The following is a 178,316-nucleotide window of genomic DNA, read 5'->3' as shown; positions in this document are numbered from 1 at the left end:
TTACCAGTTTGGCGCATTGACGCCGTTTTGGGGAGCGTCCATCTCATCACCCAATCTAAATCTTGTAATGCTTTAAAAACGCTTAGGGTTAATTAAAGGAGATCATTTTTTAATTGAATTTGGCTGTTGGAGTTATTTTACAGTCTCGTTAGTTGCCAAGGATAATAATGAGAACATTTCAGCTTTTAGGTTTTATACTTGCGATTGCCGGGTTTATTTTAGGCTATGTGATGCTAGCCCCAATTGATGGTGAAGCATCCGACGCTTCAGCAGGAGGTGCAGGTATAGGCATTATGTTTATGGTGTTACCTATGCTTGGTTGGTCTGCGTTAATATTAGTGCCCTCTTCAGTAGCATTGTTCAACCATGAAGTAAGAGAACGCACTTATTTCAGAGGCAATTTTTGGCTAAACCTTTGGAAAGTAAACCTAATTATTTCTTTTGGATATATTGCCGTTGTCTTATATTTTGCTTACATATGGTTTAAGGGCAGCATTGGCAATTAATAAGACTTTAAATGCGTAATACCTTTAATTCATTCTTACCTACTAACACCTAACCCAAACTAAGTACTAATAACCATCAGGTTTAACACCATTAGCATTAAACCTGACAGCCCGAACTCAACCAATCAACGTTAATTAGTCGGCATTAAATAAATCTCGCGTACGCTGTTGCGCTGGTTTGCTTCAATAGCAAACAATACCGCGTCGGCTACATCTTGCGGGTCGAGTTTGTCGGGTTTAGCTTCATCAAAAAACGGGGTGTTTACCATCCCTGGTGCTATGGTTGTGCAGCGGCCGTTCCACTCGCTCATTTCTTGTGCTAAGTTTTGTCCAAAGCCATAAGCAAACCATTTAGTTGCACCGTAAATAGAGCCACCAATTGGCTTACGGCCAGCGGCAGAGCTGGTTAATATAAAGTGACCTTTGTTTTGGCGTAAATGCGGCAGGGTTAATTTTGCAGTCCACAGTAGGGCTTTAATGTTTATATCGATCATGGTTGACCATTCATCTGGGTCACCTTTTTCGGTGCCTGCGGTTGAAACACCCATACCCGCGTTAGCAAAGGCTACATCTAATCGGCCAAACTTTTCAATGCCTTTGGTAACTACGTTTTCAAGCGCGGTAAAGTCGGTTGCATCTTCGGCTACGCTCAGTGCGTTATCTGATCCTAGCTCGGCAACAAGTTGGTTAAGTTGCTCTTCTCTACGGGCGGTTAATATAACTTTATGACCGTTGTTTACTAAGGTTTTTGCCGTTGCTTCACCAATGCCACTAGAAGCGCCGGTTATGAGTACTATTTTCTCTTTTGCCATGGTTTTTTCCTTATTAACAAATGAATAAAGGCGCAGCTCAATGCGCGCCATGCAGTTATTGCGCTATGTCAAAATTGACTGATAAATCGTCAGCTTGCGTTAGGCTAATTTGTTTTAGTTGATAAATATTAAAATCAGCATCTATTTGCTCTGCATCGTCTATGTGTGCGCTACATGTATAAGCAAGTTGATAGTTGCCTGGTGTTATGAATGCGAGTTCAAATTCGTATTCATTATCGTCTGCATCAAATACAACATTGGCAGTAGCTAACGGAGCGTTATCAGGCGTTTGGTCATCTATTTCATGAATATCTGTTGGGGTTTGTGCTTGCGCAGAGTAAAGGTAAACAGCATGGCCAAATGATGAATCATCAGCAGCAAGATCAATGTTATCAGTCTCGCAATTGTTTATAAGTGTTTGGCTTACAGTGCCTTCAATATCTTGTGATTCAGAGAGGTTTTGTAAACGCACACCGCGAGGTTTTAAAAATACTTCGTTATTATTTTGTGGATCAACCAATGATTTTTTTAAATCAAACTCTAATACAAACTCGTTGTCGGTTTGATTGAGTGTAAAGCCATCTAGCTGAATTTCGCCCACGCCATCATTACCTTTTCTTTTTACGATAAGCGGTGCAATGCTGCCGTCTTCATAAACTACGTGAGATGTTAAGCTAAGGTTGTTTGTGTCGCCGTTTATTACTTGCGCGCGGATCCACGAATAATCACCTGCAGGTACTTCTTGATCGTCAAGTAATTGAAAAATATCGTCGCCCGTATAGTCTAGTAAATTGACCATTTGCGCTAAGGTGGAATCGTTTTTAGAGCGAGTTTCAAAGCTAACTTCTTCACCTTCTTGGGCTTTAATTGTTATTGAATCAAATACAACGTTAACTTGTTTTAAACCAGTGACTGGAGCGTCGGAAATACCTAAACTAAAAGTTGCTTTATCACTTGTTTGTGGGGTTGTTTCAGCATCGTCATTTGATGAGCCGCAGCCTGCTAAGGCAAAAATAATAGCGCTACTTAATATAGTTGATTTAAAGTTCATGGTTGTTTCCTCTTATTCGATTTGTTAAGTGTATGTATTTAACCCTTAACCTAAATTGAATTAAAAATATGAGAAGTTATAACTTTTAACATGCTGTTTTAAAACGTTTTTAATTTCATCGATTTAATCGTTTTTTACTATATACTCGCGCCACTTCTTTTGAAGTCGGTTTTATTAGATTTAACCATTATTTTGCTGAGTTTCAGCCACATTTATCGGAACAAACATGAAAGATAAACTTTTAGCGTTTTGGCAAAGCCATTCAGAAACAATCATCACTTTAGGGTACAAAGTGGTTTTAGCGTTGGTGATTTTAGTTGCGAGTGCCTTAATTGCACGATCGGTTAAAAAAGCGATTAAAAACTCTAAATCGCCATTAAAAAGAGTGGATAGTACGCTGCTTCCTCTTTTATCGAGTATTGCTGGTTATTTAGTTTATATAATTGGTGGGCTATTTATTTTAGATATTTTTGGCGTTAATACGGCCAGTTTAATTGCGCTAATGGGTGCTGCTGGTTTAGCGATTGGTTTAGCCCTTAAAAATACGCTGAGCAATATTGCTGCGGGTATTATGCTGCTAATACTCAGACCTTTTAAAATAGGCGACTTTGTTGATGCCAGTGGCACGCTTGGTACTGTGAGTGAAATAAACTTGTTTACCACTATTTTTAAAACCACCGACGGTCTTTATATCGCATCGCCTAACGGCAAAGTGTGGGGTGGCAATATTAAAAACTTTACCCGTAATGGCAAAAGACGAATGGACATAGTGGTGGGGATTTCGTATGCCGACTCTATTGACGTTGGCTTAAATGTACTTAAAGAATTAGCTGCATCAGAGAGCCGATTACTCGCAGAGCCTGCACCTAAAGTAATGGTGACATCAATAGGCGAAAGCGCAGTGAACATTCAATTACGTGCGTGGGCTGTTAATGGTGATTATTGGCAAACTGTGTGGGATTTAAATAAACGTGTTAAAGAAGCTATTGAAGGCGCAGGGCTGAGTATTCCGTTTCCGCAGCGTACGCTGCATATATCTGAGTCTATGGCGTCGGCAATAACTGTTAACAAAGATGCTTAAATATGTATTAACATAAACATAAACATAAACACAAATAAAAATAGCGAGCCTTGGCTCGCTATTTTTGTATTAGCCTTTGTGTAGGCTGAGGTATTAACCTTCTAATTGAAAGTCGTACACTGAGCCTAAATTAAGTAGCTGCGTTAGCTCATCAAGTGCTTGGTAGCTCTCAGTCAATAGGGCTGAGTCTGCAAAGTCACTTGCGCCTAATTTGTCGCGGTAGTTACGTTTTGCCCAGTCACACAGTTGTGTGTATTTAGTATCAGTTAAAATAACCTCTGGGTTTACTGCAGCAAGTTCTTGCTCGTTAAGGGCTACACGTAAACGCAAGCAAGCAGGGCCGCCGCCATTTTGCATACTTTGGCGTAAATCAAAAAACTGCACTTGGTTTACTGGGTTATCAGCCATGATCATTTCTTCAATGTAGGCGTTAACCGCGCTGTTGCGTTTACATTCTTGTGGTGCCACTAACAGCATTGAACCATCTTCAAGGCTCACTAACTGGCTATTAAATAAGTAACTACTTACAGCGTCGGTAATGCTTACTTTATCGGTAGGTACTTCAATAATGTAAAATTCTTTATTGCCCACATACGCTTCGCGAATATCTTGCAGTGCCAAAGCTTGGTTTAAAAATGCTTGCTGGTGGCACAGTAATACATTGGCGTTACCTACTGCAATTACATCGTTATGAAACACGCCTTGGTCTATTACGTCTGGATTTTGCTGTAGTAAAATTTGGCTTGAATCTTTTAAGTTATGTAAGCGACAAATTGCTTCTGAGGCTTCGAGTGTTTGCCTTGCAGGAAACTTAGCTGGTTTTGGTAATTGGCTGTTAAACGCGCTGGCACCAAATACAAACATTTCAAGGCCTTGCTCGCCGTGGCTGTCACAAAAACGAGTATGGTTTGCTGCACCTTCGTCGCCAAAAAAGCCTTGGTCAGGCAAATGGGTATGATGCGCAAAGTATTTGTCGTTATTAAACATAGCCTTTAATAAGCGTGTAGTGGTTGCAGGCTCTAATGAACGATGAAACTTATTATTTAAATTAGCTGAAGTAAAATGTACTTTGCCGTCGGTTGTATCTGGAGATGGCGATACCGTAGCGGCATTGGCTGTCCACATTGCAGACGCTGAATAACACGCGCGTAATAAAATTGGGTCAGCTTTAAATGCTTTATGAATTACTTGTGCATCATTACCGGTAAAGCCTAAGCGGCGCAGTACGTTTAAGTCGGGGCGCGCATGAGGGGCAAATACACCTTGAGTTAGGCCTTTGTCGTGCATAGCTTTCATTTTTTCAAGGCCTTGAAGCACAGCCTCTTGAGGATTTGAAAAGCTTGCTGCGTTATTTAACGAGGCAACATTACCATACGATAAACCAGCGTAGTTGTGAGTAGGGCCAACTAAGCCATCAAAATTAACTTCCAAAGCGTGCATACACGTTCCAACTAAAAATTATCAATAGGGTGCAACAATACAACGCAATAGGGTTGCTTGCAAAGTTATAAACGCAGTGTTTTTACTAATTTTTTTGATGTTTTTAAATGTGGAGTTTATTACAAGGGGGTTGTTTTTATATTGAATGATTAATTTGAAGTTTAATTAAAATGTACACATAAATTTCATAGTGTGCAAAAGCTTAGCCTAAAGTAGGTTTATACATTTAAGCTTTATGCCAAGCCTTTACACAATACGATGCTACTTAACATAGGCGCGTTCTTTATCAGCGGTAGTGCGGGTATTTGTAGGGTCATTAACTTGCCAAACGCTAATGTCTAAACGCCATAAAAGGTAAAGGGTATGGTATAAATTGAACATGGTTTTTCCTTGGTATTTTCACTGAACACATCAGTTTATAGGAAGAAGTATGCCAACATTAACTTGAATATTTTATGAATAGAAATCAGGTGTTTAGTATTTAAGTGTAAATACATACTTAAGGATTAGCACCAAAGAGGTGAAGTATTACTAAAAGATGCACCAACGTGGTGTGTTTTTAACAAAAAGCCCTGCAACTATTAGGTCACTTAAATGTGCAAGGCTTTTTTAAAAATGTAGTCACTTAAAAAGTAAATTAGCGGCCTACTTTTCCTTTTACTAAAGGCTCGAACGACATTACTTTAAACTTACCGTGGCTTTGATTTTTGCCATTATTAAGTACAGGCGAATTATGTAAGTCGTCAACGGTAAAGTATATTTTATGATCGGCTCCGTAGCTAAAACCATCAGGCCAGCTTAAGCGTTCGTCTTTAAATAATACTTCGTAGTCGCCAGTGGGTTTAACTACGCCAATTGCGCCATTGGTTATGTCGGTTACATATACGTTACCGCCGCCATCAACAATAATACCATCTGAAATTGGCTTAGTGCCGTAACGCGTAACTTTGTCTTCAAGCGCTTTAGCCGAAAGGCTCTTGTTATTTATATCGCTGGTGGCAATGCGGTAAACCGACGTGCCCGACATAGAGCCAAAGTAAAGCCAGTCTTCGTTAGGGTCAAGCGTAATTGGGTTAACACCTAAGCGGGCAGGTTGTCCGCCAAGGCTCATTGTGCGCCCATCAATAACCATATCGATATTTTCGGCAGTGGTGTAATGGCTATTTTGTAACACTCTGCGTGCGACACCTGTTTTAAGGTTAACCGTAATAATAGCGGCTTGGCTGCCTTGGGCTGTGTCAGCAATGTATACAACGCCATGCTTATTATCGATGACTAAATCGTTTAAAAACGAGGTGTCGGTAATGGTCGGTTTAGCCAGATAAATAATTTTATGCAGTTGCTCTTTGTTTGTATCCCAACCTACTAAGCGCCCAGCGTGATCGGGCCCTGAAGTGTCAAGCATCCATAAAACGCCATCGCTTGATACGTTTATACCAAGTACATCGTAAAAACCTTTACCGTTATTGTACGCGTATGCCCATTCTTCATTAGGGTAGGGCTTAGTTGTTCCATCGCTTAAAAGCTCCATAATTTTTTGCTTTTGGCCAAAAAAGCCATGCACAGATAAAAACTTTCTGCCGGATGGGGTAATAGCAATGTTGCCCGGTGGGTGCTGCGCATCAAAAGTGGCTACTGTTTTTAAATCAGCATTTTGGTTAGCAGTATTAGCAGATACGGCGTTGCTACCTAAAAGTGCCGTGCTACACGCCGCAGCTAATAGTAATTTTTTAATATGAGTCATTTTTAAAACCTTTTAAAACACGTTTATTGTTTAAAAATTAAGAGCCTAATCGGCTAAGTCGTTTACTACTAAATCGAGCAGCTGCATCAATTGCTTCGCTTGTGTTGCATTTACACTATCAAATTTACATAAAATATTTTTAGGAATATCGGCTGCTTTTAACTTAAGCGATTGGCCATGCTGAGTTAGCTGCACTAGGCGTTTGCGTTTGTCGTGCTCATCTTTAATAACAGCCAGTAATGATTTGTCGCTCATTTTTTTGAGTATTTGGGTCATTGCACCGCCATCTATCGCGGTTTTATCTATTAGCCCTGCAATTGTTATTTCGTCTTGCTCCCACAGGGCCATCATTACTACGTATTGCGGGTAAGTTAAATTTAGCGCGTTTAAAGGCTCGCGATACGCACGCGCAATGCTGTTAGATGCCATGTATAACCGATGACATAACTGATTTTTTAACTTTAATTGCTCAAACGCCATAACGTTATCCTTTATTTCGATACATGTTATTTTAATTTGCATGCAAAGTATTTGCAATCTCTAATTACTTGTTCTATTATTTTGCACACAAACTAAATTGATTGATGTTTTTAAACTTTGGAGTTCATTATGAATGTATTACAAAACGTAGCTTACACTGCAAAAGCAACTGCAACTGGCGGCCGTGAAGGCGTAGCTAAATCTGATGATGGTCGTTTAGATGTAAATTTATCGACACCTAAAGGTTTAGGCGGAGACGACGGACAAGGCACTAACCCAGAGCAATTATTTGCCGCAGGTTATGCAGCATGTTTTATTGGCGCACTTAAATTTGTAGCAGGTAGCGAAAAAATAGATTTACCAAGCGACACACATATTAATTCACAAGTGTCTATTGGTGCTATTGAAGGCGGTTTTGGTATTGCGGTAAAACTAGCTGTATCACTAGGTGATATGGATAAAGCTGCAGCGCAAACGCTTGTAGATAAAGCACACCAAGTATGCCCATATTCAAACGCAACACGTGGCAATATTGAAGTAGAGCTTTCAGTTATTTAATAACTAAATAAAGAAAAGTTATAAAAGCACACAACGACAATTAGTCGTTGTGTGCTTTTTTGCGTTTAAGGCATAAAAATTAAATATACGATAAAACGTATATTCACTATTCCATATGTTGTTGTTTTGTTTTATTGTGTATGCATAAGCACAGTGAGGACAGTATGGAACAATTCAACCCACTTCAATTTTATAAATGCCTAGCAGACGATACACGTTTAAAAGCAATGCTGCTAATTAGCCATCAAGAAGAGCTGTGTGTATGCGAGCTTGTTGTTGCACTTAAATTAAGCCAACCTAAGGTATCTCGCCATTTAGCGCAGTTAAGACAATGCGGATTATTAAGCGACCGTAAACAAAATCAATGGGTGTACTACAGTATTAACAAAGCACTGCCAGAGTGGGCTAAAAATGTATTAACGCAAACGCTAACTGCTAACTCTTCATTTTATCAAAACGATTTAACGCGCTTAAACGCTATGGGTAATCGCCCTGAGCGTGCAGCTAGCTGTTGTAACTAACTAATAAATTAACTTATTAAAGGTATTTAATTATGACCATTAAAGTAGGTATTAACGGTTTTGGCCGTATGGGACGTTTAACACTGCGTGCAGCAGTTGATTGGTCAGAAATAGAGTTTATTAAAGTAAATGATGTAGCGGGCGATGCTAAAACCCATGCACATTTAATTGAATTTGACTCAGTACACGGACGCTTAGCGCAGCAGGTTACTAGTGATGATAATAGCTTTAGTGTGGGTAAACACACGATTGCAGTTACCAACAACAAAACCATAAATGAAACTGATTGGTCAGATTGCGATGTAGTAATAGAGGCCAGCGGTAAAATGAAAACCACTGAGCTGTTAAACCAATATTTAGCGCAAGGTGTTAAGCGTGTTGTGGTAACAGCACCAGTAAAAGAAGACGGTATTTTAAATGTAGTAATGGGTGTAAACGATGACCTATATAACCCAAGTGAGCATAAAATTGTTACAGCTGCTTCTTGCACAACTAACTGTTTAGCGCCAATAGTAAAAGTACTCCAAGAAAAAGTGGGTATTAAGCACGGCTCAATGACTACTATTCACGACATTACTAATACCCAAACGATTATTGATGCCCCTCATAAAGATTTACGCCGTGCGCGTTCGTGCGGTACTAGTTTAATTCCTACTACAACCGGTAGTGCAACGGCTATTACGCATATTTTCCCTGAGCTTAAGGGGAAATTAAACGGCCATGCTGTGCGTGTACCTCTTACTAACGCGTCAATTACCGATTGTGTTTTTGAGCTGGAGCGAGGTGTTACACAAGATGAAGTAAACACTTGGTTTAAAAACGCTGCAAATAACGAGCTAAAAGACATTTTAGGCTACGAAGAAAGACCGCTTGTATCTATAGATTACAAAACAGATCCGCGCAGCTGCACCATAGATGCCCTTTCTACTATGGTAATTAACAACACCCAACTTAAATTATACGCTTGGTATGATAACGAGTGGGGTTATGCAAACCGTACTGCTGAGCTAATGCTTAAAGTTGCAAAAAGTGATTTAGTTTAATCTCATTTAAAAGGTTTAACGCTATGTTTGCGCAGTTGGCTAACTTACCGAGTTCTATAAAGCAATATTTAATAATTACTGGTAACTATTGGGCATTTACTTTAACCGACGGTGCACTACGCATGTTGGTGGTGCTGTATTTTCATCAGTTAGGTTATGGTGCATTTGCAATAGCCATGTTGTTTTTGTTTTATGAAATTTTTGGTGTGATCACTAATTTAGTAGGTGGTTGGCTTGGCGCGCATTTAGGGTTAAATAAAACCATGAATGTAGGGCTTGGGCTGCAGCTTGTAGCTTTGGCCATGCTTTGCGTGCCAGGGGATTGGTTAACCGTTGCCTATGTTATGGCAGCGCAAGCGCTTAGCGGTATAGCTAAAGATTTAAATAAAATGAGTGCCAAAAGCGCCATTAAGTATTTAGTACCGCAAAGCGATGAGGGGCAAAGCCAGTTATATAAATGGATTGCCATACTTACAGGCTCTAAAAATGCGTTAAAAGGGGTGGGCTTTTTTTTAGGCGGCTTATTACTTACTGTATTTGGTTTTGTGGGGGCATTAATAAGCCTAATTGCATTACTTAGTGTTGCGTGGGTTATTAGTTTAATTTTTTTGAAAGGCGATATTGGCAAAGCTAAAAACAAACCTAAGTTTAAAGAGTTATTTTCTAAATCCCGTGCAATCAACTTACTTAGTGCTGCGCGTTTATGTTTGTTTGCAGCGCGTGATGTGTGGTTTGTCGTTGCATTACCGGTTTACTTAGCCGCTCAGTTCAACTGGGATCACTGGTGGGTAAGCGGCTTTATGGCTTTGTGGGTTATTGCTTATGGGCTGGTGCAATCGCAAGCACCGCGTATAACAGGGCAAAGTGATTCAAATTCACACTCAGTCAAAAAAGCGTATTGGTGGGTTGCTTTATTAAGTGGCGTAACCTGTATTTTAGCGTTGTTGATGCAATTTGATATCGCGGTACATTTTACGCTTGTAATTGGCTTACTTATTTTTGGTGGTGTATTTGCCGTAAATTCATCACTGCACAGTTACTTAATAGTAAGTTTTGCTAAAAATGATGGGGTGTCGCTCGACGTTGGCTTTTACTATATGGCTAATGCAATAGGGCGCTTGCTTGGTACGGTGCTCTCTGGCTGGGTTTTTCAAGTGTATGGGCTTAGTGCATGTTTATGGGTGAGTGTGTGTTTATTAATTGCAGCCTCAATCACAACGGCACGCTTAGCTAAACTTTAAAAAACTCAACATATTGTATTAAATTCAATTTGTTTAACGATATTCATAGCTTCGTTGGTTAGATCTACTAAACTATATCAGTAGTTTTAATTTAAGGGTGAGATGAATGCGGGAAATATCGCTAGCAAAAAAATTACTTTGGCTTACTGTCGGAAGTATATTTATCACTGTATTAGTGCTTTCGAGCATTTTGTGGTGGCAGTTATCTGCAAGTAATACCGAACTAGCAAGCAAGTCAGAAGATTATATTGTTGCTGAAGTGGAAGAAAAGTTAAATGCGAATGCAGCAATATATGGTGAAAAAATAGCGGGCTTTATTAACGAAGCTTACCGAGTGCCATACTCTTTAGCTGCGTTATTAGGTGATGCTGCTAAAAGCGAAAGCCTTAGTCGCGATACAGTAGTGAGTATTAATCGCTCTATTTTAGAACAAAATACATTACTCTCATCTATTTACTCTCAGTTTGAACCAAATGCGTTTGATGGACAAGATTCAAGCTTCACAACCGGCTATAAGCACTCGGTTAATGGCGATGGTACGCTAGAAGTTTATATAACACGCGATCAGAATAACGTGATTGAGCAGCAAAAAGTAGCTAATGCCGCAGATAAATATATTACCTCACTTAATGAGTTCGGCATTCGTGAAGCACATTGGTACTTGTGTGCAAAAGACACACTCAAGCCTTGTATTATGGAACCGTATTTATACGAAATCCCATCTGGCGATTCAGTAATGCTTACCTCATTAACAGTGCCTATTTTAAAATCGGGTCAGTTTATTGGTTTAGCGGGTGTTGATTTAACACTGCCGACCTTTCAGGCCATGACTGAGGAACTTTCTAAACAGCTTTATAATGGCCAAGCTAAAGTAACCGTGCTTAGCGATATTGGGTTAGTTGTAGGGAGCAGCCATTATAAATCTAAATTAGGGCGCCCATTCAAAGAAGCTGTTAGTTCTAACTTGTTTAAAGAGCTTGAAAAATTTAAGGGCCAAAAAGGCATATTTAAAACATCATCTGAGTATTTAGTTAATTACCCTATAAATATAAAACTAGCCAACACCGACTGGTCCTTAATTATTGAAGTACCTAGTAACTTAGCTTTAGCGGGCCCTGATGCACTGTCACAAGATATGGCCGATACTGCAAACGATTTAGGCGCGATGATTTTAATTACAGGTGCTGTTATTGGCGTTATTGCATTTTTAATAATGAAATTTGTTATTGGTAGTGTGGTTGCGCCTCTTCAGCAAATTCAACAACGTGTAGATAACTTAGCAAGTTCTGAAGGCGATTTAACGCATACACTTCATGTTGAAACTCATGCAGAGCTAATTGCTTTAGCTGGTGGCTTTAATGCCTTTTTATCTAAGTTACGTATTTTAATTACAGAACTTAAAGATGTGTCTGATCAAACCAAGCAACAAGGTGAAATAGCGCAGCATATAGCTATTGATACTAAGCATAATGTTCAATCTCAATTTCAAGAAATTGAAAGTGTGGTAACGGCTATGAACGAAATGAGCGCAACAGCACTCGAAGTAGCCAGAGCATCAGAGCAATCAGCCCAACAAGCCGATGAAATAAATAGCTTGGTAGTAAGCAGTGAGTCGAGCTTATCGTCAGCGATGACACAAGTTAAAACGATGTCTGAAGAAATTAAAGAAGCTAACCAAGCAGTTGAAAAAGTCGCTTCGCGTAGTAAAGACATTACGCAAATATTAGATGTAATTCGTACTATTTCAGAACAAACAAACTTACTTGCACTTAACGCAGCCATTGAAGCTGCGCGCGCTGGTGAGCATGGGCGAGGCTTTGCCGTTGTTGCTGATGAAGTACGTGCACTTGCTTCTAAAACGCGTTCATCAACAGATGACATAAGCCAGTTAATTGATAGTTTATTATCTGAAGTGGGTAACGCATCTACCGTTATTGAAAAAGGCGTAGTACGTGCACAAAATGCCGTTGATGAAACATCTGTAGCTTTTGATGCTCTGCACAGTGTTGTCGTTAAAGTTGATGAAATAACCAATCAAATTACACATATTGCCACCGCTGCTGAAGAACAAAGCTTAGTGACTGAAGAAATAAACCGTAATTTAACGCTTATATCTGATGCCGCATCGCAACTTGCTGACTTATCTACACAAGCAGGGGATAGCAGCGAAGCGCTTAATGCACTTGTTGCCCAGCAAGATAATGAGCTAAATAAGCTTAAAACGTAACTTATAAATTAAGTTTTAAGCACAAAAAAATGGCCAGTTAATACTGGCCATTTTTATTTAGTAAAATAAGTATAACTTGTTGAGAATGCGCGATAACTGCTATTTATAACTTTTTAATCAACATAAACATTTGGTTGATCATTGGCTCAGCAAATTGCTCTACATTAGGACGATTAAAATAACCGCGTAAACCTGTAAATTGCACCTGAAAAAAGCGCGCATATTCAACAGCGGTCAACGTATTACTTAACTCACCTTTGTTTATTGCTTGTGTAAACAACTGCGTTAAATAAGCTTCAAATTGAGCTGTTAAATCTAAGCTTAACTCGTATAGGTTTGAGTCTTTTTCTGCAAACTCGCTGTTTGCTTTAACCAGCATACAAATAGCACTTGGGCTGCAATCTTTTGTTTTAATTACCACGTTTTCAACAAATGCACGTAACCCACCAAGTACTGTATCTGCACTTGATAGAAACCCCTCTATTTGGGTTTTCATTTGTACTGTGTAATCTTTCAGCGATTCGCAGTATAGCCCTTCTTTAGAGCCAAACGCAGAGTAAATACTACCCGGGCGCATATTAACGGCTTCTTGCAAGTCACGCGTTGAGGTTGCATGAAAACCTTTTTGCCAAAATAGCTGGCTTGCAACGCGAACTACATTATCGCGTTCAAATTTAACCTTATTAGCCATATCATTCTCAATCAATTTGAACATTTGCTCAATTTTAACTTGAACAGTCGCTCAAAATCAAATACTATGTGTCTCGAAGTTACTTAAAACTATTAATTATTAGGAGCTAACCATGGCCGAATTTACTTTATACACTCAAGAAAACGCACCAGAAGAAGCAAAACCGTTACTAGCTGATTCAGTAGCAGCATTTGGTATGCTTCCTAACTTACATGCAGTAATGGCTGAAGCACCAACATTACTTAAAGGTTACCAAGTACTGCATGAGCTGTTTCAAAAAACATCATTCAATGCAGAAGAGCTAACAGTAGTATGGCAATCAATTAACGTTGAGCACGCATGTCATTACTGTGTTCCTGCTCACAGTGGTATTGCAGCGGCAATGAAAGTTGATCAAGGTATTGTTGACGCACTTGTAAACAAAACACCACTTGAAAACCCTAAGCTAGAAACTCTTCGTGAAACTACACTCGCAATGACACGTGAACGTGGCGTGATCAGCGATGAGCAAATCGAAAAATTCTTTGCAGCAGGTTACGGTAAGCAACAACTACTTGAAATTATTGTAGGCTTGTCTCAAAAAGTAATGAGCAACTACACTAATCACCTTGCTGATACACCAGTAGACGCTGCATTTAAAAAATACGTAAAATAAATACGATTTTATAAATGACAAAAGGCAGCCTAGGCTGCCTTTTTTGTGTTTATAAATCGCGGCTATTTAAATTTAACCGTTTTTGTACTGCGTGTATAACTTCTGCTTTCGGGCTTAGTCCATTCACCCTTTTTAAGATAAGAGGTCGATACAATAAATTTATCGTCTTTTAAATCACTAGTAGATTTAACCTTAGTCACTCCCTCTTTACTGCCTGTTACTTCCTCATAGGCTACAAACTGAGTAGGGCTTAATACCGTTATTGTGCCTTTAGTGTAAAATCCTGCCGTAGTGAAATAATAAAATACGAGTGACTTCCTTTTGCTATCATAAAAAATCATCGACTCACCGCCATACTCACCCTCGTTAATCGAGTGCATGGTACGAATAGCTTTACCGTTTAAAGCGCGTTCCCAACGGCCAACATCTTGTATTTTTTTAGCGCCTTCTGGTACTTTAAAGTCTGCTTGCCACGTTCCTAAGTAAGGTTTAAACACTTCTAGCTCTTTATCAAGGTTACTGGCAGTTTCATTAGCAAAGCTACTAAATGTGCATAAACATAATGCTAAGAATAGCGATTTAAAATATGTCATAATTTGGCTCTCGTTGTTAGGCTCTTATAAGCCCAGTATAGGTGATAATTAATTGATAAAGAAAATATTAATCACATTCTCATTGCTTTATTTAGCTGCCATTTGGTTAGCTTACCCGCTGCAATACTTACCTGTTTATATACCAATATATGTACCTGGTTATATAAGTGTATTAAGTGCTATAACTTTTTTAATGTACGCGTGGGATAAGCGACAAGCTAAGCGTTCTTCACATACAAAAGTAAACCGCACGCCAGAGCGTACACTGCAGCTACTTGCATTATTTGGAGGATGGCCGGGGGCATTACTTGCTCAACAATTACTTCGTCATAAATCGCAAAAGCGACGTTTTATTATTGTGTTGTGGTTATGTATTTTAGTGAATGTTGGTAGTTATTTCGCAGTAGGATATTTGTGGCTTTATGAAGGATTTAATATGCCTTAGGCCAGTTATTAAATTAACCAGGCTAAGGCATATAAACTAAAACGTACTGAGAAGCTTACTGAGCCGATTGGCTTGCTTCCATTGTATCGAGTTCAACAGTTAGTATTGTTTTTTTATCAACTGAAACCCATTTTCTGTAAGTAAGGTATCCTGCTTTGCTTACTTCAATATCGTATTTACCTTCTTTAAGCTCAATACCAGCTTTGTAAACAGGGTTGATATTCATAATACGAACGCGAGCATCAGCAGGGTTAGTAATAACTGTTAATGAAATTGGTGGAGCTACTTCGTTAATCTCTGCAATAGGTTCTAAAACTACTTGCTCAGTTTCTTGGGCTGGAGGAGGTGTAGAACAACCGCTTAATAACAGTAAACCCAAAAGTGCGCTTAATTTTTTCATAGGTACTCCGTAAAATTATTTTAAATAATAAATAATAAATGTTAAATGTCACGAAATATCATGGAGGAGTATTAATAAGTTGGGGTACCTAACTCGTCTTCCTTGACTTTCGTTTGTTTAAAAAACAAATTGGCGTACAGTTTAATATGTATCCAGCTCAGGTTCAATTATTGTTATTAATTTATAAAGTTTTAAATAAATTTAACGCTATGCTTATGCTGCTCATTTAAAGTAATAAAGTGGCTTCATCGCTATTATCGCGCTCAAAGTTTAAATTAAACTGACCTTGACGAGTGATAGTAAAAATAGCGCGCTGCCAATCTTCAACTTCGTTTTTTATAGCGTGGTCAAATAACGTTTTAAACAACGCTGTTATATTTTCAGATACAGCAATTGCATGCTGTGTTTCGTCATCTGCTTTAATAAAGTGAGCTTTGCACTCAATCACATTATTATTATCGCAATCTAAAATAAGCTGTGCTTCAAGCCACGGAGCATCAATTTTTTGATAAAGATACTGACCTAGGTGCTGCGGGATGTTTTTAATGTCGGGTTGCATGTGCTGTCCTTAGCGTTTTATTTATGACAAATCATCAAGCGATTCGCCTGGCTTTAAATAATTCAGCAGCTCGTTTTTATCCATAGGCCCTGTAATTTCTTCATCAAGAATTTCATCATTATCCCAATAACCTGAAATGGTATAATCGATATTCGAGCCTATTTTTTTCGTTTTCATATATGTTGAATAAAAAGTATCCCAGTATTTATTATCTATTTCATGCCACCACTCACCAAAACCACCTATGTTATCAACATCGCGTGATAAGCCTCTTAAATTACCAGCAGAGCTTGCAATTCCTGTAAGGTGGCCTTTTTTAGCTTTTTCAAAGTGTTCAAGCGCATTCTGAGCGCCGCGTTTTATATTGGGAGCGCCTCGGAGTTGCCATGACTTAAAGTTGTCCATGTTTAAAGTCGGATTTTTTTGCAACTGGAGTTCAAACTCATTCATTCCGGCTTCAAGCGTTTCAACAATTTCCTGATAACTATCCACGTAAAGTTTGATGTAGTCTATTGAAGTAAACTTCCTCTCGATGAGTGTTTTTTTTGCATTTTCATTCATTATATTGCATCCGGCCAATTTGTTAGTTTGGTTGTATTTTGTCACCAGTGATTAAACCAGGCTTGATAAATATCTGTGTTCCCGCCCCATTAAGCGCAGCGTCTTCTAACATCATTATGAATAATTTTTAAAAAAATCGTTTGCACAAAGAGAAAAGAATGAGAAGTAAATGAGGGGCCCAATTTGAAATACAGCCAAAAGCTAAGGTACTAATTTTAAAAGGCTGTAGCACCAGCCAGCATCCGTGTTGTTAAAGAGCGGGTTAAATTAATACTTAATGTGTTTGAACAGCGGTTATTACTTCTTCTTCATCGTTATTATCGCGCTCAAAGTTTAAGTTAAATTGGCCTTTACGCGTAATTGTAAAAATAGCGCGCTGCCAATCTTCCACTTCATTTTTAATTGCGTGGTCAAATAACATTTTAAACAACGCAGTGATATTTTTGGATACTGCAATTTTATGCTGTGTTTCGTCATCTGCTTTAATAAAGTGAGCTTTGCATTCAAGTATATTGTTGTTTTCGCAATCTAAAATAAGGTGTGCTTCATGCCATGGCTCATCTATTTGCTGGTAAAGGTACTGACCTAGGTGTTGTGGGATGTTTTTAATGTCTGGTTGCATGTGCTGTCCTTAGCGTTACTTTTGAGAGAGAAACTGTTTTAGCTATAGAGTATAAATCCAACTTTCAAATTCTTCAGCCTCCTCTATGCTGTTAAGTTCTGAGATCCAACGTACTTCTTCTTTTATATCCTCATTTCCAATTACAGAAAAAACTATTATTGGGTTTTGTGCAAATGAATTAAAAAATCCAGATTGATGAACATTGATTAGTGCCTCAACAATACAGTTAAAGATAATGTTTCTATGTTTTGATTTTTCGGAACTGCTATTGGCTTTACTACTTAGAAAAAATAGTTCCTTAGATATTTCATTAAAATGTTTTGCTCCTACACCTTCAAACTGCCATTCTCCTGGGCTCCACTTATAATAAGTTGCATCACTTGGATCATCACTTATTAATTCATTTAGATAATCTTTAGTATTTGCAGAAGGGGCTACAGATGCTGCTTCAGAGTCACTATATAATGCGAAACTATAAAAATTGGACTGCCCATGATTTGCTTTTAGTTCTAAGCAACAATCTTTAATAGCCGATTCAATTTTTTTTCTAAGTAAAGGCATATCCATGAATTTCTCTCTTTAATAAAGTGTATGTATAGTATCGTTTGCAAAATGCTTTTTGATTTCTTGTAAGGCTTTAATTATTGACTCTTTTGATGGGCTGTTTTGCTCAACTTTAACTAAGTAATCTCTGACAGCTTTTGCTGCTTTTGTACTATGGTTTTTGTTCGGCGCCCATCCTAAGTTTTCAGGCCCTTTGTACCAGTCTATATCATACCTTTCTACAATATCTTTACTTTCGTCAAGATATTCAATCATTTTTTTACCCCGCCCTTTTTTAAATATAGAATGATGGGCATGCGGGTTCTGCATACTTTCAGGTGGTTCTCCTGCGCCATATTTTCTTAGTAGTTTACCCCAGCCTGGTTCTGTTTCACCTTCCACAGGACCAAATTTTCTATTTTTCACTGCGGCCCCTTTTAAATCATTTCCTTTAGGCGCATCTAATTCATTCGCAACGCTCTTTTTAGGTTTGCCCACAATACCAGTGCTTTTCGGCGGTTCGAATTCATCGAGGGCTTTGTTTACGCGATTACCAATCTCACTGGCTGCGCCTTTAACACCTTGGTCTATTTTGGGCGCTATTTCATCAAGCTGTTTAATCGTGGCTTGCATGCCGTCTATGGCAAGCTGTGGCAGCAGCAAATCATACTGCCAACTTGTTGATATTTCGTGAAGTGTATCGCGCAGGCCTTTTATAAAGGCTTTTACTTCGCTGGCTGCTTGTTTACCTAAATCTTGCCAGTTTATTTTACGTAAATACTGAACGGGGTCGCCTTTGCCCAGCTTGCGAAGGACTGCAATTGCGGCTTCTATTGTGTCGCCGCTGTTTTTAATCACCACTTTACCGACGCCTTTTACCGCGGAGCTGAGCACAGGCACTAAACCTATCGCGGTGAGCGTAAAGGCAATCCAGCCATCATTGTCGTTGGCTTTATCGTCATCAGTCAGCAGCATTACATTGGCTAAAATATCCCGCACGTCCATGACTTGGTCAATAATTGGTATCATTGAAATAATACTGCCTACCACAATCCGCGCAGTTGTAGGGTCTTTATTAAAGTCGCCTTGCAGTGCTCCCCATAACCAATCACCCGCTTGGCTGGCTATGTTGCTTGCTTCATCAAGTGTTGCTGTTTGCCCAGCTCTGCTCATTTGTATGGCAGAGGCGGGGGTTATTCTTTTATAAAGAGGGTTTGGTGTCGTGTTATCTTGAGGTTCATACTCGCGTGTATCTTCCCCATATTGAACAGTAAATTGCCCATTTGGTACATCAGTTAATTGCGCTATACCGTCTTCACCTAGCTGGCCTGTGCTTTGTGTTCCATCATCAAATTTAATTGTATAAGGTGCGTTTTTTACAGGGCTGCCATCTTGATAAACATAAAGTAAATCCACTACGCTTGACGTTGTTGCAGCAATACCTGCGTCATTAATGGTTATATCACTAATGCGGCTAATATTGGCAGGGTTTGTGGTGCTTGGTGCCCGCGCTGTTTGTGGGCTAGTTATGTCGTAATCAACTGGGCCATCAAAGGTTATAAATGTGCCATCAAGTGTGAGTACGTTAGTGGCGGTAATATCAACATTGCCTTGGCTGTCGAGTTTTATCTCGCCGCCCGCGTTGTGAATAATTCACTTAAAATATTGTTTGCAAAAAGAGAAAAGAATGAGCAGTAAATGAGGGCGTTAACCGTAAAAAGCAGCCATTATGTGAAAGGTTAGGGCGCTCATTTTTAGCGCCTAACCTCACAACATCCATATTGTTAAAGAGCGGGTAACTATTTATACGTTCGTTTATTCTGGTTTTGGTGGGTTCACATTAATTAACCAATCAGGAATATACTCATTTTCAATAGTGATTTGATAGCCTTTCACTTCTTTAGCGATAACGGCCATTGCGATAAGAGAAATTGCTAAACCTCCACTTCGGCTGCCTAAGCGCTCTTCATCACTGTAATATTCTTGGTGCAGTAATAAAGCCTTTTCGATGGCGCTATTGTAGGCTTGCTCGCCGTCTTCTGTGAAGATGGCTTCGATAATAGACACTAATGGCCACTTGAGACGGCTGGCATATAAATACGCTTCATCAATAGGGTAATCATCTGGATTTGAGGTTACATACGCTTGCTCAAGCAGGTGCGCCAAATCGGCGTCTGGATTGAATAGCCCTTTGAGTAAATCAGCTAAGGCGTAATCGAACGGTTTGAGTTGATTGCCGTAATTAGAGTTTACAAACACCTCATTATCTATGGTGGTCAAAAAATCAATGACCTCTTGGTTGCGTACGATAATCGCGGCATATAAAGCAAGTAGCCAAACAGGATGCTCTGCGTTTTCAGGATTTTTCTTGCCAATGACTTCTAGGTATTCGTCATCATAAAAAAATGCAAAGGCTTGACCATCATTGGCGTTACTTTGAAAAATACCATGCCCTAATTGTGAGGCGCGTAGTAGGTAAAGCCAAGCATGGTAGCTATTGGGGTTTTCAATGGCTTCCATGGGGAATGATTCAATTAAATTTCGTTTAAATTGAGTTTGTAACCCTAAACTTGGGTTTTTTTGGATACGAGGGATGTTTTTTTCTTCGTGTTTTTTGTATCGCTCACACATGTGTTCATAACTTACTTTTGCAAAGCTGTAATGGCTTTTAATCATCTTAAAAAATCTCCTTAAAATCCAATATCAAAAATAGACACATCAATGACATCAATTAAGCCATTATCGTTGGCTTTTTGTTGTATGTCTTAAAGGTGATAAAGTATTTATCATGTACTATTTAACAAGCTTGGGGGTTTACTTCACCAACACTGTCTTTTTCTATTTCGGCAATATATTAATTAAAAACAAAGTGAAGGTTGATTTTTATTGTTTAATGTTCCAATAAAACCAAACTATTAAGAAGTTACTTAATAGTTTGGTTTTGAATATTGTAAGCTGTTAAAGAGAATTTAGGATTCTTAAGAAGAATAAATTTTATCTAGGAATTCCTTAAAACTATCGGCTACCGGAAATATTGCTTCGTCCCCTTTAAGCTCATGAGAGAAAAAAATAACCTTTGGTTCAATATTTTCTATTCTAAAGTCAAAGCAGAAGTAATCATCCCCAGGGGAATCAGCGAATGGAATAACTCCATATGGTATATTATCTTCCATGGTAGAGGTGGTCGTTTCTACATTGTAAACGTTTTCGTAATCATCATCGGCAAAATGGAGTAAGCAACTAATAGCAGTTTCAATATTATTATTTATTAATATTGATGCAGGATTAGGTGTCTTCCCTTGATGCAAGTTCATAATCTCTAAATATTTCTCAGGATAAGTTATACCCATTCTTTTCTCAAACGAAGAGACGACTTGTTTGTTTAAAGGCTTATCTTTTTCCCACAAATACAATTCCCATTCGTTTATCATTTATATCCCCCTCCCCAAATTGACATACCTCCAGTATGAGGTAAAAAGTTTTATGTTCTATTGAACTAATTAACTGCATTTTTCCTAAATCTTGATGATGATGCCATGTTAATCCCGGTGGCTTACTTTGAACTGATGGGCTCTTCATAAAAAACTTATGCTGCATTGGTGTTAATTTCATTTTTTTAGCTAAAGATGGATCATCTATTAATGCTTTTTGTATTGATTCATTGGCCGCCTGAAAGTGTTTGCCATGCTTTTGCGTTCCTAAATGTGAGGCATCAAGAGTAACATCGAATTTACTATTGAAAATAGGAAAACCATCTTTATCATATGTTATGGTTTTGCCATTTTTTGTAAAGCTTTTTCCTTTCTCGGCACCTTTAGGCATTTGGATTGAAATTGCATCGGCTTCGGTTTTACCGTAAGGAATAACCATGCCATCTTTTGTAAGCATAGGTTTTTGAGTTTTTATAGACACCTGCGTTGTTACGCCTCGGTTGGTACCTGGTTGTAATGTTGCATCGGGTTTGTCAATGCGCTCAATTAATTTAGGTTGCTCAGGCGATACTGTGTGCGATATTGTTTTATCTAGCTGTTTGCGCTTAAGTATATCGGCCATATTAACCAGTGCGCGATTGGCGCTGGCAAGGTGTTTTGATTTACTTGCTGCAGAAGCGGCAACACCCACCCCGCCTGTTAATATCGCTAATAATATCTCAAAGGCCATTACACCGGTTATACGTTGTTTATCAACGTACGAGTGGGCTTCAATATAGTCATACGGGAAGCGCGCGAGTGTATTGCGGGTGTCTTCATCGTCCATTAAGGCAAGCAATAATTCAAAGGCATCTGATAATGTACTGGTTGTTTTTTGGCTAATGGCTAAAATTGTTTCAAGTTCGTGCTTAACCGCGTGTTTATCACCACTTGCAACGGCATCAATCATCCTAAAACAGGCAGAATACACACTGATATCTATACCCAATACGATTAAATCAGCGATACCCGTTACAAGGGACTTTGCGCCTTGATACAGGCCCGTTGCGCGTGCACCGGTTTCAATCATCCATTGGGTAAAAAAGTCCTCTTGCTCAAAAATAGCATCGCCAATAGCTGCTTGTTTGCGTATTTCATTAAGCATGGAGGTGAGATGTTGTTTAAAGTCGTTACGCAGTTGGATGAGTTGTTGCTCATCAGCTTGAGTGGTTGCGCGCAGCAAAACATCACTTTTACCTTGCGGTAAATTAGCCAAGGTGGCTACACCGTTTGCCAGTGAGCCGGTATGTTCAACGCCCTCATTATCTATAACGATATAGTCAATACCATCAACGGGTGAGCCATCATCATAAAGGTATTCAAGTTCAAGCTGAGCGAGTGTACTTGCGGATAACGTATTGTCACTCAAATCAAGCGCAGTCACTTGGCTAATATTGACAGGGCTTGCATTGCTCGGTGCCCGCGCTGTTTGTGGGCTGGTTATGTCATAATCAACCGGCCCATCAAAGGTTATAAATGTGCCATCGAGTGTGAGTACGTTAGTGGCGGTAATATCAACATTACCTTGGCTGTCGAGTTTTATCTCGCCGCCCGCGTTGTGAATAATCAAATCGCCATTACCTGAGCTCATTATACTTATATTTTTGTTTGTAAAAACGCAGGGCCATTAGTTCGGAATTTTTCAACTTAGTTGCCACATTAAGCTTTTACTCTTTAAGCGCAGCGCCTCTAGCCCTCTTTGTGAATAATTTACTCAAAAAACATGTTGCACAAAGAGAAAAGAATGAGAAGTAAATGAGGGCGCTAACCATAAAAGTAGCCATTACTTGAAAGGTTAGGGCGCTAATCCTTTAAGGCTGCAGCGCCTAGCCTTACAACATCCATGTTGTTAAAGAGCGGGTTAAATTAATACTTAACGTGTTGGAACAGCGGCGGTTACTTCTTCATCGTTATTATCACGCTCAAAGTTTAAGTTGAACTGACCTTGTCGAGTCATTGTAAAAATAGCGCGTTGCCAATTTTCCACTTCGTTTTTAATAGCGTGGTCAAATAACGTTTTAAACAACGCTGTTATATTTTCAGATACAGCAATTGCATGCTGTGTTTCGTTATCTGCTTTAATAAAGTGAGATTTGCACTCAATCACATTATTATTATCGCAATCTAAAATAAGCTGAGCCTCCAGCCAAGGTTCTTTTATTTGTTGATAAAGGTACTGACCGAGGTGTTGCGGGGTGTTTTTAATATCGGGTTGCATGTGCTGTCCTTAGCGTTACTTTACATTATTAATCATTGTTCAATGAGTACGACGATTGATTTACCTTGCTCAGTCGCATCTCTAAAGGTTACAAAGTACTTGTCTCGAACTAGCTCATACGCTTCAGGGTTTACTTCGTCGATACCATCTTGCTCAATTTCAGCAATAATTTGCTGACCTTCCAAATTGCTAATATCGAAGTCGTATTTTTCTTCCATTATGGTATATAAATCTTTGACCATATCAGCAGGGAAAAAACCGAAAGTACCGCTAATATCAGCGTCAGGTGGTAGCAGCTTATGAGGAAAAAAGTTAAAACTTGCAATGAGTAACAGGCGGCTATTGCCTGCTATAGCGTCCCACAATTGCAGTGCTGGCTCAAAGCCGCGCAGGTTTATTTCGATTGACTGCCAATGAATGGCTTCTCCTTCAGTAATTTCAAGTAACTGTTGGTATTTGCTTTCATCATCACCGTTAAGCGTAGTAGGGTAACTGTTCTCATCAATAAGTGATAAGTGAATTAAACTGCTCATAGTTTATGTGCTCTTGTTGCGGAGTTATTTGAAATTAATCAATTAAAAATAAAGGTAGATAAAGTGAATTGGTTTGGCATTGCCAGCCGTACATGTCTTTGCCTAATTTAGCCATAGTAAGCGCATTTAAACAGATAAAGCCTTCTTCCATATCTTTGTAATCACCAAATTTGCACTCATCTTTATGCCAAGCCACAGCCTTGTCAATTGATGACTGCCATAGTGTCTTATCGCCTGAAGCAAGCGCACTAATTGCATCAATTAAAGGGGCAAAAAATTGTAATACATCTTTATTTTTGGCTTTTTTAGCATCTTGTTGTGCGGTGTTAATATCCTGCTGTGTAGGAGTACTGCCTGTGGCTATTTTCATTAATAAGTGGTCGTATTGGTAAATAGCAGGGTGCACAATATCATCTTCGGGTAGTGACCAATCAAGCGCTTTTATTTGTTCTAGTAATTCCGGCTCACCAAACAACAAACAGATGTTTAACTCTTTTTGAATGGAGTAATCGCTTTTATGGGTATGTAACTCAGGGTCGAAGCCGCATAAAAACGCATAGGGTGCGGCTTTTTTTAAATTGGGTTTTACTTGGTCAAAGTTTTCTAACCAATAATTTAAATAAGCTAGCTCAATATACTTACCTGCAACTACAAAGGTTGCCTGCTGTCTATCATACGAACTCAAATTTAAGTCGTGTATTTGTGGCTCCCGTTTTGCCAATACTTTTGGGGCGCGATTAAAAACACGCTCATAATCTTCTTCAAACTTATTTAACTTTAACATTCTTAATTCTCTAAGGTAAAGGTTGTAATATTGCGCCAACTACAGTGCCACTTTCTTCAACAGCTTCAAGCACCAATTTTTTAATACCAGGTTCTTGATCTTCAATAGCATCCAATAAATCTTGCCCAAGTTGGCTTTTGTCATAATCCTTTGATTTTTTCATGCGATTAAGGTTCATTTTAATCCAGTCATCATCCATTTGCGTGAACCCCTTACTTGTTTTGCCAAGCTTAGCCCCAGGCCCCTTAGCTTCAACAATAAAATATTCGAGTACATTGTCGTCTTTATCACGCTTTGCCCATATTTGATCAACACCAGGGCCTGGTCCAAAACCAAGCTCCATTTTCGCAGGTGGTGGTGGCTTAGAGAAGTGTTTTGCCATATAGGTACTAGCTGCCCGCTCACCTTTAACTTCAGTGAGCTTAGCTTTAAAGGCTCCGATGCGGCGGTTAGAGTCGCCATTTTCTATTGCTTTGGCTAGTTTTTTCTTATATGCCGCTTCATAGTCCGCTAGGTTTTTGTAGTGAGCATCAAGAGCTGGGTTTCTTACCAGCTTAAGTGCTGCAGCCCCTTTTAAATCATTTCCTTTCGGCGCATCTAATTCATTCGCAACGGTCTTTTTAGGTTTGCCCACAATACCGGTGCTTTTCGGCGGCTCGAATTCATCGAGGGCTTTGTTTACGCGATTGCCAATCTCACTGGCTGCGCCTTTAACGCCTTGGTCTATTTTGGGCGCTATTTCATCAAGCTGTTTAATCGTGGCTTGCATGCCGTCTATGGCTAGTTGTGGCAGCAGTAGGTCGTATTGCCAACTTGTTGATATTTCGTGAAGTGTATCGCGCAGGCCTTTTATAAAGGCTTTTACTTCGCTGGCTGCTTGTTTGCCTAGGTCTTGCCAGTTTATTTTACGTAAATACTGAACGGGGTCGCCTTTGCCCAACTTGCGTAACACTGCAATTGCGGCTTCTATTGTGTCGCCGCTGTTTTTAATCACCACTTTACCGACGCCTTTTACCGCGGAGCCGAGCACAGGCACTAAACCTATCGCGGTGAGCGTAAAGGCTATCCAGCCATCACTGTCGTTGGCTTTATCGTCATCAGTCAGCAGCATTACATTGGCTAAAATATCCCGCACGTCCATGACTTGGTCAATAACCGGTATCATTGAAATAATACTGCCCACTACAATCTGTGCAGTGGTGGGGTCTTTATTAAAGTCGCCTTGCAGTGCCCCCCATAACCAATCACCTGCTTGGCTGGCTATGTTGCTTGCTTCATCAAGTGTTGCTGCTTGCCCAGCTCTGCTCATTTGTATGGCAGAGGCGGGGGTTATTCTTTTATAAAGTGGGTTTGGCGTTGCGTTATCTTGAGGCTCATATTCGCGCGTATCTTCCCCATACTGAATAGTAAACTGACCATTTGGTACATCGGTTAATTGCGCTATACCGTCTTCATCTAGCTGGCCTGTGCTTTGTGTTCCATCATCAAATTTAATTGTATAAGGTGCGTTTTTTACAGGGCTGCCATCTTGATAAACATAAAGCAAATCCACTACGCTTGACGTTGTTGCAGCAATACCGGAGTCATTAATGGTTATATCACTAATGCGGCTAATATTGGCAGGGCTTGCATTGCTTGGTGCCAGCGCTGTTTGTGGGCTAGTTATGTCGTAATCAACCGGGCCATCAAAGGTTATAAATGTGCCATCGAGTGTGAGTACGTTAGTGGCGGTAATATCAACATTACCTTGGCTGTCGAGTTTTATCTCGCCGCCTGCGTTGTGAATAATTAAATCGCCATTACCTGAGCCCGTAATGCTTATATTATTGTTTGTTTGTAAAAACGTAGAGCCATTAGGCACATTAAGCTTTAAGTCGCTGTTATTAGTTTTAAGGAGTATGTCGCTTTGTGCGTGCACTTTTACTGCACGTCCGGTGAGGAGTGATATTTCATTCTCGCTCGTAAGGGCCGCATTTTTACCACTGAAGGCTTGGCTGCCACCACTTTGATAATTTACATGGTTGTTATTTGTGGTTTGCGACACGGTATTTTTAACATCGATAAATTGATTGTTTTTAATAACAAACTGAACATTGTTTTGTTCGGTTTCAAGGCATAGGTCGCGCCCTGCGTGTAAATTTATAGTACCGAGTTGGCTTATCCATTGAATAAATTGGCGGCCTGATTTTATAGCATTTAATTCAATATAGTGCTCACTGGCGAGTGTTTGTAAGATGACTTTGGGTACATCTTTATCGTCATCGAACATGAGTTCATTTTGCGCTGCGCTTAATAAGCGATTATGTGTTGGGTTAGCGGCTGTAACTACGCTTGGCTGGTCGGCGTTTAGTGCAAAACCCATTATAAATGTATTATTTGGGTCGTTATTAATACACCCAATAAGTACCTCAGAGCCACCAACGAGTGGGAAGTGCCAGCCAGTGGCTTGAGGTTGATTTTCACAAGCATATAGCGCTAGTTTTTTTAGTGCAGGGCTTGATTGAATTACTGGGCGAGCTGTTTTATCAAACTCGGTACGAATACGGTATTGGCCATGTTCATCTACAAATGCATTACTTGTGAGAGATTCTACGGTTGCGGGGAATACCATGGGCTTAGGCGTGTGGGGCTCAGGCATTGCTTTGTAAGGTGTACCGCGCTCTATAAATTGCGCTACGCAGTGATAGTGCGTTTCACCTTCATGGCTGCTTTCGTCATTTGCTTGATTAAGGGTGTGCTCTATTGCAATGCATAGCAAATCACCACTGGCAAACCCCATATTATCGTCAAGCGAAATTGAGCAGCCTGCAAATACATCAGATACATTACCCGTAAGCGTAACCAGTTTATTGTGTGTGGCTAATGCATTACTAAAGCTTTGTGTTTGTGCTGATGCTTCGGCGTCTGAGTTTGCAGCAGGCTCGAAAAAAGATTGACTGTTACTGGCTACTTTTTGGAATTGTCCATGGGCATTACTTTGCGCTGCATTATTATATAAGGTTTGTGTTACTTCACTGTGCATAAAGCCGACAAAGTTACCCCAGTACTGGGCGTTCATCCCCGCGTTTGCTTTAACTTCTAATACACCCGTACTTAAATAGGGGCTGTTGAGGTTGCTGTCACTTATAACAAGTGTTTCGGTGTTTGATTCACTTTCAATCCAGTAAAAAAGACCATGCTGAGACATCAAGCGATTAAAAAAGGCCCAGTCACTTTCCATTGCTTGCACACATTGCTTTAAATGCGGTAAGGCGGAGCTTGTCCTAAAAACGATTTGTCCTGATGAATAACCTGCTTTTTGTGCTAAGTAATTTAATACATCTTGTACGTTTACGGTAATAAAGACTTTACTGTTTGAGGTGTCTTTTAAGGTGGATAATCGATCTTGAATGTTTATTTTAAAGCGATGTAGATTGTTGAATACACCCATATTGGTTACAGATGTAATCAGGCCGCATTGTTCTCTATATCTTTTATTTTTATTAACAAAAATCACACTGGCATTAGCAAGTAGTATATCTGTATTAATTTTTACTGAAGATTCAACGGTGAGTGAATAACTAAAGCCTTTATTAATTTTTTCGTAGCCATGTAGGTAAGTAACATTAAAGTCTTTGTCATTAACCTTCAAAAAAAAATTAGATTTAGTCAAAACGTTGCAATCCCTGCTCGGTAAAATTAGTGGCGTAAACATACCTTTTTGTGTGTTAATGATCAACTGGATAATTGTAACTCTAAAAATAAATTGAATTATCTTTTTGATTGTTTCATAAATAGGGATTGTTTTGTTTTATTGCGTATTATTCATTTATAACTGTTTTTTAGAGTGTTTATTCTAATTCGTAAATCGCATTAATATTCTAATATTTTAAACCTTATATAGGTTGACAATAGAGGTTAGGTGTTTGTATTATGCGCCAAATAAATGGATTTATTACTAGCCTTAGACTAAGAGTTTTTTAGTTTAACTGATGACAAGGAGCATGTTGTGAATAAAAAAGAGTTTATAAATCAAATAAATAGCTTGTACTCCTTAGCTTGGTCACTTACTGCCAGCGTTTCTTCGCTACTAGACCAGGTAGGTATTCCTGCCCATCGCGTTTTTTCTGAAAATTCTATAGAACACTTTTTCTTTTTTTTAAATAATCCCCCTAAAAGCAATGGAAAAGTTACTTTAATTAACGGTGATGTATCTGTTTATATAAAAGAGCTTTCATTAATAAATACTAAGTTAATTACGTCTATAGATGATGTTGTTACGCAGTCTTTGTTAGTTGATTCTCAAGAGAAAAGCAGGACTAAGACTCTTTTAGGCTTTTTTAAAACTAATAAATGGTCTGATTGTGCGAATGTAAGATTCAATAAAGTTATTTGCCCAGTTTATGAAGCTACTCTTTGCAAAACTAATTTTAATTTTAAATAAAAATATTTATTGAGGTAAAAAATGCGCTTTATTTTAAATGCAATTATAGGTTTATCACTTTCTATAATATTAACTGGTTGTATGAGTACTAACGTAAGTTTAGATGTTAAGGCAACAGATAATTTAAATTTAAACCAATTTGATGAAGCGTTACCAGTGGTTTTAAAGGTATATCAACTGTCTGATATACAAACATTTAAAACAGCCACATTTGAAGAGTTATGGAAGTCAGATAAGTCAGTTTTAGCTAATAGTTTAATTACATTAGAAGAGCGAACAATTCACCCTTCTGAACAATCTAAAATTAAGTTTGAACAAGCTGAAAATGCAAAGTTTGTAGCTATTGTTGCTTTATTTAGAGATCGCAGTGGCGATAACTGGAAAGCGTATTATCCGCTTGCAGATGGCCCTGTTAAGTTGTCTACATCATTAGATGTTTTGGTTACCAATAATGAAGTTCAATTACCTGGCGTGGATAAGGCTGAGTAATGAATTTAAAAGCTCCCGCAAAGCCCGTTTGGGCTGAAGGTGTTTTGCTTGCCCAGCAACACTTTCAACTATTTGACGATTATCACGATCAAAATCAGATTGTACGTCAAGCGCTAATATCGCCATTGGCGTTCGGTTTACAGCATTTTGCTATTGATGAATCAGCACTTGCTCGCGGTATATTAAAAGTGACCAGTTTTAAATTACTTTTAGAAAATGGTCGCTTGCTTGATTTTGATCGACAGCATCAAGATGATTTAAAGCTTGAGCTCGATACTAACCATCAAGAGAGTGTTATTTATATTGCTATTGCTGCTAATAAAACAGTTAGCAATATTGAAGGTTATGCGGCCAGCGGGCAATTAAGTGCATATGAAGCGGATTATATTGATTTAGAAGATAATCATGATGCGTCGCGTAGTCGTGAGGTATTAGTTGCAAAGCCTAAATTTATATTACTGTCTGACTCAGATGTAAAAACTTATTTTGACACCATTGCATGTTTAAAAATAAGTCGCTCGGAAGATGGATCATTTGTTTTAAATAAACAGTTTGTGCCTCCTTTATTAAATATAAGTGCATCTGCTTATTTAACTGAGCTGTTAAATAGAACGGCTAATTTAGTTAATGCAAAAGTTAATGTGCTGCTTAGCAGACGTAAAAATTATGGCTCAGTTACTGACTTTGGGCCGAATGAAATGAATACATTTTTGTTACTTAATGCAATGGCTCCATCCGCCAAGCGTTTAGATCATCTTAAAAACTTGTCATTGGTCCATCCTGAACGTTTGTATTGTGAGCTTGTTGATTTAATTAGTTCAGTTTCAATGTTTGAGCACAGTGACTTAGTTAACCAAGTACCACCATACCAGCATAAAAATTTAAGCAATGTATTTGGTCAGCTTGATGGCCTATTAACTCGTTTACTTGAAGGGGTTGTACCTAAGAAAATGGTGGGCTTAAAACTTGAAAAAACCTCTAACGCTATTTATCAAGTTGCCACTATTGATTCTGCAACGTTTACTAACAACGACTTTTATTTAGCTGTGTATTTTGAATCTGAAGACACCAAATGGATTGAAACATTTAGTGATCAAGTAAAAGTTGGAGCAAGCGAAAAGCTCGATATCATGATTTCATCTGCTTTAGCGGGTGTGCAACTAACACATTGTCAGCGACCTCCAAATAAGCTGGCCATAAAAAGTGGTTATGAATACTTCAGGCTTGAGTCGCATGGTTTCATTTGGCAGCAAATTATTGAAGAGCAATCATTAAGCCTATTTGTACCATTTGGATTGCAAAGTGCACAAATTGAAATTGTTACCGTAGCACGTAATTAACGTTGAGTTGAAATTATGCAAGAAGCACAAAAAGAACAAGATTTAGTCGCGTGTATTTCGCCTGTAATTAATGCGCTAACACCATTAAAACTAAAGCAATCTACTAACTTAGAGCTTGAAGAGTTTAGAGAAAATTTACTTACTAGTTTTGATGACTATGAGCGTAATTGTTACTCGCAACAGGTAACAACAAGTTTAATGCAAGAAGTTAAGTTTGCTCTTACGGCTATGTGTGATGAATTTGTTATGAGTTCAGGTGCTCATTTTAGAATGGATTGGATGTCTCGACCGCTACAGCTTGAATTTTTTGGTAACAACCGAGCTGGTGAAGAATTTTTTGAACGTTTAGGTAAGTTGCGTACCGGCGGAGAGCAAAAGCTAGCTGCATTAGAGGTTTATTATATTTGTCTGCAGCTTGGCTTTGAAGGCATTTACAAAGTTAAAGGCATTGAGCAATTAAAAGCGTTAATTGTTGATGTTAGAGCTCAAATTGAAGATATAAAAGGAACACCGAGTTCTCAATTATCTGATAACGGTATACCTGCAGAAGGGTTTGCGATGAAGGTGGGGCGTAATATTCCTTACTGGGTGATTTTGGCTATTTGCTTGGGTTCTATTGCCTCATTATTTGCTGGATTTCATTATGTAATTAATAAGCAAGCAACGCAGAGTACTCAGGTAATAGACAACCAAATTGAAGTGCTGACTCAGCTCAATAAAACCAACGAAACACGATAGGTAACACAATGCAGGGAAGAGTTAATAAAAGCGGTTTAGTTCATTTTTTATTGGGCTTGGTATCATCGCGTGCAACGGGTCAACTTATTGGCTTTATAGCCGTTTTGAGTATTGTGTGGTTTGCCGGTCGCATGGTGGGTTTAGATACTACCGATAAAAAATTAATTGCGATGGGTGCTGTAACCGCTGTTTTTGTTTTATTTATTTTTATTCGTTGGTTATGGACTAAGCGCTCAGGCGATAAGTTAGCTTCTGAATTAGCAAGTCATAATGCCGGTTCGAGTGCTGAATTAAGCGAAATTAAAGAAAAGATGCAAGAAGCATTGGGATCTTTAAAAGCATCTCATTTAGGTGCGGGTTATCGTGGTAATACCGCTTTATACGCTTTGCCTTGGTATATGATTATTGGCCCTTCGGCTACAGGGAAAAGTACTTTATTTGCAAATTCGGGCTTACATTTTCCTTACTCTAATTCGAGTGAATTGCATATCCAAGGTTTTGGTGGAACGCGCAATTGTGACTGGTGGTTCTCAGATCAAGCTATTTTAATTGACACCGCTGGGCGTTACACAACTGAGCAGTCAGAAAATAAAGAGTGGTTGTCATTTTTAGCGCTCCTTAAAAAATATAGACCAAAACTGCCTATAAATGGCGTAATGGTGGCCATTAGTGTTGCAGATGTTTTAACTTCCGACAGTGAAGAAATTCGACAACATGTAAAATTAGTGCGTGAGCGTATAGAAGAGCTAATTACCCAGCTTGGCGTTATTTTTCCTGTATATATCACTTTTACCAAAACTGACTTAATCAGTGGTTTTGAACCTTTTTTTAGTGACTTATCTGAAAAAGAGCGTGAGCAAGTATTTGGTGCGTACTTACTCGATATTAGTGAAGATCAAAAAAATGATCCTGCAGAAATGTTTGAAGTTCGTATGCAGGAGCTATATGAGCGACTATGCGAGCAACGTTTGAGCAAAGTTGCACGAGAGCGCAACGAGCATCGTAAACAGCTAATACTTGATTTTCCTAATCAATTTCAATCAGCTTCAACTAAGTTAACTGAGTTTGTTAACTTACTGTTTAAGTCTAATCCATATCAAGAAGTTCCTTGGTTTGCTGGTGTTTATTTTACATCGGGCACGCAAGAAGGCACGCCTATTGAGCGTATTACTAATGGTGTACGAGATCAATTTGGTGCGGTTGTTGTTGACCAAAAACAAGAAAGCATTACTCAAAGTTATTTTATCAACCGCGTATTTAATGATGTTATTTTTAAACTACAGGATTTAACGCGAGGAAATAGAAAAAAACGGTTAGTAGGACGCTGGTTAAAAGGTTTAACAGTCACTTCAGGTTTGGCATCTATTGCAGCAATCACAGCACTCCTTATTACGTCGTACACAAGTAATCAATTATTACTTAATCAAGGTGAGTCACGTGTAAAAGCAGTTGTTGAAGCTAACGTAAGTAAGGCAAAAGATGAGCAGAAGCTTGCTGCTACGCTAGCGCTGTTTGAGCACTATGGTCAGCTTAAAACTTACGAAGATTCATTACCGTGGTACTTTATATTTGGTATTTATGAAGGTGATGAAACCTTAAGTAGTGTTGCAAATGTGCTATTTAATCAGATGAATCAGCTTATTACTTACCCAGGTGAAGAGCATTTACTTGCGCAAATAAAACAGTACGAAACACAATGGTTTGACAATGAAGGTGAAGCGAAAGCAACGATTCGTCAGCAGTATTACGATGCACTAAAAATGCATTTAATGATGAGTACGAACCCTGAGCATATTTCAACGGAGTTTGCTAAAGAGCAATTACTTAATTTTATAGCTGAGCATTTTCATATAGACATAAATGCACAAGAGCAAGCACCCATTTATACACAACTAAGTAGCTTAGTTAATATGTACCTACAAAATATGGGTAACGATATAGAGCAGCCAGGTAAAATTGCATTTTGGCAGGCTAACGAAACATCGATAGCGCTAGCGAGAGACAATTTAAATACCCAGCCAGAGGCTTTCCCGTTATATCAACAAGTAATTACAAGCTTTGCTGAACGTAAAAAGCCATTGTTATTAAACGATTTTATGATTTCTAAAAATCGTGATGTATTTAAAAGTAAGTATAAAATCCCGTATGTTTATACAAACTTAGGTTGGCAGGAATATGTATTCCCAGAGATTAAACGTATTTCACGTTTGGTGTTCTCAGGTGACTGGGTTATGGGTTCTAGTGATGAAAATGGTCAAAATGTTGTTGACGAAGCACAAGCTGAAACTTTGGCAAAGGCTATGCGAGCATATTACTTTAAAGACTACGGCAATACTTGGTTTGCTTTTATAGATAGCATAAAAGTGCCTGCATTTAGAGATCTAAACGATGCAAGTATTGATTTTGCACGCCTTTCATCGATGGATGGCCCCTTTAACGATTTAATGAAACTAATTAACGACAATATTACGCTCGCTGACGCGCCTTTGAAAAGCCAAGCTTCAATAGGTAAGACCGCTGCTGATGTTGCAAATAAATTAGCTTTAAACACGCCAACAATTACTCAAATGAGTACGGTTAGAGCGCCAGAGCTTGAAAGTCGGTTTGCTGATTTAAGACGCTTTGCACAGCCTAATGAAGATAAGAATTCTTCTGATTACTTAAGACAATACATCAGTTCATTAAGTAGCATCCATTCAGACATTAAAGCAATGGCAGCGAGTAATGAAGATGATGCTCAAGCAATGATATTTGCGCAGGACTTACTTTCAGGTAATAGCCAAAGTAATGCATTACAGTCTTCGTGGATTATTATTGAGAGCCAAACTCGAGCACTAGACCCTCAAACCAAAGAAACGCTAGATAAGCTATTTAAGGCCCCGCTTCATGGTGGTATAGCGACTATCATGGCAAAAGCACGTACTCAGCTTAACCAAGAATGGGAAAACCAGGTTTATACTATGTATAACAGCAGTTTAGCTGGTAAATATCCATTTAACTTAACTGGCCCTGATGCTGCGATAGCTGATGTTTCTGAATTTTTAAATTCTGAATCAGGAATTTTATGGAGCTTTATTAACACCCAGCTCAAACCATTTATGAAAGTACGCCGCGGTGTGTGGGAAGAAAAACAATGGAATGGTGTAGGTATTGGTTTTAGCGCGCAATTACTTGATGGTTTAACTAAAGCAAATAAAGTAACTCGTTCGTTGTTTTCTAGTGGTGCCGACAGTGCTGGTTTTACTTTTCAGATGATGCCTGTTCCACACCGAGGTATTCGTGAAACATACTTAGGCTTTAGTGAGCAAGGTTATCGCTATCGCAATGAGCCTGAAGAATGGCGTAATTTTTCGTGGCCTGGTCGAGGGGCTGCAGAGAAAGCGGTTCTGTATGGTTTAGATAATAAAGGGCGTCGTATTTCTATCGAGCAAGACGGACCTTGGGCACTACTAAAAGTGCTTAACTCAGCCAGTGTTAAGTGGATTAAAGGCACAGAATTTTTAGCAACATGGGAATTAAAAGATAAATCTGATGAGGTGTTAACAGTCCAGTTTTCTCTTAAATCAGGACGCAACAGCGGTATATTTTCAAAATACATGCTTACATCGTTTGCATTGCCAAGTTCTTTGTTTTCACAAAGCCCTAGCTTGGCTCAATCGCAGTCGCGAACAATGCAATAGGCCGCTAGCAATGTTTAATTTATTTACTAAAAAGAAAACACCGACACTGGTTAAGCAACACAGCTTTGGTTTTATGGGTAAAACACCGATAAGACCAGACTTTGTAAAGCTTAATATTTCATCTAGAGAATCGGTTGGATTTGATCATTGGTTGCAAGAGGGCTTTGCACATTTAAACCGTGGTAGAAAAACAACGGATACAAGCCACCTGAATGGAACTAAGTCGTTGTTCTTTATATCTGGCAATGCGGATGATGGTGGTTTACTTGGCGTTTTGCAGCCAAGTAAAGATAGCAGTGGTCGTTTTTACCCATTTAGCTCTTTTGTACATAGTGGGCTTGATACATATAAGCGACATCCTGCTTTTCTATTTTTATTTGCAAGCCAAGTAATAGAGCACCTTTTAGGTGTAAATGAAAATATTAAACAAGCTGCCAGTATTAATGAAATGGAGCAAAAAGCACAAGATTATAACCGTGTAGCTGATGCACTTAAACAGCAACCAAATTTAACTCTAGAGCTTGATAAACTTAGAACTATTCCGATGAGCGTTTTTTGGCAGCATTTAGGCTTGAACGATATTGCTAAAAGAGCAATTTTAATTGAAGAGCTATCGGCTGTGCTTAAATCTATCGCTAATAGAGGGTGTTTAAGAAGTCAGTTTGGTATTCGCCTACCAATGCCTAGTTTTAGTCATGAAAGTGCCTTAGTTGCCGGGTTTTGGTTGCACTTAGTTGCATCTATGGTGGCAGATCATAATTGGCAGCCTTGGTTTTTTTATCAGTTAGGTGATGAGAATCAAGCGCCTAGTTTAACTATTTTTTGTAGGCCTATTCCAGCGTCATACTTTAATAGTGTGTGGGAATACGATAAAAAAACAAACGATATTGTTGATCTATGTAATTTAAAAGTAGAAAAACAGCCGTCTTCACAAACACTTAATTTTGCTGATATGGATAACGTGAGTGTTTACGATGCACTTCGTCGTTGGTGTAAATCATGAGTAATAAAGCGCCGCATACACATACCACCTGGATTGAATGGCTTGAAGCATTAAGTGCTCCTTTGCCGGGGAACAAGTGTGGAGAAGATTTAAAATATGAAGAAACATTTAAAGCATTAAAAGCATCTTCATCAGGAGTGGGGGAAGTTGACTTTAAAGTGATGTTTATACAAGCATCAGATTTACTCAACACTCAAAGTAAAGATTTACGCATAGTAAGTTATTTAGCACTAGCTGCAACAAGTGAGTTTGGGGTTACAGGTTTAACGCATACATTATTGTTATTTAATCGTTTGTTGACTACTTATACGGATAAGGTACACCCACTAAAAGCCAGAATGCGCGCTGCAGTTAATACATGGTTTTTACAACAGCAAGAACGTTTAAAGGGTGTAGCCCAAGGGCATAATACAAACGCTGAACAATGGCCTGAACTTATAGCTGCCTTGACTCAATACAACGAGCAGTGTGTTGCGTTATTAGACAACGAATCTGGCCCTCTATCGACTTTGAATGAGTGGGCTAAAGAACAAGAAAAACGAAACCCAGTGCCTGTAGCTGAACCAGAGCAAGAAGAAAAAGCGATTAGCACAGAGCAAAAATTAGCTGAGAATTCAGCTGTGACGGCTCCAAAATCAGAAACTAATAATTCGGCACCAGCCGCAGTTGCTAGCCAGGTTAGTATTGGTAATGCTGATATTGCCTCAGATACAGCGTATTTAAGTGCGGTTAGGCAGCTACTTAACTTTGATAAAGAACAAAATAACATTGAACGAGTAATAAAGTTATCGCGAGCTGCACGTTGGACAAGATTGGCATTACCGGCTAACGAAAATGGAAAAACGCGTTTACCCGCTCCTAGAGCTGCAGCATTTGCTCCAATTGAAAATGCATTGGCAAGTGAGCAACCTGAACAAGCTTTAAATTTAGCCGAAGGGTTGTTTATGGAAGGGGCTATGCAATTTAATTTAAATCTCCAAGTGCTTAGTTTAAATGCATTAAAAAAATTAAATAAATTGCCGCTTGTTCATTGGCTTGAGCAACAATTAGTTAATTTAAATGAGCAGTTTCCTGCTTTAGTTTCCCTACAGTATGACGATGGAAGTCCGTTGTGTTCATCTGTAAATAAAGAGTTTTTAAAAGAGTTATCACATTCTGCAAAAACAGAATCTGTTAGCTCTCAAAGTAGTGCGTTTGATGAGCAGTATAGCGAGTTAATACAAGACGTCGAAAAAGGGCAGTTATCGACGGCATTAATTAAAGTCGATCAAATAAATATTTTAAACGATTTTGATAAAGCTCAAGCGCAATTATTAAAGGCAAAATTATTAATAAAAGCTGAGCATTACGAACATGCTTTAGCATTATTAAACGTGTTACTAAAACAAATAAAAGCGCATGACTTAGCGCAATGGCAACAATGTTTTTGCATGGAAGTATGGCGATTTTCCAAGCAGTGTTATGCAAGTTTGTCACAAACGCCAGAAGATGAAATGAGTTTAGCTGCTAAACATATTAGTCAGCAAATGATGGTAACTAACCCTGCACAAGCATTAGCGTGGGTTTAGTTACAAGGGCTTGACTAATATGTCGAGGTTTAATTGGAATTGAGTCGGTAGATAACCAAACTGCAAAGGAAAAAACATGAGTGATACATTTCAAAAAGAGATCCCCAGAGCTCGGATCAATATTTCGTTAGAGCTTGATACAGATGGCGCTTCACAAAAAAGTGAATTGCCATTAAAGATGCTAGTAATTGGTGACTACTCAAATGGTCAAAATAGCCAAGAACTATCTGAGCGTGAGCGCGTAACAATTAATAAAAATAATATTGAGCAAGTGCTTAAAGATATGGCGCCTAAAGCGAACTTTCAGGTAGCGAACAAAATTAAAGGTGACGGCGAAATTAACGTAAACCTTGAGTTTGATTCTTTTAAATCGTTTGACCCAGAATCAGTTGCTTCTCAAGTGCCAGAGCTTAATAAAATGATGGCTATGCGTAATTTACTTCGCGACCTTAAATCTAATTTATTAGATAACTCATCACTTCGTAAAGAATTAGAGCGTGTTTTACAAAATCAGCCAGAGCTAGATGAGTTAAAAGCTAAACTGGATGAAATTGCGCCGCTAGCGTCTGAAGATGAAAAACAACCAATAACTGAATAAGGAGATTACCATGTCAATGCAAGAACAATTAAATGTTGCCGCGCATACCACGGAGCAAGCTCCTTTATCCACTTATGAAAATATATGTGGAATGGTTGATATTTCTCCAGTTGCAGATGAAATCAAACTTGATTCATTTAGAGATGCAAGCAACCTAGCTGAAACTCGTGCAAATGAGCGCTTAACAGCAGCTATAAATGTATTTTTAGATATGGCTAGCAGTAGTGGCCAAGAAGTAACGCGAATTGATAAATTACTTTTAGATGATTACATCGCAAAAGTAGACATTATTATTTCTCAGCAGTTAGACCAAATTTTACATCACCCAAATTTCCAAAAAATGGAATCAGCATGGCGCTCGTTACGTTACCTAATTAACCGTACGCCTAACAACGCTAATATTAAAATTGAAATGCTTGATGTAGATAAAGAAACTCTAAGAGACGATTTTGAAGAGGCGCCAGATACAACTCAATCTGCATTATACAAACATGTATATACCTCTGATTACGATACGCCAGGTGGTGAGCCAGTATCAACAATGGTTTCGAACTTTGAATTTGATTGTTCTGCACCCGATGTATCGTTACTGCAAGAGATATCACGTGTATCTGCGGCTGCGCATTGTCCGTTTATGGGCAGTGTTGGTCCTAAGTTTTTTCTTAAAGATTCATTGGAAGAAGTATCTAAAATCCAAGATTTGGGCTCTTACATGGAGCGCGCTGAGTTTCTTCGTTGGAAAAATTTCCGTGAATCAGAAGACTCTCGCTACATTGGTTTAGCATTCCCGCGCTTTTTACTACGTCTGCCTTATGGTGAGACAAATCCTCTTCGTAACTTTAATTACCAAGAAGATGTAAGTGCGCAGCATCATGAACGTTATTTGTGGGGTAATGCAACATTTGCATTTGCTGCAAATATCATCCGTAGTTTCCATGATAATGGTTGGGCAGTAAATATTCGTGGGCCGCAATCAGGTGGTAAAGTTGAAAATCTTCCGCTGCATTCATTTGAAGCTGGTAAAGGATCAGAAACTAAAATTCCAACTGAAGTACTTATTTCTGAAACTAAAGAACTTGAGTTTGCTAACCAAGGGTTTATTCCACTTAGTTACTATAAAAATTCAGATTTTGCATGTTTCTTCTCTGCTAATAGTGCGCAGAAGCCACAGGTATTAGAAACAAATGAAGCAACAGCTAATGCAAGAATTAACTCACGCTTACCATATATTTTCTTAGTATCGCGTATTGCGCATTACTTAAAAGTTTTACAGCGTGAAAATATTGGTTCAAGTAAACCTCGCCATGAATTAGAGCAGCAGCTTAATGATTGGCTTGGCGCATTAGTAACTAAAATGAACAACCCTGATGAATCTCTTATTGCTACGCATCCACTAAAAGATGCAAAAGTGACTGTAGCAGAAATTCCAGGTAACCCTGGTTACTACAGAGTAAGTACGTACATTGTTCCTCATTTCCAAGTTGAAGGGATTGATGTTCGTTTAGCGCTAGTAGGGCAAATGCCTGGCGAAAAATGAACTGCTACGCCGCCAATGAAACGGATTTAAGTACTATCAAATGCGTCAATTTGGTGAGTAGTTGGCAGGTGTACATAAAGGATTAAGACTTATAGTCTAAAAAATTGCCCCAAGTTGGTTGCATCCAACTTGGGACATATTCCCCAGTGGCATGAAGCAGAGGGCTTTTTGGGGGGCATAAATATTACTGTTTATGCCAATGCCAACTAACAGGAAACACTTCATTCTAAAAGGAGAATAATGAAATGGCAATTCCAGCGTACATGTGGTTAAAGGATGACCAAGGTAATGACATCAAAGGTTCTGTAACTGTTGCAGAGCGTGAAGGTTCAATTGAGATCCTACACTTTGATCATGAACTTCGTATTCCTACGGATAACGATACAGGTGAACTTACAGGTACTCGTAAGCATGAACCTTTTGTAATTACAAAAGCTGTTGATGCGGCTACGCCGTACTTGTACAAAGCGTGTTCAAACGGTCAAACACTTAAGCAATTAGAGCTTAAATGGTACCGTATTGATGACACAGGGACTGAGCGTGAATATTTCTGCCACAAGTTGGAAGATGTAAAGATCACTTCGATCTCACCAACAATGCATAACGTTAAAGACTTAGACAAGGAGCGTTACCCGCACCTTGAAACAGTTTGTCTACGTTACAAACGCATTACTTGGACTTACTTAGATGGCAACATCGAGTTCTCTGACTCTTGGACTGAAGGTCGTTAATTAGTCAGTAATTTTGAAGGATATGCGCAAGCATATCCTTTTATTGAGATCTAAATATGGCGTTATTCGATTTTTTAACTCAACCAGTTACACGCAATGGTCATCATGGTTTTCAAACTGATGAGCAAGTCAGTGTGTGCAAGCATTTAAATGAGCTTTTAAATGCAAGAAGAGGAGTGCTGAAGCACTTGTCTGACTATGGTTTGCCCGATGTAGAAGATATTTACGAGGGGTTACCATACTCACAACACACGTTAGCGTTTGAGGTTAAAAAATTGATAGAAAAGTACGAACCACGCGTACGATATGCAAATGTAACACCTGTTGAAATTAAAGAAGATAATTGTGTAATAAGGCTAGATATTCAAGCTTTTTTAACGAGCGGGCAAAGTATCAAGTTAAATACCCGTTTTGAATCTGGCGGTAAAGCAGACGTTATACAACATGCAAAAAACACTAACTAATGTTATTTAAAGGATTGATGAATGCAGCAATATTTTGATGCACAAATGCGCTTGTTAACCCAAGCTGGTAAGCAGTTTGCTCAGTTTTATCCTGAGCATGCAGGAATGCTTAACATTGATGCATTAAAAGATAGAGACCCTCATATTGAGCGCTTATTAGAAGGCGTAGCGTATTTAACTGCCCATACTCAAAAGCGTTTAGATGAGTCAGTACCTGAAGTTTCAGAGCAAGTGCTGCGTCAACTGTGTCCAATACTCCTAAGTTATTATCCTTCTAGTACTGTGGTGCAATTTAAGCCTAAATTGGCTATGCAAAAAACACATTCCATTTCAAAAGGTTTACAGCTTAATCCGCCTAAAGCAAAGGCCGATAATAAAAAAATAATTTTTAGCACAACTCACGGTTTAGACGTTGTCCCATTAGATGTTGAGCATGTTCGATATCAAGAGTCGCACTTAGGTGCAGAGCTACGAATAGGGCTTAAGTTTGTATGCCAAGGTGAACGCAGTAATTTTGATTTATCTAAACTAAACTTTTATTTACGTGGCGATACACCATTATGCAGTGCTTTATTTCAATTATTAAAAACACCTAATAAACAAGCAGAACTTGATTTTGGTGCTAACCATTTTGAGTTCAACAAAAAGTTAAAAGCAAAAGGTTGCAGCGCTACTTATTTAGATATAGATGGCGCTTTACTCCCTAGTGCAGCTAAAAGCCATCCTGGATATGCACTATTACTTGATTATTTTAATGCAAAAGATAGGTTTTATTTTTTAACATTTGATGGTTTAAAAGACGAAGAGTTTCCTGAACATATTGACCGTTTTGAAATCGTATTTAGGGGTGATAATAAATTACCGCCGGGTCATCAGTTAAGTAAAGAGAACATTTTAATCAATTGCGTGCCAGCAGTTAATTTATTTAGCCAAGCTGCAGAGCCAATTAAAATAGAGCCAAACAGAACTGATTATATGATAAGTGCAGATCAGGCACGTTTTGACCACGTTTTTAGTTATACGGTAGATGCAGTTGCAGGTCGAAACTCTATAACCGGGCAATCGTATGATTACACTCCTCGTTATCAAAGCGTATTTGAAGACGAAAAAAAGCTATTTACTGTGCTCACAAAAGACGTAGGTGCAGCAGCCCCGACTCATTATTTACAGCTTCCTTTTAATTTAGAAGATGAAAAAGAAACTCTATCAGTTGATTTAACCTCTTTTAATGCCGGTTGGCCTCGTCAGCTTTTGCAAGAGGGAGACTTGAACGAAGGCGGAAAAGACATGCCGAGCATCGTTGAGGTTAAAAATGTTATACGGCCAACTAATTATTTAGCATGTCCAAGTCAGCCAAAACACTGGCAGCTTATTAGCTTATTAAATGTAAAGTTTTCACAAATTACGCAAGTTACAGAACTAAAAAGATTACTAGTGTTATTTGATTGGTCTAATAAAGCTGAGAATCGATTACGAATTGAAAGCATTTTAAAAATAACAGCAACGCCGATCAGCCAAATTAAACGCGGAATATTTATCAAAGGTGTTGATGTACTTATTGATATTGATGAAAGTAAATTTGTTGGTGATGCTGATTTATATCATTTTTGTAATGTATTACATGAATTCTTTTTAATGTATGCCCCTATAAATGAAAGCGTACAAACGCGTGTTAATGCAATTCCTAGTTATAAATCGTGGAGTTGGGATATTGAACCGGGTAAGAGTTATCAGCTATGAGTTACGCTGATAAAAATCATGCGCACCCAGTTTGGTCTAAGTTACCCGCGCCAATAGAACTACTTATTGAGCAGCCTTGGCGGTTTAACTTATTTAAAGCGATGAGCTTAATAGAAAAACATTGGGCCGCACCTCAAGAGCTAGAGCAAGGGATTAGTAACAGAGTTGTTTTTAAACCTTTTAAAGAGCTTGGTTTTCCGGCTACTGATGTACGCGAATGTGTATTAGAGAATGATGGCAGAGGAAGATTAAGCTTATCGACCTCTTTTTTAGGTTTGTATGGTGTGGATGCACCCATGCCACACTATGTATTAGAGCAAGCAGCAAGTGATGAGCAAAGCGGTGACCGCGTTCGTCAGTTTTTAGATATATTTAATCATGTACTTTATTGCCAACTTTTTCAGGCCTGGAAAAAGTCGCAAATTAATATAGCAGGCAGAGGCGCGAGCCAATTTGATGGGTTAGTTGAATCTATTTTACTGGGAAAAACTGATCAAAAAATTCAGTGTGGTATTGCAAGTTTAAAGCAAACTAGCGCTGCTGGCTTAGCGCAGCTTCTTAAACATAGTTTAAATATAGACACGCTAAAAGTTGACGACACACGAGCAAATTGGCAAAAAATAGATACACCAAGTTCAATCGGCGAAGAAAACCAAATGGTTTTAGGCAGCTCTGCAGTACTTGGAACGAAGGTATTAGTTAGCGGAAGTATTTTAACAATAGATATAGGTCCAGTTAATAGTGATACAGCCATGAGTTTAACGCCAAGAAGCGAAGAAGGTATAAAAATGGCTGCACTTCTGACTGCGCATTTACCAAGTAATGTAGAGTGGGTTTGCCAAATAAAAGTAGCTAATGAGGCTGTTGCCGAACAAGCTTTAGGTCAGCAACCGCTAGTACTTGGACATAATTCATATTTAGGGGCCGCAGCTGCAAATACAACAACACATAGCTACAGCCATCAACAGTATAAACACTAAGGAATTAAGGATAAAAAAATGGATGCTAAAGGCATAAAACAACTCATAGATAAATTAAATGGCCACACCGCAACAGCACTTGAATCAGCAGCTGGATTTGCGAGTAGTCGTAGTCATTTTGAAGTGCTTCCTGAGCATTTACTTATTAAGTTAATGGAAGAAGGAAGTAATGGTGACCTTGAGCACATTTTTCATTTCTTTAATATTAATCAAGACAAAGTATGGCATGAGCTATTAGACTTTTTAAATAGACAGCCTGCCGGTAATCAAAGTAAGCCTACATTTTCTCGTCGTTTATACGAATGGCTAGAGCGTGCATGGTTAAGTGCTAATGTTCAGCATAAAAGTGATTTTATAACAGGTGCTGCGCTTATTGATTCATTAACAGAGTTATTACCTTACAGCCCTGTACTTCAACTACCTGCTTTACTGGATAAAATAGATTCACGCTTTTTAGCTGAAAATTTAGATAAAATTTGTCAGCAATCTTCAGAGCGTTTAAACCCAGTAGCTAAATCAAAGTCTGCAAATCAAACAGATTCATCGCACGGTACAGCTGCGCTTGATGAGTACTGTGAAGATTTAACTGAAAAAGCAAAACAGGGTAAAATTGACCCGGTTCTCGGTCGTAATGACGAAATTCGTATGATGGTCGATGTGCTATGCCGTCGAAGAAAAAATAACCCTATTTTAGTGGGTGACCCAGGTGTAGGTAAAACAGCAGTCGTTGAAGGTTTTGCCCAGCGTATAATTGATGGCCAAGTACCAAGTGACCTGCAAGGCGTACGCTTATTGGTGCTTGATATGGGGTTATTGCAAGCAGGTGCCGGCGTTAAAGGTGAGTTTGAGCGCCGCTTAAAAACAGTAATAGATGAAGTTAAAAATTCAACAACGCCAATAATTATGTTTATCGATGAAGCGCACACTTTAATTGGTGCCGGTGGCGATGCGGGCATGAGTGATGCGGCAAATTTATTAAAGCCAGCATTAGCACGCGGAGAATTAAGAACCGTTGCGGCAACAACATGGAGCGAGTATAAAAAGTATTTTGAACGTGATGCCGCTCTAGAGCGCCGTTTTCAGCTTATTAAAGTGGATGAGCCAACAGAGCAAGCGGCTCAATTAATGCTTGCAGGCTTAAAAGATAAATATCAAGAGCATCATAATATTCAAATTACGGATGACGCTATAGAAGCTGCTGTCGTTTTATCGTCGCGCTATATAACAGGCCGCCAATTACCAGACAAAGCTATTGATGTATTAGACACCGCAGCGGCAAGAGTACGTATGTCGTTTGCTACAGACCCCGCTGCCATTGAGTCTGAGCGTGAGCACATTAATTACTTAGAAACCAGAATCAATAGTCTCAATGTAGAGCTAGGGCAAGGTTTAGTTGTTGATAAAGATAAGCTTACCCATTTAGTTGAAGAGCTGGTTATTGCACAAAATAAATTGGCACAACTTACTCACTCGCGTGAATCTCAAATTTCGACTTTGAGTCAAATTAACGAGATAAAGCAGGCAACTGATCAAGAGCTTGATAGCGAATCATTGCTGACACTTCGCCAATCACTAAAAGAGCAAAATACACAAGACAACGGCTTATTTAGTGAAGTAGACGCCGATGCTGTTGCGCAAATTATTTCACAGTGGACCGGTGTGCCTGTAGGGGCCATGGTAAAAGATCAGATTAGTAATTTAATTAATCTTGAAACCACAATTAGCCAAGAAGTTATAGGGCAGCAGGCTGGACTCGCTAAAATAGCGCAAACACTAAGAGTGAGTAAAGCCGGCGTAAGCAACGATGAAGGCCCGCTAGGCGTATTTTTACTAGCTGGTCCATCGGGCGTGGGTAAAACAGAAACGGCGCGTTGTTTAGCAAAACAGTTATTTGGTGGCGATAAGTTCTTAACTACAATTAACATGAGCGAATATCAAGAGTCGCACACCGTATCGCAACTTAAAGGTTCACCACCAGGGTACGTTGGCTATGGTGAAGGTGGTGTGTTAACCGAAGCGGTAAGACAGCGTCCATATTCAGTAATTTTACTTGATGAAGTTGAAAAAGCGCACAAAGATGTAATGAACATGTTTTACCAAGTGTTTGAGCGCGGCACCATGCGTGACGGTGAAGGACGTGAAATAGACTTTAAAAATACTGTAATTATCATGACATCTAATTTAGGATCGGCAGAGTTAATCGATGCATGTACACCGCCTACAGTTATAGACCTAAGTCCTCAAGATGACGAGGAAGAACAGGTACAGCAAAGCGATCAAGAAGCAGCTATTAACGAAGCGCTAAATCCAACGCAAGCACCTATTAATGAAGACGGAACGCCTTGGAAAGTACCATCAATCGGTGCACTTACTGATTTAATTAAGCCGCAGTTACTTGCTTTTTTTGCGCCTGCTTTACTTGCCCGTATGCAAGTTATACCTTACTTAGCGCTTGATTCTGAAGCTCTACAGTCTATCGTCAGCTTGAAACTTGAAGCCATTGCCACACGTTTGCACGAAAACCACAAAATGCAGCTACGAGTAGATGCTAGTGTTTTAGAAAAACTGACTACTCAATGTACGCTTTCAGATAGTGGTGCACGTATGGTGAACGCGGTTATAGAGCAGCAAATACTTCCTGGTATCGCTAAATCAATTTTAGAGTTTATGGCAGAAGAAGACATGCCTGATATTTTAACGCTGGCCGTTGACGAACAAGACGAAATTACGGCGACATTTGCAGATAACGCTTAAATAAAAGGATGTAAAAATGGGATTCATGGACATATTTAACGAGCTCAAGGCCAATAAGAGTCACTTTAGTGTTGCTATACAGGGCATGCCTGACGGGATGGTCTATGTAACTGACTTTGAGTCTAGGGACGATCGTTTATGTGAAGACTATGAATTTAAAATCCAAGTATTGAGCCCTGAACATTTAACATCTGAAATGCTAATAGGCAAAGATGTTTCGTTATCACTAGTGTGGTCAATGTTAGATCGTACTATTTCAGGGTTAATTAGTGGTTTTATAGCGCATGGTCAGAGTCATCAGGGGTATCACTATACTTTGATCATGAGTTCTCATTTAACATTACTTAAGCATCAGCATTCTAACCGTGTATTTACTGCTATGGATGCAGGTAAAATTATTTCGAGTGTGTTTGAAAAAGCAGGTTTCCCTGCGCAAAAGTTAAATGTACAAGCAAGCTCAACCATGCTCGATATGACCGTGCAATACAACGAAACTGATTACGAATTTGTAACACGCTTAATGCGTAAGCACGGTTTTGTGTACAGCTTTGTAGAGCAAACTAGTGGTGAATGTACATTGTATATTTGCAATGATTCTAATGGTATAGCGCAAGAGTTTGATGAAATAAACCTAAGCTATGTACCGCCATCTGGGCAAGTAAGAACGAGTGAGTCAATTTTTGCTATAAGCAGGCAGGCCCAATTATTTCCGCAAAGTACACACTTAGATGATTACAACTACCAAGCTCCGGGTAATTTGCAAGTTTCAAAAAATAACAGTGCGTCAGTTATTGGTTTTGGTGAAGATAGTCATTACGGTGATAATTACGGGCAATCAAACGAAGGGCAAGACTTAGCAACTATCAGACAGCAAGCGTTTGATTGCCAACGTGAGCAAATAATAATAGACACAGACTGCAGGGCGCTTCGCCCTGGTATGCGTTTAAATATTTATGACCACCCAGAGCATGATGGTCAGTATTTAGTGACGCGTGTAGAGCACAAAGGTAGCCAAAGTGCTTCGGTTGAATACGGCTCTAATGTAAAGGGCTTAACGTATAAAAACCAAGCTTATTTAATTAGTGTTAACCAGCCTTATAAAGCTCCATTACGCCCAGCGAGACGTGTGTTTGCAACGTTTAATGCATTAATTGAGCAAGAAATTGATGACAAAGGTAACTACGTAGTAAAACTACCGTTTAATCAAGATGGAGAAGGCCAAGAAAGCCGTCCTACACGTTTAATGCAACCTTACGGTGGCAGCGGGCACGGTATGCATTTTCCACTAACTCAAGGTACAGAAGTGCTCGTTTGTGGTGAAAATGGTGATTTAGATAGGCCTATAATTTTAGGCGCGCTTTATAATGAAAATGCACCAAATCCTGTTACAAGCGAAAACCCAACTGAAAACAAATTAGTAACTAAAGCTGGGCACAGCTTTGTAATGGATGACAAAAAAGGCGAAGAGAAGATAAGCCTTGCCAATAAAAACAATAAAAACCAATTAATACTCGATGCAACAAATGGTGCGCACCAGGCAATGTTAAAGTCTGTTGATGGTGATGTTAAAATTTCAGCGAAAGAAAACCTACAGTTTGTTGCCGAGAACGACGCAAATTTTACAGTCGCTAATAATTTTACAACCCGAGTAGAAAACAATCTGCAAATTCAAACCCGCGAGGGCGATATTACAGTTACCTCGGCTGCGGATTTAACTCTAAACTCAGCCTCAAATAGTCGTATGCAAGCGACTGACGGTAACTTAGAGCTCACAGCAACTGATGAGCTTAAAATGCAAGCACGACAAGATATTAGCGTTTACTCGGTTGATGGCAACCTTGAGCTACAAGCACCTCAAGGTGATTTAGAATTAAACAGTGGTAAAAATATTACTATAAAAGCAAATGGACAGGGGTCAATTCAGTTAAGTCAAGGTGGCGCAAGTATAGAAATTGATGCTGCGGGTAACCTTACAATTGACGCCACTAATATAACGTTAAGTGCCACTAATATAGCAATTAAAGGCAGTGCAATTAGTAATAACTAAGTTAAAGGAGTAATTTAATGAACGCTAAAGTTAAAAGTATATTTAATCACGATCAGCAACTTGCACCTGTAAGTAAAGTCGATGAATTTGGCCGAGTTAAAGGTGTTACAGTAAATAACGACGAACAGAGTGTTGTAGCACAAGCGGCGCATATAACACCATGCCAAGTGGGCGACACAGTACTACTTACCCACACTGCACAAGGCTTTATAGTAACAGGGCTACTTGCAAATGAAGATCAAGCGCCCGCTGCACTCATTAAAAATAGCCAAGGCCATATTGTTATTGAAGCTCAGCAAAGTATTAGCCTCCAAACCGCTAAAGGGACGATAGAAGTATTTGCTGATGGCACCATAGTGCTCGAAGGGCGAGATATAACAGCCAATAGCGAGCAAGATCTTACCTTGGCTGGCTGGCCAATTAGGCTTAATTAATACTATGTTTGCTCAAGTCGCTAAGGTTAAGCAGCATCAGCAGCGCTTAACTACTTTATTAAAACACAAACAAAAGCTGCAAGCGCAAGGTGTTTACCCGCTTGCTCGACTAAATGTAATTGAAAGCCAATTACTAAATCATTTATACACACTCAGCGATTTAAAAAGTGATGCACCCACAGATTACTTTGCAGGTAAAAATTTAACACAAGTAAGCCATTTAGCGCTTGATGAATTTATTACCCTTGCGTTAGAAAGCCCAGAGCACCAAAGTATCTACACGCTATTGCTACAAAGTCTTAATTTAAAAAGTGAACTTAACAGCGGCGAAACTTTTTTAGCTTTAAAGTCGAACAAACATTTAAGTTATTACAGTGTATTACAGCACTTACTTGATTATTGGCAGTTAGATGATAATAAAGCACTGCGCAATAGTGTACTCAACGAAAAAGAAGAGCTTGGTAGTACCGCGATTACTTTACTTTTTTCACAGCAATTGAGTGAAACAGAGCTAAATAGTGCCATGCTACATGCTAACTTTGATATTGCTTATGCAGCACTCGTGAATGCCTATTGTAATAAAACAAGTAACTTATCAGACATACTATTTAAAGTATTTGCCAAAACAAATGATGACGACAAAAAAGCAAAATTACTTGCCCTAGCAGGGCTTACTAACGATCCGCGCTGGGATGAACCTTGCCTACTTTTTTGTAAAGCTAACCCCGGGCTTTGCCAACATGTACTAAGCCACTTTGTATATAAGCGTGCATTGCCTTTATTTATTAATTTAATGGCGCATGGGGTAACTCAAAAACCAGCTTACGCAGCATGGCTAATTATTACTAACAGAGCGCTTGCCCAAGCAAACAAAGTAACTGTAGTAGAATCAAATAACGAAAAAAACGTACACAGCGGCATAAACCTTGACGATGCAGAGCATGCAAGGCAAGCGTTTGCACTTGTCCCTGGGGATCAATTATTAAACGGCGTTAGCTTTGTGTGCAGTAATGCAAAACAAAAATTAAAAATGTTTGCAGGTGAAGTTGTGCAACGCGTTGTAGCACCACATTATTCATTGCAAAAGGCCTGTGGTTTGTACCATGTATTAGCGAGCGCCAAACAATGGCAAAGTGTTATAGCGGAGAGCCCAAGTGCTGAATAATTTTTCTCCTTGGCAGGCTAGCTTTTTTGATGGTTGGTTGAGTGACCGTACGTTGGCTAAAGTTGTCCTTGTAAAACAAAACTTTGAATTTGACGAAAAAGGCAATGTAACACCAAATGAGCCCGGCCCCGATATTGTTGTAGCTGATGACTACGATGGCGACCCCGCATATACACCACTTAGAGAAGTAAACGAACAAGTCGCCTTTAAACACGGATTTGAAGTGTATGGCGACTTTACAGCTTACCCACCTAAAGCCAAACAAGCGCGAGTGATTGAAGTAGAGCTTGGCCTTCATGATAAAGCGCAGCCACTATTTAAAAAACGTTTACGTGTAACTGGCGCACGCTTTTGGAAGCGCTCTTTACTTGGGCCTGTTGCAACTGATCCGAATATTATTGAGCCTACACCCATTAATTACAGCAATGCTTTTGGTGGAAAAGATCTTAACGATGAGTCTAATTATCTGCTTGAAAATCCGATAGGGAGAGGATTTAAGCTTAAAAACAAACAAGCAAAAGGGCAGCAATTACCTTGCATTGAATACGCAAATCAACTACTTCGTAAACCGAGTCATACTACCTCAGTTGCAAGTTTTTCAGCTATACCATCACATTGGTCACCGCGTATCGAACTTATGCCCGACATTGATAAAAAAGCACTTATGGCAGGCAATTATCCTTTTAAAACAGTGCTTGATGAACATTTTAACAATATGGCACCTTTAGATCAGCGAGTAAAAAAAGAGTTTACACAAGGGTGGGCGTTTTCACTTTCAGGGTTATACCCGTTACAAGAATATGGGCAGCACCAACGAGTTGAACTTCCATTTGAAGAGCCTATTGTTCAGCTAGTTAACACATTAAACAGACATACAATTAACTTGCGCTGCGATACGTTGGTTATTGATTCTGACGCGCAAAGTTTTTCTTTGTTATGGCGCGGTTATATTGACGCAATACACGTAGGCGCAAATAGCCAGTTAGTCGTGGCAAAAAGGGAAGCTAACTGATGAAGTTTGATGTACTTTGCCATATAAATGCTACAGGGTGTACACCAAGCAGCCTATATACAGCTGTTGCAAACCAAATGTTGTTTTCTAAACCGAGTAAAGCATTAATACGGTGTGATATAAGCTTAGATGCCCCCTACATAATGGTAGAAATAGAAGAGCTTGCTCAGCTTGATAGGCAAACCAAGTGCTTATTGTTATTAAGCCAGCTGCTCGAAAATATTGATATTACAACCCTTAGAAAAACATCCCGTATAAGTCAAATAGTGTTTGTATTACCACAGGATGAGTTAAACAACCCGGTAATAAGTGACGATACCCTCAGTGAGCTTTTAGCTGAGGTGATTTCGCAGCAAGTCCCTGATTTTGAACAAACTACAACGCTTGATTTAAAAAGCATAGCGCCCGATACACTTATAATTGCACTCGACTCTTGCGTTAGCTACCAATACGTAAGCCATCAAGCAAAAAATAACGTGGTGCAAGTGTTAAACGGCCCGCCAGGCATTATTAATGGTGAAGGTGGATGTGTATTACTTACCCATTTACAAGGCACCCTTAGTGCACACCTTTATAATGGTGAATTAAACGAACAGCTCAACCAAGCTGAGGCTTGTGTTAATGATACTTACCTATTTGCAGGAAAGGAGTCGTTAGCATGGCAAAAAAAATGGTTTGCTAATACACAAGCATTGTATAGCCCAGAAGACGAATTAATAGAGCTCGCCAACTTAAATAATACTATTGGCCATCAAGGCGTTGCAAACGATCCAGCGGGGTTTGTGCTTGCAAATAGCTATTTAAATAACCCACTAAATGAAGGGTTACAGCATGTATTTTTATTATTTAATTCACCTAACGAGCAATTAATAAAAATTTCAAGGAGTGAAAATTCATGACATACATTAATGCAGCCGCAGGTAAACAAACAGGCAGTGTTCAGTACGACATCGACGCGCTAACCGCCGATGTGCGCTCAGGTGGAACGTTAACATGGCGATACAACAACCCAACACTATTAGGGCTTAATAATAGTGCCCGAAGTAACGGCGCATTAGGTAAAGCCAGCAATGTCGCTATTTTTGAAGACCGAGCCAGTGGAGATGCGGCATTTTTAGCTGAAATAGCACGCCCTAAATACCGCGATAAAACACTTGGCGAAATGGTTAATGTATTTATTCCAGACTATATAATTCCACCACCACAATGGGATGATGAAAAAAACGAACCTATTTTGCCGTGGAACGAGCCACAAACGAGTATGGATGTTAATAAACCTATTACTAATGCCCAAGCATTTTTAGACTTAGTGTCGAGTCATTTAGGGTGGCAAGCCGGCAATCAAGAACAGTTAACTAAAGATGCGCAATCGCAAGCAGCGCAAGTAGCCACAGTATCAGGGCAAAATGTATTGATTAATGGCCGCACTGCAGTGCACCAAAGTAGCGGCGGCAAGCTAAGCACTATTGATATATGTTTAACGACGGTAGGCCCAAGTGTCATCCCAATCCCTTATCCAAATATGGCCGCAGCAAGTGATGTAGCCAGTGTGGCGGGGTCAGTCAAAATAAACGGTAACGGTGCTGCCAACATAAAAAGTAACTTTTCAAAAAGTAAAGGCGATAAACCCGGAGATAAAAGAGGCCTAATGAGTGGCACTAACGATGGTAAAGCTGAATTTATAATAGGCTCATTTAATGTACTCATTGAAGGGAAACCCGCTGTTCGCCAAGGTGACTTAATGATTTCAAACTCAAAAAACACCCCGCCTATGCCGCTAGCGCAATCAGGTGGCGCATCACCAAGGGGGTTGAGTGTAGAAATGAGGGATAGTTTGGCTGACCAGCAAGTCGGTAAAAAAATAGTCATAAAAATATCAGGATCAGAAAAGTTAGATGAAGATGGAGTGTCAATTGTATGAGTGATCTAAATGTAGCAGATAAAATTGATGAAAAAAATGCGCATAGAGAGCTTGTTTTTGAACGCCAATCAGATGGTGTAAAAAATGTATCATTAATGGTTAGAGATGAATCTGTAAATAGAAGCAGTAAAGGCTACTATAAAATCCCGTTATATCAGGTAGATGCTAAAGAGGAGAGTGATAATACAGCTGATATTGAGCTAGTTCATATATTTCCAATTAGATATGCCCACCCTGCAGATGAAATTGACGATCATAAAACGAACTTAAGAGATGGCTTTTTATACATTTTTGTTGACGGTCATTTATGGCGTGAGCTTAAGGTAACGACTAATAAGGATGTTACAAGATTTAATGATATTAACCTTGCTTGGCAAAAAGGCGCTCTTACTTGGAAAACAAATAAAGGTTTTCGCGAGGCAACTGGCGAAGCACTCAAAACAGTCATCGTACCATATAAGCTAAATGGACAAATTTGTGAGGTACAAATTGCTCATTCTGAAATTCAATGGCCCTGGGAGCAGATACAACTTTTTGGTGGCCTTAAACCAGAAGATCCAAGGTTAAACTATGGAGAGCCGGTTAAGCCAGGAGAGAATAATGCTGATGCAATAGAGCTACGAAACAATAGGTTGTTTACGTTAGATAAGCTTGGGGATTTTGAGCAAGGCTATAATAGCGCGCAGCTGCCGAAGCATGTTGTATTAGATGTAACAAATAAAGCTGGGGTTTATCAGCCAATTATTCCAGATGTGCTTGGTAAGGCCCGCCAAGCCTGTGCAGATATAACTCTGGCTCGTTCAATCATCAATACATTACTCTTAGATAAAGCAGCTAAAGGTAAATCCGTTTTAAGTGTCGATGAACTTACTAAAGAGCAGCGAGGAGAGCTTGAATTAGCCTCATTTATTCAACAAACCTTTTTTGCTTTTCCCCAGTCTGTGTCTGACAAATTAGCAACATATGGTGAAGAGAGTGTCTCTGAGCAAGAACAAAAGATTGCTTCAGATTATAAAAAGTGGGTAGAAAATAAATTTGATAAAACAGCATTCAGAAAGTTTTTAGATACAGAGCAAGTGCATGTGCTTGGTCAGTATATCAATGAGTTAAGAGCCAATGTAAAAGACCTTATAGAGGATGAAGAGACTGCTTCTTGCTTTTATCAATGTGCAAGAGATTATGCATATCACACAGGCAACCGACGACTCGACATATATCAACTTATGTGTGATGTATTAGCCCCTCTAAAAGATTTAACGGCAGACATACTTCGCTCAAGTGTAGTGTATGACCAAGACGCGAAAAAGCTTGAGCAAATCGACAGCAATGACTTAGGGCAACATATAATCTTAAAAGTGTTAGGTACACACCCAGAGGATACCAGTGACCGTTCAAATTTATTAAAACTACATAAGTTACTATTCCCTGATGAAACCAGTAGTAAGCCCAATTTAACTGAATATAAGTGTTTTCGAGATAAAAAAGATCCTAAAAATGTTGATTTTTCTATTGATGAGTTTAAGGCTTTGGAGAAGCAAGATGATCAACTTGATGGTTATATAGAAGGCGATTTAACGCAAGTATTTAGGCGTAGTAGCCAAGCTGTATGGGGTTTTTTTAATATTATAATGGAAGTACCTTCAGCCACTTATTCTATGTCTCAAGGTGGCGGAACAATTAAAGATGTGTTTACTGCCCGCATGCAAAAACAATCTAGCTTACAGCGAGAAAGTAATAAACTTGAGCGACAAACAAAGAATTTAGAAATACAGATACAAAATAAGCAACGCGAAATTGAAAGCTCTGAAAAGACACGCAATGATCTCATTCAGGAAGCGCGTAACCAAGGTATAGGTGGTGATGACATCACCGAGCAATTAAACAGGCAGCTTAAACAAAGAAACAAAGAACTAGAGCATTATAAAACACTGCTCAAACAAGCAAAAACAAAAGGTAGTGTAACACGTGCGCATTTATCAACACTAAAAAGTGTGGGTTTAGACATGCTCAATAGTGAGGCACGTATTAAGTCAGTTGCGATGTCGTATAACCCCTATCAAAAAATAATGCATCTCGCGCACATGGTTTCTGATGGTTTACTCGTTGAGATTGATATTGATATTAACGACTATTATGAAGGGAACTTACCTGATTCAGTCGTCCCGCTTAATTTTGACAGCCGTTCTAAGCGTGCCGAACAACGAATTTTAGAATTTAATAAAATAACCGAAGGTATTGATGAAGCACTGAGCCAGGGTAGTTACCCAGGCAATGGCGGAACGCGGCCCATTGTTAAACTTAAAGTTAACGATAAAGTAACCATACCCGCTCGTTTAGACCTTATTACAAGCTTAGATGGCTCTTTAAATGAATTAGAGGCCATGGTCACTAAGCAATACTACCAAGCAGACAGCGCTAAGAAAAAAGTGATGCAAAAAATGGTAGTGCTAGATAAGGATAAATTGACAGCACTAGAAGAGAGCTTTGATGAACTTAGTGATGATTTAAGAGAAGATGAAGCTAAGTTAGAAAAAACAAACTGGGATTTAACTGGGTATAAAGATCATAATAAATCCCTCAAAAAATACGCGAAAACAGCATTGGGTAAGCAGCAAACGGGCAAAGTTGGCTCAGCCAGTATTGGTGTTTTACCGTTTGTCACTGGGCTAGAAGTCATTAATTTTTATACAGTTATAACTGGAGATGGCGTTAGTTTAATGGATAAAACGTCAGCGTATGCTGATTTGTTAGATGTTATGGTGAATATTGGTAAGGATCTTGTTGAGCGTCGTTATGGTATGCCAAGCTCTGAACAGTTGAAACTTTTCTCTAAAAACAAAGTGCCTGCTAGTGAGTTTACTAAAAAAATACTAAGAGGAAGGCTCAGTGTTATCTCTGCGAAGGTAGCCTTATCTTATGCCGCCAATGCAGCGACGTTCCTTGCTGGCGCAATAAGTACATATGTGGCCGTGAGGGATGCGGTTAATGAATATAACAAAGGTAATATAGGCCTTGCGACAGCAAATTCTATTATGGCTTTAGGCTTTTTAAGCATGACAGCCGCATCAGGTATTGCAATCATTACCAAAGGGGCGTCAGCATTAATTGCCGTATTTGGCATTGCCGGCTTAGTAATAGTTCTAATTGCGGCAGGGCTTATTTATTACTTTAGCGAATCAGAGGTTGAAGCCTGGCTACATGCATGCCCATGGGGTAAGGCTGCATTTATTAATGATGGCTCAACGAGTGTACGAGCCGAACAATGGAGAAATCGCCCTGATTTAGCACTACTCGATATATATAACGCGCTTTATAAGCCTTATGCAAAAGTAATCGCGAATGAACACTCCAAAACAGTCTCAATGGGGCTAACAGCTCCCGTAGCTGCAGTGAAAGAAGGTGTCGATACAAAAATTAGCTGGCGAATGCTTCCACCTGATAAGGGAATGCTAAATTATTATGCGGCATCATTATTAACAGATTATGACTCTAGGCTAGCAAAATACAGTAAGCATAAGCACTTCAGTCAAATCCCTTTAGACTCGGTTATTTTTCGCAAAAGTATATGGACTTTGCAGCCAGCTCGAACAGGTTGGCAAGCTGAAATAAATAACCACGTTTTATTGGCCGCGCTCGGGTTAGAATCAGGCGACCAAATAGAGCTTAAATTAGAGGCAACAGTATATCCTAATGGTAAAGTTCAACCGACTATTCAAGGGTTCAATAGTACCTATGGCTTACCAATCGAGTATTACAAAGCGGGTGAAAAACCTGGATCATTATCTTGGGGTGATGACCGTAAGTACAGTCACCGTATTGGTCAAGTTATAAGCCAAGCAGTAATTAATTTATAAGAAGTAGATCGCGTAAAGGAGTAACTATGAACATAGATGATAAAAACGCAGAGGACGAAAGAATACTTGATAAGCTAGTTGAGCGCTATATTGCTGAAGAGGAAGATGGTTTAACTCACGAAGAACGAGAAAAAATAAAAAGAGAAAACCGTATTAACGCAATTAAACAGTGGTGCGTTGAAAACCCAAATCGGGACCCTACAAGAGCGAAAGATAAAACCATAAAGCAACTGGCGTTAGATGAAGAAGCTGTAGTGCGCAGAGAAGAGTTTAGAAAAAATAACCCAGAGAAAGTGGCTGAAATACGAAAGCGAACTAGAAAGGAAAGAAGATACCGTGATGATAGAGCAACCTACGAAGAGCAACTGCCAAGAGACTACTTACATAAAGACAGCTATGAAACGCGATTAAAAAAAGCCGAAGCACTCAATGGTTGCAGGTTCAAAGCTCGTACGTTTAAAAGTAAGCGTTTTACTGATGAATATGCAGCAGAGCTCAAGTCGCCTAATCGTGGCTCAACGCTTGAGGGACATTGGGTAGAGAGCGATGGTAAGCAGTTGGCTATTTCATGGTTTGGAGGGTGGTCAAATTTATTTACTGCTCTAAGCTTCTTGTTAATGGTCGCTGCAGTTCTGTTTTTTTTCGTTGATTTGGGTGTTATTGGTTTTGTGTGGGAGGATTATCGGTGGGTGCCATTTGCTATATATGCACCTATGTTTATTGTTGGTTTTTATATGCTGAAACACCGGGCCATATTAGCGCACCGAGATAATTTTTATTTTAATCGTCATACCGGGCTTGTAAAAACTCCGTATACATTATTCAGAAAACCGTTTTATTTACCTTACGAAGACATTGTTTGCTATGGCGCCAATGAGCGTAATGTAGGCTCAGCCCGTGGTGGTTCACGCGTGTTTGTATCTCTTATGGTGCCGTTAAAATACCCTAAACATTATCGCTTTACCAAGCCTACTTTTTATGTGGGTGGTTCAAATCGTGAATGGGATTCACTGGCATACGCCACAGCCATGACCTTTATGGATACATCAATCCCACTTGGCACGCACTTATACCAATCGATAGAGCATTACTTCAAAATCGATAAAGATATAACAGAAAAACACGCTTTTCCTGAGGAGCTAAAACCTTATTTAGACCCTGATGACTGCCAAGTAAACAGGCGTGAAGTTTGGTGATGTAAAAAACAGCGCTGAGCATAAATAGTAGTTTTACTTTATTAAAACCAACCTTAAACAATAGCGCTTTTATTGTTTAAGGTACTTTAAAAGGATTTTTATGAATCGCTTTGCATTTAAAAATTTATCACTCGCAATGCTTATGAGTTTTTTTGTCGAGTTTTTATTGAGTTATAATTCATTAAACTCAAGACCCGTTTTAAGTTTTAATAGTACTACATACGATAATAATATATGCAGCACAGTAGCTGGAGCATGTTCGAGTTTAGTACCTTGGGATTCGTTTTTTTTATTACCACTGGTAATGTCTATAGTGTTTTTTTTAGTATTAAAAACGGCTGATAAATTTAACCTCTGTGTCTATTTTGTTTTGTCTAATTTTTTTATAGTTATCAATGGTGATTACCCTTATGTTTTTTATTACTTGATTGAGGGTGGAGTGATTTTGTCATTGTTACATTTTTTTAATTTAAAACAGACAAAAGATAAAAAAGAAAAGAACCAAAGTGAACGTTTTTTTAATTTTCGAAATTATTTAAAAACATTAGATAAAACAGGCTTGTTTACTGGGGTGGCTGCTGAAAAAGAACTCTTATCATTCTTTTTGGTCAGTTTTTTAATCTTATTTTCTTTAATTATTATGATTTTATTTCCTTTCTTAAGTCTTTATATTAAAGGTGAAATAGATTTTAATACACTGAGTTTCATATCAGCTTCTTTTATTAAAAGCGCTTTTTTAAATTCAAATATAACGTGGTTTATTTTAATTACATTACTTTCCCTATTGTCGTTGCTATATCGTAAAGTATATGGAATTAATTTAGTTAAAACTAACAATGAGATCTAATTTAGAGGCAAAAACTAAAAAACCGTCTTAATTTTTTATAATAATTAAGTAAATAACAAGAATAGGGATAAGCTAAAAAGGGAATTCATGGACTATACATTTTATACTTCATTTGCCGAAAAAATCTCGCCCAGATTGTATCAAAACCGCATTTTACCTTATTTTAAATCAGAGCAGTTTGATAGGGATAAAAGTTTCTGGTTTGATTGTTTTGGTATAAATGTAGTTAGACGATACTTTGTTAATGAAAGGGCTAGAGCTGAAAGCTTTGAAAAATCAAGCCTAGCAGATAAATCTAAATATCTAGTTGTTGGACGGCGTTTGAATGCGAGGAAAAGGCTAGATATATTTTTTTATACTCTCCCGTTTATTATTTCTTTTTTAATGTTATTTATAGTTGTATTTGGCAGTGATGAGTTTTTTGGAATGCCGACTTGGCTAGGCTTAATAATATTTATGTTTTGGAATGCTATCGTATGCAACTTTAGTTCATTTTATTATTATAGACTTAGTTCAAAAAATGAGGATTTGGTTTATTTAGATAGGTTGAATAATACAATCAACTTTACAGAACAGACAAACAATGAGCCTCCTTTTAAAGATGAGTTTGCTAATGCTGCATTCCCCGTAGGTGAATTTTCACTCAACGTACGTTTTTTAACAAAAACTCAAGGAGTCGGTAAAATAGCAAGCCTAGTACTTATTCATGAAAATATTGCTCAATACAATGACGTCCCTTGGGTACATATTCACGCGTTAAGTGAATATCATGGCACCGTTGATGATGTAATTAAGCAATGGGCAAGGTATCAGCGTTATTTAGATTTAACTTTACCATTACCCGACTCGCCAGATTTGGAACTCTATAGAAAAAACGATCAATCTACTAAAGAGTTTGATATAAAAAACAAACGACCAGAGCGGTTTTGGTGTGACTTTTCATACGAACAACAAAGAGATATTGAAAGAGAGCTGATTAATAATCCGTTTTATGATGATCAGTATGAATTATCAAAAAAAATGCTTGATATATACGATCTAGTTTGTCCTTGGCTTCAATTTAGCGCTAAACAGCGTAATAAAAAAATGAATGTACTTGCTTCAATAGGGGATATATTGGTTTCAATACGGCAGTTATTAATAGGGATATAGCTATGTGGATATTAATTTTAACTATTTTTCTGTTTGTTATTATTATTTTAGTAAATATTGGAAATGAAAATACTTTTAGAGAAAATTTAAAAAAACCATGCTTAATTAAAGTAAATAACACAGAGTTTGATATCTGTATTAATCAAAATCTTGTTAGAGAAGGGTTGAATTTTTTAATTATTAATTTAATGGATATCACTGAAGATAAAGAAGTTAGCTTTATTCTTACAAAAAATGAGTCGTTGCGACATGGTGATTCATATAGAGTTTGCAAATATGTGAATATTGAACCAATTGCTGAACTTGAGTCTGAGGTTACCCATATATCAGTCCTTAAAATACCAATAGGTGATCTGTTACCATCTCAAGGTGGAACAAGAAAAATGAACTTTAACATCAACTTTTATCGAGGCTACCCTGGCGAAAGTAAATCGCTATTTCTAACCGATATTAATTCAAGTTATATATATAACCATCACCTTGAATATAACTTTCAACGGCCGGGTTATGCCGATACTGATCCGGAGTTATTGAAGAGTATTAATGAAGAAGTAGCAGAGTATTTAGTTCTCTGCAGAAAAAAAACACACCCATTTTAGTTTTGCATTTACCAGATCAAATGAAAGTAGCGCATTCGTAAAACATAAATTATCAGTCTTAAATGCAAATTTAGTAACACAGTTTTCTTGTTTAGTAAGAGGACCTAGGTTTATTGTTAATTCGGAAACTCTTTCAAAGTGGTGCGCGGATTAAATGTCAGATAAGGCATAGATAATAAAGGAAATAGAATATGCTGACACAGCTTACAGAGGTAAGAAAAACCCAAAATTCAGGAATGAAATAGCGACTGATGAGCGGGACTCTATGTATTGCTGTTATCAAAGTAAGCAAGCGTTATTCCCTAGAGGTAATGTGTTTGGGCACTGTTTTGATAACTCTCAAAGATTAGAATATAAATTGAATATAAGTGGTGCAGCAAACCAGCATCGAAGTATTCTTAGTCAAAATGAGAGCCGACTGGAATTACCTTTGGCTTCTAACCCTGTAAGTTTCATAGACACTTTAACTTTCGCTTGGGGGATATTCCACATATCAATACTGTTTCTTTTGCTAGCTTTTCCTATTACTAGTTTTTTCTTGGAGATATTGCAGAGGCATTTGATAGTTACACTGTGTTGTTATCTGTTTGGTGTTTTTCAAAAATTTCAAACTGGGTAATATGGCCATATTTTAGATCTAATTTTAAATTAGCAGTTATTTTCGATCGTAAAACAGGTGTAGTTAAAATACCTAAAAGCGGTGCAAAGAGCTTTGTTTATTTAAGCTTTGAAGAATTTAATGCTTATTATAAAGCTACACATAATCCCAAAAGTGGCTTTCCACATAGGGGCTTACGCTTCTAAATTATAAAGAAGATCAGCGTTATGATGTTGCTTACAACAATGAGATAGCTTGCAGCTTTCAACATTGGAAATTATTACAAAACTTTATGGATGTTACCCAGCCTTTAGCAGATATCCCGCAATTTGAATATTACCGTGAGTTTGATAAAACAACCGCTGAATTTGATAAAACCGATGGTCGACCTAAGTACTTTTGGTATCGAGTTGATAAGCATTTTTAAAAAAAATATCTAAAGCAGATGATGAGCTTAGAAAAGAATTTAATGATGAAGAACAGCTCGATAACATATTGATGGGAAAACCTATTAAAAAGCTAACACCGCCAGATATTTTTAAATTTCCATGGAAATACGCAGATAACATCAAGCCTGAGAGTGAAGTTAAGTTTGGGAAAACGTTGTGGCAAAAATTCACTTCATTTTTGATGATAGATTTGTAAGCTGTTGAAAAAATTAGATACAGCTTTCTATTTTTCATGAAGAACCAGGGTTTTAAATCGGTTAACTAACCGTAGTTCTTTAACAATCATAAAAGGAAGTTAAACCTAGGCAGCATTAGTGCTGCTTAGATTATTTAGTGAAAATAGTATGAATATATTTAAGTACTTAGGTGGCCCGCTGGCTAAAAAACAATTTTTAATGCTAAAACAAGCAAAAGTCTTACAAAGCAATTTGGTGGATTATGTATTCTTTATGATTGGCTATATATCGATAAGTTAGGCCTAAAGGCACAACCCCAGCGCTTTCAAGTCCATTCATGCGGTAATGACCCCATGAGAGCACTTATATTTGGTCCCATGTTTTTGGGGTTTTGTGGTAGCTTAGTCGTTGCACTTTTTTATTAGTAGCTCCTTTTTCAGACGAGCCCTTCTCATGATGGTTTCTGTATTTAGTACTCGGCTTTAACCTTACATTTTTAAACCTTCAACCACTTTGGGATCGTATGGCACCTCCTAAGTTAGCATATTTTGATCGTCAAACAGGTAAAGTCGGTTACACCTTTAATATTCCTGGTTGTGACGAGCGCGATGAATTTGGTAATTGCTGTTTTGATTGGCGAGATATGAAATGTGTATTGGTAAACGAAAGCACCTCGCAGTCGGGCTCGCGGGCATTTTTTCCAAGACTCTCCCATAAAGATATAGATAAATACCCGCAAACAAAAATGACGATTGTAGTGACAGAGTTAGCACAAAACCCAATTTATTGTTTACTGCTTTGGGAGCGTTTAGTTCGCTTTATGGATAACACAAAGCCATTACCTAATATACCTGAATATGAGGGTTACAGCCACCTAGATTCAATTACCGCTGAGTTTGATAAGCACAACAATCGCCCTGAGGTTTACTGGCGTGACATGAGTTTTGCACAACAAACAGAAATTTATGCTGAGGCATACAAAATAGATTGGTATAACGACGAGCCACAACCCGAAATCACCAAACCATGGTTACGGTGGACGCCTGAGCCCGAGCGAAAACAAACACTTAATTGGAAATACAAAGCGAAACGTTTATTTATGCAATTAACGTGTGGGATCCCTTGAGTGCCTTTTATGGCGCAGTTTAGTTTATATAATTAGAGTTGCTGTCTAGTTTAATTAAGCTAACACCAAATAGTATAACTTTAGAATTAAGTATATAAAGACCTGGCTCTGTAAAGGTCGCTTCCTACTCATAAATTTAATTTTTACTATTATTTTTTTAAATTATGAATAGGGTTTATATGTTCTTTTATTTTATTTATTGCCTTTTTTTCAACAATTGAATTAGTCTTAGATTGTTATTTTAATGTTGTTTTTTTTGAAATAATTTGTATAATTCTGCGCGGGAATAACAATAAACATTAAAAAGGATGGAAATGAATACATTTTTAAAAAAAGTATTAACTACGGTTACACTTACAAGTACATTAATTTTGACTGGTTGTATGTCAACTGAATTAAAAGTTAATGATAAATATGAACAACCAATCAACCTATCTACTAACAATCCTGCTTTAATCTTTCCGGTTTCATTGCATGGCGTGCCTGGTAACAGCAGTGAAGTTGGCTTAGCTATAACAGCTGGTGTTGCCGGTCAATATGGTACTTCAGTTATTTCAGCTCAGCAGTTATATAGTGTGGTGGGCAATCTTTCTTGGACTTTAGGTGAAAGCATTCGCCGCGGTGCAAGCAAAGGTGATTATAAAATAAATCACTATGGAGAAAAAATTGCTACTGACTTACAGTATTCAATGGAAAAATTAACTAAAGCACTTAAGAGTTCAGGTGTTATTAATGATAAAAACTTTTCTTTTGAAAATGTGATTGTTTTACACGTAGATAGTACTGGTGGGATTCCAGTTCCAGGCGTTAGACGCGTTACAGCTTTTGGTGGCGTAATTAATGTTAAAGATTTAGAAGTTGTATCTTATATTGAAAAAGATTTAGTTTTAGCGAATGACAATGATTCAATACTGGCGCAAATGCCACTAGAAATGAATGCGATTGTTAAAGAACTAATTGGTAAAAAATAATTGCTTTAGCCTTTTAGTATTTTTTCTAAAAGGCTTTATTTTTTGTAGCTATTTAATGTCATTAATACAATAATTAAGAGTTTTTATTTTTATAATTTAAAATATATACCTAATTTTTAGTTATTTTCAACGTTTTATTACATTCTAGTTAATATTAATTCGTTTATTTAATAATATGCCTCCATTTTTCTCATCCCCAAAATGTTTGTCTTTATATAAAGGTGACAGCTTCTAAGTGATAAACAGCCACAGTATAAAAAAGCTATCAACGGGATCGCTCCGCCGCTACATGTGTATTTTAACTTCGTTTAGTGTAATCCCTATAGCTTGAGCGGCTTTTATTACAGATATTCGGCGTAGTGAATCGGGTTTATAACTGTGTTGATTAACGCTATTTATTCAACTATGTATAAGTCCTTTTGTTTCATAAAAGTGTAATGTAAAGGCAATAAGTTAGACCCCACCTTAATCTGCATACTTTAAGAGCAGCTTATCTCGCTTATAGCAATGTATAAATATTTAGACTTTATTATTGTAGTTATTTTTAATATCGCCAGTAAATCAGCTAAATCTATATAGGCATAATCCTAAGAATAGCGATTTAAAATATGTCACAAGTTCGCTTTTGTTGTTAGGCTAAAAATACAAATACAAATACAAATACAAATACAAATACAAGAGGGATTTTTATGATCAAGACAAGAACAGCAGGCGTGACGTTAACACTTATTCTATTTTTATTAATACCAATGCAAGGATATGCAGATATGTTTGGCTTTTTTAACAAGCAAGACGTTACGTTGTCGTTGTCTATTAAAGGCAGATTATTAAGCAATGGTGAGCCTCAACAAGGCGTTACAGTGACAAGAGAGCTAATTTATGGCGATACTTATGTTGATGAAGCTATAAGTGACAGCAATGGTTACTTCTATTTTAATAATAAAAAAATACGCAGTTCAAAGCCTTCAAACATGTTTTTTAATAGCTCTTTAATGCAAAGTATTCATATAAAAAATAAAAATACTGATGATTCAGTTTTATGGGTTCTAAATACTCTTTTTACAGAGCATCAAGGCTTATTTGCTGATAACTTAAGTAATTTAGAGTGCGAGCTTACTGAAGAGCCAATAACATACGATATACCGATTAAAAACACAGGACATTTTTTTACCGTATATACTCGCTGTAAGTTATAAGTTTATGTAGTGAGATTTAATAAAGTCACCAATTTATTATTGATGACTTTATTAAATTAATTAACGTTTAAGTTGCGCTTCTTTTTGATTTAGCAGACGAATAATAGGGTTTTGCTCTAATATTTTACTTTTTAAAATATAACCAATAATTAATCCAGCTATGAAGCCACCAATATGCGCGCCATAATCAATGCCATCGGGGCCTGTTACTGCACCAAAAATGTTAAATCCTAACCAAATAGCGAAGAACCATACCGCAGAAAGTTTCTTCTGATAAATTATAAACATAAAAGTAAGGCTTGCGTGTCTGAACCACATTAAATACATGCCAAATAAACCGGCTATAGCGCCACTTGCACCCACGCCTGGAATTGTAGACATTGGGCTTACAATGTAGCTTGCAAACGATGCGAGTAGTCCACAGGCTAAATACCATAACAAAAAGCGTTTATGGCCTAACACGTCTTCTAAGTTATCGCCAACGATGTATAAAAAGTACATATTGCCAACTAAATGCATTATTGAACCATGTAAAAATACGCAAGTTAATACAGTCCATAGCTCATTACCTTTGCTTAAATCTGCAGGTGTCATGGCAAAGTTATCAATGACATAGCTGAATGAGCTCGGGTTTAAAAAATAAAGTGCAAAAATCAATGTATTTAAAACAATAAGACCGCGAGTTACCCAAGGAGTCTTTTGTGGCTTAATATTATATTCAACAGGCATTTGCGTTAAAAATTGAAACAAGTAGGTTTTCCAACTCACTTTTTGATTTAGCTCGCCTAAACTCATCTTTATTTCAGGGCTTTTTTCAACACTTTCAAGTTCGTCTTTATCAATCCAGGTGCCATCGCAGTGTCTACAAACATCAATTTCGGTATGAAAAGCTTCCAGTAAGTGAAAACGTTCTAAACTTTTTTTACAATCAGGGCAGTCAAGCTCAGAAACGCCTAATGGCTCACCAAAGTGAGTTTCAAATTTATCACCTTCTGGGCCGTCATTTATCTCGGAAATCATGCGATTTACTTCATTTTTTTCGAACCATAAGCCACCACATTCACGGCAAATATCTATTTCTTCACCCTGATAATTGGTTACTTCTAGTGGATGATCTTTACAATGTGGACAGCTTTTAGTTGGCATTTGTAAGTTCCTTTAACGAACCAACAGAAATATCATTCTGCTGTAATTCCATTTTTAATTGTTTAGCGCTATTTTTTAATGCAGGGAGTGTTTGAGTTTTAATTAAATTAGTAATCTCTTTTAATTCTTCAGCTGCTTGTCTAGCGGAAATCCTTTTATTAGCTACAGCGTCTATTAAAAATTTAGCTCTTGAGTAAAATCGACGTATTTGCGTTAATAATTCACTTGGGGTTTCGAGTGTAGTTGGAGAGTACTGCATCGTTTGCCAAATGTACTTTTCGAGTGTTGGTTCAAAATACTCAATTTCTTTTATTGATGGGCTTTTTGCAAGTAAATTAGCATACTCTTCCATACTGTTTGCATTATCAGCAACTTCGTCAAATAAGGAGGTGCGCAAATAGTAGTTATCTTCCATTTTACTAAATGAGTCAAATTTAAGCGCTTGTTCTAAGCCGCTTTGAGCAGCTAAATACACGCCGAATATAGTAGAAATAACCATAAAAAATTGATTTAGCCAAAAACCAGTACTTTTTAGTTCTTTGTGATCGACCGTTTTAAGGGCTTGCGAAAATTTTTGAGTAACTACAGGTGGTTTTGTATTGTTTTCAGGGGTGTGATTAGTTGGTTCCAACAGTTTGTTCCTTGAATATTTACTTCCTTTTTAGGCGCACAAGAATACTTAAAAATTAACCAGTTAGCAATGCTCCTACCCACATTGAATATACTTTTTACATATATTAAAGAAACCATTCGAGTATAGCCCTTCCCCTAAATTTTAAATGGTTTTTTAAATCATCTAGCGATCCAACTAAACAAGAAACTTCATGACTCTATATTAATGAATAGAGAGTTTTTGTAGTACCTGAGGCTATTTTGTTAGCAAAGTAACGTATTACCAATAAACGGACTAAAAAAACCTTCTTTAATAACTCAATAATGAGGCGTAGTTAGCCTTTATATTTAAGGCGTTGTTGACCCAACGCCTAAGAGGGGTATTTATTTTGTTATACAAAAGTGGAGAACTTTTTATACAGGCAAAGACTATGTATTTAAAAGCACAGCGCCGCTTTTATTTTCGCCTAAATGATCATCTTTATTGTAAATTGGGCAACTTTTAAGTGATAAGCAACCACATCCTATACAACCGTCTACTTTGTCGCGCAGGCGTTGCATATGCGCAATTCGATCATCAAGTTGCGCTTGCCAATGTTTTGAAAGTGCTGACCAGTCTTGTTTTGTTGGTGTGCGGTTGTCGGGTAGGGTCGCTAAGGTGTTTTTAATCTCATCGAGCGTAATTCCCATCGCTTGAGCTGCTTTTATTACAGCTACACGGCGTAATACATCAGGTTTATAACGTCGCTGATTACCATTATTTCGCCAGCTCTTAATTAAAAACTTAGTTTCGTAAAAGTGAAGAGTAGATACTTTTACACCACTTCTTTTTGCTACATAGCCAACGGTTAGGTTAGCTTCGGTTAATTTTTTTTGTCCTAGTGGCATAATTTTAATCCTTCAGTTGACCTCAATATAACTTGAGGTTTTAAGCTTCTACCACATTAAAAAAGGAGCTAACTAAATGCAACAAAAACTTGAGCGTAATACTGTTATTATTTATTCAAGCGCACGAAAAAACGGCAATACCACAGCCCATGTTAATAGCTTTGCCGAGCAAAATGATGTGCGCGTAATTTGTCTGGATGATTATAAAATTGCGCCGTATTGTTATGACAAAAACTATAAAAATGATGACTTTTACGCGCTATTTGAAGTGCTTTTAAAGTACGACCATTGGGTGTTCGCGTCTCCTGTTTATTGGTATAACACTACGGTACAAATGAAGTCTTTTATAGATAGGATCACAGATTACATGGATGACGAAACCTTGAAGCCGAAGTTACGGGCTTTACGTAATAAAGATTTTTCGTTGTTATCAAACGCATCATCGCTTGAAGCGCCTGATATTTTTGTAGAAATGTTTAAACGAACATTTAGCTATTTAGGTATGCAGTTTATTAACCACCATCATAAAAACACTCAATCGGCAGCATGATAAGCTGCCCTTTTTTCTTTGCTTCTGTTAGTTTTATAAATAGGTTAACTTATTTAAAACACAGGATTGTTTATGAAATACCTATTATTGCTTTTACTTATAAGCCCATTTTCGCAAGCGGGTGAAAACCTTATTAAAGACTTTGGTTACTTTTATAGTGTCCCGGAGCATGTTCAGATAAATGACTCTACGGTATTCAAAATAGCCTTTGATGTTGGTGATGGCGCTAAAAAAGGTGAGCAGAACAATTCAATGAACTCACTTGCACGTTTTATTAATATGCATGTAGCACACGGTGTAAAGCCAGATAACATTAAATTAGCGTTAGTGGTACATGGTAGTGCTAGCATTGATGTATTGGCTAATAGTGAATATAAAGAACGTTTTAAAGCGGATAACAAAAATCAAAGTTTAATAAAACAATTGTTGGCCAATAACACCGTGGTTTATGTGTGTGGGCAATCGGCTACGCATTATAAAGTAGCACCAGAACAACTAATTGAAGGTGTGCAAATGTCACTTTCGGCGATGACAGCACATGCCCAGCTGCAACAGCAGGGTTATACACTCAATCCATTTTAATAATTAACATGACAAAAAATATTCTCTGCTTTGGTGATTCTAATACGTGGGGTTTAAACCCTGTAACGGGAAAACGCTTTGATGAAAATACCCGTTGGACATCGTTATTAAATAAAAACTTAGGGTGTGGCTTTAACGTAATAGAGGCAGGGCAGCCTAACCGCACGTTAGTGCATAATCCACCGTTTGATGGCATGCTTAATGGTGTTAGTTATCTAAAGCCTTATTTGGATAAGCATGAGCTCGACTTTATTATTATTGCCCTTGGTACAAACGATCTTAAAAAACGTTTTAATTTAACACCTAGTTTAATAGCAGGTGGCTTAAATGATTTAATTAACTCAATACATATTTATTATCAGCAAGGTAGTACTTTAAAATCTCCTAAAATTATTATTGCTAGCCCACCTAAAATAAGAATCACCGAGCAGTATTCGCGTATTTACGAAGGTGCAGATACAAAAGCAACAAAGCTCTCTAGTGCATTTAAAAGCGTTGCGGCTAATAATAAATGTACTTTTATTGATTTTAATACATTTATTAATGTAACAGCCGGTGATGGGATTCACTTTGAAAGTAATCAGCATTTAACGGTAAGCGCTAAAATCACTCAGTTTATTCAAAATTCGTTCAATAATTTTTGAATCGATCTGTTTGAATTTAATGCGACTTATGCAATCATCTAATAAAGTAGTGATATAAATTAACAACTTCGAGATGCTATGAAAAAGTACCAACAAAAATCTATTATAGCCATTTTAACCGGAGGGTTAGTTTTTGTAATTGGCTGTTTTATTTTGCTCAATTTTGCAGCGCAGCAGTTAACAGCACAAACAAAGTCAGACGCTGAGTATATTCTCACTCATGTAGAAGGTGCAATTGCAGAGAGGCGTCGAATTCTTACCCCATTAAATAAGCTTGCGTTTAAGCAGTGTGACAACACAACCCTTCTTGAGATGCGCCGCGCTTTATTTGATGCAAAATATGTAATTGATATAGGCTTTTTTAAAGGTAACCAGCTAGTTTGCACTACTGGTGCAGGCTTATTAAGTAAACCAATTAACGACAAACAGCCTGACTTTATTCGAGATGGTGAGAAGGTCAGGGTTCGTTTTGAGCCAGAGCTTTATCTATTATTATTTAGTGAGCGCCCTATGGAGGTAATTATAGTCAGACAAGGGGACTATAATTTAATTATGCAGAGCACGCCCTTTACCAACATCGGAATTACTGCGCCAGATTGGGAAGTTATTTATAAAACACCAAATGCTTTGCATCATTTAGCAGGTAAAGAGGGGTTGTACCAGCAGGTAAAAAACAGCGTTTTCTTTCCTTACGAAACTAACTCAGTTTGCAGTTCTACAAGTAGTCAATATTGTGTAGTAGTGCACTTGCCTTGGAGTCTGTTTTTTTCTAATAATCACTTATTATTAATAATTTCGTTAATTTTAACCTGTTTAGCGGGCATATCGAGTGCGTTAATAGTTGATGCGAGGATTGCTGCACGCCGCTCTACCAATCAACGTATTCGTAAAGGGCTTAAAAAGGGATCATTTTATTGGACTTACCAGCCCATTATTTGTTTGCAAAGTGGCAAGCTGATTGGTTGCGAGGTACTTGCACGTTTTGAAGATAAGTACGGTGCTTTATTTCCAGATGAGTTTATTCCGGTTATTAGAAAAAATAATTTAACTTGGACTTTTACTGAGGCAATGATTGCTACCACAATAAAAGAGTTAACCTCTATAGAGTTATTGCCAGAAGGCTTTAAAGTGTCGCTTAATATATTTCCGTGTGATGTAGAGCTGGGTAATGTGTCGTTACTGCCGCAAATTACAGAGCTTACCAACTCACGCTTTATTATTTGTTTAGAGATAACTGAAGACGAGTACCTTGATACAAGCATTGCGCATGCTCATTTTAGAACCTTAGTTGAATCGGGATTTAACTTATCATTAGATGACTTTGGTACGGGTTATTCGAATTTAAGAAACTTACAAAATTTGAGCTTTCATCAACTTAAAATTGATCGTACGTTTGTTCAAGATATAGCAACTGAGGGCTTAAAAGCCTCTATGATCCCAAATATTATGGAACTTGTGCATAAGTTTAATTATACCTGTGTGGCAGAAGGGATTGAAACCACTGAGCAAGAAGCTATTTTAAAAATGGCGGGTGTGCATTATGGACAGGGTTGGAAGTATGGTAAGCCCATGACGGCGTCTAAATTTAAAAATTATATAACTAATCAGCATTTTTAGATCTCAGCTGCCATACTAAACGTATCATTATGAAATTTATAAATATTAGGTTTATTATGATCAAATTAACATTAAGTGCTTTTGCATTTTTACTACTTAGTGCATGTACAACACAGTATCCAAACCAGCAATTAACAGGTAAACAGTTCCCAAGCATTAGCGGCGAAAGTTTAGAGCAAAGCATGGTGGCTATACCCAGCGATTTTAAAGCAGATAAAACACTGCTGCTCATTGGGTACAAGCAAGATAGTCAGTTTGATATAGACCGTTGGTTAATTGGTTTAGATATGGCGGGTGTAACGCTCCCTACATACGAACTACCAACCATTGCCGGCATGGCACCACGCATGTTTAGTACATTTATAGACAGCGGTATGCGCAAAGGCATCCCTAAAGAATTATGGGGTGGGGTAATCACTATTTATAAAGATGGTGAAGCGGTACAAAAGTTTACAGGTAATCAAAGCCCAAATAACTCACGTGTGGTACTTATAAATAACAGCGGCGAAATTTTATATTTTTATGATCGAGGTTTTTCGGTTGATGCGCTAAATAAACTAAAAGCGAGTATAGAATAATTGATCCTAAAAGTTAGTTTAGGCTAATGCATATTTAAGGCTTTATAAGTTATTAAGCCACTAATCCGATCTGTTATTTATCTTATAAAAGCAATTTTAAAAATAAAATTGATGAAGGTTTTACATTGATTTAATTGATTTTTATCTATTTTAGGATGAGAAAGAATAACAGTACTTTAATATCAAAATCCCATTGTAAGTTGTATTTGATTTAGGTAATGTAGTGTAAATGTTTCAAGGACGAAATTTATGCCCCATAAAAACTCGGTATTTGTAAAAACAACGTTTCAATCATCTTTTCATTCACACAACTACACCGCTATTTTAAGAACACTACAAGCTTTGTTTGGTGATATTAAAATGGACGAGGTTATTCCTAAAGCTGAGCAGCGCACAAATTATGATTTGTTTTTAATAGATGGTGCTAAAAGCAAATGGCAAGACCTTATTCCGACTGACCTTATTTGTTTAGCTAAACACTATAGCGTTGTCATCTTTAATGTTGATAAAGAAGATGTGTGCGAGCAAAACTTATTGCTTAACCATTTTAATGGTGTTTTTTATAAATCTGATCCACCAGAAGATATTTTTAAAGGGTTACTTCGTGTTAATACTGGCGAGCTTTGGTTTACGCGTAAAGTGATTTCAAAAGCTTTTAACGATATTTTAGCCGTGGCATCGTCGTTTAATAGCTTACACGACGACATTGAATTAAAGCAGGACGATTACGATCATTTAACAAAACGAGAAAAGTCTGTTATTCATTTAATTGCACAGGGGGCGAGTAACAATACAATCGCTGATAAACTTAACATTAGCGACCACACTGTAAAAACACATTTATACAGTGCGTTTAAAAAAACTAACTCACGCAACAGGGTGGAGCTTGCTAATTGGGCGCAGCGCTATATATCTGTTTTGCTGCCAATGGCTAAATAAGAGTAGAGCCATTAAGACGTTATTTAAGTAAAAAATTTATCCTTTAGATTTTTATAAGGGTTGGGTTAGCGAAGTACTTTCAAATCACTAACCACACAACTTATAAAGGCTACAATATGTAGCCTTTAGTTAATTTAGGAAGTCAGTTTATGCTGATTTTTTAGCCCATAAGCCTTTATCAATACCTTTTGTTATGAGATCTGTGAGTGCTTTTTCTATTGCTTGGGTAACACAAATGCTCATAGGTTCGTTGTCACTAAAGCCTGCTTCTGCTTCTGCTAGTCGTTTGTAGCTTACGTATCTAAAAAAGCCTGCACGCATTTCTTGGCTAAGTACTTTTTTGCTGGTGGCTACACTTAGTAGTACTTGTCCTGTACGAACATCAACAGCGCGTAAGTATATTGAAATAGCATCTTCACGGTAAAGCTCTGATGCGCCTATACCAAAGTATTCCATACCCAAACCACCTGTTTTTACATTAGTGTCGTAGCTTATGATACCGCCCTCTAAAATGATTTTAGCGGTTGTTAGCGGAGGTAAATCAGCTTGATTAGGATTATCGGCTTGGCCTGCACGAATAATTTTTCGCTCAGTTAAAATGTTTTGTAAACCTTCACGCTCTACCGGCGTAAACCAATCAGATTCATGTAATGCTTGTATGAGTATTGAGTTAGCACCTTGAGTAACGGCAGTCGAAAATGAGCTAACGTTAGTTTGTGGCTTATATTGACCTGTTTGATCTCTAAATGAGTAAACAGATACCGGAATACTGCCAACAGGTTTAGGTAAGTTTTTCAGATCTGCGAATAATTCGGTTGGCTCTAAACTAACTGCTTTTTGTTGCGATGGTGGGATTAAGTTCCCTAGGCTCGCACAACCGCTCAATCCTATTAATATTATTGTTATTAGTAGTTTATACATTATCCAAACCTCGGTACTTCAATGATCACCACGGTGTCATCAATTATATTTGTTATTCTTACTGTAATAGAATCAGTTGTGCTGGTTATAACTTCAATTTGATAATCGCCACTCATAAATATGGAGTCTTGATTGAAAAGGCTATCTTCTATGTCCTCACCAAATGCCATATCGGTAATTTCTCTTACCATACGATTTAAATAGGTGCGCTCTAGAGTTTCTTGAAATTGTTCAGCGTAACCTTTTTCTACTACCGGTGCTTTATGCTTGTTTTGAGCTTGGGCTTTACTCAACAGCATATTTGCATTGAGTGGGTTACCACCAAAGCTTGGGTTAATTGGGGTGTAAATTATTTCAGTTGCTGCTGCTGAAAAGCTTAATGTTGTTATTATTATAAGGGCTATATTTTTCATTTTACCATCCATCTTTAGCCATATCGGGTGTTGACACTGCCATGTTTTCGCGAGCCATTGCATCTATCACTGTATAAACAGCCTGCTCCACACGCTCATTTAAAGGCTCTAGTCGTCTACCTAAATAAGTTGCGTAAACAAGTTGGTTATTCATTATTAACGACAGCTTTGTGCCTGCTTTTGGAATGACCGTTTCTTTAATTTCAATGTTAAAACCTGCAGTTGAAGGGAGATCTCGCCAGTAATTAGAAAACTCAAAATAGAACTGATGACCAAAGCGGCTAATACTCCTATCAAGTAGTAGGCCGTCAATCTCCAACTCTTCAGCGGCATAAGATGCGGGCATTAAAAACAGAGAAAGCGTAAGTAATAATACTTGGTAATGGTTTTTATTATTATGCATAACTAAATGGGGAGAGTTGCTCTCCCCAACCTCAATAATTACATTTGAGTAATAGAAGTCACGTTACCGTCACCAATTTGGGTCACTGAAACAGTGCTGTTGAAACCAATTACGGCGCCTTCAACAATGTTATCGTTACCCATTTGAGTTACGCTAAACGAAACGTTTTCGCCACCTACTAAAAATGCAGGTTGCTCCATTCCTACTACCCAGTTACCTTCGCCAGTTTGTGAAATATCAATGCTGTGGCCATTACCTTCAACCATCATATCAACTACGTTCATTTCACCTGTTTGAGCTAGGTCAACTTGGTTCATGTTGCTATCTAAAATACCTGCAAGTGTAACCATGGCTTCGTTTTGAGAACCATTTTGCATAATATCGATATCGTTGTCGTTTGATGTTAGAGATATATCAGGATATGAAGACTCAACAACAGCAGTGTTTTCTTGGCCAGACTGAATAACGTTAACGTCATTTTCAGACCCATTAAAGTTAACAACGTGTGCTGAATTTGATTCACCTACTTGGTTAATCATAAATTCGTTATCGGTACCTAAAACGCCCATGTAAGCATCATTTAATAAGCCAACTTGTGTAGCCGTTAATTCATTATCGTCACCAATAATATCAACGGTTGTTGAGTTGCTTAAATCAACCTGAGTTACTGTAACTTCGTTGTTTTGACCTTCGAATAAGTTTGATTCGATAGTATTTAAAGAACCTTCTTGGTCTAAATCAATTTCGTTTTCATCGCCTAATACAGCTACAAATGTTACTGCGTTAGTATTGCCTTCTTGTTCAATTGAAAGCTCATTTGCATCGCCTAAAATATCAGTGAAGGTAACAGTATTACGATCGCCGTCTTGTTCAATATCAAGCTCGTTATCATTGCCTTGTAAAGAACTCACTTTGAAGGTATTCCAGTAACCGTTTTGCTCAAGACTCAGACTATTCTGATCGCCCATTACAGAGGTTAATTCAGCTTCATGCCACTCACCTGTTTGTAATGAACTGATTTCGTTGCCATTACCTTTCATATCTAAGTTGTAAAACCAATGACCACCAGTGCCTTGCTCTACATCAACGATATTGTCGTCACCAACAATCATGTTGACAGCTTCGTTGTTTACAAAAAAGCCTTGGCCACTTTGCAAAACATTTAGGTAATTATTATTACCAGTAACTTCGGTAATTACACCGTTGGCAACGCCATCTTGGGCATATACTTGCTCGTTGTTGTTACCAATTGTTGTTACGCCAACATAATTACCTGATTGTAATTGAGTAACTTCTGTTGTGTTCTCGTTTCCAGTAGTCGAAACCTCAATAGTATTACTATCTCCCTCTTGCATTAAAATCGCGGTGTTATTATTTTGCGATTGTGCCAATGTCATTGAATTAGCGGTGCTAAGTATAGATATTTTTGTACTAAGTTCTGAGTTTGATGCTGATTTGTTGTCGGTATCTGCATATGAGGCAAAGCTGGTACCCATTGCTATTGCAACAGCACAACTTAAAAGTGATTTATTCAACTTCATTATTTTCTCCTTGAAATATTAAAATCAAATACCCTAAATGTTATAGGTTTTAATAAGGTATTTGTTGTCTCAGCATGCCGTGCCGATATATTTTTTGTGATCCGCTTGCGTAACTTTAGAAGTAGGTGAAGCGTAATATGTGACTATAAATAATTAAGTTTTAATTTGTCATAAATATTGAACTAACAAAGTTTAAGCTCAAATTCATAATCACCCATTAACTGTATTCCCCTATTTCATTTTCTTAAATCATCATTTTTTACCAAATAATTAACCTTTTATTATCATCGGTTTATGTGTGTAACTGGTGGGTTTTAATGTAATAGTAAGCAAAAGCAGTAAAAAAGTTTGACCCTATAATGGGTAAGGTTGTAATGGGGCAGTTCATTAAAATGACTGTGTTTAGTGTTTTTTTTATAGCCAAACTGGTCAAAATTTATGATTTTTAATTCTTTTTAACTTTTTAACTTGTCAAATATCGTATTTACTAGTTTGCTTATAACTTGCCACGTGATCCCTTGTACTTGAAATAGTGAACAAACCCGCTTAGTGCTTCTAAGCTAACCCAACTATGGATAGAACAATGAAAACAAAATTATCTATTATTACGCTTGCTTTACTACCTTGTTTGGCTTCGGCTAAATTACCTGATGCAGGAGCTCTTCCACAAGCAGCTGCAAGCAGTGACTCTGTTATTGTTAAATATAAAAAAAATGCAACACCTCAAATGCGTAAACAAGCACGAAGCTTGGTTAAAGCAAAAATTACAGATTTAAATAATGATGAAGTTGATGATAACTTCACATCATTATTCTCAGGTCGCCTTGCTAAATTTAAAGTATCTGGCATGAGTACTAAAGAAGCTATTGAGCGTTTAAAGTCTCATCAAGCAATTGAATATGTTGAGCCAGATTACCGCGTTAGTATTGCTGCCAATACACCTAACGATCCACGTTTTGATGAACTTTGGGGCCTAAATAATGAAGGGCAAACAGGCGGCATTGCCGATGCAGATATTGATGCGCCAGAAGCATGGGAAATCTCAATTGGTAGTCGCGATGTTGTAGTTGGTGTTATTGATACTGGTGTTGACTACAGTCACCCTGATTTAGCTGACAATGCGTGGGTTAACACTGGCGAAATTGCAGGCGATGGTATTGATAATGACGGCAATGGTTACATAGACGACATTCACGGTATTAATGCAATTACGGATGCTGGCGACCCAATGGATGACCAAGGTCACGGTACCCACGTATCAGGCACTATTGGTGCAAGCGGTAATAATTCTACAGGTGTTGTGGGTGTAAACCATGAAGTTTCTATTGTTGGTTGTAAGTTTTTAGATGCCGCTGGTAATGGTTCAACATCAGATGCAATAAAATGTATCGACTATATGGTTAATCTTAAAAACTCAGGTGTAAACTTACGTGTTTTAAACAATAGCTGGGGCGGTGGCGGTTATAGCCAAGCGTTAGCGGATGCTATGACTGTTAGTGAGCAAGCTGACATATTATTTGTTGCTGCTGCTGGTAATGACGAAGTTGATAATGATGCAAACCCTCACTATCCATCAAGTTATGAACACGAGAGTGTATTAGCAATTGCCAGTACTGATAGCAATGATAACTTATCAGACTTTTCACAATGGGGCGCGACAAGTGTTGACATGGGAGCACCAGGCTCTGGTATTTTGTCAACAGTTCCGGGTAATGGCTATGCAAATTACTCAGGTACTTCAATGGCAACACCTCATGTTGCCGGTGTTGCTGCTCTTGTGTTGTCAGTAAACCCTGATTTAACAACATCAGAGCTTAAAGCGTTACTAATGAGTAGCGGTGACGCTAATGCTGCACTTCAAGGTAAAACGCTTGCGGGCACGCGCCTAAACGCAAATCAGGCGTTATTAGATGCCGATCCAACGCCAAGCTTTAAAATGTCTGTGACGCCAGCGTCACAACAAATAACAGTTGGTGAGTCTGCAACTTATACGTTTGAAATTGGTTCTATTGCTCAGTGGGATGGTGAAGTAACGCTTGAACTAGAATCTAGCCTTACTGGTGCATATTTATCAGAGCTAACTGCAAGCCCTGGCGAAACAGTACAGCTTAGTGTTGAGACCAATGGAAATACGCCATGGGGTAATTATGAGTTTACTGTTACAGCAACATCAGATGATATTGTTAAAGAAAAAACAGTAAGCTTAATGCTTCAACCTGCTGGTTTAAATGACTACACCTATACTAGCGAAGAAAATGTGGCGATTCCTGATAATGATCCACAAGGTGCTAATTCGGTAATTACAATTTCAGATGATTTAACTGTTTTTGGTACTTCTGTTGATGTAAATATTACGCATACTTGGTCTGGCGATATAGTCCTTACGCTAATTTCACCACAAGGCTCTGAGGTAACTTTACAGAGTAATGAAGGTGGCAGCGAAGATGATATTGTTAAAACATTTACATCAAGCGTATTTAACAGTGAAGTAGCAACAGGCGACTGGACGTTAAATGCTGTGGATACAGCGGGTGCAGACACAGGTAATATTAATGGCTGGTCACTTACGCTTAGCGCTATAGGCGAAGTAAGTGCACAACCGCCACGTGCAGGCTTTACTGTTGATACGCAAGGTTTAACAGCCTCGTTTGTAGATACAAGCAATGATGCCAATAACGACATTACACAGTGGAGCTGGAGCTTTGGCGATGGCGCTACATCAACAGATTCAAGCCCTGTGCATGCATATGCGCAATCGGGTAGTTACGATGTAGAACTAACTGTTACTGACAGTGAAGGTAATACAGATACATTTACCCAAGCCGTTGTTGTAAGTGACGTGACCCTTGAACTGAACTTAAAACGCGCTAATAAAACACGCCTAGGTACGATGCGTGTAGAACTTAGCTGGGAAGAAGTGGGTGCAGAGTCATTAAGCGTTTACCGTAATGGTGAGCTAGTTGATACCACTGCAGATAATGGTCGCTACCGTGATTACGTGCGTGGAGCTACATTACCATCGTACGATTACCAATTATGTATAACAGAAAATGTGTGTTCGAATATCATCACCGTTTCTTTTGAATAAATTTCACTACTCCTAAAGTAATTTAAGCCCAGCTTTGCTGGGCTTTTTTATGTTTTAAAAAATATAAACTATGCTTTTTTATACGGGTGGGTTTTAAGCCAGTGCTCGGCTATTTGTTCACGCGTGGCAAACCAAACCTGCTCATGCGATCGGGCATATTCTAAAAACCGTGCTAATGCTTTTATTCTTCCTGGTCTGCCAATTAAGCGGCAATGCAAACCTATCGACATCATTTTTGGGGTGTTTTCACCTTCTGGGTCACCTTCTTCATAAAGCGTATCAAAGGCATCTTTTAAATAATTATAAAACTGATCCCCTGCATTAAAACCCTGTACGGCAGCAAAGCGCATGTCGTTTACATCGAGCGTGTAGGGCACAATGAGTTGTGGCTTACCTTCTTTAATACTGTAAAAGGGTAGGTCGTCGCTGTAATCGTCGGCGTCATATAAAAATGTGCCATTCTCAACTACAAGGGCTGCGGTATTTGGGCTAGTTCGGCCGGTATACCAGCCTTTGGGCTTTTTACCTGTAAGCTTTTTAATGACGTCAATGGCTTGTTGCATATGTTCGCGCTCGGTTTGTTTATCTATATTTTGATAATTAATCCAGCGCAGGCCATGGCTTGCAATCTCGTGGCCTGCTTCAACAAAGGCTTTAGCTACATCGGGGTGGCGCTCAAGGGCCATCGCCACTGCAAAAATGGTGACCGGTATATCGTATTTTTTAAATAAACGCAGTAACCTCCACACGCCCGCGCGCGAGCCATATTCGTAAATAGACTCCATGCTGATATGGCGGTCTTCTACATGGGGAGCACTGACTATTTCTGATAAAAACGTTTCAGCGGCTGCATCACCATGTAATACACAGTTTTCGCCGCCTTCTTCGTAATTTAATACCACTTGCACGGCAATACGTGCTTTATTGGGCCAATTTGCATGAGGCGCATGTGGGCCATAACCAATTAAGTCTCGTGGGTAGTTTTTAAATTGCTCGCTCATTTTATTGCTCCTTTTTAAGTGCCGTGAGCCAAAACTCGAGCGTTTCGCGCTCTGTGTTAGTCATTTGGGTCATATTAGCCAGTGGCATGTCTTTGGTTATAACCGCGCGGGTATGAATAAGCGTGCTGGATTTTTTTACATCACTAATAGAGTCGAGCTTAAAGCCTAGCGGCGCTGTTTGAAAAAGCTCAGAGGTAGGTGTTTCACTATGGCACTGCGTGCAGTGTTTGCTGATTATATCCCACGCTTGTGCGTCGGTAATACTTGCTTGTAAAGGCGCGTTTTCGTCTGCATTTGTTGTACTGCTGGGCCAAGGTGCTATTGCCAACATAAGGGCAAAAAATGCTGCAATACCACTTATAAGTACTGAAGGTTTATTAACGCCTTGATGTTTTAAGTTAAAATAATGGCGTATCCACATACCAATACCAAACAGCGCAATTAAAATAAGCCAGCCAAAGTTGTGGCTATACGTGTAAGGAAAGTGATTGCTAAGCATAATAAATACCACAGGTAACGTGGCGTAGTTATTATGAATAGAACACAGCTTTGCCTTTAAACCTGGGAGCGATTCGGGTATACGGCCGGCTTCTACTTCACTCACCATGTAGCGTTGCCCTGGCATAATAATGTGATACACATTGCCAACCATACACGTGCCAATGAGTGCGCCTACATGAATATACACAGCGCGGTCGCTAAATAATTGATCAACCCCAAAAGTCCACAGAGCTAATAAACCAATAACTACAGCAATAAACACTTTGCCGTTTTCAACCAGCGGGGTTTTACACAATAAACGATAAATACCATAACCTAAGCCAATAAAACCAAGGGATGCGCCAATAGCTGCAAATTTACTTAGCTCACTTTTACTGTTATCAATTAAGTACACATCGGCGCCAACATAATAAAGTAAGCTAAATAGTAATATACCGGTGATCCAGGTTGTGTACGCTTCCCACTTAAACCAATGCAGGGTATGAGGCATTTGTTCAGGGCCATTTTGATACTTAGCCACTTCATAAAAGCCACCGCCATGCACGGCCCATAAATCGCCTTTTATGCCTTTATCTATTTTCCATTGCGGTGGTGTTTGTAGGTTGTTATCAAGCCATGCAAAATAAAATGAAGCGCCAATCCAGGCTATACCAGCAATAACATGAAAGTAACGCAGTACTAAATGAGCAAGCTCAAATAAATAGTTTTCCATAACGGTTAAGCCTCTTCTAATACCGGTGAGCGGGTGTCTGAAAATTGATTGTTATCATCGCGCTTATACACACTTTTACCCATAATGTAGGTTTGCTCAACGCAGCGGTCGTCGCCTAACATCATCATTGCAAATAGTTTTTCATGTAGGGTTTTGGCATGTTGTATTCTAAATTTTAAAAACGAAGTTGCCGAACAATCCATTACAATAAAATCGGCTTCACAGCCGGCTTCAAAATTACCAATTGTCCCTTCTAAATCGAGCGCTCTAGCACCGCCGAGTGTTGCTAAATACAGCCCTTTAAATGCTGAAAACTTTTGACCTTGTAACTGTTGGATTTTGTAAGCTTCGTTACCTGTTTGTAGCATAGAAAAGCTTGTTCCTGCGCCTACATCGGTACCCATGCCTACGTTTATGCCGTGCTCTTCACAGGCTTTTAAATTTAAAAGTCCTGAGCCTAAAAACAGGTTTGAGGTAGGGCAGTGCGATATTGCCGCATTGTTATCTGCAAGGCAGCATAGCTCGCGCTCAGATAAATGAATACTATGGGCAAATACCGAGCGTTTACGTACCATTTTAGCTTGCTCGTAAACGCCAAGGTAATCTTCAGCTTCTGGAAATAGCCCTTTTACCCATTCGCACTCATCTTTGTTTTCTGATAGATGAGTGTGCAGGTAGGTGTCTGGGTATTCTTCAAGTAACTGAGTGCATTTTTGTAATTGTTCTGGGGTTGATGTGGGGGCAAAACGCGGCGTAACTGCGTAGCTTAGCCTGTCAACATTGTGCCATTTTTTTATTAGGGCTTTAGATTCGTCATAGCTTGTTTGCGCGCAATCAGATAAGTCGTCAGGGCAGTTACGATCCATCATTACTTTACCGGCAATCATACGTAAATTGCGTTTTTGTGATTCTTTAAAAAACGCATCAACCGATTGCGGGTGCACAGTGCCAAATACAAGGGCTGTGGTTGTGCCATTACGCAGCAGCTCGTCTAAAAAGCGATTAGAGATCTCTTTTGAATAATGCTTACACGTAAATTTTTTCTCTGTCGGAAACGCGTATTCGGTTAACCAACTTAGCAGTTGCTCGCCGTACGCACCCACCATTTCGGTTTGTGGTAAGTGTATGTGGGTGTCAATCATACCAGGCATAACGAGCTTACCATCGTGGCGGATAACACGCGCTGATTTATCAATTGTTGGCAGTATGTCGTGCTCGTAACCAAGTTTAACTACTTTGCCGTGCTTGATAACTAATGCGCCTTTTTCAAAAAAACGATGGGCGCTTTCGCCAGCAATGGCAGGGTCGTCAACAAAGTCGAGTATATCGGCACAAATTACTGTTAAGTTATTATTGTTTTGTGTGCTCATAGTTAGCTACCTCTGTATGTAGAGTAGCCAAACGGGCTAAGCAACAATGGGATATGGTGATGTTTAGTATCTTGTAATCTAAACGTTATTTGCGCCTCTGGGTAAAACGCAGGGGTAGGTTGATTTTGGTAGTAGCTATCTAAATCAAATACTAGCTTATAGGTTGCAAATTCTACTTCTGTATTTAGCCAGTCGGTAATTCGCCCATCGGTATCGGTTGTGCCTTGGGTTAGTTGTACCCATTCGTTATTTGTAAGTTTAAATAGCTTAACAGCAACGTTTGCCGCAGGTTTTCCGGTGCTGGTATCAAGTATATGGGTGGTAATAGGGCTTTTGTTCATACTTTTATTCATAGCAATGACTCCAATCTTATTTTTGTTATTTTGGCTTGTTCGCCCGCGGCTATAGCAAGCTCTGTGCTGCGGGTGTTGTGTATGCGCTGCTCTATGAGTTCAAGCATTTGTTCGGCAGTTTTACCGGTGGCGCACACAATAAAAATAAAGCCAAACTTGTTCAGGTACTCTTTATTAAGGGTAATCATTTTGGTAAGTACGGCTTCGTTTGCTTTGCTCATACCCGATTGCTCATGGCCCGCTTTTTGTGCGGTAGCAGCGTATTTTTTGCTAAGGGTTGATAAGTCACCTATTTGCGGGTGGCCTTCAAAGGCAGCTAAATAGTCGCTCTCGCTAAGGCTATCCCATATGCTTTTTGCGCATTCAAACAGCTGCTGAGCACTTTTAAATGGCATTGCTTTTATCATGCCCGCTACCCAGTTAGGGGCCGCGCAGCAATGCTCAAGTGCTTGTTTTGCTTGTGCATCATTTAGCGTATTTATTTGTAAGCTACTCATGCGCCTACTTCCTCCTGCGTGGTGCTAATTAAGGCATTTTTTAGTGTGCGCCACTGCAAGCCTTGGCGTTTTGGCGCTTGGGTTTGCATAGCCTGATAAAGGGCAATTAGCTGTCCACTAATCGAAATAGCCACTTCCATTGGTAATTTGCCCGTAATATTTTTAAGCCCAACAGGGCAGGTCATTTGTTGTATTTGAGCGGCTGTAAAATCGCGATGTGCTAGGCGTTGTTTAAAACGTTTTGCTTTAGTGTCAGAGCCAATAACGCCCAGCCAATTGGCATCAGCGCGTTTAATAATGGCTTGGGTGAGTGCAAAGTCGAGCTGGTGGTTATGGGTAAGTATTAAGTAGTTATTAGCTTTAGGCGCACGTTTTACTTGTTCTATTGGCTCTTCATCAACCACTTTTACTACGTTATTTGGAATAGCCTGTGGGAATACATCTGCGCGGCTATCTATCCAGCGTATGCGCATAGGCAGCTGTGCCAATATACCAATAAGCGCTTGTGCTACATGGCCTGCGCCATAAATGTCGAGGGTAAAGCGCTCGCATTGCATGCATTCAAGCATAACGGTGGCAGCTCCGCCGCAGCACTGGCCTAAATTTGCACCTAGGTTAAATTGCTCAATTACTTGGGCGGCTTCGCCTTTGGCAAGTAGTTCGCGGGCTTTTTCTATTACTACGTATTCAAGGTGGCCACCGCCAAGAGTGTCGTAAATATGCTCGCCGCTTATTACCATTTTAGAGCCTGTGCCGCGAGGGGTTGAGCCATTTGTGCCAAGTACCGTGGCAATTACATAATTAGTGCCGCTTTGTTCGTGCTCGTTTATAGCCTGCGCCCAGTTTTGAGTATGAAAACCCTGAAACGACTCATTTAAATTAGTCATGTTGATGCTCCTTAAACCAACTAGCGGTTTGCTCAATTGCACTCAATACTCGCTCTGGGGTTGCGGGTGTATCCAATGGGGCGGTGTATTTGTAATCAGCCACACTACTTATGGCATTACGAATAGCGCTCCATACACTAAAGGCCAGCATAAATGGCGGCTCGCCTACGGCTTTTGATCTAAACACGGTGGTTTCTGGATTTGCTGAGTTATAAAGATTGACGTTAAATTCGGCAGGGGTATCGCCAATGGCTGGTATTTTGTAGTTGGCTGGGCCAAAGCTTGCAAGCTGGCCTTTATCATTCCATTGTAAGTCTTCGGTGGTAAGCCAGCCCATACCTTGTACAAAGGCGCCTTCAATTTGGCCTATATCAAGTGCTGGGTTAATTGAGCTGCCTACATCGTGCAGTATGTCAACGCGGGTTACCGTGTTTTCGCCAGTTAGCGTATCTACTTCTACTTCGCTGAGTGCTACGCCGTGAGCGTAGTAAAAAAATGGGCGGCCTTCACCTTTGGCTCTGTCGTAATGAATTTTTGGTGTGGCGTAATAACCGGTAGATGAAAGCGATATACGATTCATGTAAGCAAGATTTGCAAGTTCGCTAAAGCTAATTTCCCCTTTACTAAAAGTAATGAGGTTATCTTTAAATGTAATACTTTGGCTGTCTACTTCAAAGTGCTCGGTAATAAAGTTTATTAAGCGCTCTTTTATTGTGTTTACTGCATTTAGCGCCGCCATGCCGTTTAAGTCGGTACCGCTTGAGGCCGCTGTTGGTGAAGTGTTTGGTACTTTGTCGGTACGCGTAGCACTAATACTTACCGCGTTAAAATCGACCCCAAAGCCATGGGCCACAATTTGCGCAATTTTGGTGTTCAGCCCTTGGCCCATTTCGGTGCCGCCGTGGTTTAAATGTATAGAGCCATCGCTATATACATGCACTAATGCACCGGCTTGGTTTAAGTGTTGTACAGTAAACGATATACCGTATTTAACCGGCGTCATTGCAAGGCCTTTTTTTATAATGGGTGACGATACGTTAAATGCTTTAATAGCCTCTTTACGTGCCCAGTAGTCACCCGACTCCTCAAGCTGGTTTATCATATCTTTTAAAATATGTTGCTCTACGGTTTGATGATACGGCGTGGTGTCGCGGCCTTTTTTATATAAATTGAGTTTTCTAATTTCAAGCGGATCTTTACCTAATTTAGCTGCTATATCGTCCATTATTAGCTCGCCCATAATCATTCCTTGCGGGCCACCAAATCCTCTAAATGCGGTATGGCTTACGGTATTCACTTTACAGCGATTACCCTTAATTGTGGCGGCTGGGTAGTAGTAGGCGTTATCGGCATGAAACATGGCACGGTCTACAATTGCATCAGATAAATCAGGGGAGTAGCCACAAAACCCGTTTACGGTAATGTCGGCACCTTCTATTAAACCATTTTCGTCAAAACCGACATGATAGTGATTATAAAAAGGGTGGCGCTTACCGGTTAATTTAAAATCGTCGCTACGGGCTAGGCGCATTTTTACTGCGCAGCCAAGGTGGTAAACCGCAAGGGCGGCAAGGCATGCCCATGGAGCGCCTTGGGTTTCTTTGCCGCCAAAAGCACCGCCCATACGGCGGGTTTCTACGTTTACAAAGCTAAATGGCTTTTTTAAAATTTTAGCAACTAAGTGTTGAACCTCAGTAGGGTGTTGCGTAGAACACTGAACATGAATGCCCCCGTCGTTATCAGGTTGCGCCAGCGCTATTTGGCCTTCTAAATAAAAGTGTTCTTGTCCGCCTATGTTTATTTCGCCTTTAAGCTGGTGGGCTGCGTTATTAATGGCGTTTTCGCTGTTACCACGGTTAAGTGAATGAGGCGGCCTTACCCAATGCTCTTTGCTAATGGCTTCTTTAATATCAAGTATTGGTGTGGTTTGCTCGCACTCTATAACCACTAAACGTGCCGCGCGGCGCGCTATTTCATAGGTGTCGGCAACAACAATTAATACAGGTTGCCCGTGGTATTGAATTTCATGGCTGGTCAGCAGTACATCACCTGGAAATACTGGGCCAATATCTAATTTACCCGGTACATCTTCGGCCGATAAAATACGTTTAACGCCTTCAACTACCAGTGCGTGACTTGTATCTATTGATTTAATAAAGCCGCTTGTAACAGGGGCGAGCACTGGGTAAGCATGCAGGCAACCGTATGGCTCAGGGTTATCGTCGGCAAAATTTGCACTGCCACAAACTTGTTTAATAGCGCTTTCGTGATATTTAGACTGTCCAACGCTACCACCTTGCGCTTTTAGTTTATCCATTTCAAAGTGACGCATGTGAGATCCTCGTAATGGCAATGTTGTTATTGTTGCGTGCTTGCGACTCACAAAACTCAATACCAATGCGTTGTAATAAGTTTTTGCTTACCGTAGTGCGATAATGCGCACTGCTTCTTACATCGCTCATAGGTGTAAAGTCATCGTTAATAGCCGTTGCTGCGTCTATAAAGCTACTTACTTGTAACGATTGAGATATCAGCTTTTGCTCAATATGCTGCGCGCGCTTAGGAATAGCTGCCATACCGCCCATAGCGCAGCGGGCTTGAGTAATCATGTTTTGTGAATGCTCTATAGCAAGTACCAAACACACGGTAGATATATCGTCTTCAAAGCGTTTTGATATTTTATGACATGCCAGTTTTAGCGACTCTGGGCGCTTTGGGATGGTGAACTTGCTGATTACTTCATCGCTTTTAAGAACTGTTTTTTTGTAATCAGTAAAGTAGTCGGCAACTTTAATAGTGCGCGTACCAGCGCTGCTTAATAAATCCATTGATGCATTAAGAGCGATTAAGAGGGGAGCGGGATCGCCAATAGGAGAGGCATTCCCTATGCTGCCACCTAGTGTGCCGCTGTTACGTACTTGGCTTGATCCTAAGCGTTCAAATAGCTCTTTTGACTCTGGGTAATGGTTATAAAATGCCTCAACAAATTGGCTATAAGGTAGCGCTGCACCTATGTGTAACTCACCGTTATTATCTGCCAAGGTGCAAAGATCCTTTACTTGGCTAAGGGAGATAATTACATCCGGTAAGAGCATGTTTTGGCTAAGCTCAATGGCAAAGTCGGTGCCACCAGCAACTAAATGTGCATAAAGATAAAGCGTCTTTAGCTCAACAAGTTGTTGGGCCGTTTGTGGTAAATAGAATTTGCGAGGGCCATTTTTTAAAAATGGAATATCGTCATCATATTGCGTATTAAGTGATGCTTTAAATTGAGCGGCCATTGCTGAGTACGGTTCAGCTTTACGCTCATAGCTATAGGCTTTTTCGGCTGCAAGTAATATTGGGCTATAACCTGTACAACGGCATAAGTTACCGGCAAGTGCATGAATAACCGCTTTTTTACCAGGGTACGTTGGTTCATTAATATAAAGAGCCAACAAACTCATTATTATACCGGGCGTGCAAAAACCACATTGCGAACCATGGCACTCAACGAGTGCACGTTGTACGGGGTGTAAATCGGTTAAGTTTGGGTATAAACCAGTAGTCACAGCCTCTACCGTTACTATATGTTTTGCATGCGCATTACCTAATAACAATAAACAGCTGTTCATTGTTTTGTATTGCCAACTAGCTTGCCCGTTTGCATTTATACGCTCTTCACCCACTAAAATTGTGCACGCGCCACAGTCGCCAGTTGCACAGCCTTCTTTGGTGCCCACTTTCCCTTTTTTGGTGCGAAGCCAGTCCAAAATGGTGAGACTTGGCGAGCATTCTTGTACTTCAATTGGCGTGTTATTTAATAAAAATTGAATCACACAGACCCCCTTAATTTTTATAAAGCCCTGATACATAAAGGCTTGGCGTATGTTTTTTCTTGTTGTTTGCGCACGGGTAACAAAAATACTTTTTAATCTTTAATTAGCTTATTGCAGTTACTATGCCATTGTTGACCGCTTGGTCAGTTAAGGGCGGTTGGGTTAAATTGTCGAGGTATAGGTAATAACGGAGTAGCCTTAAAAATAAGGCACGGTGAAGCGAATGCTTTTACTATTTAAATCTAAAGGGGAAAATAGGGCTGGTAAAAGCACATTAATGAAAATGCTTTATGATGTGGTTAAACCTGACCAAGGGGACATGTTTTTTAATGGCCGTATAATACCAATCAGCAATAGTACTTGATCAATTTAAGGGCTTGAATCTGACGCTAATTGTGTTAAAAATTTCTGATATAGAACAACTAAATAGCGAAATTTTTGCCTTGTTATCGACACGATTTTCTTATCTCAAAATAGCTCACTTAATTAAGCTGATAGGTATAATGAATATAAAAGAGCCTGCTGATGCGCTAGATTTAGCAGGACATACCAGCACGCTTGCAGGTCAAATTGTAAAAACGCCAACACGTTATGGTATGTTATTAAAAACACATAAATAATTGAATAACATAAATTAATTATGTTAAATTACGATAAAAAGAAGATACGGACTTAGCTTTTATGGACTCTAAAATTGATTTTTCTACCTACACTTTAGATGAGCTTTACTCATCAGCGAGAGCTATAGATCGCGAAGCCTACCCAGATCGAGCAAAAGAAATAGACGACTTAATTGAAACGCGAGAAGCACAGAGCCCATCTGAAAATATTGTATCAAAAGTAGCAGGAGAAAAAGCAACGCGCTCAGATAGGTTAGTAGCTGCTATTGTTGATGGCGTTTTAGGTGTTGCTTGTTTTATACCTGTATTCATGCTTGTAGGGTTTGATAATTTAAGCCAACCAACACTTACTTTATCTGCAGGTTTGCTAGGTTATGGCATATTAAGCACGTTAGTGCTTCATGGTTACCTTATGTACCAACGCGGACAAACAATTGGTAAATCTTTAATGTCTATCCGTATTGAAAATTTAGATGGTACACAAGCAAGCTTTACTACAATTTACTTTAAACGCATGCTTTCTATGCAACTATTATCACTTGTCCCTTCGGTAGGTCAGTTTATAGCTGGTTTTGTTAATCCATTATTTATATTTGGAAAAGATAAACGATGTTTACATGATCATTTAGCGGGAACAAAAGTGAGTTATGTAGATTAATCAGGATATTAATTATGGCAGCTTTGCCTAGGCAAAAAAATTACCCGGATTTAAGTTTGATTAGCAAAAGTTACAAAATGGCGTATTTCACTAAATTGTTAATATAATTAAAAAAACCTTACCGATTTTTTTTGACTAGTAACCAAGGATGATTATGAAAAACAACACACAGCTAATTTTAGCACTAGCGGCTTCTTTAATTTGTTACCCAACATATATATTATTCATTGGTTTTCTTACCGCAGCGAAAATCAATGAGGTGATACATGAGAATGTTTATAAAAACAAACGAGTTTGATAAACTGGCAAGGCGTTACGCATGTATTAAATGTGGTACTTGGGTGAGCATAAAAGCCCAAAGCTTTAAGCAGTGCCAGCATAGTTTTACTAACAATGATAAAAGCTCAATGCAAACACTCTATAATCAAAATAAAGAGCAAAACTGGCAACATACAATATTGCCTATTATTTTTGTGATATTGGTAATAGCTTTATTGCTCATTTAATTTTTGCTTAAGATTTAAAAGTGCTCGACTGCAACTCTGTAACAAAACCTCTCTGTACTTTAACGTGTAAAAACTACCCATAATTAAAATAATTACTCTTGTTAAGCCTTCTCTAAATATCACATAGCTAATGTTTTTTAATACATATAATAAGTTTATAAATTTCAATTGCTTAAATTATAAATTTATTTGTATTCACTCGTTTTTTTGGCACGTAAGTTGAAACAACTCCTTATAAATTTAAAAAAGGAATTACCATGACTGCTGAATACTTTATGGTACTAGGGTTACTCGGTGTCGCATTTTTTGCTGTTGCAGGGGCATTGCTTGGGTATGAAAAAAACATTAGTGGCTTTGGCGTAGTAGTGGTGGCAACCGTTACAGCATTAGGGGGCGGTACCCTCAGAGATATACTTTTAAACAAACCGGTATTTTGGATTGCTACCCCGGAGTATTTATATTCAACCTATGGGGCCGTTATAGCAACAATTGCATTTATTCGATACTTACCGCGCGTTAATAATTACTACTTTTTGTTGGTAGACGCTGTTGGTATGGCGTTATTTAATATTATGGGGATAGAAAAAGCACTCATTAATGGCTCTGGTATGGTGGTCGCAATTACCATGGGCATTACTACAGGTATATTTGGTGGTTTAATACGCGACGTAATTTGCCGTGAGGTGCCAACTGTTATGCGCAGCGAACCTTACGCCTCTGCGTGTTTAGCGGGTGGTGCAGTTTATGCCGCTTTATTTAGTCTTAATGTAGATTACATTTGGTGTATTTTAGGGTCATTTTTCACGACTATTTTTTTAAGATTAGGCTCTTTGCATTGGGGTTGGCATTTAACTATTTTCAGAAAAAAAGACTTCAGAGATCAAAGCGACTAATTTTAGCTACGAGTAGCCCGCGTTTGCATGTAGTACTCGTAATTATTCTCATCAGTTATAGTAAAACCCAGCCGCTTATAAAGTCCTAATGCTGGGTTGTTTTTAAGCACAGTGAGTTTAATCGGTTTTGATTGCGCACTTGTAATAACTTGTTCAATAACAGCTCTCCCATACCCTTTATTTTGATGCAATGGATGTATTTGTAATTGCATTATTTCAACGTATTGAGCGTGCGTTTGGTATTTTAAAGTACCAATTGGTACCTCATTTATAACTATAAGATCGGAGCAGTCATATTGGTCATCAAGCCTTAAAACATGCTGTTGCTTAGTTAAAAATAACCCGGCATTTTCTAAGTGTTCAACCATAGTCAGTTTTCTGAGGCTTAATAAGTAGTCTCGGTCTGAATATGCTGCCTTTATGAATTTAAAAACCATAATGCTCCCTTCTAACAGCCCTAATGTTTATATTTTTAGGGCTGAAGCACTTGAACTTGTTCTAAACTCAAGTGCGCAGTATTAAATGTGCAAGCCAAACTAACAAAGGCAATACTACCAATACCCAAGTGCTTTCCACCAAAGCCCGCCAATAATTCCCCATACACTTAAATTAATAACGCTCATTATAAGGCCCATTACCCACCAGTCTTTTAAAGATACATAGCCTGAGCCAAACACTATGGGAGATGTGCCTGTTGCGTAATGCGTTAACGACATCATGAGTGATGAAGCGCCAGCTAACAGTAAACCTAAAAATAAAGGCGGAGCGCCAAGCGCTAAACCAGCGGCGTAAAATGCGGCAAACATAGCAGTGATATGTGCTGTAGTACTCGCAAAAAAGTAATGAGCATAAAAATACACAGCTACCAATATAATAGCCGATACAATCCAGTCAAAGCCCAGTTGTGCAATGTTGCTCTCAACAAGTGTTGAAAACCACGTTACCAAACCTAATTTATTTAAAAAAGTGGCCATCATTACTAATGCTGAAAACCAAACAACGGTATCCCACGCAGACTTTTCTTTAAGTACATCGTCCCAGCTTAATACACCAGTCACTAATAAAACCGACAAACCTAAAAAAGCCACTGCGGTTGTGTTAACTGCGTAGTCAGCCCCTAAAATCATTGCGGGTACGCCGGCCCATAAAATAAGCAGCATAGCAAAAACACCCACCATTATTTTTTCGCCATAACTCATTGGGCCCATTTCAGTTAATTTAGATTCTGCATATTTTTTAGCGTCGGGCGTACTTTTAACTTCAGGTGGGTAAATGGCATAAACAACCAAAGGCACAAGGGCAATACATAGCAAACCAGGAACAAGCGCTGCCAGCGCCCACGTACCCCAAGTAATACTAATATTTGCACCGGTAGCATCAGCAATAAGCTTTACAATTAGAGGGTTTGGCGCAGTCGCCGTAATAAACATAGCTGATGTAATAGGGTTTATATGGTAGCTCACTAAAGCAAGGTAGTGCCCAATTTTACGAGATGTGCCTTCCTCAGGAGATGAGCCAAAACTTGTTGCTATCGACTTCATTATTGGGTGAATAATAGCGCCGCCTCGCGCGGTATTACTTGGCGTTACAGGCGCTATAACAAGTTCAGAAAGTGCGAGTGCATAGCCAATACCAATTGTTTTTTTACCAAAAAGAGAAATGAAATTATAGCCAATGCGATTTCCCAAACCGGTTTTAGCTAACCCCCGAGATATGATAATAGCAATACCAATCAACCAAATTAATGAATTAGAAAAGCCACTTAATGCATCTTTAATAGCGCCAGATGGGCTGTCATTAGTTACGCCGGTTAACGCAACAGAAGTAATAGCTAAAATAGCAATGGCACCGATAGGCATTGCTTTACCAATAATGGCAACTACAGTACCAATAAATAAAGCGAGCAAATGCCATGCGTTTTCGGTAACACCTTGCGGAGGCGGTACAGCAAACCAAAGTAGTAAAACAATGGCTATAGAAATCAGTCCAGAGGTAACTCGAATATCAGTACCCTTCATTAAAAATGTCCCTAAGTTTTAGAAATACATGCATTCTGTTTATTGAAAAGGCGACGTTATTCTACTTCATTTAATAATAAAAAAGATGACGCACATCATATGAATATTAGACTTATTTGATTTTATTAATAAAGAGGTAATAAATCATAAACTAAAGTGATTGATTACATTACCCTATGAGAGCTTACGTTGTGCTTAATCAACTCTTATATTTTTAAGAGTTAGCTTGAATTGTTTTATCGACTAGCAAGGTCTTTGTAAGTCTTAACGAATACCTGGAAATACAATGAACTTAAAATTAACCAACAACGTGATTACTTTTTTATTAGCGAGTAGCTTTTTGTTACTTGGCTTATCGTTTGCGTTAGGAGCAAACCCTAATACGTTAACGGCTACGTTTAGTTTTTATGGCGTTGATTCGCTAATGTCTGTATCTGCATTAGGTTTGATTAGTGGCTCATTTATGGTTGCTTTAGCGTTTGCCACCGTGCTCGCTCGCCTTAAATTAATGAAACCTACACCAGCACTTTTACTTGCAGCAATTATAAGTTTAGTAGCATTACTTACCTTGTTTGCCAGTAACCGTTGGATGGCTCAACTTGGCGGCTTTCCAATCATTGGTAGTGGGCAGGGCATAATTAAATACTTTGCTGTAGTGCCTTTGTATTTGTTTTTATTTTATAAAGACAAACTTACCGACAAACAACACGTACTTTTAAACTTTATACCGGTTGCCATGGTTTTATTGTGGATTGGCGGCATGAAGTTTTATGAGTTTGAAGCAAAAGGCATTGTAAGTTTAGTAGAAACCTCACCGTTTATGTCGTGGTTATACACGGTATTTAGCGTACAAGGCGCGTCTAACGTGATTGGCGGGTTTGATGTGTTATTTGCTGTGTTATTGGGCTTAGGGCTATTTTTAAATAATAAAAAGCTAATTATTGTAAGTGGCTTAGCGTGTTTAAGCGTATTTATGATGACCCAAACATTCTTAATTACTGCAACCGGTGCATTTAGCTCTTCCACTTTACTGGAACGCTTAGGGCAGTTTGTAATTAAAGATCTTTGGTATATAGCCAACCTTGTTGTTATTGCTTTTTTAATGATTTTTAAACCGGCTAAATAACATATAAAGAGGACATTATGATCAGTTGCAACCAATACGACTATATCGAAATTGCCTGTATGCACCGTTTAAGTATTGAGCTTATATTAAAAAATGGCGATGGTGTATGTGGCGTAGCAACTGACACAAAACGCAATGCTAATAGAGACGAATGCATAGTTGTTAGCGTAAATAGCGAGTTGCAACTCATTGTGCTCACTACAATCAGCGTACTTAAAGCGCGTGAGAAAAATCCATACTTTGACCACGTGAACTTTGATGTAAAGTAAGCACCTCACTCATTCGTTTTATTACAAACACCCCAGCGAGCCTGTATCATTAATATGTTAAGGCTCGCTTATCTCACCAATGCTTTAGCTAATTACGCGCTAAATACATAAAGCCAAAATTTTCCTATTACTTTTTCCTCTGTTTTATAATCGAGTTTTTCCACCAGATAAGGCTAAACGCCAACTATTAAAGCGTATAACAATGCTAAACCAGTATAAGTAAGCCTCAATAAGCCTTAACTAGCGCTTAGTATCCGTACGTTTGTTAATTATGGTCGTAAAAGGTAGCTACATAAATAAAGCTAACTTACAGAGCCAGCTGTTTAAATAAACAGCTGTTTTAATTTTGTCCGATAACATCATTAAAAATCGTTTTGGTGAAAAATAACAAAGACCTTTTTATAACATGCCTAATCACTTGTTTACATTAAAGTTATTTAGTGGAATTATTAAACAATGTAATATACGCCATTTTGGGGTGTTATAACCCCCAAATGTTGTCAATAAGCTGTTAGCGGTACTCAGAGGTTTTGGTGAAATCTAAAGTTATAGAGTTTGATAATTCAACAAACACGATTGAGGTGATAAACCTCAATTTTGATGTTGAACTTCTAGAGATCACAATATCTATCGATGGTGATAAAATCGATATTATTTTTGAAGATCCAGCAGGTTTTCGGGTTTTAGATGAAGGTGACTTGCTAGAGTTTTGGCCTGATTGTTCTTTACAAGCAGGTTGGCTTCATGAAATAAATTCTGATGGTTGGTTCGACTTAGAAAAGAATAGAAATGGTTTTCTATTAGCAGATAATGCAAAGGTAACTGAGTATTTGGTGGTTGGCGTAAATTACTGTGTAAGCATTCTTGCATGGGAAAAACCGAAAGTTCAGCAAAGTACGCGCTAACAAGTTAATAAAAAAGGATAAAATACGGCTGTCTATCTTGCTCCGCTCGTATTTTAGCTAACCAAATTTTGCCTGTCATTGAGGCGTTAGTGTTCATCTGAGATCGAGAATCGAATGGAATACATAATTGGATTAATATCATTTCTACTTGGAATAGCTTCAGGATATTTTATTGCCTATGGTAAAGAGAAAGGCAAGAATCGAGCGTTAAAAGAAGATATTGAAAGCTTAGAAGACCAGAAGCAGCAAGTTCAGATTAAATATACTAGAGAGCTCGAGGATCTTAAAAAGGATAACGCCCTTAATATTGAGTTAAGAAAACACAAGTACGAAGAAAAGAAGATTCAATTTGCTAAATTCTTTACTCTTCTCGATAAATTCCATGCCAAAAGCAATGAGATTTTCATGGAGCGTTTTGGCCCAATCTACTCAAAGTTTATGGAAAATTATTTAATTAATGATGAGTCAACCCAAAATGAAGGCATCGCTGAGTTTAACCAGAGCATGATGGGTTTATTTGGTGAGCTAAACCAAGAGCACTTAAAACTCACCACAGAAACTAATAGCATACGTCTAATTTCTTCAGAAGTTTTAGATGATCATCTGGATCAACTCACAGCTAAAGTAGGCGAAGCTACTAATACCGCGCAAGAAATGTTGGAAATGATGGCAAGCCCTGAGTTTTGGGCAAATCAGACCATTTTGTATCCGCTTCAGATAAAAGCTGAAGAACAAGGTCGAGAGATTATCTTCGTACGCGACAACATTCGTAAGCAAATGAAAGACGAGTTAGATCAAATATAAAACACTAACAAACTGCGCAAAACAACCAACTCCGTTTCGGCGGCTTAGCCGGGCGTTAGGTTTATTATCAAAGTGTGTACATTAAAAAGGATGAATGGATATGGGCGAATGGTCTGATTATTTCGAAGATCTCCCTGAAGAAGCACTTCAACCACCGATCGCAGCAGAAAGAGCAAAAGAAAAATTTGACTCTGATATCAAAGATATGAATGCAGATGCATTTGCTTTAATAGCGAAAACAAGGAAAAAGGCTATTGATGCGCTTCAAATGCAAAAGAAACAATTTTTTGAGTCGGTTGATTACTGCCCTCAATGTGGTGAAAAAGAGTTAAATGTCTATAAATTAGAGAACAAAACTTATCTATGTGAGTGCCAAAATTGTGGTATCTGTGGTTCAGGAGATAATTTTCCGCAGCATTGCATAAAACAGCGTCAGCAATCGGGGATAATATCGATTGGAGAGTCGGTTCATTATTTTCAATCAGCACAAAATAAAACTAACAACACGCCCTGAGGTGGACAGCAAGCGCTAAAGCTCACTTTCCACCGCAAATTTTAACAGCGGTGATCCCTTACTTTTTAATGCAGTTAAGTAAGTTGATTCATCGTAGGGCTATGTGCTTTCCAGCACCTAAATAGTATTCGTATCCGCTTAAATGCCAATGATCTGATGATGGTATTATAGGGCTTTCCTTTGGCTCCTTGCTGCCAACTATCTTGGTCAATTAACGGTGCTTTAGCCCAAAATAAATAACGCACAGATAATCCTGCTCATTCTAGAAAGAGTAAAAAGGTACCCACACTAAATTTTTCAGTAATACCTTCCAAAACGCCAATTAAAACAACACCAAACACTTCATTATATGCTGCGTAAAAGCACAGTAATCGATTGAACCAAAATAGGAACTCAGCTATGGTTTGTTTATCAAAAAAATAAAAAACGAGTTAATCTACAGGCTCGTTAAGATTAAAGAAACTAATTAATTGAATCTGGCTGTTAGAGCTATTCTACAGCCTCGTTGTATTGCTAAAGGATTATCGTGAAATACTCTAGGATTGTACTCTTTTCAGTAGGCTTGTATTTATTGCTAGTTGCTTTATCAACAATAGCAACAAAGATTGTTGGCTTTGATGAAATGACTCAAAGTACCTCATTAACTTTTACTTATTACGTCCTCGGATTTGTAACCTCTTTAATCGTTTATTGTTACCTAGGCTATAAGCAAACAGTGAGCCCCTATAAACAAGCCTTTTTAGTTGCGGCGGTTTATTGGTTTATTGATCTAAGTGTCGGTGCCTTACTATACATTTTATTAGAAATATCAATGGATCCTCTGATATATTTAATTCCAGCTTTTCTGCATGTTATTGCTGTTTTATTAGGGACATTACTTGGTATTCAATTACGTCGTAAAAGAGTTGAGGGTAAATAAATCGTAAAGCAGAACAAAAAAAGCTGGTTTTTGCTCTTTCATCCTAACCTTAGATAACAACCTTACGGCCTATTTATTCGGCATAAGTAAAAAAGGAATTTAAATTTGCTATTCGATTGGTTTAGCTCTGAAAAGCCAAATGTTTATTTGGGATCGTTAGCTGTAGCTAATAACAGCCATTTTTCTAAGGTAGAGTCGTTTTTTTATATAACGGGCGATTCACTACAAGATCATATGCACAAGAAGCTTGAAGATATTTTTTGTCTTCACAGTATTTCGTCTATTAAAGAGCCTAAAAAGTCAGATATTGGTTTAGATGTTGTTATAGTTACTTTGCATGGTGGTGATGCATTCACTATAGATTTTGATACAGCTATTATTCCGCTATTTTGGCGACCAAAAGTTAAGTTAGTATCGCGCTTGTATAACATTAAACACAACAAAACGATTAAAACGTTCAGCGTTTCTAAATCTGTTACGTGGCGCGAATTCATAGCTAAAAAATTTAGCTTAAGAGGCTTTTTTCGTTGGGGTCCTTTGTATCATAACGAAGACATGGAAATACTGTTGTATAAAGCATGCTACGAGTTATTAAATAAAATGCGAAAGGCTATTTAACCAGTAGCCAATAAGAATAATTAAAATAAGATAAAAATACATTTTGCTCTTGGTGAACATTATTACAAACAAAATAGGAACTCAGCTATGGTTTGTTTATCAATAAAAACAAATAAAAAACGAGTTAATCTAAAGGCTCGTTATGTTTTCAGGGAGTCCGTAGTTGAATTCAAGTAACTGGGATAATGCTGTAATAAAAAGTATTGGCTATGTTGGTATAGGAATCCCTGTATGGTTTTTATTCAATGGGCTGGCACCTTCATCACTTGGTGATATTTCTGGACTTGCCGTTACTTTTTTACTTTATATTGGCGTTTACCTACTAATTTCTATCGTTGGTTGGTTAGTGGTTGGCTTTCCTGTTCACTGGTTTTCAAAAAAGTACACTAACGGCTCTTATGCTTTTTATATCGCAATACCACTAATAGTTGTGGTTGATGGCTTGTTTAATAACACCCCTCAAATATTAGGTTTGGCGGCATTATTCCAAGCCTTTTTGTTTAGGTATTATCTGTACAAAAAAACATAACAAAATAATTTGACATCATCCATCCTAAATTTTGCTACGCACTAAGAAGAGTAAGCCCTTTCAACCTAAATTAAAGCTGTTCAACCACCCGTAATACCTTACAAGATGCCAATTAAAACAACATCAAACCCTTTTATATTCTGCGTAAAAATACAGTAATCGATTGAACCAAAATAGGAACTCAGCTATGGTTTATTTATCAATAAAAACAAATAAAAAACGAGTTAATCTACAGGCTCGTTATGTAACAACGTGAGGAGAGATGATGAACAAGGAAACTATAGGGAAATACGTCGCAGTTTTGGGATTATTGCTTTTCTGGGCACCTCTTTGGGGAATTGTTGATTCGTATTTAATTATGTCCTCTTCATTTCAAGAGATAACGCTGTTTGGAAGTAATGAACCTAAAATATCACAAGAAGAAATGTCATCAACAGCTTTGTCTACAGTAACAGGGTTCATCTTATTTTTAGTTGCACTTTGCTTTTTAACATTTTCCGTTGTGGGCTTAAACTATCGAACTAAGTGGCTTTTTTGGGCACTAATAATATATTCAACATTGTTACTCTTCATGTTCCCTGTTGGTACAGTGTTAGGAGTAACTGTGCTGGCAGCGCTAGTTTTAAACAAGAAAAAATTTGGACTTGACGCTGACGCTATATAACAAAACCATTAACCGGATTAGTACAAGAGCGCCACAAATCGGTTATGGCAGGCGTTAGCTTTCTAAGAGGGTTTCGAGTTGAGAACAATATTTAGCTTTATTTTAGCCTCTTTAGTTGTTGCATTTTTAGCGCCAATGGCAATTGAAATGAAATTTACTATTATTCCTTTTGGTATATTTATTTGGACGTTAATAGTTGTTCTAATTTTAGTTCCAGTAACAGCATTTCCAATTTATAAATTTATCACTAAAAGTTGTGATTATTCGCTAAATACAGTGCTCAAATCTTCAGTTATATCTACTTGCTTAGTTTCTTTCTTTTTTGTTTTCCCTTCAGGTTTAGATAGCTCAATTATTAATGGTAAGGTATTGGTCGAAAATGGTTCAATTACGTTAATAGGTTATGGATATAGCTTTTTACAATTGTTTTTATTTTCTATAGTAGGCCTTGTTGCTGGTATTGTATTTTACGTTTCAAAAATAGAGTTAAACAAAAGCTAAAGAATTAGGATGAAATTCATTCTAACTTTTACATAAATAATAAATTAAAGCAGCGGGTTAAGTGAGTTTTATAAAAATGAATCACGCAAAAAGCTGAGCTACAATGAAAGAAAGAGTAAAAAGCCAACCACACTAAACTTTCCCGTAATACCTTCCAAAACACCAATTAAAACAACAGCTAACAATTTTTTATATTCCACGTGAAATACAGTAAAAGATTGAACCAAAATAGGAACTCAGCTATGGTTTGTTTATCAATAAAAACAAATAAAAAAACGAGTTAATCTACAGGCTCGTTATAAGCCAATGGAGGCTCTGCAAAATCATATGGAAATTCGCAATATTTCCTGGGAGCAAACAATCCCGCTTCGACAAAGTGTTCTTTGGCCAAACAAGCCTCCGGAATATTGCCATGTTGATGGCGATCATGACGCAATGCATTTTGGTGCCTTTGTTAATGACGAGCTTGTTTGTGTTGCCTCCGTATACATAAAATCAGATAAAGCTCGCCTACGTAAGTTTGCTACTAAAACTGATTATCAAGGGCAAGGCATTGGCTCTCAAATGCTAAAGTTTATTCTTCACTCTCTTAATAATACGGTTGTAATTTTTTTTTGGTGTGATGCTAGAGAATCAGCTTTAAGTTTCTATCAGCGCTTCGGTATGCAGCCATACGGGGAACGTTTTTATAAGGCTGATGTTTCTTACTTTAAAATGGAAGTTGCTTTATAGTAAGTTTAAAGCGGCATATAACAACACGCGCTGAGGTGGGCAGCAAGCGCTAAAAGTTAGGATGACACCCATTCTGACTTTTACGTCAATTATCAATGATAGCAGTGAGTTAGGTTACATCCATGAAAGTGCATCACGCAAAAGTCTGAGCTGTATTGACAAGATGAAAGTAGTAATTGGTAGCCCGATAGACGACAACAATTTTTATTAAAAAATGGTAAATAACTCGGCTTCATTGAGCCTAACTTCCTTTAAAATAAAAGTGGAATATTACCAACGTTATGATGATCCTCAACTGCTAGGTTTTTTCTGCTGCATCACTTATTTTAACAAATATATTTTGCCCATCAGAGTAAAAAAACACCCACACCAAATTTTCCAGTAATTCCTTCCAAAACGTCAATTAAAACAACACCAAACTCTTTTTATATTCCACGTAAAATACAGTAAAAGATTGAACCAAAATAGGAACTCAGCTATGGTTTGTTTATCAATAAAAACAAATAAAAAACGAGCCAATCTATAGGCCCGTTATAAACCATAAGGAAGTGTCATGAAAAAAATATTTGTCGGAGCAATAATTCTGGTTAGTTCTAGTGTATTCGCTAACCCATATAAAAGTGGGTTCGTTGATGTTTCAATTCAAACACAAGAAGGTAAAGAAACTTTTAAACTAGTTTGTCAGCCTAAAATCACTGTGGGGAAATTACCAAAAAACTGGGTTAGTTCTTGTAACGATATCGGCAAGAAACTTCTGGAGTTAGCTGTCGAAAACGGAGTGAAAGTCGATCCAGTTGACAAAGTATTTGGTATGGCTGGTGACTTTGCTCAAAAGGCTTCTAGTGATCTACCAGAAGATATTGTCCCCGCAGCAATTGTTAGCCGAGAATTTGGTAGTTAATGGTTTATAACAAGTAATAAACTAGGACAAATAACATTTTTCTGCGTCTCTATTTTAACTTACTATTATTTGGCTGTTAGAGCTATTCTACAGCCTCGTTATACGCTTCTAAAGCTCGGTGTAAATAAAATGTTTGATGATGCAATTAGACTTGCTACCAAATTACTTGAAAGCGATGATGATTACTTAAATATAGTTATGAATCTTTGTCAAATTGGAAATAAAAAGTATGGTCAATGCTGGAATACTGAGTTTCATGTATTTGGTGTAATTTCATCTGATACAGATCATTTACCTTTAATTCATGTTAGAGAAAGATGTTCCGCTGAGTTCTTAGTTAAATCAGATAAAGAGTTAGCTGAAATTGTAGAGTATTACCGATCTGATGTGGTGATAGCTTGTAATCTAATAGTGAGTAGTAAAAACGTATAACAAGTCGTAAAGCAGAACAAAAAAATCTGGTTTTTACTGCTATGTCGCTTACTTTAGCAAATATATTTTGCCTATTTAAGGCAGTACTAGATATAAAAATACAAGGATGCATAATTGAATTATTTAAATTGGTTACAAAAAACATACCCAGAGCTAAATGAGATATCAAATGAAACTATTAACTCTCATATCGACAAAGCAAAGTCTGATACAGAGCTTTTTAGGGAATTCATTAAAGTACTAGGTAGCTTATTTTTTATTATCCCGTTCAACTTATACCTTTATATTTCGGGTATTCAGGAATCTAACAGCTCTTTATATTGGTTGTTGGTTGTGGCTTCAATTGCTGTTGGTGGTTTTATCGGGCTTTATTGCGAGCAAAAGGTCATTAAAAAACGTCTTAAAAAAATAATACAGTTAAAGGCGTTTTGAATGACTAATGATGAAGGGCAGTTAGGGTGACCTTATTCTAACCGTTACGGAAATTATCAATTATAGAATGGTAAACAACTTGGCTTTATTAAGCCTGATTCTCTTTAAAATAAAAAGCGGAATATTACGGTCAATAAATGCATGGGTAAATTGATTTTAAGTTGATAGGAACTCAGTTATGGTTTGTTTATCAATAAAAAATAAAAAACGAGTTAATCTACAGGCTAATTATACGTATCTCAGATTATGGAGAATCTTTTGAATCTTAAAATTAAAACATCTAAAGCCGACTATGACGCTTTTTACGCTCACACAGCATCTAAGGTGTTGAAATCCTATACATGGATACCCATGCTTAAAAATGTGTGTCTTTGGTTGGTGCTAACTTTTAGTTTTATGTCTTTCTTTCAGTTTCAGTCTGGCGGAATAGAAAATAAGTTGTTCTTTTCTGTTTTCACATTATCCATTTTATTTTTTATTTACGTCGCTCTCAGTAAATTTATGGAAGTGAAAATTGCACAATGTTTTACACCAAATGAAAATGGAATAATGATTGGTCCTAAAGAGTTTGAAATAAGCGCTGATGGTATAAAAGAAATCCACCAATATGGTTATAACTTTTATGACTGGGATGTTGTAGAGCATATCGAAGAAGTTAATGGTTCAATCTATGTATATGTTGATAAAGTACTTGCCATAATTTTCAACCCTGAGTCGTTGAAACCTGATAAATGTAAAGAAGATCTTTTAGCTACGATGAACAAACACGTAACAACACGCCCTGAGGTGGACGACTAGTCAAATTTAGCTATTAATTGCAAATTTTAAAAGTGGTGAGCCTCTTTGTTTTTCAACACTTAAATGTAATCCTTATCAATTTAAATACCACAGTTCTATATAGGCTTACCCTTCACTTTTTACTGCTTATAATACGCTTTAGCCCAAATCAACTATGTAACTACAACGAATAGAAAAACCAGCCACTCTACAAGTATTTGCCTTGGAATAGTGGGCAACTAAAATCTAAATATATCCATACCTCTTGACGGCTTCGTCCAATAAACTGCGCTATTTCCGTTTATTTTCACTTCAGCGATATCATTAAACGCGCGCAATCGCCCTTAAAATTAATTCCCGTAAAAACAAATTAATTATGGGAGGTCCTGTAGTCAAATAACAATACTTTAGTAAACGCTAGTTCATATTACGTCACGTAATATCCATACAGAACTTTAAGTTAAACATACGTTCGTGCAGCGTTCCCATTTTTATTTGACTCAATTTATTGGACATTCTTTTTATGAAATTAAAGTTATTTATCGCAATTATTTTTAGCACTTCGATGTCGTCTTACGCGACAGAAGCAGTAGATAAAACGCAGTTTTCATTCGAAGACTTAAAAGCGCTGGCAAAAGCCTCAGCCGAAAAGCCCTATACGCCAACTAAGGTGCCAGCGCCGGAGTTAATCGATAAAATTACCTATGACGAACACTGGAAAATACGCTTTAAAGAAGATGAAACCTTATATCCAAGTGGAAAAAAGGCGCCCGTACAATTATTTTACCCTGGCCGATATTTTCCAGAGCCAGTAAGTATTTACATCAGAGACGATAAAAATCAGGTTCAAAATGTACCTTTTAGTAATGACGTTTTTAATATGCCCGATAATAGCCCAGCTCACGATCTCCCAGAAGGGTTTGGATTTGCAGGCTTTAGAATAATGCGCCCAGATATGAAACCAGATTGGATATCTTTTTTAGGTGCGTCTTATTTTCGTACCGACGGGCCAGAGGGGCAATATGGACTGTCAGCCCGAGGTATTGCAATTAATACGGGTATGAATCAGCCAGAAGAATTCCCGCGCTTTTCTGCATTTTGGATTGGCCCCGCAGAGAAAAAAGGTGAAAGTGTGTCTGTTTGGGCATTGCTTGAAGGGCCTTCTATCACTGGTGCTTATCGATTTGGTTTAAGCAAAGATAACAAAGAAGCTAAAGGCCATATTACCTCTGTAACGGCAAATTTGTATATGCGCGCCGATGTTGAACGCTTAGGTGTAGCACCGCTAACTAGTATGTATTGGTACTCACAAAAAGATAAAACAGAAGCTAAAGACTGGCGCCCTGAAATTCACGATAGCGATGGCTTAGCTATTCACACAGGATCGGGTCAATACGTTTGGCGCCCATTAAATAATCCTCAGTCGGTGTCGACCAATAGCTTTATTGATGAGAACCCAAAAGGGTTTGGTTTAATCCAAAGAGATCGTGACTTTAATAACTACCAAGACGACGGCGTATTTTACAATAAGCGTTCATCAGCGTGGATTAAACCTACTGACGATTGGGGCAAAGGCGCAGTACAGTTAATCGAAATTCCTACAAAAGATGAAACGTTTGACAACATTGTGGCCTATTGGGTGCCCGAAAAAGAGGCGCGCAAAGGTGATGAGTTTACCTTTTCTTATGATATTGAGTGGCGTCCACTCGATCCAAAATCAAAAAACCTTGCAAGCGTTGTAAATACTCGCCAAGGCTTAGGCGGAATTCCCGGCCAGCCAATTCCTGAAGGCGTTAACAAAATGGTGATTGATTTTGAAGGTCCAGTATTTAAAGGCTTAGATAACAAAAGTGGTATAAAGCCGATAGTTGAAGCCAGCAACGGTGAAATACTAGAACCTATTGGAGTTTATCCGGTAGTTGGTACAAACCAATGGCGATTAGCGTTTGACTACAAACAAGCTAACAACAATCCGGTGAACATACGCGCGTATTTAGTTGATAAAAATGATGAAGCTATAACTGAAACATGGGTAAGTGATGCAAAGGTAACGATTAAATAAGCATTAAAGTAAAACGGGTGGCTATATTTTGATTTGCTAGGTAATTATAGCCACCATAATGTCTTTTAAAACGCCAATCAAAACACCATTAAAACTCTCTTTTATATCCCACGTAAAATACAATAATCGATTGAATCAAAATATGAACTCGGCTATGGTTTGTTTATCAATAAAAATAAAAAACGAGTTAACCTGCAGCTTGTTAGCTGTTTCGAGGGATTGTATGTTTTTTTTGAGTAAATTATTTTGTTGGGAGCGAGGCCGACAAAAATCAGGCTACGATAAAATGTTGATTTGTGGTGCTACGTGGCCAATTAAATTTGATACATATTTGCTTAAATTCCCACAAGGAAGTGAAATAGCACCACACACAGACAAAGTTGAATCTGGTAAACACTATCGATTGAATATAGTGCTTAAAAAAGCAGATTTGGGTGGTGAGTTTATTTGCAGTGATCCGATATTTGAAACAAAGCGGGTTAAGCTATTCCGCCCTGATGTAAGTGAGCATCAGGTATCAAAAGTTATAAAAGGTAATAGATATTTACTCAGCATTGGGTGGATAAAAGGGAGCTCTAAATGCTAGATTTAAGACCTAATTGTGAATGTTGTGATAAGAATCTACCTGCACAGTCCACAGAGGCTTTTATTTGTTCATTTGAATGCACATTTTGTTCTGGCTGTGCCCAAACGCTGTTAAATAACGTGTGCCCAAACTGCTCAGGTAATTTGGTTCAGCGGCCAATTCGCCCTTTGGCTGCACTAAAAAATTACCCAGCATCGACTAAGCGGGTATTAAACGAAAGTGTTTGTGCGCCAAACACATAAGAACACAAAGTATAATAATTACATTTTCTGAATATGGAGATCTGATGAGAAAATCCTTTGAATTTACTATTAAGTCAATCAAAGTTAAAATAATTAACAATTGGTTTAGTGGTGCTAAATTATATGTGAATGGTGACTTACGAGATACTGACAAAACTTTGTTAGCTATTAGGAATAATACTTTACTATCTGCAAATTTAGGTGAGTTGGGTGTTCTAGAAATCAAGCCATTATCGGGTTTAATTACCGTTGAAATGGATGCATATTTGGTTAATGGTACAAACATTCAACATGTATATAGCTCACATAAACGCCTTAGCCTAAAAGAGCAAAGGGCAGTCCGATAAAGCTACTTTAAATAACGAATATTCCTGCATTTAGTAACAACCTCCAAATGACTTTGAGGAGGTTTAAGCCCCTAAGCATACCAAGTTAATATACTTGGTTTACTCGATTACCTTAAAATCACTCACACTCTTTCACATAAAGTAAAAGCGCGCTGTACATTACACTGAGTGCCTTTGTTACATCGCTGTCGATAACTGCTTCTGCAGGGTGGTGGCTTATACCGCCAGGGCTGCGTATAAATAACATGCCAATGGGGCAAATAGGCGCGATTGCCATTGCATCATGCCCAGCGCCTGAAGCAAGTGAAGGCGATGCTTGGTTATTGAGTTTACATGCGCTTGAAAACAAATGCTGAATTTGAGTATCACACGCAACGGCATCGGCGGCATGAGTCCATTGCCAATCAAGCGTTAAATTGCGTTTGCTTGCTATAGATTGAGCGCTGCTTTGTATGGCGCTTAGTAAGTTAGCGAGATCGGTGTCGCTTTGTGCGCGTGCATCTAGGCTTATGGTTGTTTTGCCTGCAATCACGTTTGTAGCGCCGGGGCGCGACTGTATTTGCCCTACGGTGGCAACTTCGCCATTTTTAGCATTGTTTGCTAGTTTTTCGATTTCGGTTACTAATTCAGCGCAACCAGCTAGGGAATCCTGACGTAAATTCATAGGGGTTGTACCCGCATGACCACTTTGACCTGTTAGGGTAAGCATGGCGCGTTTTGCCCCTGCAATAGCCGTTACAACGCCTAACGCCTGATTAACCGATTCGAGTACTGGCCCTTGTTCAATATGAGTTTCCCAGTAACCTAGTAATTCGTTTTTGTTTAGTGCGGCCTTTGCATAGTCGTTAGGGTTTAAGCCAAAGTCGAGCATGGCTTGGCGCATAGTTATACCGCTTGTATCTTGTATATTTAGCCACTGTGGGTCAAACTCGTTAGCGAGTGCTTTTGAGCCAATTAAAGTTGTGGCAAAGCGAGTGCCTTCTTCATCGCAAAAGCCCACTACATCTAAATGAAAGGGCAGGTCGAGCTTTAGCTTATTTGCAAGCGCTGCAATCTCTATCCCCAGTAGTACACCTAAAATACCATCAAATGCACCTGCGTTTGGTACTGTGTCGAGGTGCGATCCTATAATTAAACGTTTAGCATGTGGGTTTGATGATTTAAGCCGCCCCCAAAGGTTGCCCACTTCGTCTTGCCACGATTGCATGCCTGCCTCAACCATCCACGATGCAGTAACGTCGTTACACTCTTTGTGCTCTTTTGATAAGTACACTCGGTGAATGCCGCCTTGCATTTGCGATAGTGCGCTGAGGGTTTTACAGCGAGATAAAGCGCGTGCTGCGTGGGTATTGGCACGTTCTTTACCTAATAAAGGGCTGTGTTGTGGGCTTACAATCGTCATGCTAAATCCTTTTTTTATTTATAGTGAGCAAGGGCTGCAATGGCGGCCTCGCCTTTAGGGCCTTTGTAACCGTTGGCATGTAGGCAAGCGTCTAAACTTGCCAATGTTTGTAGTACGGTGTCTTTTCGGGCGTTGTAGCCCATAGTGCCAATACGCCAAATTTTGCCATGAAGTGGTCCAAACGAGGTGCCAATTTCTATTCCAAAATCGGTTAGCATTTGTCCGCGTACGTGATCGGCATTAATGCCCTCGGGTATATACACTCCCAGTACGTTGTTCATTTTATGTGTTAAATCGCCAAATACATTTAAGCCGAGTGCTTGAATGCCCGTTAGCATGGCATCGCCATGTAATTTGTGGCGCGCTACGCAGTTATCCACGCCTTCTTCAATGACTATGCGGGCGCATTCTGAGGCGCAATACAGCATGCTAGTGGCTTCGGTATGATGATTTAGGCGCTCCTCTCCCCAGTAATTCATGATCATACCTAAATCAAAATAGTTAGAGCGCACAAAGGGTTCTGTGCCATCGGTATGGTCGGCCGTGCGAATGCCTGCTTCTACCTTTTTGCGTTTTTGGATCCAATCGGCGCATTTATCGCTTAGTGTTAATGGCGCTGACCCAGAAGGACCGCCTAAACATTTTTGTAGGCCAACCGAAAGTGCATCGAGTTTCCATTCATCGACAGGAAGTTCGTTACCCACAATAGATGCGGTAGCATCGCAATAAAATAGTACATCGTGCTTTTGGCAAATATCGCCAATATACTCAAGAGGTTGGTTCATGGTGGTGGATGTATCGCCTTGTACCATAGCAAGTACATGGGGTTTTACATCAACAATGGCTTCTTCGATTTGCTCTGGCGTAAACACTTCGCCCCACGGTACTTCTATTGTGTGCACCTTTGCGCCAACGCGTTCTGCTATTTCAGCAAGTAGGTGGCCAAAGCGCCCCATAATTGGCACTAGTACTTTATCGCCTGGGCGTAAAATTGAGCATAATACGGCTTCAATCCCTGCGCGCGATGTGCCATCTATTAGCATGGTCCATTCGTTTTTAGTTTTAAAAATTTCGCGGTAACGCGCCATGGTTTCGTTCATAAAACCGGTCATTACTGGGTCGTATTGACCTATAAGTTGCGCCGACATAGCACGTAAAACACGAGGATCTGCATTAATTGGGCCTGGTCCCATTAATAAACGCTGTGGTGGGTTTAAGGTTTGAACTTGCGTGTTATTAAACATATTTTAGGCTCCCAGAGTCTGAATGAGCATGCGAATGCCGGTTATCATTAAGACAACGGCAAAAGCGCGTTTTAGTTGTTTTTGATCCAGCTTGCTACCAATTTTTACGCCAATAGGTGCAAATAAAATAGTCAGCGGAATAATAAGAAAAAAGGCAGGGAGGTTAACTAACCCCCACGTACCTAGGGGAGCATCGGTTGGCGTTGTGCCAATACTTAATAAGGTAATAACACCTGGTAGCGCAATCAATAAACCAAAAACGGCCGCAGTACCTACTGCAACATGGGCGCGTACATTAAATGCGTTTAGCATAGGTACGCCAATAGTACCGCCGCCTATGCCAATCATTACTGACAAACCACCTACAATACTTGCCATAACGCCTTGACCAAATTTACCTGGCAGTTGTTTTACAAGCGCGGGTGCGCCGGCTCTAAATAACATGTTTAAACTGACTAAAATAGCAATGCAGGCAAACATGAGCACTAATGCGTTACCGCGAACGGTATGAGCAATAATACTACCGACTACCGCCATAACTAATATAAACGGTGCCCAGTATTTTATTAGCGCAAGGTCAATATTCCCTTTGCTATGATGCGAGCGAATAGATGAAAGCGAAGTAGGTACTATGGTTGCAAGTGATGTGGCGGTGGCTATCATCATTGCCGACTCTGGGCTTACGCCAAAACCTTGCAGTAAAAAATACAGCACAGGTACGATAACAATACCGCCGCCTACACCAAAAAGTCCTGCTAAAATTCCGGCAAAAATACCGGTTGCTATTAAGGCCGCTACTATTGGCCATTGGTTTATTATTTCTGACATTGTGTTCCTGCTGTAGTTACTGTTGCACGTCCATCTGAACGAGGATCTGTTGCAGCTTCAAGGCGTGTAGGTGTATCTAAAATAGCCCCAGCGTGCCCCATCATTTCGTTATTATTATCAACGCTTACCCAATCGTGGTCACGTTGATTTAATTCATGTTCTATATGAAAAACTAACCCTTTTTCAATTTTTAAATTTGTACTTGTATCGCCCCATGTGCGTCCAAGTAACCAACGAGGGTCGCTGATTGCTTGTTTTATTGATTTATTTCGCCATGCGTAGCCTGCAAAAACAGCGGCTTGGGTTTGTGGTTGTCCTTCACCGCCCATTGTTCCGTAAGCAAGTCGGCGACCATCGCTAAACTTTGCCATTGCTGGATTAAGTGTATGTGCAGGCTTTTTATTTGAGGCAAGGTTATTGGTATCTTTATTGTTTAAACTAAAACTTAAACCTCGGTTATTCCACACAAAGCCGCCTTCGCTCATTAGTATTCCGCTGCCAAATTCCCAGTAAATACTTTGAATAAAGCTTACTAATTGCCCGTTTTTATCTCTTGCAGCCATCCACACTGTATCGCCAGGCTCTGCGTTAAATGGCCATTTTTTGGCTTTGGCCATATCAATATTGTTAGCAAGTTGGCTTAAGCGATCATCGGTTAGTGCGTTTTTATAATCGTCCCCTAATACTTCAGGATCAGCCCAAAGGGTAGGGCGATGGGTAAAGCTTTGCTTGGTTGCCTCTACAATTAAGTGTGTCCAGTCGGCATCGGTTTTAGCTAAATGCTTTAACTTATTTACGGCACCAATTATTTGCAGCGAATGCACGCCCTGTGTTGGCGCGGGTAAGTTGTAGCAGTCAATACCACTTAGGTTTGCATTTAGCGGGGTAACTACTTCGGCTTGGGTACTTGCAATATCATCTGTGGTAATCGAGCTGCCTGCTTTGGCTAAATCAGCGGCAAATGAGTTGGCAAGTGCACCTTCATAAAATGCGTTTAAACCCTGTTTTGCTAAGTGCTCAAATGTTGCTGCAAGTTTAGGGTTTTTAAAATGCTGACCTGCTTGCAAGGGTTTGCCATTGGGTATGTAGAGGTTTTTAAACGCGTCATTGGTATTGTTAGCAGCGGCTAGTTTTTCGCAGCCTGCCTGCAAGCTTTTTGTAACGGTAAAGCCCTCGCGAGCAAGTTTTATTGCGGGCGCTAAAATTTTTGAAAGTGGCAGTGCTGCGTGTTCATCAAGCTCAAGCGCTTTTTGCCAACCGCGTATTGTACCCGCTTGAGTCAGTGCGCTTAATCCGCCGCGCTCTGGTATTTGCGTGTGCGAGTTATAGGGTGTTGTATTAGTTGCTGCGCGGCCGCAGGCGTCAATAGCGGTGGGTGTTTTTTGATTGGGATTATCGATAAGCCAAAAGCTGTCGCCACCAATTGAGTTCATATGTGGATATACAACGCTAATAGCAGCTGCTGCGGCTACCATAGCCTCGGTAGCTGTACCGCCTTGTTTTAGTATATTTATACCCGCCTCAGTGGCCGAAAAGTGAGACGCGGTAAATGCAATGTTGTGTGTGGTCATGCCGGTGTGTCCTGTTTAAAGTGTGCAGCTAATTGTTGTACGCAAGCAAGTAGGCTTTTATCGTTACCGTGGCTCATCATTAGTGAAAAACCATAAGGATGATCATTTGCTAAATCAGCCAGCGGTAAATGCACTTGCGCTGAGCCACTAAGGCCCGCAATTGCCGAAAGCGTAATAATTTGCATGCGTAAGGCGCTTGTGTCGGCGCCTAATTTAGGTGCGGTTGTGGGTGTGGTGGGTAAAAATAAGCAGCTGTGTTTGTTTAGGTTTTTAGCGACTATTGTTTGCCACTCGTGCTGTATTTTTAACGCCTCTTGTTCTTCTTGCTCGGTTAAAGCCAGTGCCATTTTAAAACGAGCCGCAATTGCTGGCGCAAAATGAGAAAGCTGATCTGGGAGTTCAAGCCAGTCTCGGTGCGTTTTAGCAATCGCACGACCTTGTAATATTCTAAAGGTATCGGCAAGCTCACTTAGTAAACCAACGTTGGGGAGCTTAAAATCGATATGATGATTAAAATAAGGTTTGGTTTTTTCTAAAAGGTTACCCAGTGGTGCTTGTAAAGAGGAGTCAACAAGTTCAAAGAGTGCTTCGCAAATAACCAGCGTATTTACTTTATTAATAGGTTGTTGTGGTAATAATACATCGCCAACGCTGCTTAATAGCTCGGCGCTTTGGGTAAGCCAACCTATAGTATCAAAAGGCGGTGCCAACGGTATTAGGCCGTCTTTTTCAATCACGTTATGGCTTGGCCTTATACCAAATAAACCACAATAGCTGGCGGGTATTCTAATTGAGCCGCCAGTGTCGGTGCCTAAGCCAATATCGGCTAAGTTAGCAGCAACGGATGCAGCAGACCCCATACTCGAACCACCGCAAGTATGCCCTTTTAATTTAGGGTTTTGTGCTGCACCATAATGAATGTTATTTCCCTCTAAGCTGTAAGCAAGCTCATCGGTATGGGTAAAGCCTGTAAAGCTACAACCCTCGTCCATTAACATATTTACGGCACTTGCTGTTTGCTGGGCCGGTTTTGCTGCTTTAAACCAGTGTGGGTTACCTGCGCTGTTGCGCTCACCTTTAACAGCAAATACATCTTTTATTGCAAGACGCTTATTAATAAGCGTGCCTTGGTAATGTGTTTGCCATGCCTTAGGACCATGGTCACAAAAAATACCGGTCGTATTATTATTTTTGCTACTCATATCACCACTCGTTATAAAAAATCTGACCAAGCAGTTCAGATTTAGAGTGATTAAAAAGACGGATTAATTTTTATTATTTTTCAGCTCACTGCGTAACATCTTGTTTTTATTTTACAGAGCCTAATCCGCTTTTTAATCGGTTAGCTTATTATATTGTTTAAAACCTAAGCAAGAGGAATGCCACAAATTAAAATCCTGTCCAATTGGTCAGGATTTGGCGAGTTGTATGAGGTTAGTAAATATGGGCTGTAAAAATAGTGGTATTAAAATGAGCTAAAACAAACCAATTTGGTGCGCAGGTGCACCAAATTGGTCTTTATTTATATGGTTGTGAGCGCTAAATAAGGGACGTTTTACTGATGATTAAACCGTTAATATCGGCGTAAACCCAATCGTTAGGTTCCATGGTGGTGCTAAGCATGGTAACAGCTTGGTTTTTATCACCAAAGCCGCGCTTTAAGGTACTACGCGGTGTTGAGCCTAGCGCCATTACAGGTAAGTTCATCGTGGCGAGTATTTCTATATCTCGGCAACAGCCATTTATTATTACGCCTTCCCAACCATTATTTAGGGCACGCTCAGCCATAATATCGCCAATAAACGCAAAGCGTTTGCTCGCAAACCCGTTTATAACTAATACTTTACCTTCACCATTTTCATGCAATATATCGGCAGCAAAAGAGTTGTCTTCTGGACAGGTAACTGTAACTACTTTGCCATAAAACGTGGTTTTTTTACCAAAGTGATAAAGGCCACTGTCGGCTACTTGCACGTTATCGCGATGATCGTCAAATAAATCGGGTGTAGTAAAGGATGTCATGGGTTAAGTCTCACTTTGCTCAGGTATTTTAAGACCAATACCTTTTAAAATTATGTGGGCAATTGATTGCGTAATTTGTGCCACATCGGTTTTGTCGTACTCTAATTTGTTCATTACGAGTAAAACCTCAGCCTGAAAGTCGGCGTAATACTGCGTGGTAGACCAAATAGTAAAGAGCAAATGGTAGGGGTCAACCTTATCCATTTTATCTGCGTCCATCCACGCTTGAAGTACATCAACTTTTTGCTTAACCCAAGGGCGGGTATTGGTTCTAAAGTAGTTTTGTAAATAAGGGGCACCGCGCAGTATTTCACTGGCAAATAAGCGAGATTGCATTGGCTGATTTACGGCGAGTATTACTTTACTTTTAATATAGTTATAAAGCACGGTAGCTGGATCGTCGTTAATTGTGACGTTATCGAGCCCTAAGTTCCAATTAGCTATTATGCGGTCGATCACAGACTCGTACAGACCATCTTTACTTTTAAAGTAATACAAAATATTAGCTTTTGGCACCTGCGCTTCTTTAGCAACCATGCTCATACTTGCTCCGTCGTAACCTAATTGCGAAAACAATTGCTCGGCGGCATCTAAAATTAGTTTTTGGTTTTTTTCGCGTGTTACTTCTTTTTTATTTGGTTTTATTTGTGTGGTCATTGTTGAGTTTGCGTGTTTAACGTATTGATTGATTGTAGCTTTACTGACCAAAAGGTCAATTACTAAAAAGTGTGAATGTAAAAAACAGGGGAAGAGGTTTAAGCTATAAACTTTAGGGTCTGTTGATCTTTGCGGATTAAAATTTGTTCAAACTAGGGGCTATTTAATCGCGGCGCGAGATTTGTAACCTAGTGGGCTAAGTAAAAACCGAGCAACAAAAAGTAAGTAGTCCCTAGGAAGAACCCTTTGGGCAGCGCCTGTTTGGCATTAATGCTACGTTATCGCCCATTTATGGGGAATAACCACACTATATAGGCTCTGCCTTGCCTAAATACCAAACAGACTGCTGCAAATTTAACCTTGAAAGATCAACAGACCCTAATTGTTTAATTAAATAATTACTGTTAGTTTAGTTTCAAATTTACGAGTAGTACTTTTGGATTGGCAAATGGAGTTTTTAAGCAAAAATAAATACACGCTTTATGGAGTTGCTGCAATATTACTGTGGAGTTGCTTAGTTGCATTACTACGGGATATTTCTGAGTTGTTTAGCCCCATCGGTGGTGCTGCGGCTATGTACTCTGTCAGTGCGATATTTTTAATTTTGGTTATGGGAGTGCCTAAGTTTAGTGGGTTTTCAAGACGCTACTTGGTAGTAGGTACTTTATTATTTGTATCGTACGAAATTTGCTTGGCGCTTTCTATTGGTATGGCAAATAGCCGTCATCAGGCAATGGAAATGGCGGTTATTAATTATTTATGGCCCACGCTGACTATATTGCTCTCTATTATCATTGGTCGCAAAAAAGTAAGTTATTGGGTGTACCCAAGCATGATTATTGCTTTTTTAGGCGTTGCTTGGTGTATTACGGGCGATCAAGAAATGTCACTCGATACGCTTGTAGCTAACTTTGCTGATAATCCTGTTACTTATTTAATGGCATTAACTGCAGCGTTTATATGGGCTATTTATTGCGTGGTTACGCAAAAGCTGAGTAATGGCAAAAATGCCATTACGTTATTCTTTACTGTTACGGCAATGAGTTTATGGGCGCAATATGGTTTTAGTAATGAAGCGCCATTAACGTTTTCACTCAGCTCAAGCATAACATTGCTATTAGCAGGGGTAGTGGTAGGGAGCGGGTATGCACTGTGGAACCAAGCTATTATTGGCGGTAACTTAATGCTGCTTGGCACACTTTCGTACTTTACACCGGTGTTTTCTACTATTATTTCAGCGCTGTATTTATCTATTACGCTGAGTGCTTCGTTTTGGCAAGGTGTTGTGCTGGTAACGGTTGGCTCGCTAATTTGCTACTTTGTAACGCGAGAAAAGCCGCAAAGGTTAAGTGCTAAATTTTAGGTCCGGTGTTAGGGAAAAGCTTAAAGTTATGTTTTAGATAAACATAAAATAAGATCTCAGGTTAAATAATGTCGCGCACTTGTTGTTTAAATGACTTGCCAATTTTAACTGACACGCCTGATGCTAGTTGAACGCTTTCATTACTTAACGCAACAACTTTATTTTTGTTAATCACGTAAGATTTGTGGACTTGAATAAATGAAGTATCAAGTTCCTGCAATATGTATTTGAGAGTACTGCTTGCAAGTAATGATTTTTCACCTTGCCATACTCTTACGTAATTACCATACGCTTCAAACATGTCTATATCGCTTAATTGAATTTTATGTTTTTCACGATCGATTTTAAGCGTAATAGTCAGAGGTGCCTTGGGATTTAGCGTTATGTGTTTTCTTTTTTTCCGTACTTTATTGAGTGCTTGTTCAAGGCGCTGCGCAGAGACTGGTTTTAGTAGGTAGTCAGTTACGTCAAGTTCAAAACCGGCTAAAGCATATTCTTGATACGCACTAATAATAATCACTTGTGGTCGATTCGCGAGCACTTTTAGTAATGCAATCCCTGATAGTTCGGGCATGTTTATGTCTAAAAATAACAAATCAATAGATGATGTGGCTAAAGCACATAATGCATCTTTAGCGTTAAGGTATTGTCCGCTTATATTAATATCTTTATGGGCACTTAAATGATGCAGTATAACGTCATGCGCGAGCGGCTCGTCATCAACAATTATTGTGTTTAGCATGCAGCCAGCTCCAATTTAAGTGTGGTTTGCCAAAGGTTTTTATTTTCATTAATAATTAATGTGTGCTTATTTGGATATAAAAGAGTTAGCCTACGGCGTAAATTGTTAAGTCCCATCCCATGCTCTGAATTGTTATTAGGTAGAATAGGGTTAGAGGAAAATAGCGTTAGTATGTTATCGGCCATGGTGATTTTAAACACAACCGTTACTTTTTGTGACGTGGGCTCTACACCATGCTTTATCGCGTTTTCTAAAATCATTATTAACAGTAGCGGCGAAATTAAATAGTGTTGTTGATGTTCAGGCCATTGCACATCAAAGTTGCAGCGCTCAGCGCTTCGCAAACGCTGTAATGCAATAAAACCTTTTAAGTAATTGATTTCTTTTTCTAAACTCACCTGTGCTTTTTGGCCTTCATAAACACTGTAACGCAGTAAATTAGCTAATTGCATAACAAGATCTGGTGCATTATCTGCTTTTTTTAATGTCAGCGCGTAAAGGTTGTTTAATGTATTAAATAAAAAATGAGGGTTAATTTGCTGCTGAAGTAGCATTAGCTCTGTTTTTGTTTGTTGCTGGGCAATGTTGCTAATTTGAACGTGTTGTTGCTGTCGTTCAAACGCTAAAATAATCGGTGTGCTTATAGCTAAAAACAAAAATACGAACTGATAATTTTCAGGGCTGAAAATATTATCATTACCGCCTGGTGTTAAGTTAGCAATGCCTGAGGGTAAATCGTTAATAGGTAACAGTAGCAAGCACGATGTTAATATAGGTGTAAGTACAACGAGGCTTATTAAACTTGCAAACAAAAATATTAATACGCCATGATAGGTTAATACGTAGCGTATTAATAAATATCTATTTAATAAATACACTCCATATACTAATCCGGCACAAACAGTAATTTGCCAAAGGTAACCCAAAAAAGTATCAAACTGTGTGAATACTTTATAAACATCAATAACAGGCTCAATAGGCTGGTTTAACATAGGATCAGTGTGCGTATTGAGTATGCTTGATGTAACTATTGCCCAACCTAAAAGTACTATAAACACGACTGTATCAAGTGAAAACAAGGATTTAAGCCATTTATTACTCAACACATTGTTATTTTTATTAGTGCGTTTAGTAATAAGCCATATACCACTTGCAGATGCGCACAGTGTCCAACATTGTGCATCAAGATATTGCCATTGCGAAAAGTTAAGAAGTTGGTTATTAAATACTAGCAAGAGAGATGGATAGGCTAAAAAGCCTAACAGCCAAACTATGATTGCGGGTGTAAGTAATAAACGATATGCAAACGCATGGGCAATAAAAAAGGGAATACACTGTAAAAAAAGTTGAATATTAATAGTCAGATATTGGCTAGTTGAATCCATATGTGATGACAAAAAGCGTATATGAGAGTCGAGCATAATAGCGGCTATTAGCGGTAAAAAAATTATTAGCTGGGTAATGCTAAAGCGTTGCCATATTGGTGTATTGGCTTGCTGCATATGTGACTCCGTTTTTATTATAGTTTCTGAGCGGGTACGCTTAGATAAAATTGTCTTTTTATTTTAAACATTACCTTTGCACAATTCACTACGCTGAGCGCGCTAGTTTATCCATAAAACTGTTTAAATCATAATTTATTTTTAAAATAATTATTTAATTTCATAGGGTTAATAACCGTTTTAAGCATACTAGGCCGTTTATTTAAATGATGAAAGGTCATATTTAAATGACCAACGTTACTTTTTTATGTTCATCATTTATTTCAATACGTTAACCATTATTTTCTCGCTTGTATTGACTTGCTTTCTTAAGCTGGTGCTATACCAATTAAGGATGAAACTAATGCTTACACTGAAAAATATCAACAAAAAATACGCAGATGGTACGCAGGCTTTGAATGATGTGACGATCACTCTACCCGCCGGTATGGTCGGTCTACTTGGCCCTAATGGAGCGGGTAAATCAACACTTATGCGCACACTCGCGTGTTTACAAAATGCCGACTCCGGACATATTAATTTTAATGGCCTTGATGTGATTAGCCAACCAGATGCGCTTAGATCGCAGCTAGGCTATTTACCACAATATTTTGGCGTGTACCCCAACATGAGTTGTCGGGCGTTACTTGAGCATATTGCCGTATTAAAAGGCATAGATGGTAATGCACGCAAAAACCAAATTAATAGTTTACTTGAGCTAACCAATTTGACTCAGTTTGCTAATAAAAAGGTCGTTAATTTTTCGGGAGGAATGAAGCAGCGTTTTGGTGTGGCTCAGGCTTTGTTAGGTAACCCAAAGCTAATTATTATGGATGAACCCACTGCTGGGCTCGATCCTGTGGAACGAGAAAGTTTAAATAATTTACTCGTTAGTATTAGTCAAAATAGGTTGGTATTGTTATCGACCCATATTGTTGAAGATGTAGAAAATTTATGTCACTACGTGGCCATTATAGATCAAGGAGCACTCATACAAAGCGGTGACGTAAAAGAGTTACTAGTTCCTTTAGAAGGTAAGATTTGGCAGCTCGAAAGTTTACCTACGGGCATACCAAATCAGCATGTATTAAGTAAGAGCCATCGCTATGGTAGAGCGTCATTTCGTGTCTATGCAGATACAGCGCCTGCACAAAATGCAATAAACTCGCCCGCTACGCTTCAAGACAAGTACTTTTTTGCACTCAATGAAGGAAGTCAAACATGTTAATTTTTAATGAGTGGCGATATGCAGTGCGCCAACCACTTGTTTGGTTGTGCATTATTGTTCCTTTAATATTTTCGGTTATGTTGTCCTCTGGGCTTGCAACAGTTGAAGTTGATTCGTTAAAACAATTTAAGTTAAATATTACAATGCTACAAATGATGCAGTTACCTGTGCTTGTAGGAGTATTGGCGCCCGTTATATTTTTACGAGATCAGCACGCGTCAATGCAGGAGCTTATTTATGCTACGCAAACTAGTTTATTTAAGCGCAGTTTAGCAAGAGTATGCTTACTGATTTGCTTGGTTTTTATTATCAGCTTAATTAGCGATTTAGTAATGATATACATGCATGTAAGGCAATTGGGCTATATACCAAATATGGTTTATTTTACTGTATATAATAGTTTTTTAGTATTGTTACCAAATAGCTGCTTTTTAGTTGTTATTGCCTTTTTTGTTTGCCATAAATCAGCTAATTCATTGCCCAATTATGTTGTTTTTACGGTGTTGTGGATAGGCTACATAATGCTTGCAAGTATTACCGGAAATCCAATGCTTGCTGGAAGTAGTATCATAAGCAATCGCTTTTATACATTATTTGTTTGGCTTGACCCTTTTGCATACACCGCCGTAATAAACAGTTTAACCAATTCATTAGGAGCTTCATTTGCTATTAATCGCGTTGTTGTGAGTATGCTTGCTGTTGGTATTTTTTATATTACTTTTAGTAAAAATAAAAAAAACACATTATTAAAGAGTCAAAAAGGTAAAAATAATAACGAATGCGTTCGTTACAACACGTTAGAACCCGCTGAATATAAAACAGCGAAAGTCACAAAAAAACCATTTTTGATGATGGCCAGTTTATACAAAATTACGCTGGTTAATTTGGTTTCACACCCTGTTACTTTACTGATTATTTTTGTTTGGCCGGTGATAGTTTTTAATAGTGTTGCCTCGTCGTCTGGTTATGTTGAACCAATGAGTGTTATGAGCACCACAAGCCTTGATGCGATCAGTTATTATGCATTTGATATGCAATTGTTGTTTGGCACTTTATTAATGGCTTTGTGGAGCTGGCAAGTAAGCTGTTTCGCTAAATACTATAATATAGCTGAGCTGATCGCTGCCACACCGCTCAAAACATATTACTTTTTAAACAGTCAGTTATTGGCCCTAGGTACTATGATATTGTTTTTTTTAACAATGAGCTTATTAGGGGCAAGTGCAGCTCAGTGGTTTTTACACAGTGCATATCAATTTGAAGTACATTTAACCATTTTATTTTTGATGGCAATTGTGCTTGCCATTATTGCGTGTGTATTTTTGTGTGTATTTAATTTGTGTCGTTCGCAGCTTATTGCGGGTTTGCTAATTGCTGTTATTTTACTGATTAAATTTACACCGATAATGACTTATCTTGGTCTTACGCATACATTGTGGAGTGTTGGTTGGACACCTTTGCAGGCACCTGATAACTTTTGGGATTATCGTGCAAGTATAAGTAGTTATTGGCCTTATATATCAGTTTGGTTAGTGGCGTGTATTAGTTTAGTTATAATTACGGGGATTTTTAATCACCGAGGTGCCGGGTTGAGCCAAAGAGTAATGGGGGTTAAACATTTTTGGTTACTTATTCCTTTACTTATCACTGTGGCACTATTTACTCAATTACATTTAAGACTGGTTGAGGAGAAGCCTTTAACCAACTCGCATAAACGCGAGGCATTTAAAGCACAATACGAAAAAGCATTCTCACAATGGCGCAATGTATCACAGCCAAGCATTATGCACATTGATGCTAATGTAGACTTTTATCCGCATCAGCAGCAAGCTCATTTTTCCTTAATATATACCTTAAAAAACACCCATCAAGCCCCTATTAAAGAGATATTGGTTGGGCGCTCTGGTTTTTATAAATGGGCCGATATTGAAATCGATGGCGCGCAAAGGGCTAAAAGCTTTCCCTTGCTTAATCAAGCTGTGTTTAAGTTTGAGAATGAAATGCAGCCAGGAGAAATACGTAAACTAGTTACACGGTTTGATGTTCATCAAGCTAAGCTTTGGCCAGTAAGAGGCCATCAGATAATAACCCCTGAATTTAGCTATATACGATCAGTGCCTTTATTACCGACTGTTGGCTATCAAGATAATTATGAATTAACCGATCCTATACTTCGTCAGCAACACGCACTTAAAGTGAAGTCGGTGATTAGACCCACGAAGCTATTTGCTAAAACGGCGAAAGCAAGTACTCATTACCAGTGGCTTACTATGTCGAGTAAAGTGAGTACAACAAGGGGTTATCAGGTTATAACCCAAGGAGAGGAAATATCACGTACCAGCAAAGATGACCGCGAAATATTTCATTTTGAGACTCGTACACCCATAAATGCAATCCCAGCTTGGGTGACGGTGCCTTATTCCCCTGTTACCAAACAGCAAAATGGCGTGATATTAAACGTGTTTGCTAAAGATAAAAACGAGCCAGCACGAGCGGAGTCTATAGCTGTAAACCTTAGCGCAATGGGCGATACAATAAAATGGCTTAATAATATAAGCCCTTATAGAGCAAAACAATTGAGTTTAATAGGCTCGCCTAGTGTTGGTGCTACAGGTTATGCATTGCCGCAACTTATACTTATTGAAGACAGTGTTGGTTTTAGATCAAAGCCAAGCGCTAATGCAGGCTTTGATCAACGCTATCGCCGTGCAGTTCATGAAACCGCGCATCAATGGTTTGGCCATGATATTGGTAATGGGGTATGTTCAGATAGCGCTTTTTTAGTGGAGTCTATGGCAAAGTATATTGAGCTTGTTGTTATAGAGCAGCGTTATGGGAAAGCGACAATGCAAGCGCTGGTTGAGTATGAAACAACACGCTATGAGCAAAGTATGCTGATGAACATAAAGGAGCGAACAGCCTTAGTTGATGCTACACAAAGCTTTGACCAATATTCGCGAGCAACCATTGTCTTTGCTAAGCTACGCGCTGCTATTGGGGATGAACCCATTATTAATGCGCTCAAGTTGGTTTGGAAAAATCATGGTTATCCAAACAGTCCCGCCAATTCTATGGATTTTATACGAGCATTAAAACATGAAGCTGGAAAAGAACAAGAAAGCTTAATAAACACACTGTTTTTAGAGTAAGTACGTTTAATTTGAACATATATTTAGTAAATCAAAAGCCCTATTATTTTAGGGCTTTTTGTTGCGTGCAGATTATTTTGCATTATTTACCTGCGCTAGTAACTCTATAACTTTTTGTTGACCAAATGTTTGTGCAAATTGCTCGGCTGTTTGACCGGCTTTGTTTTGATGCGCGTTGTCGCAATCAAGTGATACGAGTGTTTTAGCTATACTAAATTCACCTCTAAAAATAGCGGCCATTAGCGCTGTGTTGCCACGGTTATCTTCTAGACAGGCATTAGCGCCTAAGTGTAAAAGTGTGTTAACCGTGTTTTTATTACCATGGTAAGTAGCAATCATTAACGCGGTGTAGCCTTTATTGTTGTAGCTGTCGATAGGAATACCAGCATCTACAAATTGCTCTATTACAGCGGTGTCGTTTGTACGTGCTGCGGCAAAGTAATAAGCAAATAAGCTATCGTATTGAGTTTTTGCAGAATGTTGGCTTTCAACTTGCGAACTGGGTGTTTGTGTATCTGATGTATTTTGAGCGTAAACGCTACTGGTAAAGCTCAGAAATAGAGCGACTATAATTAATAAATTACGCATAACAATTGTCTCTTATAAAAGAGGAAGGGGTTTATTCCTTCCTCATGGTTGTGGTTTAAATAGCTATTTAGTTGGGACTAATTGCTTTTAACTAGTTGCTTATAAGTTAGCGGCTAGTTGTTTAACCATTTTAAGGTCGCCGTTTACAGCTTTAGTTAAGCGTGTACCGTACTCGCTATCAGCTTTGTAAAAGTGACTAAGCATTTTGTGTTTAACACTGCTGTTTTGCACTTTGCCTAAATCACCTGCTAGGTTATTAATTAGGTTTGTACGTTCTTGCTTGCTAAAACCACGGTATATAACACCTGCTTGCGCGAAGTTTTGCTGCTTTTTAATCGCGGCTTGTTGTACAAAGCCTTTAAGCTCTGTGTTACTTCTACGTGCAATTGGGTTTTCAGCTACGTTTTCTTGGCTTGGCTGGTAGTTCACATTGCTTGTCGTGTTACCAATATTCATTGCGCCGTCTTGGTTGTAGTTAACCACTTCAACTTTTGCACGGTTAATTGGCAATTGCTGGTGGTTAGCACCTAGGCGGTACATTTGTGTATCAGCGTAAGAAAACATACGACCTTGTAATAAACGGTCTTCTGAAGGCTCAATACCTGGAATAATGTTTGCCGGTGCCATTGCTACTTGTTCCGTAGATTGGAAGAAGTTAGTTGGCATACGGTTTAAGGTCATTGTTCCTACTTTAGTTTCTTTAATGTCTAACCACATTTTTGTTGCATCTAACGGGTTGTAATCAAAGTCATCAAGTTGCGATGGATCAAGCGTTTTAATGTACAGATCCCATTTAGGGAAATTGCCTCTGTTTATTTCAGTGTATAAATCTTGTGTTAAATGCTGAAAGTTTTGACTTTGTACTTTTGCCACTTCTTTTGCGTCAAGGTTATCAATACCTTGCTGGCTTACCCAATGAAACTTAACGTATTTAACATCACCCGATTTATTAATCATTTTGTATGCATGTACACCCCAACCGTCCATTTTACGAAGACTTGCTGGTGTACCGTAGTCGCTGTAAACCCACGTTAGCATTTGTGTAGAACCTGGTTCGTGTGAGAAAAAGTCAAATACGCGGTTAGGATCTTGAATGTTATCAACCGGAGATGGCTTTAAAGAGTGAACCATGTCTGGAAATTTAATCGCATCACGAATAAAGAACACAGGTAAGTTATTACCGACTAAATCCCAGTTACCTTGGTCTGTGTAAAACTTAGTTGCAAAGCCACGTGGGTCACGCAGTGTTTCTGGGCTACCTTTAGAGTGGATTACAGATGAAAAGCGAACAAATACGTCTGTTTCTTTACCTGCTTGTGCAAACGGTGCTGCAATTGTTAAATCGTCTAGCTCTTTTGATGCTACAAACACACCGTGTGCGCCAGTACCACGAGCATGCACAACACGCTCAGGAATACGCTCACGTGCAAAGCGTTGTAGCTTTTGAATTAGTTGCACGTCTTCTAGTAATACACTGCCACGTTCGCCCGCAGTAATTGAATTTTGGTTGTCGCCAACAGCTGCGCCGTTATCTTTAGTAAGTGTTGTCGCTGCGCTTGCCGGTAATGCCATTGCAAGTGCTAGTGCAGTTAGTGTTAATTTTGTTTTGTTTATTTGAGTATTCATTGTCGACCTCATCTATTTAAAAGTGCCGGCAGTGGTGCAGGCTGTTAATCTGTTAACGATAGTATTGATTTTATTAACTTCGGTAAAACTGATTAATTAGATTGATGTGATTTGTAAAACAGATGAAATAAATTAACAGGAGCACTTTTTACGTTAACGGAATTTTTTTACTACGACCTTGGTCGCAATATGCTTTTATAAAGTTGATTAAATACAAAGGTTTTTAGTTTTATCTGAGTGTATTTTCACCAAGCTGGTGCGTTTTATACTTACAGTGTGTTGACATATTCGTGCAATAAAGGGAATATGCTCAATCGGTGGGCTTATGCTCATTATTGAGTTGCACTAAAAAGCTGCACAATATTAATCGCGCTTAACTCGTTATACTTAAATTAGCTAAACCAAACAGTTTTAATAAGGTGACAAGATGAATACTAACATTGAGCTAGTGATATTTGATTGTGATGGCGTTGTTATTGATAGCGAAATTTTAAGCGCACAAGTACTCATTAATATGCTTGTTGAAAAAGGCGTTGGTATTGACCGTGCTTATGTACAGCAACACTTTTTAGGCTGCAACTTTAAAACAGTAAGCCAAAAAATAGCGGATGCATTTAATGTCACTCTTCCTGAAAGCTTTGAAGGTGACTACCGCGAGGCACTGTTAAACGAATTTGAAACAGGACTAACCACGACTGACGGTATAAAAGACGTACTTAACAATTTAGCTGTGCCTATTTGTATAGCTACTAGCAGCAGCCCAGCACGCACCGCAAAAGCGTTGAGCGTAGTGAGTTTAAGTAAGTACTTTAGCGATACGGTTTTTACCAGCAGCGAAGTTAAGCGTGGCAAACCAGCACCCGATTTATTTTTATATGCAGCTAAACAAATGGGTGTAAAGCCAGAGCATTGTTTAGTGATTGAAGACAGTAAAGCCGGCGTAAATGCAGGAATTGACGCTAACATGCAAGTACTGCATTACAGCGGTGGGCAACATATGCAAGGCTCTGTTAATCATGTACACAGTGCTTACCCAAATGTTGATCATTTAACGCATTGGCAAGATTTTTTTAGTGCATACCCTGCACTTAAAAAGCAGTAAACACGCAGCTTTTTAAATAAACAAAGTTTTAAACGCGATTTGCTCGCCTTACACACTGACAGGCAAGCAAACGAAAAATATAAATGTAGATGGTTTTGCTTTACTAAAAATAAAACAAAACATGGCAAAACATCATGCGTTTATAAGCCAAATTATAAAAGGCGAAGTATTTAGGTATTAAGTACTTTGCTGTTAACAATAGGAAATACCATGGCAACGAGTCCACACACACAAACATTTAAAGATGTAAACGAAGAGCAACTTCCTGTTGCTAATAATAAGCTTCATGGCTGGAAACATTTTGCAGGGCTATATGCTGGCGAACATGTTGCGGCTACTGAATTTGTTATTGGTGCAACGTTTGTTGCATTAGGCGCTTCAACCATCGACATTCTACTGGGTTTATTAATAGGTAACCTGCTAGCAATGTGTTCTTGGTGGCTGATTACTGCACCCATTGCAGTAGAAACCCGCTTAAGTTTATATAACTACTTAAACAAAATTGCTGGTAACTCAATGACCAAGCTCTATAACTGGGCTAACGTGGTTATTTTTAGTGTTATATCGGCCGCGATGATCACGGTATCCTCCACCGCCGTGCGGTTTTTGTTTGATATACCTGCGCAACTTGATTGGTATCCAAATAGCTTTTGGTTTGTAGCCATTGTTTTAGCTGTTGGCTCTATTGTTGTGTTTGTTGCGATGTATGGCTTTTCTACGGTTGCTGACTTTTCGAAACTGTGCGCGCCGTGGCTATTTGTTATATTTATTGCAGGTTCGTTCGCGTTATTCCCTGAGCTTTCAAATCACGTATTAGGTTCTACCTCTTTAACTAGCTTTAGCGACTTTATGACCATAGGCGACTCCTCCATATGGACGGGCACCAATGCCGATGGTGAAAAAGGCATTGGCCTATTAGAAGTGATTGGCTTTGCATGGGCTGCTAACTCAATTACTCATTTTGGTTTAATCGACATGGCTATTTTTAGATTTGCTAAACGCAAAAGCTATGGCTTGTTTTCTGGCGTGGGCATGTTTTTTGGTCATTACTTAGCGTGGATCTCTGCCGGTATTATGGGCGCAGGTGTTGCGGTATTACTTAAAACAACTATTTCATCACTTGATCCGGGCGATGTTGCATACCATGCATTAGGTTGGACTGGCTTTGTTATTGTAATTATTGCCGGTTGGACTACAGCTAACGCAAACCTTTACCGTGCAGGTCTTGCAGCACAATCTATATTTGTTAATCAATCACGTGAACGCACAACTGCTATTGTAGGTGTTGTAACCGTGATTATTGCGTGTTTCCCGTTTGTATTTTCACAAATGCTTCCGCTACTTACCTACGCAGGCTTATTAGTTGTGCCAGTAGGCGGCATTGTGTTTGCTGAACATGTGTTATTTCCTAAAATTGGCCTAACACGTTACTGGGCTAAATATAAAAACATTACCCGCAGCGTACCGGCTATAGCATCTTGGGCGTTAGCGCTTGTGTTTGGCTTTGGTTTAAATGCTATTGATGTAATGTCGTTTTACTACTTGTTTATTCCTACGTGGATTTTCACAATCGTTATTTATACGCTTTTAGCTAAAAAATACGGCGCCGGTGAAGATTACACACAAGAGATTGAAGCAGAAGAGCAAGAGCAACGTGATATTAAAGAATATCAAGCTGCTGAAGCTAAAGACATTCCAAAGCCAGTAATTGACAGCTCTGTATTTACCAAAGTACTTAATGCGGTTTCTACGGTTTCACTGGTTATTATTTTTATATTTGCCAGCCAAGTAATGTTTTTCAGTGAAACTATGAGTATGTACAGCGCTAATAAATCGCAGTTCGAAATAGCCTGTTTTATTTGTACTGTTATTTATTTTGTTACTGCGTACTGGTCGTTAAAACGCCATAAAGTACTCAATACAGCATCGTAATTACTTATCGTAATACAGTATCGTAATTTATATTTTATTTTTGTTTAGTAAGGTCGCACCATGACGCAACATCAACACACTGACGCTCTAGTTACAGGGCTAAACCAACAAAGCTTGGCTCAATTACCAAGCCATGTTGATACACCAACCTACGACCGTAGCGCAGTTAAAGCCGGTATTGTTCATATTGGCGTGGGCGGTTTTCATCGTGCTCATCAAGCGGTATATGTTAACGAGCTTTTAAAAACTCCAGGCTCTGAGCAATGGGGCATATGTGGTGTTGGCCTTTTAGAGGGTAACCGTGGTCTGCGTGATATTTTAAAGCAGCAAGATTACCTTTATACGCTTACTGTTAGACACCCAGACGGTAAAATAGATAACAAAGTAATTGGCTCAATGATCGACTTTTTGTTTGCTCCAGAGGACAAACAAGCGGTAATTAATAAGTTAGCGCACAGCGATACTAAAATTGTGTCGCTTACTATTACCGAAGGCGGCTACAACTTTAACCCTGCAACGGGCGAGTTTGATTACAGTAATCCAGATATTATTAACGACATTAATAACCCGAACGACCCAATTACAGCGTTTGGTTACATTACTGCTGCGTTAAAACTGCGTAAAGAGCAAGGCTTAGGCGCATTTACAGTGCAGTCGTGCGATAACATTCAGCACAACGGTAACGTAACACGCAAAATGCTTTTAGCCTTTGCTACAGAGCAAGACAAAGACCTAAGTGAGTGGATTGAGCAAAACGTATCGTTTCCAAATGCGATGGTTGACCGTATTACACCGGTATCTAAAAAGAGTGATATTGATTACGTGGTTGATGCATATGGTGTTAGCGACGAGTGGCCAATTACCTGTGAGTCGTTTACACAATGGGTAATAGAGGACACATTTAGTGACTCTCGCCCAAATTGGGACGTTGTTGGTGCACAGTTTGTTACTGATGTAACGCCTTATGAAACCATGAAAATACGCTTACTTAATGCAGGGCATTCTGTGCTTGGTTTATTAGGTTCAATCCATGGCTATGGCACTATTGATGAAACGGTATCGGATGAATTATTTGCCACATACCTGCGTGCTTTTATGGATAAAGAAGTAACGCCAAATCTTGAACCACTTGAAGGCATTGACCTTGAAAGCTACAAAGATACGTTAATAGAGCGTTTTGCTAATCCTAATATTAAAGACAGCCTAGCGCGTATCTGTAGTGAAAGCTCAGCTAAACTGCCTAAGTTTTTAATTGCCACAATTAACGAAAACCTAGTACAAGGTCGAGATGTATCACTGGCAACGCTTGTTATTGCAACTTGGTGTTTATACAGCGATAAGGGTTTAAGTGAAAACGGCGAAAAGCTTGAAATTCAAGATGCGATGCACAAAGAGCTTAATTCTTACGCGCAAGAGACTCAAACTAGCCCGTCTGCATTTTTAAAGTTAACGAGCTTGTTTGGTAAGCTTGAGCATAACGAAGCATTTACTGCTGAATATAAAAAGTCGATTGCTGCGTTGTATGCACCTAATAGTAAAATTAAAGCCATTATGCAGGCTGTACTTGATCAAAAGAGTAACTAATTATGAGCATTTTAATTAATCATAAATCAAGTGAAACCGTAAGTGTTAGCTGTTTTGGCGAAGTGCTGTGGGATTGTTTTGATTCAGGTAAACGCTTAGGTGGCGCGCCACTTAATATGTGTGTGCGTATCAACTCACTAGGCATTAAAGCCGATATGATCAGCGCTGTTGGCAACGACGAGTTAGGCGCTGAGCTACTAGGCGAAATTACTAGCAAAGGCGTAAGCTGCGAATACATTGCTATTAATAGTGACAAAAAAACCAGCACGGTTGAGGTAACACTCGACAGTGGCGGCTCAGCAAGTTATGAAATAGTGGCAGACACTGCGTGGGATAATATAGCGCTTACTGATGAGTTACTTAGTAAAGTTAAAAGTAGCGATGTATTTGTATTTGGCAGCCTAATTGGGCGAAGCGAAGCGTCACTGGCAACATTAAATCAACTAGTTGATGTAGCAAACTTTAAAGTATTTGACGTAAACCTACGTGCACCGCATTACAAGCTAGAAACACTTGTAGATTTAATGAATAAAGCAGACTTTATTAAATTAAACGATGAAGAGCTATACGAAATAGCAAAAGCGATGGGTTGTAAGTTTCATTCGCTTGAACAAAATTTAGCGTTTATAGCACAGCAAACAAATACCGATTACTTATGTGTAACCAAAGGTAGCCACGGTGCTTTATTAACAATCAAAGGCGAGAATTTTTATAATTCAGGTTATTTAATTAGCGTAATTGACACTGTTGGCGCAGGGGATTCGTTTTTAGGTTCGTTAATTTATCAGCTTTGTAGCAACGACGACGCGCAATATGCCGTTGACTTTGCATGTGCCGTTGGAGCAATGGTCGCCGAAAGTTCTGGCGCAACACCTACTTTAACGCATCAACAAATTAGTGAGTTTATGAACCCACTTTAAAAAACATTGTGTGTGAAAGCGGTTATAACGTAAAAGTTTAACCGCTTTTTTTGTGCCCAAAATAAGACGTGTGTAATAAATATTCAATGTGGAGCGTTAAGTGTGCAGGTTGCGTAAATAGTGGCTTATATCGATTATTGTATTAGCTAAACGTCTTATTGTTTGAGGGTTGAAGCTTTGTTATTGTTCGTCGATTATTCACGGATTGAAAAGGCGGGGCGACACACAATGCGCTCTATAACTAAAATACAAAAAGAGAAACGTGCTTTATGATCATCTTTTTTATCTGCCTCACTATTTTAATACTGGGCTATAAGTTTTACAGCCCATTTGTTGAAAAACAAGCCGGTTTGGATTCAACTGCTGACACACCACAAAAACGCTTTAGCGAAGGTGTTGATTACGTAGCTATTCACCCTGTACGAGCATTTTTAATTCAGTTTTTAAACATTGCTGGCGTAGGTCCAATATTTGGCCCAATTTTAGGTGCTTTATACGGACCAGTTGCACTAGTATGGATAGTACTTGGTAATGTTTTAGGTGGCGCTGTACACGACTTCTTCTCAGGTGTAATGAGTATAAAAGAAGACGGTAAAAGCCTACCAGAAATCGCAGGCCATTATTACAACGTCGTATTTAAAGGCTTTATGCTTGTATTTACTGCCATGCTACTGTTTTTTGTAGGTGTAGTATTTATTATGAGCCCTGCAGGTTTGCTAAGTAACCTTGATTTCTTTGAAGGTACAATACTGGCAAATAATACCTTTTGGGTACTCGCTATTTTAGCGTATTACTTTTTAGCTACCTTGCTACCAATTGATAAAATTATCACGAAGTTTTATCCAATTTTTGGTGCGCTAATGATTGTAATGACAGTGGCAATTGCTATTTCATTACTAATTAATGCGCCGCACTTACCGGTACCAAGTGACTTTTTAGCTTACTTTGAAGCTGACCACGCACATGACTTTTTAGAGCCAAATCCAGATGGATTACCAACATGGCCATTGTTATTTATAACAATTACCTGTGGTGCTATTAGTGGTTTTCACTCTACTCAAGCGCCAATTATTGCGCGCTGTTTAACTAACGAAAAATACGTACGTCCAGTTTACTACGGCGCTATGATGTGTGAAGGTATTGTAGGTTGTGTATGGGCACTTGCTGGTATTGCAGCGTTCCCAGATGGTTACGCGGGCTTAAAAGCATTGCTTGATCAAGGTGGTCCAGGTTTAGTTGTTAACCATGTAGCTAACAGTTACTTAGGTGTATTTGGCGGTATAATGGCAATTATTGCAGTAGCCGTTTTCCCAATTACTTCTGGTGATACAGCATTCCGCTCATTACGTTTAACAGTTGTTGATGCGTTTAATATTCCGCAAAGCTTACGTAACCGCTTATTGGTAGCGGTACCTATACTTGCTATTGCATACTTTATGACGAAACTCGATTTTTCATTAATTTGGCGCTACTTTGCATTTTCAAACATGCTGCTTTCTACAAGCGTATTATGGCTTGCCACTAAGTACTTGTTTGACCGTGGAGCATTCCACTGGATTGCGAGTGTTCCTGCTGTTATAGCAACAGCGGTAACGGTTTCTTATATTGGCACTGCAGCAATTGGTCTTAACTTATCAAGCGATTTAGGTAAACCTATTGGCGCTGTAGTGACAGTGATTGGCTTAATTGTTTTAGCAATTGTGCACTCTAAGCATAAAGTTAAACCAACAGCGGTTTAATAATAATCACATAAGTTATTTCAAGCATTAAAAAAGCGAGCTATTCATAATCAATAGCTCGCTTTTTTTTGTGTACTAAATTTAGGTATTACTGAGTTGCAAGTTCAAAGTAACTGTTATCGTCGAGCGTTTTGCTTATCATCATAGCACCCTCAAGCAAGCTCACTGTTTGAATAGCCGCTTTAGTAGGGTTAAGCTCACCATTAGCTAGGTGCGCAGCGCTAAGCCATGTTAGGTTTTGATTAAAAAAGCGTTTTACTTCAAGGCGTACTTTATCTGGAAGGCTATCGCTTTCGGCTCCTAGTAACCCACATAAACACATTTTTCGGTCGGTAACTAATGCACTTCTAAAAAGCTGAGTGTACACATCAATAGGATTTTTACCGCTGGCTTTAAGCTTGCTTGGCTCGCCTAACGCAGCTAAAAAAGAATTTGTATATTGATGAGCAAGCTCTGCACCTAAATCGGCCTTAGTCGGAAAGTGATAGTGCACACTGGCGCTTTTAATTCCAACTTCGCTGGCAAGCTCTCTAAAGCTAAAATTGCTGTACCCGCCAAGGCGTACCTTGTTTTCAGCTGCTTTTAATAAAGCTTCTTTTTTACTCATTTTTAATATTTTCCTATCTGCAGTAATACCAATTTTATTAAAACATGATCATTGTATCGCATTAAATAACTCACTAACTGCGTTAAAAATTACTCATATAGAACAACTATATGTCATAATTTTCGCCTTGTTATTGCGCTATTTTCTTAGCGTAATAATAGGTCACCTATTTAATGCAATTGGTATAGTAAAATTATCGACCAGTAGGTAGTTATTTACAAGCGATTTTATTTTTAAGCAACCCCCTAATTTTACAATGAATTAAGTTAAATCCTATACATCAGAAAAATTTAAACGTTGACTTAAATTTAGTTTAATATTATAAATTACCTATCGGTAGGTAGGTTTCTGCCACTAATTCACTTTTAAACAATAAAGATAGAGATTGCTATGAAAATTTATGATGTAGAAAACTTTCCAAATCCACTTCGTGTTCGTATCGCTTTAGCTGAAAAAAATGCCACTTCAAATGTTGAGTTTGTACCTGTTGATTTATTAAATGGTGAGCACAGAACAGAAGCCTTCTTAGCTAAGAATCCACTAGCAGGTGTGCCCGTATTAGAGCTAGATGACGGCACGTTTATATCAGAAAGTACCGCTATTACTGAGTATATTGATACCGCATTTGAAGGCCCGTCATTAATGGGTGAAACCGCAAAAGAGCGAGCAGTAATTAACATGATGCAAAAGCGTGCAGAGTCTATGGTGCTTGACGCTGTGGCAACTTACTTTCATCATGCAACTGATGGCTTAGGTCCAGAGCTTGAAACGTATCAAAATGTGGCTTGGGGTGAAAAACAAGGTGAAAAAGCACGCCAAGGGTTTAGCTATTTTAATGATGTACTAGCGCAGTCGGCGTTTGTTGCTGGTGAGCAGTTTAGTATTGCTGATATTACATTGTATGCTGGGCTGGTATTTGCTGGATTTGCACAAATAGCAATCCCGAATGAGTTAACTCATTTATTAGCATGGCAAGAAAAAGTAGCAAAACGCCCAAGTGTTGCGGCGTAATTAGTTTAAAGTTTAAGTGGAGTTACGGTTAGGAGCCAAATATGAAAATTGCTGCCGATTTTAGTAAACGAGTTGTTGTACACAGCGAAACGCTCCCGTGGGTTGCATCGCCAATGGCGGGCGTTGATAGACGAGCACTGGACCGTGTGGGCGACGAAGTTGCTCGCGCCACGACCATTGTTCGTTATGCACCAGGCAGTGAATTTTCGCCGCATGTACACACCGGCGGTGAGGAGTTTGTTGTACTTGAAGGGGTATTTCAAGATGAGCATGGTGACTTTGTGGCAGGTTCTTATATCCGTAACCCACCGCAATCAAAGCACAAACCGGGGTCTGAAAATGGCTGCGTTATATTTGTAAAGTTATGGCAGTTTCAGCCTGATGATAGAACCCACGTGCGTTTACAAACGGACTTGATGCAAAGTACGGCGCACCCTAGTTTTAAAAATGTAGCTGTAACTCCTTTGTACAAAGACGACTTTGAAGAGGTAAGCTTGCTGCACTTTAAGCCCAACGCCAGCATGGTTATAAACGCAAAAGGTGGAGCAGAACTGCTAGTACTTGAAGGTTCATTTGATGAGCAAGCCGATACCTTTGTAAAAAACAGTTGGTTAAGAGTGCCTATTAATAGCTCCATTAACGTTAAGGCGGGAAGTAATGGCGCAAAAGTATGGCTTAAAACGGGCCATTTAACTGATGTAGAAAACCAGATATCTCGCGTACAAAATGCGTAAATCAGTCGTTTATTTGAGATTATTTATTGATTTAGTTCAGGACTAATTAATTTTAGAAGGTGTACTTTTACCGCTCAGCCTATTTAAGGAGAGCAGTAATGGTACACACAACACATGGTTTATCGATTGGTCTTGAACGTGCAGGAAGAGAGTTTTTTTTAAAACTTAAAGCCGTTGGTACGCTTACTCACGACGACTACAAAATAATTACCCCAATGATAAATTCAGCTCTTGGCGAAGTTAAGCATCCAGTCGTGAACGCCTTAATAGATGGTAGCGAACTTGAAGGTTGGGAAGTACGCGCAGCGTGGGATGACTTAAAGTTAGGTGTTAAGCACTCTAAAGAATTTAAAAAAGTAGCTATTTACGGTAATAAAGAGTGGCAAGCTCGAATGGCAAAAATAGGTAACTGGTTTATATCGGGTGAGGTTCAATACTTTGAAAATGCTACCGCAGCCATAGATTGGCTAGACGAATAGCCTGGTTTAAAAACTTAAATTAAAGCACTCTTATAGAGTGCTTTTTTGCTCTATGGGTAACGTTATTAAGTAGTTACATTCGCTTTATTTCAATTGTTAATACTGCTCTATTAAAATACACTCATTATTATTGAGCAAATTACATATTATAAAAACAATGAAACAAGTACTTACCTTTATTACATTCCTGATATTTTCTACATCAATACATGCAAAAGATAACAACATATTCACGCCGGTGAGCGATCTTTTTTTGGCTGTTTCTAACGTTGACCACACGCAAATGCGTGCAGCCGTTGATGATTCATTTTTACTTTTAGAGCACGGTGAAGTGTGGACTATTAATGACTTTATAAATGTAGTTAAGCCTTCTGACTTTATAAGAACTAATTATTTTAGTGTTATAAATTCGCGTGTAGTGGGTGATGTTGCATTTATTAATTACTGGAATAAAGCCAATATTAAAAACACTCAAAGAAGTATTGATATTTATTGGTTAGAAAGCGTTGTTGTATCAAAAGTGGGCGATAAATGGTTGTTATCGCAAATGCACTCTACTCGGTTACCCCAAAATGAAATACCTAAAGGTGTCACCTTTATAAAGCAATAGATCTAACTCTAATTTAAAGCCCTGTAATATGGGGCTTTAATCATTTAAATTACATCAGCCAGTACAGGTAACGCCCCTTTAGGGCTAATGTCGGCACTCTTTAGGCGCAATGCCAAAGGTTTGTTTAAATAGGCGACTAAAGTGGCTCGCGCTATTAAATCCAACATCAAAGCAAACTTTGCTAATTGCATGGCCTTGTAGTAACTGAGTACGTGCTTTTTTAAGTCTTAATTGTTGCTGCCAAAGGGCTGGGCTAGTGCCAAATGCGAGTTTAAATTGCTGATAAAACTTACTTCGGCTCATACATGCTATTTTGCATAAGGTATTTATGTCGAGCGTTTCACTTAAGTGTTCTTCAATATAAAGCAGGGCATCGCTGACTTTTGTTTTAAGGCGTGGCTTATCGCAGCTAGCTAGCAATAGCTCGCGGCTTTGTTGTTGTAATAAACGGGTGATCAATTCGTTCAACGACAAATCAATCAAGTAATGTCGCTGTGCGCCTTGCTCACTAAATAAATGCACCATGCGCTCTAATAATTGCTGCGTTTGAATATTATGTTGGGTATGTACTAACTGAGGTACATATTCAAATAAGCCATCGTGTGCAAAGTTTTGCTGCATGTTAAGTGCATTCGCCACGCTCGTTATTTTATCTGTGCTAATTTCAATGGCTAAACAGGTGGTTGGGGCGTGCATTGATGCTTGTGGAAAATCAATTAAAACACCTTGCTCTGGCGCTAATACAAACGACTCGTGTGGTAAAAATGCTTTATGGTATTGGCTGCTTTCTACGTGCATTACCTTTTTGCCGCTAAGCATGGCACAAAACAGCAGCTCGTTTGAGTGCAGTGCTACCTTTTGCGCGCTTTGATACGTGTCGTAAATACTCAACTCACTGCTATCTGCAGCGAATGTGACTTTATTTTCTATTAATACATCAAGTTGTTGGCGTTTTTTGTTTAACTGAGATGTGTGCATATCAATCCTTTAGGTTTTTATTAGTTTGGACTCACAGACAACTTTTGTGGACAGCTAATCAAGTTTTTAGGTACTTGTTAGTTTAATGTCAATCAACATTGATTAGGGCGTGTTGGCCTTTCAGGATTGAAATTTGTTCAATCTAGGGGCGATTTAATTGCGGCGCGAGATTTGTAGCCTAGTGGGCTAAGTAAAAATCGAGCAACAAAGAGTTAATCGCCCCTAGGAGGAACCTGAAGGCAGCGCGTGTTTGGTATTTATGCTTCGTTATCGCCTATTTATGGGGAACAACCACATTACATAGGCTCTGTCTTGCCTGAAAACCAAACACACTGCTGCAAATTCAACCTCGAAAGATAAACACGGCCTAAATATAAAGCATTTTGTTTTATATAAATGTTCGACCTTTAGCTAACAACAATAAAGAGAGCACACACATGATATATGCAAATCCAGGTAGCGATGGCGCACTCGTAAACTTTAAACAACAATACGGGAACTACATTGGCGGAGAGTGGGTGAAGCCAGTAAATGGCCAATACTTTGATAATATAAGCCCAGTAAACGGTAAGGTATTTTGCCAAATACCGCGTTCAGACAAAGACGACATAGAGCTGGCTCTCGATAAAGCGCATGCAGTGCGAGAGCAATGGGGCACAACGTCGGTGACCGACCGAAGTAACATACTGCTAAAAATAGCCGACCGAATTGAGCAAAACCTAGAGTTACTAGCTGTTGCCGAAACATGGGATAACGGTAAAGCAATTCGTGAAACACTCGCTGCTGATATTCCGCTAGCGGCAGATCACTTTCGCTACTTTGCAGGGTGCCTACGATCGCAAGACGGCACTATAGGTGAAATAGACGCAACCACCGTTGCGTATCATTTTCACGAGCCACTAGGTGTGGTTGGGCAAATTATTCCGTGGAATTTCCCTATTTTAATGGCCGCCTGGAAACTAGCGCCAGCACTTGCTGCAGGTAACTGTGTAATTTTAAAACCGGCTGAGCAAACACCAGCTTCTATTTTAGTTTTAATGGAGATAATTGGCGATTTACTCCCTGCAGGCGTATTAAATATAGTAAACGGCTTTGGTAAAGAAGCGGGTGAAGCACTGGCAACAAGCAAGCGTATCGCTAAAATTGCATTTACGGGTTCAACGCCTGTGGGCTCACATATTTTGAAATGCGCTGCTGAAAATATTATTCCTTCAACGGTCGAGCTCGGTGGTAAATCACCTAATATATTTTTTAATGATGTAATGGAAAAAGACGATGCGTTTTTATCCAAAGCTATTGAAGGCGCCGTGCTTGCTTACTTCAACCAAGGCGAGGTGTGTACGTGCCCATCAAGGTTGTTTATTCAAGAAGACATTTACGAGCAGTTTATTGAGCGAATACTCGAACGTACCTTAAAAATTAAACGCGGAAACCCGCTAGACAGCGAAACTATGGTTGGCGCACAAGCTTCAAAAGCGCAATTTGATAAAATACTGAGCTACATTGAAATAGGCAAAAAAGAAGGCGCTGAAGTACTCACTGGCGGTAATGTAGAGCAGCTAAGTGATGACTTAAACGGTGGTTACTACATACAACCTACGTTATTAAAGGGCACAAACGATATGCGTGTGTTTCAAGAAGAAATTTTTGGCCCTGTTATTTCAATGTCGACCTTTAAAGATGAAGCCGAAGCCCTCGAGCTTGCCAACGGCTCTGAGTTTGGTTTAGGTGCAGGTGTGTGGAGCAGAAACATGAATCGTGCTTATCTTATGGGTCGCAAAATAGAAGCAGGGCGAGTGTGGACTAACTGTTATCACATGTACCCAGCACACGCTGCGTTTGGTGGTTATAAAAAATCAGGAATAGGGCGCGAAACGCACAAACTCGCACTGGAGCACTACCAACAAACTAAAAACCTATTAGTGAGCTACAGCGAAGATCCGCTCGGCTTCTTTTAAATAAAGAGCCTAAGCTTTAAATAAACAACCATTAAGTAATAATGCCAGCGCTACCTATTTGTAGCGCTTTTTTTATAGGCAATCAACCGTTGATAATGGCCATGTAGTCCAACATTTTAGCGTTGCAGAAAATAACATTATAATGACGGTGTTTACGAGTCCTACTTAAAAAACGCTAATTTAGCGAGTATAGAGTGGTGTAAATATAAGGAGCCTTTAAATAATATTTTTATCCTTCCTCAGTTAAGTAAATTTCTATTTGTAGATCATTGCCAAAACAAAGTGTCTCAATGCATCTAATCCACTAAATATGAACTTTTCCAAGCTTATTCATTATCAAAACAATTAGATTAGCTTTTCTAATGTTTGTATTAACTGCTTAGTCCACTATATTTACTTCTTGTTTACAGTTGTTTTTCATTGTAAGCAAATAATCTGAAAGTTTTTATAACAACGATAGGTCTATTAAATTGATAAAACGGCGATATTGCTTATCTCCATTGTGCTTGTTTATCAAAATATGAGTGTTTTTATACCAATTCGCTTAATTAAGTGATTTATTTTGAGGATGGAAAAACGTGTTGATAGCTAGGCAAAAAATTCGCTATTTACTTGTTCTAAATGAGAATTTTTTAACGCAGGTAGCGACACGTTTAGCCCCGCAAAATGATTAAGTATTATTGCGGATTGGTATTATTAACAATCATTGATAAAACAAGAAAAAATATTTTAATCCGGAGCATAAAAATGAAAAAAGTAAATTTAACTAAGGCTTTATTAATCGGCGCATCAGCAGCAGTTTTAAGCGCGGGTGCTGTGGCAGGTCCAAACAGTCAATTAACCGTTGCAGAAGGTGCTTCAGCAAAAGTACAAGAGCAATTTAAAGGCTGGGTAGCTGGTGATAAAGTTCGCGGTCGTAAAGATAAATGTTTTGGTATTGCTTTAGCGGGTGAAAATGATTGTAAAGCAGGTGCAGGAACGAGTTGTGAAGGCACTTCAACTACAGACTTCCAAGCTAACGCATGGACATATGCACCTAAAGGTGTATGTGAATCAGTTGTAACTCCTAATGGTAAAGGTTCGCTTGAAGGTTAATAAAGCAGGTTTTCCCCAGTGCATTGTTGCTGGGGAGCAATTAGGTGCAGGTCTTAGTTTAAAACCAGAACATCTTGACGACATTTTAGCTTTACAGGTAGAGCTGCCATCTACAAATAATAATCTTTGGTTTGAAGTGCATACAGAAAATTATTTTGTGGCAGGTGGTCCTCGATTAAATTATCTCAGAGCTGTACGTGAAAACTTTGATATTAGTTTTCATGGTGTTGGTGGCTCTTTAGGCTCTGATCATAAAGCTATGCTTGCTCATACTAAACGGGTAAAAGCGCTAATTGATGAATTTCAGCCAGTGCTGGTATCTGAACACGCTGTATGGTCTAAGTCGAATGGCAAATATTTTGCAGACTTAATGCCGTTACCTCGCACCCAAGATGCACTTGCGTCTTTAATTAATGGTATTGACTGTTACCAGGCGGGCATAGGTCGGTCAATATTAGTTGAAAATCCAAGTAACTATTTAGATTTTATAAGTGATATGGATGAACCTCAGTTTTTAGTTGAGGCAGCGAAGCGTACTGGATGCGGCTTACTTATCGATATTAATAACTTATATATCAGTAGTAAAAACACGGGTATTGATGCGCTTGATTATTTAAAGCAGATCCCTGCTGAGCTTGTTGGAGAAATTCATATTGCAGGGCACGATCCTGATCCAGCTCTTGGTCAGTCATTACTGATAGACAGCCATGCAGCACCGGTAGCGACTCCTGTATGGGATTTGCTAGAACAAGCAATTGAGATATTTGGTCAGCGACCAGTACTTGTTGAGCGAGATGCGAATATTCCATCGTTTGAAGAGCTTATGATCGAGCGGGAAACTGCGCAAAGCTATTTGAATCAAAGTGAGCTACAAAGTCGCTTAAATATATCTCATAAAGAAGTGGTTCGCTGATGAGTACCAACCAATATATTGATGCTTTTACTCGCTATTTGCGAACGGGCGATCCAAGTGAAATGGAGCATTTTTGCGAAAATCCATCGCATATTAAAAGGTTAGCTGTGTATCGTAACGGGTTTTATAAAGGCTGTGTTGATGCATTAATAGCTAACTTTCCTATGTGTGAAAAAAAAGTAGGTAGTGAGAACTTTCGTAAAATGGCACGACTTTATGTTGACCGTTTTCCGCCAGAGCAGGGCACTTTGGTGGGATACGGACTAAGCTTTCCTGGCTTTGTAGCCGATTTGATTAAAGATGGTGAGCTTGAAAATAAACATATTTTAGAAGTTACTGAAAATCAGCAAAGCACATCAAATCTATACATGAACTTAGTTGATATTGCGCATTTAGATTACACGTGGCTAATGAGTTTGATGAGCGCTGATTCAAGTGAAGCGCTAACTATAGAGCATATTACTCAACTAATGAAACAAGGTATTGAGCTTACCGAGCTTAATGTAAAGCTTAGCCCCAGCGTACTATTACTTAGTGTGAATGGTTCTGCTTTTTTTGAATGGATTTCGCTAAAAACAAATAATAATGATGTCGTTGTAACTAAATCCTCTGCTGAGGATTTTATTATGTTATGGCGTTTGCAAGGTGCGGTGCAAGCCCGCTCTCTTTCTATCGCAGAAGTTGCACTTATGCAGGCCCTACAAGGTACAAGTAGGTCTTTAGGTGAAGCTTTTGATGCAGCAATAACAGTAGATGAAAACTTTGAAGTGAGCGAAGCTTTTACAGCATGCTTACAAAATGAATTATTAGAAATCCAAATCAATTAGTACATTACAAGAGTAGGAACAAATATGGGCATGATAAAAAAAATACAACAACTGTACGTGCAGATGGGAGAGCAGTTATCGCGGTTCTTAGAGCCCATAGCGCTGTTTTTTCTTCGTTTTATGGTGGCTAAAGTATTCCTCGACTCTGGTTTGAGCAAATGGGATGGCTTTTTACAATTTAATGTTGATAAATACGACCTATTTAAATACGAATTTTTCTGTCCAGATCCTGTTAGAGAAGGTGCCTTGCAGCTTTGTGATCCAAAAACATTAGATTATGTTGATGGCTCATTTCTTGTAAAAGTAATTGAAACGCTTGCTGTGGTTGCTGGTGTTGTTGAGGTACTGCTTCCAATATTACTGATTATCGGTTTGTTTTCTCGCTTTGCAGCACTGGGCCTTATTGGTATGACATTGTTTATTCAGCTTGCAGTTTTTCCTACACTGGATCATTGGATTAATCCGGCATCGTGGTGGGCTGTTTCATTATTAGTGATTTTTGCTCGTGGGCCTGGCTTTTTGTCTATTGATAAGTTACTTGGTTTAGACGCAAAACGTGCAGCAGCTAAATAAGCTTTTGCATATTAAAAGTTAAAAGTAACCGGCAGGCTAATATCATTTAGGTGCCGGTTATTATTTAGACTAGAGTTAAAAATAAGCTTATACAAATTAATTCAATAAATTGTGCTGATTTAATATAACTAACCTCAACCCTGATATTTTCTAATAAAAATACCAAGCCATGCCTAATAGGATTTCCCAATGGAAATAGGATTACTCATTCTTCTGTTCTCAGTTAGTGCTTACTCTATGCTAGCTAAAAAGCTGTCCACAACCATTATTACCGCACCAATGGTATTTTTGGGTATTGGTTTTGCCGTATCACAGGCTGGACTTATTAATATAGGCGATGCACATGAAACCGTGTATTTAATAGCAGAAATATCGCTAGTTGTATTATTATTTTTAGATGCTTCACAAATAAACCTACGAAGATTAAAAAGGCAAAATACATGGCCTTTAAGAATGCTATTGATAGGTTTGCCGTTGAGTATTTTGATTGGTACAGGCTTTGCTTATTTATTCTTCCCACAGTGGCCTTGGGCAATGCTAGCCCTAGTTGCGGCAATTTTAGCACCGACTGATGCAGCTTTAGGTCAAGCGGTTGTTAGTAATGAGAGTGTACCTTTAAACGAGCGACAAAGTTTATCAGTTGAGAGCGGTTTAAATGATGGACTAGCATTACCTGTTATTTTATTTTTTGCCAGTATAGTTGCTATGGAAACCGGCTCTCAAGAAAATGAAATGTCATGGTTAGTGTTTGGATTTAGCCAAATATTTATAGGTATTTTGGTTGGCGCATTAATGGGGTACTTGAGCGGACGTTTATTTTTATACTCTGAGTCAAAAAAAATATCATCGACTATATATGAAGGCATTGGTGTTTTAGCACTTACCGGCACATCATACCTAATGGCAAGTTTACTGGGAGGAAATGGATTTATATCAGCGTTTGTTGCAGGTTTAGCCTTTGGTAATATTGTAAAAGGCCATTGTCGGTTTATATACCAATTTACTGAGAGTGAAGGGCAAATATTAATATGGACTTCGTTTGTTATTATTGGACTTGGCTTACTTCCTTCAGCTGTTGAGAATTTAACTCTCCCTGTTGTTGGTTATATTTTAGTGAGTATATTTATTGTACGGCCTCTTGCTATTTACCTATCGTTAATTGGCACTAAAGCTAAAGTATTAACAAAAGTGTTCATGGGGTTCTTTGGACCTCGAGGTCTTGCCACAGCGCTTTTTGCACTTATTATTTCTAAAGATATTTTAGGCCAGTACGGTCACTCAGTTTTAATTGTTGCGATTAACGCTGTATGGATGAGTACTTTAATACACGGTATTGCAGCAGCACCTATGGCTAATTGGTACGGCGCTAAAATTAAAGTGCTAAAGATTAAATCAAGAGAGCTCGCAAAACTAAAAAAACAAAAGTAGCAATTGAACCAAAATAGGAACTCAGCTATGGTTTGTGTATTAATAAACATAGATTATAAACGAGTTGCTTTAAATACTCGTTATGCGCTTACAAGGATAGAAGTATGTTTAGTCAATTCACTAGAAATATAAAACCATATGTAAATGCCGAATTAGATTTAGCTCATTTAGCTAATAAAAATGGCAAGTTTATAGAGGCATTTGAGCATTTAGAAAATGCTCATGTACTCGGTCAAGAATCTACTTATTTTCATGTTAAAGTGCATATATTGATGTTTTGCTGGGCGTTTAAGCATAACGATTTACGTGAGCTTTTAGGACAGACATTTCGTATTGCTGGAGCAGCTACCAAAACTGCGTTTGGATTAATTCCCAGCGGTAACACCGGCGGGGCAAACGTCAGCCCCTTCAAAGTCATGCCTATTTCTGCTGAGTATTCAGATTATATTGCACGCGCTAAATCAGATGTACAATAAAGCATTATTGATTAGTACTTCATTTTTGGCGAAAAATAGCTTCCCCGACTAATTTTTAAAAATGCTTCAGTTAGCTAACTAGCTCTTAATTATAAATAAAAGTAAACTTTGCATTATTGTCAGCTTATATTTAACTTAGCATGTTTAAAAAGCTAATAATTAAATGGATTTTTATGACTATAAAAACAAAAATAATCAACTATGTATTACTCCCAACTTTACTACTATCACCACTTGTAAATGCTGGACATGAGCAAGCTGTACCCACAACGCCAGAGCAGTGGCGCAGTGTTACAAATAGTGATATAGAAGCTGCTTACAGTATATCTGCACAAAATCACCCTGGTATGTTTGATGTTAATAACCCAACTTTCCCTGATTTATTAAAACAAGCAAAAGCAGAGGCGCTTACATTGTCGGCTCAAGCGAGCGGACCGCAAGTTCATGTTGCGGCAATTGCACGCCTTAGCACTGTGTTGCAAGATGGTCATGCTGGTGCGTTTTCAAGCGTAGATAGACCCGCGCGCCGCTGGCCAGGCTTTAGTGCTGTTTGGCGAGGTGATGCGCTAAAAGTGTATTACAGCGAAGCCAGCAATATTAGCAAAGGCGAGGTTGTAAGCCAATGTGATGGGCAAAGCACTGATACCTTAATGCGTGAGAGAATATTTAAGTTTCATAGTGAAGTGGCACAACCTGGGCACTGGTGGCAGCAAGGTTGGCGGTTACTAATTGACGAGGGCAATCCATTTTTAACTCCCCTAAAAGCATGCGAATTTGTTAAAGCCAATGGCGATACCTATACACACGTATTAAATTGGTCTGTGAGGCCTAAGTCAGCAAGCAAGCATTTAGAAAATGCTTATAACGGTGATGAACTCCCCATTGATTTAACCTGGCCTGAAAAAAACATTGCTTGGATTGCTATGCCTAGCTTTTCATCAACCGAAAAACAAACTGCTGCCTACAATAAAGTATTTGAAAAAATACAACAGCAGCGTAGCAAGCTACTTACTGCAAAAGCCGTGGTATTAGATTTGCGCCATAACCAAGGTGGCTCATCTTATTGGAGCTCACAAATAGCAAAAGGATTATGGGGCCAAAAAGTAGTAGAGCAAAAAGCAAATAATACTTCTCAAAACACGCAAGTATGGTGGAGAGCATCAAAAGATAATACTGACTATGTAGAGTCTTTATTTAGCGTTGTAAAAGATCAACCCGAAGTACTGAAAACTCTTAAAACCGTCGCTGCTGGCATGGCTCTATCACTTGAAAATGATGCCCCGTTTTATGTAGAACAAGAAACTAATACGCTAAATAACATACCACATACACCTTTAGTGAGTGACTTTAAAACCAAGGTGTTTGTTATTGTTCCGCCGCAATGTGCTAGTGCTTGTTTAGATGCACTTGATAAGTTTAAGCTTTTTGAAAATACAACGTTATTTGGTGCACCAAGTAGTGCTGATTCTATGTATATGGAGGTACGTTTAGCTGATTTACCTTCAGGCTTAGGCAAAGTGATTGTACCTAACAAAGTATACGTAAACAGAGCGCGAGGGGCAGGGGCTTACTACAAACCCGATGTGGCGTATAACGGCCTTGATTGGACAACCAATGTGTTGCTTGAGCAAATAAAAACGCTATAAAAAAAGCCGCTTGTTGTAACAAGCGGCTTAACCTTCTAACTAGGAAATAGTTTAGAACGTGTAACGTGCACCAATTGAGTAACGCGGACCGTATTGATTAGCAAATAAGAACTGCTCTTCGTAACGTCCGTAACCTTCTTCGGTTGCATTGTTTAAGTTTATGCCATCAAAAAATACCGTTACGTTTTCGTTTACATCGTAGTTAACGCTCATATCCCATTGGCCGTAGGCTTTAGCATATTGCGGCGGTGCATCAGCTGAGCCTTGTGCTTGGCCTACACCAATTAGGTATGAGTCGCGCCATGCGTAAGTGATTTTAACCGATAGGCCGTCTTTTTCGTAAAAGCCTTGGAAGTTAGCTGAGTCACTTAAGCCTGTAAGCGGTGCTTGTTGATCTAGGCTTTCGCTATCAAATTCAACGTCGCCATCTACAAATGTTGCGTTAACACCAATACCAAAACCGGTTTCACCAATTAAGTGCTGAACTGCAACTTCAAAACCATCTACCGATTTACTGTCGGTGTTTTGTGGCTGGCTAATATTCCATGTAATTAGCGGATCGTCGCTGTTTGGCTCAATAACGCCATTTGCATTGCCGTAACCGCTGGCAATCATTTGTGCAAAAATAGCGTCGGTTGTTGCTTGCTCGCCACGTGATTCAATATCGCTTACGGCTTGTAAGTAACGAGGGCCGTTTAAAATATCGTGCAAGCCATCAATAGTGGTTTGCGTAATGGTGGTTTGAATAAAGTTATCAACATCTTTTTTAAAGTAACCAACAGATGCGTAGCTGCCTTCTGCGTAGTAATACTCAAGTGATAAATCAAGGTTTGTTGATTCAAACGGTAATAAGTTTGTATTACCTTGGCCACCTGTACGAGAACCTGGTTTTGGGCTGCCTGTTAAACTACGACCACCGGCTAGATTACCTAGTGGTGCACGCGACATTGTTTTACCCCAAGATACGCGGGCTACTACGTCTTCAGTTAAATCAACACTTACGTCGATTGAAGGCAGTAAAACATCGTAATCACCTTGTTGCTCTAAGAAGTTATCATCGCCGCCAGCAGCGTATTGCATGATCCACTCTGAAGCGCTGATCCAGTTAACTTGATCTTCAACGCGTTGACGTACAGTACTGGTTACGTCTGTTTGCTCATAGCGTAGGCCTGCATTTACTTTTACGTAGTAGTTACTTACGTCAAACTCCCAGCTTGATTGAACATAAAAGCTATTAGTGATTTCTTCTACGTAGCTCTCGCTATCTATTCCGTCTGCGTATGCATTAGCGGCATATGCATCGCCACCTGTAACATCTGCCGTTAAGTAAGCAATTTGGCGTGCAACAGCTTCGTCAAAGTCATAGGTATAGTAGTAACCAGGTTGTAAGTCACTGCCGCCGCCATCAAACTGATCTAAAAGGCCTGATGTATCATTACGGGTAAACATGCCGTCTGGGAATATTTCTGTATATGATGGGTTAAAACCTGGGCCACCTACTAAACCACTCCACGCGGTGTAACCACCTGTGTTTTGTTCTGTACGTGATGCGCCAAATTTAACTTTAACTAAACCAATGTCATAGCTTTCGTTATACCATGTTGTGTGCAGCTGTAATTGTTCAATGTTTGATTCACCCGGCGAGTGAGTAAACTGACTAAAGTTTGAATCAATTTCGCCAGGCGTTAATTCACTTGTGCCATTTAACCAATTAACTTGTGCACTAGGTACTTCGCCCGTGCGGTAATCATAAATTTTATTAGCTAGCTGATCAGACCCTAAAATTACTTGGCCTGCACTTCCCAGCCCGTTGTCGGCGCCGTTATCGGTTTCGTTTTTAGAGTCGTGGTAATCAAGCTCTACGTGCCACGTGTCGTTAATTTCCCAATCTAGGTTTAAACCAAGAGAGCGGGCTTTTACTTCTGTAGTGCCTTTATTAGCTGTGAATGACGCGTCATTACCGCTAATGTCTGCATATACTGCAGTGCCATTTTCATCTAGTTCGTAGCCATTTATATTGCTACCAAAGTCGTTCCAAATACCCCAACCAATGCTTTGAGAGCCAGTTACAGCTTTACTTGCTGTGTAATCAAGTGTTGCTACAAAGCCATCGACCGGTGCGTATTGAAAAGTAACTTGCCCATTTGTACGTTCACGCTCTACATCTTCAATAGAGTAGTTCATGTCTTTAGGGAAGTAGTAGTTACCTGCAGAATCTGTGCGGTTATCAACTACGTTGCTGCTATCTAATTCAGGTAAGTCTACGTTTGCCTGCCAGCCTTGAATATTGGCACTTTGTTTTTGAAAGTCACGCTCTTGGTGCGAAAATGAAAAACCGAAACCAAAAGTGTCATCTACAAAGGTATTGCTGTAAACAGTAGAAAACTCTGGTGTTACGTCATCGCCAGCTTCGTTCGACGAGTCGTGGTTTGCTTTAACGGTTGCCGAAAAATTTTGACCTGGCTTTTGAAAAGGTCGCGCAGTAGAAATATTAACCGTTGCACCTAAGCCACCGCTTGGCACGTCTGCACGAGCTGTTTTAAACACTTCAAGCGCACTTACGCCTTCAGAGGCAACGTTTTCAAGGTTATACGAGCGTGTATAACCTGTGCCCGGCATTTGGCGGCCATTTAAGGTAATCAAGTTAAACTCTGGACCAAAACCACGTACTGTAATTTGGCTACCTTCACCGTTAGCGCGGCTTACCGATACACCGGTAATACGCTGTAATGATTCTGCTAAGTTTGTATCTGGGAATTTACCCATTTCTTCAGACGAGATAGCATCTACAATACCCGAAGAGTCGCGTTTCATATCCATAGAACGAATAAGTGAACCACGAATACCTTTTACTTCAATAATTTCTACATCAGGCTTTGCTGATATGTCTGCTTCTGCAGCGATAGCTGTGTTTAATGTGCTCGCAGCAATGATGAGAGACACAGAAGCCGCAAGTTGGCTCTTTTTAAAATTGAATGTGTTCATAATAGCTCTGCTTTATAAAATGTTGTTGTGTAGCAATAGGCGCTAAGCGCCCATTGGTGTGTGTTTTATGGATTTGCAATAATCACGTTATCTATACGGTAAAGCGCGCCATCGCCCATGTCCCAGCTAGGAAAAACCATAATTACGTTTAATGCGCTAATGTCTAAGCCTGCATCAAACAATTGCTGAAGAGGGAAGGTGTATGTTTGCCATTCGCCCGTTACAGGTGCTTGGCCTTCAACACTGCTTGATAAAGCAAGCTCTACTGCGCTTGATGTACCAATTGATTCAATTTTAAATAGCCACTGAGCATCAATATTTGAAGGCGCAGAGACTAGTTTCATATCAAATTGAACTACACCATTTTCAAGTATTGCAGAGGCATCAAACGATACGTCTTCATCAGCTATAAAGCCCATTACTGTAGCAGTAGAACCAATGCTAAATTGCGCTACTGCGCCATGCGCGTCATCATCGGTTTCTGTTGTTGGTGTAGAGCCACCACAACAATCCCAAATACTCCATTGCTCGGCCGCTGCATCTTTAAATACAGTAAGCTCACCCGTTGCAGCTGGCGCTGCATTTGGATTATAAATTTTAACGTTATCTACACGGTAAACAGAGCCTTCACCTGCACCCCATGCTGGGAAAATCATTAATACATCTATAGTACTTACATCTAAGCCAGCAGCTGCAAGATCAGAGAGTTTAAATGTATATGTTTGCCACTCGCCAGTAACTGGTGCTTCGCCTTCAACACTTGCCGTTAATTCAAGCTCTACTGCAGAGTCACCTTCATTTGACTCAACTTTAAACAACCACGGTGTAGCTGGATCGCTAGGCGCTGAGGTTACTTTTAAATCAAATTGAATAACACCTTCATCTAAAATGCTACTAGCATCAAACGATTCGCCTGCGCCACCTGACGATGTGCGGCTATTAAAGCCCATTACAGTAGGCTCTGCACCAATGCTAAATTCTGCGGTTAGACCATGTTCTTCATCATCCATGGCTTCAACTGGGGTTGAGCCACCACAACAATCCCACATTGGCCATGCTAGATTTTGCTCATTTTCAAAAATAGTAAGCTCAGGTGATACGCCTAAGTTATCTTGAGTAATCTCAACATCGTCAATTAAATAAACAGCGCCTTCACCTGCGCCCCATGCTGGAAACACCATGATCACATCAATTGCGCTAATATCTAAATCTGCAGCATCTAAATCTTTTAGTAAAAATGTATAAGTTTGCCATTGGCCAACAACAGGGCTTACGCCTTCAAGACTATCTGTAATTGGCATTTCTACTGCGCTAGAACCTTCATTACTTTCAAGTTTTACAAGCCAAGCTGCATCAGCTGTGCCTGGTGCACTTGTTACTTTCATTTTAAAGCGAACGTAACCTTCATCCAGCATTGGAGATGCATCAAATGGGCTAGCTTTTCCTGCTTCGTCAGTAATAAAAATTTCACGGCTAATAAAGCCCATTACTGTGGGTTCTGCACCTACTACAAATTCAACTACATCACCTTGGGTTTCATCTGCAACAATAGCGGGAGTAGAACCACCACAACAATCCCATGCAGGCCAGTTTGGATTAAATGACTCACCAAAGATAGTTAATGGTGTTGCAATGCCTGTCGAAGGTGGGCTAGGAATTGGTGCATCGCCTTCAAGCAAAGCATCATCTAGGCTATTGTAACCAGGGCGAATAGTTTCACAGCCTTTACCTGTTTCAGGGTTTGATGCACATTGATAAACACGTACGTAATCAATAGCAAAGGTTTGGCCATTTTCAAATGCGCTAGCATCTACACCTAAATCATTTACGTTTTCAGGCCAGTCACCACCTACTGCTAGGTTTAGCAATAAGTGAAAGTCTTTATCAAATGGTGCGCTATCCCAGTGAGTTTCAAGCTCGCCAGAACCTTGTTCAAAATATTCTGCAAACCAGCCACGATGTTTTAGACCTACAGCCTCGCCACTTGCATTAGTACGAACTTCAGATTGACGCTGAGTTGCATAAAGGTAACCGTCTACGTACCAGCGAATTTCACCTTCTTGCCATTCAACAGCATACGTGTGGAAGTCATCAGCAGGATTAGTATCTTCAGGGAATTTAAATTCTTGCCCTGTATAGCTGTTATCTGGCCACGCGCGTCCGTAATGAAGGGTGCCGTGGATACTAGACTCTATACCGCCGTCTTCATCCGGTGTTTTAAGGTTTACTGATTCTAAAACATCTATTTCGCCAGAACGAGGCCAAGTGCCGTAAACCTCATCAGTAGGTAGCATCCAAAATGCTGGCCAGCTACCTTGTCCTGATGGAAGTTTGGCGCGCACTTCAAAACGGCCATACGTAAAGTCGGCGTTATAACGCGTATTTAAGCGTGCTGAAGTGTAAGGTTTTTCTGCACCTTCCTCAGCGGGTAGGGCAACAATGTTTAACACACCGTCTGCAATAAATGCATTTTGCTCGCTGTCGGTGTAACACTGTTTCTCGTTGTTACCACCGCCATTGCAGTTTAATTCATAGTTCCATTTGTTTGTATCAATGGCTGAGCCTTCAAACTCGTCGCTCCAAACCATTTGCCAATCTGATACTGGTTCAGAGGCATCTACATTTTCAAAATTTGATTTAGTGGCAGAGTCGCCACCACAGCCAGCTAACGTAGCTAAAGAGATAGCGGCAAGTAAACGTGTAATGTGCGTTGTTTCAATGTTCATAACTGAACCCCGGTTTCAACAGATTATTGTCAGATTAATTGTTTTACGATCTATGTATTTTTGTGTTGTAAGCGCTTACATTTGTAAATGTGTTTTGTAAGCGCTTACAAATGATATTGTGGAGTACGCAAATGGTCAACATATTTGTTTATTTTATTTACAATTAGTTTACGGTAAGACCAGTTGCAGGACTGAAAAATACATAAATACGAGGAGCGTAAGCAGTTTACTTATTTACATATGTATTGCTGAACAGCTTATAGTAAAGCATTTTTATTATTTTATATTTGAAAAACACACAACCTATATTTAAAAACGATAATTAAAAGGTATATTGATAAATATCACCTTGAATAGTTTTTAGGCGTACCCAGAATATATGTTTCTGATCAGGCGCCATTGTATACTGGTGAACAAAACCATCAGGTTTTGGCATGATCAAATTCTCTTTTTGAGTATTGATATTAAAAGTCCAAATTCCCGTTGCTTCTCGGTAAAAGTATAATTGGTGATCAATAAGTTGCCAGTTGAGCCAGTTGATTCGATTGAAGTTTTTAATAACAAGTTCTTCACTTGTTGCTGTTAAATTTTTACGCCATAAACCATCTACATTAAATTTAGAGTAATAGAGGTATTGATCTACGATTCTGCCGCTATAACCCCCATTTAAAGTTAATTGACTGTGTGCATCGGTACTTCGTTGATACAACCACAGTTGCCATTGTCCAGAAGCGTTTGTGCTATAAATAATGTTATTTTGTGCGTCGTAATTAGCAACATAACTATTGTGATTTTTAGTAAACACTTTTTGATAGGTATTTTTATTTAAATTTAGTTCAAAAACATCGCCGTGCTTAGTAAATAAAATACGGCTGCCATCATCAGATAGTTCGTAGCGGACAAACTGTAGATCAAAGGGTAAATCGATATCAATTAATTGGGCCTCGTCATTTTCAACTCTCCAAAAGTGATGGCTTTTGTAACGCGTAGACAAAAAAGTTTGAGTGTTTGCATGCATACGAGGAAGCAGCTCTGTGCGCGCACTTTGCTGCCACACATGTTGACTATTGTTAATAGTGTTATATTTTACAATTTCGCTTACGACATTGAGGCTACTTACTAATAGCGAGGCATTCAATTTAGCTGGGATAATAGCTAAAGAGTTAATTGTAAAATCTAATTTTTTTATCGAATAATATTCACCACTCGCGGCTTCTAAAGAGAAAATAGTGTTGTTGTTTGCGATAACCAAAGTATTGTTTTTAGAATGCCATACAAGGCTTTTTACACGCAGATTAACTACGTATTCGTTTAATTTTTCTTCTTCATTTTTAATAATTATTTTTGAGTCGTCTTCGCTCATATAACGAACAATAGCAAGTTGATTACTATGGTGATTGTAGGAGAAATCAAAATCGCCCTTGGTATTGTTTTTACTACTTGGATTTGTAATTTGTCTTAATCTACTCGTGTTTATATTATAGCTATATACTTGATATGGATGAGATTTACTAAAACGTTTATTGAAGTAAAATGTATTGTTTTTCCCCCAAGCTAGTGAGGTGGGAAACTCATCACATGAAAATAAAAACTGCTTTTTCTTTGTGTGTACATGATAAGTCGAAATTAAACATTGTTCATCAATGTGTGTTGCATAAACGATGTATTCTCCATCAGCACTTATCGTCGCCAACGAATTTGTTAGTACACTGTTTTGAGTATGTGTTTTTGTATCATATAAATAAACCGATTGACGGTCATCCTCATCAAGGTGATGGAACAAAATGAGTCCCCCAGTTTGGGTGGCCGAGAGCTTATATTCTCTACCTTGCAAACCAATCAATGGCGCACTAACAAGTGATAATTTATTTGGCGTGATTAAGCTCTCAACTCTGAAGAGTGTGCTAAAAAGGATAATTAATAGCAGAGCTACAATAATTGCAATAATTGTAGCTTTTTTGATATTGCGCACAGGTTTTTTGAATAATGGGCTTTTAAAAGCAACTTTTTGCTCAACAGGCATTTCATCGTGCGAAATATCTGTGTTCGTTACAGTAGCAACTAACCGATACCCTTGAGTTGGGACAGTTTCAATAATATTTTCATTAGTTAACGCTGAAAAATGGTTTCTCAATAAAGACACAGTTCGATTGATCGCCCCCTCACCTACAACCCGATTATTCCAGACTTCAACGATGAGCTGGTCTCGAGTGACAATTTTCCCATTAGCTGCTAGTAAAGTAATTAATAAACTGAATACTTTTGGTTCAAGTTTTCTAGTTTGACTGTCATTTTTTAATGTTCGCTGCTCTTCGTCAAAAATAACACCAGAAATATGGACAGCCATAGGGTTCTCTATCATATTGAAATTACATTGCTTTTTAAAACATAACATAAATATAACAAAAACATAAGCGTCAACTATGGCAACAACAAATAAGTATATGATTTGCTACCAACTCATATTTAATGAGAGTAGAGAAGATGCGTACTTATTTATATTTATTATTGAAAATAATGACTGTCACATTATTAATGGCCGGTTGTAATGGTACTAATAAGGATTCGAGTTTAACAAGTACCCAGCCCAAGGATTTAACTAAAGTTAAATTAAAAAATCGAAGTTATTATGTTGCAACACCACGTAATAACTTTGATACAAAAAAATCTTATAAGCTTTTATTAGCTTTTCATGGTTCTGGGCAGAGCGCTAAAAATATGCAGAGTATGGCTGCGTTTGAATCCGCATCAGAAAATTATATAGTTGTTTACCCACAATCAAAAGTTGAAGAGTGGAATGAAGGATGTGATTGCAATAAACCTCATCGATTAGGCATTAATGATTTAGTGTTTGTCGAAAATGTTGTTGATGACGTTAAAGCTAAATACAACATTATTGATGGAGAGCTTTTTGCGGTCGGGTTTTCTCAAGGAGGTTTATTTACACAAAATTTAATGTGTAATAGTAGTTTAAAGTTTGCGGCCATAGCATCAGTTGCCTCACCTATGTCAGAGCAGTTGTCTCAACGATGCGAGATAGTAAATCACACCAACTACATGATGGTACATGGCACAAATGATCAGACTTTACCCTTTGAAGGTAAAACTCATTCAAATTTTGGATTAATCCCAAGTAGGCTTGCTATTGAACTAATAGCCAAAGAAAACAGTATTGATTCGGGTGTACAATTAGAAAAAAGTCAGGCAATCGCTAAATATACATTTAAAAATGATAGCTATATCAACCAATTGGTAGCAATTGAAGGCGGTGGGCATAGTTGGGCATTTAGTAGTTTTAACACCACGGATGAATTAATAAGCTTTTTTGATACAGTAAGTAAAACTAAACTCGATACCTACTCAAAATTATATCGCGTTGATCAACAACAAAAAAACGATGTACATGTACGTAGCATGGGCCTTGAACATTCGGGGCCCGCGATTATTCTTTTATCGGGCTTTAATAAAAACTTTCATAGTGACAGTGCTTGGTTTGCTTTACTGCAGCCATTGATAGCAAAAACTCATCGTGTACACGTCATAGAACGCTTTGGAAGCGGTTTTAGTAGCCCTGCTGAGCAACCATCGTATGCTTCTTTTGTGCCTGCATTAGATAAAACGTTAGGACTGCTTAATGAAAAGGAGCTAATTATTGTTAGCTTTGCCAGTGCAAATATTTTGGCTCACTTATGGCAAAATTCACCTGATTCACAATTTGTAACTAGCCTTAACGGTATGGTGTGGATTGACCCCGATGTTTTGCTGCCACACTCTATTAGCTTGTATCAAGATTGGCCCGTATATTGGTATAGAGACGCGGGTGATACCTTAATCACACATATAGAAGAAGGTAATTGGACACAAAGGACTCGAGATAAATTAATTGATGAACGTACAACGACCGAAACACTCATCCCTTCACAGTATAAAGCAGAAATGAATTGGCCGTACTTTGATTTAATAAGCCAAAGCCGTACTCAAATTGATAAACAAGTAACACGAGCAAGAGAGATTATGAATTATCATGATGATTTAAATCGTGTTATTAGTGCCGATATAGCCACATCCACTCCAATCTCCGTTATAGATACTGATTTTGAATCGTATGATATTAAAAATGCAGAACCTGACTTCGTCGATAATTTAGTATTATGGCAACAAGAGGGCTCTTTATGGAGCCAGCAAATTAGTGAGCAATCGGGTGGGCAATATATACCTCTAAGTAATAGCGATCATATGGCAGTTTTTCAGCGCCCAGACGACATTTTAAAAGCAATAAAAAATATAAAAAGTAAATAACCTGATGTAATATATTAACTAAGTGAGCTTATGCTCACTTATTTTTAAAAGGCATGATCAATAAGCCCCACAATGAGGCATTTTGCTTTTTGCTTGGGTATTCTTTTAAGCCAATATTTATATCTGCGTCGGTTTTTTTAGCTTTATCTTTGTAGCTACCAAATAATTTATCCCACCAAATTACACTAAAACCATAGTTTGAGTTAGTTTCACTAACCACTTGGCTATGGTGAATTCGATGCAATATTTGCGTCATTAATATTAAACGCAGTGGTTTTTCAATGGCATTAGGTAAGCGTATATTTGCATGATTAAATAATGCTAAACCATTAAGTGCTATTTCAAATATAAGTACTGCAATAGCAGGTACGCCAAGAGCAGTTACTGCAATGAGTTTTATAAGTATGCTCAGTACAATTTCGATAGGGTGAAAGCGCAAGCCCGTACTTGTATCAACATGTGCATCGGCATGATGTACACGGTGCAAGCGCCATAAAATAGGTACTTGATGAAATAATCTATGCTGCCAATAAATTATTATATCGAGTAAAAGTATGCTCAATATAATAATTATACTGCTTGGTAGGACTATTTGATTAAATAAGCCAATGCCGTGCTCTTGATTGTAAAGTGCCACGGCGGTTAACCCAATAGGGACGACTAAGCGCGCAATAACTGATGAAGCAAACACTAACCCAAAATTAGCAAACCAGCGTGTACTGCTTTTAATAGGTGCTTGGCGAGCAGGCTTTTGCCATTCAAGCAGCATCATTATAATTAAAATACTAAAAAAGCAGCCCAGTCGCCACCATACTTCATTAGTCATTGATTACCTCTGAATTTGCACTGCTAGGCATGTTTTCAGCTGCTTTGTTAGCATCGGCTTCTTGTTGCTTAAGCGTGTGATAACCGCCATGTATACGGGTAAAAATAGTTATGCCACACGCAATAGCAAAAATGCTCGCCATAACCGCAAAGTGCTGCGGCCAAATACAAAATGCAATAAATAGCGCTATTGTTTCAGTGCCTTCGGTTAAGCCGTTTAAGTAGTAAAAGCTTTTATATTTAAATTGCGGTTTTTCGAGTTTAAATTTTTCGGCGGCAATCGCAAAAGCTAAAAAGCTTGAGCCCGTACCAATAAAAGTGGCAAGTAATAACGATCCCGCTATCGCGTTTTGCTCAGGGTTTGCCAAAATAAAGCCAAGCGGAATAGCCGCGTAAAATAAAAAGTCGAGTGTGATATCTAAAAAGCCACCCGCGCTTGAACTTTGGTTTGCGTAGCGTGCTAATGCGCCATCAAGTCCATCTAAAATTCGATTTAAAGCAATGGCAACTAATGCCCCGTACCACATTTCAAATGCCAGTAATGGCACGGCTAATAAGCCAACTAAAAAGCCAACCACAGTGAGCTGATCGGCAGTTATGCCGCGTTTATGCATAAGCATAACCACAGGTGTTAAAAGTGGCTTAATTATAGGGGTGATAAATTTGTCTAGCATGTTTTTTGCCTTATGCGTTTAAAGCTATGTATTTAAAATGCGCTACTTAAAGTAATTAGTTTGCCACTTGCAGCGTCGGCGTCGCTATGGTCGTGAGTTACCATAATTGCAGGTAGCTTATGATCGCGTATTTGGCTAAACACGAGTTCGCGTGTATCAACACGCAGTTGGGTGTCGAGTTTGCTAAAGGGTTCGTCGAGTAAAATAGCTTTAGGTTCGCTCAGTAGCATACGTAATAATGCAACACGGGCTTGCTGCCCACCCGATAAGTTATCGGGGTGGCGATTGCCCATATCTTTAAGACCTACTTGCTCAAGTGCGTATTCTATTTTTTCAAGGCGTTGTTTTTTATTACCTTTGGGCATTGCAAAGGCAATGTTACCAGCAACAGTTAAATGCGAAAACAATAAAGCGTCTTGATAAAGCACTCCAATATGGCGCAAGTGTGGTGGGGTGTTATCGATATTTTGACCATTAAGCCACACCTCACCATTGGCCTTAAAGCTACTAGGTAAAGTACCCGTAAGCCAATTTAATAAGCTTGATTTACCACTGCCTGATGGGCCCATAATAGTCAGAATTTCACCGCCATTAACTTGCTCGTTTAAGCTAAGTAACAGCTCATTTTGGCGATAAAGCTGACAATTTTTAATCTGTAACGATGACTGCATTAAAAAACCTTAACCCTGATAGTGTTAAACATGGGTGCTTTACATATGTGCACGTTTAAACACGTGCACTTTTGAAAAAATATTTAGGTAAACCCCATGCCAGTATAAATCCAATAAGCGGTAACACCATTTGCATAATAGCGTACACGGCACTGGTGCGTCTGCTTGCGCCATTGGCAAGCGTAACGGCTTCGGTTGTTATTGTGGCTATACGCCCGCCGCCAGCTAAAAGCGTGGGGAGGTATTGTCCAAAACTAATAGCTAAGCCCAGTGCGGCTGCAATTAAAATAGGGGCAAACAACTGAGGTAGTTTTACTTTAAAAAACACCTTACATGGCGCTGCGCCTAAGCTTGCTGCAACATGAGCAAAACGAGGGTCTAAACGTCTATAGCTGCTCGCAAGTGACAAAAACACATAAGGCAGCACAAATAATAAATGCGTAAGTACTACATTAAAAAATGCGGCTTGGTTATTTACCAATTGTTGTATCCATACTAGCCCAAATAAAAAGGCAATACTGGGCACTAATAACGGTAAGTAAATAATTAAACTGGTAAAACGAGAAATAGGTTTGTCACTCAACTGCTCTGATTCTAAACACAATAAAGTAAGAATAATGGCAAATAGCGTGGTTACTAAACCGATTGCTAGCGTATTAAAAAGCGGGCTGCCCATTTGCATTAACGCACTTTTAAAATGCAGTAGTGTAAATTGTTCAGGCATTGCATCTGGAAAGCGCCAAAAACCTGCAACCGACCACATAACTAAACCAATAAGCGACAATAGTATAAAGCTAATTACTAATGCGGTGAGTACGACCGTTATTTTTTGCCAATAAAATCCGCCGTATTCACGCACTCCATTAGTGAGAGAGTCGCTAAATAGCACTTTTACGGCCTTTTCCCCGCCAAGCCAAAGGGCTAACAAACCGCCTGTAACAGCCAGTTGTAATAAAGCGCCCGCTGAGGCTTTAATACGCAGGTTTAAATCAACATCGTTAAACCAATGCATTATTGCAACGGCCAACGTGGGTGGTGTATTTGGGCCTAAAATGAGTGGCATTTCTACACTGGCACTTGCATAGGCAAGCACGGCTAAAAGGGGTAAACGCAGCAGCGGATAAAGACTTGGCAGTATTACTTTAAAAAAGGCCGTCATTGGGCAATAACCCAAGTTAAGCGCAACCTTATGTTGTTGGCGTAATTTTTTGCCAAGCTCAGGTTGAGCAAGTACGCCCAGTGCCATTAATAATAAAAAGGGAAGCTCTTTGAGTGTTAAGCCTAAAATAATACTAATACCGAATGAATCATGCGGAAACATGCCGTTTGGCGCAAGTTCCCAGCCGCTTAACCAAGGCGACGCTAAGCGTGAAATCATACCTGAAGGGGCAATTAAAAACCCCACCGCAATAGCGGCGGCGGCATGAGGTATAACTAATATAGGGCTCAATAAACGCTGAATTCGGTTAAGCCACGGGCTGTTAAAAAACGCAGCTAAAATCATTAAGGTAATGATAAATGCAAGCAAAGTACTTATTAAGCCTGTTGCAACGCTTAAGGTAACCATTTGGGTAAGGCCAGGTGTTTGCCAAAGGGCATTAAAACCTTGCAAGCTAAACGTTGTTTGCTCAAGTACGGGCGCATAACCAAAGGCAGGCAGCAATACGCTAATTAAGCCACCAAGTACGGGTAATATAAGTAAAGCGAGTAAAAATCGCGGGCTAAATTTTACAATGCGCGTAAACATATCGGTGCTGCACTGCGTTGTTGCTTTTGTATTTACTGGTACACTTTTTGAAATAACGCTCATTGGCTTACTCCATAACGGGTTTGCCAACCTTGCATAATGGCGTTTACCCAGCTTGGATGAGGTTCGCTCAATGTGCGTTTAATACTGTTTAAAGGCAATGCACTTGGATGCGGTTTAGCTGTTTTAAATAAGGCTTGCTGTTCAGGCGTTAACGTTGATTGAATAAGTACGCTTTTATCGCCCCATATATGCGCTTTTTGTTTTTCAGCTTGCGCCTCAGGGCTGAGTAAAAAATTAGCCACTAATTGCGCACTTTGCTGGTGGCTTGCATTGTAAGGGATTGCCACAAAATGGGTATTACTTAAACTGCCATCACTCATTGCGTAACTGCGAATGCTGTTTGGTAAATCATAGCGTTTTACAGCTGCCGGTACTTCTGGTGCTGAAAAAGTAAAGGCTAAACTCAACTCTGTATCGTCTACTAAGCGGCGCATTTGAGCACCACTTTGCATAAAATGAGTGCCACCACGCCAAAGAGTTGGGTGTAATTTATCTAAAAAGTCCCACAGTGGGTTTAACACTTGCGCTGTATTTTTAGTTGTAGCAGATTGGTTTAGCTGCGCTTTAATATTTTCGCTGCTTTGCTGATGCAGTACAACTAAGGCGTATTTTAAAAAGCTCATACCTAAAAAGTCAGGCGGCTTTGGGTAACTAAAGCGACCAGGGTTTTGCGCGCTCCAGTTTAATAATTCGTTTAATGTCGTCGGCAATTTATTGTTTGCCTTTCCATTTATTGCAATGCTGTCGTAATAAAATGTAAGTGACGCTTGCCCCCATGGAGCCTCCATACCATTGGTAGGTAAACCAAAGTCAAAGGTTACAGCAGGGTTGTTAGCCGGATCGGTTAATGCAAAGTAGGGGAGTTTATTAGCCCATTCTTTTAAAAGCAGAGAGTGCTCACTCATGGTGGCAAAGTTAGCCCCGTTGATCCACATTAAATCTACGCTGCCTTGGTTGTTATTGTTTGCTGATTTTTCGGCAAGTACACGGCTTACTGCTTCGCTGGTATCGCTTAATTTTACATGCACTAGGTTAATGTTGTACTTAGTTTTAACTTGCTGAGCTGCCCATTGAATATAGGCATTTATTTGCGCGTCGCCGCCCCATGCATAAAAGTATACATCTTGATTGCGACCAAGTGTTTGAACTTGTTGCCAGCGAGATCCCTGTTGTGTGTTAATTACTAAATTACTTTTACTATTTGAGTTAATAGCGGGATTAGCAAACGCAGTGCTCGAAAAAACAGCTAAATTTACGATTGCACAAACGCAAAACGCGACACAGCAAAAGCTGTATCGCGTCAGTGTTTGCCAAAACTTAATGGCGAACATTTAAATCCCAGTTGTAGTCTAAAAATTTAACTTTCATGTCATCATTCTTAAGTGCTTTTTGCTGAGCGGGTATCAGTTTAAGGGCATCAGGATACTGCAAGAAAAACTGCTGTAGCGTGTTTGCACCTCTAAAGCCTTTTTCAAAGTCATCGCCGTACCACTTAAATATTGAAGACACGCTTAGCGTATTTTCTTGAGCCATATTACGTGTCATATCAGATAAAAAGCGCACCGTTTGCTCTTGCAATTGGCTTTCTAAATCAGTGGCTGTATACGCTTCTTCTCGAAGCGCTGGACAACCAATACTCGCGCAATTTACCGCAAAGTGAATGCGTGGGTCGTTGTATTTACCGCTACCACGTATTAAACCATGCTCAATATCATCAAGGCTGCGAGTTTTGCCAAGTAATGGCACAAACTCTTTACTCCATGGTGAGCTAAAAAAGCTCCCTAAGTCTTTAATTGATTTAAGATCTGGGTACTTTGTCAATATAAGTTCAACAGTCCACGCATTATAAGCATTGATTAAAAAAGCGAGTTGCTTAGGCTTTTCCCATGCGTCAAATTCGCTTTGCGTTACCGCCGTTAACGAATCTAAATACGTTTTTAGCTGTGCATGCTCACGTTTTATGGCAGCGTAATCAACCTCAGTACTGTGATTATGGTTAATAGCGACAACATGCTTATTTAACAATGCATTCCAGCTATCGTGCATGTTTTGGGCTTGGGCCGAAAATGACGTTGTAAACGATGTTACAACTAAAGCCGAACCAAGTAGTAATGCTTTTAGAGGTGTTTTAAACATAATTAACCTCGACGCCAAGTATGGTATTTTTCGAGCAAGTTAAGCACTTTTTCAGGTGCATGAGCGCGTTTCCACTCGCCTGCTGCGTACTTATTACCTTCAGCCCAAGTAGGATAGCTGTGTATAGTACCGAGTATTTTATTAAGGCCTAAGCCGTGTTTCATTGCCAGTACAAACTCAGCAATCAAATCGCCAGCGTGTTCAGATACCACGGTAACACCGAGTATTTTGTCTTTGCCTTTGGGTGTAATCACTTTAATAAAGCCTTTTGTAGCGCTGTCGGTAATTGCACGGTCTAGCTCTTCAAATTCAAAGCGAGTAATTTCGTAATCTATGCCTTTATCTTTTGCGTCTTGCTCGTTTAAGCCAACACGTGCAACTTCTGGGTCAATAAACGTAGTCCACGGAATAACACGGTAATCTACTTTAAACTTTTTAAGGTGACCAAATAAGCCATTTACCGCTGCGTACCAACCCTGGTGGGCTGCCACATGTGTAAACTGGTATGGACCTACAATATCGCCTGCTGCAAAAATATTTGGGTATAGCGTTTCCAAGTATTCGTTAGTTACAACAGTACGGTTTGTTTCTATGCCTAGCTCTTCAAGGCCATAACCTTTAAGGCGCGCACTTCTACCAACGGCACATAATAGCTCGTCATATTCAATATCTATTTCTTTGTCGTCATGCTTAACAACAATATATTTTTTACCATCGCGCGTTTCACAGCGAAGTGCTTGGTGCGATGTTAAAATATTAACGCCACTTTCGGTTAACGCTTCATGAGCAAAAGTAGACACTTCAAGGTCTTCTTTGATCATGATGCGTTCGCTCATTTCAATTTGCGTAACACTTGAACCTAAGCGTGCAAAGCTTTGTGCTAATTCGCTACCAATTGGACCACCACCTAGTACTACAAGTTTTTTAGGTGCCTCATCCAGCTCTGCAAATTTATTCCACAATGTATCGCTTGTTACATAGCCTGTTTCTTCAATGCCAGGTAGTGGCGGTACAAATGGGCGTGCGCCAGTTGCAATCACAATAGTACGAGCGGTGAGTGTTTGCGTGCCACCGTCGTTAAGTTTAATTTCTACAGTCCACGGGTCGATTAATTTACCGTAACCTTTTACAACATCTACGCCTAAGTCGGTGTAGCGCTCAACACTGTCGTGTGGTGCTACATCTGCAATTACTTTGTGTACACGTGCCATTACTTTTTTGAACGAAAACTGCGGTGTTGCGTTTTCTAGGCCGTAGTTTTCACCGTGGCGAATTTGCTCTGCAATTTTAGCGCTTTTAATAACTGCTTTACTTGGAACACAACCGTAGTTTAAACAGTCACCGCCCATTTCGCCCGCTTCAATAAGGGTTACTTTTGCTTTAACAGCAGCAGCAATATAACTTGTTACCAAACCACCTGCGCCTGCACCAATAACAATCATGTTACGGTCGAATTTTTTAGGCTTAGTGTAGTTTTTGTATACGCGACGTTTTTTAAACACGTTTAAGATTCCTTTAGCAATGAATGGGAAAATGCCCAATAAAGCGAATGATAAGATTAAGTTGAATGATAAAATTCCAGATAAGCTCTCTATTTGCGCCAGTTGCGTACCTGCGTTAACAAATACAAATGTACCGGCGAGCATACCTGCTTGGCTTACCCAGTAATAAGTCCATGACTTTATTGAAGTAACACCCATTAATAGGTTTATTAAAAAGAACGGAAACACCGGCACTAAACGAAGAGTAAATAAGTAAAATCCACCTTCTTTTTCAACGCCTGCATCAATTGCAGCTAAGCGCTCAGGAAAGCGTTGTTTAATAGTGTCGCGTAGTAAGTAACGCGATACTAAAAAGGCAAGTGTTGCGCCAATAGTTGATGCAAAAGATGCAACCAATAAGCCTTCAACTAAACCAAACAATGCACCTGCTGCAAGTGTTAAAATAGCTGCGCCCGGTAACGAGAGAGCTGTTACAACTACATACAATAAAAAGAATCCACCAATAACTAATAGCGGTGACTGCTCTTTGTATTGGTTAAACTGATCCATCGACCCTTTTAAGCCATCAAGCGTAAGTAGTTGGTGTAAGTCAAAATGAAAGAACAGGCCGACGGCGGCCGCTGCAATCAATAATAAAAATATTTTTTTAATCATGTTCTCTCTCAAACCGCTCTTAAAAATTATGGGTTAGTGTTAATTTTGCGTTTATTGGCAATTCAGGAAATGCCAATGTTGCGCCAAAGTAACCGCCTTCAAATACTGGGCGCCAGTTTTTTTGATTCGTTACGTTGTTCACATCTAATCGTAACTTGGTACTAGGCGTAAAAGCATAGCTAGTATTTACGTTTAGTGTGTACTGATCACGAATTTTTACCGTCGCCAAAAAGTCTAATGGGTAACTCTTTGTATATAGACCTGAAAAACCCGTTTGCCATTTCGAATTAATTGAATAATTTCCGTTAAAGCTGAAAGATTGCTCAGGGATGCCCTGCACACGGGTGTTTGAAGGTGCAAAAGCGGTAAAACTAGGCGCACCTACGCTGGTGCCTTCAATAATGTCTGGGCGTGAGTTGTCAAATGCATCAGCGACTTGAGCCGAATCTTGACTACTTGCAGAATTATCGTAGCGAGCGTCAATATAGCTGTAGCCAGCACTTAGCCAATAAGGGTAGGCGTCATAAAATACTTGGCTTTCAAAGCCGGTAGTACGAATGCCAGTATTACTACCATCACGATTACGTAAACTACGACGTTGGCTAAATACGGCTCCATCGGCGTACCAGTCGCTTTCAGTTGGTGCGTATTTTAAACCAAATTCAACTAAGGTATTTTCGGTTGAAAAGTTTTGTGCGCTAATTGTGTTGTCGCCACCAAGAGACGTGCCGCCAGCCATGCTATTTGATGTGGCTTCGTTGTAACTTGCTGCACCATAAGTGGTGTAATCACCGTTCAATCGGTAGTTAAAGCTTATTTGCCCCGAATGTAGCTTATCATTAATGCTATCACGAGCTGCAATTTCACCCTCTGGCGCAATTGGGTCGTGCGCGTCCACGTCATAAAAATCAATACGGTAGCCAACACTTGTATGAAACTTATCTGTCCAATCTGAATCTTGCTGAATAGCAAAGCCTGTTTGCCATGAGCGCGAATCGGTAGTGTCTGATAAGTTAAAGTCGCCACTGCCGTCATTATTAATATCATATTGACCACCAGGGGATACAAATACACCTGGGCTAATTTCAATTAAACGCGCTTGTTGTACATCAGTTAGAGGAATGCGACGATTTGAAAGTGGGCCAGTTAAATCAATAGGCAAGTCTGCTTCTGTTGTAAATTGGCTGTAGCCTAATACGCGGTTATAACGTACATCAAATGCAAAAATGGTTTGCTGATCGCTATTCCAAAGGTAGGTAAGCTCGGTACGGTTTTGCGCGGTATCAGCACCATCTATAATTTCAACAAAGCTATTCTGTGCAATTTCTTCGCGTTGTAAGTGCTGAAAATACGTAATGTTTTTTATTGATGCATTGCTAGAAAGTTCACGCTTATAAATACTGTGTAGTAAATAGGTAGTAGCTTCGTTTTGATTATCAGGGTCGGTAAGTACTGTACTGCGATCAATTTTAACTTGTCCAGTAGGCGAAATAATTGAACCTGCTGCTGGTACGGTACTACCGTTTGCTTGCACGCCTTGACCGGTAATATAAAGGCCGTTATCTATTAGCGCTTGAGTAGGGCGGTTAATACCGGCGTTATCGGTAAATTCAACTTGGTATAATTCAAAGTTAATATCCCAGCTGCTTTTGTCATCGGGTAATACACGTAATGATGCAAATAAGCTGTCACTTTTAGTTCCCGAAAAATCGTAGTAACTGCCGTTATCAATATGTTCAGCGCTTACTCTAAAACCTACTTTATCTTTTACAATGGGTGCACTGTAATCAACTAAAACACTGTATTGATCCCATCGACCTGCAGATACAGTTGCTTTGCCTTTGCTTTCATCCGTAGATGCTTTTTTAGAATGTAAGTTTACAAAACCACCATTGCGTTGGCTTGAGCCAAATAATACCGGTGGCGCGCCTTTTACCACATCTATTTGTTCTATAGAGTTGAACGATAATGGCACACCAAAGCCATTATTACCTGCTTGACGACGTGTACCATCTTGAAAAAGCTCACCCAGCTGCCCGCGAATAGTAGGTAAACTTGGTGCGCCAAAACCACTGGCTGAATAGGTATTAGGGCTTACTGCGAGTACGTCTTGTAGGCTCGTAATATTAAGTTGTTCTATTAATTCGCTTGAAATAGGCGTTACAGAGCGGGCTATATCTTGTAGTGCTAAATTATCACCAAAAGGCCCATCAACTGTTGCATCCTTAACCGAAAGCCCTTGAGATTTAATAACTTGGCCTGCCACTTCAATACGCTCTATTGTGCCACCTTTTGTTATTTTTGATTCTTCGGCTGCAAAAGCATTAAGTGGTGTATTTAATATTGTGGCTAGGGAAAGTGCTAAATATGCGTGTTTCAAACGTTTTCTCTCTACGGTTAAAATGTTGTTGGCGATAAAGACCGAAGGCTATAAAAATAACTTTCAGTTAAATTGTGTTTCTTTTTGTTTTTTAGAACATAAGCCTAAGCAAGTATTTTAAAGTAGTACTTAAGTGCTTTAATTTAATGGTTTATGTAAATAACTGCTTTTTAACATATTTTTAAGCATAGTACACTTTTATAAAGCGTGTGCGGCACTGTTTAAGTTTTATCAAAAAAACTTAAAATAGGTCATCAACAAAAATAATTACTATTTTTTGAAATAAAAAATAATTTATACGGTCTAGGTTACTTCAACGTTTATTAATATTTATTAAGGAAATTTTATGACAGGTTCAATGAGTTCTGATGTGCAAAACCGTTTGCAATGGTCACTTTTATCTTTGCGTTTAGGCGTGTTTATTGTAATGGTTATGTGGACGTTCGATAAATTCGTAAATCCTGGTCATAGCGCACGTATTTTCGAACATTTTTACGGTATTAGTGGCTCATCTGACATAGTTGCTTATGTAATTGGTGCTCTTCAACTTGTATTAGTATTAGCATTTTTAGCGGGTATTAAAAAGCGCATCACTTACGGTATCATTTTTGTAATGCATGGCTTATCAACGCTTTCTTCTTACAACCAGTATATAGATGGCTTTAACAACTTATTATTCTTTACTGCATGGCCAATGTGGGCTGCGTGTTTTGCACTTTACTTATTACGCGACCAAGACGTAAAATTTACTGTAAAGTAATAAAACAATAGTTATACCCTTAAGGTTGTAGCTAAAAATACATTGGGCTGAGTTGCTTACTATTTCAGCCTAATGTATAGCCTTTGAACACTTCTTCTAACAATCCAACCTCTTTGTCATCTTCTAAAAATAATCCTTTTTATATTATTTCATCCTAAATATTGCGCTAGATCAAAGTTAATATATTTGTAAGAACAATATCGACAGCTTTAGTTTATGTTAGCTATACGGTTAGTAGGTTTTAATTACCTCAAGTTATTCAACTCAATGTTGTATAGAAGGCTCGTATGGAAAAGGTTAAAATTTTGTCGGCGCATCAGTCATCAAATCGTTCAGAGAACAAGTCTTCACACAATCAAAATTGCGATGAATGGAGCAAGCTTGATTTAGTACAATTACAAGCAAAGCTAAAAACATCATCCGACGGGTTAAGCCAAACTGATGCCACACAAAGATTGTCAGAATATGGACCAAACGAATTAGTAGAAGAAAAACCAAATTTATTACTCAAGTTTTTATCTTACTTTTGGGGACCAATACCGTGGATGATCGAGGCCGCTATTATTTTATCGGCGCTTGCTAAGCACTGGGCTGATTTTTTTATTATCCTTGTATTATTGTTGTCTAATGTATTGGTTGGGTTTTGGGAAGAACACCAAGCGGGTAATGCAATTGCTGCATTAAAAGCAAAATTAGCCAATAAAGCACGGGTACGCCGCGATACTCAATGGCAAAATTTAAATGCTAGCGAACTTGTGCCAGGCGATGTTATTAGAATGCGGATGGGCGATATAGTGCCTGCAGATGCGCGTTTGCTTGATGGCGATACAGTAGAAGTCGATCAATCATCACTTACGGGTGAATCGTTACCAGTGGTTAAATCATCGGGTGAAACCGTATATTCAGGCTCTATTATTCGCCAAGGTGAAATAGAAGCAATAGTATACGCAACCGGCGCTAATACCTTTTTTGGTAAAACAGCACAGTTAGTACAAGGGGAACGCACCGCAAGTCATTTTCAGCGAGCAGTGCTTAAAATTGGTAATTATTTAATAATGCTTGCTGCGGCTTTAGTGCTGCTTATAGTTATTGTTGCTTTGTTTCGCGATGATCCAATGATTACCACACTGCAGTTTGCACTCGTATTAACTGTTGCAGCCATACCCGTAGCAATGCCAACGGTATTGTCAGTTACTATGGCTGTAGGAGCTCGGTTGTTAGCGAAAAAACAGGTGGTTGTAACGCGTTTAGCTGCAATTGAAGAATTAGCAGGTGTTGATATATTGTGCTCTGATAAAACAGGGACACTCACACAAAATTTATTAACGTTAGGCGACCCATTTTGTGTTGATAACGCACTTAATGAAATAACCCGCGATGACGTTATATTGAACGCCGCATTAGCATCTCGCTCAGAAAATAACGATCCGATTGACTTAGCAGTATTACAAAGTGTAAAAGCTGAGCAGCATCTAGATTCTTATCACATAGAGCATTTTCAGCCATTTGATCCTGTGAGCAAACGTACTGAAGCAATCGTTAAAAATGATGATGGCAAAACATTTAAAGTGACCAAAGGTGCACCGCAGGTTATTTTAGCTTTGTCGGCTAATATTGAGGCAGTTAAAACTCAAGTTGAGGCATCAATAGATGAATTTGCAGCACGTGGGTTTCGCTCTTTAGCGGTTGCTAAAACAGACGAGCAAGGTAAATGGCAATTTATAGGTGTATTGCCGCTTTTTGATCCACCGCGTGAAGAAGCAATACAAACCATTGCCGATGCAAAAGAAATGGGTATGAGCGTTAAAATGGTCACGGGCGACCAAGTGGCCATTGCGCGCGAAACTGCAAGTAAACTGGGTTTAGGGACAAACATTCTTGATGCTAGTGGATTTGGTGCAACTGAGCATCATCAAGCCACACAGTTAGATGACTCAATCGAGAGTGCTGACGGATTCGCACAAGTATTCCCTGAGCATAAATACCATATTATTGATGTGCTTCAGCATAGAGGGCACATTGTTGGTATGACAGGAGATGGCGTAAATGATGCGCCAGCACTTAAAAAAGCTGACTGTGGCATTGCTGTATCGGGCGCTACAGATGCAGCGCGTTCAGCAGCATCAATTGTGTTAATGACCGATGGCTTGTCGGTTATTATTGATGCAGTTAAAGAAAGCCGAAAAATATTTCAACGCATGAACAGTTACGCTATTTACAGGGTTGCTGAAACACTGCGCGTATTACTTTTTATGACAATGGCGATATTAATTTTTAACTTTTATCCGTTAACAGCAGTCATGATTGTGATGCTTGCTTTACTTAACGATGCCGCCATTTTGTCTATTGCATACGACAATGTGCATTATCAAAATAAGCCCGAAACATGGAATATGCGGCTCGTTTTAGGTATTGCATCTGTGCTGGGAATTGTAGGGCCAATTGCAGCCTTTGGTTTATTTTACTTGGGCGATAAAGTATTTGAACTCGACCGTCCTCATCTTCAAACATTAATGTACTTATTACTTTCTGTAGCAGGGCATCTGACTATATTTTTAGCGCGTACCCGAGGTCCATTTTGGTCTATTAAACCGTCTGCTATATTAATGGTCGCTGTATTTGGCACGCAAGTTATAGCAACACTTATTGCTGTTTATGGTGTGTTTATGACCCCACTAGGATGGGGATGGGCACTTGCTGTGTGGGCATATGCTTTGGTGTGGTTTTTTATTAACGATGGTTTAAAGCTAGTGGCGTATCGAATTTTTGATCCGACAGAAGCACCCTTACTAGAGAAGAGTTAGCATATAGGCTTAAAAAATGGTTATAAGCCAAGTGGCTTATAACCAATAGTACACAAGGGAGTGTATATAAGGTGGTTCAATTATTTGTGAGTAAAGTTACTCACAAATAAAAAGTATTAGTGCATTGCATCATTATACTGCTTTGCCAAGCTTTGTTTTTGCCCTTCGGTTAGTGCTTTACCCGCTAATTGAAATACTTCGTGTTCTTCTTCGCTTAAATGATGATGTACTAAATGATGCAGTTTTTTAGCTGCAACTAACCATGCAGACGAGCTCATTTCGGTATCTTCAAGTTGTTCAATTAATTCATCAATTTCGTGATGTTCAGCTACGCTGTGGCGCGCTTTTTCATGAGTTAAGTCATCAAACATAAGTGGGTTGTAAAAGTAACGTTCTTCAAATTTTGCGTGTTGTTCTAGTTCTGTTTTTAGCTCGTCCATTAGCGTGTGGCGCTGCTCTGTGTCGCCGTGCGTTTGAATGAGCGCATCTACTAATTCTCGTTGTTTGTCATGATCGTGACGTAGTGCTTCAAAAATATTCATAACTAGTCCTTTTACAATTTATTTGCTTATATCATTAACTAGCAAACTAAATGCCAAATATTAAGTTATTGTATTTTATTGCTTTTATTTTGATTTTTTATTTTTGGGCTGCTATCACTGTAAATTTTACAGTGAGATGAATGCAATAATTTCAGGATTTTACGTAGTTCAATTATAAAAGGAGTATAAATTCCTACAGAACCTTACAAATATTTACTGGTTGTTTATTTTATTGCAGTGATAAAGTAGCAACATTATTTAGGTACAATCTATATGTATTACTCCCACATATAATACCAATCGGTATAAATGCAGGTAGCACGTTAACTTAATAGGATAGTTTAAGGATGAACATAAAAAGCCCCATCGCCGCATTATTGCTGTGCGCTTTACTGAGTGCATGTAGTACTGCCCCACGTTCTGACCCTAACTTATGCATTGAAGAGGCTGAAACGGTTGATCGAAATGGCGCTCAAACAAGCTCAGAAGTTTATAATCAATGCATTAGCGCACAAATTAAAAAGGATGAAAAAAATGACACTTTTTTTGATGCTATCGGTACGTTCTTTTTTGAATTTTTTGTAATGGTGGTAGAAAAGTAAATAGGCTAACTTGCAGCTGTAATTTAAAGTAAATAAGTTGCGTAAAAATAGGATTAGTTATGAAGCAATTATTGATAGTAATTCCACTTTTTTTATTACTAAGCGCTTGTGCGGCACAGCCTTACGCAGGTTCGGCAAAATGTATGGAACAAGCAGATATTGCATACGAAACCGATACACGTAAAAATGAAACATTAGATAATGAATGCAAAGCTGCAAAAGTAAATACGCCTAATAAAGAGCTTGAGAATCATGGCTTGGTTGATAGAAGCCTTTTGCAGCTAATCGTTAGCTTTTTAAATGGTGTATTTCAATAGTACATATACAGTAAAAATATAACTAAATAAGGTATGTATGAGGGAAGAACTAAGAGCAAAAATAATTACCGTATGCGATAAAAAAATAGCAGTTAAAGGAGAAAATGTAGGGCTTTCTTTTTATGCATTTTTTGCTAATAAAAACGACGACCCAGAGCTACTTATGGAAGCTGCTACTTGGTGGATACACACCCATAAATTAGATCATTTTGTAAAAGCACATAAAATTAAACAAATGGTTTTAGACGGACTTTAGTCAAGTAAATGAGCCAATACTTTTAGCTGTGCTTATTTAATCAACAACGACTTGGTTTCTTCCGTTTTCTTTTGCTTGATAAAGTAATTTATCTGCATGCTTAATAAGAACATCTAGTGTGCTTTTTAAAGAGCCACTTACAGAGGCCCCTGCACTAAAGGTGATTTTTGTATCACTAGGAAAGTCTTCTATATTACTGCAATGCTTGGCGAAGCTAATGGCGAGTCGGTTAAATATATCGCGAATTATTCGTTCATCAACCGTATTTAGTGCAAATAACCATTCTTCGCCGCCGTAACGACCAAACTGATGATCATTACATAGTGTTTCTTTTGCAGCTTTTGCAAAGGCAATAAGAACTAAATCTCCAACATCGTGACCAAAATGGTCGTTAACTTTTTTAAAGTAGTCTAAGTCAACAATTGCTATCGTCATTTTACCTTCACCAAGCTTTGCTTCTGCTGCGCGCATTATTCCTCTGCGATTAGGGCAATTTGTTAGATAATCTGTTAATGAAATATCGTGATATTTTTGACGTTGTCGAGCTTGCCGATAAAATAAAAATAATGAAGCAATCACTAAAATAAATGCAATAGCAGCGCTGAGTCGCCAAATTATTTTTTGTTGATATTCTTCTTTAGCTTGTAGCTCACTAATGTCTTTTGCGTACTCTAGTTGCTGTATTTTGTCTTCTTTTTCTTTTACTTCAAACTGTATCTGTAGTGTTTTTATATTATTTTCACTGGTTGCTTCGTAGTGCTTTTTTGTATAAAGGAGCTTTTTTTCAATTGCTTCAAAAGCCTCGTCAGTGTGGTTAAGGCGTCGTTTTAGCTCATAGCGTTTACTTAAAAAATCGGCTTTATAAATACTGCGGCTGAATTTATCTAATTTTAAAAACACCTCATCGTTTGCTTCATTTGCTTGATCAAGTAAATCTAGTTTTATATATATGTCAGCTAACAAAATGAGCGATGCGAGTTGCATGTCGTAAACACCTGCAGAACGAGCAAGCTCAATGTTTTCTTTAGTTAAAGTTAAAGCTTTATCGTAGTTTGCTTGTAAGTACTCAATATTTGCAATTGAGTACTGAGCAAAGGTTAAGCCTTTTTGCATATTAACTTTTTTAAAATAGAGCAATGCTTTATCTAGGTATATTAAGGCATCTTTAGGTTTTTCTACTTCAAGCAATACATTGCCTAAGCTCCAATATGCTTTTGCAGTAAAAAGCCCATCTTGTGTTTGCTCATATGCCGCAACCGCTTTTTTTGCATAATATACGGCTTTGTCTTTTTCGTTTAGATAATTATATGCATCGGCTATTTTTCTAAAAAAGTATCCTTGAGATGCTGAATCGTCATCTTTTAATGCTAATTCTAGCCCCTCTAGTGCAACATTTAGGGTCTTTTTCAATGAATCTGTATCGGTGTAATAGTAAGCAAGTGCTCGCAAAATAATGATTTTTTCTTTAGTTGAATGCTGTTGCAAGCTTTCTTCTAATTTTGTGGCTAGCGTTTGTGCTGGAGCTGGGTTTGGCTCCCTCGCTAGAGACTTGAGTTGTGATTCGAGAAATAATAAATATACACTTTTTTGATTTGGTAACTCTTTGTTCTTTAAGTAATAGGATAAGTGTGTGTTTAACGCTTCGTATTTTTCTTGTCTAAAAAGTAACTCCGCATACAAAGCGGCCGCTTCTAGATGAAGGTTTTCCCAATTTTGCTCTTTGCTTATTTTAAACGCTTGAGTGAGTTTGTCTTCATTTTGAAGATAGTCTAATTCATTCAGTTTTATGTTGTTGATCAGGACTTGAGTCGTGTCAAAGTCTAGCGCATGTAAAGTTGCACTTAATGAGTCGCCGTTAGCTGAGGCAAGCTTACTTAAAAGTAAAAATAAAAGGAGAACAATATACTTTGCCCATAAAGTATTACCTAAAACCTTTATTTGTGTATTGTTAGTCATGTTAATCCTTTGCTGACTTATTTTTATTAGGAAATACTTTTCTACATTGCTTAATAAACTTGGGATTGAACAGTTTTTTATACTCATTATTGAAAAAATAAGACCATAAACGATATCAATTTAATTAATAAAAACCAACACATTGTATAATATAGTCGTTGTAGCTATGTGTTTTTATTAAAAATCTGCGGCTACTTCAAACTCTAATCGCTTAAGCGTAATTGGGTGAGTAAATGCTAAGTATTCTGCATGTAAATGTAATCTATCGGCTTTTTGCCCGTAATGTGTGTCGCCTATAATTGGCATGTTTAAACCTAAACTGTGCGCACAATGGACTCTTAATTGATGAGTTCGCCCTGTTTTAGGGTATAACTGTAATCGGGTAATATTGTTGTTACGCTCTAAAACCTGCCAGGTAGTAAGTGATGGCTTACCATGTTTGTAACACACCATTTGGCGCGGTTTATCATCAAAGTCGAGCACTAAGGGTAAATCAATTACTCCGCTATCCTTAGCTACGTTACCATTAACTAATGCGACATAACGTTTATCTATGGTGCGTTCAATAAACTGCTTTTGCAGTGCTTTGTGCACGCGTTTATTAAGCGCAATCATCAATAACCCAGAAGTCGACATATCTAATCTGTGTACAATTAGCGGGCCTGATGCCTCTGGAAACTGCGTTTTGATTCGCATATAAACTGAGTCATCAATATTAACGCCAGGCACAGATAAAAACTCAGCGGGCTTATTTACCACAAGTAAGTCGTCATCTTTATAAACAATATTTAAATCTTTACCCTGAGCTGGGTTGATAAGTAGCGGGTTATCTTCAACATCTAAACCCTTTAGCATGTGCCCAAGTATTGGTTGGCATTTACTGTAACAAGAAGGGTAGTAGTTTTTATGCTGCCTGATTGCTGATTTAGGTGCTGCTCCCCACCAAAACTCAGCCATAGCAAGTGGTTTTAAGCCATGCTTATAGGCGTATTGTAATAATTTAGGCGCTGCACAATCGCCAGCACCCGAAGGAGGAGTGTGTTCAGGTAATGCTGCAAATATGGCATTTAAGTCTGTAGTTTCTCCATTTGCATTTAAAAATTGGTACTGCGCAAATAATTTTTTTTGTAAGTTTTTAGAAAGTGTTTTACGGCGCTTTTTTAAATGAGCAATTTCATCAGAAATATTGATGTGTGTTTGCTGCAGTGACTCGATTATATTTTGCCAATAGGATTTAAGTGCCAGCAGTTGCTTTTTTTCTACGATGCTTTGCCCTGCAAGCTTGTTTTTTAACTGCTCAAAATCACTTTCGCTAAGCTCTAATTCGCCTTCGGTACGTTGTATTTTTCGTTGCTGACGACCGGCTTGCATCACTGCCTGTTGGGCTAATAGTGCTTGCTGGTAGCTTTGTGTTGCATCATCAAGTTTGCTATTAACTTCATGCAGTTGTTCGCTATTTTCTAATTGCTCAATTTGAGCATTAATATCGTTAATTATTTTACTTTGAGTCAAATAGCTATCGTCTTGCAGCTGCATGCTAGAAACAGGCGGCACAAAGCTAATATTGGCTTTATCACCTTCAATTTGCCCCGAATAAGCACTTAAAAAGCCTAATTGTTGCTTAGCATTTTGCACCACTAAAACCCCAAACATTTTACCTGCATTTTCTGCATTTTCTGCTTTTAAATGCGTTAACGTTTCAAGTTGTTGCTGTAATTGTTTTGTGGCTGCTACAGCTAAAGGTTGCGGCTCGTAATAAAAAGGGAAAGTAAACTTTTCAGGAAGCGCGAGAGAATCAATATTTTGAGAAAATAATGTAAAGCACGAAGCAGAATTTGACATAGAAGTAAGAGAAAAGCATTCAGTAAAATAATTGAGCGCATAATAACATATTCATAGTTAAGCCACTAAAAATCTCGCACTCGCATATTCATAAACACTTTAAAGCGGACATTCATGTTTTATGTATCAGAATGGGGGCGCAGCAAACCTAGGAGTATCGTTTGTTAGTAAAGTCTCAGTAGCAATATATCTATCATTATCAAAATATTTAAGCTAATCGATTCTCAATAATTGAGCGCATTTCGAAACGATGACTTACTTGATAGATCAGAGGCGAAAAATCAATTTACAGAATAACTGAATATTTAGGAGTTCTATATTATGAGTCAAAATATCGCAAGTTTTATTACTAAAACCCTTGAACAAGCTGGCGTAAAACGTATTTGGGGAGTAACTGGCGATTCACTTAACGGCATTAGTGAAAGTCTGCGAAAAATGGGAACAATTGAATGGCTAGGTACGCGACATGAAGAAGTTGCCGCATTTGCAGCCGGTGGCGAAGCGCATTTATCAGGCGAGCTTGCAGTGTGCGCGGGTTCTTGCGGCCCAGGTAATCTTCATTTAATTAACGGCTTATTTGATTGTCAGCGCAATAATGTACCGGTATTAGCTATTGCCGCACACATTCCTTCATCTGAAATTGGCAGTAGTTATTTTCAAGAAACCCATCCGCAAGAATTATTTAAAGAATGCAGTGTATATTGTGAAATGGTTTCGAGCCCTGAGCAAATGCCGTACCTGTTAGAAACCGCAATGCGACAAGCAATATTAAATAAAGGCGTGAGTGTACTTGTGCTACCTGGCGACATTGCATTAAAAGATATGCCTAAAGCTATCAAACCAAAATGGAACGTGCCAAAGCCAGCAACGTATACCCCCGCTTTATCTGATATTGAAGCAATGGCGACTCATCTTAATAAAAGTAAAAAAGTAACCTTATTGTGTGGTGCTGGTTGTAAGGATGCCCACGACGAAATTGTTGCGCTAGCCGAAAAATTACAAGCACCGATAGTGCATGCCATGCGCGGTAAAGAATTTATTGAGTACGATAACCCTTACGATGTTGGTATGACTGGGTTTATTGGCTTTGCGTCGGGCTATCATGCAATGCAAGAAGCCGATACGTTATTAATGATTGGGACTAGTTTTCCTTATCGTGCTTTTTACCCTGAAAATACCACCATATTGCAAATTGATAATCAGGCTGCGTCACTCGGGCGACACGTGCAAATTGATTGTGGCGTGTTAGGGGACACAAAAAATTCAGTGACCACACTGCTTGATTATATTAAAGGTGAACGGAGCAGTTCGCACTTAGAAAAAAGTGTTAAAAACTACAAAGAGTCTCGACAAGATCTCGATGAACTAGCCAGTGGAAAAACCTCGCAAAATTTAATTCACCCGCAATACCTAACGCGTTTACTCAACGAGCAAGCGGCTGACGATGCTGTTTTTACTTGTGATGTAGGTACGCCAACAGTGTGGGCTGCACGTTATTTGTCAATGAATGGAAAGCGCCGCTTAATTGGATCGTTTAATCATGGTTCTATGGCAAATGCCATGTCGCAGGCAATGGGGGTTCAATCTGTAGATAGAGACCGCCAAGTCATTGCAATGTGTGGTGATGGTGGCTTTTCGATGTTAATGGGCGATTTAATCTCACTTAAGCAGCTTAATTTACCAATAAAGATTGTTGTTTATAATAATCGCTCACTTAGTTTTGTGGCTATGGAAATGAAAGCCAGTGGGTTTTTATCAAGCGATACTGATTTAGAAAACCCAAGTTTTGCTAAAATTGCAGAGGCTTGTGGATTAAAAGGGATTCATGTGGACGACCCTGAAAAATTACCATCGGCAATGAACGAAATGATGAACCACTCAGGACCTGTTGTTTTAGAAGTCGACACTGCAAAACAAGAGCTTTCAATGCCGCCGCAAATCAAATTAGAGCAAGCAAAAGGCTTTAGTGTTTACATGATGAAGGCGTTAATTAACGGCAAAGGTAACGAGATTGTAGAGCTTGCCAAAACTAACTGGTCACGCTAGTTAAGTTACTTCCCTATTGAGTGTTTTGGCTCAATAGGGAAGTGTAAATTAGAAGTAGGATATGATTAAAATGGAAGGTTTTTTAGTATAGTGTTGGAATCACTACGATGCTTTTGAGCTCACTAAAGTGCGATGTAAAGAGCTAAAACACTTAGCATTGGCAGTAATTGCTACTTGGTAGTTGATTGAGCTTAATGTTTCACTCGCTTTACTCAATCAAAGTAAAGCGAGCGCTTAGTATCACTTACAAACTCTTTTTAGGCGGTAGGGCGACGTTTGCAAATATTAGTCCTGCAACAAGCGACATAAATATTAAAAACGTTTGTTGGCCTATGTGTTCTGCGTATATAAAGTCTTGGCCTTCAATTAGTGAGTTTAAGCCAATATAGGTTTTGCTACCTGGTACTAATACAATTAAGCCTTGCATGGCCACAATAGAGGCTGGCGCATTAGCAACGCGGTTAAACAAGTTACTAAATATACCCACCGATAAAGCACCTACAAACGTACCTAACGTGTAATCAAGGTACATAGCCGAGCCAATACTGGTGCCGTACGCTATAAAGCCTGATGCAATAGACCAAACCGCATGCTTAAGTTTGGTTCTAAAAATCACGATTAGGCTGCTACAAAGTAAAAATATAGCCAGCCATGCGGTCCATTTTGGTAATGGTTCAGGTTGTACAAAGTCGGCTTGTCCAAAGAGTGCAAAGCCAATACCTATGCCAATAAAACCGCCAAAATACAGTTTAAACAACAGCATAAACGAGTCCATTACCCTTGCTGTGCCCGACACTAAATGCCGCGCTGCAAGCTCTGCTAAACCAAGCGCAAGTGCTAAACCGGGTATAAATACAATAATGGCCGAAAGTACTACCAAGCGTATATTTATTTCAGGCGTTATATACACGCTTACTGCACATGCAAGTACTGCTGATATTATGGCAACTAATGGCTCAAGCATGTGAGCTACGCGTTTTGAGCGACCAGACCAAAGCACAAACACATAAACGACTAAAGTAAGCAGCGATGACCAAATAACATCAGTCCAGCTAGTACCCATTAACATAGCAAACGCACCACCAGAAGTTGCAAAGGCAACGCCCGTTGTTAATTTATTATATGGGTTTGGCATCACAAAAATTGCGTCTAGCTGCGCATCAACTTCTTGTAAACTTAGCTTGTCGTCAAGCATTTGGTTTACAAGGTCGTCGGTGTCGGCAAGTGAGCCTAAATCGTGATCGCCAGGGTCTACACGTGCAACGTGGGTGTACTCATCTTCGTGGCCATCGGTCCAAATAACAAACGTTACAGAGGTTGGCGACATAACAAAT

At 38.9% G+C, this 178,316-nt stretch carries 159 protein-coding genes (1 of these 159 only partly in view); 94 read left to right on the top strand and 65 right to left on the bottom strand.

The annotated features are described in order from the left end of the window. The first annotated feature begins 167 nt into the window (after nucleotides 1–167). Entirely contained in the window at nucleotides 168–506 is a 339-nt protein-coding gene (locus tag GQR38_RS10335; RefSeq protein ID WP_165723039.1) for a carbon starvation protein CstA, read from the top strand. A 131-nt stretch (nucleotides 507–637) separates the two neighbouring features. On the opposite strand, the gene GQR38_RS10330 is transcribed toward GQR38_RS10335, so the two are convergent. Both GQR38_RS10330 and GQR38_RS10325 read right to left on the bottom strand, forming a co-directional pair. Continuing rightward, entirely contained in the window at nucleotides 638–1,318 is a 681-nt protein-coding gene (locus tag GQR38_RS10330; RefSeq protein ID WP_165723040.1) for an SDR family oxidoreductase, read from the bottom strand. Between the two features lie 55 nt (nucleotides 1,319–1,373). Beyond that, the gene (locus tag GQR38_RS10325) at nucleotides 1,374–2,369 is read right to left on the bottom strand and encodes a DUF4382 domain-containing protein (protein WP_165723041.1); all 996 of its coding nucleotides are present in this window, start codon (nucleotides 2,367–2,369) and stop codon (nucleotides 1,374–1,376) included. Nucleotides 2,370–2,595: 226 nt separating this feature from the next. Between GQR38_RS10325 and GQR38_RS10320 the strand changes: the two genes are divergently transcribed. After that, nucleotides 2,596–3,450, top strand: coding sequence for a mechanosensitive ion channel domain-containing protein (locus GQR38_RS10320; protein ID WP_004334482.1), 855 nt, complete (start codon nucleotides 2,596–2,598; stop codon nucleotides 3,448–3,450). 93 nt (nucleotides 3,451–3,543) lie between these two features. Here GQR38_RS10320 and astB read toward each other — a convergent pair whose 3' ends face one another. The 3 genes from astB to GQR38_RS10305 form a co-directional block, all read right to left on the bottom strand. Beyond that, nucleotides 3,544–4,890 carry an N-succinylarginine dihydrolase gene (astB, locus tag GQR38_RS10315; protein WP_004334492.1) on the bottom strand — a complete coding sequence of 449 codons (1,347 nt, stop codon included), beginning with the start codon at nucleotides 4,888–4,890 and terminating at the stop codon, nucleotides 3,544–3,546. Nucleotides 4,891–5,527: 637 nt separating this feature from the next. Then, nucleotides 5,528–6,634, bottom strand: a complete 1,107-nt coding sequence (locus GQR38_RS10310; RefSeq protein ID WP_039486557.1) for an L-dopachrome tautomerase-related protein — start codon at nucleotides 6,632–6,634, stop codon at nucleotides 5,528–5,530. A gap of 45 nt (nucleotides 6,635–6,679) precedes the next feature. Further along, complete coding sequence (locus GQR38_RS10305) at nucleotides 6,680–7,114, bottom strand: MarR family transcriptional regulator (RefSeq protein WP_165723042.1); 435 nt, start codon at nucleotides 7,112–7,114, stop codon at nucleotides 6,680–6,682. A 129-nt stretch (nucleotides 7,115–7,243) separates the two neighbouring features. Here GQR38_RS10305 and GQR38_RS10300 point away from each other — a divergent pair, with 129 nt between their 5' ends. The 5 genes from GQR38_RS10300 (at nucleotide 7,244) to GQR38_RS10280 (ending at nucleotide 12,704) form a co-directional block, all read left to right on the top strand. Continuing rightward, entirely contained in the window at nucleotides 7,244–7,672 is a 429-nt protein-coding gene (locus tag GQR38_RS10300) for an organic hydroperoxide resistance protein (protein ID WP_024594483.1), read from the top strand. A 164-nt stretch (nucleotides 7,673–7,836) separates the two neighbouring features. Continuing rightward, complete coding sequence (locus GQR38_RS10295) at nucleotides 7,837–8,193, top strand: metalloregulator ArsR/SmtB family transcription factor (protein ID WP_165723043.1); 357 nt, start codon at nucleotides 7,837–7,839, stop codon at nucleotides 8,191–8,193. 32 nt (nucleotides 8,194–8,225) lie between these two features. Then, complete coding sequence (locus tag GQR38_RS10290; RefSeq protein WP_165723044.1) at nucleotides 8,226–9,236, top strand: ArsJ-associated glyceraldehyde-3-phosphate dehydrogenase; 1,011 nt, start codon at nucleotides 8,226–8,228, stop codon at nucleotides 9,234–9,236. A 23-nt stretch (nucleotides 9,237–9,259) separates the two neighbouring features. Next, nucleotides 9,260–10,477, top strand: a complete 1,218-nt coding sequence (gene arsJ, locus GQR38_RS10285) for an organoarsenical effux MFS transporter ArsJ (protein ID WP_165723045.1) — start codon at nucleotides 9,260–9,262, stop codon at nucleotides 10,475–10,477. A 106-nt stretch (nucleotides 10,478–10,583) separates the two neighbouring features. Further along, on the top strand, nucleotides 10,584–12,704 hold the full coding sequence (locus tag GQR38_RS10280) for a methyl-accepting chemotaxis protein (protein ID WP_165723046.1): 2,121 nt from the start codon (nucleotides 10,584–10,586) through the stop codon (nucleotides 12,702–12,704). Between the two features lie 103 nt (nucleotides 12,705–12,807). Here the strand turns inward: GQR38_RS10280 and GQR38_RS10275 are convergent, their stop codons facing one another. Continuing rightward, nucleotides 12,808–13,395 (bottom strand): TetR/AcrR family transcriptional regulator, encoded by a 588-nt coding sequence (locus GQR38_RS10275; protein ID WP_010553549.1) that lies wholly within the window; start codon nucleotides 13,393–13,395, stop codon nucleotides 12,808–12,810. A gap of 112 nt (nucleotides 13,396–13,507) precedes the next feature. Between GQR38_RS10275 and GQR38_RS10270 the strand changes: the two genes are divergently transcribed. Continuing rightward, on the top strand, nucleotides 13,508–14,050 hold the full coding sequence (locus GQR38_RS10270) for a carboxymuconolactone decarboxylase family protein (RefSeq protein WP_165723047.1): 543 nt from the start codon (nucleotides 13,508–13,510) through the stop codon (nucleotides 14,048–14,050). A 62-nt stretch (nucleotides 14,051–14,112) separates the two neighbouring features. Here the strand turns inward: GQR38_RS10270 and GQR38_RS10265 are convergent, their stop codons facing one another. Next, nucleotides 14,113–14,643 carry a hypothetical protein gene (locus GQR38_RS10265; RefSeq protein ID WP_165723048.1) on the bottom strand — a complete coding sequence of 177 codons (531 nt, stop codon included), beginning with the start codon at nucleotides 14,641–14,643 and terminating at the stop codon, nucleotides 14,113–14,115. Nucleotides 14,644–14,695: 52 nt separating this feature from the next. Between GQR38_RS10265 and GQR38_RS10260 the strand changes: the two genes are divergently transcribed. After that, nucleotides 14,696–15,088, top strand: coding sequence for a DUF1294 domain-containing protein (locus GQR38_RS10260; protein WP_165723049.1), 393 nt, complete (start codon nucleotides 14,696–14,698; stop codon nucleotides 15,086–15,088). Nucleotides 15,089–15,143: 55 nt separating this feature from the next. Here GQR38_RS10260 and GQR38_RS10255 read toward each other — a convergent pair whose 3' ends face one another. From GQR38_RS10255 to GQR38_RS10190, 13 genes are all read right to left on the bottom strand, one after another. Continuing rightward, the gene (locus GQR38_RS10255; protein WP_165723050.1) at nucleotides 15,144–15,488 is read right to left on the bottom strand and encodes a PEGA domain-containing protein; all 345 of its coding nucleotides are present in this window, start codon (nucleotides 15,486–15,488) and stop codon (nucleotides 15,144–15,146) included. A 226-nt stretch (nucleotides 15,489–15,714) separates the two neighbouring features. After that, a complete protein-coding gene (locus GQR38_RS10250) occupies nucleotides 15,715–16,047 on the bottom strand; it encodes a DUF600 domain-containing protein (protein WP_165723051.1) in 333 nt (110 codons plus the stop codon). A 21-nt stretch (nucleotides 16,048–16,068) separates the two neighbouring features. Next, nucleotides 16,069–16,608, bottom strand: coding sequence for a hypothetical protein (locus GQR38_RS10245; protein WP_155945834.1), 540 nt, complete (start codon nucleotides 16,606–16,608; stop codon nucleotides 16,069–16,071). A gap of 274 nt (nucleotides 16,609–16,882) precedes the next feature. Beyond that, nucleotides 16,883–17,230 carry an immunity protein YezG family protein gene (locus tag GQR38_RS10240; protein ID WP_165723052.1) on the bottom strand — a complete coding sequence of 116 codons (348 nt, stop codon included), beginning with the start codon at nucleotides 17,228–17,230 and terminating at the stop codon, nucleotides 16,883–16,885. A 42-nt stretch (nucleotides 17,231–17,272) separates the two neighbouring features. Continuing rightward, on the bottom strand, nucleotides 17,273–17,797 hold the full coding sequence (locus GQR38_RS10235) for a DUF4303 domain-containing protein (RefSeq protein WP_165723053.1): 525 nt from the start codon (nucleotides 17,795–17,797) through the stop codon (nucleotides 17,273–17,275). A 12-nt stretch (nucleotides 17,798–17,809) separates the two neighbouring features. Beyond that, on the bottom strand, nucleotides 17,810–19,189 hold the full coding sequence (locus tag GQR38_RS20695; protein ID WP_206006140.1) for an AHH domain-containing protein: 1,380 nt from the start codon (nucleotides 19,187–19,189) through the stop codon (nucleotides 17,810–17,812). Between the two features lie 399 nt (nucleotides 19,190–19,588). Next, the gene (locus GQR38_RS10220; protein WP_165723081.1) at nucleotides 19,589–20,449 is read right to left on the bottom strand and encodes an immunity 49 family protein; all 861 of its coding nucleotides are present in this window, start codon (nucleotides 20,447–20,449) and stop codon (nucleotides 19,589–19,591) included. Between the two features lie 302 nt (nucleotides 20,450–20,751). Beyond that, nucleotides 20,752–21,204: an SMI1/KNR4 family protein gene (locus GQR38_RS10215; protein WP_165723082.1), complete on the bottom strand. Its 453-nt coding sequence runs from the start codon at nucleotides 21,202–21,204 to the stop codon at nucleotides 20,752–20,754. Then, the gene (locus tag GQR38_RS10210; protein ID WP_231609178.1) at nucleotides 21,164–22,834 is read right to left on the bottom strand and encodes an HNH endonuclease; all 1,671 of its coding nucleotides are present in this window, start codon (nucleotides 22,832–22,834) and stop codon (nucleotides 21,164–21,166) included. Before GQR38_RS10210 ends, GQR38_RS10215 begins: the two co-directional genes overlap by 41 nt. 282 nt (nucleotides 22,835–23,116) lie before the next feature. Further along, complete coding sequence (locus tag GQR38_RS10205; RefSeq protein ID WP_165723083.1) at nucleotides 23,117–23,461, bottom strand: DUF600 domain-containing protein; 345 nt, start codon at nucleotides 23,459–23,461, stop codon at nucleotides 23,117–23,119. A 32-nt stretch (nucleotides 23,462–23,493) separates the two neighbouring features. After that, nucleotides 23,494–23,994 (bottom strand): hypothetical protein, encoded by a 501-nt coding sequence (locus GQR38_RS10200; protein WP_165723084.1) that lies wholly within the window; start codon nucleotides 23,992–23,994, stop codon nucleotides 23,494–23,496. 34 nt (nucleotides 23,995–24,028) lie between these two features. Beyond that, a complete protein-coding gene (locus tag GQR38_RS10195; RefSeq protein ID WP_007587069.1) occupies nucleotides 24,029–24,778 on the bottom strand; it encodes an Imm49 family immunity protein in 750 nt (249 codons plus the stop codon). 10 nt (nucleotides 24,779–24,788) lie between these two features. Continuing rightward, a complete protein-coding gene (locus GQR38_RS10190) occupies nucleotides 24,789–28,430 on the bottom strand; it encodes a contractile injection system protein, VgrG/Pvc8 family (RefSeq protein ID WP_165737978.1) in 3,642 nt (1,213 codons plus the stop codon). A gap of 336 nt (nucleotides 28,431–28,766) precedes the next feature. Between GQR38_RS10190 and GQR38_RS10185 the strand changes: the two genes are divergently transcribed. The 29 genes from GQR38_RS10185 (at nucleotide 28,767) to GQR38_RS10050 (ending at nucleotide 65,566) form a co-directional block, all read left to right on the top strand. Then, nucleotides 28,767–29,201 (top strand): hypothetical protein, encoded by a 435-nt coding sequence (locus tag GQR38_RS10185; protein ID WP_007584504.1) that lies wholly within the window; start codon nucleotides 28,767–28,769, stop codon nucleotides 29,199–29,201. A 21-nt stretch (nucleotides 29,202–29,222) separates the two neighbouring features. After that, nucleotides 29,223–29,690: a type VI secretion system lipoprotein TssJ gene (tssJ, locus tag GQR38_RS10180; RefSeq protein ID WP_007584502.1), complete on the top strand. Its 468-nt coding sequence runs from the start codon at nucleotides 29,223–29,225 to the stop codon at nucleotides 29,688–29,690. After that, nucleotides 29,690–31,030 carry a type VI secretion system baseplate subunit TssK gene (gene tssK / locus GQR38_RS10175; protein ID WP_165721761.1) on the top strand — a complete coding sequence of 447 codons (1,341 nt, stop codon included), beginning with the start codon at nucleotides 29,690–29,692 and terminating at the stop codon, nucleotides 31,028–31,030. Before tssJ ends, tssK begins: the two co-directional genes overlap by 1 nt. A 15-nt stretch (nucleotides 31,031–31,045) precedes the next feature. Further along, on the top strand, nucleotides 31,046–31,768 hold the full coding sequence (icmH, locus tag GQR38_RS10170) for a type IVB secretion system protein IcmH/DotU (RefSeq protein ID WP_007584493.1): 723 nt from the start codon (nucleotides 31,046–31,048) through the stop codon (nucleotides 31,766–31,768). 8 nt (nucleotides 31,769–31,776) lie between these two features. Beyond that, a complete protein-coding gene (gene tssM / locus GQR38_RS10165; RefSeq protein ID WP_165721760.1) occupies nucleotides 31,777–35,448 on the top strand; it encodes a type VI secretion system membrane subunit TssM in 3,672 nt (1,223 codons plus the stop codon). A 10-nt stretch (nucleotides 35,449–35,458) separates the two neighbouring features. Beyond that, a complete protein-coding gene (gene tagF / locus GQR38_RS10160; RefSeq protein WP_007584486.1) occupies nucleotides 35,459–36,451 on the top strand; it encodes a type VI secretion system-associated protein TagF in 993 nt (330 codons plus the stop codon). Further along, on the top strand, nucleotides 36,448–38,019 hold the full coding sequence (locus GQR38_RS10155) for a TssA family type VI secretion system protein (protein WP_165721759.1): 1,572 nt from the start codon (nucleotides 36,448–36,450) through the stop codon (nucleotides 38,017–38,019). The genes tagF and GQR38_RS10155 overlap by 4 nt, the downstream gene beginning before the upstream one ends. A 76-nt stretch (nucleotides 38,020–38,095) precedes the next feature. After that, nucleotides 38,096–38,617 carry a type VI secretion system contractile sheath small subunit gene (gene tssB, locus GQR38_RS10150; protein WP_007584482.1) on the top strand — a complete coding sequence of 174 codons (522 nt, stop codon included), beginning with the start codon at nucleotides 38,096–38,098 and terminating at the stop codon, nucleotides 38,615–38,617. Nucleotides 38,618–38,627: 10 nt separating this feature from the next. Continuing rightward, nucleotides 38,628–40,154 carry a type VI secretion system contractile sheath large subunit gene (gene tssC, locus GQR38_RS10145; RefSeq protein WP_007584480.1) on the top strand — a complete coding sequence of 509 codons (1,527 nt, stop codon included), beginning with the start codon at nucleotides 38,628–38,630 and terminating at the stop codon, nucleotides 40,152–40,154. A gap of 245 nt (nucleotides 40,155–40,399) precedes the next feature. Further along, nucleotides 40,400–40,885, top strand: a complete 486-nt coding sequence (locus tag GQR38_RS10140) for an Hcp family type VI secretion system effector (RefSeq protein ID WP_007584479.1) — start codon at nucleotides 40,400–40,402, stop codon at nucleotides 40,883–40,885. 56 nt (nucleotides 40,886–40,941) lie between these two features. Further along, the gene (gene tssE, locus GQR38_RS10135) at nucleotides 40,942–41,349 is read left to right on the top strand and encodes a type VI secretion system baseplate subunit TssE (protein ID WP_007584478.1); all 408 of its coding nucleotides are present in this window, start codon (nucleotides 40,942–40,944) and stop codon (nucleotides 41,347–41,349) included. Between the two features lie 21 nt (nucleotides 41,350–41,370). Continuing rightward, nucleotides 41,371–43,089 carry a type VI secretion system baseplate subunit TssF gene (gene tssF / locus GQR38_RS10130; protein ID WP_165721758.1) on the top strand — a complete coding sequence of 573 codons (1,719 nt, stop codon included), beginning with the start codon at nucleotides 41,371–41,373 and terminating at the stop codon, nucleotides 43,087–43,089. Further along, nucleotides 43,086–44,069 (top strand): type VI secretion system baseplate subunit TssG, encoded by a 984-nt coding sequence (gene tssG, locus GQR38_RS10125; RefSeq protein WP_007584475.1) that lies wholly within the window; start codon nucleotides 43,086–43,088, stop codon nucleotides 44,067–44,069. Before tssF ends, tssG begins: the two co-directional genes overlap by 4 nt. 18 nt (nucleotides 44,070–44,087) lie before the next feature. Next, entirely contained in the window at nucleotides 44,088–46,823 is a 2,736-nt protein-coding gene (gene tssH / locus GQR38_RS10120) for a type VI secretion system ATPase TssH (RefSeq protein ID WP_165721757.1), read from the top strand. Between the two features lie 25 nt (nucleotides 46,824–46,848). Further along, complete coding sequence (gene tssI / locus GQR38_RS10115) at nucleotides 46,849–48,870, top strand: type VI secretion system tip protein TssI/VgrG (protein ID WP_165721766.1); 2,022 nt, start codon at nucleotides 46,849–46,851, stop codon at nucleotides 48,868–48,870. A gap of 17 nt (nucleotides 48,871–48,887) precedes the next feature. Then, complete coding sequence (locus GQR38_RS10110; protein WP_165721756.1) at nucleotides 48,888–49,304, top strand: hypothetical protein; 417 nt, start codon at nucleotides 48,888–48,890, stop codon at nucleotides 49,302–49,304. 4 nt (nucleotides 49,305–49,308) lie between these two features. Then, nucleotides 49,309–50,469, top strand: a complete 1,161-nt coding sequence (locus GQR38_RS10105; RefSeq protein ID WP_165721755.1) for a hypothetical protein — start codon at nucleotides 49,309–49,311, stop codon at nucleotides 50,467–50,469. After that, nucleotides 50,459–51,481: a DUF2169 domain-containing protein gene (locus tag GQR38_RS10100; RefSeq protein ID WP_165721754.1), complete on the top strand. Its 1,023-nt coding sequence runs from the start codon at nucleotides 50,459–50,461 to the stop codon at nucleotides 51,479–51,481. The genes GQR38_RS10105 and GQR38_RS10100 overlap by 11 nt, the downstream gene beginning before the upstream one ends. Continuing rightward, on the top strand, nucleotides 51,481–52,380 hold the full coding sequence (locus GQR38_RS10095; RefSeq protein ID WP_165721753.1) for a hypothetical protein: 900 nt from the start codon (nucleotides 51,481–51,483) through the stop codon (nucleotides 52,378–52,380). Before GQR38_RS10100 ends, GQR38_RS10095 begins: the two co-directional genes overlap by 1 nt. Beyond that, nucleotides 52,377–53,402 (top strand): DUF4150 domain-containing protein, encoded by a 1,026-nt coding sequence (locus GQR38_RS10090; protein WP_165721752.1) that lies wholly within the window; start codon nucleotides 52,377–52,379, stop codon nucleotides 53,400–53,402. The genes GQR38_RS10095 and GQR38_RS10090 overlap by 4 nt, the downstream gene beginning before the upstream one ends. Then, on the top strand, nucleotides 53,399–57,256 hold the full coding sequence (locus tag GQR38_RS10085) for a hypothetical protein (protein ID WP_165721751.1): 3,858 nt from the start codon (nucleotides 53,399–53,401) through the stop codon (nucleotides 57,254–57,256). The genes GQR38_RS10090 and GQR38_RS10085 overlap by 4 nt, the downstream gene beginning before the upstream one ends. 26 nt (nucleotides 57,257–57,282) lie before the next feature. Continuing rightward, the gene (locus GQR38_RS10080) at nucleotides 57,283–58,452 is read left to right on the top strand and encodes a hypothetical protein (protein WP_206006138.1); all 1,170 of its coding nucleotides are present in this window, start codon (nucleotides 57,283–57,285) and stop codon (nucleotides 58,450–58,452) included. A gap of 100 nt (nucleotides 58,453–58,552) precedes the next feature. After that, nucleotides 58,553–59,299: a hypothetical protein gene (locus GQR38_RS10075; protein ID WP_165721750.1), complete on the top strand. Its 747-nt coding sequence runs from the start codon at nucleotides 58,553–58,555 to the stop codon at nucleotides 59,297–59,299. 87 nt (nucleotides 59,300–59,386) lie between these two features. After that, nucleotides 59,387–60,451, top strand: coding sequence for a hypothetical protein (locus tag GQR38_RS10070; protein WP_165721749.1), 1,065 nt, complete (start codon nucleotides 59,387–59,389; stop codon nucleotides 60,449–60,451). 2 nt (nucleotides 60,452–60,453) lie between these two features. Further along, nucleotides 60,454–61,050, top strand: coding sequence for a hypothetical protein (locus tag GQR38_RS10065; protein WP_165721748.1), 597 nt, complete (start codon nucleotides 60,454–60,456; stop codon nucleotides 61,048–61,050). Between the two features lie 890 nt (nucleotides 61,051–61,940). After that, complete coding sequence (locus GQR38_RS20655; protein ID WP_269435315.1) at nucleotides 61,941–62,075, top strand: hypothetical protein; 135 nt, start codon at nucleotides 61,941–61,943, stop codon at nucleotides 62,073–62,075. 721 nt (nucleotides 62,076–62,796) lie between these two features. Then, the gene (locus tag GQR38_RS20525; protein ID WP_231613996.1) at nucleotides 62,797–63,399 is read left to right on the top strand and encodes a hypothetical protein; all 603 of its coding nucleotides are present in this window, start codon (nucleotides 62,797–62,799) and stop codon (nucleotides 63,397–63,399) included. 314 nt (nucleotides 63,400–63,713) lie between these two features. Continuing rightward, nucleotides 63,714–64,370 carry a hypothetical protein gene (locus GQR38_RS10055; protein WP_165721747.1) on the top strand — a complete coding sequence of 219 codons (657 nt, stop codon included), beginning with the start codon at nucleotides 63,714–63,716 and terminating at the stop codon, nucleotides 64,368–64,370. Nucleotides 64,371–65,059: 689 nt separating this feature from the next. Further along, complete coding sequence (locus tag GQR38_RS10050) at nucleotides 65,060–65,566, top strand: DUF6795 domain-containing protein (RefSeq protein ID WP_024592003.1); 507 nt, start codon at nucleotides 65,060–65,062, stop codon at nucleotides 65,564–65,566. 60 nt (nucleotides 65,567–65,626) lie between these two features. Here GQR38_RS10050 and GQR38_RS10045 read toward each other — a convergent pair whose 3' ends face one another. From GQR38_RS10045 to soxR, 3 genes are all read right to left on the bottom strand, one after another. Further along, on the bottom strand, nucleotides 65,627–66,712 hold the full coding sequence (locus GQR38_RS10045; RefSeq protein ID WP_165721746.1) for a rhomboid family intramembrane serine protease: 1,086 nt from the start codon (nucleotides 66,710–66,712) through the stop codon (nucleotides 65,627–65,629). Continuing rightward, a complete protein-coding gene (locus GQR38_RS10040; protein WP_165721745.1) occupies nucleotides 66,702–67,343 on the bottom strand; it encodes a hypothetical protein in 642 nt (213 codons plus the stop codon). Before GQR38_RS10040 ends, GQR38_RS10045 begins: the two co-directional genes overlap by 11 nt. Before the next feature lie 410 nt (nucleotides 67,344–67,753). Beyond that, on the bottom strand, nucleotides 67,754–68,212 hold the full coding sequence (gene soxR / locus GQR38_RS10035; RefSeq protein ID WP_165721744.1) for a redox-sensitive transcriptional activator SoxR: 459 nt from the start codon (nucleotides 68,210–68,212) through the stop codon (nucleotides 67,754–67,756). A gap of 76 nt (nucleotides 68,213–68,288) precedes the next feature. Here soxR and GQR38_RS10030 point away from each other — a divergent pair, with 76 nt between their 5' ends. The 6 genes from GQR38_RS10030 (at nucleotide 68,289) to GQR38_RS10005 (ending at nucleotide 73,122) form a co-directional block, all read left to right on the top strand. Next, nucleotides 68,289–68,762, top strand: coding sequence for a flavodoxin family protein (locus GQR38_RS10030; RefSeq protein ID WP_165721743.1), 474 nt, complete (start codon nucleotides 68,289–68,291; stop codon nucleotides 68,760–68,762). A 72-nt stretch (nucleotides 68,763–68,834) separates the two neighbouring features. Further along, nucleotides 68,835–69,344, top strand: a complete 510-nt coding sequence (locus tag GQR38_RS10025) for a DsrE family protein (RefSeq protein ID WP_165721742.1) — start codon at nucleotides 68,835–68,837, stop codon at nucleotides 69,342–69,344. 8 nt (nucleotides 69,345–69,352) lie between these two features. Continuing rightward, a complete protein-coding gene (locus GQR38_RS10020) occupies nucleotides 69,353–69,988 on the top strand; it encodes an SGNH/GDSL hydrolase family protein (protein ID WP_165721741.1) in 636 nt (211 codons plus the stop codon). A 78-nt stretch (nucleotides 69,989–70,066) separates the two neighbouring features. Beyond that, on the top strand, nucleotides 70,067–71,605 hold the full coding sequence (locus tag GQR38_RS10015) for an EAL domain-containing protein (RefSeq protein ID WP_165721740.1): 1,539 nt from the start codon (nucleotides 70,067–70,069) through the stop codon (nucleotides 71,603–71,605). A gap of 56 nt (nucleotides 71,606–71,661) precedes the next feature. Continuing rightward, nucleotides 71,662–72,183 (top strand): hypothetical protein, encoded by a 522-nt coding sequence (locus GQR38_RS10010; RefSeq protein ID WP_165721739.1) that lies wholly within the window; start codon nucleotides 71,662–71,664, stop codon nucleotides 72,181–72,183. 249 nt (nucleotides 72,184–72,432) lie between these two features. After that, nucleotides 72,433–73,122: a response regulator transcription factor gene (locus GQR38_RS10005; RefSeq protein ID WP_007584415.1), complete on the top strand. Its 690-nt coding sequence runs from the start codon at nucleotides 72,433–72,435 to the stop codon at nucleotides 73,120–73,122. A 147-nt stretch (nucleotides 73,123–73,269) separates the two neighbouring features. Here the strand turns inward: GQR38_RS10005 and GQR38_RS10000 are convergent, their stop codons facing one another. From GQR38_RS10000 to GQR38_RS09985, 4 genes are all read right to left on the bottom strand, one after another. Further along, nucleotides 73,270–74,043, bottom strand: coding sequence for a CsgG/HfaB family protein (locus tag GQR38_RS10000; RefSeq protein WP_007584410.1), 774 nt, complete (start codon nucleotides 74,041–74,043; stop codon nucleotides 73,270–73,272). After that, nucleotides 74,043–74,468 (bottom strand): curli assembly protein CsgF, encoded by a 426-nt coding sequence (locus GQR38_RS09995; RefSeq protein ID WP_007584408.1) that lies wholly within the window; start codon nucleotides 74,466–74,468, stop codon nucleotides 74,043–74,045. The genes GQR38_RS10000 and GQR38_RS09995 overlap by 1 nt, the downstream gene beginning before the upstream one ends. Continuing rightward, entirely contained in the window at nucleotides 74,458–74,802 is a 345-nt protein-coding gene (locus GQR38_RS09990; RefSeq protein ID WP_085999476.1) for a curli production assembly/transport protein CsgE, read from the bottom strand. The genes GQR38_RS09995 and GQR38_RS09990 overlap by 11 nt, the downstream gene beginning before the upstream one ends. A gap of 95 nt (nucleotides 74,803–74,897) precedes the next feature. Further along, nucleotides 74,898–76,400: a curlin gene (locus tag GQR38_RS09985; RefSeq protein WP_165721738.1), complete on the bottom strand. Its 1,503-nt coding sequence runs from the start codon at nucleotides 76,398–76,400 to the stop codon at nucleotides 74,898–74,900. Between the two features lie 583 nt (nucleotides 76,401–76,983). Between GQR38_RS09985 and GQR38_RS09980 the strand changes: the two genes are divergently transcribed. Next, nucleotides 76,984–79,488 (top strand): S8 family serine peptidase, encoded by a 2,505-nt coding sequence (locus GQR38_RS09980; RefSeq protein WP_165721737.1) that lies wholly within the window; start codon nucleotides 76,984–76,986, stop codon nucleotides 79,486–79,488. A 68-nt stretch (nucleotides 79,489–79,556) separates the two neighbouring features. On the opposite strand, the gene puuE is transcribed toward GQR38_RS09980, so the two are convergent. Genes puuE through xdhA form a run of 8 tightly spaced genes read right to left on the bottom strand, consistent with a single transcriptional unit; the run spans nucleotide 79,557 to nucleotide 88,627 of the window. Next, the gene (puuE, locus tag GQR38_RS09975; RefSeq protein WP_165721736.1) at nucleotides 79,557–80,489 is read right to left on the bottom strand and encodes an allantoinase PuuE; all 933 of its coding nucleotides are present in this window, start codon (nucleotides 80,487–80,489) and stop codon (nucleotides 79,557–79,559) included. Between the two features lies 1 nt (nucleotide 80,490). After that, the gene (locus tag GQR38_RS09970; RefSeq protein ID WP_101216333.1) at nucleotides 80,491–81,702 is read right to left on the bottom strand and encodes a urate hydroxylase PuuD; all 1,212 of its coding nucleotides are present in this window, start codon (nucleotides 81,700–81,702) and stop codon (nucleotides 80,491–80,493) included. Nucleotides 81,703–81,707: 5 nt separating this feature from the next. Then, entirely contained in the window at nucleotides 81,708–83,072 is a 1,365-nt protein-coding gene (gene guaD, locus GQR38_RS09965) for a guanine deaminase (protein ID WP_165721735.1), read from the bottom strand. Nucleotides 83,073–83,074: 2 nt separating this feature from the next. Next, nucleotides 83,075–83,425, bottom strand: a complete 351-nt coding sequence (gene uraH / locus GQR38_RS09960) for a hydroxyisourate hydrolase (RefSeq protein ID WP_033028479.1) — start codon at nucleotides 83,423–83,425, stop codon at nucleotides 83,075–83,077. Further along, nucleotides 83,422–83,922: a 2-oxo-4-hydroxy-4-carboxy-5-ureidoimidazoline decarboxylase gene (gene uraD / locus GQR38_RS09955; RefSeq protein ID WP_165721734.1), complete on the bottom strand. Its 501-nt coding sequence runs from the start codon at nucleotides 83,920–83,922 to the stop codon at nucleotides 83,422–83,424. Before uraD ends, uraH begins: the two co-directional genes overlap by 4 nt. Further along, nucleotides 83,919–84,809, bottom strand: a complete 891-nt coding sequence (xdhC, locus tag GQR38_RS09950) for a xanthine dehydrogenase accessory protein XdhC (RefSeq protein WP_165721733.1) — start codon at nucleotides 84,807–84,809, stop codon at nucleotides 83,919–83,921. The genes uraD and xdhC overlap by 4 nt, the downstream gene beginning before the upstream one ends. Next, entirely contained in the window at nucleotides 84,802–87,141 is a 2,340-nt protein-coding gene (xdhB, locus tag GQR38_RS09945; protein ID WP_165721732.1) for a xanthine dehydrogenase molybdopterin binding subunit, read from the bottom strand. The genes xdhC and xdhB overlap by 8 nt, the downstream gene beginning before the upstream one ends. Continuing rightward, the gene (gene xdhA / locus GQR38_RS09940) at nucleotides 87,128–88,627 is read right to left on the bottom strand and encodes a xanthine dehydrogenase small subunit (RefSeq protein ID WP_165721731.1); all 1,500 of its coding nucleotides are present in this window, start codon (nucleotides 88,625–88,627) and stop codon (nucleotides 87,128–87,130) included. Before xdhA ends, xdhB begins: the two co-directional genes overlap by 14 nt. A 681-nt stretch (nucleotides 88,628–89,308) precedes the next feature. On the opposite strand from xdhA, the gene GQR38_RS09930 reads away from it, so the two are divergent. The 3 genes from GQR38_RS09930 (at nucleotide 89,309) to GQR38_RS09920 (ending at nucleotide 91,304) form a co-directional block, all read left to right on the top strand. Then, nucleotides 89,309–89,905 (top strand): RDD family protein, encoded by a 597-nt coding sequence (locus GQR38_RS09930; RefSeq protein WP_165721729.1) that lies wholly within the window; start codon nucleotides 89,309–89,311, stop codon nucleotides 89,903–89,905. 272 nt (nucleotides 89,906–90,177) lie between these two features. Next, nucleotides 90,178–90,411, top strand: a complete 234-nt coding sequence (locus GQR38_RS09925; RefSeq protein ID WP_240917395.1) for a hypothetical protein — start codon at nucleotides 90,178–90,180, stop codon at nucleotides 90,409–90,411. Between the two features lie 257 nt (nucleotides 90,412–90,668). Continuing rightward, complete coding sequence (locus GQR38_RS09920; RefSeq protein ID WP_004334621.1) at nucleotides 90,669–91,304, top strand: trimeric intracellular cation channel family protein; 636 nt, start codon at nucleotides 90,669–90,671, stop codon at nucleotides 91,302–91,304. Nucleotides 91,305–91,306: 2 nt separating this feature from the next. Here GQR38_RS09920 and GQR38_RS09915 read toward each other — a convergent pair whose 3' ends face one another. Both GQR38_RS09915 and GQR38_RS09910 read right to left on the bottom strand, forming a co-directional pair. Next, nucleotides 91,307–91,741 (bottom strand): GNAT family N-acetyltransferase, encoded by a 435-nt coding sequence (locus GQR38_RS09915; protein WP_165721727.1) that lies wholly within the window; start codon nucleotides 91,739–91,741, stop codon nucleotides 91,307–91,309. A 114-nt stretch (nucleotides 91,742–91,855) separates the two neighbouring features. Next, nucleotides 91,856–93,322 carry a DASS family sodium-coupled anion symporter gene (locus tag GQR38_RS09910; RefSeq protein WP_165721726.1) on the bottom strand — a complete coding sequence of 489 codons (1,467 nt, stop codon included), beginning with the start codon at nucleotides 93,320–93,322 and terminating at the stop codon, nucleotides 91,856–91,858. Nucleotides 93,323–93,608: 286 nt separating this feature from the next. Here GQR38_RS09910 and GQR38_RS09905 point away from each other — a divergent pair, with 286 nt between their 5' ends. The 19 genes from GQR38_RS09905 to GQR38_RS09810 all read left to right on the top strand — a co-directional run bounded on the left by GQR38_RS09905 (nucleotide 93,609) and on the right by GQR38_RS09810 (nucleotide 106,682). Continuing rightward, nucleotides 93,609–94,448 (top strand): DUF417 family protein, encoded by an 840-nt coding sequence (locus GQR38_RS09905; protein WP_165721725.1) that lies wholly within the window; start codon nucleotides 93,609–93,611, stop codon nucleotides 94,446–94,448. Nucleotides 94,449–94,465: 17 nt separating this feature from the next. Beyond that, nucleotides 94,466–94,717 carry a Rho-binding antiterminator gene (locus GQR38_RS09900; RefSeq protein ID WP_165721724.1) on the top strand — a complete coding sequence of 84 codons (252 nt, stop codon included), beginning with the start codon at nucleotides 94,466–94,468 and terminating at the stop codon, nucleotides 94,715–94,717. Nucleotides 94,718–95,250: 533 nt separating this feature from the next. Beyond that, nucleotides 95,251–95,622 (top strand): hypothetical protein, encoded by a 372-nt coding sequence (locus GQR38_RS09895; RefSeq protein WP_007584363.1) that lies wholly within the window; start codon nucleotides 95,251–95,253, stop codon nucleotides 95,620–95,622. A 114-nt stretch (nucleotides 95,623–95,736) separates the two neighbouring features. Then, nucleotides 95,737–96,426, top strand: coding sequence for a hypothetical protein (locus tag GQR38_RS09890; protein ID WP_165721723.1), 690 nt, complete (start codon nucleotides 95,737–95,739; stop codon nucleotides 96,424–96,426). 100 nt (nucleotides 96,427–96,526) lie between these two features. Next, entirely contained in the window at nucleotides 96,527–96,940 is a 414-nt protein-coding gene (locus tag GQR38_RS09885; protein WP_165721722.1) for a hypothetical protein, read from the top strand. A 526-nt stretch (nucleotides 96,941–97,466) separates the two neighbouring features. Then, the gene (locus GQR38_RS09875) at nucleotides 97,467–97,859 is read left to right on the top strand and encodes a hypothetical protein (RefSeq protein WP_331460590.1); all 393 of its coding nucleotides are present in this window, start codon (nucleotides 97,467–97,469) and stop codon (nucleotides 97,857–97,859) included. 105 nt (nucleotides 97,860–97,964) lie between these two features. Next, nucleotides 97,965–98,477, top strand: coding sequence for a hypothetical protein (locus tag GQR38_RS09870; protein ID WP_024596157.1), 513 nt, complete (start codon nucleotides 97,965–97,967; stop codon nucleotides 98,475–98,477). A gap of 163 nt (nucleotides 98,478–98,640) precedes the next feature. Then, entirely contained in the window at nucleotides 98,641–99,006 is a 366-nt protein-coding gene (locus GQR38_RS09865) for a hypothetical protein (protein WP_033038240.1), read from the top strand. Nucleotides 99,007–99,271: 265 nt separating this feature from the next. Then, a complete protein-coding gene (locus GQR38_RS09860) occupies nucleotides 99,272–99,670 on the top strand; it encodes a hypothetical protein (protein WP_165721721.1) in 399 nt (132 codons plus the stop codon). Nucleotides 99,671–99,748: 78 nt separating this feature from the next. Then, on the top strand, nucleotides 99,749–100,171 hold the full coding sequence (locus GQR38_RS09855) for a hypothetical protein (RefSeq protein ID WP_024593235.1): 423 nt from the start codon (nucleotides 99,749–99,751) through the stop codon (nucleotides 100,169–100,171). Nucleotides 100,172–100,498: 327 nt separating this feature from the next. Continuing rightward, nucleotides 100,499–100,903: a GNAT family N-acetyltransferase gene (locus GQR38_RS09850; RefSeq protein WP_024593236.1), complete on the top strand. Its 405-nt coding sequence runs from the start codon at nucleotides 100,499–100,501 to the stop codon at nucleotides 100,901–100,903. 553 nt (nucleotides 100,904–101,456) lie between these two features. After that, nucleotides 101,457–101,804 (top strand): hypothetical protein, encoded by a 348-nt coding sequence (locus GQR38_RS09845; protein ID WP_024593237.1) that lies wholly within the window; start codon nucleotides 101,457–101,459, stop codon nucleotides 101,802–101,804. Nucleotides 101,805–101,933: 129 nt separating this feature from the next. After that, complete coding sequence (locus tag GQR38_RS09840; RefSeq protein WP_165721720.1) at nucleotides 101,934–102,236, top strand: hypothetical protein; 303 nt, start codon at nucleotides 101,934–101,936, stop codon at nucleotides 102,234–102,236. A gap of 114 nt (nucleotides 102,237–102,350) precedes the next feature. Further along, nucleotides 102,351–102,668, top strand: coding sequence for a hypothetical protein (locus GQR38_RS09835; RefSeq protein ID WP_165721719.1), 318 nt, complete (start codon nucleotides 102,351–102,353; stop codon nucleotides 102,666–102,668). Between the two features lie 501 nt (nucleotides 102,669–103,169). After that, complete coding sequence (locus tag GQR38_RS09830; protein WP_007584346.1) at nucleotides 103,170–103,466, top strand: YcxB family protein; 297 nt, start codon at nucleotides 103,170–103,172, stop codon at nucleotides 103,464–103,466. Nucleotides 103,467–103,968: 502 nt separating this feature from the next. Next, entirely contained in the window at nucleotides 103,969–105,507 is a 1,539-nt protein-coding gene (locus GQR38_RS09825) for a glucan biosynthesis protein (RefSeq protein ID WP_165721718.1), read from the top strand. A 223-nt stretch (nucleotides 105,508–105,730) separates the two neighbouring features. Beyond that, entirely contained in the window at nucleotides 105,731–106,093 is a 363-nt protein-coding gene (locus GQR38_RS09820) for a 2OG-Fe(II) oxygenase (protein WP_101216351.1), read from the top strand. Further along, complete coding sequence (locus GQR38_RS09815) at nucleotides 106,087–106,335, top strand: DUF1272 domain-containing protein (protein WP_165721717.1); 249 nt, start codon at nucleotides 106,087–106,089, stop codon at nucleotides 106,333–106,335. Before GQR38_RS09820 ends, GQR38_RS09815 begins: the two co-directional genes overlap by 7 nt. Nucleotides 106,336–106,379: 44 nt before the next feature. Continuing rightward, nucleotides 106,380–106,682: a hypothetical protein gene (locus GQR38_RS09810; RefSeq protein ID WP_033023834.1), complete on the top strand. Its 303-nt coding sequence runs from the start codon at nucleotides 106,380–106,382 to the stop codon at nucleotides 106,680–106,682. A gap of 118 nt (nucleotides 106,683–106,800) precedes the next feature. On the opposite strand, the gene GQR38_RS09805 is transcribed toward GQR38_RS09810, so the two are convergent. The 7 genes from GQR38_RS09805 to GQR38_RS09775 form a co-directional block, all read right to left on the bottom strand. After that, entirely contained in the window at nucleotides 106,801–108,084 is a 1,284-nt protein-coding gene (locus tag GQR38_RS09805) for an allantoate amidohydrolase (RefSeq protein WP_165721716.1), read from the bottom strand. Between the two features lie 14 nt (nucleotides 108,085–108,098). After that, on the bottom strand, nucleotides 108,099–109,328 hold the full coding sequence (locus GQR38_RS09800) for an alanine--glyoxylate aminotransferase family protein (protein WP_165721715.1): 1,230 nt from the start codon (nucleotides 109,326–109,328) through the stop codon (nucleotides 108,099–108,101). 3 nt (nucleotides 109,329–109,331) lie between these two features. Continuing rightward, nucleotides 109,332–110,156, bottom strand: a complete 825-nt coding sequence (locus GQR38_RS09795; protein WP_024593246.1) for a sulfite exporter TauE/SafE family protein — start codon at nucleotides 110,154–110,156, stop codon at nucleotides 109,332–109,334. Further along, nucleotides 110,144–111,727 (bottom strand): gamma-glutamyltransferase, encoded by a 1,584-nt coding sequence (locus GQR38_RS09790; RefSeq protein WP_165721714.1) that lies wholly within the window; start codon nucleotides 111,725–111,727, stop codon nucleotides 110,144–110,146. The genes GQR38_RS09795 and GQR38_RS09790 overlap by 13 nt, the downstream gene beginning before the upstream one ends. Then, nucleotides 111,724–112,929 (bottom strand): amidase family protein, encoded by a 1,206-nt coding sequence (locus GQR38_RS09785; protein WP_165721713.1) that lies wholly within the window; start codon nucleotides 112,927–112,929, stop codon nucleotides 111,724–111,726. Before GQR38_RS09785 ends, GQR38_RS09790 begins: the two co-directional genes overlap by 4 nt. Nucleotides 112,930–113,266: 337 nt before the next feature. After that, nucleotides 113,267–113,749: a putative 4-hydroxy-4-methyl-2-oxoglutarate aldolase gene (locus GQR38_RS09780; RefSeq protein ID WP_165721712.1), complete on the bottom strand. Its 483-nt coding sequence runs from the start codon at nucleotides 113,747–113,749 to the stop codon at nucleotides 113,267–113,269. A 3-nt stretch (nucleotides 113,750–113,752) separates the two neighbouring features. After that, nucleotides 113,753–114,406 (bottom strand): TetR/AcrR family transcriptional regulator, encoded by a 654-nt coding sequence (locus tag GQR38_RS09775; RefSeq protein WP_024597735.1) that lies wholly within the window; start codon nucleotides 114,404–114,406, stop codon nucleotides 113,753–113,755. A gap of 448 nt (nucleotides 114,407–114,854) precedes the next feature. On the opposite strand from GQR38_RS09775, the gene yddG reads away from it, so the two are divergent. Continuing rightward, complete coding sequence (yddG, locus tag GQR38_RS09770) at nucleotides 114,855–115,769, top strand: aromatic amino acid DMT transporter YddG (protein WP_165721711.1); 915 nt, start codon at nucleotides 114,855–114,857, stop codon at nucleotides 115,767–115,769. A 61-nt stretch (nucleotides 115,770–115,830) separates the two neighbouring features. On the opposite strand, the gene GQR38_RS09765 is transcribed toward yddG, so the two are convergent. Together GQR38_RS09765 and GQR38_RS09760 are read right to left on the bottom strand one after the other, a co-directional pair. Further along, nucleotides 115,831–116,511, bottom strand: coding sequence for a LytTR family DNA-binding domain-containing protein (locus tag GQR38_RS09765; protein WP_165721710.1), 681 nt, complete (start codon nucleotides 116,509–116,511; stop codon nucleotides 115,831–115,833). Continuing rightward, nucleotides 116,505–118,013, bottom strand: coding sequence for a sensor histidine kinase (locus tag GQR38_RS09760; RefSeq protein ID WP_165721709.1), 1,509 nt, complete (start codon nucleotides 118,011–118,013; stop codon nucleotides 116,505–116,507). The genes GQR38_RS09765 and GQR38_RS09760 overlap by 7 nt, the downstream gene beginning before the upstream one ends. Before the next feature lie 343 nt (nucleotides 118,014–118,356). Here GQR38_RS09760 and GQR38_RS09755 point away from each other — a divergent pair, with 343 nt between their 5' ends. Next, nucleotides 118,357–119,220 carry an ABC transporter ATP-binding protein gene (locus GQR38_RS09755; protein ID WP_024593255.1) on the top strand — a complete coding sequence of 288 codons (864 nt, stop codon included), beginning with the start codon at nucleotides 118,357–118,359 and terminating at the stop codon, nucleotides 119,218–119,220. Further along, nucleotides 119,214–122,369, top strand: a complete 3,156-nt coding sequence (locus GQR38_RS09750) for a M1 family metallopeptidase (protein WP_165721708.1) — start codon at nucleotides 119,214–119,216, stop codon at nucleotides 122,367–122,369. Before GQR38_RS09755 ends, GQR38_RS09750 begins: the two co-directional genes overlap by 7 nt. Before the next feature lie 72 nt (nucleotides 122,370–122,441). On the opposite strand, the gene GQR38_RS09745 is transcribed toward GQR38_RS09750, so the two are convergent. Both GQR38_RS09745 and GQR38_RS09740 read right to left on the bottom strand, forming a co-directional pair. Further along, a complete protein-coding gene (locus GQR38_RS09745; RefSeq protein ID WP_165721707.1) occupies nucleotides 122,442–122,957 on the bottom strand; it encodes an ankyrin repeat domain-containing protein in 516 nt (171 codons plus the stop codon). 99 nt (nucleotides 122,958–123,056) lie between these two features. After that, nucleotides 123,057–124,583 carry a catalase gene (locus tag GQR38_RS09740; RefSeq protein WP_024593258.1) on the bottom strand — a complete coding sequence of 509 codons (1,527 nt, stop codon included), beginning with the start codon at nucleotides 124,581–124,583 and terminating at the stop codon, nucleotides 123,057–123,059. A gap of 427 nt (nucleotides 124,584–125,010) precedes the next feature. Between GQR38_RS09740 and GQR38_RS09735 the strand changes: the two genes are divergently transcribed. From GQR38_RS09735 to GQR38_RS09715, 5 genes are all read left to right on the top strand, one after another. After that, entirely contained in the window at nucleotides 125,011–125,685 is a 675-nt protein-coding gene (locus GQR38_RS09735) for an HAD family hydrolase (protein ID WP_165721706.1), read from the top strand. 210 nt (nucleotides 125,686–125,895) lie between these two features. Continuing rightward, entirely contained in the window at nucleotides 125,896–127,617 is a 1,722-nt protein-coding gene (locus GQR38_RS09730; protein WP_024591939.1) for a membrane protein, read from the top strand. Nucleotides 127,618–127,677: 60 nt separating this feature from the next. Continuing rightward, the gene (locus GQR38_RS09725) at nucleotides 127,678–129,201 is read left to right on the top strand and encodes a mannitol dehydrogenase family protein (RefSeq protein ID WP_165721705.1); all 1,524 of its coding nucleotides are present in this window, start codon (nucleotides 127,678–127,680) and stop codon (nucleotides 129,199–129,201) included. 2 nt (nucleotides 129,202–129,203) lie between these two features. Beyond that, nucleotides 129,204–130,121, top strand: a complete 918-nt coding sequence (locus GQR38_RS09720) for a carbohydrate kinase (protein ID WP_165721704.1) — start codon at nucleotides 129,204–129,206, stop codon at nucleotides 130,119–130,121. A 269-nt stretch (nucleotides 130,122–130,390) separates the two neighbouring features. Continuing rightward, nucleotides 130,391–131,860 carry a carbon starvation protein A gene (locus GQR38_RS09715; protein WP_165721703.1) on the top strand — a complete coding sequence of 490 codons (1,470 nt, stop codon included), beginning with the start codon at nucleotides 130,391–130,393 and terminating at the stop codon, nucleotides 131,858–131,860. Nucleotides 131,861–131,948: 88 nt separating this feature from the next. On the opposite strand, the gene GQR38_RS09710 is transcribed toward GQR38_RS09715, so the two are convergent. After that, nucleotides 131,949–132,467 (bottom strand): TetR/AcrR family transcriptional regulator, encoded by a 519-nt coding sequence (locus tag GQR38_RS09710; RefSeq protein WP_165721702.1) that lies wholly within the window; start codon nucleotides 132,465–132,467, stop codon nucleotides 131,949–131,951. 390 nt (nucleotides 132,468–132,857) lie between these two features. Between GQR38_RS09710 and GQR38_RS09705 the strand changes: the two genes are divergently transcribed. From GQR38_RS09705 to GQR38_RS09690, 4 genes are all read left to right on the top strand, one after another. Then, nucleotides 132,858–133,478, top strand: coding sequence for a glutathione S-transferase (locus GQR38_RS09705; protein ID WP_024597780.1), 621 nt, complete (start codon nucleotides 132,858–132,860; stop codon nucleotides 133,476–133,478). 41 nt (nucleotides 133,479–133,519) lie between these two features. Further along, nucleotides 133,520–134,212, top strand: a complete 693-nt coding sequence (locus GQR38_RS09700) for a cupin domain-containing protein (RefSeq protein WP_165721701.1) — start codon at nucleotides 133,520–133,522, stop codon at nucleotides 134,210–134,212. 98 nt (nucleotides 134,213–134,310) lie between these two features. Continuing rightward, nucleotides 134,311–134,691 carry an STAS/SEC14 domain-containing protein gene (locus tag GQR38_RS09695; protein ID WP_024605388.1) on the top strand — a complete coding sequence of 127 codons (381 nt, stop codon included), beginning with the start codon at nucleotides 134,311–134,313 and terminating at the stop codon, nucleotides 134,689–134,691. A gap of 157 nt (nucleotides 134,692–134,848) precedes the next feature. Further along, a complete protein-coding gene (locus GQR38_RS09690) occupies nucleotides 134,849–135,301 on the top strand; it encodes a nuclear transport factor 2 family protein (RefSeq protein ID WP_165721700.1) in 453 nt (150 codons plus the stop codon). Between the two features lie 84 nt (nucleotides 135,302–135,385). Here GQR38_RS09690 and GQR38_RS09685 read toward each other — a convergent pair whose 3' ends face one another. After that, entirely contained in the window at nucleotides 135,386–136,279 is an 894-nt protein-coding gene (locus GQR38_RS09685; protein ID WP_024607712.1) for an AraC family transcriptional regulator, read from the bottom strand. Nucleotides 136,280–136,716: 437 nt separating this feature from the next. Here GQR38_RS09685 and GQR38_RS09680 point away from each other — a divergent pair, with 437 nt between their 5' ends. The 8 genes from GQR38_RS09680 (at nucleotide 136,717) to GQR38_RS09645 (ending at nucleotide 145,195) form a co-directional block, all read left to right on the top strand. Beyond that, a complete protein-coding gene (locus GQR38_RS09680; RefSeq protein WP_165721699.1) occupies nucleotides 136,717–138,237 on the top strand; it encodes an aldehyde dehydrogenase family protein in 1,521 nt (506 codons plus the stop codon). Between the two features lie 747 nt (nucleotides 138,238–138,984). Beyond that, on the top strand, nucleotides 138,985–139,332 hold the full coding sequence (locus tag GQR38_RS09675; RefSeq protein WP_024591926.1) for a DUF2282 domain-containing protein: 348 nt from the start codon (nucleotides 138,985–138,987) through the stop codon (nucleotides 139,330–139,332). Next, nucleotides 139,322–140,245: a DUF692 domain-containing protein gene (locus GQR38_RS09670; protein WP_165721698.1), complete on the top strand. Its 924-nt coding sequence runs from the start codon at nucleotides 139,322–139,324 to the stop codon at nucleotides 140,243–140,245. The genes GQR38_RS09675 and GQR38_RS09670 overlap by 11 nt, the downstream gene beginning before the upstream one ends. After that, nucleotides 140,245–141,072: a DNA-binding domain-containing protein gene (locus GQR38_RS09665; RefSeq protein ID WP_165721697.1), complete on the top strand. Its 828-nt coding sequence runs from the start codon at nucleotides 140,245–140,247 to the stop codon at nucleotides 141,070–141,072. Before GQR38_RS09670 ends, GQR38_RS09665 begins: the two co-directional genes overlap by 1 nt. Nucleotides 141,073–141,102: 30 nt before the next feature. Then, nucleotides 141,103–141,645, top strand: coding sequence for a DoxX family protein (locus GQR38_RS09660; RefSeq protein ID WP_240917394.1), 543 nt, complete (start codon nucleotides 141,103–141,105; stop codon nucleotides 141,643–141,645). A gap of 189 nt (nucleotides 141,646–141,834) precedes the next feature. Beyond that, nucleotides 141,835–143,073 (top strand): sodium:proton antiporter, encoded by a 1,239-nt coding sequence (locus GQR38_RS09655; protein ID WP_165721695.1) that lies wholly within the window; start codon nucleotides 141,835–141,837, stop codon nucleotides 143,071–143,073. A 104-nt stretch (nucleotides 143,074–143,177) separates the two neighbouring features. Beyond that, nucleotides 143,178–143,549, top strand: coding sequence for a DUF3703 domain-containing protein (locus GQR38_RS09650; RefSeq protein WP_165721694.1), 372 nt, complete (start codon nucleotides 143,178–143,180; stop codon nucleotides 143,547–143,549). Nucleotides 143,550–143,722: 173 nt separating this feature from the next. Further along, nucleotides 143,723–145,195, top strand: coding sequence for a S41 family peptidase (locus GQR38_RS09645; protein ID WP_165721693.1), 1,473 nt, complete (start codon nucleotides 143,723–143,725; stop codon nucleotides 145,193–145,195). A gap of 51 nt (nucleotides 145,196–145,246) precedes the next feature. Here the strand turns inward: GQR38_RS09645 and GQR38_RS09640 are convergent, their stop codons facing one another. From GQR38_RS09640 to GQR38_RS09630, 3 genes are all read right to left on the bottom strand, one after another. Next, complete coding sequence (locus tag GQR38_RS09640; protein ID WP_165721692.1) at nucleotides 145,247–148,180, bottom strand: TonB-dependent receptor; 2,934 nt, start codon at nucleotides 148,178–148,180, stop codon at nucleotides 145,247–145,249. 65 nt (nucleotides 148,181–148,245) lie between these two features. After that, complete coding sequence (locus GQR38_RS09635; RefSeq protein ID WP_165721691.1) at nucleotides 148,246–150,906, bottom strand: glycoside hydrolase family 16 protein; 2,661 nt, start codon at nucleotides 150,904–150,906, stop codon at nucleotides 148,246–148,248. A 322-nt stretch (nucleotides 150,907–151,228) separates the two neighbouring features. Further along, nucleotides 151,229–153,253 carry a winged helix-turn-helix domain-containing protein gene (locus GQR38_RS09630; protein WP_165721690.1) on the bottom strand — a complete coding sequence of 675 codons (2,025 nt, stop codon included), beginning with the start codon at nucleotides 153,251–153,253 and terminating at the stop codon, nucleotides 151,229–151,231. A gap of 170 nt (nucleotides 153,254–153,423) precedes the next feature. On the opposite strand from GQR38_RS09630, the gene GQR38_RS09625 reads away from it, so the two are divergent. Then, nucleotides 153,424–155,205, top strand: a complete 1,782-nt coding sequence (locus tag GQR38_RS09625; RefSeq protein ID WP_165721689.1) for an alpha/beta hydrolase — start codon at nucleotides 153,424–153,426, stop codon at nucleotides 155,203–155,205. A 34-nt stretch (nucleotides 155,206–155,239) separates the two neighbouring features. On the opposite strand, the gene GQR38_RS09620 is transcribed toward GQR38_RS09625, so the two are convergent. Genes GQR38_RS09620 through GQR38_RS09585 form a run of 8 tightly spaced genes read right to left on the bottom strand, consistent with a single transcriptional unit; the run spans nucleotide 155,240 to nucleotide 165,857 of the window. Then, nucleotides 155,240–156,031 carry a sterol desaturase family protein gene (locus GQR38_RS09620; protein WP_165721688.1) on the bottom strand — a complete coding sequence of 264 codons (792 nt, stop codon included), beginning with the start codon at nucleotides 156,029–156,031 and terminating at the stop codon, nucleotides 155,240–155,242. Beyond that, on the bottom strand, nucleotides 156,024–156,704 hold the full coding sequence (locus tag GQR38_RS09615) for a CDP-alcohol phosphatidyltransferase family protein (RefSeq protein WP_165721687.1): 681 nt from the start codon (nucleotides 156,702–156,704) through the stop codon (nucleotides 156,024–156,026). The genes GQR38_RS09620 and GQR38_RS09615 overlap by 8 nt, the downstream gene beginning before the upstream one ends. Nucleotides 156,705–156,736: 32 nt before the next feature. After that, nucleotides 156,737–157,375: an ATP-binding cassette domain-containing protein gene (locus tag GQR38_RS09610; RefSeq protein WP_165721686.1), complete on the bottom strand. Its 639-nt coding sequence runs from the start codon at nucleotides 157,373–157,375 to the stop codon at nucleotides 156,737–156,739. A gap of 55 nt (nucleotides 157,376–157,430) precedes the next feature. Then, nucleotides 157,431–159,185: an ABC transporter permease subunit gene (locus tag GQR38_RS09605; protein ID WP_165721685.1), complete on the bottom strand. Its 1,755-nt coding sequence runs from the start codon at nucleotides 159,183–159,185 to the stop codon at nucleotides 157,431–157,433. Further along, the gene (locus tag GQR38_RS09600; RefSeq protein ID WP_165721684.1) at nucleotides 159,182–160,516 is read right to left on the bottom strand and encodes an ABC transporter substrate-binding protein; all 1,335 of its coding nucleotides are present in this window, start codon (nucleotides 160,514–160,516) and stop codon (nucleotides 159,182–159,184) included. Before GQR38_RS09600 ends, GQR38_RS09605 begins: the two co-directional genes overlap by 4 nt. Next, nucleotides 160,503–161,321, bottom strand: a complete 819-nt coding sequence (locus tag GQR38_RS09595) for a DUF547 domain-containing protein (protein ID WP_076924242.1) — start codon at nucleotides 161,319–161,321, stop codon at nucleotides 160,503–160,505. Before GQR38_RS09595 ends, GQR38_RS09600 begins: the two co-directional genes overlap by 14 nt. 2 nt (nucleotides 161,322–161,323) lie before the next feature. After that, entirely contained in the window at nucleotides 161,324–163,477 is a 2,154-nt protein-coding gene (locus GQR38_RS09590; protein WP_024600496.1) for a bifunctional TVP38/TMEM64 family protein/FAD-dependent oxidoreductase, read from the bottom strand. 19 nt (nucleotides 163,478–163,496) lie between these two features. Next, a complete protein-coding gene (locus GQR38_RS09585; RefSeq protein WP_165721683.1) occupies nucleotides 163,497–165,857 on the bottom strand; it encodes a TonB-dependent receptor in 2,361 nt (786 codons plus the stop codon). Nucleotides 165,858–166,203: 346 nt separating this feature from the next. On the opposite strand from GQR38_RS09585, the gene GQR38_RS09580 reads away from it, so the two are divergent. Both GQR38_RS09580 and GQR38_RS09575 read left to right on the top strand, forming a co-directional pair. After that, nucleotides 166,204–166,617, top strand: a complete 414-nt coding sequence (locus tag GQR38_RS09580; protein WP_007581772.1) for a hypothetical protein — start codon at nucleotides 166,204–166,206, stop codon at nucleotides 166,615–166,617. Between the two features lie 287 nt (nucleotides 166,618–166,904). Then, the gene (locus GQR38_RS09575; protein WP_165721682.1) at nucleotides 166,905–169,421 is read left to right on the top strand and encodes a plasma-membrane proton-efflux P-type ATPase; all 2,517 of its coding nucleotides are present in this window, start codon (nucleotides 166,905–166,907) and stop codon (nucleotides 169,419–169,421) included. Between the two features lie 116 nt (nucleotides 169,422–169,537). Here the strand turns inward: GQR38_RS09575 and GQR38_RS09570 are convergent, their stop codons facing one another. Beyond that, nucleotides 169,538–169,963, bottom strand: a complete 426-nt coding sequence (locus GQR38_RS09570) for a hemerythrin domain-containing protein (protein ID WP_007581776.1) — start codon at nucleotides 169,961–169,963, stop codon at nucleotides 169,538–169,540. A 347-nt stretch (nucleotides 169,964–170,310) separates the two neighbouring features. Here GQR38_RS09570 and GQR38_RS09565 point away from each other — a divergent pair, with 347 nt between their 5' ends. The 3 genes from GQR38_RS09565 to GQR38_RS09555 are packed head-to-tail and all read left to right on the top strand — an operon-like array spanning nucleotide 170,311 to nucleotide 171,138. Further along, nucleotides 170,311–170,565: a hypothetical protein gene (locus GQR38_RS09565; protein ID WP_101216404.1), complete on the top strand. Its 255-nt coding sequence runs from the start codon at nucleotides 170,311–170,313 to the stop codon at nucleotides 170,563–170,565. 59 nt (nucleotides 170,566–170,624) lie between these two features. Continuing rightward, a complete protein-coding gene (locus tag GQR38_RS09560; protein WP_024591905.1) occupies nucleotides 170,625–170,882 on the top strand; it encodes a hypothetical protein in 258 nt (85 codons plus the stop codon). A 37-nt stretch (nucleotides 170,883–170,919) separates the two neighbouring features. Then, on the top strand, nucleotides 170,920–171,138 hold the full coding sequence (locus GQR38_RS09555) for a DUF6500 family protein (RefSeq protein ID WP_024591904.1): 219 nt from the start codon (nucleotides 170,920–170,922) through the stop codon (nucleotides 171,136–171,138). Between the two features lie 36 nt (nucleotides 171,139–171,174). Here GQR38_RS09555 and GQR38_RS09550 read toward each other — a convergent pair whose 3' ends face one another. Further along, the gene (locus GQR38_RS09550) at nucleotides 171,175–173,094 is read right to left on the bottom strand and encodes a GGDEF domain-containing protein (protein ID WP_165721681.1); all 1,920 of its coding nucleotides are present in this window, start codon (nucleotides 173,092–173,094) and stop codon (nucleotides 171,175–171,177) included. A 177-nt stretch (nucleotides 173,095–173,271) separates the two neighbouring features. After that, on the bottom strand, nucleotides 173,272–174,936 hold the full coding sequence (locus tag GQR38_RS09545) for an RluA family pseudouridine synthase (RefSeq protein ID WP_165721680.1): 1,665 nt from the start codon (nucleotides 174,934–174,936) through the stop codon (nucleotides 173,272–173,274). Nucleotides 174,937–175,257: 321 nt separating this feature from the next. On the opposite strand from GQR38_RS09545, the gene poxB reads away from it, so the two are divergent. Then, on the top strand, nucleotides 175,258–176,982 hold the full coding sequence (gene poxB, locus GQR38_RS09540; RefSeq protein ID WP_165721679.1) for a ubiquinone-dependent pyruvate dehydrogenase: 1,725 nt from the start codon (nucleotides 175,258–175,260) through the stop codon (nucleotides 176,980–176,982). A 244-nt stretch (nucleotides 176,983–177,226) separates the two neighbouring features. Here the strand turns inward: poxB and GQR38_RS09535 are convergent, their stop codons facing one another. Beyond that, nucleotides 177,227–178,316 carry the 3' portion of a threonine/serine exporter family protein gene (locus GQR38_RS09535; protein WP_076924234.1) on the bottom strand. The gene runs 137 nt beyond the window's last position, so 1,090 of the gene's 1,227 nt are visible here — the last part of the coding sequence; its start codon lies off the right edge, out of view; its stop codon occupies nucleotides 177,227–177,229.

It is taken from the genome of Pseudoalteromonas sp. c7(2019) (genome assembly GCF_011378625.1).
Classification (GTDB): domain Bacteria; phylum Pseudomonadota; class Gammaproteobacteria; order Enterobacterales; family Alteromonadaceae; genus Pseudoalteromonas; species Pseudoalteromonas arctica.
Note: the sequence above shows the minus strand (reverse complement) of the source record. Positions and strands in the feature narration are given on the sequence as shown.

Coding starts and splice junctions, on each gene's coding strand:
- GQR38_RS10335 (WP_165723039.1), top strand. CDS start 168: ATGAGAACATTTCAGCTTTTAGGTTTTATACTTGCGATTGCCGGGTTT.
- GQR38_RS10330 (WP_165723040.1), bottom strand. CDS start 1,318: ATGGCAAAAGAGAAAATAGTACTCATAACCGGCGCTTCTAGTGGCATT.
- GQR38_RS10325 (WP_165723041.1), bottom strand. CDS start 2,369: ATGAACTTTAAATCAACTATATTAAGTAGCGCTATTATTTTTGCCTTA.
- GQR38_RS10320 (WP_004334482.1), top strand. CDS start 2,596: ATGAAAGATAAACTTTTAGCGTTTTGGCAAAGCCATTCAGAAACAATC.
- astB (WP_004334492.1), bottom strand. CDS start 4,890: ATGCACGCTTTGGAAGTTAATTTTGATGGCTTAGTTGGCCCTACTCAC.
- GQR38_RS10310 (WP_039486557.1), bottom strand. CDS start 6,634: ATGACTCATATTAAAAAATTACTATTAGCTGCGGCGTGTAGCACGGCA.
- GQR38_RS10305 (WP_165723042.1), bottom strand. CDS start 7,114: ATGGCGTTTGAGCAATTAAAGTTAAAAAATCAGTTATGTCATCGGTTA.
- GQR38_RS10300 (WP_024594483.1), top strand. CDS start 7,244: ATGAATGTATTACAAAACGTAGCTTACACTGCAAAAGCAACTGCAACT.
- GQR38_RS10295 (WP_165723043.1), top strand. CDS start 7,837: ATGGAACAATTCAACCCACTTCAATTTTATAAATGCCTAGCAGACGAT.
- GQR38_RS10290 (WP_165723044.1), top strand. CDS start 8,226: ATGACCATTAAAGTAGGTATTAACGGTTTTGGCCGTATGGGACGTTTA.
- arsJ (WP_165723045.1), top strand. CDS start 9,260: ATGTTTGCGCAGTTGGCTAACTTACCGAGTTCTATAAAGCAATATTTA.
- GQR38_RS10280 (WP_165723046.1), top strand. CDS start 10,584: ATGCGGGAAATATCGCTAGCAAAAAAATTACTTTGGCTTACTGTCGGA.
- GQR38_RS10275 (WP_010553549.1), bottom strand. CDS start 13,395: ATGGCTAATAAGGTTAAATTTGAACGCGATAATGTAGTTCGCGTTGCA.
- GQR38_RS10270 (WP_165723047.1), top strand. CDS start 13,508: ATGGCCGAATTTACTTTATACACTCAAGAAAACGCACCAGAAGAAGCA.
- GQR38_RS10265 (WP_165723048.1), bottom strand. CDS start 14,643: ATGACATATTTTAAATCGCTATTCTTAGCATTATGTTTATGCACATTT.
- GQR38_RS10255 (WP_165723050.1), bottom strand. CDS start 15,488: ATGAAAAAATTAAGCGCACTTTTGGGTTTACTGTTATTAAGCGGTTGT.
- GQR38_RS10250 (WP_165723051.1), bottom strand. CDS start 16,047: ATGCAACCCGACATTAAAAACATCCCGCAGCACCTAGGTCAGTATCTT.
- GQR38_RS10245 (WP_155945834.1), bottom strand. CDS start 16,608: ATGAATGAAAATGCAAAAAAAACACTCATCGAGAGGAAGTTTACTTCA.
- GQR38_RS10240 (WP_165723052.1), bottom strand. CDS start 17,230: ATGCAACCAGACATTAAAAACATCCCACAACACCTAGGTCAGTACCTT.
- GQR38_RS10235 (WP_165723053.1), bottom strand. CDS start 17,797: ATGGATATGCCTTTACTTAGAAAAAAAATTGAATCGGCTATTAAAGAT.
- GQR38_RS10220 (WP_165723081.1), bottom strand. CDS start 20,449: ATGATTAAAAGCCATTACAGCTTTGCAAAAGTAAGTTATGAACACATG.
- GQR38_RS10215 (WP_165723082.1), bottom strand. CDS start 21,204: ATGATAAACGAATGGGAATTGTATTTGTGGGAAAAAGATAAGCCTTTA.
- GQR38_RS10210 (WP_231609178.1), bottom strand. CDS start 22,834: ATGAGCTCAGGTAATGGCGATTTGATTATTCACAACGCGGGCGGCGAG.
- GQR38_RS10205 (WP_165723083.1), bottom strand. CDS start 23,461: ATGCAACCCGATATTAAAAACACCCCGCAACACCTCGGTCAGTACCTT.
- GQR38_RS10200 (WP_165723084.1), bottom strand. CDS start 23,994: ATGAGCAGTTTAATTCACTTATCACTTATTGATGAGAACAGTTACCCT.
- GQR38_RS10195 (WP_007587069.1), bottom strand. CDS start 24,778: ATGTTAAAGTTAAATAAGTTTGAAGAAGATTATGAGCGTGTTTTTAAT.
- tssJ (WP_007584502.1), top strand. CDS start 29,223: ATGCGCTTTATTTTAAATGCAATTATAGGTTTATCACTTTCTATAATA.
- tssK (WP_165721761.1), top strand. CDS start 29,690: ATGAATTTAAAAGCTCCCGCAAAGCCCGTTTGGGCTGAAGGTGTTTTG.
- icmH (WP_007584493.1), top strand. CDS start 31,046: ATGCAAGAAGCACAAAAAGAACAAGATTTAGTCGCGTGTATTTCGCCT.
- tssM (WP_165721760.1), top strand. CDS start 31,777: ATGCAGGGAAGAGTTAATAAAAGCGGTTTAGTTCATTTTTTATTGGGC.
- tagF (WP_007584486.1), top strand. CDS start 35,459: ATGTTTAATTTATTTACTAAAAAGAAAACACCGACACTGGTTAAGCAA.
- GQR38_RS10155 (WP_165721759.1), top strand. CDS start 36,448: ATGAGTAATAAAGCGCCGCATACACATACCACCTGGATTGAATGGCTT.
- tssB (WP_007584482.1), top strand. CDS start 38,096: ATGAGTGATACATTTCAAAAAGAGATCCCCAGAGCTCGGATCAATATT.
- tssC (WP_007584480.1), top strand. CDS start 38,628: ATGTCAATGCAAGAACAATTAAATGTTGCCGCGCATACCACGGAGCAA.
- GQR38_RS10140 (WP_007584479.1), top strand. CDS start 40,400: ATGGCAATTCCAGCGTACATGTGGTTAAAGGATGACCAAGGTAATGAC.
- tssE (WP_007584478.1), top strand. CDS start 40,942: ATGGCGTTATTCGATTTTTTAACTCAACCAGTTACACGCAATGGTCAT.
- tssF (WP_165721758.1), top strand. CDS start 41,371: ATGCAGCAATATTTTGATGCACAAATGCGCTTGTTAACCCAAGCTGGT.
- tssG (WP_007584475.1), top strand. CDS start 43,086: ATGAGTTACGCTGATAAAAATCATGCGCACCCAGTTTGGTCTAAGTTA.
- tssH (WP_165721757.1), top strand. CDS start 44,088: ATGGATGCTAAAGGCATAAAACAACTCATAGATAAATTAAATGGCCAC.
- tssI (WP_165721766.1), top strand. CDS start 46,849: ATGGACATATTTAACGAGCTCAAGGCCAATAAGAGTCACTTTAGTGTT.
- GQR38_RS10110 (WP_165721756.1), top strand. CDS start 48,888: ATGAACGCTAAAGTTAAAAGTATATTTAATCACGATCAGCAACTTGCA.
- GQR38_RS10105 (WP_165721755.1), top strand. CDS start 49,309: ATGTTTGCTCAAGTCGCTAAGGTTAAGCAGCATCAGCAGCGCTTAACT.
- GQR38_RS10095 (WP_165721753.1), top strand. CDS start 51,481: ATGAAGTTTGATGTACTTTGCCATATAAATGCTACAGGGTGTACACCA.
- GQR38_RS10090 (WP_165721752.1), top strand. CDS start 52,377: ATGACATACATTAATGCAGCCGCAGGTAAACAAACAGGCAGTGTTCAG.
- GQR38_RS10085 (WP_165721751.1), top strand. CDS start 53,399: ATGAGTGATCTAAATGTAGCAGATAAAATTGATGAAAAAAATGCGCAT.
- GQR38_RS10080 (WP_206006138.1), top strand. CDS start 57,283: ATGAACATAGATGATAAAAACGCAGAGGACGAAAGAATACTTGATAAG.
- GQR38_RS10075 (WP_165721750.1), top strand. CDS start 58,553: ATGAATCGCTTTGCATTTAAAAATTTATCACTCGCAATGCTTATGAGT.
- GQR38_RS10070 (WP_165721749.1), top strand. CDS start 59,387: ATGGACTATACATTTTATACTTCATTTGCCGAAAAAATCTCGCCCAGA.
- GQR38_RS10065 (WP_165721748.1), top strand. CDS start 60,454: ATGTGGATATTAATTTTAACTATTTTTCTGTTTGTTATTATTATTTTA.
- GQR38_RS20655 (WP_269435315.1), top strand. CDS start 61,941: ATGGATGTTACCCAGCCTTTAGCAGATATCCCGCAATTTGAATATTAC.
- GQR38_RS20525 (WP_231613996.1), top strand. CDS start 62,797: ATGGCACCTCCTAAGTTAGCATATTTTGATCGTCAAACAGGTAAAGTC.
- GQR38_RS10055 (WP_165721747.1), top strand. CDS start 63,714: ATGAATACATTTTTAAAAAAAGTATTAACTACGGTTACACTTACAAGT.
- GQR38_RS10050 (WP_024592003.1), top strand. CDS start 65,060: ATGATCAAGACAAGAACAGCAGGCGTGACGTTAACACTTATTCTATTT.
- GQR38_RS10045 (WP_165721746.1), bottom strand. CDS start 66,712: ATGCCAACTAAAAGCTGTCCACATTGTAAAGATCATCCACTAGAAGTA.
- soxR (WP_165721744.1), bottom strand. CDS start 68,212: ATGCCACTAGGACAAAAAAAATTAACCGAAGCTAACCTAACCGTTGGC.
- GQR38_RS10030 (WP_165721743.1), top strand. CDS start 68,289: ATGCAACAAAAACTTGAGCGTAATACTGTTATTATTTATTCAAGCGCA.
- GQR38_RS10025 (WP_165721742.1), top strand. CDS start 68,835: ATGAAATACCTATTATTGCTTTTACTTATAAGCCCATTTTCGCAAGCG.
- GQR38_RS10020 (WP_165721741.1), top strand. CDS start 69,353: ATGACAAAAAATATTCTCTGCTTTGGTGATTCTAATACGTGGGGTTTA.
- GQR38_RS10015 (WP_165721740.1), top strand. CDS start 70,067: ATGAAAAAGTACCAACAAAAATCTATTATAGCCATTTTAACCGGAGGG.
- GQR38_RS10010 (WP_165721739.1), top strand. CDS start 71,662: ATGATCAAATTAACATTAAGTGCTTTTGCATTTTTACTACTTAGTGCA.
- GQR38_RS10005 (WP_007584415.1), top strand. CDS start 72,433: ATGCCCCATAAAAACTCGGTATTTGTAAAAACAACGTTTCAATCATCT.
- GQR38_RS10000 (WP_007584410.1), bottom strand. CDS start 74,043: ATGTATAAACTACTAATAACAATAATATTAATAGGATTGAGCGGTTGT.
- GQR38_RS09995 (WP_007584408.1), bottom strand. CDS start 74,468: ATGGATGGTAAAATGAAAAATATAGCCCTTATAATAATAACAACATTA.
- GQR38_RS09990 (WP_085999476.1), bottom strand. CDS start 74,802: ATGCCCGCATCTTATGCCGCTGAAGAGTTGGAGATTGACGGCCTACTA.
- GQR38_RS09985 (WP_165721738.1), bottom strand. CDS start 76,400: ATGAAGTTGAATAAATCACTTTTAAGTTGTGCTGTTGCAATAGCAATG.
- GQR38_RS09980 (WP_165721737.1), top strand. CDS start 76,984: ATGAAAACAAAATTATCTATTATTACGCTTGCTTTACTACCTTGTTTG.
- puuE (WP_165721736.1), bottom strand. CDS start 80,489: ATGAGCGAGCAATTTAAAAACTACCCACGAGACTTAATTGGTTATGGC.
- GQR38_RS09970 (WP_101216333.1), bottom strand. CDS start 81,702: ATGGAAAACTATTTATTTGAGCTTGCTCATTTAGTACTGCGTTACTTT.
- guaD (WP_165721735.1), bottom strand. CDS start 83,072: ATGAGCACACAAAACAATAATAACTTAACAGTAATTTGTGCCGATATA.
- uraH (WP_033028479.1), bottom strand. CDS start 83,425: ATGAATAAAAGTATGAACAAAAGCCCTATTACCACCCATATACTTGAT.
- uraD (WP_165721734.1), bottom strand. CDS start 83,922: ATGAGTAGCTTACAAATAAATACGCTAAATGATGCACAAGCAAAACAA.
- xdhC (WP_165721733.1), bottom strand. CDS start 84,809: ATGACTAATTTAAATGAGTCGTTTCAGGGTTTTCATACTCAAAACTGG.
- xdhB (WP_165721732.1), bottom strand. CDS start 87,141: ATGCGTCACTTTGAAATGGATAAACTAAAAGCGCAAGGTGGTAGCGTT.
- GQR38_RS09930 (WP_165721729.1), top strand. CDS start 89,309: ATGGACTCTAAAATTGATTTTTCTACCTACACTTTAGATGAGCTTTAC.
- GQR38_RS09925 (WP_240917395.1), top strand. CDS start 90,178: ATGTTTATAAAAACAAACGAGTTTGATAAACTGGCAAGGCGTTACGCA.
- GQR38_RS09920 (WP_004334621.1), top strand. CDS start 90,669: ATGACTGCTGAATACTTTATGGTACTAGGGTTACTCGGTGTCGCATTT.
- GQR38_RS09915 (WP_165721727.1), bottom strand. CDS start 91,741: ATGGTTTTTAAATTCATAAAGGCAGCATATTCAGACCGAGACTACTTA.
- GQR38_RS09910 (WP_165721726.1), bottom strand. CDS start 93,322: ATGAAGGGTACTGATATTCGAGTTACCTCTGGACTGATTTCTATAGCC.
- GQR38_RS09905 (WP_165721725.1), top strand. CDS start 93,609: ATGAACTTAAAATTAACCAACAACGTGATTACTTTTTTATTAGCGAGT.
- GQR38_RS09900 (WP_165721724.1), top strand. CDS start 94,466: ATGATCAGTTGCAACCAATACGACTATATCGAAATTGCCTGTATGCAC.
- GQR38_RS09890 (WP_165721723.1), top strand. CDS start 95,737: ATGGAATACATAATTGGATTAATATCATTTCTACTTGGAATAGCTTCA.
- GQR38_RS09885 (WP_165721722.1), top strand. CDS start 96,527: ATGGGCGAATGGTCTGATTATTTCGAAGATCTCCCTGAAGAAGCACTT.
- GQR38_RS09860 (WP_165721721.1), top strand. CDS start 99,272: ATGAACAAGGAAACTATAGGGAAATACGTCGCAGTTTTGGGATTATTG.
- GQR38_RS09850 (WP_024593236.1), top strand. CDS start 100,499: ATGGAAATTCGCAATATTTCCTGGGAGCAAACAATCCCGCTTCGACAA.
- GQR38_RS09845 (WP_024593237.1), top strand. CDS start 101,457: ATGAAAAAAATATTTGTCGGAGCAATAATTCTGGTTAGTTCTAGTGTA.
- GQR38_RS09840 (WP_165721720.1), top strand. CDS start 101,934: ATGTTTGATGATGCAATTAGACTTGCTACCAAATTACTTGAAAGCGAT.
- GQR38_RS09830 (WP_007584346.1), top strand. CDS start 103,170: ATGGAAGTGAAAATTGCACAATGTTTTACACCAAATGAAAATGGAATA.
- GQR38_RS09825 (WP_165721718.1), top strand. CDS start 103,969: ATGAAATTAAAGTTATTTATCGCAATTATTTTTAGCACTTCGATGTCG.
- GQR38_RS09820 (WP_101216351.1), top strand. CDS start 105,731: ATGTTTTTTTTGAGTAAATTATTTTGTTGGGAGCGAGGCCGACAAAAA.
- GQR38_RS09815 (WP_165721717.1), top strand. CDS start 106,087: ATGCTAGATTTAAGACCTAATTGTGAATGTTGTGATAAGAATCTACCT.
- GQR38_RS09810 (WP_033023834.1), top strand. CDS start 106,380: ATGAGAAAATCCTTTGAATTTACTATTAAGTCAATCAAAGTTAAAATA.
- GQR38_RS09805 (WP_165721716.1), bottom strand. CDS start 108,084: ATGACGATTGTAAGCCCACAACACAGCCCTTTATTAGGTAAAGAACGT.
- GQR38_RS09800 (WP_165721715.1), bottom strand. CDS start 109,328: ATGTTTAATAACACGCAAGTTCAAACCTTAAACCCACCACAGCGTTTA.
- GQR38_RS09795 (WP_024593246.1), bottom strand. CDS start 110,156: ATGTCAGAAATAATAAACCAATGGCCAATAGTAGCGGCCTTAATAGCA.
- GQR38_RS09790 (WP_165721714.1), bottom strand. CDS start 111,727: ATGACCACACACAACATTGCATTTACCGCGTCTCACTTTTCGGCCACT.
- GQR38_RS09785 (WP_165721713.1), bottom strand. CDS start 112,929: ATGAGTAGCAAAAATAATAATACGACCGGTATTTTTTGTGACCATGGT.
- GQR38_RS09780 (WP_165721712.1), bottom strand. CDS start 113,749: ATGACATCCTTTACTACACCCGATTTATTTGACGATCATCGCGATAAC.
- GQR38_RS09775 (WP_024597735.1), bottom strand. CDS start 114,406: ATGACCACACAAATAAAACCAAATAAAAAAGAAGTAACACGCGAAAAA.
- yddG (WP_165721711.1), top strand. CDS start 114,855: ATGGAGTTTTTAAGCAAAAATAAATACACGCTTTATGGAGTTGCTGCA.
- GQR38_RS09765 (WP_165721710.1), bottom strand. CDS start 116,511: ATGCTAAACACAATAATTGTTGATGACGAGCCGCTCGCGCATGACGTT.
- GQR38_RS09760 (WP_165721709.1), bottom strand. CDS start 118,013: ATGCAGCAAGCCAATACACCAATATGGCAACGCTTTAGCATTACCCAG.
- GQR38_RS09755 (WP_024593255.1), top strand. CDS start 118,357: ATGCTTACACTGAAAAATATCAACAAAAAATACGCAGATGGTACGCAG.
- GQR38_RS09750 (WP_165721708.1), top strand. CDS start 119,214: ATGTTAATTTTTAATGAGTGGCGATATGCAGTGCGCCAACCACTTGTT.
- GQR38_RS09745 (WP_165721707.1), bottom strand. CDS start 122,957: ATGCGTAATTTATTAATTATAGTCGCTCTATTTCTGAGCTTTACCAGT.
- GQR38_RS09740 (WP_024593258.1), bottom strand. CDS start 124,583: ATGAATACTCAAATAAACAAAACAAAATTAACACTAACTGCACTAGCA.
- GQR38_RS09735 (WP_165721706.1), top strand. CDS start 125,011: ATGAATACTAACATTGAGCTAGTGATATTTGATTGTGATGGCGTTGTT.
- GQR38_RS09730 (WP_024591939.1), top strand. CDS start 125,896: ATGGCAACGAGTCCACACACACAAACATTTAAAGATGTAAACGAAGAG.
- GQR38_RS09725 (WP_165721705.1), top strand. CDS start 127,678: ATGACGCAACATCAACACACTGACGCTCTAGTTACAGGGCTAAACCAA.
- GQR38_RS09720 (WP_165721704.1), top strand. CDS start 129,204: ATGAGCATTTTAATTAATCATAAATCAAGTGAAACCGTAAGTGTTAGC.
- GQR38_RS09715 (WP_165721703.1), top strand. CDS start 130,391: ATGATCATCTTTTTTATCTGCCTCACTATTTTAATACTGGGCTATAAG.
- GQR38_RS09710 (WP_165721702.1), bottom strand. CDS start 132,467: ATGAGTAAAAAAGAAGCTTTATTAAAAGCAGCTGAAAACAAGGTACGC.
- GQR38_RS09705 (WP_024597780.1), top strand. CDS start 132,858: ATGAAAATTTATGATGTAGAAAACTTTCCAAATCCACTTCGTGTTCGT.
- GQR38_RS09700 (WP_165721701.1), top strand. CDS start 133,520: ATGAAAATTGCTGCCGATTTTAGTAAACGAGTTGTTGTACACAGCGAA.
- GQR38_RS09695 (WP_024605388.1), top strand. CDS start 134,311: ATGGTACACACAACACATGGTTTATCGATTGGTCTTGAACGTGCAGGA.
- GQR38_RS09690 (WP_165721700.1), top strand. CDS start 134,849: ATGAAACAAGTACTTACCTTTATTACATTCCTGATATTTTCTACATCA.
- GQR38_RS09685 (WP_024607712.1), bottom strand. CDS start 136,279: ATGCACACATCTCAGTTAAACAAAAAACGCCAACAACTTGATGTATTA.
- GQR38_RS09680 (WP_165721699.1), top strand. CDS start 136,717: ATGATATATGCAAATCCAGGTAGCGATGGCGCACTCGTAAACTTTAAA.
- GQR38_RS09675 (WP_024591926.1), top strand. CDS start 138,985: ATGAAAAAAGTAAATTTAACTAAGGCTTTATTAATCGGCGCATCAGCA.
- GQR38_RS09665 (WP_165721697.1), top strand. CDS start 140,245: ATGAGTACCAACCAATATATTGATGCTTTTACTCGCTATTTGCGAACG.
- GQR38_RS09660 (WP_240917394.1), top strand. CDS start 141,103: ATGATAAAAAAAATACAACAACTGTACGTGCAGATGGGAGAGCAGTTA.
- GQR38_RS09655 (WP_165721695.1), top strand. CDS start 141,835: ATGGAAATAGGATTACTCATTCTTCTGTTCTCAGTTAGTGCTTACTCT.
- GQR38_RS09650 (WP_165721694.1), top strand. CDS start 143,178: ATGTTTAGTCAATTCACTAGAAATATAAAACCATATGTAAATGCCGAA.
- GQR38_RS09645 (WP_165721693.1), top strand. CDS start 143,723: ATGACTATAAAAACAAAAATAATCAACTATGTATTACTCCCAACTTTA.
- GQR38_RS09640 (WP_165721692.1), bottom strand. CDS start 148,180: ATGAACACATTCAATTTTAAAAAGAGCCAACTTGCGGCTTCTGTGTCT.
- GQR38_RS09635 (WP_165721691.1), bottom strand. CDS start 150,906: ATGAACATTGAAACAACGCACATTACACGTTTACTTGCCGCTATCTCT.
- GQR38_RS09630 (WP_165721690.1), bottom strand. CDS start 153,253: ATGGCTGTCCATATTTCTGGTGTTATTTTTGACGAAGAGCAGCGAACA.
- GQR38_RS09625 (WP_165721689.1), top strand. CDS start 153,424: ATGACTGTCACATTATTAATGGCCGGTTGTAATGGTACTAATAAGGAT.
- GQR38_RS09620 (WP_165721688.1), bottom strand. CDS start 156,031: ATGACTAATGAAGTATGGTGGCGACTGGGCTGCTTTTTTAGTATTTTA.
- GQR38_RS09615 (WP_165721687.1), bottom strand. CDS start 156,704: ATGCTAGACAAATTTATCACCCCTATAATTAAGCCACTTTTAACACCT.
- GQR38_RS09610 (WP_165721686.1), bottom strand. CDS start 157,375: ATGCAGTCATCGTTACAGATTAAAAATTGTCAGCTTTATCGCCAAAAT.
- GQR38_RS09605 (WP_165721685.1), bottom strand. CDS start 159,185: ATGAGCGTTATTTCAAAAAGTGTACCAGTAAATACAAAAGCAACAACG.
- GQR38_RS09600 (WP_165721684.1), bottom strand. CDS start 160,516: ATGTTCGCCATTAAGTTTTGGCAAACACTGACGCGATACAGCTTTTGC.
- GQR38_RS09595 (WP_076924242.1), bottom strand. CDS start 161,321: ATGTTTAAAACACCTCTAAAAGCATTACTACTTGGTTCGGCTTTAGTT.
- GQR38_RS09590 (WP_024600496.1), bottom strand. CDS start 163,477: ATGATTAAAAAAATATTTTTATTATTGATTGCAGCGGCCGCCGTCGGC.
- GQR38_RS09580 (WP_007581772.1), top strand. CDS start 166,204: ATGACAGGTTCAATGAGTTCTGATGTGCAAAACCGTTTGCAATGGTCA.
- GQR38_RS09575 (WP_165721682.1), top strand. CDS start 166,905: ATGGAAAAGGTTAAAATTTTGTCGGCGCATCAGTCATCAAATCGTTCA.
- GQR38_RS09570 (WP_007581776.1), bottom strand. CDS start 169,963: ATGAATATTTTTGAAGCACTACGTCACGATCATGACAAACAACGAGAA.
- GQR38_RS09565 (WP_101216404.1), top strand. CDS start 170,311: ATGAACATAAAAAGCCCCATCGCCGCATTATTGCTGTGCGCTTTACTG.
- GQR38_RS09560 (WP_024591905.1), top strand. CDS start 170,625: ATGAAGCAATTATTGATAGTAATTCCACTTTTTTTATTACTAAGCGCT.
- GQR38_RS09555 (WP_024591904.1), top strand. CDS start 170,920: ATGAGGGAAGAACTAAGAGCAAAAATAATTACCGTATGCGATAAAAAA.
- GQR38_RS09550 (WP_165721681.1), bottom strand. CDS start 173,094: ATGACTAACAATACACAAATAAAGGTTTTAGGTAATACTTTATGGGCA.
- GQR38_RS09545 (WP_165721680.1), bottom strand. CDS start 174,936: ATGTCAAATTCTGCTTCGTGCTTTACATTATTTTCTCAAAATATTGAT.
- poxB (WP_165721679.1), top strand. CDS start 175,258: ATGAGTCAAAATATCGCAAGTTTTATTACTAAAACCCTTGAACAAGCT.